Source organism: Nocardia sp. NPDC006044, assembly GCF_042871115.1.
In the GTDB taxonomy this organism is placed as follows: domain Bacteria; phylum Actinomycetota; class Actinomycetes; order Mycobacteriales; family Mycobacteriaceae; genus Nocardia.
In genome coordinates this window covers 2,614,957-2,845,642 of sequence record NZ_JBIAID010000001.1, presented here as the reverse complement: position 1 = coordinate 2,845,642, position 230,686 = coordinate 2,614,957, and the positions used below count along the sequence as shown (strand labels likewise).

Below are 230,686 nucleotides of genomic sequence, written 5' to 3'. Positions count from 1 at the left end.
TCGCCTACTCTGCCTTCTCCCGTAGCGGTCTGATCCACCAGCTCGAGTACGAAGGTTTCTCCACCGCAGACGCTACGTTCGCAGTGGACAGCTTGAATGTGGACTGGAACGAGCAGGCGGCGAAGAGCGCCAAGCAGTATCTCGAGTACATCTCGTTCTCTCGGTCCGGACTGATCGATCAGCTGGTGTACGAGGGCTTCACGCGCGCCCAGGCCGAGTACGGAGTCAATGCCGCCTACTGACAACCTCTTTCGGCGGTAGGCGCGCACACCACACCCCTCCGAGCTCCTCGTCCCGGGCTCGGCAACCCGCGGACATGCCGCGATCCGGACGTTCGGCCCGGCTGCGATCGGCTCGGTTGCTGGTCGATTGATCACGAGGAACTGGTGTAGGTATCCGTCGAGAGGTCACCTACACCAGTTCCTCGTGATCAGTTGTCCAGCAGCGCATTTCGGGACGCGCTCTGCCGAACGTACGCCAATGCCGAATATGTGGCGCGCTGGGTCCACTTTTCGAAGCTCAGCTGGAGGTGCCGATGTAGAGATACTTTGGGTCTGGTGCCACCGCTACTCGCGCTGGATACTGGAAGGTTACGCGGGTGCTATCCGCCGCAGGCTCGATGTGCGGGTCACGCTTCGGCGATCCTATGCATGACGGGTGGCGCTAGGCCGAAGGGGTGAGGACGGTGGAATACGCCCCGGAAGCCGGGTTTGCTCGCCAGGCTTCTACGAATAATAGGGCGCCAATACCGGATATAGAGGTGACCATGCAAAACATCTGGGGAAACCCGGGGTTTGCCACGATCGCGAGCGCAGCCTGCTTTGCAGTTGCACTTGCGGTCGCCGCACCTGAGTCGGCGGCCGCGCCGTCGGCCACCAAGGAAGTGCAGATCGTGTGCGGCAAGCATCTGTACAACGGCGACGCCTGGTATGGAAATTGCTCGCCAAACTACCTCGAAATCACGTATTCGATGTTCTGGGATGGCAATGTGCCGCGTTGCGCGGGCCTTGGCCCCTGGGAGGACCGCGACCTCGGCCTGGCCGGTGCGCCAGACGGTGTCGACTACGACAACATCCACGTCGGATGCTGAAACGCGGATGCGGCTGATCGCGCCGACTGAATCGGCCAACGCACGCAACAGGGTTCACCGCAAATGTCGCATGACAACCGCTCGACCCCGTTAGCTGCCGGGTTCCAGTTTGTGTAAACTCGTTACGTGCCGTAATCCATTGGCGGGCAGTGGGATACGGCACGAGAACGGTTCCGCTGCTCGTTAACCGGACGCCGGTGCCGGCGTGAGACCGAGTGCGGCGTCGGCAATCTCGTCGTCCTGCGCGGGGGTGCTTCCGCTGATCGAGAGCGCGCCGACGATTACGCCGTCGCGGCGGATCAGTCGAGAACCCGCGCCGGCGATGATGGGCGCCCCGGCTATCTGATCTATCTGTGCGAACACGGTAGGCCAGGCCTGCTGCATCTTGGCCAGGTCAGGGCCGTCGCGATGGAACAGCACGCAGCTCGAGGCCTTGGCCGGTGCGACCCGAGCCGACAACGGCGATGCTCCGTCCATGCGTTCGAGAACCCGCACATGCCCGCCGGCGTCGACGATCGCAACGGTGATCGACACACCGAGCAGTTCGGCATGCTCACGCACGCGGAGGCTGATATCGCGTGCTTCGTTCAGGGTGAGTGACATCTCTCGACCTTCCGATATTGCTTGGTCAGACCAAGCTTGGTGCACCCAAGAGTATCGCAATTACTGGGGCCAACCAAGGAATTGGCTAGGATCCGTTCATGGAGATCGAGGCCCCCACCCGACTGCGCGGCAAACTTAGTTGGTTGATGAACAAGGCTTCGGTGAAGGCCCATCAGCTCGTGGGGGAAGCCATGGCCACGGCCGACGCCCGCGCCTATCACTTCGCCATCCTCGCCGCGGTCGAGGAGTTCGGCCCGAGCAGTCAGGTGCTCATCGGCCAGCGATGTGGAATCGACCAGAGCGACATGCATGCCATGCTCGCCGAACTCGCGCGCCAAGGCCATGTAGAACGCGCGGCCGACCCGACGGACCGCCGCCGCAACCTGATCACCCTCACCGAACGCGGGCGACACCGGCTCGATGAGTTGGACGCGGCACTGAACACGGTGCAGGACAACCTGTTCAAGGCACTATCGCCGGCAGATCGAGACACCCTCGCCGCGCTGTTGACCCGCGTCCTGTCCTAGGCGCCGGGCGTGGCCTCCGTCGATCAGCCGACCGACACAAGGCGTTGCCCTTATGCACAACGTGCCGCTGATCGCGACCAGCGGGGCCCCGACGTGTAGCGCAGGCAGGAAGTTCCTGCCTAGCAGAGCGATCCGGGCCTCGCGTTAGGCTGCGCCGGGTGAGTTTCAGATTGGCGGCTTACGCCGTCTGCCTCGAAGAGGACCGTGTGCTGCTTGCTCGTCATGTCGCCGGGAACGGCGAAACCACCTGGACGCTTCCGGGTGGTGGGGTCGAGCACGGGGAGGATCCTTTCGATGCGGTAACCCGGGAGCTTTGCGAGGAGACTGGCTACAACGGGGTCGTCGAACGTCTATTGGGCGTGGATTCGAGGGTGATTCCCGCAGCCGTCGCCCGTGCGGGTTCCGAACATCAGAACGTTGGAATCTTCTATCTCGTTCGCGTCATCAGCGGAAGCCTCAGAGCCGAATCGAATGGGGCCACCGTCGAGCCGACCTGGACTGCGACTACCCAGGTGGTGCACCTGCGCCGGTCGTCGCTTGTCGATACGGGCCTGACTCTGGCACAGACGTTTCCGCCAACCGGTCATGTGCCACCCACGCCGGTCGGCGGATTGATCCAGCACTGATCCGCCTCGCTCGATGCGGAGCTTCGCGGGCGGGCTCACTGAAGTTGCCTGCTGCCCCTGCCCTGCTCCCGCGCCTTCCAACACGCGCTCATGGCGACGAGCGGATATCCTATCGGCGTGACAGCATCGGCTGACGCATTCGGTCCCGAGGTTTTGTTCACCGCGTTGATGGACCAAGGCGTGCAGTTCCACTACATCGGTTTCATTACACATGAGGCGGCACAACGCTACAACCGCCGTCACCGGGGCCAAGCACCACGACCACAGGGTCTTTCGCACGGCGACAATCTGATCCGACTGGCCTTTGCCCTGCGATCGGTCGGTGCATCTGGCCGCACCGGGACCGGGGAGCTGGCTCCGTTCACCGGCCATGGCTCCGATGTCGCCCGCACTACTGAGATCTTCGAGACGCGGCACGGAACCATCCACATCACCACGTATCCCAGCAACGAGGATCGGGCTCTTCCTGGGTCGCTCAGCAACCAGGTACGGGTCGTCATCTCCATTCCGACCGCGCGGCTGCGCGGCTACATCGCGTCCGGACGATTCGATGATCTCGGTCAACTCCTGGAGATTGTCCAGCTGCTCGACACTCACAACCGATCAGATTCGCCGAGTTAAGGAACCGGATCGGTCCCGCAGAGCGGCCTGCACAGAACCGAACATCCATAGATGCCATATCCCGGGAGTTGGTCGACCTTCCAAACCGGTTGGCTGACATCGCTTCCCGGCACTCGCCCATGCCGAATTCAGTGCGTCGATGTACGGGCATACGTGGGCGGCATCGGGCTAGCATGACGCGCGTGTGGCTCGAGAAGTACGTGATCGTGCCTACTGTCCGCCGGAGGTCTACCAGTCGATTGCCGCGCAACCGACCGTGACGACGGGGCCGGATGGACGGGGTTACTTTACGGCTGAATCGGTTTCGCGTTGTCGATGATCTGCGTTTTTACATGCTGGGCAGAGCTTCGTCGAGATCTTCGGGCGGGGAAGGCACTGCGCTGCCGCGACCCGCGCGATGGCCGGTCGTGGCATATTGCCGATTACGTGATGGTTCGTACGCATCACACGAAACGTCGGCGCGCGTGTCGGGTGACTCGGGAGCTACGGCGAGGCCGGGGACGGCGTGCGGTGTCAATTCGCTTGGTGGCCGCCCGAATTCGAACTCGCCGACCAGTGCAATCGATCGTGATGTCCGGCCAGATTGTTCGCCGAGAGGTTTCTCAATGCTCCCCACTTCCGCTGGGGATTCCGGGCGGGCGTCAAAGCTTACAGTGAGGGTAAACCCATTACTCTGCCCATTGTGAGGGAATTCATGTATAAGAAACTTGCCGTCCTCAGTGCTGCCGTATTCGCAATCGCGACACCGATATCGGGTTCACTGGCTTCTGGTGCGCCGATACCGGATCGGGCCGTGCCCGCGCCGCCGGACAAGGTTGCCATCGACGTCGTGACGGTCAATGGATCCGGTTGTCCGCAGGGAACCGCGGCGGTTGAGGTCCTGCCCGACAACACGGCTTTTACGGTCACCACCAGTCGGTACACCGCACGGGTAGGCGTGGGCGCCAGGCCGTACGACTTCCGCAAGAACTGTCAGCTCAACCTGAGAGTTCATGTCCCGCAAGGGTTCACCTACGGGATTGCGCAGGCGGACTACCGTGGCTTCGCGCATCTGGAACAGGGCGCGACCGCAATGGAGGCGGCGAGGTACTACTTCCAGGGCGACTCGTCGACCGACTTCGCCGACCACAACTTCAAGGGTCCGCTCAATGACGCTTGGCAGGCGACGGACAAACCCGAGGCCGGGGAGATCGTTTACCTGCCCTGCGGAGAAAATCGAAATTTCAACATAAATACGCAGTTGCGAGTCTATGCGGGCACCTCGGATCCGACAGAGACCACCAGCTCTATTACGATGAATTCCCCGGACGGCAGCGTCAATACCACTTATCACTTTGCTTGGAAGAAGTGCTGATTCCAGGCTGTCGAACACTCCGGGCCGCTCGGAACCTCCCTTCCGACGCAGGATCACGGCGAGCCGATTGGCGGCGGCGAGCGTATATCGCAGAACAGGTATATACGGCTCCTATCCGCAGCGGGTGGACCAGCCAGTTCGGTTCAGGCATCAGCCGATCGGGCCAAACCCGATCAAACTGGAAGACCGTTGGGTGAGGAGCTTGCCTTCCAGATTGCCTGCTGGACAGAGCTTCCAACGCGCGCCCATGCCGATGTGCGTCCGATTCAGTCAAGATTCGATCTTGACCGCCGAAGGCAGATTTTCGAGCTGACGCGTGGGTGATGGATTGCGCCGGGAACGGGCGGCGGTCGTCGTGCCTACACTGCGGACATGGCTGAGGACGTAGGACCCGCCGACCCCGCCCGGCTGCGGCATGACGTCGAGGTGCTCGCCGCCGGGCCGCGCAGTCGCCGGCACGCGCCGGAGGCGATGATTCTGGCAGAGGAGTACGTGGCGGGTGAACTGGCCGGCGCCGGCTGGCAGGTGCACCGGGAGCCGTTCACCACCCGCTGGACGGTCGGCTGCACGGACCGGCACGGAAACCGGGCTCTGCCCCTGAAGGTGCGAGTCCACCCGCGACTGACCGGCGCGAACCTGCGCGCCGAACTGCCGGGCGCCGCCCCCGGGCCGACCGTGGTGATCGGCGCCCATCTGGACACCGTGTACGGCTCGCCGGGCGCCGACGACAACGCCTCGGGCGTTGCCGTCGTCCTCGAGGTGGCCCGGCTGCTCGCGCCCCGGCCCGAGCGGCCTGCGGTGACCCTGATGGTCTTCGACCACGAGGAGGTCGGCCTGGTCGGCGCCCGCGCGGCCGCCCGTACACCGACCCGCTCGCGGCCCGTCGCGGGCATGGTCTGCCTGGAGTCCGTCGGCTACTTCGCCGACGCGCCGGGAACCCAGCGGCTGCCGAAGGGCGCGGGGCTGGCCTTCGGCCCGGCGGTCGCACAGGTACAGCAGGCCGGGCACCGCGGCGACTTCACGCTGGTGGTGCACCGGCGCTCCTCGCAGCGCGCGGCCGAACTCTGGCGCGCAGCGGCAGCACGGGCCGATCCCGCGCTCCCGGCCGTGCTGCTGCGCGACCCCCGCCCGGACGGACCGCTGGGCGCGGCGATCGGCCTCGCCGTCCCGGCCCTCGGTCACCTGGGCCGCAGCGACCACGCGGCGTTCTGGAACCGGCGGATCCCGGCGCTGATGCTCACGGGCACAGCCAACTTCCGCAACGCGCACTACCACCGGGCGTCGGACGTGCCGGAGACGCTGGACTACGGTCGGCTCGCGACGGTGGCAACGGCCACGGCACGCCTCGGGGCGGCAGGCGACGCGTTCCCGGGCTGAACACCGGCCGGGTGTCAGTAGTCGAAGGTTCGGCCGACGCACCATCATGCGGATTCCCGCGTGGTCAACACAACTGAAGCCCTTGGCCGGCAGAATCTTTCAGCGACAGGGCCGAATAGCATGGCGCCGTGCGCCCGCAATGGATCATCGACCTCCATGAGGACTTCCCCGGCTCGACGAGTTGGACGCGGCACTGAATACGTTCCAGGACAACCTCTTCAAGAAACGATCGCCGGCGGATCGAGACACCCTCGCCGCGCTGTCGACCCGAGTCCTGATCTACGCGCCGCGCGAGCACACCCATTGCCGACGTGCGCGCAGGCGGAACCGGGGTGATCATTGGGGATGCGGGAATACGAGGGACTCAGGGCAAACTGTCGCGGTCCTATTTCCCGCAGTGGGGAGGAATCTCGTAGTGTCCCAATACTTGCCACTGATCGGAGTTCTCGTCGGTGGAGTGCTCACGTTCGCGGGCGGATTCGTGGCCGAGCTCGTGCGATGGAAACGAACCCAGGCGGTCCGGTGGGACGAGCGGCGCCAGACGGTGTACGCGGAGTACGCCTCGGCGGTCAAAGCGGAAACGATCCTGTACCTGAAAATCGCGAATGCCAAGGGTGTGTACCCGGGTCAAAACACCGGCACTACAGAACTTTCCGAGCTGTTCACCCTACTGGCCGCGGCCGAACACACCCGCACCGAGCGCTTCGCGATCGTCCAACTGATCGGCGCGCCTCGAGTGATCGACGCCGCTCGGGAGTGGCAATCCTCGGTTTGGCGAATCGGAGCGATACTCGCTCCTGACTCTGCCGGAGGATCGTCACGCTTCGAGGAGCTGTACGACGCTGCGGTCAACGCCCGATACGAGTTCTACAGACAAGCCAGGGCGGACCTCGGGGTGTCGAGCGACCTGACACCGCCGATTCCGCTTGCAGACTGGACCGCGCACTGGTCGGTGAACGAAACGAGCTGACGTACGCACCTTCATGCCGCCCGGCGCGCGTTGAACGGGCCGTCCAGATCGTCTGGCTGACAGAGCTTTCGACACACTGGAGTGCCGAATATCTTGCGCGCCAACGGATTGATCGAAGCGACCATTCCTGAAGGAGGGGCGACGGCCAATCAGCGGATCTGGACCACCACTTTGCCGAGGGCACACCCCGTACCCACGTAAGCAAGCGCTTTCGCGGTCTCGTCGAGCGAGAAGGTGCGGTCGACGTGGATCCCGATCTGTCCTGCGACGCACGCCTCTGCGAGGGGCGTGAAGTGCTCGGGCCCTTCCTTCACCGCGAGGACTCCGAGTGAACGCCCGGTGACCAGTCCGGCGAGCACGCCGACCGTCGTCATCCGCAGCAGCGCGCCTGTGCTGCCGCCGACGCAGCGGTACCGGCCGCCGCGGGCGACCGACCTGCGGTAGGCGAAGACCGACCGGTGGGCGACGAGGTCGAGTACTCGGTCGTATGGTCCGGTGCGGGTGAAGTTCTCGACGCGATAGTCGATTACCTCGTCGGCGCCGAGCGTGCGCATGAACGCCAGCTTGTCGGCGTTGTCGACCGCGGTCACATGTGCCCCGGCGTGCTTGGCCAACTGGATCGCGAACGCTCCCGATCCACCGCCCGCTCCGTTGATCAACACCGACATTCCGGCAGCGATATCGGCCGTACCCTGTAGGGCGATCGCTCCGGCTTGGGGCAGGGTCGACGCTTCGGCGAAGCTCAGCGACGCCGGTTTGCGGGCCAGCGCCGATTCGGGAGCCACCGCATATTCCGCGAATCCGCCCTTGAGCATCAGATTGTCGCCGTAGACCTCGTCACCGGGCGCGAACAGGGTGACCTCGGAGCCGACGGCTTCGACCCGTCCGGCGATATCGGATCCGAGAACCGGGCGGCCGGGAGACCGGAGTCCGCCGAGGCGCGAATACAGCGGCGTCCCCCGCAGCGTCTCCCAGTCGGAGAGGTTGATCGACGTCGCATGCACCTGGACCAGTACCTGTTTCGGCGCCGGCGACGGCGTTGGAATATCCGCGATCGACAACACCTCGGGGCCGCCGTAGCGGTCGTACACGACGGCCCTCATGCGATACCGGCGCGGGAGATCGAGTGAAAGCCTGGCACGTGCCAAAGTTTAGTCAGCGGGCTGCTGCGCGGCCCGGCGAACTGTGCACCGGGTTTCTGGGCGAGTGAGAACCATTGCAACACAGCGCATCTCATGTCCGCAGCAGAGGGTGACCTAGAAAGTCGTGTAGTGCCGACGAGCCGTGCATCGCAGGCCCTGTCGCGCACAGTGATCAACCTCCCGATTGCCCGGCGATTGTGGCGGAATCCTCGGTTATTCCCGTCTGGTGCGCGTTGAACGGGCCGTCCAGATCGTCTGGCCTACAGAGCCTTTCAACGCGCTGCAGTGCCGACTATGACGATTGATCGACGCGTAGATTATGACTCGACCTCGGAACAGCCGAGAACCTCGGAGTATATCAGCGAAAACTGTTGTGGCGCGGGCATGTTCGCCGGATGATCGACAGGTGAGCACAAAGGGAGGGGCCGCCACGCTGGCGGACCTGTCGTGGCTACGGCGATCGCGCAGCGTGAGTTTCGTGACGCAACTGCTGGTCAGCCTGCCGCTGGTGGTGGTGACGGTACTGCTGCTGGGTGGCTCGACCGGAAGTCGGGGTGGCCGCAGTGGATCCTTCCGGCGTTCTGGCTGATCTGGTGCGTGATCGCCCGCTACCGGCCCCGGGTGCGGCTCGTCTCGCGGATGCGCACACCGACAGCCGAGGAAGCCGCGCTGCTCACACCCGCGTGGACCACGGTCGCGCACGCGGCCGGAGTGGACAGCGCGAAGTATTCGTTGGTGGTCGGCGACGCGCCGAGAACGGGTGTGATTTCCAGCCCGCGCGCGAAGATCATCTTGAACAGCAAGGATTTGATCGAACCGGCACCTCGTGACCTGCCCATGCAGTGCGCCTGGGGACTGGGACTGAACCTGGTCGGCCCGTCATACCCCGTCGGTTGCCGGCCCTGTATCGCACGCCCGCTGCGGTCGTGACGGGGTCGGCCGCCGCGGTGGTGGCGGTGCTGGTAATCGCGGTCACGGCCGTGAGAGCTCGTGACAAGACCGATCCGAAGGACATGCCCAACGCGTTCTTTGTGGGCGCGCAGATCCTGGGGTACGGGGCCATCGCCGGGGCGGCGCTGCTCGTGGGCGGTCTGCCGAGTGCCGTGTTGATCACGATGGCGTGTGTCCTGGACGCCTACGGGAAGGAGTGCCTCGGGCTGTACGCTGCCATCGTCGCCGACCGCGTCACGGTCTGCCTCGGCTACGGCCGGGAACTGGGTGACTACCTGGCAGCACATCCTGAGCAGGATCGCTTCCGGCGATCCTTGCCATGGTGCCGCGGCCGCCTTTGGTACCTGGATCGCCGAATGTCTACCGAGACAGTCGAATAACTGACCCGCCACCGGGGGGGCGTTCGGTAACTGTCCAGATTCGTTGGTGGCCATCGGTTCCAACGCGCGCAAATGCTGAGTTGCGGACAACTCCGAGGCAAGGGTGCGATGATCGCGAGACTGAAATCGCCTCAACTGTTCGACAATCCGAACCCCGGTGCGGCAACGATTGCCGCTGAGACGAGGAGCGTGCGATGTTCACGATCACGAGGGCCGGCCGTCGCCGATTCGACCGGGTCATGGTGTCCACGGCGATGGCGGCGGTGGCACTGACCTGTTCGAGCGTCTATGCGACCACGGCAGCCGCACAGAGCGGTTGCGCAACCGAAGCTTTGCGGGAACACAACGCCAAACGGGCCTCGCACAATACGCCGGCGTTGGCGCTGAACCAGACGTTGACGAACGTGGCGCAGGACTGGGCGAACACCGTGGCGCACAACGGACAACTTTCGCACAAACCCAACAACCAATACGGCGAGAACCTCTTCGGGAGCCCCGCTACGACGGTGACGTGTACGGATGCTGTCGACGCTTGGTACGCCGAGATCAAGAACTACGATTACAACAATCCCGGATACTCCGGCGCAACAGGGCATTTCACCCAAGTGGTCTGGAAGAACACCCAGCGGATAGGGGTCGGGCTCGCGAGGGGTGCTAACAGCTGGACGTACGTGGTGGTCGAATACGACCCACCCGGAAACTACCAAGGGCAGTTCCCCACCAACGTACTGCGGCCGCTCGGGTAATCCGCCCGCCGCGAAGGAACCGTCGACGGCGTGCGCTGTACACCACAACCGACCAAGCAACCGTTCGCACATGCCCGTTGAAGGAGGGCGGCTCGGCCAAGCCGCCCTAGGCACGGACGCACCCCTATGCCGCATGGCGCGCGGTCGGCGCGCTCATGCGGCACTGTCGGAAGATCAACGGGCCGAGATCATCTCGGCTCGCCGAACGCACCATATTGTCGATTTCATGGATCATCTCGATCCGGACCTGGCAACGAGTCCATCAGGACTGCAAGGGTTTTCCCATCCAGGATGACTGACGAGGTGTGGTCCCATACGATCCGCCAGCCCGTGCCCGCACGCCGCCATGTCAGTGAACTGGTTGCGCGCAAGCCGGTCTCGGTGCCGTCGGCGGATACCAGCCGCGCGATGAAGACCAACCGCGAAGCGGCGAGATCTCCAGACACCAGCGCATGCGGGCCCTCGGCGAGCCGATGGTCCGCCGCCACCAGCTGGTCGAAGACCGGCTCCCACTGCGCCCGGTATTCCTCGGCACTGCGGGCCACCCGATGCTGGGGGTCGGCGTCGTCGTAGAGCAGGACATCCTCGGCTGCCCAGTCGTAGAACTCGCCCTGGATTTCGCGGAAGTCGAACGGCGGATCACCCTGCTTGCGGTCCCAGCCCCACAGCCACCGCACATGGGCCGCCGCCACGGTTCCCGCGGCAGTCATAACGTGGACTCCCGCATGGATCCGCGCCCGACCAGCCGCACCATTCGCTCTTCTATTCGTCTCATCCATCGATGATCGGCAGCGAACAGCTCGACTACCAGGGCGCAAGCCTCCTGGCACTGGCGCACCTACCCACGGTCCCCCAACCAGCCAACACGCCAGGGCGAGCTCCTGCCCACCGCGAGCGGTCATCGCCGCCCGTTGCACAGCAGTCGATCTCAGCAACATCCGCATCTGCGGCGTTTCGCGCGTTTGCCATCCAAAACCGTTGCGCGACGCGGGCCGCCAACGCACTGGGATGCCGATGAGCGAGTGTGTCGGCGAGTTGGCGAATCGCCGCGCATCCGGGATCCGATCCTGACACCCAGAGTCTTACTGGCCGAATAAAGGCTGTCGGCGAACGATCCCGCAGTGCTCACCGAGGTTAGCTCCGGGTGTCGTAGCTCTGATGTCCCGGGCGTTCGCAGTCTTCAGCATCCATCTTCGCCTCCCGGCGTGCCTTCTGCCGGGACCCGTTGTTGGCCTGTGGTTTTCCACGCCGGAACGACAGTAGGGATTATTTCAAGACCTCGGCGGGCCGGGTACCGGATTTCGCGGCGGATGGGCTGCGCGGGTAGCGTCGCCCGCGGAAAGTCGGTCGGATGGGGGGCGGAGACATGATGGTGTCGCTGAGGCAGTGGTGGCGCTCCGTCACCTACTGCCGTGTGTTGACCCTGGTCCTGGTCGCATTACCGCAGGTGCTCAATACGAACTTCCCGGAGCTGCCGGACAGCGACGCCGGGGCGATCCACGGCGAGTCCACGGCGTTCGACGTAGGGGCGTACTCCCTGTCGCCGCCGCCGCTGCTCGAGCAATGGCTCGAATACGCCGCGAAGTCCGGCCTCGTGGTGTTGCTGCCCGCAGTCGCATTCGTGCTGCCGCGCAGGTATGCCCGGCTCGGAACGCGCTGGGCCGCAGGTATTCTGGCCGCTCTCGGCGCGGTAGGCGGATATCTCGGGATGTCGTCGCTCGAGTACGGCGCCACGCCGGTATCGGGTTTGCTGCTCATGTCGCCGTTCTACCTGCTGGCGGCAGGCGCGCTCGTGCTGAGTGAACGGCAGCACCGGCCCGAGGCGAGTGAGCCCGCGACGAGCTAGCGTTGCCATGGCGCAGCACTGGGGCGTGTCTCCCGATAGCCTCAGCCAGGCGACCTCGCCCGACTGAAGGCGGTGTCATATCTCCCGCACTGGAGACCACGCATGCCGGCCTCAGAGCGGGCCGGCCAGCTCCGCGGACCAACGACGCACCCTCCGTGGCGGCACGATGCTGCACTGGATTGTGTTTTGCGTCAACCGGGTGACAGGGTCCGGTCGACGGATCCTCCGAAGGTCAACTGGCGGAAGTCATCTCGGGCTGGTCGAACGCACTGAAGCGTGCAGCCAGGGGCTGCGCGCGTCGGTAACCGGGCGTGCATCCGATCAGGATTGAATCAGGGGAATTGGGTTGGCACTGTCGTCACTGAGTTTCGTCGCCTTGTTCTGGGCTTTAGTGGCGGCATTGGCCAGTTCCACATCATCGGGGTGAGCGGCTGCCTTCGCCGCGGCCCTCGCCGCATCACCAGCGGCGTCGGCCAGGTCCTGCAAACGGTCGCTGAAGCCACTCTGCTGTATCGCGCGCGCGGCGGTCTCCGCGGCGATAGCGGCAGCCTTCGCGGCCTCACTGGGATCCCGCGCCGCATCGGCCGCAAGGACAGCAATCTCGGCGAAAACCGGTACATCAATCACGTCATCGCTGGGGGTACGACTTCCCCCATACTTGCGCGCGATGGCACCGGCGGCGTGCGCCCGCGCTCGTGCTTGATCGATCAATGCGCTTTCGTTGCTGTCCGTTGACGCATCGACTGTGTGCAGAACGCCCGGCACGCCGCCAGGGTCCGCGGCCGCGGTAGCGACCAGACCGACGCCGGCTGAGCAGGCGAAGATCAAGGATCCGGCAGCGATAACCATCAAGCCAGACCTTCGATCGCCGACCAATCGCATTCCGATCTCCTTTGTTGACGTGCCTTCACCGGTACTGGCAGTTATTCGGACCCACACATCTCCCGGATGGGAAAAGTTTCGATCGGAGTCGCACCGAGGGAGGTGTAGGCCGTCCCCGGACCAGGGATGCTCGCGCCGCATAGGGCCGCTTCGAGCCGAGCCGCGCGCCCAGACCGTGAGACGAGACCTTTTGCGACGCAGGAACATTACGACGCGGCAGAGGTGACGAGTGAGTTCACTCTCAGTGACCGGTCGCGGGAGGCCTTGGGGATCTAGGCTCGATGATGAAGGTTCCAACGGAGGAGCTCGAAGATGGGATCAGCATCCACGACACCGGCGGTAACAGCGCGGCCACTGGTGATATTCGATGGCGACTGTGCGTTCTGCACCTCCAGCGTCGATTTCATCCGCGACCGCATCAGACCGGACATCGATTTCGCTCCCTGGCAACGACTCGACCTGGTCGCCCTGGGACTGACCCGACACCAGGTCGAGAAAGCGGTCCAGTGGATCGACGGCGCCGGGAGCCGGGCTTCCGGGGCACGCGCCTTCGCGCTGCTCCTGCGGCGTGCCTCTCGGCCTTGGCGAGCAGTAGGCGCGCTCATGCTGATTCCGCCGATCAACTGGCTCGCCGCCGCGCTCTACCGCCTCATTGCCGATAACCGGCATCGTCTGCCCGGGGGTACACCCGCGTGCGCCCTCCCCGCCCCGAAGCACGATCAGGGGCAAACCGCGTAGGTTCCGAACGCGGTGCGCCCCGCGCGTTCGCGAAGGTCGGATCCGAACCCCGCACCGATTCTCGGGTGCAGGTGCTCGGCCCGGCTCGTAGCATGCCACGCATGGTCATCAAACTCGAGAACGTCGGTATCACTGTTCGCGACCTCGAAGCAGCCATCGCGTTTTTCACCGATCTCGGCCTCACCCTCGTCGCCCGTGACACGGTCAGCGGTGAGTGGACCGAGACTGCGGTCGGCCTCGATGGCAACCACGCGAATATTGCGATGCTGCATACGCCGGACGGTCGTGGTCACCTCGAGCTGTTCGAGTACATCGAGCCTGCAGCGATCGCGTCGGAGCCCGCTCGTCCTAACGAGATCGGCATGCACCGCGTCGCGTTCTCGGTTGATGACATCGACAAAGCCCTCGAGATCGCCGCGAGGCATGGCTGTCATCCGCTTCGTGGTGTGGCGACCTATGAAGACCTCTACAAACTCACCTACCTGCGTGGTCCCAGCGGCATCATCGTGATGCTCGCCGAGGAGCTGAAGAAGAGCTGACCGGGCTCACCGTGCCCGGCCGGGGTCGCCGCTGCGAAAACCCGTTGACGATATTTCACGGCCATTGCTACCTTGCCGGAGGCCGTGCCAGAGAACGAGGAGGTGGTACCCGTGAACGCAGTATCGACATGGGTGCTCCCCTCGTGGGTCATGGTCGGGCGATAGGTTCTCGCCCGGGAGCGCCGTTCATCAGCACTCCCGAAAGGCACTCTCGTGCAATTCATTACCCAAAGCCGCGACGACAACGTTTCGAAACGCGACGGCACTGTAGACCATGTCCCAGGCCTGCGGCAGCAAGGCCGCGGCGGCGATCGCGCGTCCCTGATGTTCGATGTGATCATTGCCGGAGCCGGTCCGACCGGCGCGATGCTGGCCGCTGAACTGCGGCTCCACGATGTGCGAGTACTGGTCTTGGAGAAGGAATCCGAGCCCACACCGTTCGTGCACATCGTCAGTCTGCATATGCGCAGTCTGGAGGTGATGGCGATGCGCGGCCTGCTGGATCGCGTTCTCGAACGCGGACGACGCCGTCCGGTCGCCGGCATCTTCGCCGCCATCGCCAAACCCGCGCCCGCGGGCCTGGATTCCGCGCACGCCTATCTGCTGGGCATCCCGCAGCCGGTGCTCGTCGGCCTGCTCGAGGAACATGCGATCGCATCGGGTGCGCAGCTCCGGCGTGGTTGTGCGGTAACCGGTTTCGAGCAGGACGACCACGGCGTGACCATCGAGCTGGCCGGCGGGGAGCAGCTGCGTTCGCGGTATCTCGTCGGATGCGACGGCGCGCGCAGCACGGTGCGCAAACTGCTCGGCGTCGGCTTCCCCGGCGAGCCCTCGCGGAACGACACGCTGCACGGCGTGATGGAAGTCAGGGTACCGCAGGAGCAGATCGCCGCCACGGTGGCCGAGGCCCGCGAGACCAATCAGCGATTCCTTCTTCGGCCGGTCGGCGAGGGCGTCTACAGCGTCGTGGTCCCTGCCGCGGGAATCAGCGATCACACCGAACCGCCCACCCTCGAGGACTTCCGGCAGCAGTTGCGCGCCACCGCCGGAACCGATTTCGGCGTGCACTCCCCGCGCTGGCTGTCTCGCTTCGGGGATGCGACCCGGCTGGCCGAGCACTACCGGATCGGGCGGGTGCTGCTGGCCGGCGATGCGGCCCACATCCACCCGCCCACCGGCGGACAAGGCCTGAACCTGGGTATCCAGGACGCAGTCAACCTCGGCTGGAAACTGGCCGCGCACATCCGCGGCTGGGCGCCGGACACATTGCTGGACACCTACCAGGCCGAACGTCGTCCGGTCGCCGAAGATGTGCTCGACAACACCCGCACCCAGATGGAACTGCTGTCCACCGAACCGGACCCGCAGGCCGTGCGCAGGCTGCTCACCGAGCTGATGGACTTCGATGAGGTGAACCGCCACCTGATCGAGAAGATCACCGCGGTCGGCATCCGCTACGACTTCGGTCCGGGCCCTGATCTGCTAGGACGTCGCCTGCACGACATCGATCTGACCCAGGGCCGCCTCTACGATCGGATGCACCATGGTCGCGGCCTGCTGCTGGACCGCTCCGAGCGCCTGAGCGTCCACGGTTGGACAGACCGGGTCGACTACCTCGCCGATTCCGCTGCGGCACTGGATGTTTCGGCCGTCTTACTCCGCCCCGACGGCCACGTCGCCTGGATCGGCGACGATCAGCAGGACCTCGACGAGCATCTCAGTCGCTGGTTCGGTAGGTCCGTCACCGATCACGCGTCTGAGCCGGCACCCATGCCGCTGCGAGGGCGGTGAGTGGGCACGATCGTTTGCCCGCCAACGATCTGGCGAACGTCCGCCGAGTTTGTATGCTCGCCGCGGACGCTCACACCGGGATGTTGTGCTGGGTGACGTAATGCTGGATCAGCGTTTCGAGTGAACGGCGGAACGAGCTCTGCTGCCGCTCGCTCAAAGTGCTTGTCAGATCGCCGATCTCGGTTCGGACCGCGTCGCGTACCAGGTGCACGACGGCGCGGCCGGCCGCGGTGACGGTGACGTGGACGGCGCGCCGGTTTCCGGGGACGGCGATCCGTTGCACCAGGCCGCGCCGCTCGGCTCGATCGACCAGGCCGCTGACGCTGGACTTCTCCAGCTCCAGGATGCCGGCCAGCTGTTGCATGCCGATCTCGCGGTCATCGAGCACCGCGAGCATGCGCAACTGGGTGACCGATAGCCCTTGCTGGCCGGCGAGGCGCCCCAGGACCGCCTGCAGGATGAACGACAGCTGGATCAGCCCGTCGACCAGGTCCGGCGCCGGTTCGGGTGCGTCAATGGTCACAGTAGGTCAGGTTAGCTTGATTCAGTTCGTGATACCAACTATTTTGGTTCGTGACACGAACAGTATGTGAGACGAACAATGGGAAAGACCGGAGTCAGGCTCGACACGACTGAAATAGGAAGCAGTCCATGACGGAAAACAAGCGCGTCGCCGTCGTCATCGGCAGCACCCGCCCCACCCGTATCTGCGCCGGTATAGCCGCCTGGGCCCGTGACGCCCTGCAGGAGGACAGCGATCTCGACTGCGACCTGCTCGATCTCGCCGAGGTCGGACTGCCGTTCCTGGACGAACCCCGCCAAGCCGCGTTGCGACAGTACGAGCACGAACACACCCGGGCCTGGAGCCGGCTCGTGCAGAGCTACCACGGCTTCTTTTTCGTTTTCCCGCAATACAACTGGGGCTATCCGGGGGTGCTGAAGAACGCGCTGGACTACCTCTACTGGGAATGGCGCGACCGGCCCGCGAGCCTGCTGACCTACGGCACCCACGGCGGCAACCGGGGCGCCGAACAGCTCATCGGCGTTCTGCACGGACTGCACATGCGACTGCTCGGCACGCATGTCGAAGCCGTCATCACCGAGCAGGACGTGGACGAAAACCGGCAACTGCGCGACCTCGACGCCACGCTGCACCCGAACCGGGAATTGCTGCGCACGATCGGCGCGGAGATGTCGCGCGCACTCGACACCAACTCATGACCGCAGTCTTTGCGGAGAACGGAGAAACAACCATGACAACTCGCCAGGTGGGCTTCATCGGACTCGGGAAGATGGGCGGCGCCCTCGCCGGCCGACTGCTCGATGCCGGTTACGACGTCACCGTGTGGAGCCGGACCGCGGCCAAGGCGGACGATCTGCTGGCGCGCGGCGCGACCCTCGCCGACCGCCCCGAAGACGCCATCGCCACCGGGACGGTCTTCTCGATGCTGAGCAACGAAGAGGCGGTGCGACAGGTCTTCACCCCGGACCGGATCCGCTCCGCACCAGAGGGTTTCGTGCATGTCAACCACGCGACCATCAGCCCGGCCGCGGCCCGCGAGTTCGCCGCGGCCGGCGGGAAATACCTCAGCGCCCCGGTGATCGGCCGACCCGAAGCGGTCGTGGCCGGCAAACTCGCCGTGCTGATCTCGGGCGACCCGGACGTCCGAGCCGCCACGGCACCGATGCTCGCCGCGCTCGGCCGGCAAGTGTGGGACTTCGGTGACGCGGTGGACGCCGCGCCGACAGTGAAGATCGCGGTCAACTACCTGATCCTGCACGCGCTGCAGGCGCTGTCCGAATCGATCACCCTGCTGCAGCACGCGGAGCTGGATACGGGGCGGTTCGTCGAGATGATCAACGATTCGATCTTCCCGGGCCCGGTGTACAGCGGCTACGGCAAATCTATCGCGACAAGCACATACACGCCGCCGGGATTCACCACCACCCTCGGACTGAAGGACCTGAACCTCGCCCTGGCCGCCGCCGACGACCTCGGCGCCGCGCTACCGGCCGGACCGGTCCTGCACGACGTGTTCGCCACCGCGGTCGAGCAGATCGGCGCGGATCTCGACTGGGCGAGCGTCGCCGAAGTCACCCGGCAACGGTCCACCGGTCGACCTCACTGAGCAGCAATCGACCGCTACCACGATCGCGTCGACATCGTGCCCGTCGACTTGGCAGCCACCACACGAGACTCCTACTGCCCGACGTGGTCTCGGGGTGGCGGCGACACCACGTCGAGAGGCTCCGGACATCGCCCACGTCCGGAGCCTCTCCGTTACGGCCGAGGCCTCGGTTGCGTTGGTCTCGTTCATCTTGACAAATTCCACCGTGCCAACAACGATTGCCTTGATCCTCAGTCAAGTCATTTGACCTACGATAAATCTCGATAGGAAATCGATATGACGGCGGTGCCCTCGCGTATGCGCTTTCCAGTGGGCGGGCAGCGCTCTCGGATCGACGCACCGGAACTGGATGCGGGCGCGCTCCTCGACGCCGCGCGCCAACAGGTCGAGCCGCTGTTGCGCGAGGCGGTAGACGGACTCGCGGCCCCGCTGCGACGAATGGCCGGATATCACTTCGGGTGGTGGGATGTCGAGGGCCGCGCTACCGGCTCGACACTCGGGAAGGGATTGCGTGCCGCGGTGACTTTCGCGTCGGCGCGCGCGTGGGGGGCCGATCCCGCGGTGGCGGCGCCGGCGGCGGCAGCGGTGGAACTGCTGCACAATTTCACGCTGATTCACGACGATGTGATGGACGGCGACCACCTGCGTCGTGGCCGGGAGACGGTGTGGCGCGTGTGGGGTGTCAGTGACGCCGTGCTGCTGGGTGATGCGTTGCATGCGTTGTCGACTCGCGTCCTCATCGACAGTTCGGACCGTGTCGGGGTCCGGGCGGTTGCGCTGTTGGCATCGACGGCCCTGGACCTTTGCGCAGGTCAACATTTCGACTGCGCCTGCGAGCACGGCGGTGGCGTCGATGTCGCCGATTACCTGCTGATGGCGTCCGGCAAGACCGGCGCGTTGCTCGGGGCCGCGTGTGCGCTGGGCGGGTTGTACGCAGGGGCCGACGATGCCACCGTGGCGGCGTTGGAAACTTATGGCCGGGAAACAGGCATCGCATTTCAAATCATCGACGACCTGCTCGGCATCTGGGGCGATGCGGCCACTACCGGAAAAACACCCGGCAACGATCTCGCTCGGCGCAAACAAACTCTTCCGATTATCGCGGCGCTCGAATCGGACCATCCCGCGGCAGCCGAGCTGGCCGGTCTGTATTTCGATGACCGAGTGCTGAGCGAGGCCGACTTGGCCCGTGTTGCCGAGTTGGTCGAGCAAGCGGGCGGAAGCACTGCGGCTCGGCAATTGGCCGAGCGGCATCGACTCGCGGCCATGGCGGCACTGCCCAGTTTTATCAACCCGTCCGAGCTGCGAATCCTCGGTTCGTCGGCTATCGACCGCAACCGATGATTCGATAGGAGTCCGAGTCACGATGCGAGCAGTATTCAGTCAGCACCGCGAACTGCCGAACGGCGGTTCGGAAAATCAGGCGATTCCGACTGTTCCAGGAGCGCTGCCGCTGGTCGGGCATTCGTTGGCGCTGCTGCGGGACCCGTTGGCATTCATCTCGGCACTTCCCGCATACGGCGATGTGACGACGATACGAATCGGGACGCTTCCGATGGTGATGGTGTGCGATCCGCTACTCACCCGGCAGGTTCTGTTGGAGGACAGCACCTACGACAAGGGCGGACCGGTCATGGACAAAGCCGCCGAGGTGATCGGTGACGGCTTGATCACCTGTCCGCACAGCAAGCATCGACGTCAGCGTCGGCTGTGCCAGGCGGCGTTTCATCCGGACCGGCTCCCCGAATTCGGCGCGGTGTTCGAGCGCGCGGCGAAAGAAATAGCGAGTTCCTGGCACGACGACCAAGTCGTCGACGTCGACAGAGAATTGATGGCAATGACAGCGGGCACGGCCGTGCTGACAATGTTCGCCAACACCCTGCCGGAGACGTCGGAACAGATCATCGCCGATTTGGTCACGGTGGTGGAGGGAGCGTTCTGGCGAATGATCACACCTCCGTTCCTCAACCGCTTCGCCCTGCTGGGAAACCGGCGCTTCGACCAGGCGAACAAACGGTTACGGAGTGCGGTGGCCGACGCCGTCGGCAGACGTCGTGCGGACGACGCCGCGCACAGCGACCTGCTGGCATTCCTGCAGGAGGCCGTCGATTCCACGGAACACTCGGACAGCACCGATCGGCTGACCGATATCGAACTGGTCGACCAGATCACCACCTTCTTCGGGGCCGGGACGGAGACGACCGCGAGCACAGTGGCCTGGGCTCTGCACCTGCTTGCCCGGCACCCTGAAATTCAGGACCGGCTTCATCAGGAAATCCACGACGTCCTGGCCGGTGAACCGATGACTTTCGAGCGTCTGCCCGATATGGAAATGGCAAGTCATGTCATCAACGAGACGCTCCGGCTTTATCCGCCGGCCTGGCTGCTCACCCGCACAGCCACGAAGGACACTTCGCTGGGCGGCTTCCGGCTGCCGGCCGGGACAACGCTTGCCTACAGTCCCTACATCATTCACCGTAGACCGGATTTGTACGACCACCCCGATCGTTTCGACCCGCAGCGCTGGCGAAACACCAAGCCCGATCGAACGGCTTTCATTCCGTTCAGTGCCGGAGCCCGTAAGTGTATCGGCGACCGCGTCGCCATCACCCAAGCCACGATGGCATTGATCGCCATCGTCGGCCAGTGGCGCCTCACGCCGCTTCCGAATCAATCTCTGAAGCCTGCGGTCAAAGCGACCTTGACCCCCCGCCATCTTCGCCTCCGTGTTACGGCGCGCTGATCCCGGTAGCCCCCGAATAGATTGGAGAACCACAATGTCGGTGGACGCAGGACAAGCAGTCGACGGTTTGCGCATCCCCTTCCCCAGCGCCCGTAACCCGCGAACAGAGCTGGTCCGCAAGCCGCATCGGGACTGGATCGACACCATGGGGATCGCCCCTGCGGCGACCGCGGACATCGGTGCGGACCTTCCGCTCATTATCGGCCGTCTCTATCCGCACGCCGGTGTCGACGAGCTGGCCCTGGTCACCGACTGGAATTGCTGGGGCTTTCTCTACGACGACGAATTCAACGGCCGTCTCGGCGAATTGCCCGGGGCGGTGGCCGCCTCGGTCGAGGGCATGATCGAAATCATCTGCGCGCCAGCGGATTTCCAAGAAAACTCCGAGGTGCCGTTGGCTCGGGCGCTCGCCGACATGATGCGCCGGTTCCGCGGCAGCGCGTCGGCGATCTGGTTCCATCGATTCAGCGAACACTTCGCCGCGGGCCTTACCGGTTTCGCCCATCACGCCGCCGCCCGCGCGAAGGGCGGATCAACCAGCATCGAGGACTATCTCGCCCATCGACGACTCGATATAGTGTCCGACCCGCTGCTGGATTTCATCGAACTGACCGACGACTGCGAACTGTCGCCGGTTGTGCACACCAGCCCGGCGATGCTTCGCCTGCGCCGGGCCGCATTGGACATCATCATCATGATCAACGACGTCTTCTCCTACGACAAGGAACTCCGCTGCGGCGACACGGAGAATGCGGTAGCCGTCCTGGAACGATCGACAGGACTCACCCGCGAAGACGCGACGGCCCGCGCGATCGAGATCGCGAACCACAATATCGACACCCTTGTCGACGCCACAGACACCCTGCCGGCGGCATTGCGCCAGCTCGACGCCGACCTCGACCAGATCGACCGAGCCCTGCGATTCCTCACCGGAGTTCAGACCGTGGTGAAGGCTACATACGACATCCACCTTGAAAGCGCCCGATACGCCGAATAAATGTACGTCGTGCAGGTCATGGGAATGCCGAGCACGGCGATGCAGGCATCGAGAATCGCGCATTCGTTCAATAAGTGTCACAACAATCGTTCGGTGAATTTCTGTAGGAGGACTGCGATGCCGGAGGTTCGGTCCGGAGCACGCCAGTATCCGATGGCGCGCGGGCGCTGCCCGTTCGACCCGCCACCCGAGCTCGGCCGCAGGCAGCGCGAGGAGCCGGTGTCCAAGGTGCGGATCTGGGATGACGGCGAGCCGTGGCTGTTCACCCGATACGCGGATATCCGCGCGCTGCTGGCCGATCCGCGCGTCAGCGCCGATTCGGCCCGGGACGGGTACCCGGCGCAGTCGGCGGGGATCAAGGCCCATCCCGACCGGGCGAAATTGTTCATCACCATGGACAACCCGGAACATGCCGCGCAGCGCGGGCTGCTCACCGCGGACTTCACCGTGCGGAAGATCGAACAGTTGCGGCCGCGGATCCAGCGGATCGTCGACGACCTGATCGACGATCTGCTCGCGGGGCCGAAACCGGCCGACCTGGTGGAGGCGTTCGCCCTTCCGGTGCCCTCGCTGGTGATCTGTGAACTGCTCGGCGTGCCGTACGCCGACCGGGCCTTCTTCCAACGGATGAGCACGGTTCTGACCGCGAGCCATACGCCTCCGGCCGAAGCACGCGCCGCGGTCGAAACACTGCTCGACTACCTCGGCGGGCTGGTGCGGGACAAGCTCGCCGACCCGGGCGACGACGTGCTGAGCCGGCTCGCGACAGAACAGGTCGCCACCGGCGCGGTGACGGACGCGCAGGCGGCGTCCATGGGCCTGCTGCTGCTGGTGGCCGGGCACGAGACGACGACCAACATGATCGCTCTGGGCACCGCCGCGCTGCTGGAGCATCCGGATCAGCTCGCCGCCGTCCGCGACGGTGACGACGCGCTGGTGGCGAACGCGGTCGAGGAGCTGCTGCGCTACCTCACCATCTCGCACAGCGGGCGGCGGCGCGTGGCACTGGAGGATCTGGAGGTCGGCGGGCAGCGGATCCGCAAGGGCGACGGGCTGATCACCGCGGACAGTGTGGCCAACCGCGATCCGGCGCAGTTCCCCGAACCCGACCGGCTCGACGTCACCCGCGAGGCACGCCACCACCTGGCGTTCGGCTACGGCATCCACCATTGCCTCGGCCATGCGCTCGCGCGCCTCGAACTGCAGGTGGTCTACCGCACGCTTTACCGGCGGATCCCGACGCTGCGGCTCGCGGTCGCGCTGGACGAGGTCGAGTTCAAGCACGACATGGTCGTCTACGGGGTCCACGAACTACCCGTGACGTGGTGAACCCGGGTCAGCGATCCGCGTTGTCCCGCATCAGCATCCGAATCAACGATCGGAACGTAATGTTCGAGTACAACCCTGAAATCATCGCCGAGTTCCGGGCCAACAGCGGCCGGGTCGGCGGCCGATTCGCCACGCTCGATCTGGCATTGCTCACCACGGTCGGCGCCCGAACCGGCCTGCCGCGTATCAGCCCCGTCGTGTACTTCACCGACGGCGACGACATTTTCGTCATCGCCTCCGCCGCCGGTTCCGACCGGAATCCGGCCTGGTATCACAACCTCGTCGCCAACCCGGAACTCGTCGTCGAGGTCGGCACCGAAAGGTACCGGGCCAAAGCGACGCCCACCGAGGGCGAGGAACGCACCCGGCTGTTCGCGAAGGCTGTAACCGTCCAACCGGGTTTCGCCGAGTTCGAGGCCAAAACCCGGCGGCGGATCCCGGTGCTGCGGATCACCCGAATCAGTTGATTTGTGGTCAAATCGACGGACTGCGCAAACCGCAACTGCGCCAGCCAGTTTGATGGACAGAGCGATTGGCCGCCAAGGTTGACGGCCTGTGCCGGGTCGGCGCCGGTGACAGTCGATCAGGAGGTGTAGCTCCTCCATAGTTCGGCGTAGTGGCCGTTGCGTGCGAGTAATTCGACATGCCTGCCGGATTCCGCCAGACGGCCCTGATGAAGTACCACGATCTGATCGGCCCTGGCCGCTGCGGCCAGTTCGTGCACGATGAGCACGGTGGTACGCCTCCGCCGAGCCGTTCTGCCCTGGCTCGGCACAGCGTCGGCGGGCTCGTCGAGCAGAAGGACGTCCGGGTCGGCCAATTCCGCACGAGCGAGTGCGATGAGGCGTCGATCGGCGGCGGTCAGCGCGCTCTGGACGCCGTCCACCGGATGGTCGTACCCCTCGGGTAGCCGATTGATCGAAGCGTCGGCGCCGACCGTGCGCGCGGCGAGCTCCACCTGATCGTCCTGCGCGAGCGGGGCTCCGTAACGGATAGCGTCCTTGACCGTGCCGGATGTCAGCCGGGGTTCTTGCGGGAGCAAGCCGACGCGTTGCCGGTAGGTGGAGACGGTGAACTGCTTGATGTCCTGGCCGTCGATCTGGATGACGCCGTCGGTCGGGTCGTGCAGCCGGGCGATCAGCTTGGCGAGCGTCGATTTTCCCGCACCGCTCATACCGACGAGCGCAATCGATCTGCCTGCGGGAATTCGCAGAGAGATCTCGGTCAGTGCATCACGGTCCGTCCCGGGATATCGGAAACTCACCTTGTCCAAATTTATCTCGCCGCGGAGCGGTGGAGTAGGAATCGAGTCGGGTGCGTCCGCGGGCAAGACAGGTATTTTATCCAGCTGCCGCAGTCTGCGTGCCCCGATAGCCGCCTGTCGATAACTGTCATACGTCTGGGATAGTTGCAGCAACGGGGAGAAGAGCAGATAAATATACAAGAGGAACGCCGCCAGCTCGCCGACGGAAATCCGTCCGGAGTGCACGGCCACCGCCCCGGCTATCATGACTGTGGTCGCGGTGCCGTTTTTGCAGAGTACGACCATCGGAAAATAGGCCGCAGCGCAATTCTGAGCCCGTTGCTGTGCTGTTCTGTAGTCGATGCAGAGTTCGCGGTAGCGGGCCCGTGCGGCGGACCATCCGCCACACGACTGCAGGACACGCACCCCGGCCAGGGATTCCCGAAGTTCGGCGTTGATGATGCCGAGACGAGCGCGTGTGGCTTCGTAGGCGTTATCGGAAACCCGGCGAAAGACCAACGTCGCTCCGGCGAAGACCGGAAGAAAGACGAGTGTCAGGGCGAACAACTGGCTATCCAGCAGGAGAAGTACGGTGGCCACGCTGACGAGGGACACCGCCTGCACGACGGCGATGGCCAGACCGGTTTGCAGAAAGCCGACTACCGCGTCCACGTCTGCCGTGAGCAGTGTCAGGATGCTACCGTTCGATTCGCGATCGAAATAGTCGAGACCGAGTCGTTGCAGCCGGGTGAAGGTCCGGATTCGCAATTCTTTCGAAGCACGTGCGCCGGTACTCCGAGTGCTGCGGATCTGCAGTACGGAGGCGGCCCAGCGGACCACCACAATGGCGAGGCCGGCAACCGCGGCGAGGATTATCGCCGTGCACGAATCCGCCCGGATACCCGCATCGATGCTGCGGCCTACCACCAGCGGCAGCAACAGATCCAGACCTGTGCAGAGGGCGATCAAGAGAAGCCCGATCAGCAGCGGACCTCGTAGGCGCCGGATCAGGCCGTCTTCCGGTCCCGGTCCGCTCTCGGCTTGATCCGAGCGCTCGCCCGACGCATGCCGTCCGGATAGCTGGATCGGGTACGGGACCCGGTCCCCCACCGGTTCCACTGCGGCGGAGTCCTGCACGAGCTGGCGGTATGCCGCACATCTGGCGGTCAGTTCGTCGTGCGTGCCGGCATCCACCACTCGCCCTTCCGCGACTACCGCAATACGGTCGGCAGTCAGTACTGCCGTACGCCTGTTTGTGACCAATATGGTTGTGCTGCAACGTACTTCCTCGCGCAACCGGGAAAGAATCCACTTCTCGTGAATGGGATCCACGGCCGAGACCGGATCGTCCAGGATCAGCACGGGCGGCGCGGCGACCAGCGCACGGGCGAGCGCGACGCGCTGCCGTTGACCACCGGAAAGAAGTCGGCCATTTTCGCCTACTTCGCTCTCCAGGCCGGCGGGCAGGTCCTGGATCACGCTCAGGACACCGGCCGCGGACACCGCCCGGTGCAGCTCGTCCTCGGTTACCGCCGCCCGGCCCAGCCGGATGTTTTCTCGCACGCTGCCGCTGAAGAGCACCGGGTCCGTGTCGACGAGGCCGATCGCGCCGCGCAGTGGGTCGAGGGCCAGGTCACGAATATCGCAGTCGCCGATCCGGAGCGCACCGCCGTCGCATTCGCGGTAGCGGGAGAGAAGGGTGTGCAATTCGGCCGCGAGTTCGGGACGGGCACCGACCACGACCACCATCTCGCCCGCCTGCAGTCCGAGCGTGAAATCGCGCAGCGTCTCACCGCTACAGACAGCTCGGAACTCCACTGCGGCGGCGCCTTCGGGCGGAAGCCGGGCGTCCGATCTCTCGTCCACCTCGGCGGGAGCGTCCAGCAATTCGAAGACCCGGATAGTGCTGGTCCGCGTCCGGCGTCCGGTGCTGAGCAGGGTGGTGAAGACGCGCACAGGCGCGGAGGTCTGCTCGAGGTAGGTGCAGAAAGCCAGATAGGTACCGATCGTCAGCTGGCCGCGAAGGGCGAACAGTCCGCCCACGGCGATGACACCGACGCGCGCAACGCCGGTCAGCAGGTCCAGGGCCGGTGTCAGCCGTGCCTGCAGGCGAATGAGATCCGATTGAGCGCGCAACGCATCCTCGGCCGCTGTAGTGAAACCTGCGATTTCACGCCGCTCGCGGCCGAACACCTTGACCAGCAGGATGCGGTCGATAGTTTGATCGGCGATGTGCACAAGGCCGGACGTGGTCTGCTGGACGTTCTTGGTGGCGGCATCCAATTGCCGGCGACTGCGGTGCACGCGCAATGTCCACAGCGGCACGACGACGGCCATGAGCAGACTCAGCTGCCACGACATCATTACCATGAATGCGCCGGCGACCAGCAGGTAGAACGCATTACCCACCACCAGCGGAACCAGCATGATCATGCTGTTGATCGCATTGAAATCCGAGCTCGCCCGGGTGAGTACATCGCCGGATTTCCACCGCCCGCCGATCCGCGGAAGTGCGGCGAACAGCTCCATTCGCAGGTGGAATTGAATTGCCAGCGCCGCCTTGGCGGTGGCCCACTGGCGCAGCGCCGTGCAGCCGAACGCGACGATCGTGCCGCCGATCAGCGCTGTGGCCAAGAGCACTGGAGAATGTCCGCCGATCACGACTTCATCCATGAAAGACCGCTCCACCATGGGGATTACGGCGGATACGGTCAGCCCTCCGATGGCGGCGCCGATGGCGAGCACCGCATGACCTCGGCAGTAGCGGCCGTACCGGACCAGTCGCCGCAGCCAACGCGCAGACGACTCCCGGTCAGGCGACGGTGGCACGGTCGAGAGCAGTGAACCGAGGCAGGATCGTCCGGAACAAATGAACGCTGAATACATTCGCGGGGATCAGTGGCCGCGGTATACGCAGCCCGAGGTGCAGGTCTCGCGAACGGTTACCGACGACAGGGGGAGGTCGTCGCAGAGGCGAGCCCAGATCCACTGTGCGAGAACTTCACTCGTCGGGTTTTCCAGTCCGGGCACCTCGTTCAGATAATGATGATCGAGTTGGTCGTGCACGGCGGCGAACGCGTCCTTGATTCTTGCGAAATCGATAACCCATCCGGTTTCCGCACCGACCTCACCGGTGACCTGAACTTCTACTCGATAGGAGTGACCGTGGAGGCGGCCACATTTGTGACCTTCGGGAACGGCGGGCAGCCGGTGCGCTGCCTCGAAGGAGAATTCGCGAAATATATCCATTTATCTGATTCCCAGGTATTTGTGGCTTTGCACGCTGAGCTGCCATTGCGGAAAGTTCAGGCAGTATTCGATGGCCGAACGTGTGTTCGCGACCAGGTCCGGCCCGTCCATGGGCTGGAGACGTAGCTTTCGAAAGCCGAGATTCTCGAAGCGGGCCGGAGGCGCCTCCGGCTGCGGATACACCAGTTTGAGCTCGTCACCCTCGGTGATCGTGAGTGCCGTTCCCGCCTTGGGGCTGACGCATATCCAGTCCAATCCATCCGGGGCAGGCCGCGTTCCGTTGGTCTCCACCGCGACGTAGAAGCCGGCGGCGTGGAAGGAGTCCACCAGTTGCTGATCGAGTTGAAGCAGCGGTTCGCCGCCGGTGCACACCACCATCGGCACCGCTCTGGCATGTGCTTCGCCCTTCCAGGCCGCGCGGACCGCTTCGGTCAGGGAAGCGGTGTCGCGGAAGGTTCCGCCACCCGTGCCATCGGTTCCGACGAAATCGGTGTCGCAGAAGTTGCACACCGCCCGGGCCCGTCCCGATTCGCGCCCGCTCCACAGATTGCAGCCGGAGAAGCGGCAGAAGACCGCGGGCCGGCCTGCCTGCCCGCCTTCACCCTGGAGGGTGTAGAAGATTTCTTTCACGCGGTAGGCCATGGGATCAGATCGCGGGTTCGGCTTGAAATGCCCAGAGGGTCACCGTCACTTCTTCTCGGGATATGGAGTCCCTGCCGATCTGACTTCGGGTCGAGACCAGTCCACGTTGGCTGCTCGTCTCGTACACGATCTCGTCCGGTCGCAGGTCGCCGGGCAGGCGGTCCAGGATGGCAACGCCGACAATGCCGTTCAGTTCGAGGGAGCGCAGCTGCTGCGCCATCTCCCGGAGGAATTCACGGTTCGCCATGGTTCGCGCTGCCCGCAATCCGAGTTTGGCGCCCGCACCCGCGGTGTCGGCGAATTCCACAGGACGATAGCCCCAACCGGATTCGCTCCCGAGGGATTCCACTCGCCACACCGACGGCACGACGCCCGACCAGGCCGGACGACGACTCACCCGGACGACGTAATCGTCCTGGTCATACGTGCCGACCAGCCGCTCGTCATCGGCGAGATCGAAATGACGATGCAGCAGGCACAGACCTGCATCCTCGTGCAGCCGATGGCGGCAGATGATGTCCCCCAGCTCCAGCAGACGATCTTCTCCCTTGGAGATCAGCTCTTTGGCTTCATCGAATTCGGGCAGCAGGTTGATGATGCCCGAGTCGTAGGCGAGTTGCATTGCCTTATGACCTTTCTCGGCCTATTCGTGTACAGGTGCGAGTGACCATAAATCAGTCACGCAGTAGAAATCGCCAGAGATTATCGGTGGCGCGCTCCGCTCCGTCGGCGTACGCCGCGCGTCCCGGTTCGGTTGCCAAATCGGGGACGCCCGCGCGGATAAGCGATAGATCCCGGATTCGGCATGCGTCGCAACAACCACATTGGTCGACTCCTCCGGCATAGCAGGACCAGGTCTCTGCTACGGGGACCTGGAGTTCGATTGCCCTTTGCACGATGGAGAGCTTGTCCATCGCGATCAACGGAGCGTCGATCGCGATGCCATCGGGACGCCCCTCGGTCGCGGTGGTGAGGGCGGCCAGCGACCGTAGAACGGTGAGATATTCCGCGGTGGCATCCGGGTACTGTCGATCCGCGGCCGTGAATCCCAGATGGATCGCGTCGGCCCCACGTGATTCGGCCAGCGAGAGAGCAATCGCCGCGAAAACGCTGTTGCGCCCGGGAACATAGTAACTCGACGCCGAATCGTCGGCCCCGGCGAAGAGTCGTGAGCCTCCCCAGGAAGACAGCGCTACGTCGATCACGTAATGCTCACCGACGCCGAGTTTGCGCGCGATCGCCTCCGCTGCCTCCAGCTCCCGTTGGTTACGCTGGCCATAGCGATAGGAAATCGCAATCACTTCCGCTCCCGCCGCTGCGGCGAGCGCGGCCACTACGGCGGAGTCCAGCCCACCGGAAAGCGGGACGATCACACGGGTCTCGGTCATGGCTGTCGCTGCCCGGCCTTTCGGATTCGGTGGATCAACGGGTTGGCCGGGGGTCGCCCGGCCAACCCGACCGGATCAGTCTGCGTCGGAATGGCCGCCCGGATCGCACTTCAGCATCGCATTCATCCCCGCGACCCGAAGTCCCGTCAGCTCCCCGTCGGTCAGCGGCTCGGCATTGTTGACGATCTCCTGAATGCGCTCGCGCCGCAATGGCAGAACCAGGTACAGCACGTCTTCGCTTTCCTCGACCACACGCCACTGCGGGCTGTCGGGGAGTTGGGCGATTCCGAGCTCGTTCAGGACGGTGCCTTGCGGATCGGCGAGCAACCGTTGTTTGAATTCCGTATCATGTTGAGCTCGCGCGACGATGGTCTGTTCCAGCTCGGCACGGTTTAATATCGTCGAATGTGTCATTGGTAATCGTCCTCACTACTTCATATGGGCTTCATACGCGATATTGTGAATATCTGTCGTCATCATTGCCTGCGTCCCCGGGCCGGCACCACCACCCTTCGTTCTCATCGGTGCGCAATTGCCGAGCGTGGTCACCGACCGGGGCGCGAATGCACGCGGCGCTCGGGTAGCGATGATGTCCTGTTGCAGCTCAGGCACATTCGTGCGTAGACCGATCGCGCCGTCGGCGACCGGCGATCAGGCCGGGCGGTCGAGATCGGACCTCGCGAATCGGCGACAGCGAAAGCCGCGACCGTCTCCATGCTGTCCGCGATTCCGGCCTGCGTGCGACACCCTGTCGGTTCTCCAGCGGTACACCTGGCGAAACCTCCTGTCGGTCAACGCTTAACGCCTAAGCGAGGCGCGAGCGGATGACACCAACGGTAACCGCTCGGTTGACTGACGGTCAAATGAAATTTTTGCGGTAACGAGCGCTCGCTGACGACGGAAGTCCACCGCGCGCAACGGCCGACCCGGTCGCAGCGAACGGAGCTGGGTGACGACCAGACGCTGCGCCAGGCCCAGCGGTCGCTCACCGCGCTCGTCGGCATCCAGCGCCGCGACGAGCTTCATCGCCCACCCCTCCTCCCGAACCCCCACCCCCACAACCCAACTCGGCCGACCCGGCAGCCACCGCGTCGAGGCCGAAATGCGAGCCTTCCGAGTAGCATTCGAGGCAAATAGCCATCTGTACCGCTGCGCGGCGGCCGTGCAGGCCGACCTCCACGGCCACAGAATCACCGTCGAGCCCAGCGCGAGACGCCGAGCCGAATCAGGTCACCATCACCCGATTCGGCGGCGTCGATGCGATCTATGTCAGAGGAACTGCGGTCTTATCGATAGGTATAGATGAAATACCACTCACCCTTTTCGTTGCTGAAGCAGCCCTTCAGGATGTCGTAGTACCGCTGGTACTCTTGCTGAACCCGGTGGCAAGGCGTCCAGCTTGAATATGGTCCGCTATGATAGTCGGTTTTATATGAGTCGCTATTGTAGGTCGGTGGGTTCGCGGAGGCGACTGGAGTCGACATAGTGAGCAAGGTAGCGAGCGCCACGCCTGTCATGCCCGCGAGCTGTGTCGACTTGTTTCGGGGTAACATAGGATCGTCCTTCGAGATTTAAAATATTGCCGTAATCGATCAATAGGTCGTTTGCGTCAGCAAGGGAGTGAGGTCCTGCTGAGCTCGAGATATTTAACCTGAAGGGGACGTGCGGAGCCGTTCGTCCAAGAGCCCCACGGGCTCAGGCATAAATCCTGTTGACCTGGGGCATCCACCTTCAGGTAATTGTTTCCCGAGCTGATATAAGTAACATCGGGAAAGTCGACATTCATTGCACCGTCATTGGCATAGCAATGTTCCTCTGCTTGGCCCCAGAAGTGCATCACGACATGCGCTAGATCGTTACGGCCATCGCACGGTGTCTTGTTGATCGGCAACGCGTTTGCCGGTGCGTCGGTTGCCAGACTGGATAGTGCACAGAGAAGGGCGATAACCACTGCGACGACGGCAGCCCTGAAGGTTGCATGGCGTGGGTGACGAGCATGTGTCATTGAGCCAAAATGCCTGGAACACTGCCTGGATTGCATGCCGGTATTCGATTTCATCGACCTCTGCCTTTCTGCGTATAGCATCTTGGATTTTCTGTGATCAAAGTCGCCATTGCCATGAGCCTTCAGCGCTCGCATCATAGAAAAGTTCTCCTTTGGCGATTGGTTGTCGATTGCGCTGGCGACGTCGGCGTCAACACCGCAGTCGACCGTTCAATACGGACTGTAGAGGCGCCGGGGATTCGCTAGTCGTTCGCGACGGGCGACCGCGACAGCGCCGAATATTCCTCCCTCATTCACAAATACCTATCGAACTAAAGCATTTGGGCAAGACTGGCGACGAATCAGCCGGCACGTCCATCCCTGAACCGCAGGATGGTCGACACCACATTTCTGAGCCAGCGGATAATCGGCTTCTGCATCGCGAATTCGTACAGTTTAGCGATACGCAACCGTTCGCGGATTGGAAAAATGTCAGCTCTGGTGACCTGATACTCGGATCGCGCAGTTCGCTGTCGCGCCTATAGAGCGGTGGCACGTCCCCGGCGTGTCGCGGATAGCGTACGTGGCGGGCCGGTCACGAAGATCTTCGGCATCGTGGCCGTCTAGCGTAGGTCGCTACCTTGTCCGGCACTTAGCCACGGCGTCATACTGCACTACAGGGGTTTGTCGATCACAGCCGCACAAGGGACTTGGGGGAACCGGGGTGCCAGACGACGCTGAATCAGAGTCCGGCGGCCAGTTTTGGCGGACCCGGGAGCCGGACCCGCGGCTGGCGCGCTGGGTCAACTTCTATCTGGCTTACCGCCGGACCGCTGGCGTGTCAGGTCTGCGCACGGTGGCCGCGCTGAACTCGATCGTGATGATCATCGACTTGGAGCCGGCGATTCAGCGTTCGGTGGTGGGCTCGGGATCTACGCTGCCGGTGGTTTCGCCGGTCACGGGACTGACCAGCGGTCCCTTCGCCTACGAGAGACTGGGCTGGGAACAGGGAATCGTCGTCGAGCTGACTCCGCTGGGAGCGCGCGCACTGTTCGCCATGCCCCTTCGCGAGCTCGGCACGGCCAAGGCCGGGCTGGTCGATCTTCTCGGCGCTGGCGGACGTCGCCTCACCGAACAGCTACAGGAGGCCAAAGACCAGAATCGTCGCTTCAGGATTCTCGACCGTTGGCTCGCGGACAGGATCCTCGATGGGCCAGCCCTCTCCAAATCGCTCGCACGCAGCTGGCAGAGCCTGACCCGCACCGGAGGCAACGTCAGAATCGACGATCTGGCCGCCCGCGCGGGGGTCAGCCGGCAACATCTCGCGACCAGCTTCCATCGTGAAATCGGCCTGCCGCCGAAGACCGTGGCGCGCGTGGCGCGCTGCCACCGGGCGATCCGGCTCATCACCGGCACAAACCCGCCTACGCTGTCCGCTGTCGCGGCGCTGTGCGGATACACCGATCAGGCGCACCTGAATCGCGACTTCCGTCTGCTCGTCGGTTGCACCCCGACCGGACTGCTGCGCGCGGGTGACGAGCACACCGACCTCTTCCTGGGCAGTGAAATCGCCCTACGCCCTGACTACCACACCGGAACTCCGCTCGAATCAGGGCTGCCGCTGCCATGAACAGTCAGATATCACCGGGCCCTGGACCGGATCCTGGCAGGGAACTGGCCCGGACGCCAACGCCGAGTAGCCGCATATCGCCCACATTCCGGGTCTGCTTGCGGACCGTCGATCGAGACGCTGTGGTCCGCTCCCGACGGCCGACATCCGCCTTCTGGATGCGGGAGCGCATCCAGGCGAAGGTCCCGTCTGGATTGCAGGTGCGCGTGGGCGCACCTCGGCGCTGGGCATGCTGCTGACAGTCGGTTGCTCGGTCGGATCGAGACTCTGCGGGTGTTGCTGAGAACGTCACGACAGCTCCGAGTAGATCAGCGCGACACGGGAACCGGGGAAATCGAAACCCTGGGCCTCCCCCGTGTACCGCGCCACCAGCGAGTCCGAGCCTCTCCACCAGGTGTCCGCGAGGCCTCTCACCTCAGGCACCGGTTCGTAACCGTCCAAGTCGATATCGTCGAGTTCATCGCCGGTGAGCCTGGTGATCCGGCGCGCCCGTATCGATGCGTGGTGGGCCAGAGCGAGAGATTCCACCCAGCCTTCGATCGTCGAATGCAAAGGTACCCACCGACCCTGGTCAGCTTGGATTCCGAACTCACCGGCCGGGCCGATCATGAACGCGAAGGGCACCGCGGTCCGTTGCGGGCCGGCTTCGAACCACCATCCCGCAGTGTCTGTTTCGGGAGAATCCGGATCAAAATGATGTGGGCCACCATCGTACACCGGCGCGGGTGGCAAATGCATTCCGCCCCAACGCTTCTGATACGCCGCCATGCGGTCGATCAATACTGCGGGAATACCTCGGCCGAGCCACCATTGCCGGTGGCTTTCCACAGGCTGAACCCCTACCTCGACGCCGTGCGTGATGACATACGACCGCGCCCGGGCGGTCAAGCCATCGGGCACACCTTCGCCAGGACGGAGAATCACCGGCGCGAGTTTATTCGTTCGAACCAGGCTCAGTCCGGTTGTTGGGCTCCTTCGGCGAAGTCTGTGGTGCGGGAGAGGTCGGCCCACTTCTCGATCTCGGCGTCGACGGCTGCGCGGCCGACTCGTACCAGTCGCAAGGCGTCGGAGTCGAGCAGCAGGTGCGCTGGCGGGTCCGCCGCATCTATCATCGAAAGTATTGCGGCTGCCGCTTTTTCGGGACTCCCCAGCTGATTTCCGTCGAGGTGGGCGCGCACCGGGTCCATCAGCGCGTCGTAGTCCGGGATCGAGCGTTCGGTGCGGGGTCATGGATCGCCAGGCCGGGCACGGTCATGAGCCCGCCCATGGAAGTGATGCCCAGAATGTGGCCCGATCGCCGGGCCCGCAGGTGCGGCAGCACAGCGGACCGGCGAGGGCCGATCGGCGGCTGACGTCCGGCCGAACGGCGTACGCAGCGGCCAACTTTCAGATCCGATAGAGAATTCCGATTTCGTCGGCGACGAACGTCGAGCCGCGATTGCGTGCCACCCACATCTTGCCGAGATTGAGGTTGCCCATGTGCACGAGGCCGGCTTTCTCGCCGTACGCGGCGGCGAAGCTCGGCACCTCGAGTTGCATACCGGTCAAGCCCAGGTCGCCCTTCGGGTTCTTGCCGATATAGGGCCAGCCGACGGCGGTGATCAGGACCCGCCCGCCGGGGTTCAGGATCTTTCGGGAGTTCGCCAGCGCTGCCATCAGCAGCTTTTGATTGGTGGTGCTCGACTCCAGATACGAGGACATGCCGGGGTCACGGCTGTTTCCGTATGTCCCGGTATGCGGGTTGCGGAAGATGATCAGGTCGAAGCCCCCGATGGAGTAGTGGCCGGTAGCGTCCGTTTCGAATTCGACTGCGACGCCGGCCTCCCCGAGAGCCTTGACATTGGCGGCGAACACATCGCCGTACACCTTGCGCAGTTCGCTCTCGCTGCGTAGCTCGGTGGCCAGTACATCGTCACTCGGCTTCTCATGCTCCGCATCGACCGGCTGGAAGACCCCGTACCCCAGCTCTTTCTTGATGAAGGACAGGGACTCGATCACATTGGAGAAGTCGCCGCAGCCGTAGAGAAGGATGCGCATGGTGGTTCACCCGCAATTCTGCATATCGTGCGCGCTCCGGCACCACACCGGAAACCGCCCGCTAATTATAGAAGCGAATCGCGTTGTGCTGCAGCATATTCGATGCCGCACAGCATAACGTCCAGTCGGAATGTAAGCACCGTGACCCGATCCCGGATATCCGATCAGGCGACCCGGGCGTACGAGCAGTTTCGCTATGAGTACAACACGGAGGCGACGGAGGTTCGGTCGGGATCGAAGGTCGTCGTCAGCGTCTTCCCACCGGGGAATTCTGTGACACTGATCGTGCTGCCGTCTACGAAGGATATTTCGGCGGGGCAAGGCCCTTCGTACTCGACCCACACGAGCGCCTGCCTGCTGAACAGCCCGCTGCGTTCTCGAAGCCACACGCGGCAGCCGGAGTCGAAGTCGTGGTACGGCATCACGATCGCTTCGTGGCGGCCGTCGGGGCTCAGCACGATATCCTTGACGTCGCCGTCATCGGAGGACCAGGCCGCTATGAACGCCGTCAACATCCACAGCGGTATTGTCACCAGTGTCGCGACGGCAACGAACGTTTTCCACACCCACATGCGGTATCTGGACAGCTCAGGGGCGCACGCAAGGCACAGCACCACGGCGAGCGTCCAGAATATCGGGGCCACTACGAGCGGAATGGCGTCGAGTCGGTAGAAGCGGACTGCCATACCGTCGGGCCTGGCAATGAACCATGTCACGGTCGCCGCGGCGAAAAGCACAGGGATAGCAAGCAACCCGACGAGCCGTACTCGGCTCATCGCCTGATCTGCTGTGCCGGCACGCGAACCCGACACGGGTGGCTTTTCTTCAAATATCTTCTCGGCCAACGATTTATCCACTCGCGCGATCTGTGTCCGAGCTCTTCGCATCCGGAGACGGGCCGCTAGCTTATCAACGCCTGTCTGCCGTGTACGAGCCCCGAAAGATCCCGGCAAACCCGCCTGCACATCGCCGATCATCCTTGCCCGCACATTCGAGAGGCTCGAATCAGGCCGACGTGATCGACCGCACGGTGCGCGGGCGAGCTCATGCGCGCGTACCCGACACGGGATCTCCCTGGCCACGATAGCGAATCATCTAGCCCCAGTGCATACTTCGACCTCGCCCGAGAAAATCGGTTTCACTCCGCAGTCGTTGTTCGTACCGTGGACGAATGGATGGTGTAGAGGTCCGGCCGATGCACGCCGACGACTTGCCCAACGCGGAGCGCGCCTCCGCCGCGGTCTTTCTCGACAGCGATCGACGGGATCGACGGGTGAGCGACCCCGAACCCGAACCTCGATCGACGGATGTTGCCGAACGGTGGATCGCCCGTATGCGCTACTTCCTCGAGGTCGACCCGCAGGGTTGCTGGGTTGCCGCCGACGGTGCGCAGATCGTCGGATTCGCGATCGCACAGAACCGAGATCGCCTGTGGTATCTGGCGACCTACGGCGTTTTGCCGAGCATGCAGGGACACGGCATCGGGAAACGGCTACTCGATGCCGTCCTCACTCATGCCGACGGTCGCCAGGGCATGTTCTCCTCCTCCGTGCATCCCGGCGCCACCCGGCGCTACCGGCTGGCCGGGTTCTCACTGCACCCCCAGATGCGCATGATCGGCACCGTCGATCACACCAAGCTTGCGGCGGTGACGGGGCTGTCCGAGGGATCGGCCGAGGATTTCGACTGGATGAACCGGCTGGACCGGCGGCTCCGCGGGGCCGGACACGGGCCTGATCACCGGTATCTGCTGACCGGTCACCGCCTCGTCGTGTCCCGCGCCGAGCCGGGCTACGTTTATCTCGACGACCGAGGACGGCCGACTCTGCTCGCCGCCGCCGAGCAGCGGACCGCGCAGCAGCTCCTGTGGGAAGCACTCGCCTCCGCCCGCGCCGACACGCTGGTCAACTGCATTACCACCGCGAACGAATGGGCGATCGATGTCGGCTTGGCCGCCGGACTTCACCTCGGCCAGGAAGGCTATATCGCCGTCCGGGGTATGCCGACTCCGGCGCCCTACCTGGCCAGTGGGCAGTTCCTTTGAAGCACAGCGCCATATCCAGCGGTTTCCGGGTCGCTGACACTGCGTGATGCCCTAGAGTTCGGGCAAGCGCACGTTACGAGATCCGCGACGATGGGGTGACGTTCGATGGGCAAGCACGCACACAGTGCGGGAACCGACGGCACGTTTCGCAATGCGTTGAATCCGGCGGCCGATCCGTTCCTGACCTATTACGCAGGGAGCTACTACCTTTCGACCAGCCAGGACACCGCCCTGCGGATCTGGAAGGCCGAGTCACTGGGCGATCTGGCTGCCGCACAACCGAATACGGTGTGGTGCGACCCGGACCCGTCGCGTAATCGCGACATGTGGGCGCCGTCTTTCCGCCTGTTCGAGGGACATTGGTATTTCTATTACAGCGCGGGCGATGGCAGCCGCGACGGTCATCGCCTGTACGTCTTGCAGTCGGAGGGCTCGGATCCGTTGGGCCCCTACACCTTCGCGGGACAGCTCGGCGCCCCGGAAGTGTGGTCGATCGATCCGGAACTGCTACAGCTCGGCGACCAGCTCTACTTGCTGTGGAGCGGCCCGAACAACCTCCTGCACATCGCTGCGATGAGCGACCCCGTCACCGTGTCGGGCCGCGCCGTCTACCTGCCATCCGCCGGCGGATGCGACGAGGTACGCGAAGCCCCCACGACGATCCAGCGCAACGGCACCACCTACCTGGTCTACTCCACCTGCGACACCGGCAAACCCGACTACCAGCTGTGGATGCATTCCCTCCCGCCCGGAGCAGACCCCCTCGTCCCCGCCAACTGGCACCAGCACCCCACCGCACTGTTCACTCGCAACGACCCGGCCGGCGTCTTCGGCCCCGGCTCCAACGGCTTCTTCCAAAGCCCCGACGGCACCGAAGACTGGATCGTCTACCACGCCAAAGACACCAGCGAATACACCTACGACCGCCGAACCACCCGAGCCCAGAAGTTCACCTGGAACACCGACGGCACCCCCGATCTCGGAACCCCCCTCTCCCTGGACACCGACATCCCCCTCCCCTCCGGCGACCCCCTAGCCTCGAATACCGACGACGATCGAGTATGAGCGTCGAGACCGCAGCCGAGCCGGCGGAAGGCAGTTTCTGACACCGAATAGCTTGTGGCACTGTTTAATATGATGGCAACGACGTCAACCTGCACATTCCGCCTCGTCGCCTTGCAGGCGCGACGAGCCGAACGGTAGGATTTGGCCGACAACAGCCGACCGGGGAGCAGCGAGTTTATCGCTGGTGCACTGTGGCTGATCACGTGGGAGTTCGTGACTCGCGGGATGCGGGATGCGGAACGATCCACGACAGTGGAGACTGATGAAGGGGAAACGTGGCCACTGGCTTGATCGGAATCGACCTTTTCGCCATGACTCTCGACGAAAGCCGTCTTCCGGTAAGTGTCGATGTCAATCGAAATCTTCAGACCCGCCTAGATTCGCAAGATTTCTCTGCCGCGGCGACGTGAATACGCGGAACCTGTTGGGTATTTCAGCGATGGTGGCCCTGGTTTCCGGTTGCGGACTATTTCCGCGGACACATCCCGAAAAGTATGACTATCCGGACAACACTCACACCATCCAGGCGCTGTGCGATACTACGAGACAGTTTTTCGCGACCCGAGCTGGTACCGATAATCTGAAGACCAGTGTTGGCGTTGGCGGAAAAGCATTGAGCGATAAGATCGGTAGCGGCAACGGGTGCGTCTTCGAGAAGAACGACGGCTCCACACCGCCTTCTTCGCTCGGGTATGTGTCGCTGTTCGGCGTTTCATTCGGCGGCAGTACCGCGACCGAGCCGCCGTCGACGGCAACGAATTACCCGACCAAGGTTCTCACCGTGGACGGCGTGCAGGTCAAGGCGGCCACCGAGCCGCCACCCAAGGGAGGCGACCCGGCTACCACACCGCTCGACGTCGAACTTGTTGCCACGATCGACGGCTGGAAAGGCGAACTCCACTTCAGAGCGACCGAAGATCAGACGTCACGGGATGATCGACTTATCCAAACAGGTGCGCGAGCACTCGTGGATATGATCCGTGTACTGAAGGTCTGATCGATCCGTAAGCAGATCATTCGGCGGTAGGTGAGCATGGCGACGAAGTAGGCGACTGCGAGGATGTTGAGGCACCTCGGTACCAGCTCAGGGCCTTATCGAGTGCGGCCGAGGATGCGCTCGATGTCGGCTAAATAGTTGAGCAGATCGCTGATTTCGGTTTGGCGGACGCCTGCGCCGAGCAGGGTGCGGACTTGTACCAGGCGGAGTAATTCGGGTGGTCGGTATCGGGGGGTGCCGGAGTTGTCGTATTGCGGTTCATTGATCAGGCCGTGGCGGTGGTAGTCGTGCAGGGTGGCTACTGTGACGCCGGCGAACGCTGCTGCCCGGTGGATGGTGAAACCATCTTGCGCGATATTCGTTGTCTCGCAGTGCTTCTCCGGGGGGCGGTGGGTGTTTGGTCGGCATCGGCGCTAGCTTTTCTCTCCGGCGGCGCGCTCGATGGCGGTGATCAGGCGTTGCTGCTCACGGCTCATTCAGGACTCTTCCTGGTAGTTTCGCGCGAACGCCTCGATGAATTCCACCGGATCCTGGCCTACGACCTCGCGGATCGGGGTGCCGTCCGCCGCGCTCTGCTCGAACAGGTCGAGCAGGTCCTCGAACAACGAAACGCGCCTTGCCCGAAATAGTTCACGTATCGTTCGAATGCGTCGACGGCCGTATGGTACGGGGCGGGAAGCTGTTTCACCCGTGCCTTGTATTGCCACCAGCGCCGCTTCTCGCCGAGATCGCCGATCACCTTTTCGATGAACATGGTCACTTGCCTCCCTCATGAAGTTGTTCGAGCCGTTCCGCGAGGAATCGCCAGGTGCTCCAGAACTCGTCCAGGTATTCGCGCCCTCGTGCGTTGAGCGAATAGACCTTGCGCGGCGGCCCCTTCTCCGACGGGATCTTCTCCACGTCGACCAGGTCCTTTTTCTCGATCCGGACGAGCAGGGCGTAGATGGTCCCCTCGGCGATGTCGGCGAACCCCTGCTCACGCAGCCACGCCGTGATCTCGTACCCGTACGCCGAGCGCACGGACAGGATCGCCAGGACGATGCCCTCCAACGTGCCCTTGAGCATCTCGGTCATCTGTTTGCCCACGAAGCACCTCCCGCTACTCAATGTCACTTACTACCAGTAGATAGTAACACTGAATAGTGAAGAGACAAGGGAGCCGAAAAAGCCTCGGCAGTGACTACTGCCGGATTAGCTGGCGCGCTGCTGGATTCCCTGCATCGGGCTGGATGATCACAGCGGGACGAGCATGCACCTGTTCCACGGCTCGACGGCGCAGCTGCGCACGGTCTTGTTTTCCGTTGCAGGTCAACGGGATTCGACGGGTGCGGACAAATCGGCCGGGTACCGACGCGGTCGGTAGTTGCCGGCAGAGGGCGGCGCGCAAACGGCGGAACAGGGCTTCTGGTTCGCAATCGGTGTCGGCGGGCTGAATCCAGGCGACCATGGTGGTGTCGTCGCCGACATCGACCGTGACCACCACGGCGGCGGCCACCCCGGGATCCGCGAGTAGCCGCTGCTCGATCTCGCCCGGGTCGATTCGCTGTCCGCGGATCGTCACCTGGTCGTCGATGCCGCCCAGGTACTCCAGCTCGCCGTCCACCAGGCGCACTCGGTCGCCGGTTCGGTAGAGCCGCGGCACGGACGAACCTTCGGGCGCTGCGACGAACGCTCGCGCGGTCAGGTCGGGACGGTTGAGATATCCGGCGGCAACGGGAACGCCGCCGATATGCAGTTCACCCTCGTCGCCCGGGCAGACCGGCAACCCGTCGGCGTCGAGGACACTCAGCACACAGTTGTCGATCGGCCGCCCGATGTAGACCGCGTCGATATCCGCCGGGTCGCTCGGACAGGTCCAGGCCGTGACGTCGATCGCGGCCTCGGCCGGGCCGTACAGGTTATGCAGCGCGGCAGGCAGCGTCGCGACGAATTCCCTGGCCACGGGCAGCGGAAGCGGCTCACCACCACAGAACACGTGCCGCAACGACGTACATCGCGCCGCGTCCGGCCACCGCAGGAACTCCCGCAGCATGGACGGCACGAAATGGCAGACGGTGATCCGGTGCCGCACGATCGCCTGTGCGACGGCGACCGGATCGCGGTGTTCGGCCGACGCCAGGAAGACGCACCGCGCACCGGCGATCAGCGGTAACAGCAGCTCCCAGCCGGAGACGTCGACCGAGACCGGCGTCTTCTGCAAGATCCGGTCGTCGGCGCCGACCCCGTAGGTCTCGCGCATCCATTCCAGCCGGTTGCCCAGCGCGCGACCGGACACGACGACCCCCTTCGGGGCGCCCGTCGACCCCGAGGTGAACAGCACATAGGCGGGTTGATCGGCCGGCACCTCCGGCAACGGGTCCAGTTCGTCCGTGTCGGGCTCCCGGGGCAGATCCAGCGCCCGCAACCCGCATTCGACGACCGACTCCCTACCGGCGCCGGTCACCAAAGCCACTGCGCAGTCGGCGATCTCGGTGACCTGCCGCATCCGCGCCGTGGATGCGCCCGGATCGACCAGCAGGTACGGCAATCCCGCCTTGAGCACACCCAGCAACGCGACGAGCAGAGCGGAGCCGCGCGGCATCGCGATCGCGACCGTCCGCCCGCGCGGCGCGCTGGTGCGGAGCAGCCGGGCGACGCGATCCGATCGCAGCTCCAACTCGCGATAGGTCAGCTCGCCGCAGCCGTCGACGGCCGCGATCGCCCCCGGCGCCCGCGTCGACGCCGCCCGGACCAGGCCCGCGATGCCGTGCCGGAAACTCCGTTCGACGGTTCGGCCGCGCAGCTCCCTCGCCGCCACCGAGTATTGCTCGTGCAACCAGACCTCCACGCTCCAACTCAGTCCCTCGATGATCACGGTAGGCCGCCGAATCCCCCGGACGTACGGCCCTGACGCAACTTTTACGAGGTTGGAGACGCCGGTCACGTGATCGCCAAGGTGCGGTCAGCCGGCCAGCCGCAGCCAGGCCTCGGCGAGCGCGTCGTGGCCGGCCAGGGTCGGATGCACGCCGTCCGCGGACCAATACTCCGGTCCGGTGGACGCGGCGAGTTCGGCGAACATGGTGTCGGCCGGGATCAGATGGGCGTCGTACTTTTCCGCGAGTTCGTGCACCGCCGCGATCTTCGGGTCGAGGTCCGCGCGCCACTGCTTGCGTTCTTCCGGTCCGACGAACGCGGCGCCTGCCTCGACGACGCCGTCGATGGGCAGCAGGAACGGTTCGATGAGGATCAGCTGGGTGCCCACCGCGGCGAGCGGGGCGAGCAGGCGGTCGTAGCCCGCCCGGAATTCTTCCGCCGAGATCACCCAACCGTCCGGATCCAAGGTGTGCCAGCCCATGTCGTTGACGCCGACGAGGATCGAGACGACGTCCGGCTCGGCGTCGAGTACGTCTGTCCGCCAGCGTGTTTCGAGGTCCATCACCTTGTCGCCGGCGTTGGCGGTGTTCAGCCAGGTGACGGGGCGGTCGGGGTGGCGGAAGCACCATTCGCCCGCGACCCGCACCGGGTAGATGCAGCCGGCCTCGTCTTCGCCGATCGGCCGGCGGAGGTCGGTGATCGAATCGCCGGTGAACATCACGGTGGTTCCCGGACGGAGGGTGATCGTCATTTCCTGCTTCCTGACATTCTCGGATTTCAGTGCGTGGGAACGAGTTCCGTGTCGGACAGCGGGAGCGGACCGCTGCGGAAGAGCAGCGCGGCCAGGGCGGCGGCGCAGAGGAAGACCGCGGCGGCGACCCAGAACACGAGGTGGTAGCCGGACAGGGTGGCTTCGGCGATCGTCGCGGGCTGGGCCGCGGTCGCCGGACGGTCGGCGAGATAGTTCGCGATGGCCGTCGTGGCGAGTGAACTGAACACCGCCGTGCCGAGCGATCCGCCGATCTGCTGGGCGGTGGTCACCAGGGCGGCCGCCACTCCGGCGTCGTGCGGGTGGACACCGCTGGTCGCGGCGTTCTGCACCGGGCCGAAGATCAGGCCGAAGCCTATGCCCGTGACGAGCAGCGCGGGCAGGACGGCGCCGGCGTAGCTGGAGTCGGCGTGGATGCCGGTGAGGATCGCCATGCCGATCGCGGCGAGCACGCAGCCGACCGGGACCAGTGGCCGAGGTCCGGTGCGCGGCAGCAACACCGCGCCGGAGACGACCGCGCCGACCATGACCGACACGATCATCGGGAGAAACGCGACGCCGGTCATCAGCGGGGTGAAGCCCAGCATGTTCTGCAGGTAGTAGGTGAGGAACAGGAACACGGCGAACATGCCGATGCCCGAAATCCCGAGCGACAGATACGCCGCGCCGCGGACCCGGTCCAGGATCACCCGCAACGGCAGCAGCGGATGTTCGGTGCGGAGTTCGATCAGGACGAAGGCGGCGACGAGCGCGAGACCGACGATCACCGAGCCGAGCGTCCGGAAGTCGTTCCAGCCGTGCGTCTCCGCGGTCCCGAGACCGTAGACGAGGCCGACGAGACCGAGCACCACCGTGACCGTGCCCGCGATGTCGGGCTTGGTCCGCTCCGGTCGATCACCGTCGCGCAGGAAGACTATCCCGCCGACGAACGCCACCGCCGCGATGATCAGATTCACGTAGAGGCACCAGCGCCACGAAAGGCTCTGGGTGAGCAGACCTCCCAGCAGCAGACCGACCGCGCCGCCCGCGCCCGAGATCGCGCCGAAGATGCCGAACGCGCGGCCGCGCTCCTTGGCGTCGTCGGCGAAGGTGACCGACAGCAGCGACAGCGCCGCCGGAGCGAGCATCGCGGCGAACGCGCCCTGGCCGATGCGGGCGATCAGCAGCATCGAGAAGTCCACGGCGCCACCGCCGAACGCCGACGCGACGGCGAATCCGCCTACGCCGATGAGGAATAGCCGTTTGCGGCCGAAGAAGTCCGACAGCCGGCCGCCGAGCAGCAGGAGGCTGCCGAAGGCGAGGGCGTAACCGGTCAGTACCCATTGCCGGTAGTCGACGGGAAAGCCCAAGTCCTGCTGCGCACTCGGCAGCGCGATGTTCACGATGGTGGAGTCGAGGATGTCCATCAGCTGCGCGAGACCGAGGACGACCAGCGCCATCCAGCGGTTCGGTATGCGATGTCCGGCCCCGTCCTTGCGCGGTGCCGCGCTGGTCGATGAGGTGGTGGATATGTCAGGGTTCATGATGGCCTCTCAGGAGATTCGGGCGTGCCGAGGTAGGCCGCCAACTGCGTTGGCCGCCTGTGGTTTTCGGCTGGACGAGGGTCAGTCGACGAGCAGCACGAGCTTTCCGCGCACCTGGCCCGACTCGCCGACGCGGTGTGCTTCGGCGACCTCGGTCAGAGGGAAGGTGCGGCCGACGGGGAGGACGAACCGGCCGGCTTCGATCAGGTCGCCGATCTGGTCGATCACGTACAGCGCGCGGCCCGCGTCTCCCCTGCTGAACCGCACACCGTGCTGCTCGGCGCCGGCGAAATCGGCGAGGGTGACCACATGCGCTGCGCCACCGGCGAGTTCGATGAGTTCCGGCAAGATGCCGCTGCCCGCGACGTCGAGCGCGAGGTCGACACCGTCCGGTGCGAGGGCCCGGACCTGCTCCGCCATGCCCGCACCGTAGGCGACCGGTTCGGCGCCGAGCGAGCGCAGGAAATCATGGGTGGCCGGGCTGCCGGTGCCGATCACGCGGGCGCCCCTGGCGACGGCGAGTTGCACCGCGGCGCTGCCGATGCTGCCGGAGGCGCCGCTGACGAGCAGCGTGTTGCCGCTCGCGACACCGAGCTGGTCGAGGGCACGGGCCGCCGTCTCGAGCGCGGACGGTAAGGCGGCGGCATCGGCGAAGCCGAGCGACGGCGGGATGGGGGCGTAATAGGCCAGGACGGCCAGTTCGGCTTGGGCGCCGGGCTCGGCGGAGAAGCCGAACACGCGGTCGCCGATGGCGACGTCGGTGACCTCGGGTCCGAGTTCGTCGACGATGCCCGCCGACTCGTAACCGAGGGTCTGCGGGAGCTCCTCGTCCATCAGTCCCTCGCGTTTCTTCCAGTCGCTCGCGTTGACGCCGGCGGCGCGCACGGCGATCCGGACCTGGCCGGGGCCGGGGTGCGGATCCGGCAGGTCGACGAGCTCGAGGACCTCGGGACCGCCGAACCGGCTGAACTGCACTGCCTTCATGAGGTGCTCCGTTCTCGCCACTGGGGCGCTGGTGAGTGGGCACGTCGTGCGTGCCGAAGCTGACTCGGCCAAGACTGCTACCCGCCGCTCACACGGGGCGCACACCACGCTGACACGGGAGCTGACCTGGTGTGCGGGCCGGGGCGTGGGTGCGCGAAGATCGGGGGATGAACGAGGATGCGCGGCTGCATGTCACGCTGCTCGGCGCCTTTCAGGTGTCGCGCGGCGAGGCCGCGCTGTCCGTGCCGGGGGCGCGGTTGCAGGGGTTGGTTGTCCGGCTGGCGCTCGCGGGCGGGCGGGTGGTCGAGCAGGGCGCGCTGGTCGACGCGATCTGGGCGGCGGACCTGCCGGCCGATCCCGCGCATGCCTTGCAGGCGCTGGTCTCGCGATTGCGCCGGATTCTCGGCTCGGCCGGGGATGTCGTGCAGGACGCGGGCGGGTACCGGCTGGCGGTGGACGACGTGGACGCGGTGCGGTTCGAGCAGTTGGCCACGGCCGGACGGGAGCAGCTGCGCGGCGGTGACATGAACGCGGCGGTGGCGGTGCTCGGCGAGGCCGTGCGGTTGTGGGGCGACCGGCCCGGCATCGAACCCTCGGTCGTCGCCGCGGTCGCGCCCGCGGTCGCGACTCGGCTGGCACACGCCTCGGTCGAGGCGGTCATAGACCTGGCCGAGGCCGAGCTCTCGCTGGGACACGCGGCCGCGGCCGCCGATCGGCTGACCGCTGTGCTCGCCGAGCAGACCGTGCACGAGCGAGCGGCCGCGCTGCTCATGGACGCGCTCGCCGCCCAGGGTCGCCAGGCCGAGGCGCTCGCCCTGTACGAGCGGGTCCGCGAATCTCTCGCCGACGTTCTCGGCACCGATCCCGGTGCCGCTCTGCGCGAACGCCACCTGAGTCTGCTCCGCGCGGATCAGCCTGCGCCGCAGATCAACTCGACCAACCTGCCCGCACCACTGACCAGCTTCGTCGGCCGCGACGACGACCTCGCCCGAATCGACACGCTGCTGGCCGCCGGGCGTCTGGTCACCGTGCTCGGCCCCGGCGGGGCAGGCAAAACACGGCTCGCCGTCGAGTCCGCCCGGCGGCATCGGCAGGAATACCGGGACGGCGCCTGGATGATCGACCTGTCCTCCGTCACCGAGCCGGCCAAGGTCGGCGCGGCACTGCTCGCCGCGGTCGGGTTGCGCGGCTCGGCGCTGTTCGAGGCCTCGGCCAAGCTGCGCGGCGACCCGATCGGCGAGCTGGATGTGCTGGTCGATCAGCTGAGCGGGCGCGCGAGTCTGCTCGTCATGGACAACTGCGAGCATCTGATAGACGCTGTAGCCCAACTGATTTCGACGCTCCTTACCCGTTGCCCCGGGCTGCGCGTGCTGGCCACCAGCCGCGAACCGCTGGCGATCGACGGTGAGGCGCTGGTCCCCCTCGGCCCGCTCACCGTACCGAAGCCGGGCGCGAACGTGGAGCAAGCCCGTGGTGCGGCAGCGGTGCGCCTGTTCATCGAGCGGGCCGCGGCCGTGCGTCCCGGATTCGACATCGACGAACGCAATCTCGACGACGTGCTGCACATCGTCGGCGCCCTCGACGGCATGCCGCTCGCCCTCGAACTCGCCGCGGCCCGGCTGCGCACGCTCGCACTGGCCGACCTGACCGCCGGGCTCTCCGATCGATTCCGTCTGCTCACCACCGGCAACCGCACCGCCCTCCCCCGCCACCGCACGCTCCGCGCGGTCATCGCCTGGAGCTGGGACATGCTGAGCGAATCCGAACAGACTGTCGCAGAACGGATCTCAGTGCTGCCGGGCGGCATCACACCGCTGTCCGCCGCTGCGGTCAGCGCCGACACCGCCGACGTCCCGGAGTTGCTCGCCGGTCTGGTCGACCGGTCGTTGCTGCAACTCGTGCCGGACACCGGACGGTATCGGATGCTGGAGACGATTCGGGAGTACGGACTGGAACGCCTTGCCGAGCAAGGCATACTGCCGGAGGTGCGGGATCTGGCCGCTCGTCACTTCGGCGAGCTGGTCGCCCGGTGCGACCCATTGCTGCGTGGCCCCGAGCAGCTGGACGCGCTGCACGTGCTCCGGGCCGAGTACGACAATGTGCTTGCCGCCCTGCGTCATCTCTGCGACACCGGCGAGGCCGACGACGCGATCGAGCTCGCGGTGAACCTGACCTGGTACTGGCAGATGCTCGGCCAGCGCAACGACGCGGCCTACTGGCTGGGCGAGGCGGTGGCGGTGACGACCGAGCCGAGCGTGCGGCGCGACATCGCCGAAGGCCTGCTGCTCACCACGATCGCCACGCAGAGCGCGCTCGTCGCCGACTCGATCAACGAACGGCGCACCGACCTGTGGACGCTCGCCGATCGCCTGCTGAGCCGGCCGGAGTTGCCGGGCTTCGGTGGCGCGCTGATCACGGCCCGGCTGGCCTCCATGGCGGTGCACGAGGTGTCGCCGGCGATCATGAAGCGGCTGATCGACGGACCCGATGTGTGGCTGGCCGGGCTGGCCCGGATGTTCCGCTCCCATCTCGCGGAGAACGCGGGGCAGCTCGACCAGGTCCGCGACGATGTGCGCGCCGAGCTGGATTGCTTCGCGCAGGCAGGCGACCGCTGGGGTGTGGCGACCGCGTTGCCGATGCGCGTACTGCTGCGGCAGTACGACGGCGATCTGAGCGGCGCGCTGGCCGATCTCACCGAGGCCAAGCGGCTGGCCCGCGAGTTCGGGTCGCTCAGTCTCAGCGATGAGGTCTTCATCGACCTGCGCTGGATCGATCTGCATGTGCGACTCGGCGACACCGCGGCGGCGATCGAGATGATCGCCGCGGCCCGGGAACGGGTGCAGCGCAAGGCATCCCCGGAGCTGGGCATGCTGCTGGACGTACGCGAGGCCGACCTGTCGCTGCGCGTCGGCGACCTCGATCGAGCACGTGATCTGATCGGCTCGGCCGAGGCCACATTGTCCGAACGGCATCCGTTCAGCGGCAATCAAGGACAGGCGGTAATCGGCTCGGTGCGCGGCGCGCTCTGCCTCGAGCTCGGCGACGGGCCGGGCGCCGAGGCGGCGCTGAGCCGGGCGTACGCGGGGGCGGTCGAGTCCCGGGACATGCCGATCGTGGCGACGGTGGCGGTGACTGTCGCCGGGCTCGCCGCGCTCTATGACCGATATGCGGACGTGGCCGGGTTGCTCGGTGCCGCGGCTCGACTGCGCGGTGCGCACGACCGGACCGACCCGCAGGTCCGATTGCTGCGTGACCGCGCTCGAACCGCACTGGGCGACAACGATTTTACCGAGGCATACGCGGCAGGTTGGCAGTTGAGCACTCCCGCGGCGATGTCCCGGGTCGATCCGGCGCACCTGCGGATGCCATCGCACACCGACCCCGAGGCGCACGTTCACCGGTAGCGCTTCAGCTGTTCGAAGTCGTGAAAGCTGTTGCCGCATCAATGAGTCGCGGCCCAGCGTCTCAACGCGGAACTGCGCCGAACAGGAGCTTCACCCGGCCCGCGTAGTCGACGGGCAGATAACGCTCCGGACCTGTCGTCCACGGCTGCGCCGACTCCGGGTCGTATCGGTCGGGCATCGAGACGCCCGCGGGCGCGGCGGACACGAAGCCCGCCGCGGAGGTGGTCCGGGTAGCCCGCCACAGGTGATCGCGGAAGGCGACGACGCCCGCGACGTCGGTCGCGCTCGCCGTGCCGCGCAACGCGGCGACCTTGGCCGCGACACCTTCGGTCGACAGGTATATCGGCGTGCCGTCCGGATTCATATCGCCGTCGATGCTGATTACGTCTCGCATCCCGTACCGGGACCGCAACACCGTCGCGATCTCCGACTGGGCATACACGGGCAGCTCGCGGTCACCGCGCGCGGCGACGACGGCCGCGGCGAGTTCCTCGTTGACCGGCCCCGGTTCGTGTTCGGCTCGCTGCGGGTCGGCGCCCGGCGGAATCCGGTACCCGAAGCTGTAGGCGACGATGAAGGTGAGTGCGTCCGCGGGTTCGGTCGGCACGGTCCACACATCGGCGGGCGCCGCCGGAATCGGTTCGGCGGCCGCGACTCCACACCAGGCCAGCGGTCCGGCCAGCGCGACAGCGGCGAAGGATACAGCGACCCGGTACCCGAACTTCGTCATCTCTGAATGCTTCATCGCACACGACCCTAGTAGACGCGGTCCGATCGCAGCCGACCGCCGATCCGGTTCCCCGAGGTAGCCACGGCACGTTCGCTCGACGTTCACCAACCGCTCGAGCCTTGAATCAGCTGGACTCGATCTCGATCAGCCGACGCAACGTCGACAGTTGCTGCTGGTAGTCACCCTCGAGTTTGACCAGCAGGCTGGTGATCCCGGCGGCGCGGTAGTGGTGGAGTCGCTCGGCGATTCGGGCGGGAGTCCCGATGAGGTTGGTCAGCTCGCCGAGTTCGCGCGGGACGGCGCGGCGCGCGGCGGCCTTGTCTCCGGACTGCCAGAGGCTGACCACCCGTTCGACGGCCGTGCCGAATCCGAGGCGGGTGAAGGCGTCGTTGTAGAAGTTCCGCCCGCCGACGCCCATGGCGCCGATGGTGAACGCGTACCCCTCGGCGTGTTTGCCGATCGCCTGGGCCGCCGCCTGATCGTCCGCGGTGATCTCGACCGCGACCGGCGCGACCAGATCGAGATCGGACAGCGTGCGCCCGGCCTGAATCGCGCCCTCGCGCAACGGGCCCAGGAAGACCTCGGCCGCTTCCGGGATGAACGCGTTCCCGAGCCACCCGTCGGCCAGTTCACCGGTCAGACGCAGGTTGCGCGGACCCATCGCCGCGTTGTAGATCGGAACGTGGGCCGGCTCGACCAGCGGTTGCAACGCGCGCCCAGGCCCGTCCGGCAGGGGTAGCGGGTAGATCTCGCCGGCATGTTCGAGGCGTTCGCCGCGACCGACCGTCCGGATGATCTCGATCGTCTCGCGCGTGGTCTGGACCGGCGCACGAAACCGGACGCCGTGCCACCCCTCCATGACCCGCGGCCCGGACACGCCGATACCGAGGTCGAACCGCCCGCCGGACAGCTTGTGCAGGCTCAGCGCCGACGTCGCCAGCAGCGCGGGCGTGCGCGATCCGAGCTGAACCACGAACGTCCCCAACCGGATCGACGATGTTCTCGCCGCCAGATAGGCCAGCCCGGTGAGCGCGTCATAGCTCCACACCTCCGCGACCCACAGCGACGAGGCCCCGGCCTGCTCCGCCGCGACGGCGAACTCCACCGCGCCGGGCAGCCGTGGCTCGATCAGAACACCGATACGCATCGCGCCTCCTCGGGCATAGTGGCAATAGCGTATAGAGAGATCGGATCGCGGCAGCAGGGAAGGGTGCGGATGCGTTATCGAGACTGTCCCACTATCGAAGTGGCGGAACGGATTCCAGGCGACGCGGACACCGTGTGGGCGCTGGTCACCGATATCCAGCTGCCGGTGCGGAGTTCACCGGAGCTGACGTCCGTGGAATGGGAGGGCACGGCGGGCCGGGTCGAGCCGGGCGCGCGGTTCCGCGGTCGAAACGATCATCCCGCCTTCGGCACCTGGGAAACCGTCTGCGAGATCGTCGAAGTAGAACCCGGGCGGCGCTGGGTCTGGCGAGTGCTCGGTCCCGACAACGGCACCAGCGCCACCTGGGCCTTCGAGATAGACCCCGCGCGCGACGGCGTCATCGTCCGGCAGTGGGGTCGCATGGGTCCGGCCCCGTCCGGCTTGACCCCGGCCATCACCGCGAACCCGGAACTCGAAGGGCGGATCATCGCCCGGCGGTTGGAGGAATGGGCGGCGGGCATGCGGGCGAACCTCAGCTGGCTGCGCACCGAGGTCACCGGCGGTTCGTCCAGCTGACTCGCCTACGCCGCCGAACCGGCGGCGATCCGAAGCAATTGCCTCGGTGTGGAAGTCAGGCGGACCGGACGGGATCGGGTGCCGACTCCCGATCGGGCTCGCGGACGCGGGACAGCGGGTTGGGCCACCAGATCTTCGGGCCGATGAGGCTGAAAAGCGCTGGGATCACCACGGTTCGGACGAGGAAGGTGTCGAGCAGGATGCCCAGGCCGACGATGAGGCCGAGTTGGGTGAGGATGATCAGCGGGAGGACGCCGAGTACGCAGAAGACGGCCGCCAGAACTATGCCCGCGCTGGTGATGACGGCGCCGGTGGCGGAGACGGCGCGGACGATGCCCTGGGTGCTGCCGTGGTCGGGGGTTTCCTCGCGGGCCCGGCTGACCAGGAAGATGGTGTAGTCGATGCCGAGCGCCACCAGGAAGAGGAAGGCGTACAGCGGGGCGCTGGTGTCCAGGGCGGGAAAGCCGAAGAGATGCAGGCCGATCCAGGCGCCGAGGCCGAGCGCGGCCAGTGCGCTGAGCACCGAGACGCCCACCAGGAGCACGGCGGCGGGGACGGCGCGCAGCAGGGCGAGCAGGATGATCGAGACGACGGCCAGGATCGCCGGAATCACCACGCGCTGATCGTGTTCGGCGGCCTTCCTGGTGTCCAGCCCTTCCGCGTCACCGCCGCCGACGAGCGCGCCGGGTATCGACGCCAATTCGCCACGCATCGACTCGATGGTGGAAAACGCTTGCGGCGAACCGGGTTCGGCGTTCAGCACCACCGACCATCGCGCCAGCCCGGACGGCGCCGTTCCGGTGGCGGTCGCCTGCGTGACGCCGGGCAGGGCGCGCAGTGCCTGTTCGACTCCGGGAGCCGAATCACCCGGAGCCAGAACGATTGTCGGGTTGGCCGCACCGGGCGGGAAATGCGCGGCGAGCGTGTCGAACCCCTCGACGGATTCGGCCCGAACGCGGAACTGATCGGTCTGCGACAATCCCACATCGGTGCCGATCAACCCGGCCGCGAACCCGCCGAGCACGATCAGCGTGCCGCAAGCCACGACCACCGGCCTGCGCACCACCCACGCGGAGATCGCGTGCCACACTCCCTGCTCGGCCGCGATCCGGTCGTCGGCCTGCGGCACGAACGGCCAGAAGACATTCCGCCCGAACAGCGCCAGGGCGGCGGGCAGCGCCACCAGGACGAACACCACCGCGACCACCAGCCCGGCGGCCGCACCGACGCCGAGGCTCCGGGTATTGGGCAGCGACGCGAGCAGCAGGGTGAGCAGCGCGGCGACCACCGTGACGTTGCTCGCCAGAATCGCCGGTCCCGCATGCCGCACCGCGTGCCGCAGCGCCGTTCGATGATCCGCGTTGCGGTGCAGCTCGTCGCGATAGCGCGAGACCAGCAGCAACGCGTAGTTCGTCCCCGCACCGAACACCAGCACGCTGGTGATCCCGGAGGTCGACCCGTCGAAGGCGAGCCCGGTCACCCGGGCCAATCCGGTGCCGACGGTGGCCGCCACCCGATCGGCGGAACCGACGACGAGCAACGGCACCAGCCACAGCACCGGCGACCGGTAGGTCACGATCAACAGCAACGCGACCACCGCCGCCGTCACCGCGAGCAGGGTGATGTTGGCGCCGGCGAACGAGTCCGCGATGTCCCCGCCGAACGCGGGCCCACCGGTCACCTGGATGCGCAGATCGGCCGGCTGCCCGGCTTTCACCGAGTCGCGCAGCTCGTTGACGCGATCGGTCAGGGCGAATCCACTGAGCTTGGCGTCGACCGGCAACCGCCCGATCGCCGCCTTCCGATCAGGCGAGACGGCCAGGTCCCCGAGCTTCGGGCGCAGCCCGGTCAGATCCTCGACCCGCAATTCGGCAGCGTCGGTGCGCGTCACGACAACCACCGCGGGTGCCGTGCCGGCGTCCGGGAATTGCGTCAGCAGCGCTTTCACCTGCGCCGATTCCGCACTACCCGGCAGCGAGTTCGGTGCCTCCCCCGCGGCGTCGTTGCCCCCGATCCCGCCGATCAACCCCGCCGAGACGGCGGCGAGCAGCACGAGCAGCAACCAGGACTTACGAGCGGTGACCACGGCCGCGAACCGATCCCACATGCGCATCACCACACCATGGCAGACCCGCGCGCGCGGCGCGCGCTGTCACCGCACCCGCGTGGGCATCATCACCGCAACTATCCGCCGGTTCCGTCCGCGAAGACCGGTGGGAACTTCACCGGCAACGTCGCCAGCGCACGGTGAAACGGCCCCGGCCGCCAGGCCAATTGGTCTGCGGGCAGGGCTGGTTCGAGGTCGGGGAGCACGTCCAGCAGCTGGTCGACGGCTTCCTGCGCGACCAGATAGGCGGCGGAGCGGGCCGGGCAGGCATGCGGGCCCGCGCTCCAGGCCAGGTGAGAGCGGTTCCCGGTGCGATCGTCGGCGCGGATCGCGGGGTCGTTGTTGGCGGCGGCCATGCTGATCACCACCGGCTGGTGCGCGGGTAGCCACACCTCGTCGATCAGCACCGGCTGGCGCGGGTAGGTGACGCAGAAGTTGGCCATCGGCGGGTCGGTGAACAGCACCTCGTCGAGCGCGTCGCGGGTGGACAGGCTGCCGCCCAGCAGGTCGCCGCCGAACCGGTCGTCGGTGAGGATGAGCAGCAGGGCATTGAGGATGAGGTTCTGCAACGGCTCGATTCCGGCGCCGTACAGCACCACCAGTTGGTGGACCAGTTCCAGGTCGTCCAGGGCGACCTGGTGGGTGAGCAAGCGGGTGGTGACGTCCTCGCCCGGCGCGGTGCGCTTGTGCTCGACCAGGTCCATCAGCGCCGCGGTGAGCAGCTGATTGCCTTCGGCCGCATGGTCGCCCTCGAAGATCGCGACCATGCCGCGGGCGATCCGTTCGCCGATGTCGGCCGGGCAGCCGAGCATGCCGTTGACCACCCCGAACGCCAACGGCTGCGCGAATTCCCGCACCAGGTCGGCTTTTCCGGCGCCGCGGAACCGGCCGATCAGCGCCGTGGCCAGCTCGGTCACCGTGCCGCGCAGTTCGCTCAGATCGATGCCGTTGATGGCCGCGGTGTTCGCCAGCCGATATCGTGCGTGCTCGGCGCCGGTGCTGCGCAACGCGTTCGGCCGCCACTCGAGCAACGGCAGCACGGCGGAGTCGGCCGGAACGGAGTGCTGCCAGTGCCGCGGGTCGGCCGGAAAGTGCTCGGGGTCGTGCAGGATTCGCAGCGCGGTGTGGTAGCCGATCACCAGCGTGGCGGGCACGTCCGGGGCGAGTTCCACCGGCGCCATCGAGCCGTATTCGGCGCGCATCGCGGCATAAGCCCGGTGCGGGTCACTCGCGAACTCGGGGCGGTACAGGGGAATTCGATCGCCGGCCGGGCACACCGGCGAACCGTGGTGCGGTGAGGATCGCGTCGCGTGGGCACTGGGTGATGGCGTGGGCACAGTCCGGGCCTTCCGGCGAGGGAACGTAGGCGGGGAAACGACAGCGGACGAACCGCTGCCCAGCGACCTTGCCCCGCGTACCGGGTGACGGCATCGGCATACGCGTCGGTACCTCACCTACGCGACGCGATCGGCGTTATGTTCCGCGACGGCCCGGCGCACGCATGGATTCCGCGCGCATCCGATCACGCAGCGGACGCGGCGCCAGCTCGCCGATCTCCGCGCGGGAGCCGATCGACAGCTTCTGCAATACGGACGCGACCTGCGCGTCGACGGTCCGGGTCGAAATGCCGCGGCGGACAGCGATCGCGCTGTTGGTCCAGCCCGCCGCGGCCAGGATCGCGACCTCCCCTTCCGCGGGCGAGAGCGAGGTCCACACGTCCTCGCCCTCCGCCCGTGGCCGATACAGCGACAGCGAGCCGAGGGCGAGCGATTGCAGTTCGCCGCGCTCCGGCCGCAACCCGAGCCCCTGCTTTTCGGCTGCCGCGTAGGCGCTTTCGCCGAGCACCGCGCGCGCGGCCGTCACCGCCTTCACCGTCTCCGCCGAGAACGGCCCCAGCCTGCTGACGTCCATATTCGTCTCGGCGAGTAGTACTTTCGTGCCGCCGGCGAGCTGCGCGATCTCGGTGGCGGCGGCGAGCAGGCGCGGCCGGTCCGACTTGGCCTGCTGCGCCTGCTCGATGAGCCGCGCCAGCGCCCAGGTCCGGAACTGCACCGCCCACAGCTCGCCCCAGCGGTCCCGGATCTTGGTCAGGTGGGTCAGCGCCGAACGGCCGAGGGTCAGGGCCGCGCTCGACTGATCGGCGCGAATCAACGCGACGGTCCTGGCCAGCCGGGCCCACGAGTGCACCCACGACGCGCCCGATCCCTCAACCCGCGCAAGGAAACTCGCGGTCAACGCGTCGGCTTCCTCGACGGTGCCGAGCAGACCGGCCGCGAGCGCGCCGAAGAGTTCGGCCATGACCGAACCGCCGACATCGCTGTCCCGGCGATACTTCTCCGCCGCGCGACCCAGCACGATGACCGAGCGCGGGTCGCTGCGGGCGATCAAAAGCTCGACACCCCAGGCGAACTCGACGGCCGCGGTCAGGCCCAGATCGGTCTCCGCCGACGCACGCCACCCGTCCGGGTCCGCGCGGTCGCCCAGACACATCCGTACGCACTCGTCGAGCATCGCCTCGGCCTCCGCGAGCGTCCCCTGGCACAACGCGATCCACACCACCAGAGCCGTTGTCTCCAGCTGAGTCTCGGTCGGCTCCGGCGTGAGCAGCCGGGTGGCTTGCAGCGTCCTGGCGGACCAGAGCCGGATCTCCCGGAACGAGCAGCCCAGGAAGGGCAACCGGATCGCCAGCAGTCCCCGGCAGATGTCCAGCCCGACCGCGGCCTGTCCCGGCTCGGCCAGGCTGCGGTCGATCGCCGTCAGGATGTTGTCCCACGCCGCACGCGCCCAATCGAGGTACTGCAATTCGGCCGCGCCGAACCAATTCCGCGCCGCGTCGATCACCTTGTCCCGGTAGTACTCCCGATGGCGGCGTTCCAGTCGCGCCCGTTCGTCGACGCCGTCGCGCGAGCGCAGCTCCAGTCGTTGCTGGGCGAACACCCGGATGCTCTCCAGCAGCGAGTACCGGACCGTGGTCGCGGTGAGATGCGCGGAGACCAGCGACTGATCCACCAGCCGATCGAGCAGATCCGGAATCATGCTGCGGGACAACCGAATCGGCCCCTCACCGGCCGGATCCGCGCAGACGAACTCGATCGCCTCCCGCTCGGCGCCGACATCGAGCGCGCCGTCCGGGGCGTCGGCCGGATTGACGTCGTAGCCCGCCGCGAACACTGCCATCCGTTCGAACAGGATGCGTTCGGGCTCGTCGCACAGCTCATACGACCACGAGATGACGTCGCGCACCCCGCGATGCCGCGCGTCGGCGCCCACCCGAGGACCGTCCGACCAGCGCAATCGCTGGTCGTCGGGCGCCTCGCCGCTGAGTTCGCGCAGAATCATCGGCAGCGGCTCGCGCACCAGACGTGCCGCGGCGAGCCGGATGAACAGCGGATGATTGTTCACGTGGCGGCAGATCTCGGCCATGATCTCGGCCTGCTCCGGATGACCGACCGATCGGCCGGTCAGTTCGGACCGCTGCCGGAACAGCGCGACGCCGTGCTCACGCGACAACGGCGGCACCGGAACTCGGTGCTCGTCGATCCAGCCGATCGCCTCCCGGCTCGTCGCGACGATGGTCAGGTTCGTCAGCTCGGCGGTCAGCCGGTGCACGACGCTGCCGACCCCGTCGAGCACGTGTTCGCAGTTGTCCAGCACCAGCACCACCTGCTCGCCGGAGCCGGCCAGGGCGTCGACGATGGCCTCCCACGCCGAGCGGCCGGAAAAGTCGATCTCCAGCACCGCGTGCGCGATCTCCTCCGCGACGGCGGTCGCGTCGGCGCCCGCCGCGAGGCGGGCCAGCCTGGCCCAATGCGCCCCGACGCCAGTGCTGCGCTGGAACCGGGCCACCGCCTCGGCGGCCAATCGGGTCTTACCGATTCCGCCCGGTCCCAGCAGGGTGACCAAGCGTGGTGCGCACAGCAGCAGTGTGATGATCTGGTCCAGTTCCGGCTGTCGTCCGACGAACGCATCCGGAGCCGAACGCGGGCCGGGCCCCTCGGAGCGGTCTCGAGCACCCATGGCCAGGGACCTTAGCCTGCCCAGGTACCTATTCGCCTACTGATGCGTGGATGCGACCCGGCAGCCAACCTCGAACCAGCGGTCCGGTTCTCGCCGCAGCTTCGCGGTGCCGCAGAGAGATGAGGGGAAGTCGCCATGTTGTGCTGTGCGTTGCTCTCCGGATTGGCGCTGGTCGTCGGGCCGCGCCTGGCCACCGCGCTCAGACGGGGCGGTCGTCGTGACGACCCGGCGACGCGACACCGACCGCCGGAAAGCACGGCGTACCTCGACCTGCTCGATGCCGCCGTCCGCACCGAACCTACCCCTGCCCTACATCGGAATACGCTGTGACCGTTGATATCTCGACCACGACGAGCACCGCGCGCCGGTTGCGCGGGCCGATCACGAGCCGGGCGTGGCGCCGCACGATGGCGGTATCGCTGACGGCGTGGGTGTTGCTCGCGGCCGGGCCCTCGGTGCTCGGGCTGTCCGCGCCGTGGCGCGCGTTCGCGGCCGGGTTGGCGATCCCCGGGGCCGGGCTGCTCTATGCGATACCGGCGCCGCAGCACCACCACGCCGGCGGTGCCGCCGTCACCGCCGTGCACGTCATCGTGCTGGCGATGGTGATCGCGGCGCTCGGCTGGGCGCTGCGTGATCGTCGTGCCGTCGCGTCCGTGCTGGTGATCGCCGCGGTGGCCGCGGTCGGGTGGACCGCGTGGCGCGCCCCGGTCGCACTGGTCGCGGCCGCGCATATCGCCGGATTCCTGCTCGTCGCGGCCGCCACCGGCTGGGCGTTCATGTTCCGTGCGATCGCCCGCTCGGACCACGTCACCGTCCCCGCCATCGTCGCCGGCGCGGCGGCGGCCGGTGCGCTGCTGACGAATTCACATGACGCCCAAGACTTTCCGCTGGCCTGGGTAGCGTGGGCCGCGCCGGGTCTCGCCATCGCCGCGACCCTCGGCATCGTGCTGCGCGAACGGGTGCGGCACGAGAGCGCCCGGCGAGTCGGGCAAGAACGAGAGCGCTATCTCGAGCAACGCCGCGCGAGGTCGCACGTCCCGATCCGCACCACCCCGATCCCTCTCCGGCACCAGACCTCGCCGCTGGTCAGCGAGGCGAGCCCCGATCAGCTTCGGCTGCACCGGCACCTGACCAGGCTGGCGCTGCAACCGGTTGACAGCTGGGCGGGTTTCGATCCCGAAGGCCCAGGACCGTTGCAGCAGTACCGATATCAGCTCAACGCGGTCGGCTGGGGCCTGTCGATGTTCGGTTATGCCCACACCCCGGCCTATCGGGGTGCTCCGCACCAGGCACAACTGAACCTCTTCACCCGCATGCAGGACGCGCAGGTGTGGAGCTACTGGTATCGGCAGAATCTGCTGGGTAACTGGGACTTCCGGCATCGCCGCGCCGACCCGATCGACGTGCCGCAGAACATCATGTTCACCGGATACCTCAACCTCCAGCTCGCCATGTTCCGGCAGGCGACCGGTGATACCCGGTTCGATCGGGCGGGATCGTTGCGATTCCAGCGGTCCCCGGAACAGACCTACGCCTACGACCACCCCGCGATCAACGACATCGTGCTGCGCAACTTCGGCACCGACCTGTGCCTGTGGGCGTGCGAGCCGGTGCCGGTCGGCCGGGGTCGTCGAAATGGGCTGGTATTTCCCTACTGCAATGCCGTCGCGACGGCCGGCGTGGCCGTGCTCGACGCGTTGAACGGGACCCGGCACGCCGCCGACATCGCGGCCAGGCTGCGCGACCGGCTCGATACCGAGTTCACCGCCGCCGACGGCGACATCATCGCGTTCCTCGTCTCGGGTCTCGGGTTGTCCGCCCGCGCCTTCCGCGGTCCCGCCTCGACAGCCGCGATCGCCGGGTTCGTCAGCCCGCTGCTGCCGGATCTGGCCTGGCGGGCCTGGGAAGTCCTGCGCGGCGAATGGCTCGACAGCGGCCGATACTCGGTGCCGGCCTCGGCCGGCAAGGAATCGCCGACGGCGGGTGACTGGGGCTCCGGCGCCCCGACCAACGCCGAACCTCTCGCCGCGGCATTGCTGCTCGCGCAGGAATGCGGCGAAGGTGAGTGGTGGGACACGCTGTGGACGGAGGCGACCCGGCAATTGCAGTTCTCCCCGGATGAGTCGCAGCCGGGGGTGTGGGCCTTCGAGCGAGCGTCCGTGCACGCCAACGGCATGCTGGGGCTGGGCGGATTGGGCCGCGCGCACGCGTTGACCGACATGATGACCGTGCCGCGACCGCAGGAGTGGACCCATGGCCCGCGCATCAGCGCGGTGCCCTATCCGGCGGTGCTGGTCGCCAAGGCGGTCACCGACGGCGTGGGCCTGGACGCGATCTTCCGCGCGGGGATCCAGCCGCAGCGGTGCACGGTCCGGCTGGATCAGCTTGTGCCGCACCGTGATTACCGGCTACTCGGCGCGGTCGAGGCGGCGGTCCGGGCCGACGAACACGGCCGAGCGGACCTTACGGTCGATGTCGGCGAGCGAACCGCGCTCACCCTGCGTCCGAGCTGAACCACGCGCCGCACCACCGCGTTCGAGTCCGCCGAATTGCGCGGCCAGCACCAGCAGGACCCCGGCCAGTTGCGAGCCGGTCAGATTCTCGGCGGCGAACACCCAGCCCAACGCCACCGCGACCACCGGACCGAGCAGCATCAGTCGCGACGCGGTGGTCGATTCGACACCGCGGTAGAGACCGCCGAAGAACAGCGCGAAGGCCAGCGCGGTCGCCGGGACCGACAACCAGGCGGTCGCGGCGAGCTGGCCCAGCGTCAGGCTCGGCGGCCCGCCCTCGAACGCGCCGGCCAGCGGCACCAGAATGAGTCCACCGGCCAGCATCTGCCACGCGACCGCGCTCAGCGGGTGCACCGACGCCGGCACACCCCAGCGCCGGGTGAGCACCATGCCGGTGGCCGAGAGCAGCGCGAGGGCGGCGGCCGCCACGATGCCGGTCGCGTCCGTCCACACCCCGCCGCGCAGCACGAGCAGTCCGACGCCGATCAGCCCGAGCGCCGGCGCGACGAACTGCCGGGCACCGAGCCGCTGCCCGAACGCGAGCACGACCAGCGGAACGACCACGCATTGTGCCGCGGCGATGGTCGAGACCACCCCGCCGGGCAGCCGGTGTGCGGCAACGGCCTGACAACCGAAGAAGGCGGCGAAGTTCAGCACGCCGAGCACGATCATCCGCGGCCACCACACGCCCTGCGGGAGCGCGGGACGGAAGGCGATCAATATCAGCCCGGCCGGAAACACCCGGAATACCGCATTCCACAGCGGCGTGGCCGGCAGCTGCGCTATCGCGAGAAATGCAGTGCCGAAAAGCACCGGGCCTGCCGCGGTCGACAACAGCGCCCCCGAATCGGCCGGGCGAAGCACACGCAGAAATACCAAGACGAGCCCCATCGAATTTCGCCACCGGCGGTTTCAACGCTCAAATGACGTGTCCAGCAGCGACGCGGCCAAAGCTACTCGCGCGCACGCCATTCGCTCAATAGGTAATTCGTCGGGGTCGATAGGTAATACGCTAGGTAGATCGATAAAGTACCTACGCGCCGTCAGCGATAAATCAACATTGCCACAGCGACGATGCGTGCATCACATTCGCCTTTATTGTCGACCATTGCTGGTTCGTTGTTACCGGCGTGCGACCGGCAGTTCGACCTCGGTGCCGGATACCGGTGCGACGAGCAGTCCGATACCGGCCAGGGCGAGAACCAGTGCCATCATGTGCGCGCCGATGAGCAGGGCGAGCGCCGCCAGGAACAGCGCCCGGCGGCCGAAGGCCCGAAGCAGACTCGTGACGTCGGCAGCAGCTTCATCTGTCGCCGGCAGATGTCCATCCTGGTTTGCGGCAGGGCGGGTTACCACGACACCTCCGTATCAACGATTTCGCGGCCGTGCGTGCGGAAAAAGCACGCCGGACACCAAGATTCGCCGACCGGTCCGCCTCGGCACAATGCGCAATCCACGCATACAGCCTCAGGCTGCGACATAGGCTGCAGGAGTGCACTACGACCTGGTCGACCTGCGGCTGTTCCTGGACATCGTCACCGAGGGATCCATCACCGCGGGCGCACGCCGGATGCACCTGAGCCTGCCCTCGGCCAGCGCCCGGGTGCGCGCCCTGGAGAATCAGACGGGACTCCCCCTGTTGATTCGCGGCCGGCGCGGCGTGCGGCCCACCCCGGCGGGCGCCACCCTGGCGCGTCACGCGCGCGAAGTGCTGCGGCAAACCGCCCGCTTGGACAGCGCCCTCGCCGGATACACCCATTCGCCCGTGGCCTCGCTGACCCTGCTCGGTGGCGGCGGCGCGATGCACCGAATCATTCCGCAGGCGCTGATCTCCTTCCTGCGCGCCGAACCCGGCATCGATGTCGTTGTCGCCGAACGCCGTACACCCCAGATGGTGCGGATGCTCACCGACGGCGAGGCCGACCTCGGCGTCGTGATCGGCAACGAAGCCGGCGACTGCGGGCTGGAGGTCGAACCGCTCTGCGACGGCTCGCTCGTGGTGATCGGCCAGGCCGGCGGAATCCTCACCGGGCGAACCACTTTGACCTACCGCGAGGTCGCCGAGCATCCACTGGTCGGCCTGGACACCGGTTCCTCGCTGCAACAGTGGATCGAGCGGAACATCGGTACCCACGGCGGGCCGCACTCGCGCTACCGCACCCGCGTGGCGAACCTGACCACGGTGATCACCCTGGTAGCCGCCGGTGTCGGCCTGGCCATCGTGCCGCGCAACGCCGTCTTGGCGGACGAATCCGTTGAGGTGTGCGAACTCTCGGACCCCTGGTCCCGTCGCCACCACCTCCTGGCCTGGGGCGCCGAGGCCAAAGCGTCATCCGCCGCCCTCACCGCCCTCGCCCACCACATCCGCCTGGCCGCCGCCGATTGATCCGGTGGTCCGCTGCGCCGATCCGAACCGTTCGACATCGACGGCGGCGAGAGTCACTCGACCTGAGTCCGCGGGTGCGGGTTACAGGGTCGCGACGTTGTCGTCGATCGGCAGCATCTCGGCTTGACGGAACTTTTCGGCCACCCGCACCAGGTAGTCGATCGACTCGACCGAGAGCCCGGTGACCACGTTGGTCAGTCTGCGCAGAACGGGATCGTCGAGTTGCGTGACGAGCGTGGTATCGGCGGCGGTGTAGGCGGTGTGACCGGAGTACAGGTATTCCGGGTCGACCTCGAAGAACTGGGCCAATCCTGCCACCAGTGTCGCCGACGGTTGTGTGCGCCGGCCGCGCCGCAGTTGCGAAAGGTAGGGCAGCGACACCGGGATTCCGTACCTGGTCAGCGCGTCGACAACCATCTGATTGGTCAATCGCCGGCGGTGGCGCCTGCTCCACTCGGCGTACAAGGTGTTCAACCGCGGTGCGAAATGCTCGCCCACGCCGGAGTGCTTTTCGGCAGAGCCGGGCGAACCGCCGACCCCGGCCGCAACCACCGATTGACCGTCTACATCCGAACCATCTTCGAGCACTGACATTTTCGCCCATCTGACTCCGACACGACCGTGCGACACCGTCGCGCCCCGATGCCGCTCGGGGGAAGGCAATACATCGGGGCGCGACAGCCTCATCAGAGAGCCGGGCGGGGATTGGAACCCGCCCCGCTCTCGCGTCGAGAGTCTCACAAACCTACCGGTTGCTTCAAGTTTGCTACCAAATGGAAATCACTATTTTCCATTACTCCATAGCAGCTCGGAGCCGACGCGTCCATCAGCATCAAGCATCGAATATGCCCCTGATCAAAGGACTTTCGACCCTTTACGCAGATGACGTCAATATGGTTAGGCGCCTCGCCTCGCTCGAAACCTCACACCAGCCACGACCGCGTTGTGATTGCTATGCATTTGCGCTCTTCGGAGGTCGCCCTGAGGCCAACCGTGAGACATTGAGCGCCTTCCAGCTCCAGAACGTGGACTATCCCGAAACGACGGCAGGCTCCGGCGGGGTCCAGCGGCGGGCGCGGGACGCGGCGGAGGCGACGCCGAAATCGTGTTTGAGTTCTTCCGGGATGGCGTACTGCATGACGCGGCCGCGGGTGAGGGAGCTGAGCTCGAACCAGGTGGTGAGGTGACCGAGGCGGTCCAAGGCCCACTCGCCCAGAGGTGAACTGTCCTCGATGGTTTCGAGGACGCCGAGCAGGGCGGGGGCGGCCTTGATCGCGGTGTCCCAGGCGGTGCGCGGCACGTCGAGCCAGTCGGCGCAGGTGTCGCCGATGAGGTAGCGGATGAGGGCGCCGACCACCGGGTCGAAGAAGGTGCCGGGAACCACCTCCTCATAGAGGTCGATGAGCTGGCGGGTGAGGTTCACCCCCTCCTGGCTCGGCCCCATATGCCGAGTCAGATAGAGATCGAGGTAGGCACGCGCGGCGGCCAGGTCCGTCGGCGCGTGCGCCTGGTCGACGCCCAGCATCGCGCCGACCACCCGCCAAGCGTAGAAGTAGGCCTCGGCGCCGTCCACGCTCATGTGGATGTTCAAGCGGTGCAGGCTGTCGAGCACCAGCATGGAGAACAGCATCTGGCCGCCGATCATGTCCTCCTGGCAGATCGGCGTCCCCCATCGGTCGGTGTCCCAGCGGTTTTCCCGGGCGAGGTGGTGGCGGATGGCGGCATGCAGCAGCCGGACCTTCTGCACGGCGGGCACGAAACGGCTCCCGGCCTCGAACGCGTCGGGCTGCATGAGATACACGGTGAACTGGCCGGTCTCGGCCATGCGTTTGGACGGGTACTCCAGGGAATGGGTGGCCGACAACAGTTTCGCCACCGGTGGCACGACATAGCAGGCCGGCATGGCGGCGAAGGACAGCGCGGTGGAAATGTGCACGTTGTTGTCGATGAAAAACAGCCTGGCCTTCTCCATCTCGTCCCAGTCCACCCACGCGGGCGGGGCCGCGGTCGTGTGCAGGTACTCGCGGGCGGCCTCGGGCAGATCGTCGGGCAGCGGCGAACCGGCGGTGGAGACGTAGCGCATCAGGGTGTTGAACTTGCCCACCTCCCCGCGCTCGAACAGGGTCGCCACGGTGGCGTCGGCGAGTTCGTCCCCGCGCAGTCGCAGCGCGTCCATCGACTCTTGCGTGTAGCTCATCGAAACTCCTTGCCTCGGTAACGAATCAGTAGCGGCGCGTGGTGGCCGCGTGCGCCAGCTCGGTCAGCGCGCGAGCGGCCGGGGCGGGCACGCCGGCCAGGGCGCGCGTCGCCTCCTCGACCCGGGCGGTGATCATCTGCTCGATTCGGCCGGGCGCGCCGACCTCGGTCATCAGGTCGCGCAGGTCGCCCAGGTCGCCGTCGTCAGGTTCGGCGAGGCCGAGCAGCCGGATCAGCCGGGCGCGCTGCAAACTGTCTACGGCGCACCAGGTTTCGGCCAGCAGGGCGGTTGGGCGGCGGGCCCGGAAATCATCGAGATTATCCTTGCCTGTTTCGGCTCGATCGCCGAAGAGGCCGAGCAGGTCGTCACGCAATTGGAAGGCCTCGCCCAGCGGTAAGCCGTACGCGGAGAATGCTTTCCGCAATCGATCGTCCGCGCCGCCCAGCGCCGCGCCGATCAGCAAGGGTTGTTCCACGGTGTACTTGGCCGTCTTGTACCGGATCACCTTCAACGACTCGTTCACCTCCGGAACGGCACCGGTGCAGAGGATTTCGAGGCACTCGCCGGCGATCAAGTCCCGGGCCAGCACCGCCCACAGCGGTCGCGCCCGGGCCAGATACGCCGCGGGCAGGCCGCTGGTCACGAACAGCTGGCCGGCCAGCGCCATCAGCAGATCCCCGACCAGCATGGCCAGGGCCTTACCGGTCTCCTCGCACTCGCGTGCCAGAGGTGCGTGCAAAGCGGTTTGGGCGGTGGGCAATCCGTGCCGTAGCGGGCTGTCGTCGATGATGTCGTCGTGCACGCTCGCCGCCGCGTGCACCAATTCCAAGGCCGCCGCGGCGCGGACGAACGCGTCGCTGTCCGGTTGCCCGGCCGCGCGCCAACCCCAGTAGCAGAATGCCGCCCGTAACCGTTTCCCCTGCCCGCTCGCCAGCACGAGCTGATCGGCGACGGGACGCAGCCGCGGGTCTATGTCGAGCAGTTGGTCGCGTTCCCGTCCGACGAACTCCCCGAGGATGTCGTCGACGCGAGCCTTGAAAGCGCAGGCGTCGTGCCGCTCAGTCCGCACCGGAACCGGACTCACGCGCGACGACCCGCTGCGCGAGAATCTCCATATGCGCCTGCGGCACAAGCACATTCCGGTCAATTGCCAGCCGCCCGCGGGCCTTGAGGTCGTTTTCCGCCGCGCCGGCCAGTCCCGGCAGGTCCGAGCGGCGTAGTAGTCCGAACGCCCGGTCCAGCACCGGGCCGATCCGGCTCAGCGCCAGATCCGCCAGTCCGGCGGCCAGCAGGACCGCGTCCTCGCCCCGGGTTGCGCGCTGATTCGACCTCTGCGACATGCGATCACGCTCCTGTCCCCACCGATCGACATCCGATGCCGTGACCCGGAAACGCTCGACAGGCCCGGTCCAGTCAGTGTGGCAGTGACTGAGCGTGGCCACGCCGAAAGTTCGCCGGACAACCGGTTGTCCTCTCGAATGTCAGCGGCGCGCAGAGCCTTCCGTGCTAATTCGGCTCGACTAGGCGGCGGACCCGGTCGTTGAGGTATCGCTGTTCGGGGACACTCGCGGCGAGTTGGGCTGCCCGCCGATAGCTTTCGATGGCGGCGGTCCGGTCGCCGATCATTTCCAGCAGGTGCGCACGGACTGCGTACGTGCGGTGATGACGTCGCATCGCCGGGTTGTCGAACAGGGGCGCGATCAGGTCCAGGCCCACTTCCGGGCCGACGGACATGCTCAGGGCGACAGCACGGTTGAGCGTCACCATCGGGCCGGGTGCGACACGGTCGAGCATGGCGTAGAGCAGGCCGATCTGCCGCCAGTCGGTGCCGGCCCAGGTGGGTGCTTCCGCGTGTACGGCGGCGATGGCCGCCTGCAGCTGGAACCGGCCGACGTGGCCGCGGGGCAGTACGCGCTCCAGGATGGCGACGCCCTCCGCGATCGAGCCGCGGTCCCATCGGGAGCGATCCTGCTCGGCCAGCGGGACCAGATTGCCGCCCTCGGTGCGGGTCGCCGCGCGCGCGTGGGTGAGCAGCATGAGCGCGAGCGCGCCCGCGACCTCGTCGTGATCCGGTATCGCACAATGCAATTGGCGGGTGAGCCGGATCGCTTCGCCGGTCAGGCTCCAATCCAGCAGTGCGCCACCGCCCGACCGGGTGTGCCCCTCGGTGAACATCAGGTGGCACACGTCGAGGACGGACGCGATGCGCTGCGGCAGCTCCGCATCACTCGGCAGCTCGAATACCGCGCCGGCCGAGCGCAGGGTCGACCGGGCTCGGGTCAGCCGTTGCGTCATGGTGCGGGGCGGGACGAGGTAGGCGGCGGCGATCTGGTCGGTGCTCAGGCCGCCGACCGCGTGCAAGGTCAGCGCGACCTGTGAGGAGCGGCTCAGACTCGGATGGCAGCACAGCACGAACATCGGCAACATGTCGTCGCCGGCCGACGCCTGATCCGCCGACGGCGCGAAAGACGCGTCGCCGGTCGCTGCCGCGGCCACCGCTTCCTCGCGTCCCGCGCGGGCCCGGTCGGCCCGCACCCGGTCGATCAATCGGCGCGAAGCCACGGTGATCAGCCAGCCGCGCGGATTGGCGGGCACCCCGTCGCGCGGCCACTGGGTCGCCGCCGCCTCCGCCGCCTCCTGCGCGGCGTCCTCGCAGTCGCCGAGGTCGCCGTGCCTGCGCAGCAGGGCGGCGAGGACGTGCGGCGACTCCTGCCGCCACACGTCCTCGACCACCCGGTCGCTCACTGGTCGTCGCCGCCCGGCCACATCGCGGGCCGCAGCTCGACGGTTTCGCCCGGACCGGCGAACTGCGCGGTGATCTCTTCGGCGCGGGCGTGGCTTTCCACATCGATCAGGAAGAAACCGGCCAGATGCTCCTTCGCCTCGGAATAGGGCCCGTCGGTGACCAGCGGTTTCCCGTCACCCCATCGGTACAGCCGGGACGACTCGGGGGCGCCGAGGGCCTCCCCCGTCACCAGCTCACCCTTCTCCTGCATCTCGCCGAGCAGCTTCTCGAAATCGGAGTTCAACCGATCCCGCTGCTCCTGCGGCATCGCCTGGACCTCGGGCAGATAGTCGCCGGTCGGATGTCCCCAGGGTTGCGGGTTGGAGTGAATCAGGATCACGTACTTCATCACGGCTCCTTCAGGTTCGCGGATGCGCCCGGTCGACCCATCCTTACCCGAAACGTCGGAGCGGAGGCGACGATGTCTACATCGTCGCCTCGGGAAAACCGAGTTGCCAGGTCCGCTGCCGGTGGGGTTGGCTGGAAGTCCCATGGCGCACATAGATATCGCGGACCTCGACTACTTCCTCCCGGATGGGCGACAGCTGCTCGACGGGATCGGCTTCCGGATCGGCGAGGGGGTCAAGGCGGCGTTGATCGGGCCGAACGGCACCGGGAAGACGACTTTGCTCGGGCTCATCGCCGGCGATCTGACGCCCGACGGTGGCGCGGTGACCCGGTCCGGGAATCTGGGGGTGATGCGGCAGTTCGTCGGGCAGGTCGACGACGAGTCCACGGTGCGTGACCTGCTGATCGCGGTCGCCGCGCCCGCGGTCCGGGCGGCCGCGATGGCGCTCGACGCCGCCGAGAACGCGTTGATCGAGCAGGACGAGCAGTCGACCCAGCTCGCGTACGCGCACGCGCTGACGGACTGGGTCGATGTCGGCGGGTATGACGCCGAGACGTTTTGGGACCGGGTGACCACCGCCGCCCTTGGCGTCCCGTTCGACCGGGCCAAATGGCGGTCGGTGCGCACGCTCAGCGGCGGTGAGCAGAAGCGGGTCGTGCTGGAGGCGTTGTTCGCCGGGCCCGACGAACTGCTGCTGCTCGACGAGCCGGACAACTACCTCGACGTTCCGGGCAAGCAGTGGCTGGAACGGACGATCGCCGAGTCGGACAAGTCGGTGCTGTTCGTCAGCCACGATCGCGAGCTCATCGCGAACGCCGCCACCCGGATCGTCACCCTGGAACCCGGGGTCAGCGGCGCGACGTCCTGGATTCACGGCGGCGGCTTCGCCGGATATCAGCAGGCGCGCGAGGACCGTAATTCGCGCCTGGCCGAATTGCGCAGGCGCTGGGACGAAGACCACGCCAAGTTGCGCGCGCTGGTGCTGCGGTTGCGGGAGAAGGCCAAGTTCAACGACGGTGTCGCGGCGCGCTATCACGCCGCGCAGACCAGGTTGGCCAAGTTCGAGGCGGCCGGTCCGCCGGAGGCGATTCCGTTGCGGCAGAACGTATCCGTGCGGTTGCGCGGCGGCCGGACCGGACGGCGCTCGCTGGTGTGCAGCCGGCTCGAACTCACCGGTTTGATGCGGCCCTTCGACGCGGAGATCTGGTATGGCGATCGGGTTGCGGTGCTGGGCGCCAACGGATCCGGCAAGTCGCACTTTCTCCGGCTGCTGGCCGCGGGCGGCACCGATCCGGAGAACGAGCACCGGCCGATCCAGGACATCGAGCTCGCGCCGGTGCCGCACACCGGCACCGCCGTGCTCGGCGCGCGGGTTCGGCCGGGCTATTTCGCGCAGACCCATTCGCGACCGGACCTGTCCGGCCGGACACTGCTGGAGATCCTGCATCTCGGCAACGAACACCGCGACGGTATGGGCCGCGAGGCCGCCACCCGCGTGCTCGACCGCTACGGCCTGGCCCGCGCCGCCGAACAGCGCTACGACGAACTCTCCGGCGGTCAGCAGGCCCGGCTGCAAATCCTGCTGCTCGAACTGTCCGGGGTGACCATGCTGCTGCTCGACGAGCCCACCGACAACCTCGACCTGCACTCGGCCGACGCGCTCGAGCAAGGCATCGCCGAGTTCGCCGGCACCGTCATCGCCGTGACCCACGATCGCTGGTTCGCCCGCGAATTCGATCGCTTCCTGGTCTTCGGCTCCGACGGCACCGTCTACGAACGCGACACTCCGGTCTGGGACGAGACGCGGGTAAACCGTACGCGCTGAACGCTTCTCGGAGGTCGCCTACTTCAGCACCTGGTAGCGCAGCAGGAGCAGGCCGTTGGCGAACGCGGTGGCCTCGGCCAGCTTCAGTTCGCGCCGGTCCTCGAACACGCGGGCGCCCTTGCCGCGGGTGACCGGGCAGACCCGCATCTGGACCTCGTCGACCAGGCCGGCGTCGAACAGGAAACGGACGAGCGTCAGACTCCCCCACACCCAAATGTCCTTGCCGTCCTGCTGTTTGAGTTCGCGGATGGTGGCGGCCGGGTCCCGGGTGACGGTCGCGGCGGGAAAGTCTCCCCAGGGCGCGTCCTCGAGCGTCGACGAGGCAACGAACTTCGTGAGCTTGTTGACCTTCTCCCCGAACTCGCCCTGATCTTCCGCGTAGGGCCAGTAGTCCTTGGACTGAGCGTAGGTGTTCGCGCCGAGAATCATCGTGTCCACCGAGTCCATGAACCCCATCACGCTGGCCTTGTACACCGGGTCGGACTTGTCGGAAAACGGCTCCGCCGTAACAAAACTCAGCCCCCCATCCTCCTCCGCAACAACATTGTCGACCGTAACCCACTGCTGAACAATGACCTTGCGCATAACCCTGCTCCTCCTCGCCTACGCGACCCCTGCTGGCCGCTCCCCCCTGGGACGAAGCCACCACCCCGTTCTCGACATCCGAACGCGAAAGAATTTGAGCCGGTTCGGGCTACATCCACTCGGTGAGGCGGATGATGATGCCGTTGGGGTCTCGCATTTGGAAGTAGCGTTCGCCTGAGCTGCCTTCCCATTTGGAGAATACGGGGGGTGTGATGATTTCTATGCCGGTTTGCCGGAGGCGGGTGTACTCGGCGTCGACGTCGTCGATGACCAGCACGATGATCATTCCCTTGGTCAGGGGGCCGGCTACGGATTCGGGGATGAAATCCGGTGCGCCTACGCGCAGGAAGGCTATGTGGAGATCCGCTTCGGCCGAAAAGACCACGGCCAGGCCGTCATCGGAGATGGTGTCGGTGAAGCCGAGATGTTCGGTCAGGAAATCCGCCGAGACATCCGGATCGGGGACGTTGACCATTATCGCGCCGCCGAGGACGTTCAAACGTACCGCCTCCCTTACACCGGGTCAGGTTGCGGAGAATTTGCTCGAATGATCCTAACTCCTCGCGCCCGCCCGACCCAGTGGCCTGCGCCACTCGACGCGCCCCAGCCCGGACTATCCGAGTAATCGGCGGATGACGGCCGCGGCGGCGTCGATGTCGTCGGGTTCACCGGTGATGAGTTCGCGGAAGTAGAAGGACTCGCCGATTCGGACGATGGCGTAGGCGAGGGTGTGGGCGTCGATGTCGGCGGGCTGGCCGATGTCCTCGTGGATGAGTTGCGCGATGCTCGCCACGAACCGTCGCTGGATCACGCCGTCGCGGGAGGTCAGGACCTGTAAAGCGGTGTCGGTGTGCTGCGCGACGAAGGTTCGCATGGCCGGGTAGCCGGCGGACAGATACAGGCAGCGCCGGACTATTTCGGTGACGCCGGCCGCGCCCTGCCCGCCGCACTCCCGGCGGATCTGCGCGAACCCCGCGGTGGCGATCACCCAGATGACCTCGCCGAGGATCCGCGTCCGGTCGCCGTAGCGCCGATACAGCGTCGAACGGCCGATGCCGGCGGCGGCGGCGAGCGCCCTGGCGTCGATCCAACCGTCGCGCAGGAACATCTCCACTGCGGCGCGCAGCACGGGATCGGTCGAGGTCAACTGGGGAACTGGGGAATCTGGCGGCGCGGGCGTCATCGATTCTAGTGTGGCATGGGACACCATTGATCGAGTGTCCCAGCCCTGGCCGACCATCCGAGCCACGGCGATTCGCATTGATTTCGCACAGGAGAATTCCGATGTCCAAGCGACCCGTTTTCATGGCCATCCTGCTCACCCTCGCGGGCACCGTCGCCGCACCGGTCGCCGCCGCCGAACCGGAGGCGACGACGTCCGCATACCCCGCCTATGTTTCGCTCGGCGATTCGTATACGTCGGGCTCGTTCCTGCCGTTCGTCGCTCCCCTCTGTGCCAGGAGCGACCGCAACTACCCCCGGCTGGTCGCCGCCGCGATCAAACCCAGAACGTTCGCCGACGCGAGCTGCGCCGGCGCGACCACCAAGGCCATGACCGACCCTCAGGTAGCCACCGGCAACCCACCACAGTTCGACGCCCTGAGACCGGACACCGCCCTGGTCACCCTGGGCATCGGCGGCAACGACATCCCCGCCTTCGACGTCGTCTTCAACTGCGGAGTGCGGGACGCGGCCGTCCCGCACGGCTCCCCCTGCAAGGACTTCTACACCAGAGGCGGCACCGATACGCTGGCCGAGCAGGTGCGTGCCGTCGCCCCCAAAGTCGGTGCGGCACTTGACGATATCCACCAACGATCGCCGAAGGCCAAGGTGCTGCTGATCGGTTACCCGGTGGTGCTGCCCGAGACCGGCCCCGGTTGCTGGCCGATCGTCCCGATCTCCGACGGCGACGTCCCCTTCCTGCGGGACCAGATAAAGCTGCTAAACCAGGTCCTCATCGAACAGGCCTCGCGCCACGGCGCGACCTATGTGGACACCTACTCCAGCAGCATCGGCCACGACATGTGCCAGGCCCCGGGCACGAAGTGGCTCGAAGGCCCCATCCCCACCGACCCGGCCGCCCCGCTGCACCCGAACGAGCTCGGCGCGCAGAACCAAGCCCGTCAGGTCCTGGCCGAGCTGCGCCGCTAGTTCTCGGTCACCACGGAACGACACCCTCGTCGTCGAAGAAGCCGCCGCGCGGTCCGTCGTCGGGGAGGGTGGCGAGCCGGACCGCGATCGCGGCGCCTTGCTCGGGTGTGCGCGGAGCGTTGAATCCGGTGAAATCGGTGGCCACATGACCGGGACAACCCGCGTTCACCATGATGTTCGTGTCCGCGAGCCGGCGAGCGTACTGGGTCGTTATGCCGTTGAGGAACGTCTTCGACGGAGCGTAGGCGCTCAGTACCGGCCCGGGCTGCAAGGCCAACGAGCCCATGGAGCTCGACATGTTGACGATGCGCGGCGACTCCGCCCGGCGCAGCAGCGGAAGCATCGCGTTCGTCACCCGGACGACCCCGAACACGTTGGTATCGAGGACATTCCGGACCAGATCCAGGTCCAGGGTGGTCGGATCCTGTGCGCCACCGTCGATCCGGCCGGAAATGCCCGCGTTGTTGACGAGCACATCGAGCCGCCCTGTCGTCTCCTCGATGGCCGCGGCCGCCGCGGCGGCACTCTCGTCGGAGGTGACGTCGAGCGCGACCCCGAACGCGTCCACGCCTGCGGCACAGAGCTTCTCGACCGCCTCCGCGCGCCGGACCGCATCCCGGGCCCCCACGGCGACGGTGAAGCCGAGCGCCCCGAGTCCCTGTGCGATGGCGAAGCCGATTCCCTTGTTCGCGCCGGTAACCAGTGCGGTCTTCGTATTGTTCACGCGCTCAATCCTCGTCACCGCCCGCGCTCACTGTCCAAGACCGCCTCAGTACACCGTGATACCCACCAGGTATCAGGCGGTAGTCTTCGCCGGTGTCCGATCTCGAAACCCGCGAACTCCGCTACTTCGTCGCCGTCGCCGAGGAACTGCACTTCGGCCGCGCCGCCGTGCGGCTCGGCATCGCCCAGCCGCCGCTGTCCCGGGCGATCAGCCAGCTGGAGAAGCGGCTCGGCGTCCGGCTCCTCGACCGCGACCGTCGCGGGGTGGCGCTCACCGACGCGGGCCGGGTGCTGCTGCACGAGGCCGGTGCCGCCCTGGACGCGGTCGCGGCCGCCACCCGCCGCACTCAGCGCGCCGGAAATCCCAAGCGGCCGTTGGTCCTTGCGACCAAGGCCGGCGCAGCCCACGAACTGCTGCAACAGCTCCTCGTCACCTTCGAACGCGACCCGGAGGTGGCGCCGGTCGAGGTCCTGCTGTGCGAGGTCGGCGAGCAGGCGGGCCTGCTCCGCAACGGACGCGCCGACGTGGCGCTCATGCACCAGCTCTACGACGACCTGGCCGGCTTCGACACCGAGGAGCTCTACTCCGAAGGCCAGGTCGCGATCCTGCCTGCCGGGCATCCGCTCGCGGCCCGCGATCAGCTCACCCTGGCCGACGTCCGCGATGTGCCGGACCTGCCGATCGCCCGCTGGCCCCAACTCGACGGCACCTACCCCGACGGCCCCGGCCCGGAGGTACGCACCCAGTCCCAGCTCGCCCAGCTCGTCGCCCTCGGCCGGACCCTGCTCGTCATCCCGACCTCCAGCCGCGCCTGGCAGTGGCCCGGCCACGTCGCGGTACCCGTCGTCGACGCACCGATATCCACCACCGTGATCGCCTGGCCGTCGACCTGCCGTTCCACCGCGGTGGCCGCACTCGTCCGCTCGGCGGCCACGCTCCGCGACCCCCGAAACGCCGGCTGAAAGCCGGAACCCGGGGCAACCGCGCCGGTCCGTTGAGTGACAACAGATCTCGACGGCGACCCGGGGCGGCTGGTCGACTCGACCGTATGCAGACTTTCGACCATATCTTCGTCGGCGGCGGGCATAACGCGCTGGTCGCGGCCGCCTATCTCAGCAGGGCCGGCTACGAGGTCCTCGTCGTCGATCGCAACGATCGGGTCGGCGGATTCGTGCGCAGCGCCGAGCTGGCGCCGGGGGTGACCTACGACCCGTTCTCCTCCGCGGTGCCGCTGTTCGTCAGTGGTCCCGCCTGGCGCGACCTCGGCCAGGAACTGCAGAAGCAGGGCTTGGAGATCCTGCAGCCCGAATTCCCGACCGGTGTGTCGATGGAAGACGGCACCACCGCGGTGTTCCCCCGCGACCCCGTGGCGCTGGCCGAGGAGGCCGAGCGCCTGCATCCGGGCGACAGCTCGGCGGTCGCCGAGGTCGTCTCGGCGCTGGGACCCGCGACCGGCGAGATCTTCGGGCTGATGAGCCAGGACCTGACCGCGGATGCGGCCCGGACCACGCTGGCCCGATTGGTCAGTGACGGCAGAGGTTGGTCCCAGATCGCCGAAACCGCGGTGGACACCGCGCGCTCGGCCGTGTCCGAGATCGAATCCCCCGCCATGCGAAGCCTTTTCGGCTCGTGGCCGGCGCACGTGAGCCATGGGCCGGACGATGCGGGCGGCGCGTTCTGGGCCACCATCTTCCCGCTCGGCTTCACCGCGGCGGGCAATCCGATCCCGCAGGGCGGCATCGGCACACTCGCCGAGGCGCTCGGCGGCATCATCACCGACAACGGCGGGGTGGTGCAGACCGGCGCCACCGTCACCCGGATCCGGGTCGCCGACGGTCGCGCGGTCGGCGTGCAATTGTCCGACGGCAGCGCGTACCGCGCCCGCAACAGCGTCGTCGCCTCGGTCAATCCGGACCAGCTCTACGAGTGGCTGCTCGCGGAAGCCGAAGTGCCCGAACGCATTCTGTCGCAGGCCCGCCGATACCGGTACGGCACCGGGCTGTTCCAGCTGCACCTGGCCACCTCGGCGCCGATTCCGTGGGCGGACAAGCGATTCGAGCGGATCGGTCAGCCGTTCCTCACCGATTCCCTGGACGGGCTGTCACTGCATGTCGCGCAGGCGCGGGCCGGCCTGATGCCCGCGTGGCCGACGATGACCGTCGACTGCCCGACCGCCCACGATCCGACCCGGGCGCCCGCCGGCACCAGCGTGTTGCGCGTCCAGGTCACCGACGTGCCCTGCCGGCCGCGCGGCGACGCGGCGGGGCTGATCACCACCGACGGCAGCTGGAACACCGACGTGGTGAACCGCTTCGCCGATCGGGTGCTCGAGGTCGTCGAACGGCACGTCCCCGGCCTGACCGCGACCATCGTCACCCGGGCGATCGTCACCCCGGCCACGCTCGCCGCGTTCAACCCCAACAGCGGCCCCGGCGACCCCTACGGCGGCGCACAGGATCTCGCCCAGAGCTTCGCGCTGCGTCCGATCGCGGCCGCCCCCGGCCACCGCACCTTCATACCGAATCTCTACGTACTCGGCGCGGGCACCTGGCCCGGGGCGGGCGTCTCCGGAAATTCCGGCTATATCGTCGCCCAGTATCTACTCGACTCCTGAGCACCGCGCAGCGACCATCGGCGCTACCGAAAACCGTTTGCCAGCAGGGTCTTCAACTGATCATACGGGAGGGCAGGCGAGAAGTGACCGTCCCGGCCGGTCATCGAGGTGTTCACGATGAGCGCGTTCAGTACCGCCTCCTCCACGGCCTCGACGACCGCGGTGTACATCGGATCCATGCGGTTCCACGGCAGGCGCGTACTGCCGACCAGGTCGGCGGCGGTGGGCTCGCCGTGCGGAAAACCGGTGTCGGAGGGGCGGTCTCCGGCGGTGGAGAAGGCGAGGAACAGGTCGCCGGAGAAGAGGCTGCCGGTGGTGCCGGTGCGGGCCAGGCCGAACGGGACGCGGCGGGCCATGGCGGTGCACTGCAACGGATCCAGCGGGGCGTCGGTCGCGACGACGACGATGACCGAACCGGCGCCGCCGGGCGCGGCGGGTTGCCGGCCGGGCGGGGTGCCCCACTCCGTGGTTTCCATCGGATTGCCGACCTCGAGCCGGTCACCGACGCGCTGCCCGCGGATCGTGAGCTCGTGCCGGGAGCCGAAGTTCGCTTGCAGGAACACCCCGACGGTGTAGGTCTGGGCCCCGAATTCGACCAGGCGCGACGCGGTGCCGCTGCCGCCTTTGAAGGCGTAGCAGTTCATTCCGGTGCCGCCGCCGACGGAACCCTCTTCGAGCGGCGCACAGCGTGCCGAATCCAGCGCTGTGACAACGAGTTCCGGCGTCACGTGCCCGCCGTTGATGTCGTTGAGGTAGCCGTCCCAGGTTTCGGCGCACACCGGCAGCAGCCACTCCCGGGCGAGCGCCGGATGGGCCTGGTTGATCCAGCGGATGGCCCCGGTGTGGCAGGCGCCGATGGCATGGGTGTTGGAGATCGTGACCGGCATCGACAGCTGGCCGACCTCGTCTATCCATGCGGTGCCGGTCATTTCGCCGTTTCCGTTGAGCGAGTAGCGGCCCGCGGCGCACGGACGGCCGACACCCGAACGTCCGCGCGGCAGAATCGCGGTCACGCCGGTGCGCGCGGGTCCCGCACCCATCCGCAAGACGCCGTCCCCCTGAATCAGCGTCTGGTACCCCACCTCGAGGCCGGCCACGTCGGTGATGGCGTTCCACGGACCCGGGGTACCGCTCGGCGCGAGGCCGAGTGCACGCGCCCGCGGGCGCCCATCGGGGGAAAACGATCGATGATCGGTCATCGGTCATCCTTCGGTGTCGTGATGTCGGGGCAGTGCGTGGCCGTCCGCGCATAGGAGCAGATCAGTTCGGCCGCACGGGCTTTCGTGATGGACCGGTTGCGGCTGACGATGTGCAGGCCGTAGGCGTCCTCCAGCGCGACCAGATTCGCGGCGACATCGAAGACCGGCGCGTCGATGGTGAAGTGCCCCTGCGCGACTCCCACCTCCAGCGCGCTCAGATACACCGCGACCTGCTGTTCGAACAGCGCGGTGATCCGGTCGCCGTGCTCGGCGGCGACGCTGCGATAGGCGGCCAGCCGGTACAGCGCGACGACCAGTTCATCGGCGTCCGAGGCGGGCAGACCCGCCCAGATCAGCGCGCCGATCTTCGCGCGGGCGTCGCTGATGGTGGCGACCATGGCCAGCCGCCCGCCGAAGAACCGATCGCTGGCGTCGCGGTGGACCTCCCGCAGCAAATTGTCCAGATCGTCGAAGTAGTAGTGCACCGTCGCCGGCGAGACGCCCGCGACCTCGGCGACCTCACGGATCTTGAGTTTGCCCACGCCACGGTCGGACACCGCGGTCAGCGCCGCGTCGAGGATCACCCGCCGCGCCCGCTCCTGATCCTTGTGCCGTGCCATCCGCCCCTCCTGTTGCCTCACGTTGATGACGAATTAATTATTTGTAACCTCGAAAACCGGACTTTCTCAGCCGCTTTGGTCCATTCTTTGACTGTACATCAAAGAAAGGACCGGCCATGGCGACCCAGACCACCGGCCAGACTGCCGACGACGACCATCAACACCCCCGCTACCGCCAGCAGCTCTCGCGCGCGCTGGGCATGGGGGAGAACATCCTGATCACGCTGTCGTCGGTGACGCCGGCCTCCAGCGTGTTCATCATCATTCCGTCGATCCTGCTGGCGGCGGGCGGTGCGTCGGTCCTGACCCTGGCCATCGCCGCGGTGGCGTCGGTGTTCATCGGTCTCTGCTACGCCGAGCTCGCGGCGGCCTATCCGATCACCGGCGGCGAATACACCTGGGCCGCAAGGCTACTCGGCCGGCCGATCGGGTTCGCCCTGTTCGCCCTGACCCTGGTGAACGGGGTGCTGATCATCTCGGTCATCGCCCTCGGCACTGGCGACTACCTGGGCGTCGCGATACCTTCGCTCGGCGGCAAGTGGGTGGGCATCGGTGTGATCGTGGTGACCACCGGCATCGCGGTGCTCAACATCAAGGCCAACGCCTGGGTGACCGGCGTCTTCCTGTTCATCGAGATCGCGGCGATCGCGGTGCTGGCGTTCCTCGGCTTCACCAATGTCGAACGCGGACCGGCGGAATGGGTGCACGCGATCACGATGACCGACGCGGGCCCGGCTCCGGTGAGCGCGGGCGCGCTGGCCGCGCTCATCCCGGTGGCCCTGTTCGGCTACAACGGCTACGGTGCCGCGGTCTACTACGCCGAGGAGACGAAGAACGCGACGCGCACGATCGGCCGGGTGATCATGGTCTGCCTGGCCGCCACCGTGGCCATCGAGATCATCCCGCTGGCCGCGGTGGTGCTCGGCGCCCCGTCGATGACCGACCTGCTGAGCAGCCCGGCACCGATGAACTACTTCCTCACCGAACGCGGCGGATCCGCGGTGAACACCCTGGTGAGCGTCGGCATCGCGATCGCGATCGTGAACGCGGTGATCGCCATCATCCTGCAGATCTCCCGCCTGCTGTTCGCCTCGGCGCGCGACCGCAGCTGGCCGGACCCGATCGATCGGGCACTGGCCGGCGTGCACCCGCGCTGGCACACACCGGTGGTGGCAACGGTCGTGGTCGGGGCGCTGGCCGCCGTCGCGGCGACCGTCTTGCCGCTGTCCTGGTTGATCACCGCGACCGGCGCGGGACTGGTCATGGTGTATCTGTTCGTCGCGCTGGCCGCATTCCGGGTGCGCGGCCGCCCGGCCACCGGCGGCTACCGGATGCCTTTGTGGCCGCTGCCGCCGGTCATCGTCGTCGCCGCCATGGGCTACGCGGGCTACAGCGTGATCGACGCGTCCTGGCAGCAGATGGTGGTCGCCGTCGCCGCCATGCTCCTCGGCTGCGCCTACTACCTGCTCTACCTGCGTCCGCGACCGGAGCGCTGGAAGCTGCCCGACCCCATTCAGGAGTCGTGAGCCGACGCCGAGATCGGTTGCGCGCGTTGCGCGCACCGGTACTCGTGCGGGCTGATGCCGTACGCGGCGCGGAACGTCCGGCTGAAGTGCGCGGGGTCGGGGAAACCCCAGCGCGCGGCGATGGCCGCGATCGAGCGGTCCCGGCGCAGCGGGTCGCGCAGGTCGCGACGGCAGCGCTCCAGCCGCCGCTCCCGGATCCAGCCCGCGACGGTGGTCGACTGCTCGTGAAAGAGCTTGTGCAGGTAGCGAGTCGAGATGTAGTGCGCGGTGGCGATCCGCTGCGGCGAGAGATCACCGTCGCCCAGGTGTCCCTCGATGTACGACATGACCTGTGCGGTCAGCGGGCGGCGCACCGCGGTCCGGGCGGTGGCGAGCAGGTCGAGGCGGCCGGCCAGCACGGTGACGAGCAGGTCGACGATGTTGTCGGCCAGGCGCGTCTCGGCCGGTCCGGTCACCTCGTCGAGGTGGCCGGACAGCTCGCGCAGCAGCATCGACAGCAGCGCGCCCGCGCCGTGGTCGCCGGGGACCCGGCGCGCGGTGACGGCGGCGATCCGGTCCTCCGGCAGGCACAGCAGCCGCCGCGGCAGCATGAGCACCAGCTGCCGATAGGGGCCGTCGAACGCCATCGAGTAGGGCCGACTGGTGTCATATATCGCGAAATCGCCCTCGGCCAAGCGGGTTTCGCGGTCGTCCTGGGTGAGCAGGCAGTTGCCGTGCAACTGCACGCCCAGCTTGTAGCACTCGGGATCGGAGCGCGCGATCAAGGCCGGGGTCCGGTGCACCAGATGCGGAGTGGCCCCGACCTCGGTCACCTGCAGCGCGCCCAGCGCGACGCTGCGCAGCCGCCCGTCGAAGGGTGCGGGGCCGACGCGCTCCACCTGTAGCGGCACGAAAGTGTGCGAGACGGCGTCGCGGAAGCTGTCGAATCGGTCCACGCGCGAGAACCGCGGCGGAATCGCCACCGGCATGTGCCCTCCTCGATGATGCGGCACTGGCAGGTAACGATCATATACGATTTCGTAGCTGAGATTCTATGCGACAGTGGAACATTCTCGCCCGTGCCCGGGTCAGGCGGCTCCGGTGTTCATAGCGTGCAACACCGTGTGCGGATCGATCCGATCCCCTTCCAACGTCACGCACAATCGCCCGCGATACAGCACCAGCACCCGATCACAGAGCGTCGCGAGCTCGTCGAGGTCCGTCGAGCACAGCAGCACCACCGTGCTCGCCGCCGCGGCACGCAGCAGGGCGTGAATCTCCGCCTTGCCGCCGACATCGACGCCGCGGGTGGGGTCGTCGAGCAGCAGCACGGCCGGCTCGGCCGCCAGCCATTTGGCGATGACCACCTTCTGCTGGTTCCCGCCGGACAGCAGGCCGCAGGCCAGGTCGACGTCGGCGGCGCGAATACGGAACCGGGACACCAGCTCTCGCGCCCTGGCCCGCAACCGGCCCGGCGTCAGCAGCGCGCCGTCGCGGGCCAGCGCCACCGACCGGATCTGGGCCATGTTCTCCCACAACGGCTTGTCCAGCATGAGCCCGATCCGCCGCCGATCGCCGGAGACCAGCGCGACCCCGGCGGCGATCGCGGCCCGCAGCCCCGACGGACCGGATCGACCGTCCGGCAGGGTGATTCGACCGGCGCTCGGTGCGCGCAGCCCGGCCACGACTTCGAGAACGGCGCTGTGCCCGGAACCGACCAATCCGGCGATGCCGACGATTTCTCCTGGCGCGGCGCTGAATTCGATCCCGTGCAACCGGCCGGGCACGTCGACACCCCGTACCCGTAACGCACCGGAGACCGGCTCGGCCGCCCGCGCCACCGTGACCTCCGGCGCGGCGGTATCCCGTTCGCCCAGCATGGCCGTCACCACCTGGTCCAGGTCCAGCTCGACCCGTGGCATCGCCGCGAGCACCGTCCGCCCGTCGCGCAGCACGGTGATCTCGTCGCACAGCGCCAGGGTCTCCTCCAGGATGTGCGACACGAACACCACCGCGACGCGCCGTTCCCGCAGTACCCGAACGATATTCAGCAACCTGCGGGTGCCCGCCTCGTCCAGCGCGGAGGTCGGCTCGTCGAGGATCAGCACCCGCGGCTCGGTGATCAGCGCCTTGGCGATCTCCACCAGCTGCCGCTGCGCCAGCGACAACGTCCCGAGCTCGCGGCGCACGTCCACATCCAGCCCGAGCTGCGCCAGCACCGGCTCGGCCCGCTCGACCATGGCCGCTCGATTCCGGAACGGCCCGCGGGTGGGCTCGCGCATCGGATACAGATTCGCCAGCACATCCAGGTCGGGAAACAGGTTCAATTCCTGTGACACCACCGCGACCCCGTTCCGGGCGGCCTCGGCTGTCGAGCCGAACGACACCGGCCGACCGCCGAGCAGCAGGCTGCCGCGATCGGGCGTCACGGCACCGGACACCACCTTGATCAGGGTGGACTTGCCGGCGCCGTTCTCCCCCAGCAGCGCGTGCACCGATCCCTCGCGGACGGTCAGCCGCGCGTCGCGCAGGGCGGTGACGCCGCCGTAGGCTTTGCCGACGCCGCTGACCTCGAGCATTGGCGCGCCGGTCATTTCGCTTCGGCCAACGGACGCAGGTAACTCCCGGGATCGGCGAGCTGGCGGGCGGCCGCGTCGGCGAACCACTGCCGCCGGCTCTGGTCGCTCTGCTGACGCGCGATGATGTCGTCGATGTTGGCGGCATTGATGATCAGTCCACCGGGATTCCACCAGCCCTGGGTCAGCGGCTTGCCGGTGCGCGCGTGCTCGGCGAGCAGCCGGATCGCGATGTAGCCCTTGAGCCAGTGCTCCGGTGAGGCGAGCGCGGCCACGTAGCCGTCCTTCACCCCGATCAACGCCTGCGCGTCCGGATCACAGGAACCGACGAGCATCCGGCGGCCGGTGTTCTTCTGGATCAGCGACAGCGACACCGCGTCGGACGCGCCCGCGCCGAGGTAGGCGACCGCGTCCGGATGCGCCTTCACCGTGTTGTTCCACTTGTTGTAGTTGTCCGTGGGTTCGGAGCCGGTGTCGAACGGCCCGAGCACGGTCAGGGTCGGACGCTGTTCTTGCAGAACGGCTTTCATGCCGTCCAGTCGTTGACTGAGCAGATCCAGGCCCGGGATGTCGTTGCCGAGGACCACCTCGCCGGTGGTACCGGCCGGAATCCGCTTGATGATCTCGGTGGCGAGGCTGCGGCCGAGTTCGGTGTTGTCGTTGCCGACGTACAACTCCACCTTCGCCCCGGCCGGCGGCACGGTGTCGACGGTGGCCAGCGGCACGCCCGCGGCGGCCGCCTGCTGGAGCGGGCGGACGAACAGGTCGGGGGTGAGCGTTTCCATCGCGACGCCGTCCCGCGCGGTGCGCACCGCAGCCTGGAACTGCGACACCTCCTGCGGGCCGTTGATCGACGGCGGCGCGGTCTCGGTCAGGTCCACATCACCGGCGTCCGCGGCGCCCGCCGCGGCGCCCAGCGCCATCTCCTGGAACGGATTCTGCGAGGTGGTGGCGTAGACGAACGCCATGTGCAGCGTGCCGGTCTTCGGCCCGCCTGCGCCGGTGCCGCTGCTGCCGCACGCGACCAAGACCAGCGCGCAGCTCGCGACCGCCGCGTGCCACCATGTGCTCGATCGATTCATCACGATCCCTTTTCCTTCGAAAGATGTTCGCTAGAGCCCGAATTCGGACCGTTTCGCGCGCCGTCGGCTGCGCAACAGACTGTCGATGGCCACCGCGATCAACACGACGACCCCGCTGGCGAACGCGCTCCAGTTGACCGGGATGTCGAAATACACCAGCCCGCTGGACACCACGCTCAGCAGCACCGCCCCCGCGACCGCGCCGACCACCGTCGCGCTGCCCCCGCGCAGCGGCGTGCCGCCGATCACCGCGGCCGCGATGGCCTGCAACTCGAACCCGGTGCCGACGTTGGGATCACCCGAGGTGAAGAACGCCAGGCCGAGCACGCCGGCCAGCCCGCACAGCGCGCCGACACCCATCAGCACGAGCAGCCGCGTGCGTCCCGTCGAGATGCCGGAGAACCTGGCGGCCTCCGGATTCGATCCGATGGCCCGGACCCGATAACCGAACGGGGTCAGGCGCAGGATCACCGTGAGCACCGCGGTGACCACGAGCAGCACCCACACGCTGACCGGCAGACCGAGCCGGTCACCGCCGGCCATCGTGAAAAACGAGTTCTGCAAGGGCAATCCGTTGACCTGCTGACCGTTGCTCCACGCCGCCGCCAGCCCGCGATAGACCTGCATCGTCGCCAGGGTCGCCACGATCGCGGGAATCGCGATCACCTGCACGACGAGTGCGTTGACCAGACCGAGCAACGCGCCGAACACGATCGCGGCGCCCGCGGCCAGCCACGGATCGACCCCCGACCGCATCAGCACGGCCGCGGTGATCAGCGACAACCCGAACCCGGCACCGACCGACAGGTCGATCTCGCGCATCGCCAGCAGGAACGCCATCCCCGCGGCAAGCAGTCCGACATACACCGAACTCTGCAAGACATCCCGAATCTGCCCGGCGCTCAAGAAGTCCGGATGCAGCACCCCGATCAGGATCACCAGGGCGACGGTCGCCAGCAGCACACTGTTGGACTCGGTGTGCAGCATCCGCCGCAGCAAGGGGGTGATACCGGCCGGGGCGGTGGCGGGCCGGGTTGCCGGTTCACGCTGTTCGGTGTCATTGGCGGTCACGATCGCGTTCCTGTCGTCGAATGTGCGAACCAGCTTCCGGCACCGGGCCCGAGATCCCTTGTCCCTGCGTGCACAGTCCTTGTCCGCCAGAACACCCAGCTCGGGCAGACCTCGAATCCGCCGGTCCGCGCCGGATACCTTCGGCGCCACAACAGCGATGCGGAGATCCGGATGGATATGACGAAACGATTGGCGGGACAGGTCGCCCTGATCACCGGCGGCGGCACCGGCATCGGCGCGGCCGCCGCCCGGCGGCTGGTCGCCGAGGGCGCGGCGGTGGTGCTGTGCGGCAGGCGGCGCGAACCGCTCGACGCGGTGGCCGCCGAGCTGGGCGACGCCGCCCTGGTCGCGGCGGGCGATGCCGCGAACACCGCGGACGTCGAGCGGATGGTGAACGCCGCAGTCGAACGCTACGACCGGCTGGACCTGGTGGTCGCCAACGCGGGCGGGCACGGGCTCGGCACCGCGGGCGACACCACCGACGACGACTGGCAGCTCGCCATGCAGACCAACGTGACCACCGCGTTCGTCACCGTGCGCACCGCGTTGCCGCACCTGCGTACCAGGGGCGGCTCGGTCGTGGTCGTGTCGTCGCTGGCCGGGCTGTTCGCCGGACCGGCGGTGGCCGGATACGTCACCGCCAAGCACGCGCTGATCGGACTGACCAAGTCGCTGGCCCGCGACTACGGCCGCGACGGCGTGCGAGTGAACGCGCTGTGCCCGGGCTGGGTGCGCACCGACATGGCCGACGAACAGATGGATGTGCTTGCCGCGCAACGCGGTATCGATCGCGAAGCGGCCTATCGACTGGTCACCCGGGACACGCCGTTGGGCCGCCCGGTCGAACCGGAGGAGATCGCGACCATCATCGCCTTCCTGCTGTCCGCCGATTCCGTGGCGATGACCGGTTCGATCGTGACCGCCGACGCCGGCGCGTCCGCGGTCGACCTGCCCACCATCGCGTTCGCGCCCCACGATTGAGGAGACAACGATGGCCGAAGACACCACCGCGGTACCGGATTGGCACCCGCCCGCCGACTGGAAGGAGATGGACGACTTCGCGGCGGGAATCGACGGCAACCGGATCCCGCCCACCGATCGGCTGACCGGCCTGCGCTGGCTGCTGCGCCGCTCCGACGACGTGCTCACCGAACTCCGGTTCGAGTCCGCCGATCAGGTGCGATGGACGCGCGGCGCGGAGTCCGGCGCCGACTGGTATCAGGCGATCGAGGTCTCCCCCGGGGTGTTCTTCCTCGACCAGACCTACGCCGACCGGCCGCGCGTCACCGAGGTCACGGTGCTGCACCTGCCGACGGCGCGCACCGTGACGATCGAATCCACCATTGCCGAGCAGCCGACCCCGGGTGTCCCGCAGGTGTCGCAGCGGTTCTTCGCCGGCGTCGTGGATCCGGGCGACGGCCGCGCCCCGAGCGGCGAAATCCCCGGCCCCACGCGCGATCTCGTGGGCTGGCGGGCTCTGTACCGGTACAGCCCGGACCATCTCTACGAACACGTCTACCTGAGCTCCGAGCGCTACTGCTGGCAATGCCTGGTCGGCGAGCAGCGCGGCCACGGAGACGTGGACCTGACCACCACCTGGAAACTCGCGGACGACTTCTACGTGTTCACCTTCCGTGAGTTCCGCATCCCGGTCGCCGCGACCTGGCTCTACGACCTCGCCGCCCTGCGTTCCACCGGAAAGTTCTTCGGCATCGGCCGCGGCGGCGCGGTGCGCAACGCACCCGGCGGCGCGCACATCACCAGCCTGGGGCGCGTGGAGTATCCCCGAGACGGACAACCGACGTGAAGGAGACACCCGCCATGAACCGTGACCTCGAGGTGATCACCGCCCATTACGCGGCCTCCGACCGGGGTGATCTGCCCGGCATGCTGGCTCCGCTGGCCGCCGACGTGGCCTGGACCGAAATGGCCGGATTCCCCTACGCGGGCACCTATATCGGCCCGGACGCGGTGCGCGACAACGTCTTCGCCCGCATCGCCGCCGAATGGGACGGCTACACCGCCGCGGTCGAGGAGATCGCGAGCGGCGGGGAGGGCATCGTCATCGGAATCGGCGACTACTCCGGCACCTTCCGGGCGACCGGGCACTGGATGACCGCCCGGTTCGTGCACGTCTGGCGGCTGTCCGGCGGAACCGTCACGCGCTTCGAGCAATTCACCGACACCGCCGCGGTGCAGGCGGCCATGCGGCCCTAGCCGGCCGGAAAGTTGCCGAGCCCGTGCAGGATTCGGTACTCGCGGGGCGGCACACCGTAGGTCAGTTTGAACAACCGGCTGAAGTGTGCCGCGTCGACGAAACCTCGCCGTGCCGCCACCGCGGCGACGGTCAGTGTGTACGACGCGGGATCGGTCAGATCGGCGCGGCAGCATTCCAGCCGGCGCTGCCGGATCCAGCCACACACGGTGGACCCCTCGGCGCGAAACAGCTTGTGCAGGTAGCCGAGCGACAGATGCGCCGCGGCGGCCGCCATCGCCGGGGAGAGCTCCGGATCGTCGAGGTGGTCCTCCAGGAACGCCTTGACCCGGGGCAGCACTCCCTGGGCGGGCGCTGCCGCCGGATCCGCATCGGCGTGGGCGGCCAGCACGGTCGTCACCAGACCGGTGACGGTATCGGCCAGCCGGAGCAGCTCGACCGTGCCGAATTCGTCTGTCCTGGCGCTCATCCCGGCCAGCAAGGTCGGCAGCAGTGCGGTCGCCGGGTGGCGCCGGGACAGCGCCGTGGCGGTGACCGCGTCGACTCCGGTCGCGGGCAGGCGCAGGACACGGCCCGGCAGCACCACGACTCGCAACCGGCAGGCGGCGTCGAACAGCACCGTGTAGGGCAGCGACATATCCAGCACCGCAACATCGTTCGGAGCAAGGCACACCTGACGGCCGGACTGACTCAGCGAACAGTGCCCCCGAACCGGCACCAGCACCTTGTAATACGCCTCGGCGCGCACCGTGCCGACGCCACGGTGCGCGATCGCCGATACCTCGGCGAACACCAACTCCCCCGCGACGTGCCCGCGGACACGTCCACGAAAGGTCGCCGGGTCGTCGACCACCAGGTCCAGCGGCGAACTCACCCCGGCGCGCTCGCCGGAGACGCCGTCTACGCGGGTCAGGATCGTCATCGCCTCATGCTGCCCGGCGCGCGCGTGCACCGCCCGCGCAATCGGCGTTAGGTGCGGTGCCGGGCAACCCGCTGTTCCCTGTCCGGCAAGCGGATTCGCGCTAGAGCGGTGCCAGCAGATCCGCGGCGCGTTCGGCGATGACCATGGTGGGCGCGTTCGTATTGCCCGTCGTGATCGTCGGCATCACCGACGCGTCGGCGACCCGCAGCCCGGCCACCGCGCGCACCCGCAGCGCGGGATCCACCACCGACTCCGGCCCCACGCCCAGCGCGCACGTCCCGCTCACGTGGTGATAGCTGAGCACCGTGCGGCGGAGGTAGTCGCGCAGGTCCGTGCCTGCCCGCACCGCAGTACCGGGATACCGCTCGACGGCGCCCCACTCGCGCAGCGCGGGTGCGGCGCCGATCTGCCTGCACAGCGTCACCGCCTCGGCCAGCCGGTACAGATCCGACGGCGCCGCAAGGGCTTTCGGGTCGATCAGGGTCGGCCCGTCCGCACCGGCCACCGTCAGGCTGCCGACGCTGTCCGGCCGGATCAGCCCGGCCATGAGCGAGAATCCGTTGCCCGGCCCGGACATCCACGGCTCGTACAGTGGGACGCTGAAATGCAGTGGCTGCACGTCGGGCATGGCCAGCCCGGGTTCGCTGCGCCAGAACAGCTGCGTCTGCGCGTGCGGCAGTCCGGGCGTGTGCACGATCTCCCGCTCGGCGCTGAAGATCACCGGCACCAGCCAGTGGTCGCGCAGGTTCCGGCCGACGCCGGGAAGATCGACGACCGGCTCGATGCCCACCGCCTGCAATTCCGCGGCCGGTCCGATACCCGAGCGCAGCAGCAACGCGGCCGAATCGATCGCGCCCGCGGTCAGCACCACCTCGGCCCGGGCGGACGCCCGGAACGGCCGGCCGTCCAGGCTGCCGACCACGCCGATCGCCCGCCCTCGGCGCAGCAGGACGCGGTGCACCCGCGCACCGGTCCGCACGCTCAGCCGCGAATTGCCCAGCGCCGGTTTGAGATAGGCGTCGGCGGTAGTCCGGCGCCGTCCGTCGCGCAGGGTGAACTGCGCCCGCCCGGCACCGTCCTGCGCGCCGCTGTTGTAGTCGGGATTGGCGGGCACCCCGGCCTGCCCGGCCGCCGCCAGGATGGCCTCCTGGACCGGATCGATCGCGTAATCGCTGAGCACGTCCAGCATGCCGGCGGTGCCTTTGACGCCCGAGTCGTCGCGGTCGTAGCGCTCGATCCGCCGGAACAGCGGCTCGATCTGCCGCCACGACCAGCCCGGATCGCCGCACTCGGCCCAGGCGTCGTAATCGGCCGGGTTACCCCGCACGTAGATGGTCGCGTTGAGCGCGTGCGACCCGCCCAGCACCCGCCCGCGCGGCAGGTGCAGGCGGCGACCGGCGGCGTGCGGCTGGGCGACGCTGAAGTAGTCCCAGTCCTCGGCCGTGTGCCACAGTTCGTGCATCCGCAGCGGGTCGTGGATGGCCGGATTGGTATCGGCCTGGCCCGCCTCGAGTACCAGCACGGTGGCCTCGGTGCGGTCGAGCAGCCTGCGGGCCAGCACCGAACCGGCCGTGCCCGCGCCGACGACGATGTAGTCGGCGTGCAAGTCGTTGTCCGTCACCCGAAGGATCGTCGCCGCCTGACCACCCCCGGCACAGGCCCGGCCGTGACAGTGTGCGCGTGAAGTCAACGGATGGACACCGGGTGCTCGATCCGGCGCGGCGCGACGGCCGCAGAATCATGGACATGGAAGGCACTGTGCCGCAACGCTCCATCCCGACCGGTCCGGACGGGACCGGATCCAAACACGAGGCCGCGTACGAGCTCATCCGGTCCCGCATCGTCGCGGGCGAGTACGGGCCGGGGTATCGCCTCGTGCTCGAGCAACTGGCCCGGGAATTCGGCGTCAGCGCGGTGCCGGTGCGGGAAGCGGTGCGCCGGTTGGAGGCCGAGGGGTACGTCGAATTCATCCGCAATGTCGGCGCCAGGGTGGCGCAGCTGGAGACCGGTGAGTACCAGCAGGCGATGCAGACCCTGGCGGTGCTGGAGGGGTACGCGACGGCCGCGGCGGCGACCCGGATGCGCAAGACCGACATCGCCCGCGCCCGCACGCTCAACCGGCAGATGGCGCAGGCGCTGACCGCCTTCGACCCGGCCGCGTTCACCGAACTCAACCACCACTTCCACGACGTGATCCTGCAACGCTGCCCGAACGCGCACATCCGAGCCCTGGCCGGGGCCGAATGGGCCCGGCTGGACCTGGTGCGCCGCACCTCGTTCGCGTTCGTGCCCGGCCGGGCACAGGGCTCCATCGCCGAACACGAGCGCCTGATCGACCTCATCGAGACCGGCGCCGACCTGCGCGAGATCGAATTCGCCGCCCGGGACCACAAACTCGGCACGTTGCGCGCCATCGCCGAACGCAACCGGCGGGCGAAGCCCTGAGCTCACCGCGGATGCGTGGCCAGCGCGAAACCGGAGTCCCAGAGCTCGTTGCGGGTTCCGGTGAGCAGATCGGCGGCGATCTCGCCGAACACCGGCGCGAACTTGAACCCGCGTCCGGAGAACGCGGTGAGCAGCAGCATTCCGGTGTCCTCGTCCAGATCGACCAGGGGCAGGTCGCCGGGCGCGAAGATGTCGTGGTGCATCGAGTAGCGCACCGGCTCGGGGTTCAGATCGGGGATGAAATCCGCTGCCCAACTGCCGATTCGGCGTACGTCGGCGCGACTGAACGTCGGCACGTCGTCGGGTCCGGAGATCGCGGGCCACAGCGGTTCCGTCGCCACCTTCACGCTGTAGGAGTCGTGGCTGGGCGTGCCGTAGAGATGCACGCCGTCCTCGTCGCGGATGAACACCGGAAACCGGTCCGCGGTGAACCATTCGGGATGATGCGGCATGAACCAGGTGAGCGAGAGCGGCAGGATCTGCAGGAAACCCTTGAGGTCCGGGCGCAGCCGCAGAGTCCAGGACCCGGTGGCCACAACGACTTTCGCGCAGGTGACCCGGACATCGGCGGTCACGATCTCCAGCCGGCCGCCGCGTTCGTCGAAGTCGGTGACCTCGGCGTTGGTCATGATCCGCGCCCCATGGGATCTGGCCGCTTCGACGGCGGCGAGCACGCTCGCCTCGGGATAGAGGCTGCCCGCCTGATGGTCGAACACGGCGACGGTGTCGTCGTCGACGCGGTGTTGCGGATACCGCGCACGCAAGGCGGCCGCGTCGAGCACCTCGTGCGGCAATTCGAATTCCGCTGCCGAGGCAATGGATTTGGCGATACTGCCCGAACCGGCCGCGCCGATCTGTAGCGCGCCGCATTCGTCGTAGAGGTGTCTGCCGGTCTCCCGCTCCAGGTCCCGCCACAGCTCGCGCGCTCGCCGCAGCCGCGGCACGTAGCGCGGCCCCTCGTGCACGGCGGAGCGGAACAGGCGGGAGTCGCCCGCGTACGACCCGCGGGCGTGGCCGATGCCGAACTGTTCGATGCCGATCACGTCGAGCCCGCGTTTTGCCAACTGCCACAACGCCATCGAGCCCGCGCTGCCCAGGCCGATGACGACCACATCCGCGTCCATTGTCCGAGACCTTTCCGTAGTCATGCCAGTGCGGGCGTTTGCCACAGGTTCAGGGTGGTGCCGATGCCCCGTTCGACGGCGTTCCGATACACCACGGTCCCCCAGGCCACGTCCTCGACCGGCATGCCGCCGACCGAGAAGAGCACGATCTCGTCGTCGGTGCGCCGGCCGGTCTGCGCGCCCGCGGCGATCGCGCCGAGGTCCACCAGGTCGTCGGTGTCCATCACCCCGGCCTGGATCATGTCCATGAACTTGCAGCCGATGATCGGGATCCGGTGGTGCACCGGATGGCCGACCTCCTCCGCCCACGCCTCGTAGAGCCGGACGTTGTCGACGACCTTGCGGACCTCCGGCCCCTGCATGGATTCGTCGATATCGCACGGGGCGGGCATGCTCAGAAACGCACCCGGTCGCACCCAATCCCGCACGACGGCCGGATAATTCGCCGGATCACCCGGCACGCCGGTGGTGCAGTAGGTGACGATGTCACTGTCGCGCACCGCCTCCTCGATGGTGTCCACGACGATCGTCTCGAGCTGCGGATACTCCTCGGCGACCCACTTCCCGAACGCGTCGATGCTGCCCTGACCGCGGCCCTTGATCTTGACGGTATCGAGGTTCGGGCAGGCCGCGACGAACGCGGCGAGCGAGGTCCGGGCCATCACGCCGGGACCGACGATGCCTGCCACCCGGGAGTCCGGGCGGGCCAGCAGCCGCGCGCCGACCCCCGGCACCGCGCCGGTTCGGTAGGCGGACAACAGATTCGCCGACATGAGCGCGAGCGGCGCGCCGGTGTCGGTGTCGCTGAGCAGGAACATGAGGATCGATCGCGGTAATCCCCTGTCCCGGTTGGCGATATTCGATCCGTACCACTTCATCCCGCTGGTGCCGAAGCTACCGCCGAGGTAGGCGGGCATCGCCATGAACCGCCGCTCCGGGGTATTGGCCGGCATGTTCGGGAACGGCGAGTGGTCCGGAAAGGTGATCATCGCGCCGTGCGAGTCGCTGTTCGGGCCCGCCATCCGGTAATCGCCCTGGTGCAGCAGCACGAACGTCTCCTGCATGGCGTCCACGCAGGCCGCCATGTCGGTGACTCCGGCGGCGATCATGTCGGGTTCGGAGAGGTAGAGAAAGTCGATCGAGGGGGTATCCATGCTGCTTCCTTACGGCACCGAGGAATGGACCGGACGCCCGGCGAACCAGGTTTGCACCGACTCGGTGCCGGCCAGGTCGATGGGGTCGATCGCGAACGGATCGCGGTCCAGGACAGTGAAATCGGCGGACTTGCCCGGCAGCAGCGAACCGGCGACCGCGCCGAGCCCGCTCGCCCGCGCGACGCCGATCGTGTACGCGCGCATCGCCTCGGCCACGGTCAGCGCCTGCTCCGGCCCCAGCGTCCCGGGGAAAGCGCCGGTGGGGTCGGCCCGAGTCACCAAGCCCTGGATGCCGATCCACGGGTTCGGGCTCGGCGTGACCGGCCAGTCCGAACCGCCGGCCAGCAGCACGCCGGAGTCGAGCAGAGTTCGGTTGGGACACATGCGGATTGCCCGATCGCGCGGGATGCAGTGGCAATGCGCCTCGAAGATGACGCCGGGAAACCACAGCGGCGGAGACAGATCCGCGACCACCTTCAATGCGGCGACGCGCGGGAGGTCCGCCTCGGCGATGTATTCGCCGTGCGCCAGCTGCACGATCGTGTCCGCATAGCCGGCCTCGCGGACCTCGGCCACGGCGTCGAGCAGCATCCGGACCGAGCCGTCTCCGGTGCAGTGCACCTTCGCGCCCAGCCCCCGCCGGGCCACCTCGATCAGCCACTCGGTGAGTTCGGCGGGCGTCATCGCGCTCTCCCCCACCCACGTGTCCCCGTGCTCGGCGTCGGGCAGATACGGCTCGAGGAACAGCGCGGTCCGCGACGTGGGCACGCCGTCGAGGAAGATCTTGACGAAATCCGGCCGGTGATGGGCGGTTCGATACTGCTGGGCCGCATCCAGCAGCGGGACGCCGATCGGGTCTGTGCCGAAGATCCGATCGTTGATCTGCGCCGAGGTCACCACCCAGGCGGCCAACTCGCCGCGCCGGTCGAGTTCGGCCAGGGCGCGCAGCATCGGCAGCGACGCCGCGGCGTCCTGGAAGTGCGTGATGCCGAAGCCGTGCAGCAGCTCGACGGCTCTGCGGCATCCGGCGGCGTCGAGTGCGGTGCTGTCGCCCAGCGACGACGCGTACGCCCGCTCCACCGGGATGAGCGCCGATTCGATGAGCAGCCCGACCGGCTCGCCGGTCGCCCGGTCGCGCACGATCTCACCGCCCGCGGGATCACCGGAGGCCCCGCTGAGACCCGCGAGTTCCATGGCCCGGGAGCTGACCCAGCGATTGTGGCAACTGTCGTCGCGTAACAGCACCGGCCGCCCCCCGGCGGCCCGGTCGAGCCGACGTAGCACGGCCGGACTCGAAACAGCCTGTGCGAGCGTACTTCCCCACCCGCCGCCGACAATCCACGCGTCGCTCGCCAGACCGGCGGCCCAGTTCTCGATCGAGGTCAGCACCGCGTCGAGCGAGGCCGTCGCATCCAGCGCCAACTCGGACAGGTCGGCGCGGCCGGCCACGAGGTGATGGGTGTGGACATCACCCAGACCGGGCATGACGAACGCGCCACCGTGCTCGACGACGGTCTCGCGTCCGGTCAGGTCACCGGGCGCGGGATCCAGGGCGACGATGAGACCGTCGCGGACCAGGAACGACGACGCGTGCGGTATCGACTCGTCGGCCGTCCACACCGCCGCATCGGTGTGCAAGGTGTCAGACATAGTGCCGTCCCATCTCCGCGTACCGCTGTGGCGCGCGCGTTCGAAGTATCAGTGCCGCAACAATTCCGGCGGCAATGGCCAGGACAAGCAGGGCGGGCAGCAACCAGGCGAGCACCCCGCCGGCACTGATGAGCAGATCGAAGTTGCCGATCGCATACCCGAGGATGGCGACCAGGGCGGCGCCGGCCACCATCGGCGCGATCAGCGTGCGCAGCAGGTTCGCGTCCAGATCGCGATTCCGGTGGAAGAACGCGACGACGGCGAACGAGCACGCCGCCATCAGCGCGATCACCCCCAGGGTGCCGAGGTTGGTCAGCCAGGTGAACAGCGCCCGCACGGGATCCTGGCCGGTCACCGCGAACACCCCGACCACGATCGACGCCAGCACCGACTGCGCGACCGAACCGACATGCGGGCTCCGGTGCACGACATGGGTCCGGCCCGCGCGCGCGGGCAGCAGACCCTCGCGCCCGAGTGCGTAGCTGTAGCGGGCCACCGCGTTGTGGAACGCGAGCACGGCGGCGAAGACGCTGGTGCAGAACAGGAACCGCAGGACCGTCGTATACCAGCCCCCGATATAGGAATCGGAGAGCTCGAACAGGAACGTCGTCGGGTCGACCAGCTTTTCGATGAAGCTCTGGACGTTGTCGACACCGGCACCGTTGATCATCAGAAAGGTGACCGCCGTATAGACCACGCCGATGGTGAGCACGGACAGGAACGTCGCCCGCGGCACCGTCCGCTTCGGATCGGCGGCCTCCTCGCTGTAGATCGCGGTGGCCTCGAAACCGACGAACGACGCGAAGCAGAACAGCAGCGCGATCGGCAGTGAACCGCTGGTCAGCGCGCTGGGCGTGAGCGGAGTCGCGCTCAGCGAGGTGGTTCCGAAGTCGCCGCCGCGCACCGCGATCACCACGGCGAGCACGAGCACCACGAGGAATTCGGCGGCCACCAGAACCGACAGCATCTTCACCGACAGATCGATCTGCCGGTAGCCGAGCACCGCGACGACGGCGATGCCGATCAGCACATACACCCACCAGTCGAGGTCGACCCCGAACTCGTCGGCGAAGAATCCGCCGGTCGCGGCGCCGAACAGTCCCCAGAGCCCGATCTGCATGGCGTTGTAGCTCAACAGCGCGAGATACGCTGCGGCGCCGCCGAATTGCTGACGCAGACCGCGGGTGATGTAGGAGTAGAACGCACCGGTGCTGGTGTGATGCCGGGCCATCGCCGTGTAGCCGACGGCGAACACCAGCAGCGTGGCGACGGTCAGCAGGTAGGCGCCCGGCACACCGGCGCCGTTGCCCAGCAGCATCGCCACCGGGGCGCCGCCGGCCATCGCGGTCAGCGGCGCGGCCGCGGAGATGACGGAGAACGTCACCCCGAACACGCCGAGCGAACCGCGGCGCAGCTGGTGATCATGGACGGCGGGCTCGTTCGCCGCCGGACTGTCGAGGGTCATGAGAACTCCGGCGGAGGCAGCAGGATCTGGTCGAAGAAGGTGGCTAGTTCCGTGGTCGCGGTGAGCGGAAACACCGCGGCCACATACTGATCCGGGCGCACGACCACCACGGCACCGCGGCGATCGATGCCCCGTTCGGCGAAGATGTCGACCTGCGGGTCGGTCGCGTACACCTTCTCGTAGTCGACGACCTGGAACGGCCCGACCGTCGGCAGGAAGATCGTGGGCACCGCGCCGATGTCCACGGCGGCGTGGTCCTGTCGATAGATCACCTTCACGTCGAAGACGGTGTCCCGGTCGGCGTCCTTCGGCGTGAACGCGACCAGGGGCGATTCGGCCGCCGTGCCGAGCCAGTCCGCCCACCGGTCGAGCACCGAGACATCGCCGCCGACCAGGGTCGGGTCGGCGGCGAAAGCGTATATCCGCCAACGGCCGTCGGCCCGGTGGTGGTGCCCGAGGTGCACCGGGTTGGCATCGGCGACCCGGACCACCGGTGCGGACTTGAAGCGTTTCCCGATCGGAAAACCACTCGCCAGCCGCTGATGCGCCGGTGTGCCGATGATCATCGACGGTGGGTACGTGGTCATGAAACCGGCCGGGAACTCCGCGGTTTTGACGTAGAAGTCCTCGAGCGCCGAGGGCGATTCGAACTCCTCCGGGCGCTTGGCCATCATGCTCGACCACTCCCGGTCGAAGTCGATGAGATTCTGCGCGATCACCTGCCGCTCAGCCGAATACGTGGCCAGTAGGGTTTCCGGGCTCCGCCCGGCCAGCACGTGACCGAGCTTCCAGCCGAGGTTGAACCCGTCCTGCATCGAGACGTTCATGCCCTGTCCGGCCTTCGCGCTGTGCGTGTGGCACGCGTCGCCGGCGATGAACACCCGCGGCGTCCGGGTGCCCACCGCGTCGGCCGGCACGTCGTCGAAGCGATCGGTCACGCGGTGCCCGACCTCATAGACGCTGTGCCAGGCGACATCCCGGACGTCGAGGGTGTACGGATGCAGGATCTCGTTGGCATGCTCGATGATCGCCTCGATGGTGGTGTCGCGCACCCGGCCGTTGTCGTCCTCGGCGACCTCGCCCAGATCGACGTACATGCGGAACAGGTAGCCGCCCTCCCGCGGAATGTGCAGGATGCTCCCGCCGGTCCCGGATTGGATGGCGCACTTGGTGCGGATATCGGGGAAGTCCGTGACCGCCAGCGCGTCCATCACACCCCAGGCATGGAACGCTTTGTTCCCCTGCGGAATACAGCCGATAGAAGCACGCACGCGACTGTGCGCCCCGTCCGCGCCGACCACATACTTCGCGCGCACCGTGCGCGAACGGCCTTCCCGTTCGCCCACGGTGTGCACCAGGTGCACGCGCACCGGATAGTCGCCGTCGGCGATCTCCAGGTCGCGGAACCGATACCCGTAGTCGGGCCGCATCCGGGCCGGCGCGTTGACCATCGCCTCGGCGAAGTAGTCGAGCACCCGCGCCTGGTTCACCAGCAGGTGCGGGAACTCGCTGATGCCGGTCGGATCGTCGCGGGTGCGCGCCGCCCGGACGATCTTCGACCGATCATGGGGATCCGGTTTCCAGAAGGCCATTTCGGTGATGCGGAACGCCTCGGCGACGATGCGGTCGGCGAATCCGAACGCCTGGAACGTCTCGACGCTGCGCGCCTGGATGCCATCGGCCTGCCCGATGGCCAGGCGGGCCGGGCGCTGTTCGATGATCCTCGCGTCGACCGTCGGGAACTGGGCCAGCTGGGCGGCGGTGATCATGCCCGCCGGACCGGTGCCGACGATCAGCACGTCGACCGCCTCGGGCAGCTCGTCCGGCCGGTCGAGGCCGACACCGGCGGCCGGTTGCACGCGCGGATCGGTGGACACGTAACCGTGATGATGGAACTGCACTGTTCAGACCCTCGTCATTCCTCTGATCGGGCTAACCGCCTGTGCCGCTTCGTGATCGGGGCCGAGCGGGAGCGCGCGCCGGTCGCGCAGCAGCAGGGTCGCCGCGAAACTGACCACGACGAATCCGCCGAGATACAGCACGACCGATGTGGTCGTCCCGGTGGTGCGCACCAGCGCGGCGGCGATCGTCGGGGCGAACGCGCCGCCGAGGATCGCCCCGATCGCGTAGGAGACCGCGACGCCGGAGAACCGGACGGAGGCCGGGAACAGCTCGGCGTAGAAGGCGGCCTGCGGGCCGTAGGTGAGGCCGAGGCCGACGGTCAGCAGCGCCAGCCCGCACCAGAGCAGCCCCGGATTCGCGGTGCGCACCAGCGGGAAGAGCGGGACCAGCGCGCCGAGCAGGAGCACCCAGCCGATGAGATAGGTTGCGCGCCTGCCGATCCGGTCGCTGAGCGCGGCGCCGATCCAGGTGCAGAGCAACCAGGTGACGGCGGAACCGGCGACCGCCCACAGCACCGGGCCGCGGGCCAGGCCGACCGGGCCGTGGGCGTCGGTGGCGTAGTTCTGGATATAGCCACCGGTGGTCATGTACCCCACGGCGCTGTTGCCCGCGAAAACGAGCGCCGCGACCAGCACGAGCAGGCCGTGCCCGCGGAACAGGTCGACAATGGGGGTGGTGGCCTGCTCGCTGCGTTCGGCGAGCTCGACGAAGACCGGGCTCTCCTCGACCCGGCGGCGAATGTAATGGCCGACCAGGATGAGCACGATCGAGAGCAGAAACGGTACGCGCCAACCCCATTCGAGGAAGGCGTCGCCGGGCGCGAGCACCGTCATCAGAGCCAGCACACCGGAGGCCGACAGCAGGCCGAGCGGGACACCCACCTGCGGCGCCGCGCCGAATACACCGCGCCTGCCGGGTGGTGCGTGCTCGACCGCCATGAGCACGGCGCCGCCCCATTCCCCGCCCGCCGAGATGCCTTGGAGGATGCGCAGCAGGATCAGCAGGACCGGCGCGGCGACGCCGGCCACGGCATAGGTGGGTAGCAGGCCGATCAGCGTCGTCGCGCCGCCCATGGCCACCAGCGTGACCATCAGGATGACCCGCCGCCCGTACTTGTCGCCGAAATGACCGGCGAGGAAGGCGCCCAGCGGACGGAACAGGAAACTGATCCCCACCGTGAGGAAGGACAGGATGGTAGCGATCCCCTCCCCGGCGGGCTGGAAGAAGAGCTTGCCGAACACCAGCCCGGCCGCGCCCGCGTAGACGAAGTAGTCGTACCACTCGACCGTCGTCCCGACCACGGTCGCGAAAACGACTCGGCGGCGGTCTTTTTCGCTGACCATCAATGTCCCAGATCGGGGTGGGGCACTCATCTGGGACTCCTTCGGATAGTGCTCGCCGTCGGCGCTTCCGGGGTGTGGGAGGTCACGACGACTTCGAAATGCGATCTGCGTCACTTGCTACTCGCTTCACCGATGATATACGATTTGAGATACGATGCAAGAGCGGTTTGAGGAGGTTCATGAAGATCGACATCGACGCAGCTGATCGTCGGTTTTCCGCGCTGCCGACCAGGCCGGGCAAGATCATCGCGGTCCACCTCAGCTACGCCTCCCGGGCGGACCAGCGGGGCCGGCGACCGGCGCACCCGTCCTACTTCCTGAAACCGAGCAGTTCGGTCGCGGCCACCGGCGGCGTCGTCGAAAGACCCTGCGGCACCGAACTGCTGGCGTTCGAAGGCGAGATCGCGCTGATCATCGGCAGCGCCGCCCGCCGGGTGCCGATCGAATCCGCTTGGCGGCATGTCGCCGCGATCACCGCGGGCAACGACTTCGGCGTGTACGACCTGCGGGCCAACGACAAGGGATCCAATATCCGATCCAAGGGCGGCGACGGGTTCACGCCTCTGGGGCCCGGCCTGATCGATGCCCGGACCGTCGAACCGGCGGCACTGCGGGTGCGCACCTGGGTCAATGGGGTTCTCGCCCAGGAGGACTCCGCCTCGGAGATGATTTTTCTACTCCCCCAGCTGATTTCGGACCTGTCGCAGCACTTCACGCTAGAGCCCGGCGATGTGATCCTCACCGGGACCCCGGCCGGCTCCTCGGTAGTCGTGCCCGGCGACGTGGTCGAGGTCGAGGTAGACGCGCCCGACACCGCCGAGGCGCCAAGCTCCGGTCGGCTGGTCACGACGGTGGTACAGGGCGTCCACGAGTTCGACGCCGCGCTCGGTTCGCTCCCGTCGGTGGACGACACCCAGCGGACCGAGGCGTGGGGATCTCGGTGCGCCGCCGGGCTTCCCGCGACGGCGCTCTCGGACGAGCTGCGCGCCAAGCTGTCCCGGGTGCCGGTCGCGGCGTTGTCGCAGCAGCTCCGCAAGCGCGGCCTGAACAACGTGTCCATCGAGGGCGTGCGTCCGGCGAAACCCGGAACCAGGCTCGTCGGCGCCGCCCGGACGCTGCGGTTCGTGCCGAACCGCGAAGACCTGTTCGACTCGCACGGCGGCGGATACAACGCGCAGAAGCGCGTATTCGACACCGTCGGGCCGGGCGAGGTCATCGTGATCGAGGCCCGCGGCGAGACCGGATCGGGCACGCTCGGCGACATCCTCGCCCTCCGCGCCAAGGTACGCGGCGCGGCCGGCGTGGTGACCGACGGCGGAGTGCGCGACCACGACGCGGTCGCCGCCACCGGTCTGCCGGTCTTCGCCGCGGGTTCGCATCCCGCGGTACTCGGCCGCAGGCACGTGCCCTGGGACGCCGACCTCACCATTTCCTGCGGGGGCGCCACCGTTCAGCCCGGCGACATCGTCGTCGGCGACGGAGATGGTGTGATCGTCCTACCCTCGGGCATCGCCGAAGCAGTGGCCGACGATGCGCTCGAGCAGGAGATCCAAGACGGCTGGATCGCCGAGCAGGTCGGCGCCGGGCATCCGGTGGCCGGGCTGTTTCCCCCCGACGCGGAATGGAAGGCGAGGTACCGACAGTGGCGCCAGAATCAGTGAAATCCAGTGGTACGCAGAGCAAGTCACAGGTCGCGTATCACTGGATCAAGGACCGGATCGCCCGGCAGGAGTACACGCCGGGCTATCGGCTGGTGCTCAGCGCCATCGCCAAGGACCTCGACATGAGCGTGGTTCCGGTGCGCGAGGCGATCCGGCAGCTCGAGGCCGAGGGCCTGATCACCTTCGAACGCAATGTGGGCGCACAGGTTTCGATGGTGGACGACTCGCAGTACCGGCACAGCATGCAGGCGCTCAGCGTGCTCGAGGGCGCGGCGACCGCCCTCGCGGCCGGCCGATTGACCGAGGACGACCTGCGCCGGGCGCGGGCGGTCAACGAGCGCATGATCGCGTCCCTGGACGATTTCGACCCGAGCGCGTTCACCGCGCTCAACCACGAGTTCCACGCGATCCTGTTCACCAAGTGCGTGAATCCGCGCATCGTCACCCTCGTCGAGGCCGAGTGGTCGCGCCTGGGGCACCTGCGCTCGTCCACCTTCTCCTTCGTCCCCGGGCGCGCCCACGAATCCGTGCGCGAGCACGAGAACATCGTGCGCCTCATCGAAACCAGCGCCCCGCTCGGCGAGATCGAGCAGGTCGCCCGCCGCCACCGCTCGGCCACCCTCGACGCCTACCTGGCCCACGAGCACCCCGACGAACCCTCCGGCCACCCGGCCCTCTGAACCTCGAACCTGGAGTCGCTCATGACCAACGCGGTGCGCACTTCCGCCACCCCGCACACGCCCTCGGACCTACCGGCGCGCATTCAGCACTACATCGACGGCGCGTTCGTCGACTCGGTCGACGGCGCGACGTTCGGTGTGCTCGATCCCGTGACCAATGAGGTCTATGTACAGGCGGCCGCGGGGAAAAAGGCCGATATCGACCTTGCGGTGATCGCGGCGACCAAGGCCTTCACGGCGGGACCGTGGCCGCGCATGCTGCCCCGCGAACGCTCGCGCGTGTTGCACCGGATCGCGGACATCGTGGAATCCCGGGACGCGCGGCTGGCCGAGCTGGAATCGTTCGACTCGGGGTTGCCCATCACGCAGGCGCTGGGCCAGGCCCGCCGCGCGGCGGAGAACTTCCGGTTCTTCGCCGATCTCGTGGTCGCCCAGGTGGACGACGCCTACAAGGTGCCGGGGCAGCAGCTCAACTACGTCAATCGCAAGCCGATCGGCGTCGCCGGGTTGATCACGCCGTGGAACACCCCGTTCATGCTGGAGTCCTGGAAGCTGGCGCCCGCGCTGGCCACCGGAAACACGGTGGTGCTCAAGCCCGCCGAGTTCACGCCGCTGTCGGCGTCGCTGTGGGCCGGGATCTTCGAGGAAGCCGGGCTGCCGCACGGGGTGTTCAATCTGGTCAACGGGCTCGGCGAGGAGGCCGGCGACGCCCTGGTGAAACATCCTGGCGTCCCGCTGATCTCGTTCACCGGCGAGAGCCGCACCGGGCAGATCATCTTCGGCAACGCCGCCGCGTCGCTGAAGGGGTTGTCGATGGAGCTGGGCGGCAAGAGCCCCGCCGTGGTCTTCGCCGACGCCGACCTGGACGCCGCGATCGACGCGACCATCTTCGGCGTGTTCTCGCTCAACGGCGAACGATGCACCGCGGGCAGCCGGATCCTGGTCGAGCGGCCGATCTACGACGAATTCGTCGAACGCTATGCCGCACAGGCGAAACGGGTGGTCGTCGGCTACCCGCACGACCCGGATACCGAGGTGGGCGCTCTCGTGCACCCGGAGCACTTCGAGAAGGTGATGAGCTACGTCGACCTCGGTAAATCCGAGGGCCGCCTGGTCGCGGGCGGTGGCCGACCCGACGGGTTCGGCACCGGGAACTTCGTCGCGCCAACGGTATTCGCCGACGTCGAACCGGAGGCCAGGATCTTCCAGGAGGAAATCTTCGGCCCGGTCGTCGCGATCACGCCGTTCGATACCGAGGAGGAGGCGCTCGCCCTCGCCAACGGTGTCCGGTACGGCCTGGCCGCCTACGTCTGGACCAACGACCTGAAACGCGCACACACCTTCGCGCAGGCGATCGAGGCGGGCATGGTCTGGCTCAACTCCAACAACGTCCGCGATCTACGGACCCCGTTCGGCGGCGTGAAGGCCTCCGGGCTCGGCCACGAGGGCGGCTACCGCTCCATCGACTTCTACACCGATCAGCAGGCCGTGCACATCACCCTCGGCGCGGCGCACAACCCGACCTTCGGCAAGCAGGAATCATCGTGATCGTCACCCCCGACTCCCCCGAACCCGTTGTGACCGTTACGGATCCGATCCAGGCGCGCAACCCCATCCGCACGCCGGAGGCCACGCCGCCGGATGTGGTCCGCTGTGCGTACATGGAGCTGGTCGTCACCGACCTGGCACGATCGCGGCACTTCTACGTCGACGTCCTCGGGCTCGTGGTGACCGAGGAGGACGAGAACGCCGTCTACCTCAGGTCGTTCGAGGAGTTCATCCACCACAATCTGGTGCTCCGGCAGGGGCCGGTCGCCGCCGTCGCGGCGTTCGCCTACCGGGTGCGCGGCGCCGCGGAACTGGACCGGGCCGTCGCGTTCTACACCGAGCTGGGCTGCCGGGTCGAGCGGCGCGCGACGGGTTTCACCAAGGGCGTCGGGGACTCGGTGCGGGTGCAGGATCCGCTCGGCTTTCCGTACGAATTCTTCTACGACGTAGCGCATGTCGAGCGCCTCGCCTGGCATTACGAGCTGTACTCCCCGGGCGCGCTGGTCCGGCTCGACCACTTCAATCAGGTCACCCCCGACGTCCCGCGCGCGGTGAAGTACATGGAGGACTTGGGTTTCCGGGTCACCGAGGACATCCAGGACGCCGGCGGCACGGTGTACGCGGCGTGGCTGCGGCGCAAGTCCACCGTGCACGACACCGCGATGACCGGCGGGGACGGGCCGCGAATGCACCACGTGGCCTTCGCCACCCACGAGAAGCACAACATCATCGCCATCTGCGACAAGCTCGGCGCGCTGCGCATGTCCGACCTGATCGAACGCGGCCCCGGCCGGCACGGTGTGTCGAACGCCTTTTACCTGTACCTGCGCGATCCCGACGGCCACCGCATCGAGATCTACACCCAGGACTACTACACCGGCGATCCGGACAACCCCGTGGTCACCTGGGATGTGCACGACAACCAGCGGCGCGACTGGTGGGGCAGCCCGGTGGTGCCGAGCTGGTACACCGAGGCCTCGCCCGTGCTGGACCTGGACGGTAATCCGCAACCGCTCGCCAAACGCACCGACGAGTCGGAGATGGCGGTGACCATCGGCGCCGACGGGTTCTCCTACACCCGCAAGTCCGGCACCGGCCGGACGCCGGGCGAATACAAGCTCGGCGCGCAACTCTGAGAGGAGAACCCATGCTGTCCACCGAGGCGATCGCGGCGATCGCCGACGAGTTGGCCGCGGCCGAGCGGGACCGCCGCACCATCCCGCTGCTGACCGCGCGCTACCCCGGCATGACCGTCACGGATTCCTATGCGGTGCAGAACGAATGGCGTCGCCGCGGAATCGCGAGCGGACGCCGGCCCGTCGGCCGGAAGATCGGGCTCACCAGCAAGGTGATGCAGGCGGCGACCGGCATCACCGAGCCGGACTACGGGGCCATCTTCGCCGACATGGTCTTCGACAACGGGTCCGTCATCGAGCACGGCCGGTTCGCAAATGTGCGGATCGAGGTCGAACTCGCCTTCGTGCTGGGCGCGCCGATCGACGGTCCCGGGGCCACCCTCTTCGATGTCCTGCGCGCCACCGAGTACGTGGTCCCGGCGCTGGAGATCCTGAGCTCGCGGATCGACCTGCCGGGACGGACCATCGTCGACACGATCAGCGACAACGCGGCGATGGGCGGACTGGTCTACGGCGGAAATCCGGTGCGGCCCAACGATATCGACCTTCGCTGGGTCTGCGCGCTGCTGTACCGCAACGAGACGATCGAGGAATCGGGGGTCGCCGCCGCGGTGCTCAACCATCCCGCGACCGGGGTGGCGTGGCTGGCGAACAAGCTCGGCGAGCACGGCGACCGGCTCGAGGCCGGGGAGATCGTGCTCGCCGGGTCGTTCACCCGCCCGCTGTGGGTCGAACCGGGCGACACCATCCTCGCCGACTACGGACCGATGGGAACCGTCGCATGCCGATTCACCTGAATCGGACCCTGCGCGACGCGCTGTCCGACAGCGACCGGCCGCTGTACGGCGGGTGGATCACGACCGGATCGCCGGTGGTGGCCGAGATCATGGCCGGGTCCGGGCTCGACTGGGTGCTGATCGATATGGAGCATGCGCCGAACGGGCTGGAATCCGTTCTGGCGCAACTGTATGCGGTCTCCGGCTATGCCGTGACACCGGTCGTCCGGGTGCCCGTCGGCGACGCCGTCGTGATCAAACAGGTCCTGGATCTGGGTGCCCAGAACATCCTGGCGCCGATGATCTCCACCGCCGAGCAGGCGCGCGATGTCGCTGCGGCAGCGCACTATCCGCCGGCCGGGCGACGCGGCGTAGGTAGCGCACTCGCCCGCTCCGCACGCTGGAATCGCATCGATGACTATCTCCCCCGTGCCGCCGAACATGTTTCGGTGTTCGTGCAGATCGAGACCCTGGAGGGCATCGAGAACGCCAGGGCCATCGCCGAGACGCCGGGCATCGACGGTATTTTCGTCGGACCGAGCGACCTCGCGGCCGCCATGGGGCTGCTCGGGCAACAGACCCATCCGGACGTCACCGCACAGGTGCGCAAGGCCTTCTCCGACGTCATCGACGCCGGAAAGCCGGTCGGCGTCAACGCTTTCGACCCGGCGCTGGCGACCGCGTACGCCCATCACGGGGCGACGTTCCTGCTCGTCGGCGCGGACGCCGCCCTGCTCGCCCGCGGGTCGGAGGCGCTCGCCCACCGATTCCTCGGCCCGCCATCCGGCGACACACCCCGCGGCAGCTACTGATCGACCACACAGAAGGACTTGGCAATGACGTCACCGACGGTCAGCTACGACACCCTCCTCGCGACCATCACCGACCCCGACGGGCGCGCCATCCCGGACCCCGCGACCGGAGAGGTGGTGGGGCGAGTGCGTTTTCGGCCCGTCGAGGAACTCGACGCGGCGATCGCGCGCGCCCGCGCCGCGCAGCGCGCCTGGGCCGCACGCGGTGACGAGGACCGCGTCGAGCTCCTGCTGCGCGCCGCCGACGCCGTCGAGGCCGCGACCGAGCCGCTCGCCGAACTGCTTTCGCGCGAGCAGGGCAAGCCGCTCAACGGCCCCAACGCCCGTTTCGAGGTCGGCGCCTGCGTCTCCTGGCTACGGGCCACCGCCGCGACGGCGCTGCCCGGCGAGACGGTGGTCGACGACGAGACCGCCCATGCCGAATTGCGTTATCGCCCACTCGGTGTGGTCGGCGCCATCGGTCCGTGGAACTGGCCGATGATGATCACCATCTGGCAGATCGCCCCCGCGCTGCGGATGGGCAACACCACCGTGGTCAAGCCCTCGGAGTACACCCCGCTCAGCGTGCTCGCGCTGGTCGAAGTGCTCAACAGTGTGCTGCCCCAGGATGTTTTGCAGGCAGTGGCGGGTGCGGGCGAGCTGGGTGCGCGCATGGCCGGTCATCCCGAGATCGACAAGGTGATGTTCACCGGCTCCACCCGGACCGGGCAGGCCGTGATCAAGAGCTCGGCCGACACGGTGAAACGCCTGACCCTCGAACTCGGCGGCAACGACGCGGGCATCGTCCTCCCCGATGTGGACCCGCGGGCGATCGCCGACGACCTGTTCTGGGGCGCGTTCATCAACACCGGCCAGACCTGCGCGGCCATGAAACGCCTGTACGTCCATACCGACGTCTATGACGCCGTCTGCGCGGCCCTCGTCGAGATCGCCGCGAACACGCCGATGGGTCGCGGCCTGCACGAAGCCAATGTCCTTGGCCCGCTACAGAACCGCCAGCAGTTCGACATCGTCTCCCGCCTGGTCGACGCGGCCCGCGAGTCCGGCGCCACTGTCCTCACCGGCGGTGACCCCGATCGCACCGCCCCCGGCAACTTCTATCCACTCACCCTGGTCGCCGACATCGACAACAACAACCCCTTGGTCGCCGAGGAACAGTTCGGCCCGGCCCTGCCGATCGTCCGCTACCACGACATCGAGGACGCCATCGCCATGGCCAACGCCCTCGACGTCGGCCTCGGCGCCTCGGTCTGGAGCGCCGACAAGGCCGCCGCCCGCGCCATCGCCGGGCGGCTCGAGGCCGGCACCGTCTGGATCAACTCGCACGGCGGCGTGCACCCGATGATCCCGTTCGGCGGCGTCAAACAGTCCGGCTACGGGCTCGAATTCGGCGTCGAGGGCCTCAAGTCCGTCGCCGCCCCTCAGGTGGTCAACGGCTGACCGGCACCGGCGAGTTAGCGGTGGATTCGCCGAAGGGGCGGTCACCGCAGTAATCTTCGTACGGTGTCCATTCATCGCCCACTATGGACCCTTCCGCCGGATGAGCGTGTAACCCCGCCGGACCAGTCCGCGTCAACCAGCTATCGCGCGGATCTGGACGGGCTCCGCGGGCTGGCGATCGCGCTGGTCGTGGTGTTCCACGTGTGGTTCGGCCGGGTGTCCGGGGGCGTGGACGTTTTCCTGGTGCTGTCCGGCTTCTTCTTCACCGGATTGCTGGTGCGCCGGGCCGAATCGACCGGATCGGTGGGCATCGGTCAGACGCTGCGGCGCACCGCGCGCCGGCTGGTGCCGGGGATGGCGGTCGTGCTGGCCGCGATCGTGGCCGCGACAGTGCTCTTGCGGCCCTACACGCAATGGTCGGACGTGGCCGCGCAGACGTTGGCCTCGATGTTCTACTACCAGAACTGGCAGCTCGCGCTGACCTGGTCGGACTATCTGGCCGCGGATCCCTCGGTGAGCCCGCTCCAGCACCTGTGGTCGATGTCGGTCCAGGGCCAGTTCTATCTGGCCGCGCTCGCGCTGGTCGCGGGGACCGCCTGGGCCTGCCGACGCAGTGCGCGAACGGCGCAGCTGCGCCCGGTGCTCGGCGCGCTGATCGTCGTGGCCGCCGTCGCGTCGTTCGGTCTGGCCGCGTCGGGAACGGCCACCCATCAGGGCTGGAACTACTACGACAGCTTCGCCAGGGCGTGGGAGTTGCTGGCCGGCGCGGGACTGGCCATCGCGGCCCCGTATCTGCGGGTGCCGCAAGCGCTTCGGTTCGTCTTGGCGGGGCTCGGCCTGGCCGGTGTCGTGTTGTGCGGGTGGTTGATCCTCGACGGAGCCAATCGATTTCCCGGCCCGTACGCCCTGCTGCCGGTCGGCGCCGCCGCGGCGCTGATCGTCTCGGGCAACAACCTCGCCGCCGATCAGCGGCCGCTGTTCAACCGGCTCCTGTCGACGCCGGGGATCCGCTGGCTCGGGGATATCGCCTATCCCCTGTACCTGTGGCATTGGCCGATCCTCATCTTCGCGCTCGCCGAGCTCGGCCACCCCAGCGCGGGACTGCTCGACGGTCTGGCCATCATCGCGGTCTCGGTGGTACTGGCCTGGATCACCCATCGCGTGGTCGAGGAACCGCTGCGGGTGCGCTCGCAGGGCGGCACGGATCATTCGACGCGGGCCCGGCGCACCGCCACCTGGGTGGTGACGGCCGCGGCCGTGCCGATGGTCGCGGTCACCGTGCTGTGGCAGATCGCGGTGGGGGTCAGCCCGCCGCGACCGGTCGGCGCCTTGAATCCGACCCTGTATCCCGGGGCCGAAGCCCTGGTCTCCGGCCGGCCCACGCCGCACGCGCGCATGCGGCCGACGGTGTTCGAGGCGCCCGCCGACGCGCCCGCGCCCACCTCTGACGGCTGCATCGCCGATTGGGACAACGCCGAACTCATCACCTGCACCTACGGCGACCCGGACGCCACGCGCACCCTGGCCGTGGTCGGCAGCTCGCACGCCGAGCACTGGCTTCCCGCGCTGGAGGTCCTGGCCGAGCGGCATCCGTTCCGCATCCAGGTCTATCTGAAGATGGGCTGCCCGCTCACCCTGGCCGAGGACGCGACGTACAAGGGCGAGCTGATCCCCGACTGCCGCGACTGGTCCCAGCAGGTGATCGAGCGGCTCGGCGCCGACCGGCCGGACTGGGTGTTCACCACCGGCACCCGGCCGCGCGACGACAAGGGCGACGAAACCCCGCCCGAGTACCTCGACGTCTGGTCGGCGCTCGGCGAACGCGGTCTCAACGTCATCGCGATCCGCGACACTCCGTGGTTGCGCAGCAATGGGGTTCGCTACAAGGCGATCGACTGCCTGGCCAAGGGCGGCGACCGCCTCGGCTGCGGGATGAAGCGCACCGACGCGCTCGACCCGATCAATCCCGAGCTGGCGCCGACCTGGTCGTTCCCGAACGTGTACCCGATCGACCTCACCGACGCGGTCTGCGAAGACGCGGTATGCCCGGTCTCTATCGGCAACATCCTGGTCTATCACGACGAGCATCATCTGACCGCGAGCTATTCGCGCTCCCTGGCCGACGAGCTCGGCCGTCGGCTACAGCCGTTGCTCGGCTGGTGGTAGCGGGCCGGACCGGTGCCGTGAAATCTCGGTGCGCGCAATAGTGTCCGATTTCGCGGCATCGAGTACGTTGGCAACGATGTCGTCGGTGTTTCGGGAGTTTTGAGGATCGTGGTCAGCGGAACCATTCGCCGAGCCTGGAAACTGGGCCTGGCAACGTTACTCGCCGTCGTCGCCGTGATCGTCGGAAATACCGCCACCGAACCGGTTTTCACCGCCGCGGTGACCCTCGACACCGCACCGGCCGTTCCCGGCGTCCCGCTGCGCATCGCCTACGGCAGCTCCCCAGACATGTTCGGTGATCTGTATCTCCCCACCGCGGCCGCCGCGCCGTATCCCGTGGTCGTGCTGATCCACGGCGGCGGGTGGTCGCAGAATCGCACGCTCGACCATGTCGGACCGCTGGCGGCGTCGCTGGCCGAGGCGGGCGTCGCCGTGTGGAACATCGAGTATCGGCGGGTCAACGGCGCCGGCGGCTGGCCGATCACGCTCACCGACGCCGATGACGCCGTGCGGTCGCTCGCCACCGTGGTGAACCTGCGCTCCGGCAATCGCCTCGACCTGCGCCGGGTTCATCTGGCCGGTCATTCGGCGGGCGGGCAACTGGCGGCGTGGGTGGCCGGGCGGCAGAGCACCGAAGCGCGAGCCACCGCGGTGCGCATTCGCAGCGTCACCCTGATGGCCGCCGTGCTGGATCTGGAGTTCGCGGTGAACAACGGACGCGACGGGTTCGTCCGCAAGCTGCTCGGCGGGCGGCCCGACGACGTTCCGGATCGCTATCGCATGGCCTCCCCGATCGCTCACCTGCCCGTCGGCGTGCGGATCAGCGCCCTGCACGGCGACCGGGACACGGTGGTCGCCCCCGCGCAGAGCAGGCGCTACGTCGCCGCCGCGCAACGGGCGGGCGAGACCGCGGATCTGCGCATCCTCGACGGCACCGGGCACGGCGAATTCGCCGACGCCAACTCGACCGCGTGGGCCGCCGCCCGCGAGACCATCCTCGCCAACGTCAACGAACTCCGATAACCATTACGGCTCAACGCCTTTGGCTCGTTCTCGATTCAACCGATCGGCTGGCGAGTTCGGCTGGTCGGGGGATGTGGCCGAATCTTCGCGGCCGATAGCGTTCGGTTCTCGTTATCGCGTTATAGGAGGCCAGGTGCTCGACATTCAGGAAATCTCCGACCGGCTGGAGATTCAGGAATTACAGGTGGCGTATTCGACTGCGGTCGACAGCCGGGATTTCGAAGCCCTGGACAAGGTATTCGTGCCCGACGCCGACATCGACCTGACCCCGTTCGGCGCCATCGCGGGCAAGCTCCCCGACATCAAGAAATGGCTCGCCGAGAGCATGGCCTACCTACCCGCCTCCCAGCACCTGCTGGGCAACCCGGAAATCCACGTCGACGGCGACCGGGCAACCGGCCGGGTGATGTGCTACAACGCGATCACGTTCCCCGCCGAGGACGGCGGCGAACCACCGATCGCGCTGCTCGGCATGTGGTACATCGATGAATACGTCCGCACCCCGCAGGGCTGGCGGATCGCCCGGCGCGGCCAGCACCGCAGCTGGGCGCAGGGACTGCCCACCGCGCCCGCCAACTGACCTTCGATCACGCGTGCCCGCCGCCCAGTCCCGGCTTGGTCAGTCGTGGCTGGGTGCCGAAGGCCGGGCGGTCGGTGGTTTCCACCGGTTCCGGCGCGTCGGCGATCGCGCCCCGGGTGTCGGCGCGAGTGGCGACGTGGCGCTGGGCGAAGGCGATATCGCGGGCGGTGCGCACGGACAACCGGCCCAGCGAGGTGGCGGCGAAGAACAGGATGAGCGCGCCGAGGCCGTAGAAGAAGGTCAGTTGCAGGACGGCGCGTTTCAGGTCGGAGGTCGCGACCGGGTCGCCGTGCGAGCCGATACTCAGCGCGTCCGCCAGGAACGGCCCGGCGATGAACCACAGGCCGGCCGCTGCGGCCAGCCAGCCGCCGAAGCCGGCGACCAGGCGGTTGCGACTGGCCAGCATCAGCCAGCCGCCGACGATCGCGGTGACGCCGGGCAGCACCTCGAGCCAGCCACGCGCCGAGGTCCACACCCACGCGTCATCGGGTGTGTAGGCGAAATGGAAATACGGTCCGATGAACGGAATCAGGGCACCCCAGATTCCGAGCAATAACACCGCGAGCCCGCCGAGGGCGCCGCGACTGCGCGGAATGCGCAGCCTGGGGCCGCGGTCCGCGGCAACGTTGTCGTCGACGTTCATGAGAGCCTCCATTCGTCGAAGTACCTGCGGTTACCGCGTACCCTCGACGGACGGACATATGCACAGCATGCATAAATGGCTCAGCGCGGCGGCCGCCATTCGATGCGGCCACCCTGGAAGTCCTGGGCGCGGCCGCCGTTGTAGTCGTATTCGTCGCTGATCGGATAGCCGTAGCGACCGTTCTCCCAGTTCTGGCTCGCCCAGATATCGCGGATCGCGCCGACGATCACGCGCGCGCCGGTATCGGCCGACCAATAGATCGAACCGCCCTCGAAATGCTGCCCGGCGCCGTTGTTCTTGGCGCGGAACTCATCGGTGGCCGGGAAGCCGAGCCGGCCGTCCTCCCAGGAGAGGGTGGCCCACTTGTCCCGGATCGCGCCCCAGGTGTTGTGTGCGCCGGTCGCCCGCGACCAGTGGATGGTGCCGCCCTCGAAGTGGTTGAACCGCCCCGGCTTTCGGGTCGCGAGCTCCCGGGTGGTGGGATAGCGCAACGCGCCGTCCTCCGCGCCGAGCTCGTCCCACTTGGCGCGGATCGCGCCGCCGATCTGGTTGGCGTGACCGTCGGAGACCAGCGGGTGCCAGTAGATCGAGCTGTCCTTCTCGAATTCCTGATGCCGGCCGCCGCGGGAGGCGTCGGACTCCGGGTTCACCGCCAGGCCGAAGAAGCCGACGCCGCCGGCCTCGTCGTATTCGACCCGGATCGCCCCGTAGATCGGATACGGCTGTGCCGAGGCCTGGGTGGTACTCAAGGAGAGCATGGTGAGCGCCGCGAGGACAGTGGCGGCGCGGACCATTCGGGTCACTCGACGTCGGCCGTGCTTCGGATACCGCGGATCGGGTGACATGACCCCTCCTTGCGCCCCAGGTATCCACCGATTTTACTTGTGCCCGAGCGCTTTCGACAGGGCCGCAGCGCCACTTGACAACCGGGTATCTCGGGCACGCTACCGGTAATAGACCTCGAGTTCCGCGATCGACGTGAAATACGCGCTGCCGCCGGGCTTCCCGACGATCCGCACGCCATCGCCGGCCAGCGTGGCGAAGTCGAACGTGTAGCTGGTGAACGCGCCGGTCGCGGACGTATACGGGTATCTCGGCTCGACCTTCGTGTTCTGCGCGTCGATCCACTGGAAATTCTGCCGCACCTGAACGCGCAACCCGGCAGCGAACCAGCCTCCGTCGTCGAACATTTCGCCGGTCGTGTAGACGACCCGGTTCAGCAGATACGGTTTCGACCAGGTAAAGCCCCAGTAGTCCAGGTCCTTGTTCTCCTGGTCGAAGCTGTTCTCGCTCTTGGTGAAATCGCCGTCGTTGTAGTACTCGGTGTGGCCGTAGTGCGCGGACTTCTCGATGGGCGTGACGCTTGCGCCGCTGTAGGCGAGGTTGTCCCGCGGATCCGGCTGGTTCGCCGGCGACTGCGCGCCGAACGGTTGCAGCGCGAGTTTGCGCAGGTTGAAGCTGTACGCGGTGTCGCCGCCCGCGCTGCCCACCCACCAGTTCGACTGCACCCACATCGAGGTGCCGTCGGGGGAAATGAACTTGGACGGGATCGTGGTGGCGTAGCCGCCGTTCTTCGGACCGGGACACCCCGGCGCGCGCCCGAACCACGGGTAGCCGCCGAAATCCTTGGTGAGGAACAGTTTCCAGGGGCCCCACGGCGCGGGCGCTTCGTAGAACTCGAACGTGTACTCCGTCCACGACGTGTACAGATACCGGTTCAGCGCCTTGACGTAGACCACACCGCCCTGGGCGATGACCGAGAGATTGTGCGGGTTCTCCCGGTAGTTCCGCAGCGTCGTGTACTGCCGCCGGGTGTCGCGCAGCACCGCGCGGCGCTGCTCCAGCTGCTTGCTCCAGCGCGGCTTGCCGCCGTCGAGACCGGCGCAGAACTCCCACCGGTTGCGTTGCTCGACAGCGTCTTTCGGCGCCCGCGCCAGGTACAGATCGAACGGATCGGCCACCGTCGCGGTGAACGAACCGCGCCAATTGCCGTCCAGGCCATAGGCATAGACGTAACGCGCGGCATCCGCGCCCAGCGCCGCGGTGGCGTCGCCGGAGTCACGGCCGAAGTCGATGAAGAAGATCGTGGTGAAGACTCCCCCGGTGAACATCGGCTGCTGCGTCTTGTGCCAGGTCCGCCCGTGGTCGTCCGACCAGGAAACACTGGCGTTGGGCGCGTCGTTGAACGCGATGTCCGCGTGACCGGCCCGCAGGTCCTGGATCGCCAGATAGAGCCGTCCGTCCACGCAGACGATCCCGGTCGGCTTCCGGTTGTACCGCTCGGGATCGCCCCACACGGCGCCGACCGCGTCGGACACCGCGAGTACCTCGCCGGTGAACCCGCTCTTCGGGTCTCCGCTGATCCGATTCACCGCGATGTCGTGCCGCGGTCCGGACCCGAATCCGCTGCCGTCCCCGTTGACCGAGTACAGGTTGTCGTCGTCCGCCCAGCAGGTCACCCACAGGTCCCCGTCGCTGTCGCTGTCGACCTCGAGCGCGTTGCCCACCGCCGCGGTGGCGAAGAACGTGCTCACCTCGGCCGCGGGAGTGTCACGCGCGCCCGGTGTTTCACCGCTGCCGTGCTCGGTCTCCAGCGCGGGCGAGCGCGACTCGGCCGACCCGGCTCCCCCGAATCCGACCGCCAGCACCCCCGCGGCCCCCGACACCCCGAAGAGGAACCGCCGCCGGCCCATCCCACTCACCGACGCCCCCTCGGCACCGAACCCATAACGCCGTTCACGCACACCAGCTTTCGAGCAACACCAATTCCGGCACCGACAGTAGCCGCTACCGCCGGCGAACTCTTGCCGAGGACGGTGCGCGTCCGCGAAAGGCCGGCAACTCTACGATTCATCTACCGAGACCAGAGAGTGAGCATGCATGGAGATCGAGAAAGGTCGGACGAGCGCGGCCACGCGATGGGCGGTAGCGATGTGGGGCGTGATCATCGCGGTGCTGGCCGCTCCGGTCGCGGCCGCCCTGGTCGGGATCGTCTACCGGTTCCCGATTCCGTTCGGCGACGACGCGCGCGGCGTCGCCGAGGTCGGCAACGCGGCGCTGGCATCGGTGTTCTACCTGATCAGAGGCGAGGGCTTCGTGCTGGCGGCGCTCGGCGGCGGCGTCGGCTACTTCCTCGCCCGAGCCCTCGGCCCCGGCCTCCTCCGCCCCCTGGCCCTATCGGTCCTGGCCGCGTTCGCCCTTGCCTTGCTCGGCGCGATCAGCCTCGCCTCGATGTAGTCGGGGACGAAGGTCACCGAAGCGGGGTCGCAGGTCCCTGGCCGGAAGACTCGTCAGCGTGGTGCGATCGATCCTCTAGGGAGGTGCTCACGATGGACCGTCAGGAAGACCAGGTAGTGCGAGAGCTATCGGTCGCGGAATGCTGGGACAGGTTGGCGGAGAGTCGACTCGGCCGGGTCGTGGTCAATACTTCGGGGTCGATGGATATCTTCCCGGTCAACTACGCCGTGGACCGGAGCGGGATATATTTCAGCACCGCGCCCGGCAGCAAATTGGTCACTCTCACCATCCACTCCGTCGTCCTGTTCGAAGCCGACCTGGTGACGGCCGGGAAACGGGAGGCGTGGAGCGTGGTGGCCAGAGGGCGGGCTCAGCATCTGCGAACCGCCGCCGACATCCACTATGCCGACGGACTCGCGATTCGCCCTTGGGTGGAGACGCCCAAATACGAGTACGTGCGGATCGCTGTCCAGTCCATCACCGGCCGCATGTTCCAGTTGAGCCACGACGTTCGGCTTGAGCACTGTCGCGGACTCGATCCCTAGGGCAAGGGCGCGGACCAGCGCAGCACTGTTCCCGTACCGTCGCGGCGCTCGACGGTGAAACTGCCGCCATGTCGCTCGGCTCGTGCGGCGAGGTTTGCCAGGCCGCTGCGGCGGGAGAGATCGTCCGGCACGCCGATGCCGTCGTCGGTCACCTCGATCGTGACCTCGTTCCGGATCCGGAGTTCGACGGCGACCGTGGTGGCGCGGGCATGCCGGACGACGTTGCTGACCGCTTCGCGTAGCACCGCTTCGACGTCGTCTGACAGGGGCGGCGCGAGCACGGTGACCGGGCCGGCCAGCCGCACCGTCGTCCGCAGTCCGCTGTCGGCGGTCATGTCGGTGACAATGCCGTGCAACCGCTTTCGATATTTGGACGAATCGGCGGCGCTGTCGCTCTGCAAGTCGAAGATCGAGTGGCGGATGTCCTGGACGATGGCCTGGATGTCCTCCAGGGTCTCGGTGAGCCGGGAGGTGATGTCCGGCGCGGCGGAGCGTTTGACCGTGCCCTGCAACGACAGTCCCACCGAGAACAGCCGCTGGATGACGTGATCGTGCAGATCACGGGCGATGCGGTCGCGCTCGGACAGCACATCGACCGCGCGCATGCGGCGGCGGTTGTCGGCCAAGCGCAGCGCCAGCGCCGCCTGGTCGGCGATCGCGGCCATCATCGCCTGCGCCGCGGCGTCCAGCGGCGGCGCGCCCGCGGGGCGCACGGTGCCGAGCACACCCAGCACCGATGACCCGGCCCGTAACGGAAGAATCAGCGCCGCACCGTATTTGGCCGCAGAATCCGGCATACCGGGCACCTGGTCGACCGCCACCGCGCGCCCCTCCCGGAAGGCCATCCCGCAGGGCGAATCGACGAGCGATATCCGCCGCCCGGTGCAGGCCGCCGAATCGCTGCCTGCCGCGACGACCACCACCAACTCGGTGATCTCGTCGGCCGGTAGGTCCCGGTCCGCGGGCAGCGCCAGATAGGTGCGCGCCGACTCGGTGAGGGTCAGCGCACGTTCGGCGACCAGTTCCAGCACCTCGTCGCGTTCCCCGCCGGCGAGCAACTCGGTGGCCACGTCCCTGGTCGCTTCGAGCCAGCGCTGCCGAACCCGGGACTCCTCGTACAGCCGCGAATTCTCGATGGCGATGCCCGCGGCCGCCGCGAGCGCCTGCACGACGATCTCGTCGTCCTCGGTGAACTCCCGCCCGCCGGCCTTCTCGGTCAGATACAGATTGCCGAACACCTCGCCCCGAACCTGTACGGGCGCACCGAGAAACGAGTGCATCGGCGGATGGTTGGCGGGAAAGCCGACCGAGGACGGGTGGCCGGACAGATCGGCGAGCCGGATCGGTTTCGGCTGTTCGATCAGCAGGCCGAGCACCCCGTGCCCGCGCGGCAGGTCACCGATCCGGCCACGGGTGCGATCGTCTATGCCCTCGTAGACGAATTCGGCGAGCTGATTGCTCGTCCGATCGGATTCGCGCACCCCCAGCGCGCCGTATCGGGCGTCGACGAGTTCGATGGCGGTGTGCACGATCGAGCGCAACGTGTCATCGAGGTCGAGGCCGGCGGTGATCACCAGCATCGCCTCCATGAGCCGGTCCTGGGGCAGCGTCACCGGCGTCCGGCCGTCGGTCACGCCGGCCGGTCGCCCAGCTCGAGCCGCGAGGCCAGCACGGCGGCCTGCGTGCGGCGTTCGACCCCGAGCTTCGCGAACAGCCGGGAGACATAGTTCTTCACCGTCTTCTCGGCCAAGAACATCCGCGCCGCGATCTGCCGGTTGGTCAGTCCCTCGCCGAGCAGTCCGAGCAGGGACAGTTCCTGCTCGGTCAAGCCGGCCAGGGGGCCGGTGTCGGCCTCGGCGTCCGCGCGGACCTTGGCCATCAGCACCGCCGCCGCGCGGTTGTCCAGCAGCGAGTTGCCCGCGCCCACCTCGCGGATGGCGCTGATCAGTTCGAGGCTGGTCACGTCCTTCACCACGTAGCCGTTGGCGCCGGCCAGGATCGCGTCCAGCATGGCCTGCTCGTCGGTGAACGAGGTCAGGATCAGGCAGCGCAGGCCGGGGTGCGCGGACAGCAGCTCGCGGCACAGCTCGATGCCGTTGCCGTCGGGCAGGCGCACATCGAGCACCGCGACGTCCGGGCGCAACGCGGGCAGCCGGGCCATCGCCTGCGCGTAGCTGCCCGCCTCGCCGATGACCTCCAGGTCCGGCTCCGAGCCGATCAGCTCGCCGACGCCGTGCCGGACGATCTCGTGGTCGTCGACCAGAAAGACCTTGATCATGGTGTCAGCCTACGGAGCCGCAGGCCGCGCGGAACCGGGGTCCGGCCCAACCTTCGAGGACCAAGGTCCCTTGACCGTCACGAATCGTTCGGCTAGACGTCCTGCCGGCTCAACTCACGGGCCAGCAGGCGGGCGCGGCTCTCCTCGAACTTGGGGATCTGCACCCGCTCCAGAGCGTCGAGGAAGCTCGCCAGTCGCTCGCGTACGCGTTCGCCACGGGCGGTGAAATCGTTGCGCTCGAAAATCTTCCATTGCCGCAGCACCGGCCGAAGCACTTCGTGCAGATGCTGGGGCAGGTCGTAGACGCCGTGCTTGGCCATCAGCACACCGTTGCGCCGGAAGCCGGGCATGCCCGCGCCCGGCATCTGGAAGTTCTCCACGATGTTCGCGATCGCCTCGATCGCCTGGTCAGGGACCAGATCCAGGGCCGCGCCGCAGACCGTGCGGTAGAAGAGCATGTGCAGGTTCTCGTCGGCCGCGATGCGCTGCAACATCCGATCGGCGATCGGGTCGGCACAGACCAGGCCGGTGTTGCGGTGGGTCACCCGGGTGGCGAGTTCCTGGAAGCTCACGTAGGCGACCGAGTGCAGGAAGCCGGCCGCACCCTCGAGGTCGGCGGTCGCCGGAGCGAAGCCGTTGGTCATATGGACCATGCGCGCGGTCTCGAGCGCTACCGGATCGACGCCTCTGGTCACCACCAGGTAGTCGCGAATCACCGTGCTGTGCCGCATTTCCTCGGCGGTCCAGCGACCCACCCAGGTGCCCCACGCGCCGTCGCGGGAGAAGTTCTCGGCGATCTCCCGATGGTAGGACGGCAGGTTGTCCTCGGTGAGCAGGTTGGTGATCATGGCGGCCTTGGCGACCTCGGTCAGCTTCGATTGCGCAGGCTCCCAAGCGATTCCGCCGAGGTCGGCGAAGTTGCGGCCCTCGTCCCACGGCACGTACTCGTGCGGCTGCCAGTCCTGCGTCATGGACAGGTGCCGGTTCAGGCAGTTCGCCGCGATGTCTTCGAGTTCGGTGAGCACCTCGCGTTGGGTCAGATCACGCGTCACAGAGGTGTTCGCCTTCCTGGTCGATGAGTCTGATTCCGGTGACCTCGGCGGGGCCGATGAGGGCCAGATCGCCGTCGTAGCGCCGGAGCAGCAGTCGCCCGCGCTTGTCGGCCGGATCGGTGAAGAACAGGTGCGGCAGGCCGTATCGGCACAGGCGGGCGGCGGCCTCGTCGCCGGTCAGCACCAACGCGGGATGCGGATGCACGGTCAGCGGCATAGCGGGTACGGGCGGCCGGACCGTGTGCTGGCGGGCCAGCCGCACGCCGAACGGGCCCGCCCGGTAGATCACCGCGTCCTCTCCGGTCTCCGCGCAGGTGAAAAGGTGTGCGTCGTAATCCATCTCGTCCAGCGCGCGTTGCGCCTCCCACGGGTCTCCGGTCAGCAGGGTGCACGACTTTCGCCGGGTGATCGGACGCCGCTCGGACACGAAAGCCAGCGGCGGCCGGGCCGGATCGGGCCAGGCCCGCGGCATCGCCCCGGCGGTGCATCGGATGAGCTGCCGCTCCAACCGGTCGGCGGCCAGGGCGGCCACGAACCGGCCGGGGCCGGTGACCTGAACCCGCACCGCCGCCGCCCGGCACCGAACATTGATCTGCGCCAGCACCTCCGACCCACCCGCCTCCGGATGCACCGACAACCGCACCCGGGCCGGCTCGTGCACGCGGTAACCGTGCAGCACGTCGCCGACCTCCCGCCGCACCGCCACCACATCCTTCGGATCCACCGCCCCGCGCACCGCCACTTCGAGGTCCGGAGCGCTCGCGACCGACCACAACTCCGTGGAAGTCATGCGATACCACCCTCTTCCAGCCGATTAATCTCCTCGGTCAACGTAGAAACAGACCACCACCCACCCCCTGCCACCGAACAGTGCCGAACGTCCCGTCCCCGAGGGACGTTCCGACCTTTGTGTACGGCCCAGCCTCGCTGGCGACTACCCCTACCTACGTACACGCCGAGGACGACATGCGTTTCCCCGCCGCGGGTTTCGTCCGAGCACGAGCCGAACTCGGCCTCGGGGCGCCGCCCGAACGCGGCCTTCGATCGCCGAGACAGCTGACGAGCGGCGCACAGGTAGTCGTCATCAGTTCCATGACCGCGCGCTCCGCCGCCGATCACGGCACGCGCGCTTCGACCTCGGGCACGTCCGGTGATCTACGAATCTTTCTCCGGAAGAACACCTTCAGACGCACGGTCACCCTCGATCGCCTGGCCGGGGAGGTGACCTTCGGGCGGGCGTGTTTCGAGTCCAATGCGTCGTTCGAGCAGATCGAGTTCGGTGATGTCAGCTTCGAACCGCTGCCGATCGAGCGGATGAGCGCTGTTCGCGCCAGGGTCGGCGCGCGGTCGATGTGCCAGTTGCCTGCGGGGTGGGGTGGGCAACGCCTGGATGATCACTGGGTTGGGCTGATGCCGAATGTTTGAATCGCAATTGGCGAGTTGATCGGTGCCGAGCACCGTTTCTATCCCCCTTCTACTGTATACACGATTCCGGGTCCTCATGAGACATCGGATTGTGGTCCATAATCGCTCGCGATATGCCGAAACCACCAGGTGAGGAGTAGCGGGATGGCCTATGTGCTCGGCTTCGGGGAGATCGATCGGACGCAGGTCGCGATCGTGGGCGGTAAGGGGGCGAACCTCGGGGAGCTGTCGCGGGTGGATGGGGTGGACGTGCCCGCGGGGTTTTGTGTGACGACGGAGGCGTTCGCGCGGGTCGTCGGGCCGGCGATCGAGGATCGGCTGGCGGAGTTGTCGCGGCTGGAGCCCGAGGATCGGGCGGCGATCGGTGCGCTCAGCGCGCAGATCCGGCAGACGATCGAGGGACTGCCCATTCCCGGCGATGTCGCGGCCGAGATCGTCGGCGCGCACGCCCGGCTGGGTGCGGACGGCGCCTACGCGGTTCGGTCCAGTGCGACCGCGGAGGATCTGCCGACCGCGTCGTTCGCGGGCCAGCAGGACAGCTATCTGAACGTCGTCGGACCGTCGGCGATCCTGGACCACATCAGCCGCTGCTGGGGCTCGTTGTTCACCGAGCGGGCCGCGACCTACCGTCTACGAAACGGATTCGGCGACAAGCAGGTTCAGATGGCGGTGGTCGTGCAGCGGATGGTGTTCTCGCGCGCCGCGGGGATTCTGGTCACCGCTGACCCGGTCACCTCCGACCGGACGGTGGTGTCCATCGACGCCGGCTTCGGCCTCGGCGAGGCGCTGGTTTCCGGACTGGTGAACGCCGACGTCTACCAGGTGCGCGACGGCGACATCATCGGAAGGACGATCGCGACAAAGAAACTCGCCGTCGGGCCGGCCCCGGACGGCGGAACCGAGGTGCGGGAGATCGCCGGGGAACGCCGCGACGAGCCGGTCCTCACCGATGCCGAGGTGCTCCGGCTCGCACAGCTCGGCCGCCACATCGAGGCCCACTTCGGCAGCCCGCAGGACATCGAGTGGTGCCTCGACGGCGACGACATCCGCATCGTGCAGAGCAGGCCCATCACCACGCTGTTCCCGATTCCCGTCGCCGCCGACACGGAGAACCACGTCTACGTGTCGGTCGGCCATCAGCAGATGATGACCGACGCGATGAAGCCGCTGGGCATCTCGCTGTGGCAGATGACGAGTCGCGCGCCCATGCGGGACGCGGGCGGCCGGTTGTTCGTGGATGTCACCAGGGCGCTGTCGTCGCCGAAAACCAGCGCCGGGGTGGCCGCGGCGCTCGGCAAGTCCGATCCCCTCATGGGCGACGCGCTGCAGACCGTGATCGATCGCGGCTTCGTTCGTCAAGTGCCGGAACCGGATTCCGACGCCACACCCCCGCCTGCGCCTGCGCCTGCGCCGATCGAGACCGATCCGGGCATCGTCACCGAATTGATCGCGGCCAGCGAGGCCTCCTACGCCGCCTTGACCCGTGACATCCAGGCCGTGTCCGGACCGGACGTGCTCGACTTCATCAAGTCCGACATCCCGGAGTTGCAGCGAGTCCTGTTCACCCCGTTGGGTTTACAGGTGATCAACGCCGCGATGGACGCCTCGTTCTGGCTCAACGATCAGCTACAGGAATGGCTCGGCGAGAAGAACGCCGCCGACGCCCTCACCCAATCGGTCCCCGGCAACGTGACCTCGGAGATGGGCCTGGCCCTGCTGGACGTCGCCGACGTGATCCGCCCGCATCCGGAGGTCGTGGCCTACCTGCGAAAGATCGAGCAGACCGGGGACGACCACTTCTTGGCCGAACTCACCGAATACGAAGGCGGTCAAGAGGTCCGGATCGCGATCGAGGACTTCCTGGACAAGTACGGCATGCGCTGCGCCGGCGAGATCGACATCACCAGGCCACGCTGGACCGAAAGGCCCGCCACCCTCGTGCCGACCATCCTCGGCAATATCAAGAACTTCGGGCCCGGCGCGGGCAGGCAACTTTTCGAGGACGGCCTGCGCGAGGCCGAGCGGGCGAAACTCGATGTCCTGCAACGCTTGCGCGCCTTGCCCGACGGTGAGCGGAAGGCCGAGGAGACCGAGCGGATGATCGATCGCGTCCGCACGTTCTCCGGGTATCGGGAGTACCCGAAGTACCGCATGGTCAGCCGCTACTTCGTCTACAAGCAGGCGCTGCTGCGGGAGGCCGAAAGCCTGGTGGCGGCAGGCGTTCTCGGCGAACCCGAGGACATCTTCTACCTGAGATTCGACGAACTCGCCGAGGTGGTCCGAACGCGAAGCGCGAGTGCGGAACTCATCGACGAGCGCAAGGCGGCGTTCCGCACGTATCAAACACTCACCGCGCCACGCGTGCTCACCTCCGACGGCGAGACCCTCACCGGAGCGTATCGCCGCGAAGACCTGCCCGCGGGCGCGCTGCCCGGAATGGCGGTGTCCGCCGGGACGATCGAGGGCCGCGCCCGCGTGGTATCCGATATCGCGCAGGCCGACCTCGACGCGGACGACATCCTGGTCACCGCCTACACCGATCCGAGCTGGACCCCGCTGTTCGTCGCGATCAAGGGCCTGGTCACCGAGGTCGGCGGCCTGATGACGCACGGCGCGGTGATCGCCCGCGAGTACGGGCTGCCCGCGGTCGTCGGCGTCGAACATGCCACCGAGTTGATCCGCGACGGGCAGCGCATCCGGGTGCACGGCACGGACGGATACGTCGAGCTCCTGCCGGAGTGAGAGGTCAAGACAGGTCGGCGTATTCGTCGGCGCCGAAGCCGAGCCGGATGTCGTGGTCGACCTGGTTTCCGGTGATGGTTACCTGGCCGGTCACCAGCGGGTACCCGCGCGCGACGACGGTGTACTCACCCTCGGGCAGGTCGGCGACGGTGTAGCGGCCGTCCTCGTCGGTGTGGGTGGTGCCGACGGGTGTCCCGGACCAGTCGACCACGGTGATCCGGGCGTTGTGCACCGGCCTGCCGTCGGCCCGCACCGTGCCCCACAGCATCGCCATCGGCGCCAGCTCGACGTCGAACCGGAAGCGGCCGCCGTCCGGGACCGTCAATGTCGTTGCGGTAGGACGCATTCGGGCGGCGACCGCGACCAGCGTGTAGGTTCCGGCCAGCACGCCCTTGCAGGCGTAGGCGCCGTCCGGCGAGGTCACGGCGGCGCCCACCACCTCGCCGCGCAGGTCGGTCACGGTGACCGAGGCGCCGCCGACCGGCTCGCGGGCGGCCGTGCGCACCACGCCGAACAGCTCGCCGGAGCCGTCCAGCGTGACGTCGACGTGTTGCGCGCCGTCCACGGCGAGGACCTGCACCGCGGCCGGCTGGTGACCGGTCGCCGAGACGATCAGGACGTAGTTGCCCGGCGCGGGCGGCTCGATGACGTAACTGCCGCCGCGGTCGCCGGTGGCACGCGAAACCTGATGTCCCCGTTGGTCGATCAGGGTGAGGACCGCGTCGGGCACCGGCTGGCCGTTGTCCCGGCAGACGCGGCCACCGATCGTCCGGCCGCTCGGCACGGCGACCGCCGACCCGGCCGGTATCTCCGGTCGCGGCCCATTGCCGTTCATCGCGGTGCGGACCGGATCCGGTTCGGCGGCAACCGGTTCGGGCTGCCGCAGCGCGCGCAGTCGTGTGCCCTCGACATCGATGTCCGGCAGCATCCGGTCGAGCCACCTCGGCATCCACCAGGCCCTCTTGCCCATGATCGCCAGCAGTGCCGGGACCAGCACCATGCGCACCACGAAGGCGTCGATGGCGACGCCGCAGGCCAGCGCGAAACCCATGGACTTGGCGGTGACGTCCTGTTCGAGCAGGAAGGAACCGAACACCGAGATCATGATGACCGCCGCCGAGGTGACCACCCGGGCGCCGTGGTGATAGCCGGAGATCATCGCGTCGGTCGGCGACTTGCCGTGCACGTATTCCTCGCGCATCCGGGTCACCAGGAACACCTGGTAGTCCATGGCGAGCCCGAAGACCAAGCCGATCAACATGATCGGCAGGAAGCTGACGATCGGCTGCGGGTCGGCGATCAGCCCGAAGCTGCCCTCCTGAAAGATCAGCACGGTCGCGCCGAAGGTCGCCGCCATCGACAGCAGGAAGCCGAGCGCCGCGGTGAACGGGACCAGGATGGACCGGAACACCAGGATCAGCAGGATGAACGCGGCACCGGCCACGATCGCCAGATACGGCACGATCTTGCCGAGCAGGACGTGGTCCATATCCGCGTAGATGGCGGTGGTGCCGGTGATGCCGTACTCGATGCCATAGCGCTCGGTCAGTTCGGCTTCGGCGGCGCGGGCGTCGCGCACCAGGTCCTTGGTGGCCTGGTTGTTCGGCCCCGATCTCGGGACGCCGTTGAGCATGACGCCGAGCTTGTTCGTGCTGAATTGCGGTGTGGTGACGTAATCCATCTCCGGGAACGCGGCGAGCCGGTCGCGCAGCGCGGTGACCGCCGCGTCCCGCTCGCCCTCCGGCACGCGCTCCAGGTCGGCGGCCACGGTCAGGATGCCGTTGCGGCCTTCGCCGAAGCCCGCGGTCCGGATGTCGTAGGCCTGCCGGACCGTGGATTCGGTCGGGAAGCTGTCCTCGCCGGGCAGGCCCAGTTGCAGGTTCAGCGCCGGAGTCGCCAGCGCGGCAAGGGCGGCCACGGCCAGCGCCAGCGCGAGCCACGGTCGCTTGCCGATCAGCCGGGCCACCCGCATGCCGTTGGTGACGGAGGTGTCGTCTTCCGGGTCGTGCCGGGCGACCAGCGGCAGCTTCGGCGTGAACAGGAAGCGGCCGAACGCGCCGAGCAGCGCGGGCATCAGGGTGATCGCGGTGATCACCGCGAACATCGCGGCTACCGCGCCGCCCAAACCCATGAACGTCAGGAAGTTCACGCCGACGATGCTCAGCGCGCTCAGCGCGACAATGACGGTGAGACCCGCGAACACCACCGCGGATCCGGCGGTGCCGACCGAAATGCCCGCGGCCTCTTCGGGACTCGCCGCCACCCGCAGTTCGTGTTTGTAGCGGGAGACGATGAACAGCGCGTAGTCGATGGACAGCGCGATGCCGATCATCGACGCCAGGAACGTGGTGAAGCTCGGCACCTCGATGATCGAGGTGCTCAGCGAGATCACCATCATCGCCGCGCCCAGGCCGACAACAGCGGTGATGATCGGCACGAACGCCGCCACGATGGCGCCGAAGGCGATCACCATGACCACCAGCGCCACACTCATGCCGATCAGCTCGGCGTGACCGCTCGGCTGCTCCTGCTTCTGCTCGATCGCGCCGCCGACCTCGACGGTCAAACCCTGCGCGCGGGCCGGCGCGGCCACGTCGTAGGCGGCGTGGCGCTCCGCGTCCGTGATGTCCATCGCCGAGGCGATGTCGAACGGGACCGACAGCACGGCGACGGTCGCCGGGGCGTCCTTGCTCAGCACATTGAGCGGCGCGCCAGAGCATTTCGACGGGTCGGCGGCGGTGAGGCAGCCCATCGCCTTGGTCAGCTCGACCGGGTTCTTCAGTGCCGCGGCCTCTTTTTCCGAGACGAGCTTGCGCTTGCCGTCCTCGACGGTGAGCGTCTTCAGGTCGGCGATCAGCGCGTCGATGGCATCGCTGTTGCGCTTGTCGGTCAGCTTCGTGCCGTCGGGCGCTTTGATCACGTACGCGCCGCTGACCGCATCGATACCGAACTGATCGGACATGCCGGGGAACTGCTTGTCCAGGATCTGGGTGGCGCGTTCCGACGGCAGCGACGGCATGCTGAACTCGTTGCTCATCGGCTTGCCGAGCAGGCTGCCCGCGGTGCCGAGCAGACCGAGGAAGACGAGCCACAGCGGCAGCACGATCCACTTGCGGCGGAACGCGAATTTGCCCCAGCGATAGAGGAATACGGACACGACTAGGTTCTCCTGGAGTCAACCGGACAGTGCTGAGTTCAGGGCCCGTACAGCACCTTCGCGGCCCACCTTGCCTGCGAACAACTCCCCCGGACGGCCGCCATCTACCTACCGCACGGTAGGGATCGAAGAGCAAGCTAAGACCGTAAACGGAGGATCAACCTCTGGTTTCGAGACACTACCGCACGCCGGATCGGCGCCGTTGCCGGGCCGAAGATAATGCGTATACCGTTGCGGGACACGGTGCATAGGATCGCCTGATGGCAACACGGCTGGTTCAGGTCAACATCAAGGCCCGGGATGACGTGGCGCTCGGCCGATTCTGGGCCGACGCGCTCGGCTGGGGTACTTCCAGCGAAGGACCCGGCGTGACCAACGTCGAACCCGCGGGCCTCACCTGGCCGGACCCCACCGCGCTCTACATCGATGTGGTCGCCGTCCCGGACCCCGAAACCGTGCGGTACCGGGTGCACCTGGATCTCGCCACTACCTCTGCGGCGCACCAGGCGGAATTGGTCGCGCACCTCCGGGAACTCGGCGCGACGCCGGCCGACGTGGGTCAGGGTGACGTGCCGTGGACGGTGCTGGCCGATCCGGAGGGCAATGTGTTCTGCGTGCTGGAGCCACGCCCGGTCTACGCGGACACCGGACCTATCGCCGCCGTGGTGGTCGACTGCGCGGATCCGCGCGCCATGGCGCGGTTCTGGGGTTCGGCGACGGACTGGACCGTGCACGAAGTAGACGATGATCACGCCACCTTGCGTTCGGCCAAGGACGTCGGCCCCTACCTGGAATTCCTCCGCACACCCGACCTGAGGTCGATCCGCACCCGCGTCCACCTCGATCTCCTGCCCTACGCCGGCGACGACGCCGCCGCGGAGGTGGCTCGGCTGAAAACCCTGGGCGCCAAGGAAACCGACATCGGTCAGGGCGACGTGCCGTGGACAGTCCTGGCCGATCCGGAGGGCAATGAGTTCTGCGTTCTCGCGCCCGGACGCTGAGCGGGGAGTTTCCTATGGAGCCTACGGCCGCGCAGCGGGCAGCGCTGAGCATGATCTGCGATACGTTCGTTCCGGGTGACGGTGCGACGTTGCCGCCGGCGAGCGAACTCGGCGCGGTCGACACCGTGTTCCGGCTGCTGGCGCGCAGTCCGCGGGAGGCCGATCGCAAGCAACTGGCGATGCTGCTGGGGTGGTGGGATTCCCGGCTGACCGGAGTGCTGCTCGGGGCGGGCCCGCGCCGGTTCTCCACGCTGTCGCAGCCGGAGCGAGAGCGGGCACTGCTGCGGCTCGGCGATTCGCGGGCAGCGCCGGCGCGGGCGATCTTCCAGGCACTCAAACAGGCGGCGCTGCTGGCCTACAACGTGACTCCGGGTCCGACCGGCACCAATCCGTTGTGGAAGGAGATCGGCTACCCCGGGCCTGCCGGGCCACTCGGCACCGCCCCGCAGCCGGCCCTCACGCCGATCCGGTACACCGAGAACACCACGCTCACCTGCGATGTCGTGATCGTCGGATCGGGTGCGGGCGGCGGCACCGCGGCGGCCGTGCTGGCCGAGGCCGGGCTCGACGTGCTCGTGCTCGAGCGCGGAAACTATTACGACGACCGGGATTTCGGCGCGGGCGAACTCGCCGCACTGGAACAGCTCTACGCGCCCGGCGCCAGCTCGTCCGAAGGGCAGATCACCCTGGTCGCCGGCACCTGCCTGGGCGGCGGCACCGTGGTCAACTGGAGCACCTCCCTGCCCACCCTCGATTCCGTTCGCGCGGAATGGGCCGAACTCGGCGCGACGCAGTTCGCCGAGGACGAGTTCGGCGACGCGCTCGAAGCGGTGCGCCGCCGGCTCGCGGTCACCGATACCCGCTCCCCGCTGTCGGCCCGCGACGCGGTCCTGGAGCGCGGGGCGCGGGCGCTCGGCTGGGACGTGAGCGCCTTGCCGCGCAACGTAACCGAGGCCTGCGACGCCGGAATCGACTGCGGCTCCTGTGGTTACGGCTGCCGGTCCGGGGCCAAACAGTCCGTCACCAAGACGTGGCTGGCCGACGCCGCCGCGGCCGGCGCCCGGCTGGTGGTCGACGCGAACGTCCGCGGCATCCAGGTGAAAAATGGCCGCGCCGAGAGCATTACGGCGATCACCGGGTCCGGCGCGCGGATCGAGGTGCGCGCCCGCGCCGTCGTCGTCGCCGCGGGCGCGGTGCAGACACCGGCGCTGTTGCGTCGCTCCGGTTTGCGCAACGAGAACATCGGCCGCCATCTGCGCCTGCATCCGGCGGCCGCGGTGTTCGGCGTCTTCGACGAGGAGGTGCGCGGCTGGGAGGGCGCGCTACAGGGACGCATCTCCCGCCGGCACGCGAACCTCGACGGCAACGGCTACGGCGTCATCTACGAAACGGGTCCGGTGCATCCGGGCCTTGCCCTCGGCTTCATGGGCTGGCGCGGCGCGGACGCCCACCGGCGCACCCTGCTCGACTTCGCACACACGACTCCGATCGGTGTCATCACCCGCGACCGCGATTCGGGCACCGTCACCATCGACAAAACCGGCGAGCCGGTTGTCGCCTACCGCCTCTCCGACTACGACGCCGCTCATCTGCACACCGGAATCGAGGGTGCCGCAAGCATTCTCGAAGCGGCGGGCGCCCGGCGCATCTTCTCCGGCCATCAGGCCGGCGTGGACTACGAACCCGGTCGCCGCGGCACGCACGCCGACTTCGCCGCGGCCTGCCGCGCCGCGGGCTACGCACCCGGCCGATGCGCGATGGGCGCCCTGCACATCATGGGCTCGGCCCGCATGGGCGGTTCTGCGCAACTCTCGGCCACCAACCCCGACGGCGCCACCTGGGAGGTCGCGAACATCATTGTCGCCGACGGCTCCTGCTTCCCCACCGCGTCCGGCGTCAACCCGATGGTCTCCATCGAGGCGATCGCCTACATGAACGCGAAACGGCTGGCGGCACAGCCGACCTAGGCGACCGACCAGGCAGACCGGGAGAGGAACGATTGGCCGTGACGGGCGACGAGGATCTAGAGCCCACCTCACCACCCGGCCGGTGGCAGCCGACGATCGACGCGCTTGCCGCCGGCCTCGCCGCCTACCTCGGCGAGCAGGTAATCGTCGTCGACCCGGGTGAAATGGAGGACGGGTTCTCCTGTCTCATCCGCGGCGCTGAGCCGAGGAGTCCCTTCTTCCAGGTGGCGTGGAACGGAATACTCGGCATGGAACACCGGCACGGACAGCCGTCCATCAGCGTGACGCTGTTCCTGTACAGCCGAGGCCGCCGCCTGCGGCTCGACAACCAGTCCGGCAGTTTTCTGGAGATCGTCTACGACGGCGCCCTCGACGGCGCGGGGACCTGGCGCGCGCTGGGCTGGTTGCCGGACGACCTGGGCGAGTTCGAGGCCCACGACCGCTGCGGCGAGTGACCGACCGTATCGCCGCTAGCGGAAGTACGGGTAGTCCTGGACCCAGTGGAATCCGCGGTTGCGCAAGGTGAAGCTGTTCGGATCCACGCGTTGGAGGGTGATAGTGACCGGGTGGTCGTTCAGTTTCCCGCGGAGCAGCAGCTGGTTCGGGGTGGGGCGTTCGGTGGACAGCGTCGCGAATGGTGTTCGGCCTCCGGTGTTTTCGCCGTCGGTCAGCTCCAGTTGCCCGTTGGGCAGGAAGTCGGCGCGCGCCGGTACCAGTTCGCCGTTCATCCGTTGATAGGTAGCCACCTGCGGGTCGTCGAAAACCAGCCGTTGCCAACGATTCCGGTCGGTGGTCAGCGGTGGCACGGACTGTCCGTCGAGGGTGAACTCGCGCACGTCCCAGATTCCGTACAGCTCGGACTTGGGACTGGCGGGGCCGTACTGGTCTTGCCAGACCACCCAGCGGTCGTACCCGCAACCCAGCGCGACCCAAAGACCCAGCGCCACTTGAATCCACAGTGCGATGCGGTTCCTCCGCCGGTCGGCGAACAGCGCGGGCTGGGTCAGCGGCGCGCACCCACGTTGCCGCACGAACACATCGGTCAGTCGCCGCAGGTACGGGGCGAGCAGGACCACGCTGATCAGCAGCAGGTGCGAGGCGAGCACCTTTTCCGGGATATCGAACGTCAGGTTCGTCAGCAGGACCTGCGCCATGCTCGCCAGGCTCACCGCGGCGCCCAGCACCGCGGTCCGCGGCAGGAACAGCAGCAACCCGGCGACGACTTCCACTGCGCCGAGCGCCATTTCGTACGGATAGGAACTGCCGATCTGCAACCACAGCACCGACGCCGGGCTCAGATCCCCATACGGCTCCAGCAACTGCGCCAGCGTCGGGCCCGGCATCTGGGTGGGAATCAGCTTGGCGAATCCGAACGACAGCATCATTCCGCCCAGGCACAGCCGCAGGAACAGCAGGAACCAAGCCAGCAGGCGCGGATGCGCGGTACGGCGGTCGAAGGCCGTCCACACCGCGGTGGCGATCACCGCGACAACCAGGAGGCAGAGCACCAGCACCCAGACGGCAGCCTGGTCGCCGGCCCCGGAGTCGTCGTGCTGCACCGCGTCGACCCCGAAGAACGTTCTGCCCACCCAACCGGTGACGGGGTCCGTCAGGGACATGTCCCACGGGCTGACGTATTTGCGTACCCAGCGGCCGAGGAGACCGAGCAGCGCGAACGGGATGTAGGTCAGGAGCAGGCACCACAAGCCCAGATAAACGAAGCAGAAGCGGAACGCGCTCTGCGCCAGCGGATTCCACGACTCACGAGTCGTGACTTCTGCGGCGACCGGCGTATCGGTGATCACTGCTGCATCCTCGGGTCCTCGGTGGGGTCGGCATACCGGGCGGGGCAGCCACGATCGCCGGCCTCGGGACGCAGTTCGTAGTGCCAGGGTTCGTTGGCATAGATCTGGCACAGCCCGTACGCGGCGCCGTGCCTGGACAACCACGCCGCGGCCGCGCTGGGACCGATGTCGACCGCCTCCCCCGACACGTGCGCGGACGTGTTCGGCGTGGCGACCCAGCGGGCGGCCGCCCGCTCCGAGCCGTATTTCGACACCGCCGCGCGCAACAGTTGCCGCTGGTACTCCGGGGAACGCCAGCCACTGTTGACGACGAACTCGAGCCCGTCGTCCGCGGCATCGGTCGCCGCCCGCCGCAGGGCGGCGAGCAAATCGGGATCGAGGTTCACCACCGACGGGACCTCGTCGTCGAAGACCGTCACGCCGGACGGGACCGCACCATCGTCGACCAGCGGAGGGGGCTCGTCCTCGAACCGCGCGACCCACGAGGACAAGAGTGGCGATGACTGGTAGACAAGGACACCGGCGAGCGTCGCACCGGCAACTACGACGGCCGCGAGGACACTCGACCGATGGCGGCGAGCCGGGATTTCATTGTGCTTCATACCCTCAGTGAAGGCACCGCGGCGTTGCCGTCCCGTATGCGATTTTCGATACGCCGACGATAGGTCCCGGCTGGGAGAATCGAGACCCTTATGCGTGTGCTGATCGTCGAGGACGAACCCTATCTGGCCGAGGCCATCCGCGATGGCCTGCGCTTGGACGCGATCGCAGCCGACATCGCCGGTGACGGCGACACCGCCCTGGAATTGTTGCGCATCAACGCCTATGACATCGCCGTGCTCGACCGGGACATCCCCGGACCGTCCGGCGACGAGGTCGCCGAACACATCGTCGCCTCCGGCAGCGGCATGCCGATCCTGATGCTCACCGCCGCCGACCGGTTCGACGACAAGGCGAGCGGGTTCGGGCTCGGCGCCGACGACTACCTCACAAAGCCCTTCGACCTGCGTGAACTGGTGCTCCGGCTCCGGGCGCTCGACCGAAGGCGCGCCAACAACCGGCCGCCGGTGCGGGAGATCGCCGGCCTGCGGGTGGATCCGTTCCGCCGCGAGGTCTATCGCGACGGCCGCTACGTCGCGCTCACCCGCAAGCAGTTCGCCGTGCTCGAGGTCCTCGTCGCGGCCGAAGGCGGGGTGATCAGCGCCGAGGATCTGCTGGAGCGAGCGTGGGACGAGAACGCCGATCCGTTCACCAATGCCGTGCGCATCACCGTGTCGGCACTGCGCAAACGGCTCGGCGAGCCCTGGATCATCGCGACCGTGCCCGGCGCCGGGTACCGCATCGACACCGGACGTGCCGGGGCGAACGATGGATAGGGCGCCCGGCTTCAGCGTCCGGCTCAAACTCACCCTCAGCTACGCCGGCTTCATCACGCTGGTCGGGGGCTTGCTGTCGATCGCCGTGTGCGTCTTCTACCTGTGGTATCTGCCCGACGGCTGGATCAACACCAGCGACAACTTCTGGATCAACCGGTCCGTCCTGCTGCGCGCCTTCGCGCCGTTCGTCGCCACCGTCGTGGCTTTTCTGCTGGTGATCGGGCTGATCGGAGGGTGGCTGCTGGCCGGCTGGATGCTCGCCCCGCTGACCAGGATCACCGCTGCGGCCCGGCTGGCGGCGAACGGCTCACTGTCGCACCGGATCCGGCTCCCCGGCCGCAGCGACGAGTTCCGCGAACTCGCGGATGTTTTCGACACCATGCTCACCCGGCTGGAGGCGCACGTCACCGAGCAGCGGCGATTCGCCGCCAACGCCTCGCACGAACTGCGCACTCCGCTGGCGATCACCCAGACCCTGCTCGACGTGGCCCGCAACGATCCGGACCACGATCCGGGAGAACTCGCCGCCCGCCTGCACGCGGTCAACACCCGGGCGATCGACCTCACCGAGGCGTTGCTTCTGCTCAGCCGCGCCGACCGACGGGCGTTCACGCCCGAACACGTCGACCTGTCCCTCATCGCCGAAGAAGCCACCGAAACCCTGCTCCCCCTTGCGGAACGGCACGGCGTCACGCTCGAGACCTCCGGCGACATCACCCGCACCCTCGGCTCACACGCCCTGCTGTCGCAGCTGACCATGAATCTCGTGCACAACGCGATCGTGCACAACCTGCCGGAGCGGGGCATCGCGTGGGTCACGACGAGTGCGTCCCCGGAGGCGGTGGTGCTCACGGTCGAGAACACCGGCGACCCGCTCGCCCCGCAGGTGGTTTCCACGCTGGTCGAGCCGTTTCAGCGGGGCACCGAACGCGTACGTACCGACCACGCGGGTGTCGGGCTCGGTTTGGCCATCGTGGACAGCATCACGCGTGCGCACGCCGGCACCCTCACCCTCACTCCCCGTCCCTACGGTGGGCTCCGGGTCACGGTGTGGCTACCGGCACAGCGAATCCCGCTGAGCGGGCTGGCATGATCACCGTGTGAACTTACGTTTCGGTATTCAGTTGGCGCCGACCGTGACCGAGCTGCCGCAGTTGCGGGCGATGGCCGAGGTCGCGGACCGGGAGGGCCTGGATCTGCTCGGCATCCAGGATCATCCGTACTCGGGCGGACTGGCCGATACGTTCGCGGTGATCGCCACCGTGCTGGCCGAAACCGAACGGCTGCGGGTGTTTCCGGATGTGGCCAGCCTCCCGTTGCGCGGGCCCGCGATGCTCGGCAAACAGGCCGCGACCCTGGATCTGCTCAGCGGCGGCCGATTCGAACTCGCCTTGGGCGCGGGCGCGTTCTGGCCGGCGATCGGCGCCATGGGCGGCCCGGTGCGGTCGAATCCCGAAGCGCTGCAGGCGCTGGAGGAAGCCACCGAGATCATCCGCGCCATGTGGCTGCCCGGGACGAAGGCGAAAGTCCATGGGACGCACTACACCGTGCACGGCGTGCAGTCCGGTCCGGCACCCGCGCATCCGGTCGGAATCTGGTTCGGCAGTGTCGGTCCCAAGGCCAACGCCCTCACCGGCCGCATCGCCGACGGCTGGGCCGCTCCTATCCCGCACTATCTGCCCTACGAGAAATGGCAAGCGACACAAGCCATCATCTCCGCCGCCGCGGCCGACGCCGGGCGCGACCCGGCCGGCATCACCCGGATGGCGCAACTCGTGGGAACGATCACCGACGCCCCAGGCCCGGTCACCCTGCGCGGCGAGGCACCGATTCGCACCGACGCCGCGGGCTGGGCCGCCATCCTCGCCGACCTGGCCAACGAGACCGGCTTCGACACCTTCACCTACTGGCCCGAATCCGCCGACGACACCCAGCTCCGCCGCTGGATCGGCGACGTCGTCCCCGCCACCCGAACCCTGTGCGCGTGACGGTCATTCGAGGTGGAGCGAGACTGCGTCAGGCGACCTGCCAAGCGGCCTCGATCATTTCGAAGATCTCGTCCACCGCGCGGTCCGGGTCGGGGGACTCACGAGCCAGCGCGTAGGCGTCGATGACGAAGGTGGCGATCGCCCGGCAGGACGCCGTGGCCGGGGATTGGTCGCGGTCGGCGGCGATCGCGGCGGCCAGTGAGTCGGCGTAACGCAGGCGCATCGACTGCTCGTACTGGCGCAGGGCGGGGGAAGTGTTGATCATGCGCCAGAGGGGGGCGGCCTCAGCCGAGGCGCAGTGCCGCACGATGGCGTGGATTTCGCGGCGCAGTGCGGGGATGAGCGGCTCACCGGATGCGCGGCCGGTGACCGCTTCGGTGAGGCGCCGGTCGAAGTTCTCTTCTTGTTCGAAGACCAAGGCCTCTTTCGAGGCGAAATGGGAGAAGAGCGTGGTGACGGCCACATCCGCCTCGGCGGCCACGTCCCGGATGCCCACCGCGTCGTAGCCGCGTTCCAGGAACAGCCGCAGGGCGGTGTCGGCGATCTTCTGACGGGTCGCGGCCTTCTTTCGCTCGCGACGTCCCACGGTCGGCGCTGTCATGAGGTGATGCTATCAGGTATCAATCAATATCTGATCCAATAAGCTATCCGTTGCAAAACACTAACGGTTAGCGTTATGTTCGAGACATGAAAGCAGTGCGCTTCGCCGAGTACGGCGGCCCCGATGTTCTGGAACTGGTAGACGTGGCCGAGCCCCATCCGGGCCCTGGCCAAATACGCATCGCCGTGCGCGCGGCGGGAGTGAATCCACATGATTGGCGGGTGCGGGAGGGTCAGTTCCAGCGGATCAACCCGATCACCCTGCCCGCGGGCGTCGGACAGGACGCGGCCGGCGTGGTCGATGAGGTCGGCCTCGGAGTCGGCGGCATCGCGGTCGGCGACCAGGTGTTCGGCCGCGGTTCGAGCACCTACGCCGAGTTCGCCGTCCTCGCCTCCTGGACTCGCCTGCCCGACGGGTTGACCTTCGCCGAAGCGGCCGGGTACCCCTCGGTGGTCGAGACCGCACTGCGGATCATCCGGCTGGTCGGCGTGCAACCCGGACAGACGCTGCTGGTCAGCGGCGCGGCCGGCGGAGTCGGGTCCGCGGTGCTGCAGATCGCCCGCGACCGGGGCATCGCGGTGATCGGCACCGCCGGTGCGGCGAATCAGGATTACGTGCGCAGTCTCGGCGCCCGCGCCACCACCTACGGCCCAGGCTGGGTCGAGCGGGTCCGCGAGCTCGGCCGGGTGGACGCCGCGCTCGACCTCAACGGCGCCGGCGTGATTCGCGGCCTCCTCGACCTGACCGGCGACCCGGACAGGGTGATCACCATCGCCGACCTCGAGGCCCCGATGCTCGGCATCCGATTCGCCGGCGTCGGCGGCAACATGCCCGCGGCGCTCGCCGAGGCCGTCGACCTCATCACCCGGGAGAAGCTGCACATCCCGGTCGCCCGGTCCTACACGCTCACTGAAGCGGCCGCGGCCCACGCGGACAGCCAGGCCGGACACACCCGCGGGCGCCGGGTGCTGCTCGTCTGAGCCGAAATACGCAGTCGCGCAGATGGTTCGGCGCGACAACCCGATTCACGATCGACTTCCCCAGGAGATCCACCATGTACTCACCTCGCATCGACGCGGATATCCAGATGACCACCAGGGACGGCGTCACCCTCACCGGCGACCTCTACCGGCCCGCCGACGACGGCCGCTGGCCGGTCCTGCTGCACCGAACCCCGTACGACCGCAAAGACTCCTACCGCGTGTCCGGGATCGTCGCCGACCCGCTGTGGCTCGCCCGCCAGGGGTTCGCGGTCCTCGTCCAGGACACCCGCGGCCGGTTCGACTCCGGCGGCGAGTTCGATTTCATCATCCAGGAATACAACGATTCCTCCGACGCGATCGACTGGGCCGCAACGCAATCCTGGAGCGACGGCAACGTCGGCATCTACGGCTCGTCCTATCTCGGCATGGCCGTGCTGCAAGCCGTCGCCGCCCGCAATCCACGGCTCAAGGCCGCCGTCGCCATGGTCGCCACCGCCGACATGCACCACACCGCCCGCCCGGGCGGCCTGTTCGAGCTCGGCTTCCTCACCACCTACGGGCTCGTCCTGTGTCGCGAGGGACTCGACCACACGTCGCTGAATCCCGTTGAACAGGAACATGTTCGAAAGCTGCTCGGCGAGGCCTTCGCCGATCCGCGCGCCACCGTGAGCCGCCTGCCGCTGACCGGCATCAGCCCGCTCGACGACGAACGGGTCGCGCCGTTCTGGACCGACTGGCTGCGCTCGCCCCACGACCCGTTCTGGGACCGGCCCACCCTGCTCACCGAGCCCGAACGCGTGACCATTCCGTTCTTGCAGGTCACCGGCTATCAGGACTTCACCAGTCCCACCCAGTTCCGCCTCGCCACCCGGCTGGCCGGCAACGACAACGCCCGGCTCGTCGCCGGGCCGTGGAACCACTTCGGCGCGTACTCCCCGCCCGGACAGGTCGGCGCGCGCGTACTCGCCGGCGCCACCGCCGGCGTGCCCACCTGGAATCCGGTGCTCGCCGCCTTCTTCGACCGCCACCTGCGCGGCGGGGACGGCTCGGCCTACCCCACCGCCGACCGATACCTGTCCGGACCGGGCCGGGTCACCTACTTCGTCGGCGGCGCGGACACCTGGGCGCACGCGCCCGCCTGGCCGCCCGCGACGGCGGTCGAGGAATGGCCCCTCGGCTCCGGCGGCGACGCGCGCACCGCAACCGACGACGGGAAACTCATTTCCCCTGGCGCGGAACAGGATTCGGGAACCGCCGGCTCCGACACGTTCACCGCCGACCCGCACGACCCGTTCCCCACCCACGGCGGAGCGATCACGGTCGAAGGCGACCCCGCGGCGGTGCCGCAGGGCATCCAGGACCAGCGGGCCGTCGACGGGCGCGCCGACGTGCTCGTCTACACCAGCGAACCGCTGACCGAGGACGTGACCATCGCCGGACAACCGGAACTGATCGCCTTCCTCAGCAGCACCGCGCCGGACGCCGACGTATGCGTCACCCTGGTCGACGTCGAACCCGGCGGGTTCGCCCGCAACGTCGCCGACGGAGCCCAGCGCGCGCGGTACCGCAACGGCGGCGACACCGATTGGCTCGACGCCGGAGACCCCAGCCGCGTGACCGTCACCCTCAACGACGTCGCCCACCGATTCCGCCCCGGGCACCGGATCCGCGTGCAGATCGCCGGGTTCAGCTTCCCGCGCTACAGCCGAAACCTGCACACCCGTACCGTTCCCGAGTTCGGCACGCTCGACGAGGCCGTCACCGCGCGGCACACCGTGCACCACGGGCCGGCCACCCGGTCCGCCCTGCGCCTGCCCGTACTCGCCGAATGACCGCCGGCCACCACCAGAAGGAACCCCGCATGTCCGAAGTCGTCGTCATCGCCACCCTCCAGGCCAAACCGGAGCGCGGCGCCGAACTGCTCGCACTGCTCGCCGAGCTGGTCCCTCCGGTCTTGCGCGAGGAACCGGGGTTACAGCGTTATGCCTTCTACGTCGAACCGGGCGCGGATCCGCTGCGCGTCACGGTGATCGAGAAATACGCTGCCGACGCCGACCTGGAAGCACACAACAGCGGCGTCCTGGTCGACTATCTGCCCCGGCTGCTCGAGCTGGTCGATCCCGCGCCGCAGACGGTCGAACTGCGACCGGCTCAGCTGGCGGTCACGGTCAGCGAGACCGACGCCGCGCGGCTGACCATCTAGTCCCGCGCCGGACCGCGCAACCGACCCGCCGGTCGGCGGGACCACACCCTCCGATCGGCGGAACTGTGTCGCCGCCGAGGCGTTTTCGCGACTCGCGATGGAACTGTGGTGAGCGTCCAGGTAGGTCGACGCGGCATACCGTTGCGTGGAAACTCCCGCCGGCTCACGCCCGGTGGGACAGACAGGAGCCATCATGTCCGGCACGAACTCTCGCTCGACCGGCGTAGACCGACGTCGATTACTCCTCGGCGTGCTGCCGGCCGCCGCGTTGCTGGCCGCAGGCTGCGGTGATTCGACTGCCGACAACCCGAGCGGCGCAAAGCCACTCGCGCTCGTCTACAACGGCCCGCAGGGTTGTCCCGGCTGCGCGCCCGCGATCGCCGACGTGCTGCGGCAGGCGCCACAGCCGTTCGAGGTCAGATACGTAGGGCCCGGCACCGGGACGCCGCTGACCGCGGCCGCGCTGGCCGAGGCGCGACTGTATGTCCAGCCCGGCGGCGGCGCCGATCTCGACGGAACCTGGCGGACCCTGCGTGAGTCCGCCGAGCTGGTCCGCGGCTGGGTTCGCGACGGCGGCAGCTACCTCGGCCTGTGCTTCGGCGGCTACCTGGCCGGGCGCGACCCCGGTTTCGATCTGCTGCCCGGCGACACCAACGGGTACGCCGGCTCCCCCGGCGCCACGGTCCCCGACGATCGCGACACCGTGGTGGCGGTGAACTGGCAGGGCCGGCCACGGCACATGTACTTCCAGGACGGACCCGCCTTCTTCCTGGACGACGGCGCCGACGCCACCGTTCTCGCGACCTATTCCAACGGAATGGCCGCCGTGGTCGTCGCCCCGTACGGCAAGGGCCGGGTCGGAGTCAGCGGCCCCCACCCCGAGGCGGACGAATCCTGGTACGCGGACAAAGGATTGACCAACCCCGACGGCGTCCGCCTGGACCTCGCCTACGAATTGATAGAAGCGATTACCGCACGCCGGTAACCCCTGACCGTAGTTTCTGGGTATTGGTGCGCGACCCTGCGCCGCTTACGCTTACCACACGATTCGGCTCCGAATCCTTTCCTGCACAACAGGAGTCACACCATGAACCAATTCCTCAGTTCCGCCATGCCCAAAAATCGGGTAATCCGCCTTGCCGTCGCCACGGCGGCCGCGCTGGCCGGCTCGGCCATGCTCGCGGCACCGGCGATGGCCGCGCCCCCGGTGCTCACCGTCCAGGACAGCCAGCACCTCAACGCCGACGGCACGGTGGATGTCGTCGGCACCTACCGCTGCAACGGCGGTCCGAGCAGCATTCTGCTCGGCGACTCGGTACTGGACCAGCGAAGCTACAACACCTCCGCACCCTCGACCACCATCCCGGGCACCTGCGACGGCACCGCACACCCCTACACCATCCACTTCCCAGCCGGCACCTTCTTCTCCTTCGAGCCCGGCCCCGCCACCTTCACCACCATCTGGTCCTTCTACGACGCCGACGGCAACCCCACCCAAGCCGAACTCGCCAACACCCCGATCACCCTGCAGCGCTGACCATTCCGCAACTCCGCCCACTTCCCCCGCCGACACCCCACCCGAACCGCGCGCAGAGGTCAATCAGTCTGGGCCACAACAAGTTGCGCAAGAACGCGCTCAGGGTCACCGAGGTACACATAACCCTCCCGGTTCCCGAACATCCCCATCAACTCGGCCAAACTATCCCGCTCGGCCGAGCTGATGGCGATCCGCCGCTTCACCAAACTCGCACACAACCCATCAACCAGCTCCCCCCACTCCCCAACATCACTGTATGTCCGATACTGAGCAAGCGTTTCCGGCGCAAGCCGATCCGCCAGCTGCTCCAGCAGCCCCCGCGATCCCTCACTCAACCGCCGCATCCGATCGATCTGCTCCTGCGTCCTGACCGGCCGTTCACGCGCCCTACGACGCCGCTCACTCGGCTCCATGTCCTCTCCCTCACCATCGTTTAATTGAACGGGTTCCGCACCACACCGGGCCCGCTGACCGGATATCCAGTCCGGATGCTGCCATCGGAATTCACGATGACCTCGATCAGCACGCCATCACGGGTACCTGATACTTTCCAGCGCCCGTTGTCTTGGAGCACGGGCGTTTGATCCGGATTCCTGGCCACGTCGAGCACACTGTCAATGATGTGGTCGTCGGTCCATGTGTCAGTATCCGGGAACTCGGTCTTACCCGGCGCCCCGACACCTGGCGCGTGTCCTCCTCCGTCCTCGTCGCCGTCTCCGTCGAGGATGTGGATTCGCCGCCCCTGTGTGATCGAAATACCGTCCGGCACTGTCCCCTGAACCTTGCCCCATTCGGAACCGAGCGCCCCGTCGGCAACTTCGTCGACGAACACCTTCATCGCGATGATGGCACCGAGGTTGATTGCCTCCTTGGTCAGATCAACGTCCTTGAAGGCAGTGACCGCCGCAGCGGTCGCACCTGCTGCCGCCGCCCCGACACCGATGATGCGGACCAGTTTGCTGATGTCGTAGGTGCTCTTGAGCACGCGCGCAGTATTGCCAGCGATGGCCAAGACGCCGGCTCCGGCCGCGACGTTGCTGAGTGCGGCCGTGATCCAGGAAGCCGCGATGCCGATGACAACCGTTGCTCCGGCAGCGATCAGCGCGTTAGTTACCGCCTCTTTGAACTTGTCGCGGACCTCGGAGGTGGCACCGCTGTAATCGCCGACCGGCGCGGCCACACTCTGCGACGCCGCGGCGAGTTGGGTGGCGCCGCCATGCATGGTGGTGAGATGCCCGAGGAGGGGCTCGAGCCCCTTCCTGTCTTGGATATCGTTGAACAGGTTGCTGATCTCAGTTATGCGGCTGGCCGCACCGGTCACAGTGGCATGCTCGGCGAACGTCTTCCAGGTCGACGCGGCCTTGGCTAGCTTGTCCTTGTTGCCGTTGGGCAACTTGCTGCCGAACTCGTCCTGGACCTTTTCGATCAGTGCGTCGTAGAAGCCAGGGATGCTCCCGTTCCCCTCGGTGATTCCGTCGCCGTTCTTACCCACCGATGTCGGCAGCGACACCTTGTATTCCGACATTGCCGTGATGTTGGGCCGGTCCGGCAGGGGCTTGGATTTGTTGGCCAAAGCCCAGTTGTAGCCGGCGGCGTAGAGCATGTTGCCGAAATTCGTCAGCGCGTCGGCAAGGTTCGTGCAGGTCTGCAACGTCACCTGTGCCGCGCGATCGTATTCCTTACCCCAATTCTCACAACCCGCCGTGTCGCCGGCCATCCCCGCACAATCACCCTTGAGCGCATCGTGGACAGGTTTGTCGGCAGTTCGGAGGTCGGCGGCGAGGGCATGGCACCGCTTGCCGGCGTCATAGTAAGTTTCCCAATTAATGACCAGTACGCCCATGGTCTACCCCTGGTTGAACATGGTGAAGTTGGTGTCCTGGGCTTGTGTGTAACGGCCGTGCGCCGCCTTGGCCGCGTCGCTCATATCGCGGACACCTTCGACGAATTCTCTTGCGCCGGAGACCCATTGGGCATGAGCATCGGTGTAGGCCTGTGCGGCAACACCTTCCCACCCGGTGTTGGTGAGGGTCGCGACACGGTCATCGATTTCATCGAGATGTTCCGCGATGTATCCGGCGAGTCCGGACAGCTTCGCCACGACGTCGTCGAGGCGGTCCAGATCGACGGTGAATTCCGAGCTCACGACAGATCCAGACTAGAGGTGGTCAGCATGGCAGCGTTCCACTCGTCGCGAGCCTTGAATGTGTCGGCGGTGATGCCCAGCTTCTCCGCCATATCGGTCAACGCACTCATGATCTGCGTGCCGCCCTCGTGGACGTATTTGCCGACTTCTCTTACCTTCCCCGGCACTACCGACAGGCTCGAGCCGGAGACAGGTGTCCCCCCGTTCATGCCGCCGGACGCTACCGGACCGACAGCCGGGTGTCGAACCTGATCATGTGGTCGGGGGTAGCGAGGTGGCGAGAAGGGTTGTCGCTCGGGTCAATTCGGGGCATAGGTCGGCTGATGAGCGGTCGTCGGTGAGCGAGGCCTCGAAGGTGAGGGTTTGGCCGCCTTGGTCGGGGAGATTGGCTTCCTGGGGTATCTCGAAAACCAGGGCGCAGACGTCCGCGGAGATATCCCATTGCACCTGGACGGCGTGGTGGTCACCGATGGTTACCGGCTTCGGACGCACGTACGTGGTCCTGTTGTAGACCGACCATTCGAACGGGGCGACGTTCTGGGACACGCGGAGTCGATACCATCCACCGCGCCACATGCACATCGCGCTCTTTGTGTCGTAGTCGCCGCGGAATTGCGATTTCGGGTCGAGGCCAGCGGCGGACAGGCGGTCGTCCGGAATCTGGCACGGGTCCCAGACGAAGCTGGGATTCTCCGCGGTTTTGGACGTGCGGGTGCTTTTGGTCAGCGAGGGTTGGGTCAGCTTCGCCTGCGGGAGGGCCGACGGAACGTGCTGCGCAACGGCTCTCGCGATCGCTTCGGTTCCGGTGCGCAAATCCGCGCGCAGTTCCGGCGAGTCCACGACGGGAAAGGTCTCCGGAATTCCGGACCAGTCCTTACCCCAGGTCTCGACCGTCACGATCAGGTTGTTGATGCTGAACATCACGCTGATCCGTGGCGGATCGCCCTTCGCGGTTTTCTCCCAGGTGATCGCGTTTTCGCCGATACCGGCGATGGGTGTCGGTCGCGGGGCGTCCGACAGTGTCGATCCGGGAACGTAGTCCGGGAGATTCGGGCGTTTGTCGTTCACGCCGATGGGATACAGCGACAGGAAATACGAGACCGTAGCGTTTCGCCACATCGGCGTCCGGTACGGCTTGACCGGCTCGCGTTGTATCGAACTGCCGAATTTCATCGCACAGGTCAAACTCTGGCTGGTGTCCCCGATTTCACGATCGGCGTCCGGCGCCTTCGCGACGGCACTGTACGCCTCGCCGGCAAACGCCTTGATCGCCTGGTCGGCAGGTTTCAACGCGTCGGCGCAGCGAGCAGGCAGCTCCGAGAACCCTGCCCGGTACTGTTCTCCGGCGCTCGGCGAACAGCCGGTCACCCCGGCAACCAGAAGCAGTGCGAGCAATACCGACGCCGAACGACCATGCCGGACATCCATGAGCAGACCCCTCCCCGAGCGCTACCGCCCCCTGTGCGACGCGAAGTCCGAGTTTGTCGGTGCGGGGCGGGCCTGTCAACCTGGTCGGGTCTATGTCTCGGTCACCTCCCGATCGTTGTCGCGGAGCAGCGTGTTCAGGATCGGGCCGATGGCGCGGGCCGCGGTCGGGTTCATCATGCCGGTGTGCCATTCGTCGACCGGGAATTCGTGGATGGTTCCGGTGATGTGGCCGTTCCAGGTTGCGGCGAGTTGGTCTCGGTAGGACTCGCGGGCGGCGATGAACAGGGTGGCGTCGCCGGTGAAATGGGGTGGGGTGTGCGGGACGGGGGTCATGAAGCTTTCGGTTACTCGTTCGACCTGTTGCGGGGTGAGGATGCCTTCGCTGCTGAGGCGCTCGGCGATCAGCGGGAACAGTTCGGCTGGGTTGTCGACGTGCTGGACGTCGGTCAGGCCGAGGAAATCGCGCCAGCCGCGGAGGAACTCGGTCAGGGCACGGCGAGAGTGGGCGTCGTCGGGCTCGGCGCCGGGGAGCTGTTCGAGGTTCTCCGCGATGCCGGTGTCGACCAGGGCGAGCAGGCCGACCGGGTGGCCGAGCTGTTGGAGCCGGGCGGCCATGGCGTGGGCGATCTTTCCGCCCAGCGACCAGCCGAGGAGGTGATAGGTGGTGTCGGGGAAGGCTTTCCGGATTTCCGCGACGTAGCGCTCGGCGTACGCGTCCACCGACGCCATCCGCGGGCCGTCCTCGACGATGTAGGGGTCCTGCAGACCGTAGACGGGGCGATCCGGGTCCAGATGGCCCGCGAGCGCGCCGTAAACCCAGGCGAGGCCGCCGCCGGGATGGACGCAGAACAACGGAGCTTTGGCACCCGCCGAACGCAGGGGCGACAGCACGCCGAGGGACACGCCCAACTCGGATGGCTTCTCCAGATATCGCGCGAGCGCGGCCGGGGTCGAGTCGGAGAAGAGCAGTCGGTAGGGCACTGCCGTCCCGATCCGCGCACGCAGGTGAGCCACCAATTTCATTGCGACGACCGAGGTTCCGCCCAGGGTGAAGAAGTCGTCGTCGACGCCCACCCGCGCTACTTCCAGCACCTCCGCGAACACCGTGACCACGATTTCCTCGAGCGGAGTCGACGGCGCCCGATACGTGGTAACCGCCCACTCCGGCGCAGGCAGCGCACGGCGATCGACCTTTCCGTTCACGGTGAGCGGCAGCGCGTCGAGCACGGTGACGGTGTCGGGGACCAGGTAGGACGGCAGTCGTTGCGCGACCGCCCGCCGGATCGCTGCCGAATCAGGGCGGTGCCCCGGCACGGCGGTGACGTAGGCGGCCGATCGCGCGGCGGAACCAGCGCCGTGCACGGTGACCACCGCCTGCCGCACCTCGGCCAAACCGGCCAGCGCCGTTTCGATTTCGCCGAGTTCCACGCGCTGCCCGCGAATCTTGACCTGGAAATCGGTGCGGCCCACGAACATCAGCACCGCCTCGTCGCCATCGGCCAGCCACCGCACCAGGTCTCCGGTGCGGTACATCCGCGACCCCGGCGCCCCGAAGGGATCGGCCACGAAGGTCGTCGCGGACAACCCGGCCCGGTTGAGATACCCGCGCGCCACCCCGGGCCCGGCCGCGTACAACTCACCGACCGTCCCGGCCGGCACCGGCCGCAGCGACGAATCCAGCACCACCAGCCGAACTCCGGGAATCGGACCGCCCACCGACACCGGATCGCCGACGTCCAACCGCGTGCCGGTCATCCAGATCGTGCACTCACTCGGCCCGTACAGGTTGTGCAGCCTGCGGATACCGGCGGCGTCCGTGCCCGACCACCGGCGCACCAACTCCGGCGGACAGGCCTCGGCGCCGGTGAGGAGTACCCGCAGATCGTCGAGCCCGTCCGGATCGACCGAGAGGGCGACCGCCGGTGACAGGAACGCGTGGGTGATGCGCTCACCACGCATCAACTCCGCCAGCGGTTCCCCGGCGAAGACATCGTCCGGGGCAACGACCAAGGCCGCCCCGGCCGGTACCGCCAGCAGCAGCTCCAGCATCGCCGCGTCGAAAGTGCTTGCGGCAACGGCCAATACACGCGAGTCGTGGGTCAGCTGATAGCGCGAATGCTGAACGGTGGCGACGGCCGCCAACCCCGCATGGGTGACAACCACGCCCTTCGGCGTGCCGGTCGACCCCGAGGTGTAGACGACATAGGCGGTATTGGCCGGTCGCACCGGCTCGCCTTCGTCACCGACCGGCGCCGCGCCGCACCGAGAAAGGTCGAGCCGGTCCAGGTCGATCACCCGAATTCCAGCACGGTCCAGTCCGGCATCTGAATCCGTTACCAGCGAGGCGATTTCACCGCCGGTGAGCACAACGCCGGCAGCACAATCTTCGATGATGAACCGATTGCGTTCGACCGGATGAGCGGGATCGACGGACACGAACGCGGCACCGGCCTTGGCAACCGCCCACACAGCGCGCACCCATGCCGCCGACCGTGGAATCGCAATCGCCACAACGGATTCCCGCCCGACACCGGACTCGATCAGCAGTCGCGCACAGCGATTCGACCACTCATCCAACTCCCGATACGTCCACGCGCGCCCGCCTTCGACGACCGCGGCCCGGTCCCCGTGCTCGGCGGCTGCGCGACTCAGCAGCTCGGCCAGGGTGACCCGATCCGGCCCCGCACCACCATCGCCCCACTCCGACAACAACAGTCGCTCACTCGAATCGAGCACCTCGATGTCCCGCAATCCTACCGCGGGATCGGCGACCACGACATCGAGGGTTCGCCGCAACCGCCCGGCCAGCGCCACGATCGTCCCCTGATCGAAAAGATCGAGGGCATAGCTCATCCCGACCAGCAGACCGCCGTCCGCCGCCGGGGCGTCGGACACGGTGACGGTGAGATCGAATCGTTCCATTCCGCTACCGAGATCCATTGGCGTGCACCGAATCCCCGGCAACTGCGCGTCCGCCGGAACCAAGTCGAGGTGCTGGAACGCCAGCATCACCTGGAACAGCGGATGCTGCGCCTGACTGCGGGGCGGATCGACCACTTCCACCACCCGCTCGAACGGCAGATCGGCATGCGCGAACGCCGCCAGATCCACCCGGCGGCACTCGTCCAGCAGTTCGCCGAACGAGGCGGCGTCATCGACCCGGGTGCGCAGCACCAACGTGTTGACGAACATGCCGACCAGCCCGTCCAATGCCGCGGCCCCGCGCCCCGCGATCGGTGTGCCGACCGCGATATCACCGCTCCCCGACAACCGCGCCAGCACCACCGCCAAAGCCGCATGCATCACCATGAACACGGTCGCGTGCCGCGCACGCGCGATACGGGACAATCCAGCCGCCGTATTCGCTTCCACCGCAAACGAATACGTGCCACCGCGGTGGGTAGCGACGGCGGGCCGCGCCCGGTCGGCAGGCAACTCCAGCCGATCCGGCAAGCCCGCCAACTGCCCGGTCCAATACCCGGCCTGCCGCGCCGAGTTGCTCTCCGGATCGGACTCCGCCCCCAGCACCGCACGCTGCCACAGCGTGTAGTCGGCGTACTGCACCGGCAACGGAACCCATTCCGGCGCCCGCCCCGCCCGCCGCGCCGAATACGCCAGCGACAAGTCCCGCGCCAACGGCGCCAGGGACCAACCGTCCGCCGCGATGTGATGCAGGACCAGCACGAGGATGTACTCACCGGACCCGGTGTCCAGCAGGGTGACCCGCAACGGCGGCGCGGTCGACAGATCGAACCCACGCCGGATCAGCGGCAGCACCGCCTGCTCGAGCCCGGCAGCCTCGACGGTCCGCACCTCGACCGTGGTACCGGCCTCGGTCACCGGCAGGATCCGCTGGTACGGACTTCCGTCCCGGTCCGGGAAGACCGTGCGCAGGGTTTCGTGTCGCTCCACCAGATCACCGATGGCAGCGGTCATCACCTCGATATCCAGATCGCCGGTCAACCGCAGCACGAGCGGGATGTGGTAGGCCGGTGAGTCCGGTTCGAGCCGGTTGATGAACCACATCCGCCACTGCGCGAACGACAACGGCAGATACTCCGGTCGCTCGCGAACCACCAACTTCGACCACACGCCGCCCGCGGTCGACCGCTCGGTGAGCACCCGCCCCAGCTGGGCCGCAGTCGGCGCGTCGAACACATCGCGCACGCCCACCTCGGCGCCCGCCATCGCGGACACCCGGGACGCCACCCGCGTCGCCGACAGCGAATGCCCGCCCAGCGTGAAGAAGTCGTCATCGACCCCGACCCGGTCCACGCCGAGCACCTCGGCGAACACCGAGACCACGATCTCCTCGAACGGCGTCGACGCGGCCCGATACGGCACCGCCAGCCACTCCGGGGCGGGCAACGCGCGCCGATCCACCTTGCCGCTGGAGGTCAGCGGCAGTTGCGCCAGCACCGTGACGGTGTCGGGCACCATGAACGACGGCAGTCGCCGCGCGATGGCTTGCCGGACGGTCACGGGTTCGGGCAGGCGCCCGGCTGCCGCGGTGATGTAGGCGGCCAATCGCACTGTCCCACCGGACTCTTCGTCGGCGTACGGGACGACCACCGCGTCCCGCACCTCCTCCAGCTGTGCCAACGTGGTCTCGATCTCGCCGAGTTCGAGGCGCTGGGCGCGGATCTTGACCTGACGATCGGCGCGGCCGGCGAACATCAACGCCGGACGCGCACCCTTGGTCCACCGCACCAGGTCTCCCGTGCGATACATCCGCGACCCGGCCGGTCCGAACGGATCGGCGACGAACGATCCGGCGGTCAACCCCGCCCGGCCGAGATATCCGCGCGCCACACCGGGTCCCGCGGTGTACAACTCCCCCACCACGCCCGCGGGCACCGGGCGCAACCAAGCGTCCAGCACCGCCAGCCGGACGCCCGGGATCGGACCACCCAGCGAAACCGGTTCATCCACAGCCAATTCGGACGCGGTGACCCAGATCGTGGCCTCGCTCGGCCCGTACAGGTTGTGCAGGCTGCGAACGCCGGCGGCATCGGACCATTGCCGCACCAGTGCGGGCGGGCACGCCTCACCGGCGACCATCAACACCCGCAGGTCGTTCAGCCGCCCGGCATCCAACGTGGCCGCGACGGCGGGAGTCGAACACGCATGCGTGACGCCTTCGGCCCGCACCAACTCCGTCAGCTGTTCACCCGCGAAAACATCGCGGCCCGCGACGACCAACGCGGCACCCACCGACACGCCCGCCAGCAGCTCGAACACCGCCGCATCGAAAGTTCTTGCGGCAACCACCAATACGCGGGAATCGACATCGAGACCGAACTGCTCACATTGCGCCGCGGTGACTGCTGACAACCCCTCGCCGCTGACCGCGACGCCCTTCGGTTTGCCGGTCGTCCCGGAGGTGTACACGACGTAGGCGGTATTGCTCGACCGCACGACACCGCGTCGATCATCGTCGGTGACCGGTGCGTCGCTGTACTCGAGCAGATCGAGCCGGTCCGGATCGATTACCGAGACCCCGGCAGCGTGCAACTCCGCCGTATCCAATCCGGTTGTGCCGTCGAACCTTCCGTCGGCGAGCAGCACGCTCGCGGCGACATCGGTGAGGACGAACCGGTTCCGCTCCCACAGGTGCGCCGGATCGACAGACACGAACGCGGCACCGGATTTCGCGACCGCCCACACCGCCCGCACCCAACCCGCCGAGCGCGCAAGCCCGATCGCCACCACCGTCTCCGGACCGGCGCCCCGCTCGATCAGCATCCGTGCGCATCGATTCGACCAGCGATCCAGTTCCCGATAGGTCAGTCGATGATCCGCGTCGACGACGGCGAGCCGATCCGGGAACTCCGCCGCCACCGCGGAGAACTTCGCGTGCAACGGGACAGGAGCCGGAGCGGCGCCCCCAGCGCCCCACTCCCGCAGCGACTTCCGCTCATCCGCGCCGAGCAGATCCAGCCCATGCAATCCGACCTCGGGATCGGCCACCGCCGCGAGCAGGACGCGCGCCAGCCGATCGGCCAGCTCCGCGACCGTCGAGCGATCGAACAGGTCCGTGGCGTAGCCGATGGTGACCGGGATATCGCCGTTCGAGTCCGGAAGGTCGGCGACGGTGATGGACAGATCGAATCGTTCGACGCCGGCACCGAGGTTCATCGGCGTGACCCGGATCCCGGGCAACCGCGCGGAGTCCGGATCCAGGTCGAGGTTCTGGAAGGCCAGCATCACCTGGAACAGCGGATGATGCGCTTGGGTCCGGGGCAGGTCGATGGCCTCCACCACGCGCTCGAACGGAATATCGGCATTGGCGAAGGCATCGAGATCCACCTGCCGGACCTGGCCGAGCAGATCGGTGAACGAACCCGCCTCGTCGATCCGCGTGCGCAACACCAGCGTGTTGACGAACATGCCGACCAATTCGTCCAAGGCCGCCGCACCACGCCCCGCGATCGGCGTGCCGACCGCGATATCGTCTGCGCCGGACAGCCGCGACAGCAACAGTGCGACCGCCGAGTGCACGACCATGAACACCGTCGCCCCCGCGGTATTCGCCAGCTCACCCATCCTGGCGAACAATGCGGCATTCAGCACGAACGAATAGCTGTCGCCGGCTTGCGTGGCGACCACCGGCCGCGGCCGATCGGCAGGCAACTCCAGCCGATCCGGCAGGCCCGTCAAATGCGTTGTCCAATAAGCGAGCTGACGCGACAACGTCGACTCCGGATCGGACTCCACGCCCAGCGCCGCGCGCTGCCACAGCGTGTAGTCCGCGTACTGCACCGGCAGCGGAACCCATTGCGGCGCTTGCCCGGACCGGCGGGCCGCGTAGGCGGTCGACAGGTCCCGCGCGAGCGGTGCGATAGACCACCCGTCTGCGGCGATGTGATGAATCACCATCGACAGCACGAACTCACCGGAACCGCGGTCCAGCACTGTGACTCGCATCGGAACGTCCGTCGCCAGGTCGAATACGTGCCGGGTCGATGCGAGCACGGCTGCATCGAACTCTGCCGGTGCCACCGACCGCACTTCGACGGTTACCGAGGCTCGGTCGGCGGGCAACACCTGCTGGAACGGCGTCCCGTCCGAGTCGGGATATACCGTGCGCAAGCTCTCGTGCCGGGCCACTACATCGCCGATCGCGGCGACCAGTGCCCCGGTGTCCAGCTCGCCGGTCAACCGCAGCACCAGCGGAATGGTGTACGCCGCTGCCGCACCGTGGAATTGGTTGACGAACCACATGCGCAGCTGAGCGAACGACAAGGGCACCCGGTCGGGCCGCTCCTGGACGACCAGCGCCGGCTGCGTCGAACCGGGGTTTCCGGCAGCCAGCACCCCCGCCAACCGCGCGGGCGTCGGCGCCTCGAACACCTCACGCACGCCGATCCGGACACCCGCCAGGGCGGACAGCCGCGACGTCAGGCGCATCGCCGACAGCGAATGCCCGCCCAGCGCAAAGAAATCGTCGTCCGCGCCGACCCGGTCGACCCCGAGCAGCTCGGCGAACGCCTCTGCCACCAGCTGCTCGGCCGGCGTGGACGGCGCGCGATAGGCCCGGGCGAGCTGCTCCGGCTCCGGCAAAGCGGCACGATCCAATTTGCCGCTCACGGTCAGCGGCAGCTCGGGCAGCACCGAGCACGCATCGGGAACCATGTGCGCGGGCAACCGATGCCGGGCCGCGGCCAGCACCTGCCCCGGGTCGAGGTCGGTGCCGACGAGGTAGCCGATCAGGCGATCGGATTGCGGGTGATGCACCACGACGGCCCGGGTCACCCCGGCCTGATCGTCGAGCACCGCCTCGATCTCTCCCAGCTCGACCCGTTGCCCGCGAACCTTCACCTGGAAGTCGTTGCGTCCCACAAACTCCAGTCCGCCATGCGCGTTCCAGCACACCAGATCGCCGGTCCGATACAGACGAGAACCGCTGAGCCCGAACGGATTCGCCACGAAGGACGCCGCCGTCAGCCCCGGCCGGTTCGAGTAGCCGCGCGCCTGCTGGATGCCACCGAGATACAGCTCACCGCGCACACCGGCCGGCACCGGCCGCAAAAGCCCGTCCAAGACGACGGCTTCCACGCCACGGATCGGCCCGCCGAGGGTCACCGGCGCGGCGGGATCCATGGCGTCACTGAGAGTGGTGACGATGACCGTCTCGGTCGGCCCGTACGCGACGTACAGTTCCCGATCCGGTGCCCACGCCGCCACCAATTCCGCGGGTACCCGCTCGCCGCCGGTGACGAGCACCCGCAGCGAAGCCAGCCCGTCCGGCGACATGGTCGCCAGCACGCTTGTCGTGATGAACGCATGCGAAACCCGGTGCTGTCGAATAATTTCCGCGAGGGACGCACCGCCGAAGATGTCCGGCGGCGAGATGACCAGCGCGGCCCCGTTCGGGTGCGCCATCAGCAGTTCCATCATCACCGCGTCGAAGCCCGGCGCCGACACGGCCAAGATCCGGGAACTCGTGTCCACGCGGTAGCGCTCGCGCTGCTCGGCGGTGAAGTTCGCCAAGCCGGAGTGGGAGACCACGACCCCCTTCGGGGTGCCGGTGGACCCGGAGGTATAGATCACGTAGGCCGCGTGCTCCGGCCGGAGCGGGCGGACCCGGACCGCGTCGGTGACCGCGGTCGCGGGGAACTCCGCAAGGCGCGCAGGCAGATCCGGCCCGTCGAGCAGCAACCGCTCGATCGTGTCCGGCACCGTGGCCACCGTGTCCGCCACCGACAAGGCAAGGCGCACAGCGGAATCGCCGATCATGGCGACGACCCGGTCCAGCGGATGGCGCGGGTCGATCGGCACGAAAGCCGCGCCGGATTTGGTCACCGCCCACAGTCCGACGAGGAGCTCGATACCCCGGGGCATTGCCAGCGCGACCGCGTCGCCCGGTCCGATACCGCGGCCGATCAGCAAGCGCGCCAACCGGTTCGAATAGCCGTCCAGCTCACCGAAACTCAGCGTCACCGCGCCCGACACCGCCGCGGGCGCCGCCGGATCGATGGCGGCTCCCGCGACGAGCAGGTCCGCCAGCGGCCGCGGCGGCTCCGCCGCACGCCCCCGGACGGGTACCAGCCGAGCCCGCTCGGCCGGGGACAACAGGTCGATCGACTCCGCCGGGACCGACGGATCGGTGGTCATCGCGTCCAGCACGCGCGCGAGCCGATCGGCACAGTCCCGCACCCACTCGTGCGCGAATACGCTTGGCTGATACTGCAACTGAGCCCGGAACGGCTCGCCCTTGACGACCACCAACGCCAGGGGATAGTGCGCGGAGTCGTTGGAACGCAGCTCCTGCACGCTCATGCCATCGATCGCCGCCGCCTGGGCCGCGAGGGCCGCTTCGTCGACGGGGTAGGACTCGAACACCAGAGCCGTGTCGAACATGGCCGAAACATCCAGCGCGGCATGGATATCGGACAGACCGATGTGGTGATAGCCCAGCAATTCCGACTGTTCCGCCTGAACTCGGCGCAGCACGGCGGCGATCGGCTCGCCGGGGTGCTGGCGGACCCGTACCGGGATGGTGTTGATGAACAGGCCGACCGCGGACTCGATGCCGGGCAGATCCGCGGGCCGTCCGGATACCGTCGCACCGAATACGACATCGCCGCGCCCGGTCAGATACCCCACGACAATCGCCCACGCCACCTGGAACAGCGTGTTCACCGTGACACCGGTGGACGACGCGCACGCGACCGATCGCTCGGAGAGCAGGCGGTCGAAATCGATGGCGACGGAATCCATTCGCTCTGCCGAGACCTGAGTCGCGCCCTGCGGCGCCAGCAGCGTCGCCTCGGCGCCGGCGAGCGCGTGCCGCCACGCCTGCAACGACTCTGCCGGATCCTGACGGCCCAGCCACTCGAGGTAGGACCGATACGAACCCGCCGGCTCCGCGAGCGCCGCCTCCGGCGCCGCGTACACCGCGAGCAGCGTGTGCAGCAGCCATGGCATGGACCAGCCGTCGAAGAGCACATGGTGGTACGAGAGCAGCAGCGTGAACCGGCCCTCCGCCACCGTGATCAGGGTGAAACGCATCAGCGGCGCCGTCTCGAGGTCGAACGGCTCGGCCTTGTCCCGCGCCATCACCTCCGCGAGCGCGGATTCGGGCTCGGCACGCAGGTCGACCTCCCGCCACGGCAGCACCACGCGATCGGCGACGATCTGCACGCCTTCGCCCTCCGCGTTCGCGGTGAACGCCACCCGCAGGTTCGGATACCGCGCCAGCAGGAACTCGGCCGCGTGGCGCAGACGTCCGGCGTCTACCGCCCCGGACAGGGTGATGGCGAGTTGCACCGCGTACACGTCGACCATGGACTCGGCCAGCCGGGCATGGAACAGGAGCCCGGTCTGCAAGGGCGACAACGGCCATACGTCCACCAGGCCCGGGTAACGCGCCTCCCAGACCTCGATGTCGGATTGCGTCGCGCGCACCAGCGGGAAATCGGAGGGCGTGTGCCCGCCGGAACGCGGGTGGCGCAGCCGGGCGGCGACGGCGTGCAGCGCGTCGACCCAGAACTGGGCCAGCTCGTCGACCTCCGCCGCGTCGAGCACGGCGTCGCGGTAGCCGAAAGTGGCGGACAAGCGCCCGTCGGTGACGGCGGCCGTGATGTCGACCACCGCCGTGGCCATGACATGCAGGTCCTCGTCCGCCATCGGAGCACCGAGTTCATCGGTGACGACGAACTCCGATACCGTTGTCCCGCTGGATGATCGGTTCGGCGACAGCTGACCGAGGTAGTTGAAGGCGATCTGCGCGGGCAGCGCGGCGGGCAATGCCTGAGCGGTCTCCGGATTGAGGTAGCGCAGCAGTCCGTAGCCGATACCGTGGTCGGGGATCGCGCGCAAATGCTCCTTCGTGCTCTTAACCACCGATTCGATCGCCGGACCGCCGGCGTAGGCGTCATCGAGATCGACTCCGGCCAACTGGATTCGGACCGGATACACCGTCGTGAACCAGCCGACGGTCGCGGTCAGGTCCGCGCCGGGCAGGGCTTGTTCTTCGCGTCCGTGCCCTTCCAAGCGCAGCAGCGTGGACGATTCCGGCACTCCCCTACCGGCGCGCCAGCGCTGCACGGCCATGGCCAGCGCGGCAACCAGTGCGTCCTGTACGTCACCGTGGACGGCCGCGGGTACCCGAGTCAGCAGGGCCTCCGTGATCTCCGGCGAAACCTGCACTCGCCGTATGCGCATCGAGTCCGCGGCATCGCGGCCCGGCGTACGCGAGCCGAGCATCGGGTCCGGTCCGTCGACAATCCCCTGCCACAGCGGCAGTTCCGCCACCCGCTGCGGCGACCGCGCCGCCTCGACCAGGCCGTGCGCCCACCGCCGCACCGAGGTCCCCACCGGCGGCATCGAGACCACACCAGCGGCGCGATACTGCTGCCACGCCGAGACCAGGTCGGGCAGCATGATCCGCCACGAAACACCGTCCACCACAAGGTGATGCGCGATGACGATCAGCTGACCGGTCTGCCTCGGGTCGACCGGGCAGAACCAGAGCACCTGCAAGACAACGCCGTTGGCCGGATCCAGCCGGCTCAGAGCCGCATCGACCTCCGCCGTCACGCGGCGTTGGCGTTGCTCCGGAGCGAGATCCGGGCCGAGCACGACCGGATGTATCAGCGACTCGACGTCCAACAGCCCGCTCGGCCGCGTCTCCAGGCGCCAGTCCCGCCCGTCGTGCCACAGCCGGGCGCGCAGCATGTCGTGCCGGTCGATCAACGCGGTCAGGATCGCGGTCAAGCCGGCCTGATCCAATCCGGCCGGCGCGGTGAGCACCAGGGTTTGGTTGAACCGCTCGAACTCGCCTCGCTCCACCATCCACCGGACGATCGGGGTGAGCGGCAGCGCGCCGACGCCACCACCGGGCAACTCCGCCAGAACCGTTGCGGGGTCGACGGATTCGGCCACGCGCGACAGCGCGGCGACCGTCCGGGCCTCGAATACCTGCCGTGGCGTGAACACCACCCCGCGGTCCTTCGCGCGCGCGACCAGCTGGATCGAGACGATGCTGTCGCCGCCCAGGGCGAAGAAGTCATCGTCGGCGCCGACCTGGTCGAGTCCGAGGACCTGCGCGAACACCTCGGCCACGACCTCCTCGGCGGCGGTGGCGGGCGCCCGGTACATCGTGGTCGGCCACTCCGGTACGGGCAGCGCTCGCCGGTCCACCTTCCCGCTCGGGGTCAGCGGCAGCTCGTCGAGGACGGTGAAGAGGTCGGGGACCATGTACGACGGCAGTCGCCGCGCCGCGGCCTCGCGCAGGGCAACCGGGTCTGGATGACGGCCCGGCGCGGGGGTGAGGTAGGCGGCCAGCCCCACGGAGTCGCCGTTGGCGACCTGGGTGACGACGACGCGGCGTACTTCGTCGAGTTCGGCCAGCACGGCCTCGATTTCGCCGAGTTCCAGGCGCTGGCCGCGAATCTTGATCTGGGCGTCGGCGCGTCCGACGACCACCAATGCGCCGCTACCGGGCAGCCGGCGCACCAGATCGCCGGTCCGGTACATGCGGGATCCGGCGGGCCCGAACGGGTCGGCCACGAACGCCGCCGAGGTCGTGCCGACGCGGTTGAGGTAGCCGCGGGCCACGCCGGGACCGGACACGTACAGCTCGCCGACGACACCCGGCGGCACCACGTTGAGCCAGGCGTCCAAGACCATCGAGCGGATCCCGGGAATCGGGTTGCCGATCGAAACCGGCTCGCCGGGCACCAATTTCGCGCCGGTCACCCAGATCGTGGCCTCGCTGGGGCCGTACAGGTTGTACACGCCCCGGATTCCGGCGCTGTCGCTCGCCGACCAGTGCCGCACCAGCGCGGGCGGACACGCCTCGCCGACCGCCATGAGCACGCGCAGGCCATCGAGGCGCCGGGCATCGAGCGAGGCTGCGACGGCCGGAGTCAAAACCGCGTGAGTCACATCCTCGGCGCGCATCAGCTCGGCCAACGGCGACCCCGCGAACACATCGTCGGGAGCGATGATCAGCGCGGCGCCCACCGGTACCGCGAGCAGCAGCTCGAAGACCGCCGCATCGAAAGTGCGTGCGGCGACCGCCAATACCCGCGACCCGGAATCGGTCCGGAGGTCTCGGTGCTGCGCCGCGGTGACCGCGGCGAGCCCGGCATGGGCGACCGCCACCCCCTTCGGCGTGCCGGTCGACCCCGAGGTGTAGACGATGTAGGCGGTGTTGTCCGGATAGATCGAACCGAGCCGATCGGCATCCGCGAGCGGGGCGGCGTTCCATCCGGACGGATCGAACGCGTCCAGATCGAGCACGACGATGCCGGGTGCGTCCCACTCCCCGCCGTCATCGACGGTGAGCAGTACCGCCGCCGCACAGTCCGCGAGAATCGCGCCATTCCGCTCCCTCGGCTGTGCGGGATCGAGGGAGACGAATGCGGCACCGGTCTTCGTGACCGACCACACCGCCCGTATCCAGGCCACGGACCGGGAAACGGCGATCGCCACCACCGTTTCCGGACCGGCGCCGTGTTCGATCAGCGCCCGCGCACAGCAATTCGACCACTCGTCGAGCTCCCGATACGCCCAGGTCTGCCCGGCGTCCACGATCGCGGGCCGCGTCGCGAATTCCACTGCGGCGCTGGCGAATATCTCGTCCAGCCGGCGCGGCTGCGGGCCGGCTCCGCCATCGCCGCACCGGCGCAACACCATTCGCTCGTCGGGCGTGAGCAAATCCAGACCATGCAGGGGCCGTTGCGGATCGGCCACCACGGCCCGCACGGTGTGCTGTAGGCGGGTCGCGAACGCGGCCATCGTCGGCGGATCGAACAGGTCGAGCGCGAAGCCGATGGTGATCGGCACCTCGGCGGTCGCGCTGTCCGGGATGTCGGCGACGGTAATGGTGAGATCGAAGCGTTCGACCCCGATGTCGAGGCTCTTCAGCGGCTCGACCGCGAGCCCGGGCAACTGCGCCAGCGCCGGGTCCAGATCGAGGTTCTGGAAGGCGAGCAGCACCTGGAACAGCGGGTGATACGCCTGGCTGCGGGGTGGGTCGATGGCCTCGACGACGCGTTCGAACGGTATGTCGGCGTGCGCGAACGCGGCCAGGTCGACCTGGCGGCAGTGGTCGAGCAGGTCGGCGAACGAACCGGCCGCGTCGATCCGGGTGCGCAGGACGAGGGTGTTCACGAACATGCCGATCACGCCGTCCAGCGCCGACGCGCCGCGACCCGCGATCGGCGTACCCACCGCGACGTCGGCGCTGCCGGACAGGCGCGAGAGCAGCGTCGCCAACGCGGCGTGCACCACCATGAACACGGTTACCCGATGGGCGCGCGCCACGGCGCTCAGTCCGGCCACTGTCGCGGCATCCAGGGTGAACGTATGAGTGCCGCCGCGCTGCGACGCAACCACCGGTCGCGGCCGGTCGGCAGGCAACTCCAGCCGATCCGGCAGCCCGGCCAAATGTGCTGTCCAATAGGCGAGTTGACGCGCTGCCAGGCTGTCCGGATCGGATTCCGCGCCGAGCACCTCGCGCTGCCACAAGGTGTAATCGGCGTACTGCACCGGCAACGGCGCCCATTCCGGCGCCCGTCCCGCCCGGCGCGCGGCATAGGCCAGTGACAGGTCACGCACCAGCGGCGCGATCGACCATCCGTCGGCGACGATGTGATGCAGCACCACGACCAGCAGATGATCGTCGGATCCGCTGTGCAGCAGCGCGACTCGCCAGGGTGGTTGCGCGGACACGTCGAATCCCTGTCGCACGATGCTCGTGACCCGGTGCGTGAGGTCGACCGGATCGACGGTCTCCCTCGCGACCGCGCCCGCGACCGGCAGGATCCGCTGGCTGGGTATTCCCCGCTCGTCCGGGAATATCGTGCGCAAGCTCTCGTGCCGGGCCGCGACATCCCCCACCGCGGCGGACAGTGCCGCCGAATCCAGGCGCCCGCGCAGCCGCAGCACCATGGCGATGTTGTACGCGGGTGAGCCCGGCTCGAACCGGTTGATGAACCACATTCGAGATTGCGCGTACGACAACGGTATTCGCGCGGGGCGCACCCGTGGCGCCAGCTCCACGCTCGGTTGTCGCGCGGTCTCGGTGGACCGCAGCGCCAGCACTCCGGCCAATCGGGCGGCAGTGGGCGCGTCGAACACGTCGCGTACTTCGACCGTGATTCCGGTGGCCGTCGCCACGCGGGACGCCACCCGCGTCGCCGAGAGCGAATGCCCGCCCAGCTCGAAGAAGTTGTCGTCGGCACCGACTCGATCGGTGCCGAGCACCTCCGCGAAGACCGAGACGACGGCCTGTTCCCACGGGGTCGACGGGGCGCGATAGGTCGAGGTGGTCAGTTGCGGGGCGGGCAGGGCGCGGCGGTCCACCTTGCCGCTGGGCAGCAGGGGCAGTTCGTCGAGGATGACGATGGCGGCCGGAATCATGAACTCGGGCAATCGTTCTGCCGCGAATTCGCGAATCCGGGCCACCAGGTCGGCGATGCCGGGATCGTTCACGTAGGCGCCCAGTGAACCCAGCGGTCCGGCGCTCAGGTAGACGTCGTCGAACACCGCGGTCTCGTCGGTATCGCGGAGCAGGAGCGCGTCCATCCGGCCGGCCACGGGCGACCAGGTGACCGCGACCGAGAAGCCCAATTCCGCACCGAGCGAGCGAATCTCGTGCGGCAACACGGCCGCGTCCGGATCGCGCAGGTCGAGGTCGGCCACCCGTGCGTGCTCGGCAGCCGCGTCGATGACTCGACCGGCCGCGACGTCCGAAACGGTTCCGGCCTGGGGTATTCCGATGATTCGCAGGCCGTCCGGCCGCTCGGCAACCAGCTGGGCGCGCAGTCCGCGCAGGTCGCCGAACTCGGACCAGGCCCGCTGCGGCAGTCCGGCGAGCGAGCGAACCTGTGCCGGGGATTTACGCAGCACCACGTCGTACCGATATCGCGTCAATTCGTTGTCGACCGGCGCGTACTTCAACTCGATATCCACCGCGGCCACATCGGCGTATTTGTCCCGCACCGCGACGAAGAACTCCGGAGCGACCAGCAATTCCTGCTCGGCGATCAGCGCGCGACGCGCGCGTTCCCGCACCGCCGCCACCGTATCCTCGGCTCCGCCGCCGGCCAGCTGTGTGCCGGTGGCGAACTCGCGCAGCAGCGTCAGATTGCGGATATCGCCGAGGAAGAACGCGCCGCCGGGCAGCAACAGTCCCATGACCTTGTCGATCACGTCGATCAGATAGGCGGCGTTCGGGAAGTACTGCGCGACCGAATTCACCACCACCACATCGAATCGGTCCGCCGGCAGTCCCGAGATATCGTCGGCGGACTGCACCCGCAAACGCACCCGATCCGCCCAGTCGACCGCCGATTCGATCAGTCGCGAGCGGAGATTCCCGATGGTCGCCGCCGAGAAATCGGTGCACCAGTATTCGACGCACCGCGGTGCCAGTCGCGACATCAGCAGGCCCGATCCGACACCGATCTCCAGCACCCGGGTCGGTCGCAGCTCGAGAATCCGGTCCACGACCGCGTCCCGCCATGCCCGCATCTGCTCGACCGGAATCGGCTCTCCGGTGTAGCTGCTGTTCCAGCCGCCGAAGTCGGCGTCCAGCGCCATGGGCTCGGTGAATTCCCGGCCGTCGCCGAGGTAGCTCTCCCTGCCCGCGTACAGGTTGTCGTAGACCTGTCGCCAATGGTCGACCAGGTCGGCGGACCGGTCGCTGTCGTCGGCGACGGTCGTGTCGCGATCGCGGACGACATAGGCGACCAATTGCTTGTCGACCACGGCGTCGGCGGTCTCGCGGGCGACGACCACCGCGCGCGACACCGCCGGATGCGCCACCAGCGCCGCCTCGACCTCGCCGGGCTCGATCCGGTAGCCGCGCACCTTGACCTGGTCGTCGGCCCGGCCCGCGAATTCGAGCACGCCGTCGCGGGTCCACCGCACCACGTCGCCGGTCCGGTACATCCGCTCGGCGACACCGAACGGGCAGGCGACGAATCGTTGCGCGGTCAGCTGGAGCCGCCCCGCATAGCCGCGCGCCACTTGCGTTCCGGCCACATACAATTCGCCCGCCACACCCGCCGGTACCGGGCGCAGCCGCGAATCCAGAACGAATACCCGCACATTCGCCACCGGTGCGCCGATCGGCACCCGCTGATCCGTATTCCATGGTCGCGAACCGAGGATCTCGTAAGTCGAGACGCAGACCGTGTTCTCGGTCGGCCCATAGGCATTGGCGATATCGACGCCGGGCCAGCGGTCCCGGAATCGGGCTACCGCGGCCGAGCTCAAGGCGTCGCCGCCGGTGACTACCTGACGTACGGGATCGGCGTCGAGCCCGGGTTCCGCGGTCGCGAGCAGTTCGAAGAGCGCGGTGGCCACGAACATCGTGGTGACGCGATGCCGGGTTACCGTGCGCATCAGCGCGGCGAGGTCGAGCCGATCGGGGGGTGCGATCACGATCGTCGATCCGGACAGCACGGCAGGCCACAATTCGTAGGCGGACGCGTCGAAGGCCATCGACGAATGCACCAACACCCGCTCGCCGGGCCCGCCGGGCCAGCCGTATTTCGCCATATTCATGACGCCGCGGTGTTCGACCACGACACCCTTCGGATGCCCGGTCGAACCCGACGTGTAGATCACATACGCCGCGTCGGCCGGCGACAAGACCGGCGAACCGAATGACTCATCGGTGCCGAAATCCGTGATATCGACCCATATCGACGCCCGGCCGTCCAGCGGCAGACCCGCGCCGACAGACACCGTCGTCACCACGAGCAGCGGATCCGCGTCGCGGAGAATGAACTCGATCCGGCTGCTCGGATAGTCCGGATCGATCGGCAAGTACGCGCCACCGGCAACCACCACCGCCAATATCGCGGCCACCAGATCCACCGACCGCGGCAACGCCACCGCCACCACAGCACCCCGGCCGACCCCGCGATCCGCCAGCGTCCGCGCCAGAACACGCACGCGCACAGCCAATTCCGCGTACGTGATGTCGCCGTCCGCGTGCGCGACGGCGACCGCGTCCGGGGTGGCCGCCACCTGCCGAGCGAACAGGCGCGCGAGCGACGACTCCTCGGGGAGCGGCGCAGCGGTGTCGTTCCAGATGCGGAGCACCCGGTCACGTTCCTCGGGCGTGAGGACGTCCAACCGGCCGAGCGGCATTTCAGGATCCGTGCTGACCGTTTCCAACAGCCGCAGGTAGCGCTCGGCGAGGTCGACCACGGTGGTTCGATCGAACAGATCTGTGGCGTATTCGATTCGGCCCGACAGCGCGGGCGGCGCGGCATCGCCGGCCGGACTCATCCGTTCGACCACGTCCACGTGCAGGTCGAATTTGGCGGTGCCGGTGATCGCCGGAACGATCTCGACCTCCAACTCGGGCAGGTGCAGATCCGGCAGCAGGTTGTTCTGCAAGGCGAACGACACCTGGAACAGTGAGTGGTACGCCGGCGAACGGGCCGGTTGCAGCAACTCGACCAGTCGTTCGAAGGGCGCGTCCTGATTCTCGTAGGCGGTCAACGCCTTTCGGCGCACCTGGTCGAGCACCTCCGCGAAACGCGGGTTGCCGGACAGATCCACCCGCAGCACCCAGGTGTTGACGAAGAAGCCGATCAGATCGTGGGTCGCCGCTTGGGTTCGTCCGGCGACCGGGCCGCCGATCGAGATGTCCTCGCCCGCACCGACCTGTGCGAGCAATACGGCGAGCGCCGACTGCAACAGCATCGACACGGTCACCTGGCGGTCGTGGGCGAGTCGATACAGCGCCGCGCACAGCGCGGGCTCGAACGCGAACTCGATCACGTCGCCGCGGTTACTGGCCGTCGGCGGGCGCGGGCGGTCCGTGGGCAGCGTGATCGGCTGCGGGACGTCCGCGAGTTCGTCTGCCCAATAACGGAATTGGGTGGCCAAAATGCTGTCCGGATCGGACTCGACGCCCAGGGTCGCGTGCTGCCACAGCGTGAAGTCGGCGTATTGCACCGGCAACGGCGCGAATCCCGGCGCCCGGCCCTGCCTGCGTGCGGCGTACGCGGCCGAGAGGTCGCGCACAAACGGTGCGATAGACCAGCCGTCCGCGGCGATGTGGTGCAGCACCAGCACCAGGGTGTGGTCGTTGAACCCGTTGCACAACAACGTTACTCGCAGCGGCGGCTCGGTCGAGACATCGAAGCCGCGCCGGACCAGGCCGGTCAGATCGCCGGGATCGGCCGTCTCGATCGTTGCCCCCGCCAGGTCGGCCGGCTGGATCCGCTGGTAGGGCACCCCGTCCGCATCCGGGAAGACGGTGCGCAGGCTTTCGTGCCGCGCCACCACATCATTCAACGCCGCGGACAGCGCCTCGCGATCCAACGGGCCGCGCAGCCGCAGCACCATCGGGATGTTGTAGGCGGGTGAGTCCGGTTCGAATCGGTTGATGAACCAGAGCCGAGACTGGGCGAACGACAACGGCATCCGCTCGGGTCGTTCCTGAACCGTCAGCTCCGGCCGCGCCGGGCGCCGGCCGGCACCGCGCTCGGCGAGCGCATGGGCCAACCGGGCGGGTGTGGGGGTCTCGAAGACGTCCCGCACGCCGACCTCGATGCCCAGCATCGCGGTCAGCCGCGAAGCCACCCGCATCGCCGACAGCGAATGTCCGCCCAAGGCAAAGAAGTCCGCGTCGACTCCGACGCGGTCCACGCCCAGCACCTCGGCGAACGCGGCGACGACCATGTCCTCGGCCGGCGTCGACGCGGCGCGATCACCCGCAATGGCGAAGACCGGCGCGGGCAACGCGCGTCGATCCACCTTGCCGTTCGGGGTCAACGGCAGCCGGCCGAGGACGACAATGGCCGACGGAACCATATACTCCGGCAGCCGATCGGCCACGAAGCGCCGGATCTCGTCGACGAGAACAGTCTCTTCCCGCGACTCGCCGGCGCGATCGAGCACTACGTAGCCGATCAGCCGCTTGTCCACCATGCCCGCCGAATCGGCTGTCGGAGAACCGATCTCACGCGCTGTCACCACCGACTGGGAAACCAGCGGATGCGCGGTCAAGACGCTCTCGACCTCGCCGGGCTCGATCCGGTATCCGCGGATTTTGACCTGTTCGTCGGCGCGCGTGACGAATTCCAGCACGCCGCCGCGGGTCCATCGCACCACGTCGCCGGTGCGGTACATGCGCTCTCCGGCGCCGAACGGAGAGGCCGGGAACCGTTCCGCGGTGCGCCCCGGCCGATTCCGATACCCGCGCGCCAGTTGCACTCCGGCCACATACAATTCGCCCGCCACGCCTGCCGGTACCGGGCGCAAGCGCGAATCCAGCACGTACACGCGCATGTTCCCGACAGGGGCGCCGATCGGCACGCTTCCCCCGCCCGTCCACTCCGGGGTATCGGGAATTTCGTACGCGGAGACGCATACCGTGTTCTCGGTCGGCCCATAGGCGTTGACCACCTCGATGCCCGGCCAACGGTCGTGGAAGCGGGTGACGGCGACCGTTCGCAATGCGTCACCGGCGGTCACTACTCGCCGGATCGAATCGAGTCGCAGCTCCGGGCCCGAGCTGGCCAGGATCTCGAACAGCGGGGTCGTCACGTACAGGTCGGTGATTCGATGCCGGGCTATGACCCGGCTCAGTTCCGCGACGTCCGTTCGACCGGGAGGTGCGATGGCGATCGCCGACCCGGCGAGCAACGCGGGCCACAACTCGTAGGCGGACGCGTCGAAGGCCATCGACGAGTGCAACAACACCTGTTCGCCGGGACCGCCGGGCCAGCCGTACTCGGCCATATTCACCACGCCGCGATGTTCGACCACCACACCCTTCGGATGCCCGGTCGAACCCGACGTGTAGATCACATACGCCGCGTCGGCCGGCGACAGCACCGGCAAGTCACCGAGCGAATCATTCTCGAAGGCAGCGACATCCAGGCACAACGATGCCCGATCACCCAACGGCAGCACCGCACCGGCGGACCCGGTCGTCAACACCAGCGACGGGTCGGCATCGGCAAGAATGAACTCGATCCGGCTGCTCGGGTAGTCCGGATCGATCGGCAGGTACGCGCCACCGGCGACCACCACCGCCAATACCGCGGTCACCAGGTCCATCGATCGCGGCATCGCCACCGCCACCACAGCACCCCGGCCGACTCCGCGATTCACCAGCACGCGCGCCAGCACATCGACCCGCGCGGCCAGATCCGCGTAGGTGAGCTCCTCGTCGCCGAACCGCAGTGCGACCGCGTTCGGCGCCGAATCCACGCGGGTACGGAATGCTTCGACGATCGTGGTTTCCGTCAGTGCGGTCCCCGGCCGCGAATTCCATTGCGTCAGTATTTGTTCGCGCTCCTGGTCGGCCAGGAGGTCGAGGTCGGCGATCGCTTCCGCCGGGTCCGCGCTCACCGCGCGCAGGACACGGAGGTAGCGGTCGGCGATGCCGATGACGGTCGTTCGGTCGAACAGGTCGGTGGCGTATTCGATCCGGCCGGCCAGCACCGCGGGAGTATGCGCGCTGCCCGCCGTCTCGATCAGGTCGAAATGCAGATCTGTCTTGGCGGTTCCGGTGGCGAAGGCGACGAATTCGGCGGTGAGGCCGGGCAGTTCGAGCACGGGCAGGCCATCACTCTGCAACTCCAGCGAGACCTGGAACAGCGGGTTGTAGGCCGTCGACCTGGCCGGGTTGATCAGTTCGACCAGGCGCTCGAACGGTGCGTCCTGATTCTCGTAGGCGGTCAACGCCTTTCGGCGCACCTGATCGAGCACCTCCGCGAAACGCGGGTTGCCGGACAGATCCACCCGCAACACCCAGGTGTTGACGAAGAACCCGACCAGTTCACCCAGGGCCTCGTCGGTGCGCCCGGCGACCGGACCGCCGATCGAGACATCCTGGCCCGCGCCCAGCCGCGACAGCAGCACCATGAGCGCCGCCTGCAAGACCATCGACGCGCTGACCCTGTGCTCCCGGGCGAGCCGGTACAGCGCTTCGCGCAGCGGCGCGTCGACGGTGAATTCGACGACGTCGCCGCGGTTGCTCACCAGCGGTGGGCGGGGGCGATCGGCGGGCAGCGTTATCGGTTGTGGCGCGTCGGCCAATTCCTCTGTCCAGTAACGACATTGAGCCGCGAGCACACTCCCGGCGTCGGACTCCGCGCCCAGCAGTTCACGCTGCCACAGTGCGTAGTCCAGGTATTGCGCCGGCAGCGGACTCCAGTCCGGCTCCTGTCCCGCCAGCCGGGCCGCGTAGGCCGTCGACAGATCGCGCAGCAACGGCGCCATCGACATGCCGTCCGCGGCGATGTGGTGCAGGACCATCGCCAAGACGTAGTCGGCCGGGCCGCAGCGAAACACGCTGGCGCGCAGCGGCATATCGACGCGAAGGTCGAAGCCGCGGCGCACCCGCTGAACCACCGCATCGTGCACGCCCGCCGGATCGACGGCGGTCTGCTCGAGCACCGGGGCGCCCGGCACGACCTCCTGATACGGCACTCCGTCCACTTCGGGGTAGCGGGTTCGCAGCGCTTCATGGCGTGCGACAACCGCGCCGAGGGCCGCGGTCAACGCCTCGATATCCAGCGATCCGGCCAGCCGGAAGACCAGCGGGATGTTGTAGGTCGGTGATTGCGGCTCGAATCGGTTGATGAACCACATGCGTAACTGCGCGAACGACAACGGGATTCGCGCGGGGCGCTCCCGGACGATCAGCCTCGGCCGGACCGGACCGGCCGTGCGCGCGGTGAGCACCCGGGCGACGCCGGCCGCGGTGGGAGCATCGAAGATGTCGCGTACGCCGACCGTGCGGCCGGTCACCTCGGTGACGCGCGCGGCCACCCGCGTCGCCGAGATCGAATGCCCGCCGCGCGCGAAGAAGTCGTCGTCTACGCCGACCCGGTCGGTGCCCAGCGCTTCGGCAAACGCCACGGCGACAAGCTCTTCGAAGGGTGACGAGGCGGCTCGGTACGGTGCGACCGGTCGTTGCGGTACCGGCAGCGCACGGCGGTCCACCTTTCCGGTCGCGGTCATCGGCAATTCGTCCAGCACCGTGACGGTTTCGGGAACCATGTACGACGGCAGTCGTCGCGCCGCGGCCTGCTTGATCGTGGTCGCGTCGATGGCGCGTCCCGGCGTGGCGGTGAGGTAGGCGGCCACCCAGACCTCGCCGGTCTGCCCGCCCGCGGTGGTGACGATCGCCTGCTGTACCTCGTCCAGGCCGGCCAGGGTGGATTCGATCTCGCCGAGTTCGAGGCGCTGACCGCGGATCTTGATCTGGGAATCGGTGCGGCCGACGAAGATCAGCGTCGCTTCCCCGCCGCGGGATTCCCAGCGCACCACGTCGCCGGTGCGGTACATCCGCGCACCGGCGGGGCCGTGCGGGTCGGCCACGAACGATGCCGCGCTGAGCCCGGCCCGGCCGAGGTATCCGCGAGCCAGCCCGGCGCCGGACACGTACAACTCCCCCGCCACGCCGACGGGCGCCGGCCGCAGCCACGAATCCAGAACGGCCAGACGGACTCCCGGAATCGGGCGGCCCAGCGACACGGTGTCGTCCGGTCGCAGCGCCGCACTGGTGACCCAGATCGTGGTCTCGCTCGGCCCGTACAGGTTGTACAACAGGCGACCGCCGGTGGCCCACTGCCGCACCAGCGCGGGCGGGCACGCTTCGCCGGCGACCATCAGCACGCGCAGGTCATCGAGTTTCCGCGCGTCGAGGGTGGCCGCGACTGCCGGAGTCAAACACGCATGTGTCACACTTTCGGCACGCATCAACTCCGTCAGCGCGTCACCGGCGAAAGCGTCGCGGGCCGCGACGATCAGCGCCGCCCCGACCGGTACGGCGGCCAGCAGTTCGAAGACCGCCGCGTCGAAAGTCCTTGCCGCAACGGCCAGCACACGGGAGTCGCGGTCGAGTCGATACTGCCGGGCGAGGGTGTCCGACACTCCGGAGAGTCCGGCGTGGGTGACGGCAACGCCTTTCGGCGTGCCTGTGGAGCCCGAGGTATACACGATGTAGGCGGTATTGCCGGTCCGCACCGCGCCGTGTCGATCCGCGTCGGTGATCGCGGCACAATTGTGGTCGCACAGTTCGAGTCGATCGATATCGAGAACCTGCACGCTATCCGAATCTGCTGTGCTGGTTGCGGTTTCACCAACGGTAAGCAGGAGTTCAGCCCGGCAATCGGTAAGGATGAACCGATTCCGTTCGACCGGATGGGTGGGATCGAGGGTCACGAACGCGGCGCCGGTCTTGGCGACTGCCCACACCGCACGCACCCACGCGGCGGAGCGGGAAATCGCGATCGCCACCGTGGTTTGCGGGCCCGCGCCGCAATCGATCAACGCCCGCGCGCACCGATTCGACCAATCGTCCAACTCCCGGTACGTCCATGCGTGGGCGACGTCGCGAACCGCGAGTCGATCCGGCTGCGCCGTCGCGGCCCGCGACAGCAGATCGGGCAGCGTGACCTGCGCGGGTCCCGGACCGCCGGCCGCCGACTCCAGCAGCATCCGGCGCTCGTCGGGCCCGAGCAACTCCACGGAGCGCGTTCGGGTCTCGGCGTCGGTGAGCACGCTGTGCAGGAAGCTGTCGAGGAACTGTGCGAACCGTCGATGGTGGTCTGCGACCTGATCGGAGGTGTACACGCTCGGGTTGGCGAAGAAATCGACCCGGGTGCTCTCGCCACCGACGGCCGGATAGACGTTCACCGAGAGATCCGGGACCAAACCCGGGGTCAGCACCTGCAACCGGCCGGTGAGGTCGCCAAGGACGATCTTCGTATCGAGGATCATCAGGTCGACCATCGGCCCGGCGGCTCGCGGGAGGTACTGGGCAGCAACCGATTCCGCGTCCTCCAGCATGTCCTCGTGCCGATAGCGCTGGCCGCGCAGCACGGCCATCAGCGTGCGCTGGGTTTCCTCCAGCAGCGATCCGACGGTGCGCTCGGGTGGCACGGAGATCCGGAACGGCACGATGTTGGCGGTCATCCCGCCGGAGCGACTCATGGAGGCCGTGACCCGCGCCGACACCGGCAGGCTCAGCACCACGTCGTCGGCGCCGGTCATGCGCGCCAGGTACAGGCCGAACGCCGCGAGCAGGAAGACCGACGGGCCGACCGAGCGCGTCGCCACGGCGGTGCGCAGCGCGTTGTCGGTGTCGGCGGACAGCAGCGCGCTCACCGCGAGGGGATGCTCCTCGGCGAGCGCGACCCGATCGGTCAGGGTGACCGGCTCGGGAAGTTCGGCGACATACTTCGACCAGAACACCCGATCGTCGTCGAAGCGTTGCGAGGCGCGATACTGCTCGTCCGCGGCGACGATCTCGCTCAGCGATCGAATCGATTGCGCGGCAGGTTCTTTGCCCGCAAGCGAAGCGGTATAGAGCTGTGCGCTGCGGGTGAGGATGTTCAGCGCGGCGATGCCGTCCAGCACGATGTGGTGGGCGCGCAGGTACCAGAACCACCGCCGCTCGGCGACCCGCACGAGCGCGCCCCGCACCACCGGGCCGTGCCGCAGGTCGATGGGCGCGCGGTAGTCACCGCGCATCCAATCCTGCGCCGCGGCAACCGGATCGGGCGCCGACCGGCAATCCAGTTGCCGCACGGGGCCATCGGCGGTGTCGCCGACCACCTGCCGCAGTTCTCCGTCCACCTCGAACAGCCGCATGCGGCTGACCTCGAACTCGTCGAGGGCTCGCTCGAACGAACCGATCAGCCGCGCGGTGTCCAGATCGCCCGCGAGTTCCACGTACAGCGCGTTCGATACCGGTGTGGCACCGGCCAACTGCTGCAACAACTGAATCGCACGCTGCGCCGCGGTCAGCGGATAGGTAGCTGGATGACCGTCGCGGGCATGCAGGGGTGAACGATGGTCGGGCATCCCGCCTCCTGAAGATCCGAAGCTCAAAGAGAACGTGCTTTGTTCGCGAGGGTGGCCAGCGATTCGAGACCGTCGAGCACGGTCTGCTCGGCGACGCCGAAGTCGATGAGGCAGGCGATCTCGTCGGCGCCCGCCCGGTACAGGCTTTCGACCATCGGCAGCGCCGAATCCGGGGTGCCGAACAGGCCGTTGGTGCGGTAGTACCGTTCGAAGGCGAAGTCCAGCACCTTGTTTCGCGATCGGTCGTCCAGTCCGTCGAGCGCCTCCGCGCCGCGGCGCCACAGATCGACGGAGTCGGCGAGGTAGCGCTTGAACGGGCCCTGCACCGTCTGCCGCACCGCGGCATCGTCGTCACCGACGAACGTGTGCAGCATGACCGTGACCTTTCCGCCGTCGGCGTCGTGGCCGTGCCGGGCGCGCGCCTTGCGATAGGCGGTGATCTTGTCCGCCAGTTCGTCGACGCTCTGGAACAGCAAGGCGGTCAGCACATTCACGCCGAGTTCGCCGGCCATCTCGAAGCGCTCCACGCCGCCGCTGCACGTCACCCAGGCCGCCAGGTCCGGCTGGATCGGGGCGGGAAAGATGCGCACCGACCGCGATTCACCCACGCCGTTCGGCAGCTCGATCGGCGCACCCCGCCACAGCTGCTGGACGGTCCGCATGCCGGAACGCATGACCTCGACCCTGGTGCGGTAATTGTCTTGCGCCAGAACGAAATCGTCGGGATTCCAGCCCGTGGCGAACGCGATATCGACCCGGCCGTCGGACAGATTGTCGACCACCGACCAGTCCTCGGCGATCCGCACCGGGTTGTGCAGCGGCAACACCACGCTGCCCGCCCGGATCCGCACCCGCCGGGTGATGGCCGCCAGGGCCGCGCCGAGCACGGCGGGATTCGGGTACAGCCCGCCGAACGTGTGGAAATGCCGCTCCGGCAACCAGATCGAGGCGAAGTCGTGTGCGTCGGCGAAGCGGGCGCTGTCGAACAGCAGGCGGTAGCGCTGCGCACCGGTTTGCTGCGCGTCGCTGGCGAAGAAGAACAGGCTGAACTCGGGGCCCGCGCCGACCGGGCAGGACCGCGCGGTCGAGCCGGCGACCTGGGCACCGGGCTCGCTGTGTTCGGCGACCGCGTCGACCAGGTCGGCGACGCACATGCCGCCGTAGATGTCCTCGGCGGATATCTCGAGGCCGAATCGATCCTCGAGCATCGTCAGCAGTTCGGCGGCTTTGACCGAGTCGAGGCCGAGCGCGGTGAGCGGTGTTCGGGGGTCGACGGATTCGAGCCCTAGGCGCTGCCTCGCCCATTCCAGGAAAAATGCCGCGGTGTCGGCGTCGCCCTGCGGCTCGGTCATATGGCCCTCGATTCGGACTCGTTGGCGTACAGGTGGCGCAGGTGCGATCGGCGGATCTTGCCGCTGGTCGTCTTCAGCACCTTGCCCCGGTCCACGAAGATGACTCGGTGCAGAGCGACGGCGTGGTCGCGGCTGACCGCGGACCTGATCGACGCCTCCAGGGCGGCGACGCCGTCGTCCGCGATTTCGTCGTCGAGTTCTTGCACGACGATCAATCGCTCCTCGCCGTTGATTTCGGCCGACAACGCGGCGCAGCCGCCGCGGCGCAGACTCGGGTGCGTGGATTCGATGCTCCACTCGATATCTTGCGGGAACAGATTTCGCCCGTTGATGATCATGACTTCTTTGAGCCGTCCACAGACGAAGAGATGCTCATCGACCATGAAGCCGAGATCGCCGGTGCGCAGATAAGGTGTTCGGTCCTCCTCGGCGATCTCCGCCGCGAATGTTCCCGTGCTCTCCTCGGGTTTGTTCCAGTAGCCCGACGTGACGCTCGGCCCGGACAGCCAGATTTCGCCGACCCGTCCTGAATTCACCCGTCGACGTGTCTCCGGATCGATCAACGCCGCGGTCCCCGCGCCGACCCGCCCCAGATCGACCAGTTCCCGGCCGTTCGACTGTGCCACGACAAGGCCCTTTTCCAGGTCCTCGCTCGCGAACGAACTCGTGCGCAGGCCCGAGCCGACCGGTCCCCCACTCACATACAGCGTCGCCTCGGCGAGACCGTAGCCGGGAAAGAAGCTCGCCCGGCGGAATCCACTCACCTCGAACTTGTCGGCGAATTTGCGCAAGACGATCGGGTTCACCGGTTCGGCGCCGACGAACGCGACGTCCCATCGCGACAGATCCAGCTGCTCGGCCTCCGCGCGCGATACCCGTTCGGCACAGATTCCATAGGCCAGATTCGGGCCGCCCGCAGTGGTATTCGTGTTCTCCGATATCGCGCGCAACCAGATGAGCGGATCACGCAGGAAGGTCAGCGGCGACATGAGCGTCACCGGATAACCGACGAAAAGCGGCGAGAGAATTCCCAGGATCATGCCCATGTCGTGCGAGGGCGGCAGCCAATGGACGGCCGTGCTGTTCTCGGTGTGGCCGAAGGCGCGCCGCTGGCATTCGAGATTGTGCATGAGGTTGCGGTGGCGCACCACAACACCTTTCGGGCTGCCGGTGGAACCCGAGGTGTATTGCAGGTGCGCCACATCGTCGGCGGAAGGCAGCGGCGTGTCGAGCACCGGCCGGGAAGTACCGCCGTCGGTGGCGGCGCTGTCGATGATCTTGTCATCGGGCCAACCGAGCAGGTCATGGGCTATCGTCGCGGCCGACTGCGGCGCGATGACGGCCACCGCGCCACTGTCCCGCGCGATCGCCGTGACGGTTTCGGAATGTCGTTGCGAGGTCGGCACATAGAGGGGCACGGCGACCCGCCGGCTCAGCAGGCAGGCGAAGAACGCGTGCACCATGTCGAGGCTCGGCGGGCACAGCAGCAGAATTCGATCGCCCGGCGCGCTGATTTCCTGCAACCGGGTCGCCAAGCCGACCACCCGTCCGAGGAGGACCGCATAATCCTCGACTTCGCGGTTGCCGCGGCCGTCGAGAAACGTGTAGCCGACGCGTGTGGGTTGCGCCGCGGCGCGACTCATCAAGATGTCCGCCAGAGTCGACGGGCGCTCCGATAATTGTTCGTAACTCATCGACCTTCGACCTCCCAATTCAGCTATAGCCCCACTGGACGAACGACTTTCAGGTCTGCACAAGACGCCCGGCAGCGAGTCGGTCCCGCTCCGCGCGCTGCACATCTTTGCACAGATCCGAGGGACCGAGCGGCGCCCGAACTCCGGTCTGTCGACCGCCGTTCACACCCGGAACTGCGGCGACCCGTCGCGCGTTCACAGCACCAAGCGATTGCTTCTGAAACCGGGCGGCTACCGTTCCGACAATTGGTCTTTTGACCATATTCGGCGGCCCAGAACGCCGGTGCGACGTCCGACCGTCGCCGCCTCCGGCGTCGAAAGTCATTACCCCACTGGGGATCACCCGCTGCTCGCGCACTCGATTCCGATCGCTCGAATATTTCCGGAAACGTCTCGTCAGCGGCACGATAGGACGGCAAAGGGTAGCGAACTGATACGTGTCACTGTTCTCCTTCCAGAGTGCGGCGCGACGGCAGTGGTCGAGTGTTCCTCCTAGTTCGTCGCCGCGAGTGTCGCGGATGGGTCGAGGTTTATGCCGGGACCATAAAAGGCGCGTGGGGGCGTCGAGCAGGGACGAGCATTCACCGAATCAGCCGATATGCACACATCGGCGGAATCGAGCCGCCGCCTTGCGCGTGTCGGCAGTGCTGTTATTCGATTGTTGCCGAGGAGTCGGCCGTGATTGCATCGGCGATATCGCGAGATTCGAGGCGGATTATCACAATTCGCGACGTTCCAATGGATTTCGGACGCCGTGTCGCACGGGTGGATCGCCCATTCCTCCCCGGGTCGATTCGGGGCCAGGCGATGCCGCACCCGGTTCGCCCGGCGGAGTACCCGATCGGCGTGTGTGCACGTTCTGTGCATCCGGGGCCGCCCGGGATAGAGGTTCTCAGTGGACGCGCGCCGCTACATGGAGAAATCGGCGACGGCACGTTCATCGGACGGCTGTTCGTAGTCGATCTTTCGATACTCGATGCCTACCTGCCGTATAGCGAGATAGGACAACAACATTGAGTGAGCAGAATCGGGTGACGGTTGCCGAGGGGTTTGTTCCGGTGATCGATCTGTCGTCCAGGGACAGTGACTCGGGGCGGCGGCGTATCGCCGAGGCGATCGGAGCGGCCTGTGCGGGTTCGGGGTTCTTCACCGTGGTCGGGCATGGGGTGCCGGCGGAGCTCATCGAGCGGATGTGTGTGACGAATCGGGAGTTCTTCTCGCTGCCCGACGCGGTGAAAGATGTTGTCGCGCATCGGCCCGGAGTGTCGGGGTTTCGGCGGATGGCGGGATCTACAGCGCACAGTCTGGACAAGCGGACGCCGCCGGATCTCTGCGAGGTCTTTTCGGCGCACGTAACCGGGGACCTCAGTGACCAGGCGCGTGCCGGTCTCGGGAAGCATTGGGCCTCATGGAAGTTGGCCAATGCCTGGCCTGATACGCCGGCGGACTTCGCGGACATCTGGCGCGCGTACATGGCGGCGCTGACGCGGTTGGCCGGTGATCTCATGCGGCTGTTCGCGCTTGCGTTGGAGCTGGACGAGCACTTCTTCGACGGCATCTTCGACCGGCATGTCTCCTCGGTGGCCGTCAACTACTACTTCCCGCAGCGCGAGGCGCCGCTGCCGGGCCAACTGCGCCGCGGCGAGCACACCGACTGGGGCAGCCTGACCATCCTCTTTCAGGACACCGACGTCGGCGGGCTCCAGGTCCGACACGGGACCGGCGAATGGCGGGACGTCCCAACCATTCCCGGCGGATTCATCGTCAATATCGGCGATCTGATGTCCCTGTGGACCGCGGGCCGATGGGTCTCCACCCTGCACCGAGTGATCAATCCCGAACGCGGCAACAGCTCGTCCCGCCTATCGATCCCGTTCTTCTACCTTCCCAACCACGACACACCTATCGACCCCATCGGCTCCTTCACCGGCGGCGACGCGCGGCAACACTACGGTGCGACCACCGCCGGCGAATGGATCTCCCGAAAGATGCAGAAAACCTTTGCCGCCGACCCACACGACTACCAGGCGGCCGACTGACCTACCGGCGCTCCCAGGAGCACTGCCGCGTCCCGCTCGGCGGACGAATGGTCTTGCAGGCCACGCGGTCGACTATCGGTAGGCGCTCAGGCGAGGAACTTGGCGAGGTCGTCGAGGACGCGCATGGCGCCGATCGGGCCGAGGCCGAGGAACCAGACCTCGTCGTCGACGGCGATGGCGTGGCCGGCTTTGACCGCGCTGGAGTTGCGCCAGATCGGGCCGGCGGTAACGGCCTTCTGGTCCGGGGAGACCTCGGCGCCGTAGCTGGAGTAGAAGATCCAGTCGGCGGCGGCCTGGTCGATGTTTTCCTTCGAGACCTCTACCGCCAGTTCGTTGACGTTCTGATTCGCCGGGCGCGGCAGGCCGACGTCGGCGAGGATGACGCCGATGAAGGATTTGTTGGCGTAGAGGCGGATGTTGCCGCTCATGAAGCGGACGAGTGAAATCGTCGGCGCGGCAGGCAGTTTGGCCTTCACCTGATTCGCCTTGGTCTGGTAGTCGTTGAGCAGCTTGGTGGCTTGTTCTTCCGCGCCGAGGGCGGCGCCGACCAGCAAGAAGTTCTCCTTCCACGGGAAGCCGGGGCGGATGGAGAATACGGTCGGCGCGATGGCGGACAGCTGCGGGTACAGGTCGTTGACGCGCAACTTGCTGCCCAGGATCAGGTCCGGCTTCAGCGCGGCGATCTTCTCCAGGTCGAGGGTGTTGGTCGGACCGACGGTGGCGATGTTCTGCACCCGGTCGGCCAGATACGACGGCACTCCCTGCTGGCCGGCGGTGGTGGCCATGCCGACTGGCGTAACGCCAAGGGCGAGAACGTCATCCAGCTCGCCGGAGTCGAGAACGACTACCCGCGTTGGCTTCTTCTCGATCCGGGTCTGTCCCATGGCCTGGGTGACCGTGCGCGGGAACACCCCGGGTCCGACGTCGGCCTTGAGTTTGGCGGTCTCGGTGTCGGCGGTGGCGAACATCGCGCCGCCGGTGGCGACATTCTTGTCGCCGTGGCCGGTGTCGCCCGCGCCCGCGGGGGTGGTGGCGGGATCGGACCCGCATGCGGTGAGCAGCGCGACGGCCGCCACGGCGACCACCGCCTTCGTCCATCGGACCATTGTGTGATTCCTTTCCTAGGACCGGGTGGCGGGCACGGCGGCCCGGCCGATGCGATGCCGTCCGATCGGAACGACCATCGGGGTGCCGGACACGGGGTCCGGGATGATCCGGGACGGCAGGCCGAAGACGTCTTCGACCAATTCCGCGGTGAGCACGTCCGCGGGTGCGCCCTCGCACGCGATGTCGCCGGCCTTCATGGCGATGAGGTGATCGCCGTAGCGGGCGGCCAGGTTGAGGTCGTGCATCACGATCACCACGGTGGTGCCGTCGACCTTGTTGAGGTCCGCGAGCAGGTCGAGCACCTCTACCTGGTGGGCGATGTCGAGGAAGGTGGTCGGCTCGTCGAGCAGCATGATCGGGGTGCGCTGGGCCAGCGCCATGGCGATCCACACCCGCTGGCGCTGGCCGCCGGAGAGTTCGTCGACCGAGCGCGAGGCCAGCTCGACGGTGTCGGTGACTTGCAACGCGCGCGCGACCGCGGCGTCGTCCTCGGGCGTCCATCGGCGGAACATGCCCTGATGCGGGTAGCGACCGCGACCGACCAGGTCCGCCACCGTGATGCCCTCGGGCGCGACCGGGGACTGCGGCAGCAGGCCGAGCACGCGAGCGACGTCCTTGCTGCGCTGCGCGGAGATCTGCTCGTCGCCCAGATAGACCGCGCCCTGGATCGGTGCGAGCAACCGGGCCAATCCGCGCAGCAGAGTCGATTTTCCGCACGCGTTGGTGCCGACGATCATCGTCACCTTGCCCTCGGGGATGCGCACGGTGAGGTCGTTCACGATCGTCACCGGTCCATAGCCGAGCCGCAGGTGCTCGGTGCGCAGAGTTGGTGTCACGCTTTTCCTTTCAGACACGCACAGACCTCTCAGACTCGCCCGGCTCGGTTGGCCGCCGCGAGCAGCCACAGCAGATACGGCGCGCCGACCGCGCCGGTCACGACGCCGACCGGCAGCGCGGTGCCGAGCAGGTGCTGTGCGACGAAGTCGGCGACCAGCGTGACCAGCGCGCCGGTGAGCGCGGCCGGCACCAAGGCCGTGCGACCGCCGCCGGTCAACCGGGCGGCGATCGGGTTCGCGACGAAGGCGACGAACGCGATGGGACCGGCCACCGCGGTCGCGAAAGCCACACTGGCGGTGGCGATCAGCAGCAACAGCAGCCGCGTGTACTCCACCCGCAGGCCCAGCCCGGCCGCGACGTCGTCGCCGAGTTGCAGTCCGTTCAGCGCGGGGGCGAGCAGCGCGGCGGCCGGGATCAGCACCGCGAGCGCGAGCGCCAGCGGGATGACGTGGTGCCAGCTGCGGCCGTTGAGATTGCCGATCATCCAGACCAGCGCCTGCTGGGCGAGCGCGACGTCGGCCCAGGTCATGAGGTACGAGACGACGCTGGTCAACACCGCGCCGACGCCGACGCCGACCAGCACCAGACGAAACCCGTTCACCCCGCCGCGGTGCGCGAGGCGGTAGATCAGCGCGCCGGTGCCGACCGCGCCGGCGAACGCGGCCAGCGACAGCGCGGTGCCGGACAGTCCGAAGACGACCAGTGCGGCGACCGCGGCCGCGCTCGCGCCCTGGGAGACGCCGATCACGTCCGGGCTGGCCAGCGGGTTTCGGAGCAAGCGCTGAAACAGCGTGCCGCCGAGGCCGAACGCGACACCGACCAGTGTGGCCGCGACCGCGCGCGGCAACCGCAGCTGCCTGACCACGAACGCGTCCTGCCCGGTGCCGCCGCCGAACAGGATGCCCGGAATCTCGTTCAGCGGAACCGAATACGAGCCGACGGCAAGGCTCAGCGCGAACACCACAACCAGCGCCAAGAACAACCCGAGGGTCACCGCCCCGGCGCGCGTGGCGCCGCCACGCCGGGCGTGGGCGACGGCGGCCAGCGCGGCCGCGTCGACGGCACTCACGCCGCCACCAGCTTGCGTCGGCGCACGAGCACGACGAGCAGCGGCCCGCCGATGACGGCGGTCACCACACCGACCTGCACCTCGGCCGGGCGGGCGATGACGCGGCCGGCCACGTCGGCGGCCAGCAGCAGGATCGAGGCCAGCACGGCGGCGTAGGGCAGCAGCCAGCGGTGGTCGGGGCCGGTGATCAGCCGGGCGGCGTGCGGGATCATCAGGCCGACGAAGGCGATGGGTCCGGCGATGGCCGTGGCCGCACCGCACAGGATGACCACCGCGAGGGCGGCAACACCGCGGGCCAGCGGCACGTTCTGGCCCAGCGCGCGAGCCACGTCCGGGCCGAGCGCCAGCGCGTTCAACATGCGCGCCGACAGCGTCGCGAGCAGGATGCCGACCGCGAGGAACGGCAGCGCCTGCCCGACGGTCGGCAGGTCGCGCTCGGCGAGCGAACCCACCTGCCAGAAGCGGTACTGATCGAAAGTGGTGGTGTCGGTGAGCAACAATCCGCTGGTCACCGACTGCAACGCGGCGGTCACCGCGGCGCCGGCGAGCGCGAGTTTCATCGGCGTGGCGCCGTCCCGGCCGAGCGAACTGACCAGATACACGACGCCGCCCGCGACCGCGGCGCCGGCGAAGCCGAACCACACGTAGCCGGTCACCGAACTCAGGCCGAGCACGCTGATCCCGAGCACGACGAACAACGCCGCGCCCGCGTTCACCCCGAGCAGGCCGGGATCGGCGAGCGGGTTTCGGGTCGCGCCCTGGATGATCGAGCCGGCCAGGCCCAGCGCGGTGCCGACCAGGACTCCGATCACGGTGCGCGGCAGGCGCAGATCGCGCACCACGGCGTGGTCCACGTCGGCCGGGTTGTAGTGGAACAACGCGTCGAGCACGGTGCTGAACGTCAACGCGCGCGAGCCGATGGCGATGCTCAGCAGCACGGTCAACCCGAGCAGCGCTAACAGCAGCGCCAGCCCCAGTGCGAGCGGGAGCGTCCTGGTGCGGGCGCGATCCATGTTGTCGATTACCTTCGGTTGCAGACTATACGGTTTGCCTACCCTAATTCATGAGTGGTGGGATGTTTGAGCCGCCGGTGGGCAGCACCGCCGCGGCGCGGCGCGGCAAAAACCAAGAAAGCCGAAACCCTCTGCATCACAGAGGATTTCGGCACTTGTCTGCCCGTAGCAGTCGGCGCTACTTCCCGGTGCCCTCCATGATGTGCTTCAGCTTGTCGGTCTCCTGCGTCTGCTGTTCCTGCTGGAGCGCGAAGCTGGTGGAAGCGGTGTGCAGTGCGTTTCCGATCTGCTCGGCCACCGGCTTGGCCTCGTTGAGGCGCTTCTGGATGAATTCCGCGGCGGCGGTGTAGGCGTCCCACATCCCGAAGAACAGGGGTCCGAACTGCACTACCGTGTACTTCAACGGGTCGATCTCTCCGGCGGTCTGGCCCAACTCCGGCGCCACCTCGGTCAGCCAGACCTTGGAGACCTGCTCCAGGAGATCGACGTCGACCTTTAGCTCTCTGGTCATAGATGATCACTCCACACGGTGTCGTTGCTCATTGAGATCCACGCGGACATCAATTCGGGTTCACGATCTTCCAGATCGCCAGCTCGGCTTCCGTGGACGAAGTGCCGTCCCACGGGTGGTCCTGGAAACTCTCATCGGTCAGCAGCGTGCGGTACTTCGGCTTTGCCGCACCCTGGTTGGTGATGTCCACCACCGCCGTCCGCGACCCGATCTCGGTGTGCTTCAGCAGATGGGCGACATCGGTGGCCACCGGGCGCAAATCATCCGGACTCGTCGACCCGGCGGCATCGAAATCGACGGTCACCGAGATCATGCCCGGCTTGTCGCGCATATCGACCGTGTCGACCATGAACAAGCAGGTTCCGGCCGGAAGTCGCAGCTTCGCGAGCTCCACGGTCAAGAATTTCTCGTCCGCGTTCTGAGCGGGCGACGACGGCCCGTTCGCACACGCTCCGGCGCTGGCCGCCGCCCCGGCCGACGAGCTCGGCGTCGCCGTCGGTGTCACGAATTCGCCTGACCCACAAGCGGATACCACGGCTACAGCGGAGATGCCCGCCGCGACGGCCAGGCTCCTCGAAGCCGAACCGAAGCGCACAGCGTGCCGGGCCGCGCGGCGCTGCGAGGACCTCACTTCTCCTTGTCCTCTCCGTCTTGATGCCAATCGTCGCCCTTGTCGTCGAACAGATCGGTCGCACCGGAGGGCCACGTCACCGCGCCCGATTTGGCGACATCGAACCCGGATGGAGCTCGGATCAGGTTTTTGAGATCGTTACTCGCGACGTAGACCTTGCTCTGTACCTTGACGAAGTCGGTGAGCGCCTGGGCGACGAGTTCGACGGCCGCCACGATGGCGGAATTCAAATTATTGATGGTCCAGATCGAAGCGACGCCGGCCGTCGCGCCCGTTTCCTCGACGAACGTCGCGACGTTGGCGATAATCGTAGCCAGCTTGTTGGTGATGTTGTAGTAGAGATTCTGCCCCTCCTCGGCGACCGTGATCAGCCGGTCGTGAATGGTGGTGCACATATTGTCGATGGTGGTCATGGCCGCCTGCTGGCTTTCCTTCGTCGTCTTGAACGACTTGTAGGCGCTACCGTCCCATCGGCCTTCCATGTTCAACTCGCGGCGGCCTTGCATGCCGATGCAGCCGCGGACCTCGGCGCCTATCCATTGCCATTTGGCCGCGTAGTCCAGGAACAGCCAGGGGGCGAACATCCCCTCGACGGCCTGTTTGAGCTTCTCGAACAGGTCGGCAAGGGTGTCTTGGATATCGTCCCGGACGTCGCTCACCTTGAGGTATACCAGAGGTGCGATGTACTTGAGCTTGTCGACCGCATCGTTGATTTTGTCCGGCGTCTTCTTGACGTCCTCGACCGCGCGCGAGAAATCATCCCTGACCTGAGCCAGCGTCTTTTCCGATAATTCGACCATCGATCCCGAATTTCCGTTCTTACATCATGTCCGATTGACCCGCTACAACGTGCCGGCTAGCTGTATTCCATGAGGTACCGCTCGTGCGCCAGCACCCGTGCAGCCAATTCGCTGTCCGTCTCCTGGTCGAGATAGATATCGTGCACGGGCCGAGGCTTCCGCGCGCGTATCTGCGCACAGCACTCGAGAATGTCCTGCGCGACGAAATCGACCTCGATGCCCTCTACCCAGCCGGGATCGAGGCTGATCGAGATCAACTTGGACCACGTTGCGATGACGGTCAGCGCCGGTCTGCCGAATGCGTCGCGTCCCGGGCCATGTACTTCGAGCGGGGTTTCGAGGAACAGTTGGTCGTAAAGTCCTCGATAGTCTTCTATCGTGCGGGTCCTCAGCAATAACGGTGTGGCGTTACGTAGCGACGGTACGGTCGACGGCGGCAACGCTCCGGACTCGACCGTGCGCGCGGCCCACTCGTACATGCCATAGCGGTAGGCATCCACAATCGACTTACCGTACTGCGATGGATCGAACGCGGCCTTCCAGTTACGCCCCAGCTTGATATCGACAGGCAGGCGATCGGGGCCGACGGTCACGGAAACCAGCGATGACTTCGGCGGCGGAGTCAGGCCGAGGCTCGCCATCAGAGCGGTCGAGCTCGACGCGCCCGCCAGGTCTCGGGCGGTGGGAGCGGGGCGGCTGAATGACGGCGTGGGCGCACTCGGCGCGGACGCTACGGGCGGCGCTTTCGGGGCCGACCGAAGCGGTTCCTCGTCCCAGTATTCGTCGGGGTCGTCATAGTGGTTGTAGAACCCCCCGCTCATCGCCGCGCCTGTCCGTGGCTGGTTGCCTGCGAGGCAGGCAGCGTCGGAACACCCGGAATCAACATCAACCCCCAAGTCATGTCAGTCGCCGTCAAGGCGGACGCGACCACCCTCGCTGGTACCGATCGGTTTGTCAACTTCCACGGTGCGCATTCCTTATGCGTACGGCAACCGAATCCGAATTCATGACCGTGACCGTTCCGCGCCCGGGAGTTGGGGGACCGAGGAGATGAGGCGGCGGGTGTAATCGTGGTGGGGGGTGGTGAAAACTGTTTGGACGGTGCCGGATTCGACTATGCGGCCGTCTTTCATGACGACTACGCGGTCTGCGGTGTGGTGGATTACGCCGAGGTCGTGGGAGATGAGTAGGAGGGCGGTGCCAAATTGGGCTTGGAGGGTGGCGAGTAGGTCGAGGATTTGGGCTTGGACGGAGACGTCGAGGGCGGAGACGGGTTCGTCGGCGACGATGAGGGCGGGGCGGGGGGCGATGGCGCGGGCGATGGCGACCCGTTGGCGTTGGCCGCCGGAGAGGGTGCGGGGGTGGCGGTCGAGGAAATCGGGGGTCAGCTGGACCGCGTCGAGTACTTCGCGGACGCGGGTTGCGCGGGCGCGGCCTCGAATGTCAACTGTGTCAAGGCTTTCGCCGATGATGCGTTCGACGGTGTAGCGGGGGTCGAAGGAGCTCAGCGGGTCCTGGGCGATCAATTGGGCGGTGCCGCGGTGGCGGCGCAGTTCCTTCTCCGAGTATTCGCTCCACGGTTCGCCGTCGACGACGACGCGGCCGGCGGTCGGCGCGACGAGGCGCAACGCGAGGCGTGCGGTGGTCGTCTTGCCGGAGCCGGACTCGCCGACGATGCCGAGGGTCTCGCCGGCGAACAGGTCGAAGTCGACGTTGTCGACCACGGTGCGAGCGGCCGGTCCGGTGCCATAGGTTTTGCGAAGGTTCTGCACGGACAACACGATTCGGGTCTCGTCCACGGTGCGCGGCGGTAGCGGTCTGCGGTCGTGGAGGTCGAGGCCGGACGAATCATCCGGAATGGACAATGCGGTACCGCGGGAGTCGGCGGAGGGAACGGCGGCGAGCAAGCGTTTCGTGTAAACGTGCTTCGGCCGGGTCAGGACGTCCCGCGTGCTCCCCTGCTCGACAACTGTCCCGTCCTTCATCACCAGCACCCGATCTGCCAGCTCCGCGACCACCGCGAGATCGTGGCTGATCAGCAACAGCGCGTTGCCCGCCGCTTTACGCTGCCGGAGCAACTCCAGAATCTGTTGCTGCACAGTGACATCGAGCGCGGTGGTCGGCTCGTCGGCGATGATCAGGCGGGGATCGCCCGCGATCGCCGTCGCGATCAGCACCCGCTGGCGCAGCCCGCCGGAGAGTTCGTGCGGGTACTGCCGCAGTCGCCGCTCGGGTTCGGGGACCCCCACATCGGTGAGCAGCCGCACGCTGCGCGCGGTACGCGCCGCCCCGCGCAGCTCGGTCAGCGCGCGTTGCGCTTCCGCGAGGGTGGCGCCGATCGTGCACAGCGGATCGAGGGACACGAGCGCGTCCTGGAGGACGAACCCGATATCGGAACCGCGGATCCGCCGCCACTGCCGCTCGCGATACGCCCGCGCGTTCTGCCCGAACAGCTCGAAACTGTCCGCGCGGACGTCGGCCCCGGATCCGGACAGACCGAGCAGGGCGCGCGCGGTCACCGACTTGCCGGAACCCGACTCGCCGACGAGCGCGACAACCTCCCCCGGTTCGATCCGCAGGTCGATGCCGTGCACCACGTCTCGGCTGCCCGCCTTCGCCGGAAACCCGATGCGCAGGTTCGTGATCGAGACCAGGCTCATGAGGGCCTCCCGTCGTAGTGCCGTTGCCAATGCCGGCCGAGCGAACTCACCGCGATGACGGTGGCGGTGACCGCCACACCGGGTAGTACCGCGATCCACCAGGCGTTGCGCAGATAGTTGCGTCCCTCGGCGAGCATGGCTCCCCATTCCGGTTCCGGGGGCTGCGGTCCCATTCCGAGGAAGCTCAGGCCGGCCGCGCCGAGGATCGCGGTGCCCAGGCCGATGGTGGCCAGGATCGGTACCTGGGCGACCGCGTGCGGCAGGACGTGCCTGCGTACCAGCGTGGCCCGGGTGAGCCCGAAGGTTCGGGCCTGCTCGACGTACCCGGATTCCTGGACGACGAGGGTCTGGGCGCGCACCACCCGGGCGAACCGGGGAATGGAGGCGATGCCGAGCGCGAAGATCAGGTTCGTGGTTCCCGGTCCGGTGAACGAGATCAGTACCAGCGCGAGCAGCAGATCGGGAAACGCGGAGACCACGTCGAGGAAGCGGGTGATCAGCTCGTCGAGCAGCCCGCGGGCCAACCCGGACAGCAGGCCGAGCGCCGTGCCGACCACCACCGCGATCGCGACGGCGGTGACCCCGATGAGCAGTGAGTAGCGCGCGCCGTGAACCACCCGGGTGAAGACATCGCGGCCCAGATGATCGGTGCCGAACCAGTGCTGCGCGCTCGGCGACAGCTGGGCGGCAAGGGGATCGGCGGCCAGCGGATCATTGCCGGCCAGCACGGTGGGAGCGATCACCGCTATGGCGACCAGGATTACCGTCACCGCCGCGATGGCGACACCCGGCGGTACACTCAAATGCCTTGCCCGCGTGGCAATTCGATGGATCGCCATGCGTGGAGCACCGATCGTTGTCATGCCCCTCCCCCTCGGGAGTCCCGGCGCAGTCGCGGGTCGAGCCACAGGTACAGCAGATCGACCAGCGTGCTGATCACCACATAGACCAGCGCGGACAGGATCGCGACCGCGAGCACCACCGGAAGATCCTGTGCCAGTACGGCGTCGACGGTCACCCGGCCGAGGCCCGGCCTGCCGAAGACCTCCTCGATGATCACCGCCCCGCCCAGCAACCCGCCGACCAGCCAGCCGGTCAGGGTCACGGCGGGCAGTGCGGCGTGGCGCAGCCCGTGCCGCAGGCGCAGCTCGGTCTCGCTCACCGACCACGAGCGCACGGTCACCGCGAACGGCTCGTCCAGTGCCCGCTCCATCCCGTCCCGCAGCACCTGGGAGATGACCGCGCCGAGCGAGAGACCGAGCGCGAACGCGGGCAGCACCAGGGCGGACAGGCCCTTGTTGGCGGCCACCGGAAAGATCTTCAACTGGAAGCTGAACACCGCGAGCAGCACGATGCCGAGCCAGAACGCGGGCGTCGAGATCAGTGCCAGCTCAACCGCGTTCGCGATGGCGCGGGCGCGCCGCCGCCGCGCGGTGGTCGTCGCGACGACCACGGCGAACACCAGCGCTACCAGCAGCGCGCCCCCGGTGAGCGCCAGCGTCGGCCCGGCCTGCGAGCCGATCACCTCCGAGACCGGCCGTTGCAGGACGTAGGAGCGCCCGAAGTCGCCGTGCGCCACATTCCACAGGTACCTGGCGTATTGCACGATCGCGGGACTGTCGAGCCCCCATTCGGCACGGATGGCCGCCTCGATCTCCGGCGTGCGCGGCTGCTCGCCGAGCAACACGTCGACCGTGTCACCCGGCGCCAGCCGCACGCCGACGAAGGAGAGGGTGGCCGCGCCCCACAGCACGCCGACACCCGAGATCAGCCGCAGCAGTATTCGTTTCCCGAGCCGAACCCGCGCGTCCGGGGCGCTGTCGTCGGCGACTTCCGCCGCGGGCGGCGCGATGATCTCCAGGGTCATCGACACCACACCGGTTCGCCATGCACCGCGTCACCCACGATCGATCCAGATGTCGTAGGAGTTCTCCGGAAGTTGCTTGTACGGGCGGAAACCCGCGCCGTGCACGTGCGCCGCGGCCGCGATCTGATTCTCCGGAATGTAGAGCGGCAGCCCATAGGCCTTGTCCACGAGCGCGAATCGCTGCAACTGCGCGTATTGCTTGGCGCGCTCGGCGTTGTCGATCGTCGCGGCGGCGGCCTGGAGCCAGCCGGACAGTTCGGGATCGCCGGCCCGGCTGTAGTTGAGGGTGCCCTTCGAACTCGAAGGATACCAATGGTTTTCGATGTCAATGCCCCCGGTGATGGTGTCGGAGTTCGCGATCGAGCCGAACGTGTTGTTCTTACGCAGTTCGGCGTAGGTGCCGAGGTCGACGTAGGAGACCTTCAGATCGATGCCCGCGTTCTGCTTGGCCTGCGCCTGGACCGCCTGCAACAGCACCTCACGCTGATCGCGGACGGTGGACTGGGCCTGGACCAGTTCGATGGTCAGGCGCTGACCGTTCTTGGTCCGGAATCCGTCGGAATCCTTTGCCGTCCAGCCTGCTTCGTCCAGCAGCCGGTTGGCGGCGTCCTTGTTCGGGCCGTAGGCGCCTTCGATGCTCTTGTCGTAGAACAGCGCGTCGACGCTGGAGGCGATACCCCAGCCGCGGGTGCGCTGGCCACGGTAGATCGACTTCAGCACCGCGTCGACGTCGACCGAATTGTTCAGTGCCTTACGGACTTTCTCGTCCGTGGCCGGACCGAAGGTGGCGTTCCAGTACAGCGTGTACGGGCTGCCGTTGTTCAGCGAGCGCTGGTAGGTGTAGTCGGAATCGCCCTCGAACAGCGACGCGTCGTTGCCGGACACGCCCTCGATGAGGTCGACCTGGCCGGAGGTGAGCGCACCGGTGCGCACCGAGGACTCAGGCAGGAACCGGTAGGTCAGCTCATCGAGGTAGGCCGGGCCCTGATGGGCGGCGTTCTGCGGCGCCCAGTTGTAGTCCGGGTTCTTCCTGAAGTGCAGTTCCTGACCCTTGACGTAGCGATCGAGGATGAACGGGCCGGTACCCGCGATCTCCGGTCCGCCGGCTTTGAGCTGGGGCTTGTCGAACGCGGCGGGCGAGATGATGTCGAAGCCGGAGGCGAAGTCGAGGAACGGCGCGTACGGGTTCTTCAGGGTGAAGACCACCGTCCGCTCGTCGCGCGCGGTCACCGCGCCGAGGTTGGACAGCGGCCCGGAGGAGAACCCGCCGGAGTAGGCCACGTCCTGCATGGTGGTGAAGTTGCGGGCGACCGCGGCCGCGGTGAGCGGATTGCCGTCGGTGAACTTCACCCCGTCGCGCAGGGTGAAGGTGTAGGTCAGTCCGTCGGGCGACACCTCGTGTCCGGTGGCCAGCCACGGGACGTAGCCGCCGTCCTGCGTGCGGGACAGCAGCGTCTCGTAGGTGTTGCGCAACAGCAGTCTGGTGTTGCTCTGGCCGTTGAGGTGCGGATTGAGCGTGGTCGGTTCGGTTTCCACGCCCCAGGTCAGCGAGCCGCCGCTCTTCGGTTGCGCCGAGCCGCCCGCCGTGGTGTCCGAACCGCCGCACGCGGTTGTCAGCAGGGCCGTGGCCAGCAGGAGGGCTGTGGCCAGTCGTCGAGTCCGCATCACAGTGCGGCGCTCCTATCTTCGATGAGAAACAGTGGTTGATCGGTGGTGATGACCGCGCCTTCCGCCGCGGTCACGGTGACGACGCCGGGATGGGTGGCGGTCAGCTCGTGCTCCATCTTCATGGCCTCGACCACGCCCAGCAGCTGGCCTTTTTCCACGTGCGCGCCCGATTCGACGTGCAGCCGGACGACGGTGCCCGGCATGGGCGAACGGATCTCGGGGTCGGCCGCGGTGGCGCCGAACGAGCGGTACTCGGCGTAGCGGACTTCTCGCGACACGCCCGCGACCTGGACGGCCCAGGCCTCCCCCACGCGGCGGACCACGCTCGGCGCCGAGCCGACCGAAATCGTGTCGTCGCCGGTTCGCACGCAGACGACGGCCGGTTCGGCGGTGTCCGCGCGGACCCGCACCGCCTCGCCGTCGTAGCCGCTGACCCGGACGGTGAACGGTCGCCCGTCGACCGACAGGTCGATGCTGCCGAGGTCATGATCGGCGGGATCGAGCAGCGCGCGGTCGCCGGTGGGCGCGCCCACCGACCACGGCGTCGCGCGATCGGGTGCGGTCAGGGACGCGGCAACGGCGTAGGCGCCCAGCAGATCCGGATCCGCGAACTCCGCGGCCGGGTCGATGCGATCCAGGTAGGAGGTGTCGTGTTCGACGGCCGCCAGGACCGGCGAACCGAGGACGTGGGCGACGAAACCGAGGTTCGTGGAGATGCCGGTCCAGCGCAGATCGGTGCACGCCCGCCGGGCGGCGGCGAGCGCCTCGTCGCGGGTGGCGGCGGTGGTGACGAGTTTGGCGATCATCGGGTCGAATCCGCCGGTGACGGTCAGGTGCCGATCGAAGGCGCGCTCGATCCGGATGTCCGGCCAGTGCGTCACCTCGAGCGCGCCGGGACACGGCAGGAAGGCCCGGAACGGGTCCTCGGCGTACATCCGCACCTGAACCGAGGCTCCGGAGTAGGCGATCTGCTCCTGGGTGGCGGGCAACGGCTCGCCCGCGGCGACCCGCAGTTGCCAGTCCACCAGGTCGATGCCGGTGATCTCCTCGGTGACCGTGTGCTCGACCTGGAGCCGCGTGTTCATCTCGATGAAGAAGAACTCCTCGCCGACCAGCAGGAACTCGAAAGTGCCTGCGCCGACGTAGTTCAGCGCCTGCGCCCCACGCACGGTGGCGTCGAAGATCCGGGCGCGGACGTCCTCGGGGATTCGCGGTGCGGGCGCCTCTTCGATCACCTTCTGGTGTCGCCGCTGCAGTGAGCAGTCCCGGTCGAAAAGGTGTACGACGCTGCCGAATTCGTCGCCGAAGACCTGCACTTCGATGTGCCGCGCGTGCTCGACGTACCGTTCCAGGTGCAGGCGGCCGTCGGCGAAGGCCGCGGTCGCGGTCCGGGTGGCCGAGGCGAGCGATTCGCGCAGCTCGGCCCGGGAGCGCACCACCGACATGCCCTTGCCACCGCCGCCACCGGCCGGTTTGACGATCAGCGGGTAGCCGACGTCCTCGGCCGCGTGAGCCAGCGCGTCGAGGTCGCCGCTGGCCTCCCTGGTGCCGGGCAGCACCGGGACACCGGCGTCGGCCATGACGGTGAGCGCGGACGCCTTGTCGGCCATGGTCTCGATCACCCGGGAACTCGGTCCGACGAAGACCAATCCGGCGGACCGGACCGCGCGGGCGAAGCCGGCGTTCTCGGAGAGGAAGCCGTAACCGGGATGAACTGCGTCACAACCTGTTTCGAGAGCCGCGCGGACCAACGCGGCGCCATCGAGGTGGCTGCCGGTGGCGGGCAGTCGCACGGTCGCCACCGCGCCGTCGTGATAGGTCAGGTCTCGATCCTCGTCGACACTCACGGTGACGTAGTCGATGCCGAGGCGGCGGCAGGTCCGCGCGATCCGCGCCGCGACCTCGCCTCGATTCGCGATGAGCAGCGTGGTGATCACAGCCGGAACACCCCGAAGGTGCCGGCGGCCGGCTGCGGCCGGTCCCAGCGTTCGTGCGCCAGCGACAGGCACTGGGCCAGCCAGGTGCGCGTGTCCTCGGGTTCGACCACCGCGTCGATCCACATGCGGGCGGCGATGTAGGCCGGGTGCGATTGCTTTTCGAAGCTGTCGATGATCGGCTGTTTGATCGCGGCTTCCGCCTCCGGGCTCAACTCTTTGCCCTCGCGACGGAGCTTGTCGCGCTTGAGAATCGCCATCACCGCGGCCGCCTGCTCGCCGCCGACGCCGGTCGAGCGCGCGTTCGGCCACATGGCCATGAACTGCCCGCCCATCGAGCGTCCGGACATGGCGAAGTTCGCCGCGCCGAAGCTGCCGCCGATCACCAGCGAGATCTTGGGCACGGTCGCGCAGGAGACGGCGTTGACCATCTTCGCGCCGTGTTTGGTGATGCCCGCGCGCTCGTATTGCTCGCCGACCATGAAGCCACTCACGTTGTGCACGAACAGCAATGGGATGCGGCGTTGATTGCAGATCTGGATGAAATTGGTCGCCTTGAGCGCGCTGTCGGGAAAGATCACGCCCTGGTTCGCGATGATCCCGACCTCGTACCCGGCGATCCGCGCGGTCGCGCAGACCACGGTGATGCCGTAGTCCTTGCGGTACTCCGTCCACGAGGTGGCATCGACGATGCAGCGCAGGATCGCGCGGACGTTCATCTCCTTCTTCGTGGTGGCCGGAATCAGTTCCGGCAGCCGCGCCGGATCGTCGGCCGGCTCGAGCGCCGCGAAGGACGGCGGGCGCACCTGGTCGCCCGGTGTGCGCGCGACGATGTCGCGCACCATGGCCAGCGCCTCCACCTCGTTCACGGCCAGATGGTCCGCGACGGCGGTCTCGCGCACGTGCAGGTCCGTGCCGCCGAGGGTTTGCGCGTCGACCTTGATCCCGGTGGCGGCCTCCACCAGCTGCGGGCCGCCGAGGAAGACCGTGCTGAGGTCTTTGACCATGACGGTCTCGTCGCTCATCGCGGGGATGTAAGCGCCTCCGGCAGTGCAGATTCCGAGCACGGCGGAGATCTGCGGCAGGCCGAGCGCGGACATCTCCGCGATGTTGCGGAACATCTTTCCCAGGTGCTCCTCGTCGGGGAAGATCTCTTCCTGCAAGGGGAGATAGATGCCGCCCGAGTCGGCGAGATAGACGCACGGCAGGCGGTACTCCCGGGCCAATTTCTGGCCGCGCAGCTGCTTCTTGATGGTGAGCGGGTAGTAGGTCCCGCCTTTGACGTGCGGGTCGTTGGCGAACACCATGCAGGGGCGGCCGTGGATGCTGCCGATCCCGACGATGAGCGCGGCGGCGGGCAGGTCGGTGTCGTACACCTCGTGCGCGGCCAGCCGGCCGATCTCCAGGAACGGTGTTCCCGGGTCCAGAATGCGGTTCACCCGTTCCCGGACCGGCAGTTTGGCGTCGCCGCTCCGGCGGCGGGGGGCGACGATGCCGGCGTTGTGGTGGCGCAGAAGCCGGCGTTGCGCCTCGAATCCGGTGTTGTGCTCGACGGTTACGGTCATGCGGGTAGCTCCGCTCGATCCTGATGTGCGGCAAGACTCGCGTTCACGGTGTCGGCGAAACGGCGAATCGTGGTGGGCTCCAAGTCGGCTCGCAGCATGAGGCGCAGGCCCGCGCTACCGCGGCGGATGATCGGGAAGAAGACCGGCGAGGTGTAGAAGCCCGCGCCGAGCATGTCCCTGGCCACGGCGATGGTGGTGTCCTCCTGGCCGATGCTGACGAACCGGATGGGCAAGCCGTCGCCGGCCAGCTCGGTGTCGACCAGGGAGTCGAAGAGCCGGATCCGTTCCTGCAGTGCCTTTTGCCGTTCGTCGACCGTGCCGTCGTCATGCAGGTCGCAGGCCGCGACGATGGCGCCGAGCCCGGCCGTGTTGACGCGCTGCGACCACATCAGCGGGCCGCTGGTGCGCAGCAGGGTGTTCTTCAGGGTGTCGTCGCCGAGCGCGCCGAAGAAGATCACGCCGCCGCTGGCACCGAAACCCTTGTTCAGCGAAGCGATGACGAGCGTCCGTTCCCGCCAGCCCGCATAGGCGCCGAGGACATATCCCCGGCCCCGCGGTCCCAGCGTCGAAATACCGTGCGCCTCATCGAAGTACAGGAACAGCCCGTATTGGTCCTGGAGGCGGAACAGCTCGTCCAGCGGCGCTCCCCCGCCGGTGCTGTAGACGCCGTCGGCGATGTAGGCGACGTGCGAATGCTTGCGGCACAACTCTTCCAAGGCGGCGATGTCGTTGTGCGCGATGGTGATCAGCTCGGTCTCGTCGGCGACGAGCGGTTTCATCGCGTTCAGACAGAAGTGCGCGTTCTTGTCGAAGACGACCAGCGGCGGGTGTCCGCCGGTGAGCTCGCCGGAGGCCAGCAGCGGCAGGGTCGCCCAGGCCGCGGCGGCGCAGGACGAGACCGTGACCGCCTGCGCGGCGAAGGTCTGGGACAGGCGCTGCTCGGCCTCCTCCAGCAGTGCGAGCCGAATCCGCATGCGCGAGATGGAGGAATTGATCGTCGCGGTCTCGTCGAGTCCCCGGTGCGCCCCGGCGACGATGCGCGGGTCACTGTCCAGGCCGAGGTAGGAGTAGGACGAGAAGTTGATGATCGTGCGGCCGTCACGGTCGTGCACGTGGCCGTCGCGCATGTCCGCCGCGACGATGTCGACCAGGCCGTGAGCTGCGCTGTCGTCCCAGAAGGAGTTGCTCAGTTGCAACTGCCGACGGACATTGGCGAATTGATGGGTAACCATTCCCCTTGTTCCTTTGTTGGCGTGCGCGTCTATCGGTGGATCAGGAAGTAGTGGCGGGCCTTTCCGGTGCCGCGACGACGAGTACGTTCACCCCGGCGAGCACCGTGATGGCAATGGACCAGGCGATCAGCCCGGTCAGGGACGGACCGGCCAGCGAGGCGACGCCGGCCAGGCCCTGCTGGATCAGCGCGCACCAGGTGACCGCGATCGCGGCGCCGGCGGTGAGGTGGCTGACCGCGTGGGCGGCGCTGTTGGGGAACAAGGTCGCCTGGCCGAACGTGGTCGCGATGTAGCCGGCGAGAAAGACCGGAAGGGCGATCGCCCGCGGCGAATCGACCAGCCAGACCACGGTGATGAGCACGCACCCGGCGAGCATGATCCACGCGCCCTGCCGCATCATGGCGCGCGCGCCGACGCGGCGGACGGTGTGCCGCACGTAGGTGGCACCCGCCAGGTAGGCCGCGCCGTACAGGACGCCGAAGAGGCCGAATACCCACGGCTGCAACGAGAATCGGCCGGTGAAGATGAACGCCGACTTCTGCTGGATCATGACGATGACGGCGAACCCGATGCCGCCGGCGACCGCGCTGGCGACGAAGACCCGATCGCCGATCAGCCTGCGTACCGTGCCCCTGGCCGGGGACTTCGCCTCCGGCTTCGGCAGCGAAACCCGCAGCGCGAGCGCCACCGGCACCGCCGCGAGCACGGCCAGCGCCACGAATCCGTACCGCCACCCGACCGTCGAGGTGAGCACGCCGCCGACCACCTGCCCGCCGCCGAGCGCGACGACGAACGCCATCGACAGCAGCGAGAGTTGCCGCGCGAGTTCGGCGCCCGAGAACAGGTCCTTGATCATCATCCGGGCGACGACGGCGATACCGCCCGCGCCGATCGCCTGCACCACCCGCAGGCCGAGCAATTCCGGCGCGTCGGTGATCAGCGCGAGGCCCGCGCTGGCGAGAATGAAGCACAGTCCCGCGGCCACGAACGCGGGCACCCGCCCGAATCGTTCCGCCGCCCTTCCCCAGGCGACCACCGGCAGCGCGGCGAACACCACGAAGACCGCCACCGACAGTTGCAGGGTCGCGTCGCCGGCCCCGATATCCGCGCCCAGCGCGGGCATGCTCGGGAGATAGATGGTGGTCGCCATTTGCGCCGCCGCGACCGCGCTACACGCGGTCAGCACGACGGATCGGCTTCCTACCGGCGGGGATACGACGCTCCCGGATTCCTGCCGCACAGCCAATTCAGTCCCCCCTACCCAATAGAGTTGCGCCGCAGGTCAGTCGAAGCCCGGCAGACAACGTCGATCGTCCGATTTTTCGGATTCGAAAATATGGATACCCTGGCCGGACGCGGGGGCGCGAGGGTTTAAATCCGCTTGATTCTGCCGGAAGGCTTTGCAGCCCAGCGTGTTTCGCGCATCCGCGCGGCGCCGCCGACTATCGGTCCGGTGCTACGTCCGTCAAGCCCCGAATCCTGGGGCCGCCTGGAGGCAAGGACATCATCTCGGGTTGCGACGGTCTCTGGACGCGGGGCTTCGCACCGTCAATTGCGAAGATCGCGCGAACCGGATCGGCCCGGCGCAGTGGCGGCCCATCCAGCGGTACGGTCGGTTTTCTATACCGTATACCGCCCCGCGACATTCCCCAGTCAAATCCCCAGTCAGCCCGCTTCATCTGGCAGTGCATTCTGCACATAATCATTGTACCAATCAGAAGCATCCAAATTTCGGATGACTGGTTTGTCATTTCACTGTTCGCTGCCACGTCCGGCACATTGCGGTCGTCCGTGCGCCCGAAACATTTCACGAGGAACGGCAATGAAAATACCTTCGGCAAAATCTGCTCGTATATCCACAATTGCGGCACTTTCCGCGTTAGCGCTCGCGCCCGCGCTGCTGGCCGGGCCTGCCTCCGCAGACCCGGTGACCGTCAATTTCCAGTGCCAGGCCAAGCCGCCGATCGGCGCCCCGCAGGAATCCACGATGGCCATGCAGGTCACCGGCACGGCGCCGGCGACCACGCCGCCCGGTTCGGCGGTGGCGATCAATCTGGTTGCGGGGCAGGGGCAAATCCCGGCCAACCAGGGTGGATACAAGATCAATTACGTGCGCGACCTGAAGCTGATCGCTCCCTTCCCCACCAACTCCACCTACGTGTCCTCGTCCCTGAGCGGCGGCACCGTCCACGCCACCATCGACACCAGCGGCGGCAACGCGGCGATCAAGGTGACCGACCGGCTCCCGGGCGGCTCGACGTTCACGCTGCCCGCGCTCACGGTGAATGTGAAGGCCGGAAATTCCGGCTCGATCACCACCACGCTGGCCGGCACCAGCTATACCAACCCGGGCTTGACCATGGTCGTCAATGCGCAGGCGGGTCCGTTCGCGGTGAACGTTCCGGTGTCGTGTTACCCGTCACCGGCGCCGATCTTCACCACGACCGTCATCACCCCCGGAAAGGCGCAGCAGGCACCGCGGCCCGCGGCACCGAACGCACCCGGGGCTTTCACGCTGCTCCCTGAACTCGGACTGGGACAGGCGCAGTAAACAATCACGGTCAGTGGACGTGCGGTATCGATCGGCTGCCTCTCGATACCGCACTCCTACCGAAAACAAGGCTGTCGCGCATCTCGACGTTCCCGGGGTCGATGCGCGAAATCCCGCCGTCCATGAGAGATCCCGTCATGCGAGTCGCCATCCGCGCAATTGTCGCGTCCACGGTTCTGCTTTTCGCACCCGCGTCGGCGCAGGCCGATCAACCCGTTCCGCCGGGCGGCTGCTCGGCCATTTCCTTCCCGCAACCGCCACTGGGGAACCTGGCCGCGACCCTCTGCCTGCCCAGCGCCGCGACGAACACCGTCATGGTGTTGATGCCCGGCTCCAACTACAACCACACCTACTGGGATTTCCCGTATCAGCCGGAAACCTATAGTTTCCGGCGGGCGATGAACAACGCGGGCTACGCGACCCTGGTCGTGGATCGGTTCGGCACCGGCGCCAGCAGCAGGCCGCCGAGCGCGCTGCTGACCGCGACCACCTCGGTGGCCGCCCTGCACGGACTGGTCGGCGCGCTGCGTCAGGGACAGCTGGGCGGGCAGGCGTTCAGCACGATCATTACCGGCGGGCACTCGCTCAGTTCCGGGGTCGCCGTCAATGAGGCGAGCACCCATCACGATGTGGACGGTGTTCTGCTGACCGGCTTTTCGCACAGCCTGGACGCGGTCGGCGTGACCGCCGTCGTGGCCACCTATCAGGCGGCCGCGGCGGATCCCAAGTTCGCGGGGCAAGGCTACGACCCGGGTTATCAGACGACGCGGCCGGGGACGCGCGCCGCCGACTTCCACGGTGCGGGCGCCGATCCCCAGGTGATCGCCACCGACGAGGCGACCAAGGACGTCTTCGCGCTGACCGAATATCCCGACGGACTGACCTCCACGGTGCCGCCGGTCACCGACACCATCAACGTCCCGGTGCTGGTCGTCAACGGAAGCTCGGATCGGTTGTGCCTCAACGCCTGTGCGAACACCGCCACCCTGGCGGCCGAGGAGGCACCCTACTACAACCCCGCCGCCCGCCTGCGCGCGTTCGTCCTCCCGAACAGCGGGCACTCGGTCAATCTGGCGCCGAACACCCCGGAATATCAAGCCGTCGTGCGTGATTGGGTGAACTCGACAGTCCTGTCCCACGGATAGGCACGGTCCGGCGAGTAGCGGACACTTCCTGACCGCTACCGGTGACATCGTGAGTTCGTCGCCGGAATTCTCCGGTGACGAACTCACTCGTGAAGGACTGGAACATCATGTCGCTCAACGCTGTTGCTCATCTGAACTTCCACGGCGAGGCCCGCGCGGCACTCGAGTTCTATCGGTCGGTGTTCGGCGGAGAGCTCACCGTCGCCACGTATGCCGATTTCGGTATGCCTGCCGAGGTGCCCGGCGCGAAGAATGTCGTGTTCGGTCAAGTGGTCGCGGACAACGGCTTTCGGGTGATGGCCTATGACGTGCCGGGACAGGACGGACCCGCGGCGCCGCGGGTGCCGAGCACGCGGCGGGAGAACGGCACCACGATCACCGAGGAGCGGTTCTTCCTCTCGGTCCGCGGTGCGAGCGTCGACGAGGTCACCCCGGTGTGGGAATGCCTGGCCGAGGACGCGACCGTGATCGAGCCGTTCGGTCCCGCTCAGTGGGCGCCCGCCTTCGGGATGCTCGCCGATCGGTTCGGCGTCACCTGGATCGTCGACGTCGCGGCCGAGTACCCGGCGGCCTGATCTATCGGGTGGGGGTGCGCCCGGCGCGCCCCCACCGGGACGGAGAGAAATTCTCTGCGGAGCCGATGGTCGGCAGGAAGTCCTCCGGCAGAACGTGTTTGGCGGGATCCGCGCGCGGGAGCCCCCGTAATCGGGGGCAGAGATGGACGTCGAAGGGGCGATATCATCGGCGTCTACGCACTGGACACGGTGACGGTGCGCCCGGGGAGAATTCGGTGTCACAAGAAAAGATGCAGGCCGGCGACGAGGATTCACGAAGGCCGGCTGACCGTTTCCGCGCTCCGGCGGCGGGAATTCGCGATCCATCCGGTCGGTCGTCGGCGACTCGCGCGGACCGGGGTCGCGCGCGGTGAGCGGGTTCGAGGTCGAGATCAGCCAGCTGCGGGAGGCGGCCAAGGCGGCGGGATCCGCCGAGAGCCAGGCCAAGGTCGTGGACCCGGGTACCGGCCTGGATGCGATCGGGACCGCATTGCCGGGTGGGGACGCGGCAAAGAAGGCGCCCACGCTGGCAACCACGTTCAACGAGCGGGCCAAGGGATGGGCCGACGAGATCGGCAAGTGGAGCGGGACCGTCGCTGCGGCCGCGCAGCTGTACGAAGACAATGAAAAAGAAGCCGAAAGTGCGTTCGGGCCATGACCATCAGCTACCACGACGTCCGCAAGTGGGATGCGGGGGCGCTCGACACGACGTCCACCAATCTGCGGGGGCGGCGGGACAAACTCATCGGGTTGCAGGATGAGCTGGACGACGCCAGACGACTGCCCCGCTGGCACGGCCCCGCGAGCGACCAGGCACGCAATTCGCTGGGCACCACGCGGAACAACGCCGAGATCATCATCGCCGAGCTGTCCGCCGTCGACCGTGCGCTGCAAGATGTTTCGGACGACGTGACCGCCCTGAAAAACCGGGTGGCCAACAACGACGCCCTCGCCGACACCTACCAATTCGGCATCGCCGCCGACGGCGCGATCGTGGACAACCGACCGCCCGACCCGCCGCCGAAGTCGCGGACCGAGGCCGAGGATCGCGCCGAAACCCGGCGGCACCGCGAAACCATCCGGCAACAGCTGATCACCGAAACCAAGGCGATCCTGACCACGGCGCACAATATCGACGCCGGCCTCGCCGCGGTCATGCAACTCGCGCAGGACCGCAAGATCAGCGACCACGGCGCGACCACCCTCGACGGCGCCAGGAAGGGCGGGGAGATCGACGCCCAGGTCGCCGAGTACGAGCAGGCGCTGCGCGACGCCGGGCTGCTGACCGGGCCGCCGGTCTCCGGCTACTACCGGCAGTGGCTGGAAAACGCGGTACAGCGGGGCGTTTCGCTCGACACGATCAAGCAGATCATCGCCGAACACCACATCACGCCCGCCGACTTCAAGATCCTCGAGGGGCTCGAAGAGATCCGCGAGGACGAGGACGGCGACGGGATCTTCAAGTCGTTCTTCCTACTGCCCACCAACATCAGCGGGGAGGACGCGGCCAAAGCGGTGCGGATGACCTACATCCTGAACGCGGGCACCGACTACGGAAAAGGCCACCCGACCGACTTCGCGCCGACCCCGTACAGCTCCGCGGAACTGCGGCGCATCACCGAACGCCAGCAGAAGAACGACTGGAGCTATGACGAGGACGTCGGGTTCGTGCACGGCAACGGCGGGCGGTTGGTGACCACCCCGAACGGCATGATGATGGGCCTGGGCGGGAACCTGATCCAGGACCAGTTCAGCCGAAACGGCGGAACGACCTGGGGCGACACCTTCATGCTGAATGTCGATGACCCCAAGGATCCGACGCAACAGATCAGGGAGGTGGCGCGCTCGGGCCACGCGTGGTACCAAAACGATCAGGGCCCGTACCAGGGCAAGCTCGACCTGGACCGGTATCTGCACCACGAGGAGCGCCACTCCCAGCAGTGGGCGCGCGAAGGCTACACCGGCTTCATCACCTCCTATGCGTGGGAGCAGCTCACCGGGGGCAACGAGACCGAGGAGGACGCGGGGCTTGCCGATGGTGGGTATTAGGTGGCCGCAAGTCGCCTGTGTCGCCGTGGTTTTGGCGTCGGTGACCGCGGCATGCGATGACCAGGCGCAGTTCGCGCCGTCGCTGACGCCGGCGGCCGGGTTCCGCGTGGACGACGGCGTGCTGAAACTGTGGACGGGCACCCCGTGCGCCGGCGTCACCGGGCTGACGTTGATCTTCGACTCCGGGACCAAGGAAAGTACGGAGCAGCGATGGACCGCGCCGCTCCCCGGGGTGCCGGTGGAGCGGATGGACCTGCTGCGGATCGCCGGCGGGTCCGCCGACGAGGGTCCCTTGCAGGTCCAGAAACCACTGCCCGCCGGCTACGACTGGACCAAGGCCGGCTCGCTCAACTTCGCCGTGGACGGCCCGGAGGCGTACGGCGCCAGGGCCGACGTCGGGCAGATCCTGCGCGAGTCGGCTCAGCATCCGTCCGGGAGCTATCTGTTCGCCCCGCGCGGTTGGCTGGACGCGGCGGAAGTTCAACGAGAGAACCAGAAGTCGTTCCTGACCGTCTGCACACCCGACCCGAAGTGAGGGAGCCGAGCGGCGCGACGCGCGTTCTGCGGACGGTCTCGCGCCGGGTCGCGCTCGGCGCGTTCGCCCTGACCGTCGCGTTGATCGCGCTCCTCGCCGGCGAGGCGATACTCAGCGTCACCGGGCTGACCTTCGACCCACACGGCTACGGAGTGTTCGCCGGAATCCTCTGCACCGCAGCCCTGACCCCGATCGCCCTGGCACTATGGCTGCTGTACCGGTTGCTGCGCTGACCCAGCGGCAATGCCGTCCCATCCACCTCGACCATCCCACCATCCTCCCCTGAGCGGGCAGCATCACCCGGTCCGCCCGCGGAAGTCAGGTGCGGTCGTGGAGGGTGATGTGGTAGCCGTTGGGGTCGGCGAAGGTGAAGGTGCGGCCGAAGGGGCCGTCGATCGGGGCGGTGACGATGGGGTGGCCGTCGGCCGCGAGGGCGTCGTGGATGGCTTGGACGTCGGTGGCGTGCAACCAGATCGCGGCGCCGATGCCGGGCTGGGCGACGGAGGCCAGGTCGGTGCCGGGCACGAGGTCGCGGAGGGCGAAGGCGATCGGTTTCGTCTCGAAGACGACGGCGTGCGGCGGTCCGGCCGGTGAACGGACGAGACCTAGGTACTGCTCATAGAACGCCTGCGAAGCGGCGAGGTCGCGCGCTTGCAGCGAGATGAAGTCGGGACCGGTGACCGGCATGATGCTCCTTCGGTTACGTGTCAGTCTTCTGACACGGACCAATGTATGTCAGAATACTGACATGAGTCAAGACGGGGCAGGCGTCGAACTACAGACGTCACTGGGTTACCTGCTGAAAGAGGCGTCGAGCGCGCTGCGCGTGGCCATGGAAGAGGTGCTGCGGCCGCTCGGCATGAGCGTGACGCACTACTCCTGCCTCGAACTGCTCGCCCAACGACCGGGCTTGTCGAACTCCGAACTGGCCCGGGGCGCGTTCGTGACCAGGCAGACGATGAACGTGCTGCTCCAGACCCTGGAACGCGAGGGCCACGTGAGCAGGCCCGCGTCGGCGCCCGTCGGGAAGGTCCTCCCCACCCGGCTCACTCCCCTCGGCCGGAGGAAACTCGACACAGCGAGCGCGGCGGTCCGGTCCGTGGAAGTCAGAATGCTGACCGGCCTGACCGATACCGATCAGTCGACCGCGCTCCGAATCCTGCGCAGCATGATCCATTCCCTGCGCGACGGCGCCCCCGAGGCCGGCTCGAACGCGCAGGAGTGAATTGACTACGTGGGGGCGGATTTCGATTCTTTGCATGCGCGGAAAAGACGCCATTGTGTTGCTGTGTTGTTCGATGTAATTCCAGCGAAACAACGTGGACGACAATAATTCCGCACGAAAGTACACCGGCTCGGCATCAATCCGTTGTCGGCCGTGGCCCACTCCGTGACCACGACATGATCTCACCATGAAAAGGATGGGCGGGGCTGGTGGAATCCGCGGTGAGCTCGGATTTGCCTTGCTATCCTGATGGGCAGATCGACTTTCTACACTTCGCGGAAGACCAATCCATCGGTGCCGCAACAGGTATGGGCGACGACGCTGAGTGATGGACTTCGCGCCGAAGCCGCCGCGGCCACGTCTACCCGGCCCGGTGTTCGCGCTGACGGGTTCGCCGGAGGACAGCCGGCGGGACGGGAGACCTGATGAGAAAAAGCCTCTCGTCCCTGCCGTGGGTGATCGTTTATGTTCTGCTGAGCGGCATCGTAATGTGGCTGCTGGCAATCGGCTGGGTGCACGTTTACCCGTAGCTGTTACGCACGACGCGTCAGGCGATGGCGCGTAGTTCCTCGGCGGTGATTTCCTCCAGCGGGCGGCGGCGGGTTTCGACCAGGAAGGCGATCCCCGCCGCGGCGGCGATGGTCATGGGTATGGCGCTGATCAGGGCGGTGACCGAAATCGACGGCGCCGCAACGGCGAGTACCACGAGGGCGATCACGATGATGCCACCGGCTTTGCTCATGGCCGCCGCCAAACCGGTGCCGCGGGAACGTATCCGAGTCGGATACGCCTCGGCACCGTAGGCCACGAGGACCGCCACCACCGAGCTCGCGCCCCAGATCGGCGGGATGAGCAGCGCGTAGAGCAGCGTCTTGTTGTCGGCGACTCGATCCCCGAAGGCGACGAACCCGAACAGCGAAACCGCAAGCAGCGCACTGAGTATCACCATGGTCCATTTCGACGAGCGGTGATAGCAGTAGGCGACGAGGAAGTTGAGCGGGAAGCCGATCAGCGCGGAGTCGCGCAGGATCTGATCGGCCGAGACGCCGCTGTAGCCGAGCTGGCGCAGGTTGGTCGGCAGCCAGAGCTGGAAGCCGTAGACGACCAGGCCGACACCGAGGCCGACCAGCACCAGGACCGTGGTGATTCCGCCGAACGGCGCCTGCACCAAGCGGCGGAATCCGCCCTTGACCCCGGATTCGACTGCGAGCTCGGAGTTTTCGACCTCGACGATGGAGGCGTTGTAGACGCGCAGCACCTCCTCGGCCTCCTTGCGACGGCCGAGCGCGAGCAAGAACCGCGGCGACTCCGGGATCCAGCGGGTGAGCAGAATGGTCAGCAGCCCGGTCGGGAACCCGATCAGCCACATCACCCGCCAGCCGTAGCTGTCGCCGATGGTGGACGACAGCCAGCTGGTGATGATGTACGCGCCGGCGATGTCACCGCCGATCAACACCATCAGCCAGCCGCGGTGCCGGGCCGGAATCGTCTCCGCGAGCAGGGTGAACGCGATCGGCAGCATGCCGCCCGCGCTCATGCCCATGATCAGGCACATCAGCAGATTCAGCTCGAAACTCGGCATCGCGCCACACACCGAGGTGGCCACGAAGAACACCCCGGCCAGCAGAATCGCCGCCTTGCGCCCGATCCGATCGCCGAGCCAACCCCAGAGAAACGACCCGATCACCGTGCCGGTGATGCCCGCGAGCGGCAGCAGCGCGGCAGGCAGCCCGCCCCCGGGATTGGCGGCGGTCTTCAAGCCGTACTCCTTGGCCACGCCGGGCACGACGAACGCCAGCGTGGTCGGCTTCATCACGTCGATGGTGATCGCCGCGGCCATCACCAGCAGCAGCACCACGTGCACCCGGTTGATCGGCGCGTCGTCGAGCGCGCGCACCCGCAGGTTCGCCACCTGATCCCGGTGTGCCCCAACCGGAATCAGGCCGTAGGTGGTAACGACCAGCCCGACGACGATCAACACCATGCCGGTGATCATCGAGGTATCCATGGGCATGTCGGCCATGTGATACCCCATGTGCCTGGACTCCCAGAACATCGGGAAGTGCAGCGCGGTGCCGAGAGTGGTTGCGGCGAGCCCGAACCAGAAGGCGCGGGTGCGCCGCCGGATGGGCGCCGGGCGAGACCCACCGCCGGACTGCGCGAGCGATGAGTCGAAATATCTTTGGCCAGACACAGATAACTCCGTTCATTACCGCACGGACAGCGGGCGAGCTGATGCGGTACCCACGCGCCGACGCGGCAGATGCACGACCAGCGACAGCAGCGGCGCGAGCCATCGCCGCCTTGCTCAACGTTGAGCTCTGGTCTCTCCCTTGCGGTTTCAGAATCCCATCTCGCGGATGGCACCGCAGCGATTCGGCGAACATGCGCGCTGCGGCCGGGCGTGGCCGCGGCCGGGGAGCCCGGCCGCGGCGGACCTCAATGTTGCGGCAACGCCAGTAGGAAGGGCGCGGTCCGAATCGTTCGCTCGCTCAACGTGATACCGATTTCCAGTCGATCGTTTTCGCGTAATCGGAACTCACAGATTCCGATGCGGACATCTCTGGTTATCCGGTTGTTTCTGTCGTCGCGAATGGTCGAGATCCCGATCGCGCGGGCAATCCACTTTCCCGGCGGCAGGCAGCTGATGCTGAATGCTCCCTGGTCGGTGACAATGACCAGCGCGGCGGCCGACGTCAACGGGTTGGCCGCGGAGAATATGCTCATATACCGGCGGGTCGCCACGGCGCCGTCCGGATCGGATAATTTGCCACGTAAGAGTGGTGTGCTGGACTCCCGGCCGCAGGTGGCGTGATGCTCGGACCATCTCAGCGGAACCTGCTCGCCCCGGGCGTAGCGTCGATACTGGGACGGACTCAGTCCGACCGCTTCGGTGAATCTGGAAGTGAAGGTGCCGTAACTGAGGTATCCGACGGCATAGGAGATCTCGGAAACTCTCATCGACGTGGACGACAATAATTTCTTGCTACGGGCCAGCCGGATTGCCGCGAGGAAACGAGCCGGTGACCAGCCGGTTTCCGCGCGAAACCGTCTGACGAAGTGAAACTTACTGCATTTTGCGACATCGGCGAGATCGTCCAAGGTAACCTGCTGCCCACAGTTTTCCCACATGTACTTGATGCTGTCATCGATATGATCCGACACGAACTCTCCAAACTCATAACAATCCAGGATGCCCGAGCCGGCGGCAGCATGAGTAAGCCTTTACGCGACCGTTGGACCGCGAATAGCTGCAAAATAGCGACTATGCTATCGGCAACGGAACACGGCCGCTGCCGCAGATGGTGAAACTGGCCGGCCGTCTCTGGCATCGAGGGTCAACCATTCAGGTATCGCTCCGCAGGCCGCACGGCATTGAGGGGAATGTCGTGGCCCTTCGGCCGCGGGATGAATGCTTGGTAAGTGAAGCCGTCGATTCCGCAGGGTGGTTGCGCTCCTGCTCAGCACCCCCTTGCCCGGTATCCCCGACGCAAGCCCCATAGCCCCGGTGCGGCGAGGCCTGCGAGCGGAGTGCCCGACGGCGGCCCAGTTCGCCACCGTGATTGATTGTTTCAACTGGACGGTAGAATACTTCCATTTCGTAGATTGAGCAACGAGGGAGAAGCCCCAGACGCGGCCGGATGTCAATCTGGAGTACACGTTTCTGCGAAGGAGGGCTTCAGATGGTCTCCGCTTTGGGTGGGCTTCGCCGGAGGATCTTGACGCCGGACGCGCGGCAGGCAACATTGCAGGTTCGGGGGTTTCCCGCCCGAAATCCTTATGCCGCAGCACGTTTGGAGATGGCGGGGGCGACATTCCTGGAAGGATTCGGGGTGGCCGCCGAGCGTGGGACAGCAGCGGAAACCGCCGCGTATTTATCGGAAATAGACAGTGCGCGAAGAGGTTTCGCGTTCGAAGGCGCTGCGATGGCGTTGTCGATCCGGGACGGGCTGCCGATCGGCCACAACCACCACGTGGCCGACTTCATCACCGCAGCAAACGAACACCTCTACATGATCTACGTCGGCGTCGGCTGGGCGCTGGCCAGGCTCCCCCGGCCCCTGCACCGAGCGGCCTTGACCGGGGCCACCGACCCGGTTCTGCTGTGGCTCGCCTTGGACGGCTACGGATTTCATCAGGCCTATTTCGATACTGATCGCTACGTAAAACAACAGTATGTTGACCCGACTCCTCCTCAGGTATCGCCCCGGCACCTCGACTACGCACCGCACGCGATCGATCAGGGGATCGGCCGGGCGTTGTGGTTCGTCTCGGGCGCCGATCCGGCGGCCGCGTGCACGCTGATCGACGGGTTCGCGGCGGGCCGGCGCGCGGACCTGTTCGCCGGACTCGGCTTGGCGGCCACCTACGCCGGCGGCGCCACCGCCGGCGAGCTCGCCACGTTGCGCGACCGGGCATCGGCCTATCGCCAGGACATCGGCCAGGGTGCGACGTTCGCCGCCGAAGCACGCTCGCGGGCCCGCATCGTGCAGCCGGACACCGAAGCCGCCGTGGCGATTCTCACCGGCGGCCACGTCGACGCCGCCGCCGCGCTCGCGATCGAGACCAGGCCCGCGCACCTCACGATCAACGGCCGTCCTGGATTCGAGGTCTGGCGCGAGCGGATCCGACAACGATGCCTGACCGCAGAACCAGCCGACCCGACCGCCTCCGCAGCCCCGGAACCAACCGCAAAGGCCGAATCATGAACGTCAGACTGAGAGCCTTGGTGCCGGCGATCGGCGCGGTGGTGCTGTTGGCAGCCACCTTCCTGATCGCGCAGGCACAGGTCGCCACCGACGATCCGGCAACCGTGGCGCAGGACTACAAGTTCGAGTCCATGGCGATCGCTATGCCGCCCGGATACGACCAGCTGCCGATGAATTCGGTGCGTGAGGTGAATCCGGCGTATCAGAACATTCGCTCCTGGATCTCCTCCGTCGGCGCCTCGATCGCGATCAACGATCTGGTGGGACACGGGCGATCCGACGGCATGTGCGTCGTCGACACCCGCACCGACTCGGTGATCGTGACCTACACGCCGACCGCGGCACCGGCCGACCGCTTCACCCCCTTCGTGCTCCGGCCGGACCCGATCACCATGGATTCGACGATGGCGCCGATGGGTTGTGCGCCCGGCGATTTCAACGGTGACGGCGGCATGGACCTGCTCGTCCACTACTGGGGACGAACGCCGATCATGTTCCTGCACAAGGGCGATGCCGCAGGCCCGGCACCGGCCTACACCCCGGTCGAGGTGATCCCGTCGGGCACCACGCAGGGTCAGTACCACGGCGAACGCTGGAACACCAACGCCGTGTCGATCGCCGACTTCGACGGGGACGGCCATCCGGACATCGTCTTCGGCAACTATTTCCCGAACTCCGGTGTCCTCGACCCGAACGGGCGTCCGGACGTCGTCATGAACGATTCGATGTCGAGTGCGAAGAACGCCGCGGGCGAGCGCGTATTCCGCTGGACCGGACTCGATCCCGCCGGGCAGCCGAAATACGTCGAACAGAAGGAAGCGATTCCGATCGACGTCGCCACCGGCTGGACGCTGGCGCTCGCCGCCGGCGACATGACCGCCGATCTACTTCCCGAACTCTATGTCGGCAACGACTTCGGCCACGATCATCTGCTGCTCAACCAATCTACGCCGGGCACAATCCGATTCTCCACGGCCACCGGCAACCGGACCTGGACCGACCCCAAATCCTTCATACTCGGGAACGACTCGTTCAAAGGCATGGGCGTCGATTTCGCCGATATGTACAACCGCGGGAAATTCGACATGGTGGTCAGCAATATCACCACCGCGTGGGGTATCCAGGAAAGCAACTTCGTCTGGCGCAACGATACGACCACGCCGGACGACATGCGCCGGGAACTCGCCTCCGGGCACGCGCCGTTCACGCAGCAGGCCCAGCAACTCGGGCTGGCCTGGACGGGCTGGGGCTGGGACATGAAGGCCGCCGATCTGCGCAACTCGGGAACCCTCGACGTGCTCCAGACCGCCGGGTTCGTTCAGGGCGCCGGCAATAGCAACCGATGGCCCTGGCTGCAGGAACTGGCGACCACCAACGACGTCGTGCTGCACGACCCGGGCATGTGGCCGCGGGTCGTTCCCGGCGATGACATCGCGGGCCGGCACCCGATGGCGCTCTACGCCAAGGGGAACGACGGCAAGTACGTCGACATCACCGAGCAGGTCGGGACCGACGCGCCGATACCGACGCGCGGGGTCGCCATCGGCGACACCACCGGCACCGGCCGGCTCGACTTCGCCGTGGCCCGCCAGTGGGGCCCGCCCGCGTTCTTCGCGAATCGATCGCCGCACCTGGGCAATTCGCTGTCCTTGCGGCTCTGCCGACCGGCCACGGGAACGGCCGCGCCCGGCGCCGCACAGCCGGCCTACAACGCGATCGTCACGGTACGCACCGCCGACGGCCGGACCATGCGCAGCCAACTCGACGGCGGCAGCGGGCACAGCGGCAAACGCAGCTTCGACGTCCACTTCGGACTCGGCGCCACCACCACCCCGGTCTCCGCCGACCTCGAATGGCTGGACACCGCGGGCACCCCGCACCACCAGACACTCCAGCTGGCGCCTGGCTCGCACACGCTGATGCTGACCGAAACGGCCACCGAGATCGCCGAGGGGATCACGAAACCATGACTCTGCTCAACCGGAAACGAAATCTTCGCGAGCCCCGACCCGCGACCCGGACCACGATCGCGCCGCCCGCCACCAACGGCGCGACGCCCGGTGACCGGAAGCCCGACACCCCACCGGTCAAGAAGGATGTGCGATATCTGGCCCTCCGGAATTTCGCCATCTCGCTCAGCGTGCTGAATATCATCGGCTACACCCTGCTCGGCTTCGAACAACCACCGCTGTGGCCCATTCTGGCGCTCTTGTCCTCGTATGCGATCGACCTGGTTTTCGAATGGCTCACCGCATGGTCGCGAGGAACCGCACCGCGATTCCTCGGTCGCGGCGCCCGCGGCGTGTACGAGTTCCTGCTGCCCGCGCATATCACCGCGCTGGCCGTGAATATGCTGCTCTACGCCAACAATCAATTCTGGCCGGTGCTTTTCGCGGTGGCCGCCGCGATCACCAGCAAGTATGTTTTCCAGGCCCCGTTCGCCGGGCGCATGCGCCATTTCATGAACCCGTCCAACTTCGGGATAACGATGGCGCTGCTGTTCTTCAGCACCTGGGTCAGCATCGCGCCGCCCTACGAGTTCGGCGAGAACATCAACACGATGTTCCGGATCGCGGTCCCGCTCGTCCTGCTCACCGCGGGCTCGGTGATCAACGCGACCCTGGTCGGCCGGGTGCCGCTGATCGTCGGCTGGCTCGGCGGGTTCGTCATCCAGGCCCTGGTCCGGCACGCGGTGTTCGACGTCGCGCTGGTCGCCGCGCTCGGCACGATGACCGGCACCGCCTTCATCCTGTTCACCAACTACATGATCACCGACCCCGGCACGACACCGTTCCCGGCGCGCGTCCAGTTCATGTTCGGCGCCTCGGTCGCGACCGTGTACGGGCTGATGATGGCCGTCGACATCGTGTACACCCTGTTCTTCGCGCTCACGCTGGTCTGCGCGATCCGGGGCAGCTATGCCTGGCTTTCCACCTGGACCAAGGCCGCCAGGCAGCGAGCCGCCGAACGCCAGGACACCGACCGGGTGCCCGTCCTGTCCCCCGGCCACACCGCCCAGCGAGCTTGACCGATGGTTCGGTTAGCGATCGTAGGAATGGCGTGCCGTTTTCCCGACGCCGCGAATCCGGCCCAGCTCTGGGACAACGTCCTGGCCCGGCGGCGCGCCTTCCGGCCGGTTCCACCCGCCCGGCTGAACGCGGCCGACTACTACGCGAGTGATCCCGCCGCGCCGGACCGCCACTACGCGACGCATGCGGCGGTCATCGAGGGCTGGACCTTCGATCGAGCCCGGCATCGGGTGTCCGCCGGGACCTTCCGGTCCACCGACATCGTCCACTGGCTGGCCCTGGACACCGCCGCGGCGGCGCTCGACGACGCCGGCTTTCCCGCGGGGGAAGGCTTGGACCGCAAACGCACCGGCGTCATCCTCGGCAACACGCTCACCGGCGATATGACCCGCGCGTCGGGCATGCGGCTGCGCTGGCCGTATGTGCGCCGCACCCTGGCTGCCGCACTGCACCGCAACGGCAGGCCCGCGGCGGAGATCGCCGCCTTCCTCGACGAGTACGAGGCGGACTACAAGGCGCCGTTCCCGGCGATCACCGAGGACAGCCTGGCCGGCGGCCTGGCGAACACGATCGCCGGGCGCATCTGCAACCACTTCGATTTCGGCGGTGGCGGTTTCATCGTCGACGGCGCGTGCTCCTCATCGCTGCTATCGATCACGCAGGCCGGTGACGCCATGCTCGCGGGTCATCTCGACGCCGCGATCGTCGGTGGCGTCGATCTGTCCATCGACCCGTTCGAACTGGTCGGCTTCGCGAAAACCGGTGCCCTGTCGACCTCGGAAATGCGCGTGTACGACGAGCGATCGAACGGCTTCTGGCCGGGTGAGGGCTGCGGGATCCTGGTGTTGCAGCGCGAGCAGGACGCGATCGCCCGGGGCGCGCGGATCTACGCGACGATCGCGGGCTGGGGCGTCTCCTCGGACGGTCGCGGCGGTATCACCCGGCCCGAAGCCAACGGCCACCTGCGGGCCATCGAACGCGCCTACCGGATGGCCGGATTCGGAACGGACACCGTCGACTATCTCGAGGGCCACGGTGCGGGCACCACGGTCGGTGACCGGACCGAGCTCGAGGTGTTCAACACGGCCGTCGCCGCGCGGAGCGCGGACCGGCCACCGGTGGCGGTCGGATCGATCAAGGGCAACATCGGTCACACGAAGGCGGCGGCCGGGATCGCGGCGCTGATCAAGACCGCACTCGCCGTGCACCACGGAACCATTCCGCCGATCACCGGAACCGACCGGGCCCATCCGGTCCTCGGCGGCGCCGGGAATCGACTCCGCCTCCCCGACCAGGCCCTCGAATGGCCGGACCCGGGCGGAACACCCCGGTCCGCGAATACGCGACGGGCGGGTGTCTCGTCGCTGGGGTTCGGCGGCATCAACGCCCATGTCGTGCTGGAGAGCCAACTGCCACCGCGCGCGCTCTCCCGCACTGCCGGTACCCGCCTGGCCCGTAGCGCGCAGGACGCGGAACTGTTCGTCTTGTCCGCGGCGACGCCGGGCGAGCTGGAGACGAAGCTGCGCACGGTCGCCGCACTCGCCGCGCGCTGTTCGTTCGCCGAGCTCGGCGATCTCGCCACCGAACTGATCCGGATCGACTCCCGGCTACCGATCAAAGCGGCGGTGGTCGCCGCCGATCAGCGCCAGGCCGCCGACCGGTTGACCGAACTGGCCGACGTCCTCGCCGCCGGCGAACGGCACTGGTTCGCTCCGGGCACCGGCCAATTCCTCGGCGCGGGAATGGGATCCGCGCCGCGCATCGGGCTGATGTTTCCCGGGCAGGGCGCCCCCGGGCAGGGCGACGGCGGTGCACCCGCTCGCCGCTTCGCCGCCGTCGCCGACCTGTATCAGCAGGTGGGCGTGCGGGCCGGCGGGCAGGCGACCGAGGAGGCGCAGCCGCGCATCGTGACGGCGTCGCTGGCCGGATTGCGCGTGCTCGATTCGGTCGGCATGAACGTAGTCGGCTGCGTCGGGCACAGCCTGGGGGAATTGACCGCCCTGCACTGGGCGGGGGTGTTCGACGAGACCGAGCTCGTGCGCACCGCGACCTTCCGCGGCGCGGCCATGCACAACGCCGCCGTGGCCGAGCCCGGCACGATGGCCACGATCTTCGCGGCCGCCGATCAGGTCGCGACCCTGCTGAACGGCAGCCCCGTGGTGGTCGCCGGATACAACGGGCCGAAACACACGGTGGTCGCGGGTCCGGCCAATGCCGTCGACGTGGTACTGGTGAGTGCGCGCGCGGCCGGAATGCAATGCCGGACACTGCGGGTTTCGCACGCGTTCCATTCGCCGTTGGTCGCGCCTGCCGCCCACGCCTTCCGCCGCTACCTCGAGGAGATCGACCTCGGCCGGGTCAAACGGCCCGGTGTGTTCTCGACCGTCACCGCGGGCCCGCTGGAACCCGGTTGCACGGTCGCGGATCTGCTCGAGCGTCAGGTGCACGCACCGGTCCGGTTCGCCGACGCGCTATCGCAGCTCGCGGAGACCTGCGATCTGCTCGTCGAGGTGGGGCCGGGCTCGACGCTGTCGGCGCTGGCCGCCGAGGTCTGCCCCGGGGTGCCCGCGGTCGCAATGGACACCGACGGCAACTCCGTCGCCGGGATCCTGCGCACCCTCGCCGCCTGCTATGTGCTCGGCGCCCGTCCCGACCTGGAGGGGTTCGCCGCCGAGCGCTTCACCCGGACCATCCCGCTCGACAAGCAGTTCGTTTTCCTCGAAAGTCCTTGCGAGCAAGCACCGAACGACTCGTTCCTCCCCCGGGCGCAGTCCAACGGGCACGGTGTCGTGCAGCCGGATGTCGCCGATCGGCCCGGCCCGGCCCAGTCCGACGAGGCGTCGTCCCTGCCGACGTTGCGGCGGCTGATCGCCGAGCGCGTCGAACTCCCGCTCGAGGAGATCACCCCGGAGATCTGCCCGCTGGACGACCTGCATTTGAGCAGCATCACCATCACCCAATTGGTCGCGGACGCGGTCAAGCTGCTGGGTGCCGAGGCACTGGAACCGACCACCAACGTGGCCACCGCGACCATCGCGCAGCTCGCCGAGGCGATCGACGACATCGCGAAGACCGCGCACGGTGCGCCGGCGAAGCCGGACGATCTGACCGGCGTCGATATCTGGGTGCGGCCGTTCACAGTCGACCTGGTCCCCGCGGCCGGGCCGGCGGTCACCGACCGTGGCGACGGCGAACCGGGAACGTGGCAGGTGTTCGCACCGCCGGACGACCGGCTCGCCGCGGCCATCCGGCCCGAGCTCGACACCGCCCGCCTCGGCGACGGGGTGCTCCTGCGGCTCGGCGCGGCGACCGGCGAACCGGCCGAGATCGCCATCGACCGTATGCTTTCCGCGGCCCGATCGGCGATCGACACCGGGTCGCGCCTGGTCGTGATCGACGACGGCCGCGCCGCCGCCGCGCTGGCCAAGACGGTGCACCTGGAGGCGCCCGCCGTCCGGACCACCGTCGTCCATCCGGCCCCCGCCCTGCCACCGGAGCAGGCCGCGCGGCTGGTGTGCGCCGATATCGCCGCGACCGCGACCTTCCGCGAAGTCCACTACGACCGAGAGGGCAACCGGACCGAACCGGTGCTTCGCGAATTCGCGCTGGGCACCGCCGATCTGCCCCTCGGCGCGGGCGACGTGGTCGCGGTCACCGGCGGCGTGCGGGGCATCACCGCCGAATGCGCGGTCGCGCTGGCCGAGCAGACCGGATGCGTGCTCGCGGTCATCGCGCGCACCCCCGCCGACGATCCCGAGATCGCCGCCAACCTGGCCCGGCTCCGCGAATCCGGTGTCACCGCACACTATTACGCCGCCGACGTGACCGACCGAGTCCAGATCGCCGGCACCATGGCCACGATTCGCCGCGAACTCGGCGCGGTCACCGGCATCCTGCACGGCGCGGGTATCAACACCCCCGCCGCCATCGGATCGTTGACCGGTGACCACGTGGCGCGCACCATCGCGCCCAAGGTCGGCGGCCTGCACAACCTGCTCGAATCGGTCGAGCGGGCCGAGCTCCGGCTGGTCGTCGGCTTCGGCAGCATCATCGGCCGGGCGGGGCTGCGCGGCGAGGGGCATTACGCGCTCGCCAACGACTGGTTGCGTTCCGCCATCGACACCCTCGCCGGCGAACTGCCGGACTGCCGGTGCCTCACCGTCGAATGGTCGGTCTGGGCCGGAACCGGGATGGGCGAACGACTCGGCGTGCTGGATTCCCTTGTCCGCGAGGGCATCGAGCCGATCCCGACCGACCTGGGGGTGGACCTGCTGCTGGATCTGCTGCGCACCCCCGCCTGCCCGGCCAGCGTGGTCGTGGTCGGCAGAACCGGGGGCCTGCCGACGATCCGCTTCGACGACACCGAGCTGCCGCTGCTGCGGTTCCTGGAGCGTCCGCGCCTGCACGTCCCGTGGATCGAGCTGATCGCCGACGCCGACCTCTCGACGGCGACCGACCCCTATCTCGCCGATCATCAATTCGCCCGCGACGCGTTGTTCCCCGCGGTGATGGGCATGGAGGCGATGGCGCAGGCCGCCACGGCGCTGTTCGGCGAACAGCGCCCGGTGCAGTTGCACGATCTCGAATTCCTCCGGCCGATCGTCGCGGCGCCGGACCGGGTCACCACGATCCGGGTCGCCGCGCTGCGCTCCGGCGACTCCGTCCGGGTGTCGATCCGGTCGGACACCACCGGCTTTCAGCTCGACCATTTCCGCGGCGTCTGCCGGCACGCACGGCAACCCGGTGACATCGCCGAGGCCGGCACGGTACCGGCGACCGAACCACTGGAGCGGCTGGCCGAATTCGCGCACACCGCCGCGACCGCGCCGTCCGGCCTGGGCATGGCGATCGACACCGACTTCTACGACCGAATCATGTTCCACGGGAACATGTTCCGGTCGGTCGAGGACTATCGTCAGCTGTCCGCCCGGCAATGCGTAGCCCGGATCAGCGTCCGCGAGCAGCGCTGGTTCTCGCCGATGTTGCCGAAATCGCTGGTGCTGGACGACCCGGCGGCCCGCGACGCGTTCATGCACGCCATACAGGTCTGCGTGCCCGACGCGACGCTGCTGCCGGCGAAGGTGGCCCGCGTGCTGTCGCTGCCGATAGCGCCCGATGTCCGGACCGTCGTGCTGGCCGCGCGGGAACGGTCGCACGAACAATCGACGTATATCTACGACGTCATCGTGCGCGACGAGCGCGGCGCGGTCGTCGCGATCTGGGAGGCGCTCGAACTCTTCGCGGTCGCGCCGATCGCGGCACCGTCCGGGTGGGTCCCCGAGCTGCTCGGCCCGCACCTGCAACGGCGTCTCGACAGCCTGCTGAGCTCGCCGGTGCAGTTGGCGATCGTGCGCGACCAGCCGCCGGTTCCCGTCGCCGACGATCCAGGTATCTCCTTGCGCCGCAACGCCACTCGACGCGCGCTGGCCGCTGCCCTCGGACGTGCGGTGGCGCTGCGGCATCGCGCCGACGGGCGGCCGGAAATACCGGACGGACACGCGAGCTTCTCGCACGCCGCCGGTCTCACCGTCGCCGCGGTCGCCGCCTGCCCGGTCGGCTGCGACCTCGAACCGGTCCAGGCCCGCACGCGGGCGCAATGGACCGGGCTGCTGGGCAATTCGGGGGTCGCGCTGGCGGAGCTGTGCGGCCGGGCGGCCGGCGAGTCGTTCGACACCGCCGCGACCAGGGTCTGGAGCGCGCGCGAAGCGGTGACGAAGCTCGGCGTCACGGTCACCAGGCCGCGACTGACCCTGGACCACCGGGCCGCGGCCGACGGCTGGCTGGCGCTGCGCCACGGCACCGACGTCGTCTGGTCCTTCAGCACCACCCTGGCGTTACCGGCACTCCGGCCGGTGGTGTTCTCGGTGACCGAGAAAGGTTGATACGTGCGCTTTTACGAGATCTCCCACACCGTCGGCTTCGAGGAGACCAACCTGGTCGGCAACGTCTATTTCGTGCACTACTTTCGCTGGCAGGGGCGCTGCCGGGAGCTGTTCCTGATGGAGCACGCGCCCGACGTGCTCGACGAGATCCACCGCGATCTCAAGCTTTTCACGATCAAGTGCGAGTGTGAGTACTTCGCCGAACTGACCGCGTTCCAGCGCCTCACCATCCGGATGACCCTGGTCGACCTCACCCAGACGCAGATCGAGTTCGAATTCGCCTACCTCGAGGTCGACGACCAGACCGGCGGCGAGCACCTGGTGGCCCGGGGACGTCAGCGCGTCGCCTGCATGCGCGCCAACGGAACTCGGGTGGAGCCGACCCGGGTACCCGAGAGCCTGCGGCGCGCGCTCGAGCTGTATGCCGAGCCCGGCCAGCGGGGAAACGACCGGCGCGTCCTGGCCGGCCGCCGGGCCGACTGAGTCATGGACGATCGGCTGACGCGGTCAGGAGACGTCGGCATGGGCCTCGGACGCGGCCTGCGCCGTCGAGGTGAGTTCGAGGTCGAGCAGCCGGAGGCAGCGGGTCAGCGAGGTCGAATCGCCGCTGACCGTCAGGCTTCCGGACAGCATCGCGTCGAGGATGCCGAGCTGCTCGGTGCCGATCCGGATGAACGTCTCCGGGTCGGCGGTGACCACGAGTACCGGTTCATCCGGTGTCGGTCCGTCCACGACGCGCGCCGTGCGGTCCTCGCACAGCACGTGGAACACCTCGTCGCCGATCCGGAACTCGTAGGACTCGTCGACCTCGGGCGGCGGCCCGACGCTGATCATCGCCTCCAATGCCAATCTGCCCCACTCGGAGCGGACGAGCCCGTCCTGCTCGTAGGAGGAGATGTGCGACAGACCCCATGACGCCAGCCCGATGATCACCGGTCTGAGCGCTTCACCGCTGGCGGTCAGTCGGTATTGAACACCGCGGCCGTCACCGGGTACGGGCTCACGCTGGATCACCCCGTGTTCGGTGAGCATCTGCAACCGGGCCGCGAGCAGGTTCGGCCCGATGCCCACCAGCGTCTCTTCGAGCAGCTGGTTGTATCGCTTCGGGCCGGTCGTGAGGTCGCGGATGATCAGCAGGGTCCAGCGCTCGCCGACGAGGTCGAGCGCGGCCGCGACCGCACACAGTTGCGCGTAGCGCTTCGTTCCCATGTGAGTACCTCGAGTGTCGGATCACTACAACTTCCTAGTGACACCGATACTACGTTAAATGTTTCCCTTCGGTTGCTGCGGCCACCTACCCGTCGGTCAGTACCGTCTGAGCTATCGGTGTTTCAATGCTGAACCAGGGTTGGCCACAAGCGGCCCCGCGGAACTCATGCCATCCGGAAATAACACTTCGACGCTGGGGTGGAAGGCGGACGGCCGACGCTCCCCAGGTCCGCCCGGGTCACAGCGCCAGCTACGGAGATGCCCGCGGACCGTCGCCCGACAGTCCGCAGCACATCTTTATCGTAATAATATTTTAATGTATAGCAACATTGACGACGCGCCGCCGCGGGTCGCGCCGAATCCTCACGTCCCGACTGCCGCGCTCAGCAGTTTGTGCGCGGACTCGAGGTGCGCCGGCGTGGTGCCGCAACATCCGCCGATGATGTCCAAGCCGTAGTCGGCGGTCCAGCGCGCGGCCAGTTCCGCGAACTCGTCCGGGGTCAATGCCGGCGACAGGGCGCGATCGACATGCTGGCGGTCCGGCAAGCCGGTCCGGTCCTCGATATTCGGATAAGCCCCGATCAGCCCCGCCCGGCCGCGGCACAGCACCCGCAGCGCCACCTCCGTGGCCTGCGGTGAGGTGCAGTTGATCAGAACGGCCTCGGCCCCGTCGCGTTGCACCGCGTGCACCGCACCGGTCAGCGGCTCCCCGGACAGCAGTGTCGCGTCGTCCGCGCAGACGAACGACACCCACGCCCGCCCGCCCGCGGACAGCACCTGCGCCAGCGCGATCCGGGCCTCGCGAATGGTGTTCATCGTCTCGATCAGGAACAGGTCCACCCCGGCCCGCGAGAGCTCGCGCACCAGCCAGCCGTGCTCGGCCCGCAGTTCCTCGTCGGAGGGCACCAGATCCGGTCGATAGCAGTCTTCGACCGGCCCGATCGAGCCGGCGATCTGCGCGTCGAGCACACCGGCCTGTTTCCGCGCGGCACCGGCGACACCGACGGCGGCGTGCACCATCCAGGCCCAGCCCGCCTCGTCGAGCTTGGTCTGCCGCAGGGCGCGCAGGTTGGCCCGGAAGGTGTTCGCCGTGATCACCTGCGCCCCGGCGGCGAGATACGCCTCGTGCACCGACTGGAGCACGCCCCGCTTCGCGTCGGTGAGCACGGCCCCCGAGGTCCACCACGGCGGGCGCACCGGCAATCCCGCGCGTTGCAGCTCCGTCGCGATGCCGCCGTCGAGCAGCCGGACTCCTTGGATATCAAGGGAATTCGTCATCAGTCACCTTCCAGCGCAGTGGTCAGATCCGCGACCAGATCGGCCGGATCCTCGATCCCGACAGAGAGCCGAATCAGGTCGTCGGTGATTCCGGCCGCCTGCCGGATCGCCCGCGGTATGGGCCGGTGCGTCATCAACGCGGGGCACTCGATCAGCGAGCGCACGCCGCCGAGGCTCACCGCGCAGGCGAACAGTTGGGTTCTCGCCATCAGCTTCTCGGGATCGCCGCGGTAGCGGAAACCGATGATCGAGCCCGGACCCGACATCTGCCGGCCGGCCAGGCGGTACTGGGGATGCTGCGGTAGCCCCGGGTAACGCACGTCGATGACGGCGGGCCGATCGCAGAGCTCCTCGGCGATCGCGCGCGCGGTGGCAGTCTGGCGGGCGACCCGCAGGGACAGCGTCTTCACGCCGCGATGCACCAGATAGCAGTCCAGCCCGCCGGGTACGCCGCCGGTCACCGTCCGATGTTCGGCGAACCGGGCGTGCAGCTCCGCGTCGTCGCACACCAGCGCGCCGCCGAGCACGTCGGCGTGGCCCGCGATGAATTTGGTTGTGCTGTAAAGACTTACGTCCGCGCCCAACTCCAGCGGACGCTGCAGGGCCGGACTGGCGAAGGTGTTGTCGACCACCACCACCGCGCCCCGCGCATGGGCCAGCCGGCCGATCTCGGCCACATCCGCGATCTTCAGCAACGGGTTGCTCGGCGTTTCCACCCACACCAGCGCGGCGTCGGTCGCCAGCGCGCGCCGTGCCTCGGCCGGATCGCTCAGATCCGCGTAGTCGACCTGGATCCCGAATCGGCTCAACGTCGAGAACAACGCGTAGGTACCGCCGTACACGTCATCGGAGGACACCACGCGCTGCCCGGTCGATAGGAGGGACAACACCGTGGTGGCGGCCGCCTGCCCCGAGGAGAAGACCGCGCAGAATCGCGCGTCTTCCAACGCGGCAAGGCATTCTTCCAGCGCCTGCCTGGTCGGGTTCTCCCCACGAGAGTAGAAGAGCCGCAACGGTTCCTGCGCGAAGCGATCGTAGGTGGTGGCGACATGGATCGGCGGCACGATGTCGCCGGTGCCGGGCGCGGACCGCTGCCCGCTGTGCACGAGCCTGGTGTCGAAGCGCATGCCGGTCAGCCGATCGGCGCGACGGCCCGCAGCAGCAGGGCCTTGCTCGGCAGGGCGACCGTGCCCTCGGGTCTGCGGTAGGGCTCGACGGCCTCGCCCACGGCCGCCCAGGTCTCCGGATCGTCGGCACTGCCGAAGCGCTCCCGCAGCATGGTCTTCAGGCCCGGCGGAATGACCACCTTGTTGAATTCGATGAAACGCCGCGGGGATTCGAGCACGAACGGCACCCGGAACACGGTCACCTCGACATCGCCGAAACCCGCCTTCGCCAGCTCGGCGCCGACGGTGTCCGGGTCGCTCATGCTGAACGGCCCCGGCGCTCCCGGTGGCGCGGGCGGTAGTTCGAGTCGCCGGGCGATCACCTGGAAGCCGAGCGACATCATCGGCACGTCCGCCGGACCGGCCCACACGGCGGCGGCGAGCAGGCCACCGGGGACCAGCACCCGTGCCAGCGACCGGAACATCTCGACCCGGTCGACCGCGAACATCAAGCCCCAGCGGCTGAGCACGGCGTCGAACGACGCGGCCGGAAAGTCCAGCGATTCGACGTCGCCGACCACGAATTCGAGGTTGCCCTTGCCGCGTGCGCGATCGCGGGCCCGGCTGATCATGTCCGGGGCGAGGTCGATCCCGGTGACCGCTCCGGACGCGCCGACGATCGCGGCGGCGGACAGCGCCGGTTCGCCCGTGCCGGTACCGACGTCGAGCACCCGCTGGCCCGGCCGCACTCCGGCGAGTTCGAGCAACTTGGCGGTCACCGGCGCGCCGCCGGTGTCGAAGTCGGCCGCGCAGGACATCCAGCCTGCGCTGATCGCGTTCCAGTTGGCTCGTTGCAGGTGTTTGAAGTTCACCGGATCGAATTCGGCACTCGCCATGACACGTGTCCCGTCAGTGCTGGTTCTCGGGGGACGGCTCGGTCGCCAGGAAACGTTCGGTGGGGTGCTCGTGCGTCCAGAAACCGGGCCGCACGGTCGTGAGTGCCCGCCGGACCACCTCGATCTCGGCTTCGGTGTTGTACACCGCGAACGACAACCGAACGGTGCCGACCTCGCCGAAGGTGTCGATGAACAGGTTGGCGCAATGCACCCCGCTGCGCACCGCTACCCCGTGCCGATCGAGGTGGCCGCCAACATCGTAGGGGTGGATACCGTCGACGACGAACGAGACGATCCCGCTCGGCTGGGCCGCCGGATCGCCGATGATCCGGACCCGCGAAATGCCTTGCAGGGCTTCGACAGTGGCCTCCACCAGAAGGTCGTCGTGCCGCTGGACGGCGTCCCACCCGAGGCCGTGGACATAATCGAACGCCGCGGCCAGTCCGATCGCGCCCGCGATGTGCGGCGTGCCCGCCTCGAGCCGGGCAGGCACCGGAACATAGGCGACCGGCTCCGCCAGGGTCACGCCTTTCACGGTGCCGCCGCCCACCTGATACGGCTCCAGCCGGGACAGCAGCTCCCGCTTGCCGTACAGCACGCCGATGCCCATCGGGCCGTAGATCTTGTGCCCGGAGAAGCAGTAGAAGTCGGCGCCGAGGTCGCGCACGTCCACCGGCCGGTGCGGCACCGCCTGGGCGCCGTCGACGAGCACCGGAATTCCGTGCCGGTGGGCCGCGGCGATCATGTCCCGGACGGGGTTGACCGTGCCGAGCACATTGGACACCTGCGCGACGGCGGCGAGCCGGACCCGCGGTCCGAGCGCCGCGGCGAACCGGTCGAGGGCTACTCGCCCGCCGGCACCGACCGGGACGACGACGAGTTCGGCGCCGGTGCTCTCGCACAGCCTTCGCCACGGCAGCATGTTGGAGTTGTGCTCCATGCCGGTGACGACGACCTGGTCTTCCGCGGTAACGATCGACCGGCCGAAGGTATCGGCGAGCAGGTTGACCGCCGCGGTCGTGCCGGGGGTGAACACCACCTCGTCGGCGTGCTCCGCGTTGATCGCGCGCCGAACGGTGTCGCGGGCCGCCTCATAAGCATCGGTCGCGGCCATACTGAGCTGGTAGTAGCCCCGGCCGATATTGCTGTTCAGGCCGGTGTAGTAGTTCACCATCGCGTCCAGCACGGCCCGCGGTTTCTGCGCGGTCGCCGCATTGTCCAGGTAGACCAGCGGATTCGGGCCGAAGCGTTGCTCCAGGATCGGAAAGTCCCGGCGAACGGACTCCCCCAGAATCGAAGGGCTGATCTTCCCATTACTCACCAGATCAGTCATTAGATAACCATATCTAAATGAAGTTAGTTTGCCTAGGGTTGAACAGGTTCCGGAACTCGGCCAGATAGCGGGCGGGGAACTCGAACACCTTCTGCGGCGGGTACCGGCGCTCGGCCGCGCGCGGGCCGAAGAAGAACCAGCAGATCTGCGCGATCTGCTCGGTGAACAGCACCGGATGCACGTCCGCGGAGTACATCCCCATATGACAGAAGGCGGCCCCGAACTCTCCGCGCGCGGAGAAACCGCGACCGGACATCACGTGGCCGAAGACGTCGTGCACGACCCGGAACACGTCGTTGTGGCTGAATTCGACGCCCTCGACCACGAGGCCGGACGGTTCCAGCATCGGGTGGAAACCCTCGGCGAGCTCCGGGCCGTGCCCGGAGCTCGTCAGGTAAACGTACAGCTCACCGGTTGTCCGGACGGACGCACGCAGCTCGGCCGAACTCCGATAGGGCTGCCCGGCGGCCAACCAGGGTCGCACCCTGATCCCGGCATCGGCGACCACCCGGTACTGCTGCAGGTTCTCCCGCTTGAACCGGTGGTAGCGCCGGGCGAGCGAGGTGGCGTAGGCCAGTCGCGGAGCCTGCTCGAAATACGCGGCCACCCGGCGGCAATAGTCCTCGTCCCAGTCGAGGGTGAAGGTGGCCGGCGAGGCGATCCGGTACCCGCCCGAGGGCCAGTGGCGATCGACGTAGGTCTGCGCAAGATCGGCCAGCTCGACTTCCATCAACATCACCCCTCGTTCACAATATATTCTTGAAGCGAGATTGTCGCCAGGCCAGGGAGATCGAGATGACCTACCGTGAATTCGCGCCCGTCGCGCGGACGCTGCCCGCGCCCACCGCCTATCTGTGCGGCCTCACCTGGGACGGCTCGATGCTGTGGCACTCCGACCAGGACGCGCGGACGATCTTCGCCATCGACCCGGCCGACGGAACGGTCACTCGATCCTGGGCCTGTGCCCGCGTGCGCGCGGACCTCGCCTACGACGGCACCCGGCTGCTCCAGGTCGGCGGGCACCCGAAACGGCTCGTGCTCATCGACCCGGAAACCGGCGAATCCGCCGGAGAGAAGGAGGTGCTCCCGCGCAGCGGCCGGCTGACCGGGATCGAGTTCGGCCCGGAGGGCCTGTGGATGTGCCTGCGCGGGCCGACCGTCGTGCAGTTGCGGAACTACGCGACCATGGAGATCGAACGCGAGTACCCGGCGGGCGGCGAATCCCCCTCCGGCCTTACCTATGCCGACGGCCTGGTGCTGCACGGCGACTACGGCGATTCGATGGTGCGGGCGCTCGACGCGCGCACCGGCGAGCAGGTCGGCGCGGTCCGCGTCCCCGGCCGGCCGACCGGAATGACCTGGGCCGGAAGACATCTCTGGTACTGCGACTTCCCCGCACGCGCGCTGCGCGCCGTCGAACTCGACGCCGTGCTGGTCAATCGAGCGTAGAACGGCCGCCGTCGGTGCCGAACAGGCCGCGCATGAGCTGCGGCTTGGCCGCCTCCTGGAAATCCAGGTCCGGGTCGAGCTCCCGGATGGTCCCCTCGATCACCAGCAGCGACAGCAGCGGGAAGATCAGCTCGGGCGCGGCGTTGATGCCGAAGCGGCGCTGCAGGTCGAACATCTCCATGGCGAACGCGATCAGGCTGAACTCGCTGGCCGGCTGCCCGTGGCTGCGCTCGACGAGATCGGCCATCCGCACCGTGAAACCGTCGAGATCGGCGTCCGCGGCGATCTCGGCCGCACTCTGGATCACGATCTCGGCGGCGTGCTGCCCGCGACCGATCGCCATGTTCATGAAGAACTCCGCGAACAAGCGCCGCAGCCGGTCGGTCAGCTGGACGCTGAAACCCGCGTCCAGCACCACGACCTGGGCGCTGCGGGTGAAGTAGAGATTGCCGGGATGCATGTCGCAGTGCACGAATCCGTCGACGAACAGCATCTGATACATCGCGGCCATGCCGGACGCCGCGAAGCGCCGGCGGGCGGCCGGCGAACACCGCCCGGCCGTGTCCACCGCCAGGCCCGGGATGAACTCCATCACGATGCACCGGGGACGGCAGGCCTCCGGATAGACCTTCGGCACCCAGACCCGCGGCACCTCGGCGAGGTTCTTGCGTAACCGCCGCAGGTTGTCCGCCTCGCGTTCGAAGTCGAGCTGCCCGAGGATGGCGCCGGCCATGTTCGCGACGACCTCCTCGACCGGCACGCCGCGGAAAACCGGTAGGCGCGCGACGAATGCCGCGCCGCCCCGGATCAGCGCGAGGTCCGCGGACATGATCCGCTCGATGCCGGGCCTGCGCAGTTTGATCGCCACCTCCTGTCCCGAGCGCAGCCGCGCCCGGTACACCGAGGCGACGCTGCCGGACGCGACCGGTCGCGCGTCGAGCGAGGCGAAAACGTCCTCCGCGTCGGCGCCGTAGGCCTCGGCCAGGGCGATCGCGGTGTGCGCCGCGTCCAAGGGCGCGACCGAATCCTGCAGCAGCGACAGTTCGTCGCACAGCGCGGGCGGCAGCAGATCACGGCGGGTGCCGAGCACCTGCCCCGCCTTGACGAAGGTCGGTCCGAGCAGCATCAGCAGCGCGACCAGCCGGTGATAGACATGCTGGCGGCCGGCCGCCGGGCCGTATCGCCACCGCCGGATCACGCCACCCGGAATCGCCGGAATGCCTACTGCGACAACGGTGCCGGCGACGCGCGCCGCCCGCAGCATGAGCGCGAATCGTGCTGGCATGGGCTCAACTCCCTATTCTCTGCTGTCGATCGAACCGATGAACCGACGCGGCGAGGTCGCGCCGGATCTCGCGGGCCACGGGCGCCGGGCAGAATGCCGCGTCGATTCCCACCGCCACCGTGTCCACGAGCGCGGCGACCGAGATGCCGAGCCGGTCGTGGCACAGCTGGTATTCGGTGTTCAGCGACGTGCCGAACATCCCCGGATCGTCGGCGCCGAGCGTGACCGGGACACCGGCGGCCAGTAGGGCGGGCAGCGGATGCTCGTCGAGCGTGCGCACCGCGCCGGTGCGCACGTTCGACGACGGACAGACCTCGAGGGTGATGTTGCGATCCGCCAGGTAGGCGAGCAGCCCGGGTTCGGTCACCGCGCGAATACCGTGCCCGATCCGTTCCGCGCCCAGATCGCGGATGGCAGACCAGATCTCACCGGCATCGGAGGTCTCCCCCGCATGCGGGACGGCGTGCAGTCCATGGGCTCGCGCCCGCTCGAACGCGGCGCGGAACAGCCGGCGCGGCGCACCGCGTTCCGGACCACCCAGCCCGAACCCGACTGTTCCGGCGGGCTGGTGGCGCAGGATCCAGTCCAGCGTGGCGAAGGCGCCGGAAACGCCGTCGTCAGCGGACACGTCGAATATCCAATTCAGGTGGATGCCATGGCATTCGGCGACCAGACGGCGGCCGATCGACAATGCCTCGGCGAGCTCGGCGGCCGCGATACCCATGCGCAGATGCGACAGCGGGGTGACCGTCACCTCGGCATACCGCACATTGTCCGCCGCCAGCTGGTCGCCGAGCCCGGTCACCAGCCGCACCAGCGCGGGGCCGCCGGTGACCAGCTTGTTGACCGCGGTGTACACCTCGATGAAATGCGCGAAGTCGGTGAATCGGTAATACCGGCGCAATTCGGCCGGGTCGGCGGGCACCCCGGCCTCCGGTCGCAGGCCGGCCAATTCGGCCACCGTGTCCACCGCCGCCGAACCCAGCAGGTGTACATGCAATTCCACCTTCGGCAGCGCCGCGAGGAATGCCGTGACCGACCGCCCGTTGCCGTTCATCGGAGCACCACCCGCGCTAACGGCCTGCTCCGTCGTGCACGGGCGTGACCATCCGAAACCTCCTGGCCGGCAGTGGCATACGAGATCTGGCGGTGCGCCGCCGAGCCCGGATCGGACTCTGGATGACCTCCGCAATATCCACCATAGCTTTATGTAGCCATCCAGGCGAGAGGAACGTTTTTAAAACGCGCAGACCCTCAAAAGAGCAGAAAACTTATGTAACATATAGCTAGTCGACCGTCGAAGGCGCGCGGAGGCGAGGTCCCGCCGAGGGCAGGACGACCGACCGGGCCGACCGGCGACGCAGGCGCGCGGCTCACCCGGCCGAGCCTCATCGTGGAAGGGGTTCCCATGAATGGTGCTGTCGATCCCGTCCCGCCGCACCCGGCGGCGACGATGACCGCGGATTCCCCCTCGAGTCTGCGCACCGCGGACTGGTCCGAGATCCGCGGGTTGTTCGCGCTGGAGCCCGGCGCCATCCATCTCAACACCGGCACCGTCGGCGCGATGCCCTACGCCGTGCTCGACACCGTGGACCGGGTGACCAGGCAGTGGGCCGGCGGACTCGGCGATGTCTATCCGCCGGGGATGTATCCGGATCATCGCGCCGCCATCGCCAAGGCCTACGGGGTCGATCAGGACGAGATGGTGATCACCCACAACGCCACCGAGGGCGTCGCGCGGGTGATCCACGGCCTGGATCTGCACGCCGGCGACGAGGTCGTCACCACCACGCACGAATGCTATTCCGTGCTCTCCAATTTCAACCTGCTGCGCAACCGTTTCGGCATCGAGCTCACCACGATCACCCTGCCCACCGGTTACGACGTGCGCGCCGAGCAGATCATCGACCTGTTCGAGGCGGCGATCACCCCGCGCACGAAAGTGCTTGCCTTCGCGGGGATCACGCTGTTCACCGGCACCAAGCTGCCGATGCGCGCGCTGTGCGAACTCGCGCACCGGCACGGCCTGATCACGGTGATCGACGGCGCGCTGCTGCCGGGCATGCTCGACCTCGACATGCGGGCGATCGGCGCGGATTTCATCTCCTGCTCCGGCTCCAAGTTCCAGTGCGGCCCGCTGGGTACCGGATTGCTCTACGTGCGCAACAAGATTCATCCGGAGCACAATCCGCTGCCGCTACCGAAGTTCTGGCCGACCATCTCCACCTGGTACCCGATGAAGGGCAGCCCGCCGCCCCGGACCACCACCTCGATCGAGAGCGACAACATCGGCGACTACCTGCAGAGCGCGGGCAGTGCCAGCATCGCCCGCGGCGCCGCACTCGCCACGGCCTGCGCGCTGTGGGACGAGATCGGCCGGGACCGGATCGAACGCAGGATCATGCTGCTCGCGGAGTACGCGCGTTACCGCGTCGCCGAACGTTTCGGCCGGGAGGCGATGTACTCGCCCGGTACCGATCGCGTGCTGAAGTCGCCGTTGATCGCGTTCCATCCGTTCCGCCGGCCCGAAGACGCCTGGAATGTGAAGAAGATTCACGAATTCACCATGCGGTTGCAGCGCGAGTACCGGCTCTTCACCAGGTGGACCGAGTTCGACGTGGCCGGATCGCCACACCAGCATTACGCGTCGCGGATCACCACCCACATCTTCAACGACTTCGACGAGATCGATAAGGCCGTCGACATCATGGGCGGCCTCGCCGCGGAGATGTCATGACCGATCCGACGATCCTGCGCCTGTATGGTCCCGGCCCGCTCGACCAGCTGGATCCGGTGTGCTGCCCGCGATTTCCGATCGACCGGGTGGTCCGGCTATACACCCGGCAGCTGTTCACCTATCGCACGCAGGCCGACCCGCGCGATTGGCAGGCCGGCGCACCGGTGCCCGACCTGGCGACCGAGGTCCCGTCCATCTACAACGCCGGGATGGGCGCGAGCTACACGAGCTATGTGGTCCATCTGCGGCCCGGCGTGCTCTGGGACAGCACCCCCGCGCGCCCGGTCACCACGCACGACGTGGTCCGCGGCTTCAAGCGGATGGGTAATCCGTTGCGCCGCAGCGCGTTGCTGCCGTATTTCACCGACACCGTCCGGGGCATGGCGAAGTTCTGCGCCGAGTACGCCGCGGCGTTCGCCGGTGTGGTGCCGACCGGACGCGAATTGGCCGAATATCAGAACTCCCATGACATTCCGGGCCTGCTGGTGCTCGACGATGAGACGATCATCTTCGAATTGCGCAGGCCCGCCATGGATTTCATCGACATACTGACACTGGCCTGCGTCTCGCCCGCACCGGTCGAGTACGACCGATTCGTGCCCGGCAGCATCGAGTTGTGCCGCAATATCCGGTCCACCGGCCCGTACCGGCCCGTCGAATTCATCCCGGGGCGTGAACTACGACTGGACCGGAACCCGGTGTGGCGGGCGGAGTCCGACCCTGTTCGCCGTCAGCAGCTCGAAGCCGTCGAGATCAGCGCCGAACCGGTCGGCGCAGGCGCGGTGGCGTACCGAATCCGCACGGACCGTGCGGATCTGGCCTGGGGCCCGCGCATCGCCGATCCGGCAACGCCGGTCGGCCACAACCTGGGTTTCGCGCTGGATCCCTACCTGGTGTTCAACACCCGCAGCCCCAACGCCGGGGGCGCGATGCGGAAAGTACCGGTGCGCCAGGCGATCGCGCGCGCGATCGACAAGGCCGCCATCGCGACGGACGTCGGCAGGCTGGGCGGCGAGACGATCATCCGCGTCGCGGGCTCGATCGTCCCGCCGAACAACGACGCCCATCAGGACCTCGACCCGTACGACACGCCGGACCATGGCGCCGCCCGGGCGAACTGCGCGGCCGCGCTCGCCGCCGCGGGGCATCCGGGCGTGCTGACGGTCACCGCGATCCACCCCGGCACCGAGCGCGCCCGGCGGGTCGCCCAGCGCTACGCCGCCGATCTGGCCGCGGCCGGAATCACCGTCGTGCCCGTCGAATTGGCCGTCCCCGACTATCTCGATCTGCTGTCCGACCCGGCCAGGGCGGCGGCCGGCGAATGGGACATCGCGCTGGCGTCGTGGTCGCCGACCTGGTCGCAGCGCAACGGCCGGGTGTTCCTCCAGCCGCTGCTGCAATCCGGCTCCCCCGCCAACGTCGGCGGTTACCACAATCCCGAGGTGGACACGCTGATCGACCGGGCGCTCGCCGCGGCGGACGGCGAATCGGCCGACGCCGCGTGGCGCAAGGCCGAACGCGTCGCCCTGGCCGACGCCCCGATCGTGCCGCTGCTGTTTCAGGTCCCCACCACCCGGGAACTGTGCGGCCGCCGCGTTCGCGCCGCCGCCGTGCTGCCCGCGCACGGCCTCGCGGTCGACCTGGCCACGCTCCGGCTCGACCCGCCCTCGACGGACGGGGGCAGCAGACGTGGATGAGCACGACGCGCATCTCCTCACCGAGATCGCGGGCAACACCTCGGTATCCCTGTGGGCCGCCGCGGGTCCCGAAGACGATTACGCCATAAGACTGTGGACTCGCGGCGCCGAGCGTCTGTACGGCTACTCGATGGGCGAGGCCATCGGCGAAAGTTATCTCACGCTACTGACGAACAAGCTCGAACACGACCGCGCAAAAGCGGATCACGACAAAATAATACGGAACGGCATCGAGATCCGGAACCTGGTAGACGATGTGATCTACTCCGGCTCACAGCGATTGCTCCTCACGATTCGATTTCCGCTCTACGACAAGGCAATGAAGGCTCATCTGCTCGCCGAGACCGGAATCGAGATAACCGGCATCACCCTCGAAGAAGCAACGCTGATCACCAGTACACGTGAAGAGGCGATTCATATCAGCGAGAGCGCAGCCAGATACGATCTATCGGAGCAGTTGCGCCGGCTGGTCGGCGCGCTGACGTTGTCCGGAACCGGCGAGGACGAACGTGCCGCGCTGGCCTTGGGCGTGGAACTTCTGCGCCAGGCACTGAATGTGCCTGCCGAATCGAGTGTGTGGCTGGCCGGCAGTGACGGTCAGTTCAGCGAGGTGTTTCGCAGCGGTGGCTGGAAGAATCCGCCCGGCTTCGACATCGGCCGCACGCTCGACTGGTTCCGGTCGAGCACCAAGCCGATACTCCACGATTCCAATTCCCGTCCGCACCGACTGCTCAAGCGGCTCTTCGACACCCATCAGGGGCCGCTGGACACGGTGGGGCTGATTCCGCTGCACGCCGAAGGGGAGCTGCTCGGACTCCACGTGATCCGGGTCGCCGCACCGCATTCCTTCTCCCAGCTCGAGCGGGACGCGCTGCCCGTGCTGTCGTCGGCCGTGCTGGCCAGCGCCCGCCTCGCCGCCGAAGTGCGCAGGCGACGGGAGGAGGCGGCGGAGTCGCGGGCCGAGGCGACCAGGCTGCGGCTCAACGGCGACTTCGCTCATCGAATACGCAAGGCGGTGGACCCGATCCTGCGTGACGTTCATTCGATACGCGAGGAGCTGCATCTGCGCGGGGTGAAACTGGACGGCGAACTCGCCCAGTGGATCGACGACATCACCCTGGGATGCACCGAGCTGGCCCGCGCTCCGGAAGAACTGCATCGCGCCCAGAAGGTCGCTCGGATCAGCATCCGCGGCGTGCTGACCGCGCTGCGCAACCGGCTCGGTCTCGAATTTCCGGACAGTGTCGTCGAGCTCGATATCGATGGCATCGCCGGTGTGCTCGTTCGCGGCGTAAAAGGCGATATCACAGCACTGTTCGAGAACCTGCTCTACAACGCGATCGAGGCCGTGGACGGCAACGGCCGGGTGCGGGTCATCGCCTCGGTATCCGGCAGATCCGTCTCGATCATCGTCTCGGACGAAGGGCCCGGCATCCCGCCCGAGCAGGTCGAAGGCATTTTCCAGCTCGGGGTCTCCAGCAAGGGCGAAGGCCATGGTCTCGGCCTGGCCCGTGCCCGAGAGATCGTCACCGACCTCGGCGGTCAGATCACGGTCGACGTGCACTATTCCAGCGGCGCCACTTTCCTCATTGTTCTGCCCATTTCCAGGAGAGCGTAGATGGCGATAATATTGTTGCTCGAGGACAATATTCAATTTGCCCGGGCGGTGCAGCGAGTACTCCGGGGGCATGAGGTAAGACATGTGACCAGAGTCGATGCGGCGATCGATGAGCTCCAACGTCCCGATGTGGACTGCGCGCTGATCGATCTCAACCTCACCGACGAGGACGACTACTCCGGTTACGAGGTCCTGTCCTACATCCTGCACAACCGGCCGGAACTGCCGCGCGCGGTGGTGACGGGCTCTCGCCTGAAAGGCGCGATCAGCAAGAATATCCTGCTCCGGTACGGCGTCGGCGATATCGTCATCAAAGGCGATGTCGACCGAGCCGGGTACGGCACCACCGACCTGATCGATACGGTGAGCGATCTGCTCGTCGGGTCGGATCGCCGGCGCCGGGAAAAGGCCAGGGACGAGGTCGCGTCGATTTCGCTCGCCGCGCAAACCGAATTGCGCCGCCGCATCAACGGATTACAGCAGCTCTCCGAACAACTGCGCAGCGGACCGAAGCGCCGCGACCCGACCGCGAACAGCCGGACGGTGCTGACCCGGCGCGCCGACAAACTGATCGAGCTGGAGGCGGCGGCGAAGGCCAGATGCGACGTGGTGGCGCTGGACGAGCTGGCGCACGAGGTCGAGTTGTTCGAGGCGGAATCGGCGAGGGTGCTCGGTGATTCGTAAGATCAGCGCCAGCCTCGGCCAGGTCCATCCCGGCGCCTACTACCTGGCCAGCGCGGTGGTGCTGTCGCTGTCGACGAATACGTTCACCCAGGCTTACGGCACGGTTCCGGCCCCGGAGAATCAAGGCTCGCTGCTGCTGTGCACGATCACCGCATTCGTCTCCGCGGTGGCGTTGTCGACGCTGGGCTGGCGCATCGAAACCATCAGATCACTGGCCATGGAGCGAGCCGCGGACGTGGGCCTGCCGCCGCGGCATCTTATCGGCGAAGCCGCGGAAGCGTTCTATGTCGAAGTATTCGTGAAAATGACGGTCGGGGTGGTCACAGCGGTAATGTCGGTCGCTTTCATGCTCGGACGATGGTAGGTCTCACGCAAACACCTGGCGTAGTTTTGTCTATCGTCACAGCAAGCGATCTCGTGTTCACGTTCTGATTTCGAGAGCAAATATCTCTATTCGCGTCCGGCCGCAGCCGGACGCCCGTCTGCGCTGGGCGTTGCGCGAAGCTTCGCTTACGCGGGCCGTCAACGGCCATTGCACGCATCCTCGCGGCACACTCCGACATGCTCGCACTTCACTTCGGCGCCGAACCAAGTAACTTCACTAAGATATAATTACCTCTTGAAGACCCGCCGTCCCGGCAGTAAAGTAGGGATAGTAGAGGTCCGCATAGTGAATGACCGGTTGAGATAGGGAGTCCCCATGGTCACGCAAGCCCGGCAGCAGAAATTCGCGAAGCACTTCGAGCGCTACGATGCCGACAACGATGGCAAGATCGACCAGTCGGACATCGACGCGTTGATCAACAAATGGTGCAACGCGTTCAACATTCCCCCTGGGTCCGACAAATGGCGGATCACGGTCAAGCGGGCCAATCGGCTATGGCAGGACCTGCAGGGGCACGCCGATGCCAACGGCGACAAGGTGATCAGCAGGGAGGAATGGATCGCGGCGCACGAAGACCCCCGCTTCGTCGACGAGGTCGCTATTCCGTTGGCCCAACTCACTTTCGAACTCGGCGATGTAGACGGCGACGGCACGCTGTCCTTGAGTGAGTGGATGATCCTGCAGTCGACCTCCGGCGTCGGCCAGGTCGAGGCGCTGAAGATGTTTCAGGCGCTCGACCACAACGGTGACGGATACATCAGCACCGACGAGCACGACGCGGCGCTGCGTGAATTCTTCGGCAGCGACGATCTCGAAGCCGCGGGCAACCACCTGGCCGGCCGCGTCTGACCGGTCGCCCGACCACGAAATCCGGAACTGCGCGGGGGTTGTCGTCCCGTCCCGACGCCGGCCCCCCATGCAGTACCCGCTTTCGCCGACCCTCCGATTCCTCTCGGCAGACCGCCGCGACGCGCTACCCTAGGGTTGCACTTCGTCGCCACAGCGAGCATCCTGTCACAAAACAGTAGTAATGCCGCCCGGAGAGGAGATTTCCCGATGACAGCGCCCGACAAAATCGAGCATGAGGTGGACATCAACGCATCCGTCGCACGGGTCTGGGAGCTGGTGACCGATCCCGGCTGGTGGGTCGGCGACGGTGACCGATCCGGTCAGAGCCGTTCGCGGGACGGCGATTTCGAGGTGATCGAGGACCCGAAGTACGGCCGGTTCCCCGTCCGGGTCGAGACGGTCGAGCCGCCGAACTACATCTCCTACCGATGGGCATCCGCCTTCCCCGGCTCGACGCCCGGCGACGGCAATTCCACCCTGGTCGAGTTCCGGCTCAGCGAGCGCGACGGCGGCGGCACCCGGCTACGGGTCACCGAGAGCGGCTTCTCCGCCCTGGACCTGCCCGACGAAGACCGCGCGAAGCGGTTCGACGACAACGTGGGTGGCTGGAAAATGCAGCTGGACGTCCTAAAAGCCAACGCGGAGTAACCGATCAAGGCCGACCAGCCCCCGATCGGCACGATTCTCATCGCGCTCGCCGATCCCACCCGTCGCCTACTGCTCGACACCCTGGTCGAGGAGGGGCTGGCCAGCGCCACCACGCTCGCGGGCCGCCTGCCCGTTTCCCGGCAGGCCGTGGCCAAACACCTGACCGTCCTGGAGGACGCGGGACTCGTCACGGGTCGCCGCGCGGGACGTGAAGTGCTCTACCGGATCAGTCCGGAGCCGCTCAACGAATCCGCCGATTGGCTGACCGAACTCGCCGGCCGCTGGGAACGTCGGCTGTCGGCGATCAAACGCGCGGCCGAGGCGGGAAGTCCGGAGCAACTCGACAACTAGCTATAGGTTAATATAGTAGAATTTTTATCCGTAGGCAGTGCCGGCAACCCCCTGGAACTCGCTGACCAACGGCGGACCGGCACGAGAGCGCGGAGGTCACCATGGCCGAGAAATCAATCGAGCTGACCGACGAGGTCGCCGAATACTACGACGGTGTCGGCGAACTGGTGGAGCTCGTCGGGGGAAACCTGCACCTCGGCTACTGGGACGACGACCAGGACGACACGCCCTTCCTCGAGGCCATGGGCAGGCTCACCTGGATGATCGCGGACCGACTCCCCCTGCAGCCCGGCCAGTATCTCCTCGACGTGGGTTGCGGCGTCGCCGAACCGGCGATTCGCCTGGCCGAGCGGCTCGGCGTATCGGTCGCGGGGATCACGGTGAGCGGCTGGGAGGTCGGCGAGGCAACCAAGAATGTCGCGCTCGCCGGCCTGTCCAACCGAATCTCGATCAGCCGGGCCGACGCCGCCGCGCTCCCCTTCCCGGACAACGAGTTCGACGCCGCCATCGCCTTCGACTCGGTGCCCAACGCCTTGGACAAGCGCCAATGGTTCGACGAGATCTTCCGGGTACTCCGCCCGGGCAGCCGGCTCGTGTACTCGGAATACCCGGCGATCGCGGACATGACCGCGGCCCAGCGAGAGGTGTTGCGCGCCAACACCGTTCCGGACCCGCCGACCAGCATGGGTGCGGCCGTGGCGCCCGCGGTCGCGGCCGGATTCGAGGTGCTGGAGGAACTCGATTGCAGCGATCAGGTGCGCCGGTTCTACGGCGACTTCCTGAGCCGGCTGCGGGACCAGCGGGATGAATTGTCCACGGCCTACGGAAAAGACCGGATCGATGCCTTCGAATCCGGTATGACCACCATGTTCGAACTCTGTCGCGAAAAGATCGGCTATTACCTGATCGTGTGCCGGAAGCCATGAGATCGGCGGCTCCCAACTAGATGAACAAGGAGTGTGATCGAGCGTGTCCGAGATCCGACGACGGCTGCTCAAAACGACTACGCAAGCAGATCACACCCCGGCGGAACCCCGCGCCACCAAACGCCTACCGGTGGGGGTGTACGTCCTCGGAATCAGCGTATTCGCGCTGGGCACTTCGGAATTCATCGTGTCCGGGCTGGTCGATCAGATCGCCGGCTCGCTCGGGGTCTCGGTGCCCCAGGTCGGCCAGCTGATCACGGCGTTCGCGATCGGCATGCTGGTCGGCGCGCCGACCATGGCCGTGCTGACCCTCGGCCGCGATCGCAAGACCGTACTGCTCGGCGCGATGATCGTCTTCTGCGTCTCCGACCTGCTGACGGTGATCCCGGTCTTCGGTCTCATGTTCACCATGCGGGTGATCGCGGCCATGGCCTGCGCGACCGCGTTGACCGTCGCCCAGGTGATGGCCGTCGCCCTCGCCGGTCCCGGCCGGATGCCGCAGGCGATCGCGGTGATCCTCGGCGGCATGACGCTGGCGAACGTGGCCGGCGTACCGCTCGGCAGCCTGGTCGGCGCGCTGTTCAGCTGGCAGGTCATCTTCGTGTTGATCGGCGTGATGAGCGCCATCGGCGCCACGCTCGTCTTCTTCTTCGTGCCCAGGCT

General features: G+C 67.5%; 192 protein-coding genes (2 of these 192 running past the window's edge). 89 read left to right on the top strand and 103 right to left on the bottom strand.

Features of this window, described 5'->3' with window-relative positions; genetic code table 11:
- On the top strand, nucleotides 1–242 hold the final stretch of the coding sequence (locus ACFYO1_RS13220; protein WP_387230185.1) for an Ltp family lipoprotein. It extends 268 nt beyond the left edge of the window; the window shows 242 of its 510 coding nt (coding positions 269–510); the start codon falls outside the window, past its left edge; its stop codon occupies nucleotides 240–242.
- A gap of 524 nt (nucleotides 243–766) precedes the next feature.
- A complete protein-coding gene (locus ACFYO1_RS13215; protein ID WP_387230183.1) occupies nucleotides 767–1,090 on the top strand; it encodes a hypothetical protein in 324 nt (107 codons plus the stop codon).
- Nucleotides 1,091–1,273: 183 nt separating this feature from the next.
- On the opposite strand, the gene ACFYO1_RS13210 is transcribed toward ACFYO1_RS13215, so the two are convergent.
- On the bottom strand, nucleotides 1,274–1,693 hold the full coding sequence (locus ACFYO1_RS13210; protein WP_387230182.1) for a heme-binding protein: 420 nt from the start codon (nucleotides 1,691–1,693) through the stop codon (nucleotides 1,274–1,276).
- Between the two features lie 98 nt (nucleotides 1,694–1,791).
- On the opposite strand from ACFYO1_RS13210, the gene ACFYO1_RS13205 reads away from it, so the two are divergent.
- From ACFYO1_RS13205 to ACFYO1_RS13180, 6 genes are all read left to right on the top strand, one after another.
- Nucleotides 1,792–2,220 carry a MarR family winged helix-turn-helix transcriptional regulator gene (locus tag ACFYO1_RS13205; RefSeq protein ID WP_387230180.1) on the top strand — a complete coding sequence of 143 codons (429 nt, stop codon included), beginning with the start codon at nucleotides 1,792–1,794 and terminating at the stop codon, nucleotides 2,218–2,220.
- Between the two features lie 158 nt (nucleotides 2,221–2,378).
- Complete coding sequence (locus ACFYO1_RS13200) at nucleotides 2,379–2,846, top strand: NUDIX hydrolase (RefSeq protein WP_387230178.1); 468 nt, start codon at nucleotides 2,379–2,381, stop codon at nucleotides 2,844–2,846.
- Nucleotides 2,847–2,936: 90 nt separating this feature from the next.
- Complete coding sequence (locus ACFYO1_RS13195; RefSeq protein ID WP_387230177.1) at nucleotides 2,937–3,467, top strand: hypothetical protein; 531 nt, start codon at nucleotides 2,937–2,939, stop codon at nucleotides 3,465–3,467.
- A 682-nt stretch (nucleotides 3,468–4,149) separates the two neighbouring features.
- A complete protein-coding gene (locus ACFYO1_RS13190; RefSeq protein ID WP_387230175.1) occupies nucleotides 4,150–4,821 on the top strand; it encodes a DUF4360 domain-containing protein in 672 nt (223 codons plus the stop codon).
- A 372-nt stretch (nucleotides 4,822–5,193) separates the two neighbouring features.
- A complete protein-coding gene (locus tag ACFYO1_RS13185) occupies nucleotides 5,194–6,198 on the top strand; it encodes a M28 family peptidase (protein ID WP_387230174.1) in 1,005 nt (334 codons plus the stop codon).
- Nucleotides 6,199–6,679: 481 nt separating this feature from the next.
- Nucleotides 6,680–7,168 carry a hypothetical protein gene (locus ACFYO1_RS13180; RefSeq protein ID WP_387230172.1) on the top strand — a complete coding sequence of 163 codons (489 nt, stop codon included), beginning with the start codon at nucleotides 6,680–6,682 and terminating at the stop codon, nucleotides 7,166–7,168.
- A 149-nt stretch (nucleotides 7,169–7,317) separates the two neighbouring features.
- Here ACFYO1_RS13180 and ACFYO1_RS13175 read toward each other — a convergent pair whose 3' ends face one another.
- Nucleotides 7,318–8,271 carry an NAD(P)-dependent alcohol dehydrogenase gene (locus tag ACFYO1_RS13175; RefSeq protein WP_387230170.1) on the bottom strand — a complete coding sequence of 318 codons (954 nt, stop codon included), beginning with the start codon at nucleotides 8,269–8,271 and terminating at the stop codon, nucleotides 7,318–7,320.
- A gap of 445 nt (nucleotides 8,272–8,716) precedes the next feature.
- Between ACFYO1_RS13175 and ACFYO1_RS13170 the strand changes: the two genes are divergently transcribed.
- On the top strand, nucleotides 8,717–8,899 hold the full coding sequence (locus ACFYO1_RS13170) for a hypothetical protein (RefSeq protein ID WP_387230168.1): 183 nt from the start codon (nucleotides 8,717–8,719) through the stop codon (nucleotides 8,897–8,899).
- Nucleotides 8,900–8,918: 19 nt separating this feature from the next.
- Here ACFYO1_RS13170 and ACFYO1_RS13165 read toward each other — a convergent pair whose 3' ends face one another.
- Nucleotides 8,919–9,149 (bottom strand): hypothetical protein, encoded by a 231-nt coding sequence (locus ACFYO1_RS13165; protein WP_387230166.1) that lies wholly within the window; start codon nucleotides 9,147–9,149, stop codon nucleotides 8,919–8,921.
- An 87-nt stretch (nucleotides 9,150–9,236) separates the two neighbouring features.
- Here ACFYO1_RS13165 and ACFYO1_RS13160 point away from each other — a divergent pair, with 87 nt between their 5' ends.
- Both ACFYO1_RS13160 and ACFYO1_RS13155 read left to right on the top strand, forming a co-directional pair.
- A complete protein-coding gene (locus ACFYO1_RS13160; RefSeq protein ID WP_387230164.1) occupies nucleotides 9,237–9,641 on the top strand; it encodes a hypothetical protein in 405 nt (134 codons plus the stop codon).
- 194 nt (nucleotides 9,642–9,835) lie between these two features.
- Nucleotides 9,836–10,387 carry a CAP family protein gene (locus tag ACFYO1_RS13155; protein ID WP_387230162.1) on the top strand — a complete coding sequence of 184 codons (552 nt, stop codon included), beginning with the start codon at nucleotides 9,836–9,838 and terminating at the stop codon, nucleotides 10,385–10,387.
- 224 nt (nucleotides 10,388–10,611) lie between these two features.
- Here ACFYO1_RS13155 and ACFYO1_RS13150 read toward each other — a convergent pair whose 3' ends face one another.
- Nucleotides 10,612–11,097 (bottom strand): YybH family protein, encoded by a 486-nt coding sequence (locus tag ACFYO1_RS13150; RefSeq protein ID WP_387230160.1) that lies wholly within the window; start codon nucleotides 11,095–11,097, stop codon nucleotides 10,612–10,614.
- Between the two features lie 656 nt (nucleotides 11,098–11,753).
- On the opposite strand from ACFYO1_RS13150, the gene ACFYO1_RS13145 reads away from it, so the two are divergent.
- Nucleotides 11,754–12,233, top strand: coding sequence for a hypothetical protein (locus ACFYO1_RS13145; protein ID WP_387230158.1), 480 nt, complete (start codon nucleotides 11,754–11,756; stop codon nucleotides 12,231–12,233).
- Between the two features lie 321 nt (nucleotides 12,234–12,554).
- On the opposite strand, the gene ACFYO1_RS13140 is transcribed toward ACFYO1_RS13145, so the two are convergent.
- Nucleotides 12,555–13,115, bottom strand: coding sequence for a hypothetical protein (locus ACFYO1_RS13140; protein ID WP_387230156.1), 561 nt, complete (start codon nucleotides 13,113–13,115; stop codon nucleotides 12,555–12,557).
- 312 nt (nucleotides 13,116–13,427) lie between these two features.
- On the opposite strand from ACFYO1_RS13140, the gene ACFYO1_RS13135 reads away from it, so the two are divergent.
- Both ACFYO1_RS13135 and ACFYO1_RS13130 read left to right on the top strand, forming a co-directional pair.
- On the top strand, nucleotides 13,428–13,853 hold the full coding sequence (locus ACFYO1_RS13135) for a thiol-disulfide oxidoreductase DCC family protein (protein WP_387230155.1): 426 nt from the start codon (nucleotides 13,428–13,430) through the stop codon (nucleotides 13,851–13,853).
- A 101-nt stretch (nucleotides 13,854–13,954) separates the two neighbouring features.
- Nucleotides 13,955–14,392 (top strand): VOC family protein, encoded by a 438-nt coding sequence (locus ACFYO1_RS13130; RefSeq protein ID WP_387230153.1) that lies wholly within the window; start codon nucleotides 13,955–13,957, stop codon nucleotides 14,390–14,392.
- A 189-nt stretch (nucleotides 14,393–14,581) separates the two neighbouring features.
- Here the strand turns inward: ACFYO1_RS13130 and ACFYO1_RS13125 are convergent, their stop codons facing one another.
- Nucleotides 14,582–14,785 carry a hypothetical protein gene (locus tag ACFYO1_RS13125; protein ID WP_387231929.1) on the bottom strand — a complete coding sequence of 68 codons (204 nt, stop codon included), beginning with the start codon at nucleotides 14,783–14,785 and terminating at the stop codon, nucleotides 14,582–14,584.
- Between ACFYO1_RS13125 and rox the strand changes: the two genes are divergently transcribed.
- Nucleotides 14,717–16,183 carry a rifampin monooxygenase gene (gene rox / locus ACFYO1_RS13120; protein WP_387231862.1) on the top strand — a complete coding sequence of 489 codons (1,467 nt, stop codon included), beginning with the start codon at nucleotides 14,717–14,719 and terminating at the stop codon, nucleotides 16,181–16,183. The two genes, ACFYO1_RS13125 and rox, sit on opposite strands and share 69 nt — an antisense overlap.
- 70 nt (nucleotides 16,184–16,253) lie before the next feature.
- Here rox and ACFYO1_RS13115 read toward each other — a convergent pair whose 3' ends face one another.
- Nucleotides 16,254–16,706 carry a MarR family winged helix-turn-helix transcriptional regulator gene (locus ACFYO1_RS13115; RefSeq protein WP_387230151.1) on the bottom strand — a complete coding sequence of 151 codons (453 nt, stop codon included), beginning with the start codon at nucleotides 16,704–16,706 and terminating at the stop codon, nucleotides 16,254–16,256.
- A gap of 128 nt (nucleotides 16,707–16,834) precedes the next feature.
- Here ACFYO1_RS13115 and ACFYO1_RS13110 point away from each other — a divergent pair, with 128 nt between their 5' ends.
- The 7 genes from ACFYO1_RS13110 (at nucleotide 16,835) to ACFYO1_RS13080 (ending at nucleotide 23,848) form a co-directional block, all read left to right on the top strand.
- Nucleotides 16,835–17,404, top strand: a complete 570-nt coding sequence (locus ACFYO1_RS13110) for an NADPH-dependent FMN reductase (protein ID WP_387230149.1) — start codon at nucleotides 16,835–16,837, stop codon at nucleotides 17,402–17,404.
- A 32-nt stretch (nucleotides 17,405–17,436) separates the two neighbouring features.
- Nucleotides 17,437–18,312, top strand: a complete 876-nt coding sequence (locus tag ACFYO1_RS13105; protein WP_387230147.1) for an NAD(P)-dependent oxidoreductase — start codon at nucleotides 17,437–17,439, stop codon at nucleotides 18,310–18,312.
- Between the two features lie 276 nt (nucleotides 18,313–18,588).
- Nucleotides 18,589–19,656 (top strand): polyprenyl synthetase family protein, encoded by a 1,068-nt coding sequence (locus tag ACFYO1_RS13100; protein WP_387230145.1) that lies wholly within the window; start codon nucleotides 18,589–18,591, stop codon nucleotides 19,654–19,656.
- Nucleotides 19,657–19,678: 22 nt separating this feature from the next.
- Complete coding sequence (locus tag ACFYO1_RS13095) at nucleotides 19,679–21,055, top strand: cytochrome P450 (RefSeq protein ID WP_387230143.1); 1,377 nt, start codon at nucleotides 19,679–19,681, stop codon at nucleotides 21,053–21,055.
- A 34-nt stretch (nucleotides 21,056–21,089) separates the two neighbouring features.
- A complete protein-coding gene (locus ACFYO1_RS13090; protein WP_387230140.1) occupies nucleotides 21,090–22,052 on the top strand; it encodes a hypothetical protein in 963 nt (320 codons plus the stop codon).
- Nucleotides 22,053–22,169: 117 nt separating this feature from the next.
- A complete protein-coding gene (locus tag ACFYO1_RS13085; protein ID WP_387230139.1) occupies nucleotides 22,170–23,381 on the top strand; it encodes a cytochrome P450 in 1,212 nt (403 codons plus the stop codon).
- 59 nt (nucleotides 23,382–23,440) lie between these two features.
- The gene (locus ACFYO1_RS13080; protein WP_387230137.1) at nucleotides 23,441–23,848 is read left to right on the top strand and encodes a nitroreductase family deazaflavin-dependent oxidoreductase; all 408 of its coding nucleotides are present in this window, start codon (nucleotides 23,441–23,443) and stop codon (nucleotides 23,846–23,848) included.
- 116 nt (nucleotides 23,849–23,964) lie between these two features.
- Here ACFYO1_RS13080 and ACFYO1_RS13075 read toward each other — a convergent pair whose 3' ends face one another.
- From ACFYO1_RS13075 to ACFYO1_RS13040, 8 genes are all read right to left on the bottom strand, one after another.
- The gene (locus tag ACFYO1_RS13075; RefSeq protein WP_387230135.1) at nucleotides 23,965–27,369 is read right to left on the bottom strand and encodes an ABC transporter ATP-binding protein; all 3,405 of its coding nucleotides are present in this window, start codon (nucleotides 27,367–27,369) and stop codon (nucleotides 23,965–23,967) included.
- Between the two features lie 150 nt (nucleotides 27,370–27,519).
- A complete protein-coding gene (queD, locus tag ACFYO1_RS13070; protein WP_387230133.1) occupies nucleotides 27,520–27,873 on the bottom strand; it encodes a 6-carboxytetrahydropterin synthase QueD in 354 nt (117 codons plus the stop codon).
- Nucleotides 27,874–28,515, bottom strand: coding sequence for a 7-carboxy-7-deazaguanine synthase (gene queE, locus ACFYO1_RS13065; protein WP_387230131.1), 642 nt, complete (start codon nucleotides 28,513–28,515; stop codon nucleotides 27,874–27,876).
- A gap of 4 nt (nucleotides 28,516–28,519) precedes the next feature.
- Nucleotides 28,520–29,137, bottom strand: coding sequence for a hypothetical protein (locus tag ACFYO1_RS13060; RefSeq protein ID WP_387230129.1), 618 nt, complete (start codon nucleotides 29,135–29,137; stop codon nucleotides 28,520–28,522).
- 52 nt (nucleotides 29,138–29,189) lie between these two features.
- The gene (gene queC, locus ACFYO1_RS13055; protein WP_387230127.1) at nucleotides 29,190–29,903 is read right to left on the bottom strand and encodes a 7-cyano-7-deazaguanine synthase QueC; all 714 of its coding nucleotides are present in this window, start codon (nucleotides 29,901–29,903) and stop codon (nucleotides 29,190–29,192) included.
- A 75-nt stretch (nucleotides 29,904–29,978) separates the two neighbouring features.
- On the bottom strand, nucleotides 29,979–30,317 hold the full coding sequence (locus tag ACFYO1_RS13050; protein ID WP_387230125.1) for an NHLP leader peptide family RiPP precursor: 339 nt from the start codon (nucleotides 30,315–30,317) through the stop codon (nucleotides 29,979–29,981).
- 384 nt (nucleotides 30,318–30,701) lie between these two features.
- The gene (locus ACFYO1_RS13045) at nucleotides 30,702–30,929 is read right to left on the bottom strand and encodes a hypothetical protein (protein WP_387230123.1); all 228 of its coding nucleotides are present in this window, start codon (nucleotides 30,927–30,929) and stop codon (nucleotides 30,702–30,704) included.
- Between the two features lie 583 nt (nucleotides 30,930–31,512).
- A complete protein-coding gene (locus ACFYO1_RS13040) occupies nucleotides 31,513–32,046 on the bottom strand; it encodes a beta/gamma crystallin domain-containing protein (protein WP_387230121.1) in 534 nt (177 codons plus the stop codon).
- Nucleotides 32,047–32,611: 565 nt separating this feature from the next.
- Here ACFYO1_RS13040 and ACFYO1_RS13035 point away from each other — a divergent pair.
- Nucleotides 32,612–33,517: a helix-turn-helix domain-containing protein gene (locus ACFYO1_RS13035; RefSeq protein WP_387230119.1), complete on the top strand. Its 906-nt coding sequence runs from the start codon at nucleotides 32,612–32,614 to the stop codon at nucleotides 33,515–33,517.
- A 288-nt stretch (nucleotides 33,518–33,805) separates the two neighbouring features.
- Here the strand turns inward: ACFYO1_RS13035 and ACFYO1_RS13030 are convergent, their stop codons facing one another.
- The 4 genes from ACFYO1_RS13030 to ACFYO1_RS13015 form a co-directional block, all read right to left on the bottom strand.
- Nucleotides 33,806–34,441, bottom strand: a complete 636-nt coding sequence (locus ACFYO1_RS13030) for a hypothetical protein (protein ID WP_387230118.1) — start codon at nucleotides 34,439–34,441, stop codon at nucleotides 33,806–33,808.
- Nucleotides 34,442–34,470: 29 nt separating this feature from the next.
- On the bottom strand, nucleotides 34,471–34,704 hold the full coding sequence (locus ACFYO1_RS13025; RefSeq protein WP_387230116.1) for a hypothetical protein: 234 nt from the start codon (nucleotides 34,702–34,704) through the stop codon (nucleotides 34,471–34,473).
- 199 nt (nucleotides 34,705–34,903) lie between these two features.
- The gene (locus ACFYO1_RS13020) at nucleotides 34,904–35,554 is read right to left on the bottom strand and encodes a Rossmann-like fold-containing protein (RefSeq protein ID WP_387230114.1); all 651 of its coding nucleotides are present in this window, start codon (nucleotides 35,552–35,554) and stop codon (nucleotides 34,904–34,906) included.
- Nucleotides 35,555–35,748: 194 nt separating this feature from the next.
- Nucleotides 35,749–36,399 (bottom strand): hypothetical protein, encoded by a 651-nt coding sequence (locus ACFYO1_RS13015; RefSeq protein ID WP_387230112.1) that lies wholly within the window; start codon nucleotides 36,397–36,399, stop codon nucleotides 35,749–35,751.
- 326 nt (nucleotides 36,400–36,725) lie between these two features.
- Here ACFYO1_RS13015 and ACFYO1_RS13010 point away from each other — a divergent pair, with 326 nt between their 5' ends.
- From ACFYO1_RS13010 to ACFYO1_RS13000, 3 genes are all read left to right on the top strand, one after another.
- Entirely contained in the window at nucleotides 36,726–37,598 is an 873-nt protein-coding gene (locus ACFYO1_RS13010; RefSeq protein ID WP_387230110.1) for a GNAT family N-acetyltransferase, read from the top strand.
- A gap of 105 nt (nucleotides 37,599–37,703) precedes the next feature.
- A complete protein-coding gene (locus ACFYO1_RS13005) occupies nucleotides 37,704–38,663 on the top strand; it encodes a family 43 glycosylhydrolase (RefSeq protein ID WP_387230108.1) in 960 nt (319 codons plus the stop codon).
- A gap of 424 nt (nucleotides 38,664–39,087) precedes the next feature.
- Nucleotides 39,088–39,660 (top strand): hypothetical protein, encoded by a 573-nt coding sequence (locus ACFYO1_RS13000; protein WP_387230106.1) that lies wholly within the window; start codon nucleotides 39,088–39,090, stop codon nucleotides 39,658–39,660.
- 95 nt (nucleotides 39,661–39,755) lie between these two features.
- On the opposite strand, the gene ACFYO1_RS12995 is transcribed toward ACFYO1_RS13000, so the two are convergent.
- From ACFYO1_RS12995 to ACFYO1_RS12965, 7 genes are all read right to left on the bottom strand, one after another.
- On the bottom strand, nucleotides 39,756–39,995 hold the full coding sequence (locus ACFYO1_RS12995; RefSeq protein ID WP_387231860.1) for a MerR family transcriptional regulator: 240 nt from the start codon (nucleotides 39,993–39,995) through the stop codon (nucleotides 39,756–39,758).
- Nucleotides 39,996–40,136: 141 nt separating this feature from the next.
- Nucleotides 40,137–40,265 (bottom strand): DUF1048 domain-containing protein, encoded by a 129-nt coding sequence (locus ACFYO1_RS12990; protein ID WP_387230104.1) that lies wholly within the window; start codon nucleotides 40,263–40,265, stop codon nucleotides 40,137–40,139.
- Nucleotides 40,266–40,416: 151 nt separating this feature from the next.
- Entirely contained in the window at nucleotides 40,417–40,746 is a 330-nt protein-coding gene (locus tag ACFYO1_RS12985) for a PadR family transcriptional regulator (protein WP_387230103.1), read from the bottom strand.
- Between the two features lie 94 nt (nucleotides 40,747–40,840).
- On the bottom strand, nucleotides 40,841–42,514 hold the full coding sequence (locus ACFYO1_RS12980) for an amino acid adenylation domain-containing protein (protein WP_387230101.1): 1,674 nt from the start codon (nucleotides 42,512–42,514) through the stop codon (nucleotides 40,841–40,843).
- Nucleotides 42,515–42,601: 87 nt separating this feature from the next.
- Nucleotides 42,602–43,264, bottom strand: coding sequence for an SGNH/GDSL hydrolase family protein (locus ACFYO1_RS12975; RefSeq protein ID WP_387230099.1), 663 nt, complete (start codon nucleotides 43,262–43,264; stop codon nucleotides 42,602–42,604).
- Between the two features lie 26 nt (nucleotides 43,265–43,290).
- Entirely contained in the window at nucleotides 43,291–44,805 is a 1,515-nt protein-coding gene (locus tag ACFYO1_RS12970; protein ID WP_387230097.1) for an MFS transporter, read from the bottom strand.
- 81 nt (nucleotides 44,806–44,886) lie between these two features.
- Nucleotides 44,887–45,789: an NADP-dependent oxidoreductase gene (locus tag ACFYO1_RS12965; protein ID WP_387230096.1), complete on the bottom strand. Its 903-nt coding sequence runs from the start codon at nucleotides 45,787–45,789 to the stop codon at nucleotides 44,887–44,889.
- 167 nt (nucleotides 45,790–45,956) lie between these two features.
- Between ACFYO1_RS12965 and ACFYO1_RS12960 the strand changes: the two genes are divergently transcribed.
- On the top strand, nucleotides 45,957–49,193 hold the full coding sequence (locus ACFYO1_RS12960) for a BTAD domain-containing putative transcriptional regulator (RefSeq protein ID WP_387230094.1): 3,237 nt from the start codon (nucleotides 45,957–45,959) through the stop codon (nucleotides 49,191–49,193).
- Nucleotides 49,194–49,254: 61 nt separating this feature from the next.
- Here the strand turns inward: ACFYO1_RS12960 and ACFYO1_RS12955 are convergent, their stop codons facing one another.
- Together ACFYO1_RS12955 and ACFYO1_RS12950 are read right to left on the bottom strand one after the other, a co-directional pair.
- Entirely contained in the window at nucleotides 49,255–49,923 is a 669-nt protein-coding gene (locus tag ACFYO1_RS12955; protein ID WP_387230092.1) for a hypothetical protein, read from the bottom strand.
- Nucleotides 49,924–50,047: 124 nt separating this feature from the next.
- Nucleotides 50,048–51,070 carry an LLM class flavin-dependent oxidoreductase gene (locus ACFYO1_RS12950; protein WP_387230090.1) on the bottom strand — a complete coding sequence of 341 codons (1,023 nt, stop codon included), beginning with the start codon at nucleotides 51,068–51,070 and terminating at the stop codon, nucleotides 50,048–50,050.
- 99 nt (nucleotides 51,071–51,169) lie between these two features.
- On the opposite strand from ACFYO1_RS12950, the gene ACFYO1_RS12945 reads away from it, so the two are divergent.
- Entirely contained in the window at nucleotides 51,170–51,646 is a 477-nt protein-coding gene (locus ACFYO1_RS12945) for an SRPBCC family protein (RefSeq protein WP_387230088.1), read from the top strand.
- A 55-nt stretch (nucleotides 51,647–51,701) separates the two neighbouring features.
- Here the strand turns inward: ACFYO1_RS12945 and ACFYO1_RS12940 are convergent, their stop codons facing one another.
- The 3 genes from ACFYO1_RS12940 to ACFYO1_RS12930 form a co-directional block, all read right to left on the bottom strand.
- Nucleotides 51,702–53,759, bottom strand: a complete 2,058-nt coding sequence (locus ACFYO1_RS12940) for an MMPL family transporter (RefSeq protein WP_387230086.1) — start codon at nucleotides 53,757–53,759, stop codon at nucleotides 51,702–51,704.
- 71 nt (nucleotides 53,760–53,830) lie between these two features.
- Nucleotides 53,831–54,955 carry a cytochrome P450 gene (locus ACFYO1_RS12935; RefSeq protein ID WP_387230084.1) on the bottom strand — a complete coding sequence of 375 codons (1,125 nt, stop codon included), beginning with the start codon at nucleotides 54,953–54,955 and terminating at the stop codon, nucleotides 53,831–53,833.
- A gap of 271 nt (nucleotides 54,956–55,226) precedes the next feature.
- Entirely contained in the window at nucleotides 55,227–57,770 is a 2,544-nt protein-coding gene (locus tag ACFYO1_RS12930) for a LuxR C-terminal-related transcriptional regulator (protein WP_387230082.1), read from the bottom strand.
- Nucleotides 57,771–58,096: 326 nt separating this feature from the next.
- On the opposite strand from ACFYO1_RS12930, the gene ACFYO1_RS12925 reads away from it, so the two are divergent.
- Nucleotides 58,097–60,283 carry a hypothetical protein gene (locus ACFYO1_RS12925; RefSeq protein WP_387230081.1) on the top strand — a complete coding sequence of 729 codons (2,187 nt, stop codon included), beginning with the start codon at nucleotides 58,097–58,099 and terminating at the stop codon, nucleotides 60,281–60,283.
- Here the strand turns inward: ACFYO1_RS12925 and ACFYO1_RS12920 are convergent.
- Both ACFYO1_RS12920 and ACFYO1_RS12915 read right to left on the bottom strand, forming a co-directional pair.
- Nucleotides 60,179–61,162, bottom strand: coding sequence for an EamA family transporter (locus ACFYO1_RS12920; protein ID WP_387230079.1), 984 nt, complete (start codon nucleotides 61,160–61,162; stop codon nucleotides 60,179–60,181). The two genes, ACFYO1_RS12925 and ACFYO1_RS12920, sit on opposite strands and share 105 nt — an antisense overlap.
- A gap of 243 nt (nucleotides 61,163–61,405) precedes the next feature.
- Nucleotides 61,406–61,639 carry a hypothetical protein gene (locus ACFYO1_RS12915; protein ID WP_387230077.1) on the bottom strand — a complete coding sequence of 78 codons (234 nt, stop codon included), beginning with the start codon at nucleotides 61,637–61,639 and terminating at the stop codon, nucleotides 61,406–61,408.
- Between the two features lie 136 nt (nucleotides 61,640–61,775).
- Here ACFYO1_RS12915 and ACFYO1_RS12910 point away from each other — a divergent pair, with 136 nt between their 5' ends.
- Nucleotides 61,776–62,669 (top strand): LysR family transcriptional regulator, encoded by an 894-nt coding sequence (locus ACFYO1_RS12910; protein WP_387230075.1) that lies wholly within the window; start codon nucleotides 61,776–61,778, stop codon nucleotides 62,667–62,669.
- A gap of 81 nt (nucleotides 62,670–62,750) precedes the next feature.
- Here the strand turns inward: ACFYO1_RS12910 and ACFYO1_RS12905 are convergent, their stop codons facing one another.
- The 6 genes from ACFYO1_RS12905 to ACFYO1_RS12880 form a co-directional block, all read right to left on the bottom strand.
- Complete coding sequence (locus ACFYO1_RS12905; RefSeq protein ID WP_387230073.1) at nucleotides 62,751–63,263, bottom strand: transcriptional regulator; 513 nt, start codon at nucleotides 63,261–63,263, stop codon at nucleotides 62,751–62,753.
- Between the two features lie 436 nt (nucleotides 63,264–63,699).
- Nucleotides 63,700–64,866 carry an oxygenase MpaB family protein gene (locus ACFYO1_RS12900; RefSeq protein WP_387230071.1) on the bottom strand — a complete coding sequence of 389 codons (1,167 nt, stop codon included), beginning with the start codon at nucleotides 64,864–64,866 and terminating at the stop codon, nucleotides 63,700–63,702.
- Between the two features lie 25 nt (nucleotides 64,867–64,891).
- Nucleotides 64,892–65,935 (bottom strand): polyprenyl synthetase family protein, encoded by a 1,044-nt coding sequence (locus ACFYO1_RS12895; RefSeq protein WP_387230069.1) that lies wholly within the window; start codon nucleotides 65,933–65,935, stop codon nucleotides 64,892–64,894.
- Nucleotides 65,925–66,206, bottom strand: a complete 282-nt coding sequence (locus ACFYO1_RS12890) for a hypothetical protein (RefSeq protein ID WP_387230067.1) — start codon at nucleotides 66,204–66,206, stop codon at nucleotides 65,925–65,927. Before ACFYO1_RS12890 ends, ACFYO1_RS12895 begins: the two co-directional genes overlap by 11 nt.
- A 166-nt stretch (nucleotides 66,207–66,372) precedes the next feature.
- Nucleotides 66,373–67,611 (bottom strand): RNA polymerase sigma factor, encoded by a 1,239-nt coding sequence (locus ACFYO1_RS12885; protein ID WP_387230065.1) that lies wholly within the window; start codon nucleotides 67,609–67,611, stop codon nucleotides 66,373–66,375.
- Nucleotides 67,608–68,000: a YciI family protein gene (locus ACFYO1_RS12880; RefSeq protein ID WP_387230063.1), complete on the bottom strand. Its 393-nt coding sequence runs from the start codon at nucleotides 67,998–68,000 to the stop codon at nucleotides 67,608–67,610. Before ACFYO1_RS12880 ends, ACFYO1_RS12885 begins: the two co-directional genes overlap by 4 nt.
- Nucleotides 68,001–68,142: 142 nt before the next feature.
- Here ACFYO1_RS12880 and ACFYO1_RS12875 point away from each other — a divergent pair, with 142 nt between their 5' ends.
- On the top strand, nucleotides 68,143–69,825 hold the full coding sequence (locus ACFYO1_RS12875; protein WP_387230061.1) for an ABC-F family ATP-binding cassette domain-containing protein: 1,683 nt from the start codon (nucleotides 68,143–68,145) through the stop codon (nucleotides 69,823–69,825).
- Between the two features lie 18 nt (nucleotides 69,826–69,843).
- Here ACFYO1_RS12875 and ACFYO1_RS12870 read toward each other — a convergent pair whose 3' ends face one another.
- From ACFYO1_RS12870 to ACFYO1_RS12860, 3 genes are all read right to left on the bottom strand, one after another.
- The gene (locus ACFYO1_RS12870) at nucleotides 69,844–70,410 is read right to left on the bottom strand and encodes a dihydrofolate reductase family protein (RefSeq protein WP_387230059.1); all 567 of its coding nucleotides are present in this window, start codon (nucleotides 70,408–70,410) and stop codon (nucleotides 69,844–69,846) included.
- A gap of 109 nt (nucleotides 70,411–70,519) precedes the next feature.
- Entirely contained in the window at nucleotides 70,520–70,909 is a 390-nt protein-coding gene (locus ACFYO1_RS12865; protein WP_387230057.1) for a VOC family protein, read from the bottom strand.
- A gap of 114 nt (nucleotides 70,910–71,023) precedes the next feature.
- Nucleotides 71,024–71,557 carry a QsdR family transcriptional regulator gene (locus tag ACFYO1_RS12860; RefSeq protein ID WP_387230055.1) on the bottom strand — a complete coding sequence of 178 codons (534 nt, stop codon included), beginning with the start codon at nucleotides 71,555–71,557 and terminating at the stop codon, nucleotides 71,024–71,026.
- Nucleotides 71,558–71,694: 137 nt separating this feature from the next.
- Between ACFYO1_RS12860 and ACFYO1_RS12855 the strand changes: the two genes are divergently transcribed.
- Nucleotides 71,695–72,561: an SGNH/GDSL hydrolase family protein gene (locus tag ACFYO1_RS12855; protein ID WP_387230053.1), complete on the top strand. Its 867-nt coding sequence runs from the start codon at nucleotides 71,695–71,697 to the stop codon at nucleotides 72,559–72,561.
- Nucleotides 72,562–72,568: 7 nt separating this feature from the next.
- Here the strand turns inward: ACFYO1_RS12855 and ACFYO1_RS12850 are convergent, their stop codons facing one another.
- On the bottom strand, nucleotides 72,569–73,285 hold the full coding sequence (locus tag ACFYO1_RS12850; protein ID WP_387230051.1) for an SDR family oxidoreductase: 717 nt from the start codon (nucleotides 73,283–73,285) through the stop codon (nucleotides 72,569–72,571).
- 92 nt (nucleotides 73,286–73,377) lie between these two features.
- Here ACFYO1_RS12850 and ACFYO1_RS12845 point away from each other — a divergent pair, with 92 nt between their 5' ends.
- Together ACFYO1_RS12845 and ACFYO1_RS12840 are read left to right on the top strand one after the other, a co-directional pair.
- Nucleotides 73,378–74,247: a LysR family transcriptional regulator gene (locus ACFYO1_RS12845; RefSeq protein ID WP_387230049.1), complete on the top strand. Its 870-nt coding sequence runs from the start codon at nucleotides 73,378–73,380 to the stop codon at nucleotides 74,245–74,247.
- Between the two features lie 86 nt (nucleotides 74,248–74,333).
- Nucleotides 74,334–75,899 (top strand): phytoene desaturase family protein, encoded by a 1,566-nt coding sequence (locus ACFYO1_RS12840; RefSeq protein ID WP_387230047.1) that lies wholly within the window; start codon nucleotides 74,334–74,336, stop codon nucleotides 75,897–75,899.
- A gap of 23 nt (nucleotides 75,900–75,922) precedes the next feature.
- Here the strand turns inward: ACFYO1_RS12840 and ACFYO1_RS12835 are convergent, their stop codons facing one another.
- Nucleotides 75,923–77,098, bottom strand: coding sequence for a P1 family peptidase (locus ACFYO1_RS12835; protein ID WP_387230045.1), 1,176 nt, complete (start codon nucleotides 77,096–77,098; stop codon nucleotides 75,923–75,925).
- Nucleotides 77,095–77,718 (bottom strand): TetR/AcrR family transcriptional regulator, encoded by a 624-nt coding sequence (locus ACFYO1_RS12830; RefSeq protein WP_387230043.1) that lies wholly within the window; start codon nucleotides 77,716–77,718, stop codon nucleotides 77,095–77,097. Before ACFYO1_RS12830 ends, ACFYO1_RS12835 begins: the two co-directional genes overlap by 4 nt.
- 116 nt (nucleotides 77,719–77,834) lie before the next feature.
- On the opposite strand from ACFYO1_RS12830, the gene ACFYO1_RS12825 reads away from it, so the two are divergent.
- The gene (locus ACFYO1_RS12825) at nucleotides 77,835–79,244 is read left to right on the top strand and encodes an APC family permease (protein ID WP_387230041.1); all 1,410 of its coding nucleotides are present in this window, start codon (nucleotides 77,835–77,837) and stop codon (nucleotides 79,242–79,244) included.
- On the opposite strand, the gene ACFYO1_RS12820 is transcribed toward ACFYO1_RS12825, so the two are convergent.
- The 4 genes from ACFYO1_RS12820 to ACFYO1_RS12805 all read right to left on the bottom strand — a co-directional run bounded on the left by ACFYO1_RS12820 (nucleotide 79,232) and on the right by ACFYO1_RS12805 (nucleotide 83,952).
- Entirely contained in the window at nucleotides 79,232–80,212 is a 981-nt protein-coding gene (locus ACFYO1_RS12820; RefSeq protein WP_387230039.1) for a helix-turn-helix domain-containing protein, read from the bottom strand. The genes ACFYO1_RS12825 and ACFYO1_RS12820 overlap by 13 nt on opposite strands.
- 99 nt (nucleotides 80,213–80,311) lie before the next feature.
- Nucleotides 80,312–81,817, bottom strand: coding sequence for a sugar ABC transporter ATP-binding protein (locus ACFYO1_RS12815; protein WP_387230037.1), 1,506 nt, complete (start codon nucleotides 81,815–81,817; stop codon nucleotides 80,312–80,314).
- Nucleotides 81,814–82,881 (bottom strand): sugar ABC transporter substrate-binding protein, encoded by a 1,068-nt coding sequence (locus ACFYO1_RS12810; protein WP_387231858.1) that lies wholly within the window; start codon nucleotides 82,879–82,881, stop codon nucleotides 81,814–81,816. Before ACFYO1_RS12810 ends, ACFYO1_RS12815 begins: the two co-directional genes overlap by 4 nt.
- Nucleotides 82,882–82,911: 30 nt before the next feature.
- Nucleotides 82,912–83,952 carry an ABC transporter permease gene (locus ACFYO1_RS12805; protein WP_387230035.1) on the bottom strand — a complete coding sequence of 347 codons (1,041 nt, stop codon included), beginning with the start codon at nucleotides 83,950–83,952 and terminating at the stop codon, nucleotides 82,912–82,914.
- A gap of 171 nt (nucleotides 83,953–84,123) precedes the next feature.
- Between ACFYO1_RS12805 and ACFYO1_RS12800 the strand changes: the two genes are divergently transcribed.
- From ACFYO1_RS12800 to ACFYO1_RS12790, 3 genes are read left to right on the top strand one after another with little or no spacing between them, the layout of a single operon-like run.
- Nucleotides 84,124–84,933: an SDR family NAD(P)-dependent oxidoreductase gene (locus tag ACFYO1_RS12800; RefSeq protein ID WP_387230033.1), complete on the top strand. Its 810-nt coding sequence runs from the start codon at nucleotides 84,124–84,126 to the stop codon at nucleotides 84,931–84,933.
- Nucleotides 84,934–84,943: 10 nt separating this feature from the next.
- Entirely contained in the window at nucleotides 84,944–85,759 is an 816-nt protein-coding gene (locus ACFYO1_RS12795; RefSeq protein WP_387230031.1) for a molybdenum cofactor biosynthesis F family protein, read from the top strand.
- Nucleotides 85,760–85,773: 14 nt separating this feature from the next.
- Nucleotides 85,774–86,169 (top strand): nuclear transport factor 2 family protein, encoded by a 396-nt coding sequence (locus tag ACFYO1_RS12790; RefSeq protein ID WP_387230028.1) that lies wholly within the window; start codon nucleotides 85,774–85,776, stop codon nucleotides 86,167–86,169.
- Here the strand turns inward: ACFYO1_RS12790 and ACFYO1_RS12785 are convergent.
- Together ACFYO1_RS12785 and ACFYO1_RS12780 are read right to left on the bottom strand one after the other, a co-directional pair.
- The gene (locus ACFYO1_RS12785) at nucleotides 86,166–87,089 is read right to left on the bottom strand and encodes a helix-turn-helix domain-containing protein (RefSeq protein WP_387230026.1); all 924 of its coding nucleotides are present in this window, start codon (nucleotides 87,087–87,089) and stop codon (nucleotides 86,166–86,168) included. The two genes, ACFYO1_RS12790 and ACFYO1_RS12785, sit on opposite strands and share 4 nt — an antisense overlap.
- Before the next feature lie 100 nt (nucleotides 87,090–87,189).
- A complete protein-coding gene (locus tag ACFYO1_RS12780; RefSeq protein WP_387230024.1) occupies nucleotides 87,190–88,710 on the bottom strand; it encodes a GMC family oxidoreductase in 1,521 nt (506 codons plus the stop codon).
- A gap of 59 nt (nucleotides 88,711–88,769) precedes the next feature.
- On the opposite strand from ACFYO1_RS12780, the gene ACFYO1_RS12775 reads away from it, so the two are divergent.
- Nucleotides 88,770–89,534, top strand: coding sequence for a GntR family transcriptional regulator (locus ACFYO1_RS12775; protein WP_387230022.1), 765 nt, complete (start codon nucleotides 88,770–88,772; stop codon nucleotides 89,532–89,534).
- Nucleotides 89,535–89,536: 2 nt separating this feature from the next.
- Here the strand turns inward: ACFYO1_RS12775 and solA are convergent, their stop codons facing one another.
- Genes solA through ACFYO1_RS12745 form a run of 6 tightly spaced genes read right to left on the bottom strand, consistent with a single transcriptional unit; the run spans nucleotide 89,537 to nucleotide 98,202 of the window.
- Nucleotides 89,537–90,658, bottom strand: coding sequence for an N-methyl-L-tryptophan oxidase (gene solA, locus ACFYO1_RS12770; RefSeq protein WP_387230020.1), 1,122 nt, complete (start codon nucleotides 90,656–90,658; stop codon nucleotides 89,537–89,539).
- A gap of 20 nt (nucleotides 90,659–90,678) precedes the next feature.
- Nucleotides 90,679–91,812 carry a tyramine oxidase subunit B gene (locus ACFYO1_RS12765; RefSeq protein ID WP_387230018.1) on the bottom strand — a complete coding sequence of 378 codons (1,134 nt, stop codon included), beginning with the start codon at nucleotides 91,810–91,812 and terminating at the stop codon, nucleotides 90,679–90,681.
- Between the two features lie 9 nt (nucleotides 91,813–91,821).
- Nucleotides 91,822–93,462 carry an amidohydrolase gene (locus tag ACFYO1_RS12760; protein ID WP_387230016.1) on the bottom strand — a complete coding sequence of 547 codons (1,641 nt, stop codon included), beginning with the start codon at nucleotides 93,460–93,462 and terminating at the stop codon, nucleotides 91,822–91,824.
- Nucleotides 93,455–94,927 carry an APC family permease gene (locus ACFYO1_RS12755; RefSeq protein ID WP_387230013.1) on the bottom strand — a complete coding sequence of 491 codons (1,473 nt, stop codon included), beginning with the start codon at nucleotides 94,925–94,927 and terminating at the stop codon, nucleotides 93,455–93,457. The genes ACFYO1_RS12760 and ACFYO1_RS12755 overlap by 8 nt, the downstream gene beginning before the upstream one ends.
- Entirely contained in the window at nucleotides 94,924–96,828 is a 1,905-nt protein-coding gene (locus ACFYO1_RS12750) for an FAD-binding monooxygenase (RefSeq protein WP_387230011.1), read from the bottom strand. The genes ACFYO1_RS12755 and ACFYO1_RS12750 overlap by 4 nt, the downstream gene beginning before the upstream one ends.
- Before the next feature lie 3 nt (nucleotides 96,829–96,831).
- On the bottom strand, nucleotides 96,832–98,202 hold the full coding sequence (locus ACFYO1_RS12745) for an MFS transporter (RefSeq protein WP_387230009.1): 1,371 nt from the start codon (nucleotides 98,200–98,202) through the stop codon (nucleotides 96,832–96,834).
- Nucleotides 98,203–98,351: 149 nt separating this feature from the next.
- On the opposite strand from ACFYO1_RS12745, the gene ACFYO1_RS12740 reads away from it, so the two are divergent.
- The 10 genes from ACFYO1_RS12740 to ACFYO1_RS12695 all read left to right on the top strand — a co-directional run bounded on the left by ACFYO1_RS12740 (nucleotide 98,352) and on the right by ACFYO1_RS12695 (nucleotide 109,994).
- The gene (locus tag ACFYO1_RS12740; protein WP_387230007.1) at nucleotides 98,352–99,833 is read left to right on the top strand and encodes a fumarylacetoacetate hydrolase family protein; all 1,482 of its coding nucleotides are present in this window, start codon (nucleotides 98,352–98,354) and stop codon (nucleotides 99,831–99,833) included.
- A complete protein-coding gene (locus ACFYO1_RS12735) occupies nucleotides 99,815–100,513 on the top strand; it encodes a GntR family transcriptional regulator (RefSeq protein WP_387230005.1) in 699 nt (232 codons plus the stop codon). The genes ACFYO1_RS12740 and ACFYO1_RS12735 overlap by 19 nt, the downstream gene beginning before the upstream one ends.
- Nucleotides 100,514–100,534: 21 nt before the next feature.
- The gene (gene hpaE / locus ACFYO1_RS12730) at nucleotides 100,535–102,061 is read left to right on the top strand and encodes a 5-carboxymethyl-2-hydroxymuconate semialdehyde dehydrogenase (RefSeq protein WP_387230003.1); all 1,527 of its coding nucleotides are present in this window, start codon (nucleotides 100,535–100,537) and stop codon (nucleotides 102,059–102,061) included.
- A gap of 29 nt (nucleotides 102,062–102,090) precedes the next feature.
- Complete coding sequence (gene hpaD / locus ACFYO1_RS12725; RefSeq protein ID WP_387231856.1) at nucleotides 102,091–103,197, top strand: 3,4-dihydroxyphenylacetate 2,3-dioxygenase; 1,107 nt, start codon at nucleotides 102,091–102,093, stop codon at nucleotides 103,195–103,197.
- 11 nt (nucleotides 103,198–103,208) lie between these two features.
- Nucleotides 103,209–103,994, top strand: coding sequence for a 2-oxo-hept-4-ene-1,7-dioate hydratase (gene hpaH, locus ACFYO1_RS12720; RefSeq protein WP_387230000.1), 786 nt, complete (start codon nucleotides 103,209–103,211; stop codon nucleotides 103,992–103,994).
- The gene (locus ACFYO1_RS12715; protein ID WP_387229998.1) at nucleotides 103,979–104,785 is read left to right on the top strand and encodes an HpcH/HpaI aldolase/citrate lyase family protein; all 807 of its coding nucleotides are present in this window, start codon (nucleotides 103,979–103,981) and stop codon (nucleotides 104,783–104,785) included. Before hpaH ends, ACFYO1_RS12715 begins: the two co-directional genes overlap by 16 nt.
- 24 nt (nucleotides 104,786–104,809) lie before the next feature.
- A complete protein-coding gene (locus tag ACFYO1_RS12710; protein ID WP_387229996.1) occupies nucleotides 104,810–106,225 on the top strand; it encodes an aldehyde dehydrogenase family protein in 1,416 nt (471 codons plus the stop codon).
- Between the two features lie 63 nt (nucleotides 106,226–106,288).
- Nucleotides 106,289–108,391 carry an acyltransferase family protein gene (locus ACFYO1_RS12705; RefSeq protein ID WP_387229994.1) on the top strand — a complete coding sequence of 701 codons (2,103 nt, stop codon included), beginning with the start codon at nucleotides 106,289–106,291 and terminating at the stop codon, nucleotides 108,389–108,391.
- A 108-nt stretch (nucleotides 108,392–108,499) separates the two neighbouring features.
- Nucleotides 108,500–109,414: an alpha/beta hydrolase family protein gene (locus ACFYO1_RS12700; protein ID WP_387229992.1), complete on the top strand. Its 915-nt coding sequence runs from the start codon at nucleotides 108,500–108,502 to the stop codon at nucleotides 109,412–109,414.
- A gap of 133 nt (nucleotides 109,415–109,547) precedes the next feature.
- Nucleotides 109,548–109,994, top strand: coding sequence for a nuclear transport factor 2 family protein (locus ACFYO1_RS12695; protein ID WP_387229990.1), 447 nt, complete (start codon nucleotides 109,548–109,550; stop codon nucleotides 109,992–109,994).
- A 7-nt stretch (nucleotides 109,995–110,001) separates the two neighbouring features.
- On the opposite strand, the gene ACFYO1_RS12690 is transcribed toward ACFYO1_RS12695, so the two are convergent.
- The 3 genes from ACFYO1_RS12690 to ACFYO1_RS12680 form a co-directional block, all read right to left on the bottom strand.
- Nucleotides 110,002–110,637, bottom strand: a complete 636-nt coding sequence (locus tag ACFYO1_RS12690) for a hypothetical protein (protein WP_387229988.1) — start codon at nucleotides 110,635–110,637, stop codon at nucleotides 110,002–110,004.
- A gap of 80 nt (nucleotides 110,638–110,717) precedes the next feature.
- Nucleotides 110,718–111,482: an LGFP repeat-containing protein gene (locus tag ACFYO1_RS12685; RefSeq protein WP_387229986.1), complete on the bottom strand. Its 765-nt coding sequence runs from the start codon at nucleotides 111,480–111,482 to the stop codon at nucleotides 110,718–110,720.
- 99 nt (nucleotides 111,483–111,581) lie between these two features.
- Nucleotides 111,582–113,339 carry a hypothetical protein gene (locus ACFYO1_RS12680; RefSeq protein WP_387229984.1) on the bottom strand — a complete coding sequence of 586 codons (1,758 nt, stop codon included), beginning with the start codon at nucleotides 113,337–113,339 and terminating at the stop codon, nucleotides 111,582–111,584.
- A 178-nt stretch (nucleotides 113,340–113,517) separates the two neighbouring features.
- Between ACFYO1_RS12680 and ACFYO1_RS12675 the strand changes: the two genes are divergently transcribed.
- Both ACFYO1_RS12675 and ACFYO1_RS12670 read left to right on the top strand, forming a co-directional pair.
- A complete protein-coding gene (locus ACFYO1_RS12675) occupies nucleotides 113,518–113,874 on the top strand; it encodes a hypothetical protein (protein WP_387229982.1) in 357 nt (118 codons plus the stop codon).
- 92 nt (nucleotides 113,875–113,966) lie between these two features.
- A complete protein-coding gene (locus ACFYO1_RS12670) occupies nucleotides 113,967–114,419 on the top strand; it encodes a pyridoxamine 5'-phosphate oxidase family protein (RefSeq protein ID WP_387229980.1) in 453 nt (150 codons plus the stop codon).
- Here the strand turns inward: ACFYO1_RS12670 and ACFYO1_RS12665 are convergent.
- The 4 genes from ACFYO1_RS12665 to ACFYO1_RS12650 all read right to left on the bottom strand — a co-directional run bounded on the left by ACFYO1_RS12665 (nucleotide 114,416) and on the right by ACFYO1_RS12650 (nucleotide 118,539).
- The gene (locus ACFYO1_RS12665) at nucleotides 114,416–116,008 is read right to left on the bottom strand and encodes a GAF domain-containing protein (protein WP_387231854.1); all 1,593 of its coding nucleotides are present in this window, start codon (nucleotides 116,006–116,008) and stop codon (nucleotides 114,416–114,418) included. The two genes, ACFYO1_RS12670 and ACFYO1_RS12665, sit on opposite strands and share 4 nt — an antisense overlap.
- 41 nt (nucleotides 116,009–116,049) lie before the next feature.
- Nucleotides 116,050–116,697 (bottom strand): response regulator, encoded by a 648-nt coding sequence (locus ACFYO1_RS12660; protein WP_387229978.1) that lies wholly within the window; start codon nucleotides 116,695–116,697, stop codon nucleotides 116,050–116,052.
- Nucleotides 116,698–116,789: 92 nt separating this feature from the next.
- A complete protein-coding gene (locus ACFYO1_RS12655) occupies nucleotides 116,790–117,749 on the bottom strand; it encodes an acyl-ACP desaturase (protein WP_387229976.1) in 960 nt (319 codons plus the stop codon).
- Nucleotides 117,739–118,539 (bottom strand): sigma 54 modulation/S30EA ribosomal C-terminal domain-containing protein, encoded by an 801-nt coding sequence (locus tag ACFYO1_RS12650; protein WP_387229974.1) that lies wholly within the window; start codon nucleotides 118,537–118,539, stop codon nucleotides 117,739–117,741. The genes ACFYO1_RS12655 and ACFYO1_RS12650 overlap by 11 nt, the downstream gene beginning before the upstream one ends.
- A 302-nt stretch (nucleotides 118,540–118,841) precedes the next feature.
- On the opposite strand from ACFYO1_RS12650, the gene ACFYO1_RS12645 reads away from it, so the two are divergent.
- Complete coding sequence (locus ACFYO1_RS12645) at nucleotides 118,842–119,174, top strand: hypothetical protein (protein ID WP_387229972.1); 333 nt, start codon at nucleotides 118,842–118,844, stop codon at nucleotides 119,172–119,174.
- A gap of 144 nt (nucleotides 119,175–119,318) precedes the next feature.
- Entirely contained in the window at nucleotides 119,319–121,916 is a 2,598-nt protein-coding gene (gene rph / locus ACFYO1_RS12640; protein ID WP_387229970.1) for a rifamycin-inactivating phosphotransferase, read from the top strand.
- Nucleotides 121,917–121,920: 4 nt separating this feature from the next.
- On the opposite strand, the gene ACFYO1_RS12635 is transcribed toward rph, so the two are convergent.
- Nucleotides 121,921–125,073 carry an MMPL family transporter gene (locus ACFYO1_RS12635; protein ID WP_387229968.1) on the bottom strand — a complete coding sequence of 1,051 codons (3,153 nt, stop codon included), beginning with the start codon at nucleotides 125,071–125,073 and terminating at the stop codon, nucleotides 121,921–121,923.
- 260 nt (nucleotides 125,074–125,333) lie between these two features.
- Between ACFYO1_RS12635 and ACFYO1_RS12630 the strand changes: the two genes are divergently transcribed.
- Genes ACFYO1_RS12630 through ACFYO1_RS12620 form a run of 3 tightly spaced genes read left to right on the top strand, consistent with a single transcriptional unit; the run spans nucleotide 125,334 to nucleotide 128,496 of the window.
- Nucleotides 125,334–126,074, top strand: coding sequence for a VOC family protein (locus ACFYO1_RS12630; RefSeq protein ID WP_387229966.1), 741 nt, complete (start codon nucleotides 125,334–125,336; stop codon nucleotides 126,072–126,074).
- 14 nt (nucleotides 126,075–126,088) lie between these two features.
- Nucleotides 126,089–128,041, top strand: coding sequence for an FAD-dependent oxidoreductase (locus tag ACFYO1_RS12625; protein WP_387229964.1), 1,953 nt, complete (start codon nucleotides 126,089–126,091; stop codon nucleotides 128,039–128,041).
- Between the two features lie 38 nt (nucleotides 128,042–128,079).
- Entirely contained in the window at nucleotides 128,080–128,496 is a 417-nt protein-coding gene (locus ACFYO1_RS12620) for a hypothetical protein (RefSeq protein WP_387229962.1), read from the top strand.
- A 15-nt stretch (nucleotides 128,497–128,511) separates the two neighbouring features.
- Here ACFYO1_RS12620 and ACFYO1_RS12615 read toward each other — a convergent pair whose 3' ends face one another.
- Entirely contained in the window at nucleotides 128,512–129,843 is a 1,332-nt protein-coding gene (locus ACFYO1_RS12615; RefSeq protein ID WP_387231852.1) for a DoxX family protein, read from the bottom strand.
- Nucleotides 129,843–130,448, bottom strand: a complete 606-nt coding sequence (locus tag ACFYO1_RS12610) for a M15 family metallopeptidase (RefSeq protein WP_387229960.1) — start codon at nucleotides 130,446–130,448, stop codon at nucleotides 129,843–129,845. The genes ACFYO1_RS12615 and ACFYO1_RS12610 overlap by 1 nt, the downstream gene beginning before the upstream one ends.
- 90 nt (nucleotides 130,449–130,538) lie before the next feature.
- Between ACFYO1_RS12610 and ACFYO1_RS12605 the strand changes: the two genes are divergently transcribed.
- The 3 genes from ACFYO1_RS12605 to ACFYO1_RS12595 are packed head-to-tail and all read left to right on the top strand — an operon-like array spanning nucleotide 130,539 to nucleotide 133,210.
- Nucleotides 130,539–131,222 carry a response regulator transcription factor gene (locus tag ACFYO1_RS12605; protein ID WP_387229958.1) on the top strand — a complete coding sequence of 228 codons (684 nt, stop codon included), beginning with the start codon at nucleotides 130,539–130,541 and terminating at the stop codon, nucleotides 131,220–131,222.
- Complete coding sequence (locus ACFYO1_RS12600) at nucleotides 131,215–132,315, top strand: sensor histidine kinase (RefSeq protein WP_387229956.1); 1,101 nt, start codon at nucleotides 131,215–131,217, stop codon at nucleotides 132,313–132,315. Before ACFYO1_RS12605 ends, ACFYO1_RS12600 begins: the two co-directional genes overlap by 8 nt.
- A gap of 7 nt (nucleotides 132,316–132,322) precedes the next feature.
- Nucleotides 132,323–133,210, top strand: coding sequence for an LLM class flavin-dependent oxidoreductase (locus ACFYO1_RS12595; RefSeq protein WP_387229954.1), 888 nt, complete (start codon nucleotides 132,323–132,325; stop codon nucleotides 133,208–133,210).
- A 28-nt stretch (nucleotides 133,211–133,238) separates the two neighbouring features.
- Here the strand turns inward: ACFYO1_RS12595 and ACFYO1_RS12590 are convergent, their stop codons facing one another.
- The gene (locus tag ACFYO1_RS12590) at nucleotides 133,239–133,811 is read right to left on the bottom strand and encodes a TetR/AcrR family transcriptional regulator (protein WP_387229952.1); all 573 of its coding nucleotides are present in this window, start codon (nucleotides 133,809–133,811) and stop codon (nucleotides 133,239–133,241) included.
- Between the two features lie 86 nt (nucleotides 133,812–133,897).
- Between ACFYO1_RS12590 and ACFYO1_RS12585 the strand changes: the two genes are divergently transcribed.
- The 5 genes from ACFYO1_RS12585 to ACFYO1_RS12565 all read left to right on the top strand — a co-directional run bounded on the left by ACFYO1_RS12585 (nucleotide 133,898) and on the right by ACFYO1_RS12565 (nucleotide 138,534).
- Nucleotides 133,898–134,791, top strand: coding sequence for an NADP-dependent oxidoreductase (locus tag ACFYO1_RS12585; RefSeq protein WP_387229950.1), 894 nt, complete (start codon nucleotides 133,898–133,900; stop codon nucleotides 134,789–134,791).
- A 74-nt stretch (nucleotides 134,792–134,865) separates the two neighbouring features.
- On the top strand, nucleotides 134,866–136,626 hold the full coding sequence (locus ACFYO1_RS12580) for a CocE/NonD family hydrolase (RefSeq protein ID WP_387229948.1): 1,761 nt from the start codon (nucleotides 134,866–134,868) through the stop codon (nucleotides 136,624–136,626).
- 29 nt (nucleotides 136,627–136,655) lie between these two features.
- The gene (locus ACFYO1_RS12575) at nucleotides 136,656–136,997 is read left to right on the top strand and encodes a putative quinol monooxygenase (RefSeq protein ID WP_387229946.1); all 342 of its coding nucleotides are present in this window, start codon (nucleotides 136,656–136,658) and stop codon (nucleotides 136,995–136,997) included.
- 193 nt (nucleotides 136,998–137,190) lie between these two features.
- On the top strand, nucleotides 137,191–137,982 hold the full coding sequence (locus ACFYO1_RS12570; RefSeq protein ID WP_387229944.1) for a BPL-N domain-containing protein: 792 nt from the start codon (nucleotides 137,191–137,193) through the stop codon (nucleotides 137,980–137,982).
- Between the two features lie 102 nt (nucleotides 137,983–138,084).
- Nucleotides 138,085–138,534 carry a DUF6299 family protein gene (locus tag ACFYO1_RS12565; RefSeq protein WP_387229942.1) on the top strand — a complete coding sequence of 150 codons (450 nt, stop codon included), beginning with the start codon at nucleotides 138,085–138,087 and terminating at the stop codon, nucleotides 138,532–138,534.
- Nucleotides 138,535–138,593: 59 nt separating this feature from the next.
- Here the strand turns inward: ACFYO1_RS12565 and ACFYO1_RS12560 are convergent, their stop codons facing one another.
- The 8 genes from ACFYO1_RS12560 to ACFYO1_RS12525 all read right to left on the bottom strand — a co-directional run bounded on the left by ACFYO1_RS12560 (nucleotide 138,594) and on the right by ACFYO1_RS12525 (nucleotide 170,909).
- The gene (locus ACFYO1_RS12560) at nucleotides 138,594–138,947 is read right to left on the bottom strand and encodes a hypothetical protein (protein ID WP_387229940.1); all 354 of its coding nucleotides are present in this window, start codon (nucleotides 138,945–138,947) and stop codon (nucleotides 138,594–138,596) included.
- Nucleotides 138,948–138,967: 20 nt separating this feature from the next.
- Nucleotides 138,968–140,377, bottom strand: a complete 1,410-nt coding sequence (locus ACFYO1_RS12555; RefSeq protein ID WP_387229938.1) for an EndoU domain-containing protein — start codon at nucleotides 140,375–140,377, stop codon at nucleotides 138,968–138,970.
- A gap of 3 nt (nucleotides 140,378–140,380) precedes the next feature.
- Nucleotides 140,381–140,680 carry a WXG100 family type VII secretion target gene (locus tag ACFYO1_RS12550; RefSeq protein ID WP_387229936.1) on the bottom strand — a complete coding sequence of 100 codons (300 nt, stop codon included), beginning with the start codon at nucleotides 140,678–140,680 and terminating at the stop codon, nucleotides 140,381–140,383.
- Nucleotides 140,677–140,889 (bottom strand): hypothetical protein, encoded by a 213-nt coding sequence (locus ACFYO1_RS12545; RefSeq protein ID WP_387229934.1) that lies wholly within the window; start codon nucleotides 140,887–140,889, stop codon nucleotides 140,677–140,679. The genes ACFYO1_RS12550 and ACFYO1_RS12545 overlap by 4 nt, the downstream gene beginning before the upstream one ends.
- 43 nt (nucleotides 140,890–140,932) lie before the next feature.
- Nucleotides 140,933–142,108: a DUF3558 family protein gene (locus ACFYO1_RS12540; protein WP_387229932.1), complete on the bottom strand. Its 1,176-nt coding sequence runs from the start codon at nucleotides 142,106–142,108 to the stop codon at nucleotides 140,933–140,935.
- A gap of 90 nt (nucleotides 142,109–142,198) precedes the next feature.
- Nucleotides 142,199–167,914, bottom strand: a complete 25,716-nt coding sequence (locus ACFYO1_RS12535) for a non-ribosomal peptide synthase/polyketide synthase (protein ID WP_387229930.1) — start codon at nucleotides 167,912–167,914, stop codon at nucleotides 142,199–142,201.
- A 23-nt stretch (nucleotides 167,915–167,937) separates the two neighbouring features.
- On the bottom strand, nucleotides 167,938–169,266 hold the full coding sequence (locus tag ACFYO1_RS12530; RefSeq protein WP_387229928.1) for a MupA/Atu3671 family FMN-dependent luciferase-like monooxygenase: 1,329 nt from the start codon (nucleotides 169,264–169,266) through the stop codon (nucleotides 167,938–167,940).
- The gene (locus ACFYO1_RS12525) at nucleotides 169,263–170,909 is read right to left on the bottom strand and encodes a fatty acyl-AMP ligase (protein WP_387229925.1); all 1,647 of its coding nucleotides are present in this window, start codon (nucleotides 170,907–170,909) and stop codon (nucleotides 169,263–169,265) included. The genes ACFYO1_RS12530 and ACFYO1_RS12525 overlap by 4 nt, the downstream gene beginning before the upstream one ends.
- 1,064 nt (nucleotides 170,910–171,973) lie before the next feature.
- Here ACFYO1_RS12525 and ACFYO1_RS12520 point away from each other — a divergent pair.
- Nucleotides 171,974–172,999, top strand: a complete 1,026-nt coding sequence (locus ACFYO1_RS12520; protein WP_387229923.1) for an isopenicillin N synthase family dioxygenase — start codon at nucleotides 171,974–171,976, stop codon at nucleotides 172,997–172,999.
- Nucleotides 173,000–173,085: 86 nt separating this feature from the next.
- Here ACFYO1_RS12520 and ACFYO1_RS12515 read toward each other — a convergent pair whose 3' ends face one another.
- From ACFYO1_RS12515 to ACFYO1_RS12440, 16 genes are all read right to left on the bottom strand, one after another.
- Nucleotides 173,086–174,105, bottom strand: a complete 1,020-nt coding sequence (locus tag ACFYO1_RS12515; protein ID WP_387229921.1) for an ABC transporter substrate-binding protein — start codon at nucleotides 174,103–174,105, stop codon at nucleotides 173,086–173,088.
- A gap of 15 nt (nucleotides 174,106–174,120) precedes the next feature.
- The gene (locus tag ACFYO1_RS12510) at nucleotides 174,121–174,942 is read right to left on the bottom strand and encodes an ABC transporter ATP-binding protein (RefSeq protein ID WP_387229919.1); all 822 of its coding nucleotides are present in this window, start codon (nucleotides 174,940–174,942) and stop codon (nucleotides 174,121–174,123) included.
- Nucleotides 174,943–174,971: 29 nt separating this feature from the next.
- A complete protein-coding gene (locus tag ACFYO1_RS12505; protein WP_387229917.1) occupies nucleotides 174,972–176,012 on the bottom strand; it encodes a FecCD family ABC transporter permease in 1,041 nt (346 codons plus the stop codon).
- On the bottom strand, nucleotides 176,009–177,025 hold the full coding sequence (locus ACFYO1_RS12500; protein WP_387229915.1) for a FecCD family ABC transporter permease: 1,017 nt from the start codon (nucleotides 177,023–177,025) through the stop codon (nucleotides 176,009–176,011). The genes ACFYO1_RS12505 and ACFYO1_RS12500 overlap by 4 nt, the downstream gene beginning before the upstream one ends.
- 178 nt (nucleotides 177,026–177,203) lie before the next feature.
- Nucleotides 177,204–177,536 carry a hypothetical protein gene (locus ACFYO1_RS12495; protein WP_387229913.1) on the bottom strand — a complete coding sequence of 111 codons (333 nt, stop codon included), beginning with the start codon at nucleotides 177,534–177,536 and terminating at the stop codon, nucleotides 177,204–177,206.
- A 49-nt stretch (nucleotides 177,537–177,585) separates the two neighbouring features.
- Entirely contained in the window at nucleotides 177,586–177,936 is a 351-nt protein-coding gene (locus tag ACFYO1_RS12490) for a hypothetical protein (RefSeq protein ID WP_387229911.1), read from the bottom strand.
- Between the two features lie 227 nt (nucleotides 177,937–178,163).
- Nucleotides 178,164–178,967: a hypothetical protein gene (locus ACFYO1_RS12485; RefSeq protein ID WP_378720674.1), complete on the bottom strand. Its 804-nt coding sequence runs from the start codon at nucleotides 178,965–178,967 to the stop codon at nucleotides 178,164–178,166.
- 56 nt (nucleotides 178,968–179,023) lie between these two features.
- Nucleotides 179,024–179,788 (bottom strand): hypothetical protein, encoded by a 765-nt coding sequence (locus tag ACFYO1_RS12480; RefSeq protein WP_387229909.1) that lies wholly within the window; start codon nucleotides 179,786–179,788, stop codon nucleotides 179,024–179,026.
- 183 nt (nucleotides 179,789–179,971) lie between these two features.
- Complete coding sequence (locus ACFYO1_RS12475) at nucleotides 179,972–181,627, bottom strand: dipeptide ABC transporter ATP-binding protein (protein ID WP_387229907.1); 1,656 nt, start codon at nucleotides 181,625–181,627, stop codon at nucleotides 179,972–179,974.
- Nucleotides 181,624–182,490: an ABC transporter permease gene (locus tag ACFYO1_RS12470; protein WP_387229905.1), complete on the bottom strand. Its 867-nt coding sequence runs from the start codon at nucleotides 182,488–182,490 to the stop codon at nucleotides 181,624–181,626. The genes ACFYO1_RS12475 and ACFYO1_RS12470 overlap by 4 nt, the downstream gene beginning before the upstream one ends.
- On the bottom strand, nucleotides 182,487–183,494 hold the full coding sequence (locus ACFYO1_RS12465) for an ABC transporter permease (protein ID WP_387229903.1): 1,008 nt from the start codon (nucleotides 183,492–183,494) through the stop codon (nucleotides 182,487–182,489). Before ACFYO1_RS12465 ends, ACFYO1_RS12470 begins: the two co-directional genes overlap by 4 nt.
- 30 nt (nucleotides 183,495–183,524) lie before the next feature.
- Complete coding sequence (locus tag ACFYO1_RS12460) at nucleotides 183,525–185,159, bottom strand: ABC transporter substrate-binding protein (protein WP_387229901.1); 1,635 nt, start codon at nucleotides 185,157–185,159, stop codon at nucleotides 183,525–183,527.
- Nucleotides 185,159–187,099 carry a biotin carboxylase N-terminal domain-containing protein gene (locus ACFYO1_RS12455; RefSeq protein ID WP_387229899.1) on the bottom strand — a complete coding sequence of 647 codons (1,941 nt, stop codon included), beginning with the start codon at nucleotides 187,097–187,099 and terminating at the stop codon, nucleotides 185,159–185,161. Before ACFYO1_RS12455 ends, ACFYO1_RS12460 begins: the two co-directional genes overlap by 1 nt.
- On the bottom strand, nucleotides 187,096–188,661 hold the full coding sequence (locus tag ACFYO1_RS12450) for a carboxyl transferase domain-containing protein (RefSeq protein ID WP_387229897.1): 1,566 nt from the start codon (nucleotides 188,659–188,661) through the stop codon (nucleotides 187,096–187,098). Before ACFYO1_RS12450 ends, ACFYO1_RS12455 begins: the two co-directional genes overlap by 4 nt.
- Nucleotides 188,658–189,893 (bottom strand): aminotransferase class I/II-fold pyridoxal phosphate-dependent enzyme, encoded by a 1,236-nt coding sequence (locus tag ACFYO1_RS12445; RefSeq protein WP_387229895.1) that lies wholly within the window; start codon nucleotides 189,891–189,893, stop codon nucleotides 188,658–188,660. Before ACFYO1_RS12445 ends, ACFYO1_RS12450 begins: the two co-directional genes overlap by 4 nt.
- Nucleotides 189,894–189,933: 40 nt before the next feature.
- The gene (locus ACFYO1_RS12440) at nucleotides 189,934–191,079 is read right to left on the bottom strand and encodes an MFS transporter (RefSeq protein ID WP_387229893.1); all 1,146 of its coding nucleotides are present in this window, start codon (nucleotides 191,077–191,079) and stop codon (nucleotides 189,934–189,936) included.
- Between the two features lie 741 nt (nucleotides 191,080–191,820).
- Here ACFYO1_RS12440 and ACFYO1_RS12435 point away from each other — a divergent pair.
- The 7 genes from ACFYO1_RS12435 (at nucleotide 191,821) to ACFYO1_RS12405 (ending at nucleotide 196,960) form a co-directional block, all read left to right on the top strand.
- Complete coding sequence (locus tag ACFYO1_RS12435) at nucleotides 191,821–192,444, top strand: hypothetical protein (RefSeq protein ID WP_387229891.1); 624 nt, start codon at nucleotides 191,821–191,823, stop codon at nucleotides 192,442–192,444.
- 137 nt (nucleotides 192,445–192,581) lie between these two features.
- Nucleotides 192,582–193,589 (top strand): alpha/beta hydrolase, encoded by a 1,008-nt coding sequence (locus ACFYO1_RS12430; RefSeq protein WP_387229889.1) that lies wholly within the window; start codon nucleotides 192,582–192,584, stop codon nucleotides 193,587–193,589.
- Between the two features lie 74 nt (nucleotides 193,590–193,663).
- Complete coding sequence (locus ACFYO1_RS12425) at nucleotides 193,664–194,164, top strand: VOC family protein (protein WP_387229887.1); 501 nt, start codon at nucleotides 193,664–193,666, stop codon at nucleotides 194,162–194,164.
- A gap of 349 nt (nucleotides 194,165–194,513) precedes the next feature.
- On the top strand, nucleotides 194,514–194,801 hold the full coding sequence (locus ACFYO1_RS12420) for a hypothetical protein (protein WP_387229885.1): 288 nt from the start codon (nucleotides 194,514–194,516) through the stop codon (nucleotides 194,799–194,801).
- Nucleotides 194,798–196,192, top strand: coding sequence for a hypothetical protein (locus tag ACFYO1_RS12415; protein ID WP_387229883.1), 1,395 nt, complete (start codon nucleotides 194,798–194,800; stop codon nucleotides 196,190–196,192). Before ACFYO1_RS12420 ends, ACFYO1_RS12415 begins: the two co-directional genes overlap by 4 nt.
- Before the next feature lie 25 nt (nucleotides 196,193–196,217).
- A complete protein-coding gene (locus ACFYO1_RS12410) occupies nucleotides 196,218–196,727 on the top strand; it encodes a hypothetical protein (protein WP_387229881.1) in 510 nt (169 codons plus the stop codon).
- Nucleotides 196,724–196,960, top strand: coding sequence for a hypothetical protein (locus tag ACFYO1_RS12405; protein ID WP_387229879.1), 237 nt, complete (start codon nucleotides 196,724–196,726; stop codon nucleotides 196,958–196,960). The genes ACFYO1_RS12410 and ACFYO1_RS12405 overlap by 4 nt, the downstream gene beginning before the upstream one ends.
- Before the next feature lie 85 nt (nucleotides 196,961–197,045).
- Here the strand turns inward: ACFYO1_RS12405 and ACFYO1_RS12400 are convergent, their stop codons facing one another.
- Entirely contained in the window at nucleotides 197,046–197,414 is a 369-nt protein-coding gene (locus ACFYO1_RS12400; RefSeq protein WP_387229877.1) for a VOC family protein, read from the bottom strand.
- A 61-nt stretch (nucleotides 197,415–197,475) separates the two neighbouring features.
- On the opposite strand from ACFYO1_RS12400, the gene ACFYO1_RS12395 reads away from it, so the two are divergent.
- Nucleotides 197,476–197,952, top strand: a complete 477-nt coding sequence (locus tag ACFYO1_RS12395) for a MarR family winged helix-turn-helix transcriptional regulator (protein WP_387229875.1) — start codon at nucleotides 197,476–197,478, stop codon at nucleotides 197,950–197,952.
- 547 nt (nucleotides 197,953–198,499) lie between these two features.
- Here ACFYO1_RS12395 and ACFYO1_RS12390 read toward each other — a convergent pair.
- Nucleotides 198,500–200,146 carry an MFS transporter gene (locus ACFYO1_RS12390; protein ID WP_387229873.1) on the bottom strand — a complete coding sequence of 549 codons (1,647 nt, stop codon included), beginning with the start codon at nucleotides 200,144–200,146 and terminating at the stop codon, nucleotides 198,500–198,502.
- A gap of 245 nt (nucleotides 200,147–200,391) precedes the next feature.
- Nucleotides 200,392–201,117, bottom strand: a complete 726-nt coding sequence (locus ACFYO1_RS12385; RefSeq protein WP_387229871.1) for a helix-turn-helix domain-containing protein — start codon at nucleotides 201,115–201,117, stop codon at nucleotides 200,392–200,394.
- A 476-nt stretch (nucleotides 201,118–201,593) separates the two neighbouring features.
- On the opposite strand from ACFYO1_RS12385, the gene ACFYO1_RS12380 reads away from it, so the two are divergent.
- From ACFYO1_RS12380 to ACFYO1_RS12360, 5 genes are read left to right on the top strand one after another with little or no spacing between them, the layout of a single operon-like run.
- Nucleotides 201,594–202,661, top strand: a complete 1,068-nt coding sequence (locus tag ACFYO1_RS12380) for a DUF1702 family protein (RefSeq protein ID WP_387229869.1) — start codon at nucleotides 201,594–201,596, stop codon at nucleotides 202,659–202,661.
- The gene (locus tag ACFYO1_RS12375) at nucleotides 202,658–204,631 is read left to right on the top strand and encodes a CRTAC1 family protein (protein WP_387229867.1); all 1,974 of its coding nucleotides are present in this window, start codon (nucleotides 202,658–202,660) and stop codon (nucleotides 204,629–204,631) included. Before ACFYO1_RS12380 ends, ACFYO1_RS12375 begins: the two co-directional genes overlap by 4 nt.
- A complete protein-coding gene (locus ACFYO1_RS12370; protein ID WP_387229865.1) occupies nucleotides 204,628–205,689 on the top strand; it encodes an enediyne biosynthesis protein in 1,062 nt (353 codons plus the stop codon). Before ACFYO1_RS12375 ends, ACFYO1_RS12370 begins: the two co-directional genes overlap by 4 nt.
- Nucleotides 205,690–205,692: 3 nt before the next feature.
- On the top strand, nucleotides 205,693–211,572 hold the full coding sequence (locus tag ACFYO1_RS12365) for an SDR family NAD(P)-dependent oxidoreductase (protein WP_387229863.1): 5,880 nt from the start codon (nucleotides 205,693–205,695) through the stop codon (nucleotides 211,570–211,572).
- Between the two features lie 3 nt (nucleotides 211,573–211,575).
- Complete coding sequence (locus ACFYO1_RS12360; protein WP_387229861.1) at nucleotides 211,576–212,055, top strand: acyl-CoA thioesterase; 480 nt, start codon at nucleotides 211,576–211,578, stop codon at nucleotides 212,053–212,055.
- Between the two features lie 24 nt (nucleotides 212,056–212,079).
- On the opposite strand, the gene ACFYO1_RS12355 is transcribed toward ACFYO1_RS12360, so the two are convergent.
- The 6 genes from ACFYO1_RS12355 to ACFYO1_RS12330 all read right to left on the bottom strand — a co-directional run bounded on the left by ACFYO1_RS12355 (nucleotide 212,080) and on the right by ACFYO1_RS12330 (nucleotide 218,130).
- On the bottom strand, nucleotides 212,080–212,781 hold the full coding sequence (locus ACFYO1_RS12355; RefSeq protein WP_387229859.1) for a winged helix-turn-helix transcriptional regulator: 702 nt from the start codon (nucleotides 212,779–212,781) through the stop codon (nucleotides 212,080–212,082).
- A gap of 363 nt (nucleotides 212,782–213,144) precedes the next feature.
- Nucleotides 213,145–214,059, bottom strand: a complete 915-nt coding sequence (locus ACFYO1_RS12350) for a homocysteine S-methyltransferase family protein (RefSeq protein ID WP_387229857.1) — start codon at nucleotides 214,057–214,059, stop codon at nucleotides 213,145–213,147.
- A complete protein-coding gene (locus tag ACFYO1_RS12345; RefSeq protein WP_387229855.1) occupies nucleotides 214,059–215,186 on the bottom strand; it encodes a trans-sulfuration enzyme family protein in 1,128 nt (375 codons plus the stop codon). Before ACFYO1_RS12345 ends, ACFYO1_RS12350 begins: the two co-directional genes overlap by 1 nt.
- A gap of 5 nt (nucleotides 215,187–215,191) precedes the next feature.
- Nucleotides 215,192–216,061: a class I SAM-dependent methyltransferase gene (locus tag ACFYO1_RS12340; protein ID WP_387229853.1), complete on the bottom strand. Its 870-nt coding sequence runs from the start codon at nucleotides 216,059–216,061 to the stop codon at nucleotides 215,192–215,194.
- A 13-nt stretch (nucleotides 216,062–216,074) separates the two neighbouring features.
- A complete protein-coding gene (locus ACFYO1_RS12335) occupies nucleotides 216,075–217,394 on the bottom strand; it encodes an aminotransferase class V-fold PLP-dependent enzyme (protein ID WP_387229851.1) in 1,320 nt (439 codons plus the stop codon).
- A 13-nt stretch (nucleotides 217,395–217,407) separates the two neighbouring features.
- Nucleotides 217,408–218,130 (bottom strand): crotonobetainyl-CoA--carnitine CoA-transferase, encoded by a 723-nt coding sequence (locus ACFYO1_RS12330; protein WP_387229849.1) that lies wholly within the window; start codon nucleotides 218,128–218,130, stop codon nucleotides 217,408–217,410.
- Nucleotides 218,131–218,189: 59 nt separating this feature from the next.
- Between ACFYO1_RS12330 and ACFYO1_RS12325 the strand changes: the two genes are divergently transcribed.
- Nucleotides 218,190–218,843, top strand: a complete 654-nt coding sequence (locus tag ACFYO1_RS12325) for a PQQ-binding-like beta-propeller repeat protein (protein ID WP_387229847.1) — start codon at nucleotides 218,190–218,192, stop codon at nucleotides 218,841–218,843.
- On the opposite strand, the gene ACFYO1_RS12320 is transcribed toward ACFYO1_RS12325, so the two are convergent.
- Together ACFYO1_RS12320 and add are read right to left on the bottom strand one after the other, a co-directional pair.
- Nucleotides 218,830–220,128, bottom strand: a complete 1,299-nt coding sequence (locus ACFYO1_RS12320) for an ABC1 kinase family protein (RefSeq protein ID WP_387229845.1) — start codon at nucleotides 220,126–220,128, stop codon at nucleotides 218,830–218,832. The two genes, ACFYO1_RS12325 and ACFYO1_RS12320, sit on opposite strands and share 14 nt — an antisense overlap.
- Before the next feature lie 4 nt (nucleotides 220,129–220,132).
- On the bottom strand, nucleotides 220,133–221,185 hold the full coding sequence (gene add, locus ACFYO1_RS12315; protein WP_387229843.1) for an adenosine deaminase: 1,053 nt from the start codon (nucleotides 221,183–221,185) through the stop codon (nucleotides 220,133–220,135).
- A 351-nt stretch (nucleotides 221,186–221,536) separates the two neighbouring features.
- Here add and ACFYO1_RS12310 point away from each other — a divergent pair, with 351 nt between their 5' ends.
- From ACFYO1_RS12310 to ACFYO1_RS12265, 10 genes are all read left to right on the top strand, one after another.
- A complete protein-coding gene (locus ACFYO1_RS12310) occupies nucleotides 221,537–222,865 on the top strand; it encodes an aminotransferase class V-fold PLP-dependent enzyme (RefSeq protein ID WP_387229841.1) in 1,329 nt (442 codons plus the stop codon).
- Nucleotides 222,862–224,562, top strand: a complete 1,701-nt coding sequence (locus ACFYO1_RS12305; RefSeq protein WP_387229839.1) for an ABC transporter substrate-binding protein — start codon at nucleotides 222,862–222,864, stop codon at nucleotides 224,560–224,562. Before ACFYO1_RS12310 ends, ACFYO1_RS12305 begins: the two co-directional genes overlap by 4 nt.
- Complete coding sequence (locus tag ACFYO1_RS12300; RefSeq protein WP_387229837.1) at nucleotides 224,555–226,180, top strand: ATP-binding protein; 1,626 nt, start codon at nucleotides 224,555–224,557, stop codon at nucleotides 226,178–226,180. Before ACFYO1_RS12305 ends, ACFYO1_RS12300 begins: the two co-directional genes overlap by 8 nt.
- Nucleotides 226,181–226,864: a response regulator gene (locus tag ACFYO1_RS12295; RefSeq protein ID WP_387229835.1), complete on the top strand. Its 684-nt coding sequence runs from the start codon at nucleotides 226,181–226,183 to the stop codon at nucleotides 226,862–226,864.
- Nucleotides 226,854–227,228: a hypothetical protein gene (locus tag ACFYO1_RS12290; RefSeq protein WP_387229833.1), complete on the top strand. Its 375-nt coding sequence runs from the start codon at nucleotides 226,854–226,856 to the stop codon at nucleotides 227,226–227,228. Before ACFYO1_RS12295 ends, ACFYO1_RS12290 begins: the two co-directional genes overlap by 11 nt.
- 336 nt (nucleotides 227,229–227,564) lie before the next feature.
- A complete protein-coding gene (locus ACFYO1_RS12285; RefSeq protein WP_378726671.1) occupies nucleotides 227,565–228,098 on the top strand; it encodes an EF-hand domain-containing protein in 534 nt (177 codons plus the stop codon).
- Nucleotides 228,099–228,305: 207 nt separating this feature from the next.
- Nucleotides 228,306–228,746 carry an SRPBCC family protein gene (locus ACFYO1_RS12280; protein WP_387229830.1) on the top strand — a complete coding sequence of 147 codons (441 nt, stop codon included), beginning with the start codon at nucleotides 228,306–228,308 and terminating at the stop codon, nucleotides 228,744–228,746.
- Nucleotides 228,747–228,749: 3 nt separating this feature from the next.
- Nucleotides 228,750–229,097 (top strand): ArsR/SmtB family transcription factor, encoded by a 348-nt coding sequence (locus tag ACFYO1_RS12275; RefSeq protein ID WP_387231850.1) that lies wholly within the window; start codon nucleotides 228,750–228,752, stop codon nucleotides 229,095–229,097.
- Between the two features lie 101 nt (nucleotides 229,098–229,198).
- On the top strand, nucleotides 229,199–230,023 hold the full coding sequence (locus ACFYO1_RS12270; RefSeq protein WP_387229828.1) for an SAM-dependent methyltransferase: 825 nt from the start codon (nucleotides 229,199–229,201) through the stop codon (nucleotides 230,021–230,023).
- A gap of 43 nt (nucleotides 230,024–230,066) precedes the next feature.
- Nucleotides 230,067–230,686 carry the start of an MFS transporter gene (locus ACFYO1_RS12265; RefSeq protein ID WP_387229826.1) on the top strand. It continues 637 nt past the right edge of the window, so 620 of the gene's 1,257 nt are visible here — the first part of the coding sequence; its start codon is at nucleotides 230,067–230,069; its stop codon lies off the right edge, out of view.

Coding starts and splice junctions, on each gene's coding strand:
- ACFYO1_RS12335 (WP_387229851.1), bottom strand. CDS start 217,394: ATGACTGATCTGGTGAGTAATGGGAAGATCAGCCCTTCGATTCTGGGG.
- ACFYO1_RS12810 (WP_387231858.1), bottom strand. CDS start 82,881: ATGAATCGATCGAGCACATGGTGGCACGCGGCGGTCGCGAGCTGCGCG.
- ACFYO1_RS12560 (WP_387229940.1), bottom strand. CDS start 138,947: ATGGAGCCGAGTGAGCGGCGTCGTAGGGCGCGTGAACGGCCGGTCAGG.
- ACFYO1_RS12530 (WP_387229928.1), bottom strand. CDS start 169,266: ATGACCGAGCCGCAGGGCGACGCCGACACCGCGGCATTTTTCCTGGAA.
- ACFYO1_RS13110 (WP_387230149.1), top strand. CDS start 16,835: ATGACGGAAAACAAGCGCGTCGCCGTCGTCATCGGCAGCACCCGCCCC.
- ACFYO1_RS12970 (WP_387230097.1), bottom strand. CDS start 44,805: ATGAACCCTGACATATCCACCACCTCATCGACCAGCGCGGCACCGCGC.
- ACFYO1_RS12460 (WP_387229901.1), bottom strand. CDS start 185,159: ATGCGGACTCGACGACTGGCCACAGCCCTCCTGCTGGCCACGGCCCTG.
- ACFYO1_RS12875 (WP_387230061.1), top strand. CDS start 68,143: ATGGCGCACATAGATATCGCGGACCTCGACTACTTCCTCCCGGATGGG.
- ACFYO1_RS12485 (WP_378720674.1), bottom strand. CDS start 178,967: ATGGTCGAATTATCGGAAAAGACGCTGGCTCAGGTCAGGGATGATTTC.
- ACFYO1_RS12605 (WP_387229958.1), top strand. CDS start 130,539: ATGCGTGTGCTGATCGTCGAGGACGAACCCTATCTGGCCGAGGCCATC.
- ACFYO1_RS12285 (WP_378726671.1), top strand. CDS start 227,565: ATGGTCACGCAAGCCCGGCAGCAGAAATTCGCGAAGCACTTCGAGCGC.
- ACFYO1_RS13215 (WP_387230183.1), top strand. CDS start 767: ATGCAAAACATCTGGGGAAACCCGGGGTTTGCCACGATCGCGAGCGCA.
- ACFYO1_RS12600 (WP_387229956.1), top strand. CDS start 131,215: ATGGATAGGGCGCCCGGCTTCAGCGTCCGGCTCAAACTCACCCTCAGC.
- ACFYO1_RS12365 (WP_387229863.1), top strand. CDS start 205,693: ATGGTTCGGTTAGCGATCGTAGGAATGGCGTGCCGTTTTCCCGACGCC.
- ACFYO1_RS12525 (WP_387229925.1), bottom strand. CDS start 170,909: ATGAGTCGCGCCGCGGCGCAACCCACACGCGTCGGCTACACGTTTCTC.
- ACFYO1_RS12660 (WP_387229978.1), bottom strand. CDS start 116,697: ATGATCAAGGTCTTTCTGGTCGACGACCACGAGATCGTCCGGCACGGC.
- ACFYO1_RS13060 (WP_387230129.1), bottom strand. CDS start 29,137: ATGCAACTCGCCTACGACTCGGGCATCATCAACCTGCTGCCCGAATTC.
- ACFYO1_RS12475 (WP_387229907.1), bottom strand. CDS start 181,627: ATGAGCCTGGTCTCGATCACGAACCTGCGCATCGGGTTTCCGGCGAAG.
- ACFYO1_RS12350 (WP_387229857.1), bottom strand. CDS start 214,059: ATGACGAATTCCCTTGATATCCAAGGAGTCCGGCTGCTCGACGGCGGC.
- ACFYO1_RS12295 (WP_387229835.1), top strand. CDS start 226,181: ATGGCGATAATATTGTTGCTCGAGGACAATATTCAATTTGCCCGGGCG.
- ACFYO1_RS12820 (WP_387230039.1), bottom strand. CDS start 80,212: ATGCCGGTGGCGATTCCGCCGCGGTTCTCGCGCGTGGACCGATTCGAC.
- ACFYO1_RS12760 (WP_387230016.1), bottom strand. CDS start 93,462: ATGTCTGACACCTTGCACACCGATGCGGCGGTGTGGACGGCCGACGAG.
- ACFYO1_RS13095 (WP_387230143.1), top strand. CDS start 19,679: ATGCGAGCAGTATTCAGTCAGCACCGCGAACTGCCGAACGGCGGTTCG.
- ACFYO1_RS13105 (WP_387230147.1), top strand. CDS start 17,437: ATGACAACTCGCCAGGTGGGCTTCATCGGACTCGGGAAGATGGGCGGC.
- ACFYO1_RS12795 (WP_387230031.1), top strand. CDS start 84,944: ATGGCCGAAGACACCACCGCGGTACCGGATTGGCACCCGCCCGCCGAC.
- rox (WP_387231862.1), top strand. CDS start 14,717: ATGTTCGATGTGATCATTGCCGGAGCCGGTCCGACCGGCGCGATGCTG.
- ACFYO1_RS12305 (WP_387229839.1), top strand. CDS start 222,862: ATGACCGATCCGACGATCCTGCGCCTGTATGGTCCCGGCCCGCTCGAC.
- ACFYO1_RS13020 (WP_387230114.1), bottom strand. CDS start 35,554: ATGCGCATCCTTCTCTACGGCTGCGGCGACTTCTCCAATGTGATCGAG.
- ACFYO1_RS12370 (WP_387229865.1), top strand. CDS start 204,628: ATGACTCTGCTCAACCGGAAACGAAATCTTCGCGAGCCCCGACCCGCG.
- ACFYO1_RS12470 (WP_387229905.1), bottom strand. CDS start 182,490: ATGACAACGATCGGTGCTCCACGCATGGCGATCCATCGAATTGCCACG.
- ACFYO1_RS12765 (WP_387230018.1), bottom strand. CDS start 91,812: ATGGATACCCCCTCGATCGACTTTCTCTACCTCTCCGAACCCGACATG.
- ACFYO1_RS12715 (WP_387229998.1), top strand. CDS start 103,979: ATGCCGATTCACCTGAATCGGACCCTGCGCGACGCGCTGTCCGACAGC.
- ACFYO1_RS13150 (WP_387230160.1), bottom strand. CDS start 11,097: ATGACTGCCGCGGGAACCGTGGCGGCGGCCCATGTGCGGTGGCTGTGG.
- ACFYO1_RS12400 (WP_387229877.1), bottom strand. CDS start 197,414: ATGCCGGTCACCGGTCCCGACTTCATCTCGCTGCAAGCGCGCGACCTC.
- ACFYO1_RS13010 (WP_387230110.1), top strand. CDS start 36,726: ATGGATGGTGTAGAGGTCCGGCCGATGCACGCCGACGACTTGCCCAAC.
- ACFYO1_RS13045 (WP_387230123.1), bottom strand. CDS start 30,929: ATGAAGCTCGTCGCGGCGCTGGATGCCGACGAGCGCGGTGAGCGACCG.
- ACFYO1_RS12670 (WP_387229980.1), top strand. CDS start 113,967: ATGGACCGTCAGGAAGACCAGGTAGTGCGAGAGCTATCGGTCGCGGAA.
- ACFYO1_RS12555 (WP_387229938.1), bottom strand. CDS start 140,377: ATGGGCGTACTGGTCATTAATTGGGAAACTTACTATGACGCCGGCAAG.
- ACFYO1_RS12585 (WP_387229950.1), top strand. CDS start 133,898: ATGAAAGCAGTGCGCTTCGCCGAGTACGGCGGCCCCGATGTTCTGGAA.
- ACFYO1_RS12855 (WP_387230053.1), top strand. CDS start 71,695: ATGTCCAAGCGACCCGTTTTCATGGCCATCCTGCTCACCCTCGCGGGC.
- ACFYO1_RS12445 (WP_387229895.1), bottom strand. CDS start 189,893: ATGGTTACCCATCAATTCGCCAATGTCCGTCGGCAGTTGCAACTGAGC.
- ACFYO1_RS13175 (WP_387230170.1), bottom strand. CDS start 8,271: ATGAGGGCCGTCGTGTACGACCGCTACGGCGGCCCCGAGGTGTTGTCG.
- ACFYO1_RS12675 (WP_387229982.1), top strand. CDS start 113,518: ATGGAGATCGAGAAAGGTCGGACGAGCGCGGCCACGCGATGGGCGGTA.
- ACFYO1_RS12415 (WP_387229883.1), top strand. CDS start 194,798: ATGACCATCAGCTACCACGACGTCCGCAAGTGGGATGCGGGGGCGCTC.
- ACFYO1_RS12500 (WP_387229915.1), bottom strand. CDS start 177,025: ATGGATCGCGCCCGCACCAGGACGCTCCCGCTCGCACTGGGGCTGGCG.
- ACFYO1_RS12960 (WP_387230094.1), top strand. CDS start 45,957: ATGAACGAGGATGCGCGGCTGCATGTCACGCTGCTCGGCGCCTTTCAG.
- ACFYO1_RS12645 (WP_387229972.1), top strand. CDS start 118,842: ATGACCGCGCGCTCCGCCGCCGATCACGGCACGCGCGCTTCGACCTCG.
- ACFYO1_RS12900 (WP_387230071.1), bottom strand. CDS start 64,866: ATGAGCTACACGCAAGAGTCGATGGACGCGCTGCGACTGCGCGGGGAC.
- ACFYO1_RS13210 (WP_387230182.1), bottom strand. CDS start 1,693: ATGTCACTCACCCTGAACGAAGCACGCGATATCAGCCTCCGCGTGCGT.
- ACFYO1_RS12535 (WP_387229930.1), bottom strand. CDS start 167,914: ATGCCCGACCATCGTTCACCCCTGCATGCCCGCGACGGTCATCCAGCT.
- ACFYO1_RS12745 (WP_387230009.1), bottom strand. CDS start 98,202: ATGAGTGCCCCACCCCGATCTGGGACATTGATGGTCAGCGAAAAAGAC.
- ACFYO1_RS13140 (WP_387230156.1), bottom strand. CDS start 13,115: ATGCGATTGGTCGGCGATCGAAGGTCTGGCTTGATGGTTATCGCTGCC.
- ACFYO1_RS12930 (WP_387230082.1), bottom strand. CDS start 57,770: ATGGGTGCTCGAGACCGCTCCGAGGGGCCCGGCCCGCGTTCGGCTCCG.
- ACFYO1_RS12830 (WP_387230043.1), bottom strand. CDS start 77,718: ATGGCACGGCACAAGGATCAGGAGCGGGCGCGGCGGGTGATCCTCGAC.
- ACFYO1_RS12495 (WP_387229913.1), bottom strand. CDS start 177,536: ATGACCAGAGAGCTAAAGGTCGACGTCGATCTCCTGGAGCAGGTCTCC.
- ACFYO1_RS12325 (WP_387229847.1), top strand. CDS start 218,190: ATGACCTACCGTGAATTCGCGCCCGTCGCGCGGACGCTGCCCGCGCCC.
- ACFYO1_RS12940 (WP_387230086.1), bottom strand. CDS start 53,759: ATGCGCATGTGGGATCGGTTCGCGGCCGTGGTCACCGCTCGTAAGTCC.
- ACFYO1_RS12310 (WP_387229841.1), top strand. CDS start 221,537: ATGAATGGTGCTGTCGATCCCGTCCCGCCGCACCCGGCGGCGACGATG.
- ACFYO1_RS12755 (WP_387230013.1), bottom strand. CDS start 94,927: ATGACCCTCGACAGTCCGGCGGCGAACGAGCCCGCCGTCCATGATCAC.
- solA (WP_387230020.1), bottom strand. CDS start 90,658: ATGGACGCGGATGTGGTCGTCATCGGCCTGGGCAGCGCGGGCTCGATG.
- ACFYO1_RS12545 (WP_387229934.1), bottom strand. CDS start 140,889: ATGAACGGGGGGACACCTGTCTCCGGCTCGAGCCTGTCGGTAGTGCCG.
- ACFYO1_RS13165 (WP_387230166.1), bottom strand. CDS start 9,149: ATGGGCAGGTCACGAGGTGCCGGTTCGATCAAATCCTTGCTGTTCAAG.
- ACFYO1_RS12345 (WP_387229855.1), bottom strand. CDS start 215,186: ATGCGCTTCGACACCAGGCTCGTGCACAGCGGGCAGCGGTCCGCGCCC.
- ACFYO1_RS12840 (WP_387230047.1), top strand. CDS start 74,334: ATGCAGACTTTCGACCATATCTTCGTCGGCGGCGGGCATAACGCGCTG.
- ACFYO1_RS13135 (WP_387230155.1), top strand. CDS start 13,428: ATGGGATCAGCATCCACGACACCGGCGGTAACAGCGCGGCCACTGGTG.
- ACFYO1_RS13100 (WP_387230145.1), top strand. CDS start 18,589: ATGACGGCGGTGCCCTCGCGTATGCGCTTTCCAGTGGGCGGGCAGCGC.
- queE (WP_387230131.1), bottom strand. CDS start 28,515: ATGGCCTACCGCGTGAAAGAAATCTTCTACACCCTCCAGGGTGAAGGC.
- ACFYO1_RS12800 (WP_387230033.1), top strand. CDS start 84,124: ATGGATATGACGAAACGATTGGCGGGACAGGTCGCCCTGATCACCGGC.
- ACFYO1_RS12590 (WP_387229952.1), bottom strand. CDS start 133,811: ATGACAGCGCCGACCGTGGGACGTCGCGAGCGAAAGAAGGCCGCGACC.
- ACFYO1_RS12565 (WP_387229942.1), top strand. CDS start 138,085: ATGAACCAATTCCTCAGTTCCGCCATGCCCAAAAATCGGGTAATCCGC.
- ACFYO1_RS12575 (WP_387229946.1), top strand. CDS start 136,656: ATGTCCGAAGTCGTCGTCATCGCCACCCTCCAGGCCAAACCGGAGCGC.
- ACFYO1_RS12280 (WP_387229830.1), top strand. CDS start 228,306: ATGACAGCGCCCGACAAAATCGAGCATGAGGTGGACATCAACGCATCC.
- ACFYO1_RS12740 (WP_387230007.1), top strand. CDS start 98,352: ATGAAGATCGACATCGACGCAGCTGATCGTCGGTTTTCCGCGCTGCCG.
- ACFYO1_RS12935 (WP_387230084.1), bottom strand. CDS start 54,955: ATGCGCGCCGAATACGGCTCGATGGCGCCGGTGGAACTCGCCCCGGAC.
- ACFYO1_RS13080 (WP_387230137.1), top strand. CDS start 23,441: ATGTTCGAGTACAACCCTGAAATCATCGCCGAGTTCCGGGCCAACAGC.
- ACFYO1_RS12450 (WP_387229897.1), bottom strand. CDS start 188,661: ATGACCGTAACCGTCGAGCACAACACCGGATTCGAGGCGCAACGCCGG.
- ACFYO1_RS13050 (WP_387230125.1), bottom strand. CDS start 30,317: ATGACACATTCGACGATATTAAACCGTGCCGAGCTGGAACAGACCATC.
- ACFYO1_RS12340 (WP_387229853.1), bottom strand. CDS start 216,061: ATGGCGAGTGCCGAATTCGATCCGGTGAACTTCAAACACCTGCAACGA.
- add (WP_387229843.1), bottom strand. CDS start 221,185: ATGAACGGCAACGGGCGGTCGGTCACGGCATTCCTCGCGGCGCTGCCG.
- ACFYO1_RS12870 (WP_387230059.1), bottom strand. CDS start 70,410: ATGCGCAAGGTCATTGTTCAGCAGTGGGTTACGGTCGACAATGTTGTT.
- ACFYO1_RS13005 (WP_387230108.1), top strand. CDS start 37,704: ATGGGCAAGCACGCACACAGTGCGGGAACCGACGGCACGTTTCGCAAT.
- ACFYO1_RS12330 (WP_387229849.1), bottom strand. CDS start 218,130: ATGTTGATGGAAGTCGAGCTGGCCGATCTTGCGCAGACCTACGTCGAT.
- ACFYO1_RS12270 (WP_387229828.1), top strand. CDS start 229,199: ATGGCCGAGAAATCAATCGAGCTGACCGACGAGGTCGCCGAATACTAC.
- ACFYO1_RS13025 (WP_387230116.1), bottom strand. CDS start 34,704: ATGGACCCGGTGCGCGCCCACCTCGACGGAAATCAGCTGGGGAGTCCC.
- rph (WP_387229970.1), top strand. CDS start 119,319: ATGGCCTATGTGCTCGGCTTCGGGGAGATCGATCGGACGCAGGTCGCG.
- queD (WP_387230133.1), bottom strand. CDS start 27,873: ATGGATATATTTCGCGAATTCTCCTTCGAGGCAGCGCACCGGCTGCCC.
- ACFYO1_RS12320 (WP_387229845.1), bottom strand. CDS start 220,128: ATGCCAGCACGATTCGCGCTCATGCTGCGGGCGGCGCGCGTCGCCGGC.
- hpaE (WP_387230003.1), top strand. CDS start 100,535: ATGACCAACGCGGTGCGCACTTCCGCCACCCCGCACACGCCCTCGGAC.
- ACFYO1_RS12790 (WP_387230028.1), top strand. CDS start 85,774: ATGAACCGTGACCTCGAGGTGATCACCGCCCATTACGCGGCCTCCGAC.
- ACFYO1_RS13185 (WP_387230174.1), top strand. CDS start 5,194: ATGGCTGAGGACGTAGGACCCGCCGACCCCGCCCGGCTGCGGCATGAC.
- ACFYO1_RS12890 (WP_387230067.1), bottom strand. CDS start 66,206: ATGTCGCAGAGGTCGAATCAGCGCGCAACCCGGGGCGAGGACGCGGTC.
- queC (WP_387230127.1), bottom strand. CDS start 29,903: ATGACCGAGACCCGTGTGATCGTCCCGCTTTCCGGTGGGCTGGACTCC.
- ACFYO1_RS12880 (WP_387230063.1), bottom strand. CDS start 68,000: ATGAAGTACGTGATCCTGATTCACTCCAACCCGCAACCCTGGGGACAT.
- ACFYO1_RS12950 (WP_387230090.1), bottom strand. CDS start 51,070: ATGCGTATCGGTGTTCTGATCGAGCCACGGCTGCCCGGCGCGGTGGAG.
- ACFYO1_RS13130 (WP_387230153.1), top strand. CDS start 13,955: ATGGTCATCAAACTCGAGAACGTCGGTATCACTGTTCGCGACCTCGAA.
- ACFYO1_RS12465 (WP_387229903.1), bottom strand. CDS start 183,494: ATGACCCTGGAGATCATCGCGCCGCCCGCGGCGGAAGTCGCCGACGAC.
- ACFYO1_RS13085 (WP_387230139.1), top strand. CDS start 22,170: ATGCCGGAGGTTCGGTCCGGAGCACGCCAGTATCCGATGGCGCGCGGG.
- ACFYO1_RS12685 (WP_387229986.1), bottom strand. CDS start 111,482: ATGTCACCCGATCCGCGGTATCCGAAGCACGGCCGACGTCGAGTGACC.
- ACFYO1_RS12580 (WP_387229948.1), top strand. CDS start 134,866: ATGTACTCACCTCGCATCGACGCGGATATCCAGATGACCACCAGGGAC.
- ACFYO1_RS12375 (WP_387229867.1), top strand. CDS start 202,658: ATGAACGTCAGACTGAGAGCCTTGGTGCCGGCGATCGGCGCGGTGGTG.
- ACFYO1_RS13155 (WP_387230162.1), top strand. CDS start 9,836: ATGTTCACGATCACGAGGGCCGGCCGTCGCCGATTCGACCGGGTCATG.
- ACFYO1_RS12815 (WP_387230037.1), bottom strand. CDS start 81,817: ATGACCGGCGCGCCAATGCTCGAGGTCAGCGGCGTCGGCAAAGCCTAC.
- ACFYO1_RS12650 (WP_387229974.1), bottom strand. CDS start 118,539: ATGACTTCCACGGAGTTGTGGTCGGTCGCGAGCGCTCCGGACCTCGAA.
- ACFYO1_RS13040 (WP_387230121.1), bottom strand. CDS start 32,046: ATGATGCGAGCGCTGAAGGCTCATGGCAATGGCGACTTTGATCACAGA.
- ACFYO1_RS13205 (WP_387230180.1), top strand. CDS start 1,792: ATGGAGATCGAGGCCCCCACCCGACTGCGCGGCAAACTTAGTTGGTTG.
- ACFYO1_RS12690 (WP_387229988.1), bottom strand. CDS start 110,637: ATGAACGTCGACGACAACGTTGCCGCGGACCGCGGCCCCAGGCTGCGC.
- ACFYO1_RS12710 (WP_387229996.1), top strand. CDS start 104,810: ATGACGTCACCGACGGTCAGCTACGACACCCTCCTCGCGACCATCACC.
- ACFYO1_RS12355 (WP_387229859.1), bottom strand. CDS start 212,781: ATGGGAACGAAGCGCTACGCGCAACTGTGTGCGGTCGCGGCCGCGCTC.
- ACFYO1_RS13145 (WP_387230158.1), top strand. CDS start 11,754: ATGATGGTGTCGCTGAGGCAGTGGTGGCGCTCCGTCACCTACTGCCGT.
- ACFYO1_RS12665 (WP_387231854.1), bottom strand. CDS start 116,008: ATGGAGGCGATGCTGGTGATCACCGCCGGCCTCGACCTCGATGACACG.
- ACFYO1_RS12515 (WP_387229921.1), bottom strand. CDS start 174,105: ATGGTCCGATGGACGAAGGCGGTGGTCGCCGTGGCGGCCGTCGCGCTG.
- ACFYO1_RS13195 (WP_387230177.1), top strand. CDS start 2,937: ATGGCGACGAGCGGATATCCTATCGGCGTGACAGCATCGGCTGACGCA.
- ACFYO1_RS12825 (WP_387230041.1), top strand. CDS start 77,835: ATGGCGACCCAGACCACCGGCCAGACTGCCGACGACGACCATCAACAC.
- hpaH (WP_387230000.1), top strand. CDS start 103,209: ATGCTGTCCACCGAGGCGATCGCGGCGATCGCCGACGAGTTGGCCGCG.
- ACFYO1_RS12785 (WP_387230026.1), bottom strand. CDS start 87,089: ATGACGATCCTGACCCGCGTAGACGGCGTCTCCGGCGAGCGCGCCGGG.
- ACFYO1_RS13090 (WP_387230140.1), top strand. CDS start 21,090: ATGTCGGTGGACGCAGGACAAGCAGTCGACGGTTTGCGCATCCCCTTC.
- ACFYO1_RS12610 (WP_387229960.1), bottom strand. CDS start 130,448: ATGAAGCACAATGAAATCCCGGCTCGCCGCCATCGGTCGAGTGTCCTC.
- ACFYO1_RS12480 (WP_387229909.1), bottom strand. CDS start 179,788: ATGAGCGGGGGGTTCTACAACCACTATGACGACCCCGACGAATACTGG.
- ACFYO1_RS12625 (WP_387229964.1), top strand. CDS start 126,089: ATGGAGCCTACGGCCGCGCAGCGGGCAGCGCTGAGCATGATCTGCGAT.
- ACFYO1_RS12965 (WP_387230096.1), bottom strand. CDS start 45,789: ATGAAGGCAGTGCAGTTCAGCCGGTTCGGCGGTCCCGAGGTCCTCGAG.
- ACFYO1_RS12955 (WP_387230092.1), bottom strand. CDS start 49,923: ATGACGAAGTTCGGGTACCGGGTCGCTGTATCCTTCGCCGCTGTCGCG.
- ACFYO1_RS12430 (WP_387229889.1), top strand. CDS start 192,582: ATGCGAGTCGCCATCCGCGCAATTGTCGCGTCCACGGTTCTGCTTTTC.
- ACFYO1_RS12395 (WP_387229875.1), top strand. CDS start 197,476: ATGAGTCAAGACGGGGCAGGCGTCGAACTACAGACGTCACTGGGTTAC.
- ACFYO1_RS12835 (WP_387230045.1), bottom strand. CDS start 77,098: ATGACCGATCATCGATCGTTTTCCCCCGATGGGCGCCCGCGGGCGCGT.
- ACFYO1_RS12540 (WP_387229932.1), bottom strand. CDS start 142,108: ATGGATGTCCGGCATGGTCGTTCGGCGTCGGTATTGCTCGCACTGCTT.
- ACFYO1_RS12905 (WP_387230073.1), bottom strand. CDS start 63,263: ATGTCAGTGCTCGAAGATGGTTCGGATGTAGACGGTCAATCGGTGGTT.
- ACFYO1_RS12975 (WP_387230099.1), bottom strand. CDS start 43,264: ATGACGATCACCCTCCGTCCGGGAACCACCGTGATGTTCACCGGCGAT.
- ACFYO1_RS12570 (WP_387229944.1), top strand. CDS start 137,191: ATGTCCGGCACGAACTCTCGCTCGACCGGCGTAGACCGACGTCGATTA.
- ACFYO1_RS12380 (WP_387229869.1), top strand. CDS start 201,594: ATGTCAATCTGGAGTACACGTTTCTGCGAAGGAGGGCTTCAGATGGTC.
- ACFYO1_RS12630 (WP_387229966.1), top strand. CDS start 125,334: ATGGCAACACGGCTGGTTCAGGTCAACATCAAGGCCCGGGATGACGTG.